Raw genomic sequence first — 225465 nt, forward strand, 5'->3', positions numbered from 1 at the left:
GGGGGGGCGCCGGAAACCGGGGGGCCCGGGGGGGGCCTTCCCCCCCCCGGGGGGCCCCGGGGGGGGGGGGCCCCCGCCCCCCCCGCCCCCGGGACAGTGCTATGTAGCGAATACGATCCGTTCGGATTCTGCAAGTTCGATGAAGGCTTGCCCCGGACGATGCTTCGGCCGCTCAGCTCGCCGGCATGTCGCGGCTGACTGGCATGGTGTGGTTGGGCTTGAGCATACGGTCAGGCTCGGCCGAGCCGATGCGCGGTGCCGCACGCAACGTCGCCAGGGCCTGGTCCATGGTGGCATCCGGCGACGCACTGATGGCCGTCACCAGCCACACGCCGCCGGACAGGGGCCGCTTGACCACGAAGCGGATCGGCCCTTCGATGGTGTCGAGCAGCTTGCCGGCTTCCTCGGAGACATTCACGTCGGGCGCCGTGAAGCGGACCATGATGTCGCCGACCACCCGATCCGCCGAAATCGCGCCGCGCGGAGGTTGCGATGCCTTGGGCTGGGCCTGGCAGCCGGTCAGCGCCAAGAGTGCCGCGATGGCGACCGCCCCCGCGGCGAACACCGGCACGAAGGCACGCCGGCGACCGGCGGACGGCAGAGGGCGGGTCATGGTTTGCTCCTGTGAATACGTGAATAGTTGGCGACGGCGATTGCCAGCAGCCTCGGGCGCTGGCTGGTTCAGCCGGCGCTGCGCCGCGAGCGCCGGCCTTCCTTGCCGCTGCTCGCGCGCGCGCCTTGCGCGAGCATTTCCTCGGCGTGCTGGAGCGTGGTGGCGGTCACCGTCGCGCCACCGAGCATGCGGGCGGTTTCCACCACGCGGCCGGCGGCGTCGAGCGCGCGGATACGCGAGCGCGTGATCGACACGGACCCGTCGCCCGTGGTTTCCTTGCTGACCAGCAGATGCTGCCCGGCCTGCGCGGCGACCTGCGGCAGGTGCGTTACGCACAGGACCTGGCGCGCGCGCCCGAGTTCCTGGAGGCGCCGGCCGACCACTTCGGCCACCGCGCCGCCAATGCCGGTGTCGACTTCGTCGAAGATCAGCGTGGGCGTGGGCGATGCTTCGCTGGTGATGACCGAGATCGCGAGGCTGATGCGTGCCAGTTCGCCGCCGGAGGCGACGCGGGCCAGCGGCCGGGCGCTGACGCCGGCGTGGCCGGCGACCAGGAATTCGACCTGCTCCAGGCCATAGCTCTGGCCTTCCTCCAGTGGATTAAGTGCGGCGACGAAGCTGCCGCCCGCCATCGACAGGCCCTGCATGGCGTCGGTAACGGCCGTGGACAGGGCCTTGGCCGCTTCCTTGCGGGCCAGGCTCAAGTGCTGGGCCAGCGTCAGGTAGGCCGCCTTGGCGGCCGCCTCGCGCGCGAGCACCTTGTTGATGTCCTGCGCCGACTGCAGGTCGTCGAGCTGCTGGCGGCGCGCCAGCAGTTCATCGGCCAGCTGCTCGGGCGGCAGGCGGTACTTGCGCGCCGTGGCATGCAGCGCCTGCATGCGGTCGCTGACGGCTTCGAGCCGTTCAGGGTCGAGTTCGAGGCGGTCGACATAGCGCATGAGCGAATGCGCCGCTTCCTCGGCCTGCAACTGCGCGGGCTCCAGCGCGGCGAGCACGTCGCGCAGCGCCGGATCGACGTCGGCAAGCTGCTGAACCCGGTGCACGATGGCATTGAGCGCCGACAGGACCGAGCCGTCGGCTTCGGACAGGGCATCGAGCGCGGCGCGGCTGCCATCGATCAGGCCCGCTGCGTGGGACAGGCGGTTGTACTCCGCCTGGATCTCTTCCCATTCACCGGGCTGCGGCGCGAGCTTGTCGAGTTCGCCGACCTGCCATTCGAGCCGCTCGCGTTCGAGCTGCATTTCGCGCGACTGGTGCTCGACCGCCTCGCGCTGGCGCACGCAGGCGCGCCACGCGCGCCAGGACTCGGCTACCGCGCCGGCCTGCTGGGTCAGCCCGGCATGGGCGTCGAACAGCAGGCGCTGGGCGTCGGGGCGCAGCAGCAGCTGGTGGGCATGCTGGCCATGGATATCGACCAGCTGGTCGCCGACCTCGCGCAACTGGGCCAGCGTCGCGGCGGCGCCGTTGATGAAGGCCTTGCTGCGACCACCGGCGTCGACCGTGCGCCGCAGCAGCACGGTCCGCATGCCGCCGTCGTCCTCGCCGCCCAGTTCTTGCTCGTCGAGCCAGGCGTCGAGGGCCACGTGCGTCGAGAAGGTGGCGCTGATGCTGGCGCGCGTGGCGCCTTCGCGCACGATGCCGGCATCGGCGCGTTCGCCCAGCACCAGCGCCAGCGCGTCGATCAGGATCGATTTGCCGGCGCCGGTTTCGCCGGTGAAGACCGTGAAGCCGGACTGGAAATCGAGGTCGAGCGTATCGACGATGACGAAATCGCGGATGGACAGGCTGCGCAGCATCGTGGCGGTGAAAGGGTTGGGTCGGTGCGGACGGTTTGAGCCGGATTTAGCCGGATTCAGCCGGATTCAGCCGGATTCAGCCGGATTCAGTCGCTCAGAGGCGGTTGTCCTCGGTCGGGTACTCGTGCCAGTGCAGCTTCTTGCGCAGCGTGGCGTAGTAGTTGTAGCCCACCGGGTGCAGCAGCTGGATGGTCTTCTTCGAGCGCCGCACGACGATGCGGTCGCCCGGCAGCAGCGACGTGAGCGACTGCATGTCGAAGTTGACGCTGGCGTCGCGCGCGGTCGCCACCTCGATGGTCACCTCGGCATCGTGCGGCAGCACGATGGGCCGGTTGGACAGCGAGTGCGGGGCGATTGGCACCAGCACCAGGCCTGACAGCGTCGGGTGGAGGATCGGTCCGCCGGCGGACAGCGCGTAGGCGGTCGAACCGGTGGCGGTCGACACGATCAGGCCGTCCGACCGCTGGTTGTACATGAAGTAGCCGTCCACCGACACGGCCAGTTCGACCATGCCGGAAATGCCCGAACGGTTGACCACCACGTCGTTCAGGGCCAGCGCGGAGAAGATGCGGCTGTCGTCGCGCACGACGCTGGATTCCAGCAGCAGCCGGGTCTCGGCCTCGTAGCGGCCTTCGAGCATGTCCGGCAGCACCGTCTGCACGTCTTCGAGCGGGATATCCGTCATGAAGCCGAGCCGGCCGTGGTTGACGCCGATCAGCGGCACGTTGTGTCCGGCAAGCTGGCGGGCAAGCCCGAGCAGCGTGCCGTCGCCGCCCAGCACCACGGCGACGTCCGCCTCCCGGCCGATTTCCTCGGCGGTCAGTGCGGGATAGCCGGTCAGCCCGGTGGCCTGCGCGGTCTCGCGTTCGAACACCACATCCTGGCCATTGCGCAGGATGTAGGACGCGAGCTCCTCCAGCGGGCCTTCGATGCCGGCAGTCGAGTACCGGCCCACGAGGGCCACGGTCTTGAACGGGGTGCGCAAGGCGCTGGTTTTGGGGGGGGCAGACATGCGGGGATTAGACCATACCGCCGTGACCGTTGCCAGCATGGGGCGGACGCGCCATGTGGCGGGGGCCGGCCAGGCGCCCGAAGCGGTAAAACTTGCGTAAAATCGGGGCATCATGGATGAACGTTCGAAAACGCTGCTCAAGACCCTGATTGAGCGCTACATTGCCGAAGGGCAGCCGGTCGGCTCCCGGACCCTGTCCAGGTATTCCGGGTTGGACCTGTCGCCGGCCACCATCCGCAATGTGATGTCCGATCTGGAGGAAATGGGCTTTATCTCAAGCCCGCATACTTCCGCGGGACGGATCCCCACGCCGCGCGGGTATCGCCTGTTCGTCGATACCATGCTGACCGTCAAGCCGATCGAGCGCGGCGGCATGGAGATGACGGAGCTGGCCGGCCAGATCCAGGGCCAGCTCGGCGGTCAGCAGCAGCTCGGCCCGCAGCGCGTGATCACGGCGGCCGCGCGAACCTTGTCAAACCTCTCGCACTTTGCCGGCGTGATCATGACACCGCGGCGCGCGCAGTCGTTCCGTCAGATCGAATTCATGCGGCTGTCGGACAAGCGCATCCTGCTGATCATCGTCAGCCCTGAGGGCGACGTGCAGAACCGGATCATCCAGACGGAACTGCCGTACACCCCCGCCCAGCTCATTGAAGCGGCGAATTTCTTCAACGCGCATTACGCGGGCATGAGCTTCGACGCCGTGCGCGACCACCTGCGCGTGGAACTGCGCGACCTGCGGCGCGACATGTCGCAACTGATGCAGGCGGCGGTCGAGGCGGGCAGCAGCGCCATGGAAGAAGAGGACGACCACGTCTACATCAGCGGCGAGCGCAAGCTGCTGGAGGTGGAAGACCTGTCGTCGAGCATGGACAAGCTGCGCCGGCTGTTCGACGTGTTCGAGCACAAGACCAGCCTGCTCCAGCTGCTGGACGTGTCAAGCCATGCGCAGGGCGTGCAGATTTTCATCGGCGGCGAAAGCCAGCTGGTGCCGCTCGAGGACATGGCCGTGATCACCGCGCCATACGAGGTGGATGGCCAGATCGTCGGCACGCTGGGGGTGATCGGCCCGACCCGCATGGCCTATGAGCGGGTCATCCCGATTGTCGACATCACGGCACGGCTGCTGTCGAGCGCACTGAGCCAGAACTAGGACCCGTCCAGCGGGTCACACAGTCTGCGTCCCCATTTCCACAGCCCGGCGGCATCCTGCCGCCCGGCCCTATCGGAAGCGACATGACGTTTTCTCCCGAACCGGTCTATCAGCACGGCCAGGCGCCGCGCACGGCCATCCTGCTGGTCAACCTGGGCACGCCCGACGCACCGACCCCCAAGGCGGTGGGGCGCTACCTGAAGGAGTTCCTTTCCGATCCGCGCGTGGTCGAGATCCCGCGCCTGGCCTGGCTGCCGCTGCTGCATGGGGTGATCGTGCCGCTGCGCTCGCGCGCCTCGGCCCTCAAGTACGAGTCGATCTGGCTGCGCGAGGCGCATATGACCGGGTCGCCGCTACTCGTATACAGCGAACGCCAGGCGCACGCGCTGCAGCGCCTGCTCAACCAGCAGGGCTACGAGGTCACGGTCGCCTGCGCGATGCGCTATGGCAATCCGTCGGTCGAATCCGTGCTGGAGGCGCTGCGCCGCCAGGGCACGGAGCAGGTGCTGGTGCTGCCGATGTATCCGCAATACTCCGGCACCACCACGGCCACCGCGTTCGACGAGGTATTCCGGGTGCTCGGCCAGTGGCGCAACCAGCCTGAACTTCGCTTCGTGAAGCATTTCCATGACCATCCCGCCTATATTGCGGCGCTGCACCAGCAGGTCGGGGCGTACTGGGCCCAGCATGGCATGCCGGATTTCGCGCACGGCGACAAGCTGATCCTGTCCTTCCACGGCGTGCCGCGCCGGACGCTGGAACTGGGCGATCCCTATCACTGCGAATGCCTCAAGACGGGGCGCCTTCTCGGCGACGCGCTGGGTCTCCAGCCGGGTCAGTATCAGGTGACGTTCCAGTCTCGTTTTGGCAAGGCCGAATGGCTCCAGCCCTATACGGCGCCGACGCTGGCGGAACTGGGCAAGGTCGGCGCGGGGCGGGTCGATGTCTTCTGCCCGGGCTTTCCCGCCGACTGCATCGAGACGCTGGAAGAGATTGCCATGGAAGGCCAGACCGAGTTCATGGTGGCGGGCGGCAAGCAGTTCCACTTCATCCCGTGCATGAACGATGCCCAGGCCTGGATCGCGGCGCTGGCGGAGATTGCCTTGCAGCACCTGCAGGGCTGGCCGCTGAACGCGCCGCATCCGCATGAACTGGAAGCGCGCCGCAGTCGCGCGCAGACCCGTGGAGCGGCAGCATGAACGTCAGTTTCGAGCCCGACGCGCGCCTGCGTATCGACAAATGGCTCTGGTGCGCACGCTTCTTCAAGACCCGCTCGCTTGCGGCAGAGGCCGTCGAGCGGGGCAAGGTCACGGTCAACGGCCAGCCATGCAAGAATTCCCGCGAAGTCCGGCCGGGCGACATGGTGGTGCTCGAAGCCCATCAGCAGCGCTGGGAAGTGATGGTGAAGGGCATTGCGCAGGCGCGCGGTCCGGCGCCAGTGGCACAGACGCTCTATGCGGAAACCGAGGCCAGCCAGGCTCGTCGTCAAACCGAAGCGGAGCAGCGGCGTTTCCAGCCGGAACCGTCGTCGCAGTTGCAGGGCCGTCCCACCAAAAAGGACCGGCGGCGCATTGATGATTTCAGGCGCTGAACGCGACAACGCGGCCGTTCCGGCAAGCGCCGGTACGGCCGCGTTGAAGGATCAGCGTCAGGCAGCGGCGTGCTACGGATTGACGCCGATGTAGTGGACGAGGTAATGCTTGAACACGGCCTTGCCGCTGCCATACTCCGTATCGCGCGGAGTCAGCGCGCCGGACAGGCAGATGAAGACTGTCATGAATGACAGCGCGGCAAGCAGGCAGAGCGTCACGACGGGAAGCTTGTGCATGGCCAACCTTTCGGGAGAGGCACAAATGTGATCCAACTCCAGACCCCCGTTATTTTTGTCATTTTTCTTGATAAGAATGTTAGTGAGTGCAGTGCAACAAAGCAATAAGCGTTCAATTGCACAAGGGGGGCGTTTGTAACGGTGTGTTTCGGGGTCTCTTTGCAACCACCCTTGAAAAAAGTCGGGTTGCCACCAGATCAGCGGGACACACGCCGATTTACCCACCGCGGCCTGCACCGGACGGCCGCGACAATGCATTGATACGGATCGACATGGAAGAACAGAAGCAGACGCCATCCACCCCGACGCCTGAGTCCGCCGCCGAAGAGGTCATCAACGCCGCGGCCGCCGCGCCAGAGACTGCCGCCGTGGACGATGTGGCGGCACAGCTTGCCGCGCTGGAAGCCAAGGCGCGCGAGCACTACGACATGTATGTGCGCTCCGTGGCGGAAAGCGAGAACATCCGCCGCCGCGCGCAGGAGGACGTGTCCAAGGCGCACAAGTTCGCCATCGAGAATTTTGCCGACAACCTGCTGCCCGTGATGGACAGCCTGCAGGCTGCGCTGGCGGACGGTTCGGGCGATATCGCCAAGTTGCGCGAGGGCGTCGAACTGACCGCGCGCCAACTGGCCGCTGCCTTCGAGCGCGGCAAGATCGTGGAACTGAACCCGGTCGGCGACAAGTTCGACCCGCACCGCCACCAGGCTATCTCGATGGTGCCGTCCGAGCAGGATGCCAACACCGTCGTGACGGTGCTGCAACGCGGCTATATGATTGCCGACCGCGTGCTCCGTCCGGCGCTGGTGACGGTTTCGGCACCCAAGTAGGCAGGGATCGCGGGTGCGGCCGAGCGGTCGCTCCCGCCGATACCATCCTCGACGCCCCGGCGCCAGTCTGGCCCCGGGGCGTCTTGCCATTCACGGAGGCAAGCCATGAGCGACGCAGCACCCGGTACCACGCCATCATCCGAAGCGCACCTGGACCATCGCGCCTTTGATGCATTCGGCATGCAAGCGGTGGACGAGGCCTCGATCGATGCCGCCATCGCCGCGGCGGGCGACAAGCTGGTGTGCGTGTTCTTCTGGGGCGTGGACTGTTTCAACTGCGAAATGGCGAAGCAGGCCATGCTCTCCAACCCCGGGCCGATCCGCGCCCTGGACCTGCACTGGCTGCATGCCAATGTCTATGCGCACCCGGAGCTCGGCCGGCGTTTCGGCCTGCATGGCATTCCGGTCTTCATGTTCTACCGGAACGGAAAGAAGCTCGGCCGGGCCACCGGCTGGCACGGCCATGGCCAGTTCGCGGCGGCGGTGGCAAACGCGCGCCTGAAGGCGCAAGGCAAGCCGCTCGCCGGCTAGCGCGACAGCGCGTATCCCAGCCGGAACTGCCAGGGCACCTTCTGGTTGTAGTCGAGCAGGCTTTCGCCATAGCCGGCGAAATAGCCGGCCATCAGGTATCCGGCGGTGCCCGGTATGAGCCGCGCCAGCGGATAGGTCACCCGCGCGTCGACGCTGCCGTACCAGCTGCGCGTGCCTTTGCGCACCGTGGCGGCAAACTCCCACGAATCAGCCTTGCCATAGGCCAGGTCCAGGTCCATGTAGCCGCGGTAATGCGCGATGTCGGGGTTGTCGTTCTTCTCCAGGTAGGCGTACAGCTTGGGCGCGACGCGCCAGTGCCAGTTGTTCTGGTCGCCGAAATAGAACGTCGGCTTGAAGAAAACGGTATTGATGCTGCGCGAGTCGTCGCCGTTGCGGCCGTTGGACTCGTGCTCCAGCCCGGTGGCCAGCGACAGGCGGCTGATGGCCGGGTTATGCACGCCCGTGTCGGACAGGTAGTAATAGAAGCTCGGCCGGTAGTTGGTGTCGCGGAACGGCTTGGAATCCTGCGACAGGTCCCACAACGAGAACTGCGTGTAGGCGAAGTAGAGGTTGTCGATCAGGCGCCGCGAGGCCGGATCCTTGCCTTCCAGGATGCGGTACTTGAAGCTGAGCTGAAATTTGGCATTGCCGCCATCGTGCGCGCCGGCGATGAAGTACATCGGGTCATTGAAAGACAGGCGCGCGCTGTCACGCAGGTCGGCCGGAACCGGGGCTGGCTGAGCGGCCGAGGCGACGGGTACTACCGGCGCCGGCGTGTTGTCGGCGGCCCCGGCTTCATGCGCGGGCGCGGAGGCGGCGGCTGCCAGCGGCGTCGCGGCCGGCTGGCCGGACGTTGCCTGCTGGTTCAGCGTGACGAGTACCGGCGCGGCGTCGATGCCTGTGGCGTCCAGGCGAATCGTGCCGCGCAAGCCGGGCGGCAGGTCGGCGGCATAGCGGATGGTCCGGTTTTCCCCCTTGCGCAGGGAAACGATGGCAGGGCCCGGTTGCTCTCGCCGCAGGATGAGTTTCACCGGCGCCTGGAGATCGCCGGAGGCGGTGACTTCAAGCGTGTCGGGTATTTGGTACCGGCGCGTTCCGGTCTCGGCGCGGATCAGCAGCGTCAGTGCGAGCGGCCGGGCGCCGTCGATGACGCGGGGCGGCTGCAGCATCGAGACCGCGGCGTGGCCTGACAGGGGCAGGGTGGAAGCCAGCAGCAGGCAAAACCATTTCCACTTCGCGCCGGCTCCATGGGCGCGCTGGCCCTGTGCGGGCTGAGACGTCTCGGGCATATCGGGGAAGCGCCGAGTCCGGCCGGACTTCGGCGCAGGCGGATGGCAATGCGGGCAAGCCTACCACGGTACCCGCTGGCGGTTGTGACGAATTGTACGCAGGGGCGCCGTCTCGGTCTTCTGGCGTAGCGGCGTCGATCAGCGCGACGCGCGGCGCCGAACGTTTTCGACGTATTGCACACCATCCGGCGGAAGGCCGGTCCGTTGTGCCTGCCATAGCATCTCGCCCAGGCATTCCATGACCTGGTGCTGGGCTTCGTGCGGCGAGTCCAGGCGCTGTGTCAGCGTTTCGTAGGCCTGGCGGATGCCCGGAGGCTGGTCGATGGAGACCTGCTCCGAAATCGACAGGTGCATGGCCAGGTGGAGGAACGGGTTGGTCTGGCCCATTTCGGGCGTAAAGTCCTGCGCCAGCGCGCCTTCGGTATCGGTCAGCAGCGCCTGGTATTCCGGGTGCTCGCCGATCCAGTCGACGGCAATGGCTTCCAGCGGGGTCAGGACGCCGCCGGAAAGCTGCTTCTGCCAGGCATCGCAGAAGAATCGGCGGACTTCTTCACGGGAGGGATTAAACATGGTGGCGTCATTGTAAACGAGCACTCGCGGCCGCGCTGCCGGTGGCGCCGGCGCCATTAGAATGCGGGATTGGCCAATCGGGCCGCCGTCCGACGTTCTCCATGTCCGTTTCCACGTCAGCTGTCTCTGAACGCGCCCGCGAAAAGTTCGTGGGCGTGCTGCTGATCGCGCTGTCCGCGAGTGCCTTCGGTGCGATGGCGATCTTCGCCCGGTTCGCCTATGAGGCGGGTGCCGATGTCTATGGCCTGCTGACCGTGCGCTTCACGCTGGCCGCCGTGGCGCTGGCGTTCGTGATGCGCGGGCGCGGCATCCGGCTGCCGTCGTGGCGGCGCGTGCTGGCGCTGGCGGCCATGGGCGGCATCGGCTATGTGGGCCAGTCCTTCTGCTTTTTCAGTGCACTCAACCATGCGCAGGCGAGCCTGGTGGCATTGCTGCTGTACCTGTATCCGCTCTTCGTCACGATCCTGGCGGCCATTTTCCTCAAGGAACGCCTGACGACCGCCGCGGTCATCGCGCTGGTATTGTGCTCGGCTGGCGCGGGGCTCACCGTCGGGGGCGGGGAGGGCAGTCCGCTTGGCATTGCGCTCGGGCTGGCCGCCGCCGTGATCTACTCGGTCTACATCATTGTTGGCGCGCGCGTGACGGCAGGCGTCAATGCGATCGCCACCACTACGGTGATCTGCACCGCGGCGGCACTGGTCTACGGCTCGATCAGCGTGCTGCGCCTTGGCGCCGGCGTGCCACCGCAGTTTCCCGCGACGGCGGGGGGGTGGCTGGCCATGCTCGGCATTGCCCTGCTGTCCACGGTGCTGGCCATCCTCACCTTCTTTGCCGGGCTCCAGCGCCTTGGCGCGGCGCAGGCGTCGATGCTGTCCACGCTGGAGCCGGTCGTCACGGTGGTGCTGGCCGCGGCGTTGCTTGGTGAACATATCAGTGGCGCGCAAGCGGTGGGCGGCGGCCTTATCCTGGCCGGCGTGCTGTGGCTGACCCGTCGTGCCAGCGCAGCGCCGAAGATGCAAGAGAATTGAATTCCCTGATCAAAGCGGCTGCACTAGCGTAGTCCGGCGCTTGGGTACAATTCGCGCTTCTCTTTCACACAATGTACAGGAACGAGCGCATGTCCCAGATCGATCAGGCAGCCCTGGCCCAATTGTTCACCGAAGCCCGCACGCACAACGTGTGGCAGGATCGTCACGTGGATGACGCCGTGCTGCACCAGGTCTATGAAGCCATGAAGTTCGGCCCGACTGCGGCCAACACCTGCCCGGCGCGCATCGTTTTCGTCAAGAGCGCCGCCGAGAAGGCCCGCCTGGTCGAGTGCATGTCCCCCGGCAACGTCGACAAGACCCGTTCCGCGCCCGTCACGGCCATCATCGCTTTCGACAAGGCCTTCCACGACCAGCTGCCCAAGCTGTTCCCGCATGCCGATGCCCGCTCGTGGTATGCCGGCAACGACGCCAAGATCGCCCGCGATGCGCTCATGAACAGCTCGCTGCAAGGCGGCTACTTCATCCTGGCCGCGCGCGCCATGGGCCTGGACTGCGGCCCGATGGGCGGCTTCGATGCCGACAAGATCAACGCTACGTTCTTCCCCGACGGCAAGTGGGAAGTCAACTTCCTGTGCAACCTGGGCTACGGCGAAAGCGACAAGCTGTTCCCGCGCCTGCCGCGCCTGTCGTTCGACGAAGCCTGCCGCGTGGTGTAAGACGGTACGCCTCGCCCGCCATGAATAAGACCCGCCTTGGCGGGTCTTTTGCTTTGGGCGGCGACGCTTAGCCCCGCGGGGCCTCGGTCTTGTCGCGGAACTCGCACAAGGGTTCGATCACGCAGTGCCAGCACTCGGGCTTGCGCGCCTTGCACACGTAGCGGCCATGCAGGATCAGCCAGTGATGGGCATCGTGCAGGAACTCCCTGGGCACCACCTTGAGCAGCTTGTCCTCGACGATCTGCACGTTCTTGCCCGGGGCCAGCCCGGTCCGGTTGGCCACGCGGAAGATATGCGTGTCGACGGCAATGGTCGGCTCGCCGAACGCGGTGTTGAGCACCACGTTGGCGGTCTTGCGGCCGACGCCGGGCAGCGCCTCCAGTGCGGCGCGGTCCTGCGGCACCTTGCCGCCGTGCCGCTCGACCAGGATGCGGCAGGTCTCGATCACATGCTTCGCCTTGGTCTTGTAGAGGCCGATGGTTTTGATATACCCGATCAGTCCTTCCTCGCCGAGGTCGAGCATCTGCTGCGGGGTATGCGCCACCGGATACAGCCTGCGGGTGGCCTTGTTGACGCCGATATCCGTGGCCTGCGCCGACAGCAGCACGGCGATCAGCAGCTCGAACGGAGAACTGTATTCCAGCTCGGTGGCCGGAGCCGGGTTGACCTCGCGCAGGGTCTCGAACAGCGCACGGGACTTGGCTGCGTTCATGGTTTTGCTGGACTGGTGTTGTTGTCGTTGTCCGGGGCGATGTCCTTGCCGGGCCGGGCGGCGGCGTGCTGCTTCTGGCGCGCCCGTTCGATCGCCGCCTGGATGATGGCGCGCTTGCGTTCCTGCGCCGCGCGCTCGGTGTCCGACTGGGCAGCTTCGGCCTGCAATGCCTGCAGCTTGGCGGCGGCCTTGGCGGCGAGGCGGGCGTCGTTCTCCTCGCGCTCGCGCACCAGCCGCTGCTTGCGCGCGACGTAGCGTGCATGGGCGGCATCGGCCTGTTCCTGCGTCCAGGCGTCCCAGCCGGTGCGCTGGCCGGTGACGGGCACCATGTCGATGCAGTCGACCGGGCAGGGCGGCACGCAGAGATCGCAACCGGTGCAGAGTTCCGGAATGATGGTGTGCATCTGCTTGGCGGCGCCGGCGATGGCGTCGACCGGGCAGGCCTGGATGCACAGCGTGCAGCCGATGCACAGGCTTTCGTCGATGCGCGCCACGGCGCGAGGCTGCTCGGCGCCGCGTTCCGGGTCGAGCGGCAGCGGCTCGGTGCCGAGCAGCGCGGACAGGCGTCGGATTCCCTCCGCGCCGCCGGGCGGGCAGCGGTTGCTGGCGGCTTCGCCGCTGGCCATGGCTTCGGCGTACGGACGGCAACCGTTGAAGCCGCACTTGGTGCACTGGGTTTGCGGCAGCAGCGCCTCGAGGCGGTCTGCGAGGGTGTGGGAGGAACTCACGACAACAGCAAGAATGGCGGGAAGGGGAAACGTTCGCGGCGACGGCGGGCTGCCGGCGGAATCGCGCGCCGGCCTCTGCGGGCCATGCGCCGCACGGATTATCCCCGATTTCGCGATCGGGCAAAACCGGCCATCATGCGCGACGGCCAGCCGGCCAGAAGCGCGCACGGCTGTGCCATAATCCGCGCAAACATCGACCCTTACCCCATGTCAAACGAGACCAGAACCAAACGGGACCCAGAGGGCACGCGCCGCCGCATCCTGGCGGCGGCCACGGAGGAATTTGCCAAGGGCGGCCTGGCCGGCGCCCGCGTCGACCAGATCGCGCGCCGCGCCGAGACCAACGAGCGCATGCTGTATTACTACTACGGCAGCAAGGAAGGGCTCTTCCTTGCCGTGCTGGAGAAGCAGTACGCGGAGTTCAGGGCTGCGGAGGAGCAGCTGCACATCACGGACGAAGACCCGGTTGCGGCAGTCCGCACGCTGGCCCGCTTCGTCTGGGACTGGTACTACCAGCACCCCGAGTTCATCCGGCTCGTCAACAGCGAAAACCTGCACGAGGCGCGCCACCTGAAGAAGTCGGCGCACCTGCATCAACTCGTCAATCCGATCGTCAACGTGCTGGCGGACATCATCCGTCGCGGCCAGCAGCAGGGGCTGTTCCGCGACAACGTCGATGTCCCGCAGTTCTACCTGACCATCTCGGCGCTGGGCTATTACGTGCTGTCGAACTGCTACACGATCAGCGCGGTGATCGGCCGTGACGTCGCCTCGCAGGACGAGCACGAGCGGTTTGCCGAGCTGCACACGGAGATGCTGCTGAGCTACCTGCGGCGCTGAGTCCGCCGCGCGCCTTCAAATGAATAACGCCCGCAACTGCGGGCGTTATTGCATGGCAGCGTACCGGTTACCGGTACTTGCGGATGAAGTCGCGCAACTGCGGATAGATCTCATCGCGCCAGCGGCGGCCGGAGAAAATCCCGTAGTGGCCGCACTTGGTCGCGGACAGGTGATGCTTGTCCGCGTCCGCGATGCCAGCACACAGATCGTGCGCGGCGGCAGTCTGGCCGGCGCCCGAGATGTCGTCGAGCTCGCCTTCCACTGTCAGCAGCGCGGTGCCCTTGATGTCCTGCGGGCGCACCGGATCGCCGTCGATGGCCCAGGTGCCGTTGGCCAGCCTGAATTCCTGGAAGACTTCGCGGATCGTGTCGAGGTAGTACTCGGCCGCCATGTCGAGCACGGCGTTGTACTCATCGTAGAAGCGCACGTGCGCTTCCGCGTCGTCGGCATCGCCCTGGAGCAGGCTCAGGTAATAGTCATAGTGCGACGACAGGTGACGGTCCGGATTCATCGCCACGAAGCCGGCATGCTGCAGGAAGCCGGGATAGACGCGGCGGCCATGGCCCGGGTAGTTGGCCGGAACGGTGTAGATGACATTGTTCTCGAACCACTCGTACGACTTGTTGGTCGCCAGCGAATTGACCGCGGTCGGGCTCTTGCGGGCATCGATCGGGCCACCCATCATCGTCATGGTCCGTGGCGTCTTCTCGCCGGCCGAGGCCATCAGCGAGATCGCCGCCAGCACGGGTACCGTCGGCTGGCACACCGAAATGACGTGCAGCTTGTCCGCGCCGATGTGACGGATGAACTCCTGGATGTAATGGATATAGTCCGACAGGTGGAACGGACCATGTTCAGCCGGCACCATGCGGGCATCGACCCAGTCGGTCACATAGACCTTGTGGTCCTGCAGCAAAGTGCGCACGGTATCGCGCAGCAGCGTGGCATGGTGGCCCGACAGCGGCGCGGCCACCAGGACCACGGGCTCGTCCTTCAGCAGCTTGATGGTGTCCGGATCGTCGGCATAGCGCTTGAAGCGGACCAGCTTGCAGAACGGCTTTTCCAGAATGGTCTGCTCGACAATTGGGATGTCGCGGCCATTCGAGCGTACCGACCTGATGTCAAACGCTGGCTTCTCGTATTCCTTGCCGAGCCTGTACAGGAGCTCATATCCGGCTGCCAGGCGGGGTGCGCCGGGAACCAGGGACAACGGGCTGAGGGGATTGGTGAAAGTCTTGGCGGTCGCCTGTGCCCACGCGGTCAGCGGGTGCAGCATCGAACGCTGGAACTCATGCAGTTGATAGAGCATGGCGGTCTGGCCTGGTAATACGACGTCTTTCTGGAGGGGCACTATCGTGGACTTGCGTGCTGATTATGCACGCAACCAAACGATCGTGCCGTGCAGCATATACCCTAAGGTACGGCGGCAATGGGAAAAGACAATAGCCCAAAGGCCTTAATTCCGCATGACAAAACGGCATGACAAAAGAAAAAGGCAGCCGTAGCTGCCTTTTTTTGTTGCACGCACCGTGCCAGGACTGTCGGCATGCCAACAGTACCCGACATTGCGGCGTTTACAGCACTGCGGCGATCGCGTCGACCACGGCGTCGATATTACGGCTGTTCAGCGCGGCCACGCAGATGCGGCCGGTGCCGACGGCGTAGATGCCGTGCTCGTTGCGCAGGCGGTCCACTTGCGCCGAGGTCAGGCCCGAGTACGAGAACATGCCGCGCTGCGACTTCACGAACGAGAAGTCGGTCTTCACGCCCTTGGCGGCCAGCTTGTCGACCAGCGCGTGGCGCATCAGCTTGATGCGGTCGCGCATTTCGGCCAGTTCCTGCTCCCACATGGCGCGCAGTTCGGGGCTGTTCAGCACGGTGGCGACCACGGTGCCGCCGTGCGTCGGCGGGTTCGAGTAGTTGGTGCGGATCACGCGCTTGACTTGCGACAGCACGCGCTGGGCTTCTTCCTTGCTGGTGGTGACGATCGACAGGGCGCCGACGCGCTCGCCGTACAGCGAGAAGCTCTTCGAGAACGAGCTCGACACGAAGAAGGGCAGGCCGGACTCTGCAAACAGGCGCACGGCAGCGCCGTCCGGGTCGATGCCATCGGCAAAGCCTTGGTAGGCCATGTCCAGGAACGGGATCAGGTTGCGTTCCTTGATCACCGCGACCACTTGCTTCCACTGCTCGGCCGACAGGTCGACGCCGGTCGGGTTGTGGCAGCAGGCGTGCAGCACGACGATGGTGTTGGCCGCGTACGACTTCAGCGATTCCAGCATGCCGGCGAAGTTCAGGCCGTGGCTGGGCGCGTCGTAGTAGGCATAGTTCACCACTTCGAAGCCGGCCGATTCGAACAGGGCACGATGGTTTTCCCAGCTCGGGTCGCTGATGGCGACCTTGGAGGCCGGGTACAGGCGCTTCAGGAAGTCGGCGCCGATCTTCAGTGCGCCGGTGCCGCCCAGTGCCTGGGCCGTCACAACGCGGCCTTCGGTGATCAGCGGCGATTCCTTGCCGAACAGCAGCGACTGCACGGCCTGGTCATAGGCGGCGATGCCTTCGATCGGCAGGTAGCCGCGCGGCGTGGCGGTCGTCAGGCGCGCCTTTTCCGCTTCCTGCACGGCACGCAGCAGGGGAATCTTCCCTTCGTCGGTGAAGTACACGCCAACGCCCAGATTCACCTTGGTGGCGCGGGTATCGGCATTGAAAGCTTCATTCAGGCCCAGGATCGGGTCGCGCGGGGCCATCTCGACGGCAGAAAACAAACTCATTTGGACTCTCGTGGTCGGCAATGTAAGAAAACGGGAAGGCGTAGAATGCTTCGGACTGCGCTGGGGGGCGTGCGGCAGACCTGCTTGCTGGCGTTGACGGCTTGAAGCGGGCTGTGCAACCCCAAGATTCTAGCGTATCCGCCCCCTTTTCTCAGGTTTTTCCCCTAGCCGCCTATGTCAAACCTTGCCGAAGTTGCGCCGGCCCTGGACGAAGACAAGATCGTTACTTTTCCGGGCTCGCCGTTCCAGCTCTACCAGCCGTTCCCGCCGGCCGGCGACCAGCCCGAGGCGATCCGGCAACTGGTGGAGGGGGTTGACGATGGCTTGTCGTTCCAGACGCTGCTTGGGGTGACAGGCTCGGGCAAGACCTACACCATGGCCAACGTAATCGCCCGCATGGGGCGTCCGGCCATCGTTTTTGCGCCCAACAAGACGCTGGCGGCACAGCTGTATTCCGAGTTCCGCGAGTTCTTCCCACGCAATGCCGTCGAGTACTTCGTCAGCTACTACGACTACTACCAGCCCGAGGCCTACGTCCCGCAGCGCGACCTGTTTATCGAGAAGGATTCGTCGATCAACGAGCACATCGAGCAGATGCGCCTGTCGGCCACCAAGAGCCTGCTGGAGCGCCGCGACACGGTGATCGTCGCGACGGTGTCGGCCATCTACGGTATCGGCAACCCGAGCGAATACCACCAGATGATCCTCACGCTGCGCGCCGGCGACAAGGTCAGCCAGCGCGACGTGATCGCGCGGCTGATCGCCATGCAATACACGCGCAACGAGACCGATTTCCAGCGCGGCACGTTTCGCGTGCGTGGCGATACCATCGACATCTTCCCCGCGGAACACGCCGAGATGGCAGTGCGGCTGGAGATGTTCGACGACGAAGTCGAGTCCCTGCAGTTCTTCGATCCGCTTACCGGCCGCGTGCGCCAGAAGATCCCGCGCTTCACGGTCTATCCGTCCAGCCACTATGTGACGCCGCGCGAAACCGTGCTGCGCGCGATCGAGAACATCAAGTCCGAGCTGCGGGAGCGGCTCGAGTTCTTCCACAAGGAAGGCAAGCTGGTGGAGGCCCAGCGGCTGGAGCAGCGCACGCGCTTTGACCTGGAGATGCTGTCCGAGCTGGGCTTCTGCAAGGGCATCGAGAACTACTCGCGCCACCTGTCGGGCGCGAAACCGGGCGATCCGCCGCCGACGCTGGTCGACTACCTGCCGCCGGACGCGCTGATGTTCCTCGATGAATCCCACGTGCTGATCGGCCAGCTCAACGGCATGTACAACGGCGACCGCGCGCGCAAGACCACGCTGGTCGAGTACGGCTTCCGGCTGCCGTCGGCGCTGGACAACCGGCCGCTCAAGTTCGGCGAATTCGAGCGCAAGATGCGGCAGGTGATGTTCGTTTCCGCCACGCCGGCCCAGTTCGAGCAAGAGCATGCGGGGCAGGTGGTGGAGCAGGTGGTGCGCCCGACCGGGCTGGTCGATCCGACCATCATCGTGCGCCCGGCGGGGACGCAGGTGGATGACCTGCTGTCCGAGATCCGCCTGCGCGTGGAGGCCGGCGAGCGCGTGCTGGTGACCACGCTGACCAAGCGCATGGCCGAGCAGCTGACCGAGTTCATGTCGGAAAACGGCGTCAAGGTGCGTTACCTGCACTCGGACATCGACACCGTGGAGCGCGTGGAAATCATTCGCGACCTGCGCCTTGGCACCTTCGACGTGCTGGTGGGCATCAACCTGCTGCGCGAAGGGCTGGATATCCCGGAGGTGTCGCTGGTGGCCATCCTCGACGCGGACAAGGAAGGTTTCCTGCGCGCCGAGCGTTCGCTGATCCAGACCATTGGCCGCGCGGCGAGAAACGTGAACGGCACGGCGATCCTGTACGCCGATCGCATGACGGATTCGATGCGGCGCGCCATCGATGAAACTGAGCGCCGCCGCGCCAAGCAGATGGCCTTCAACGAGGCCAACGGCATTACGCCGCGCGGCGTGGTCAAGCGGATCAAGGACATCATCGACGGCGTCTACGATGCCGGCGAGGTCAAGGCCGAACTGCAGGCGGCGCAGGAGCGCGCCCGCTACGAGGACATGAGCGAGAAGCAGGTGTCCAAGGAGATCAAGCGCCTTGAAAAGCTCATGATGGATCACGCCAGGAATCTCGAATTCGAAAAGGCGGCGCAGGTGCGCGACCAGCTCGCCAAGCTCAAGGCGCAGCTGTTCGGCGCCAGCGGCGACGAGGCGCTGCAGCCGCCGGTGTAGCGCGTTCGCGGCGCGACAGGGCTGCGTGCTGGCCTATAGTGAAAAGCGTCTTGCCAGATCAGGAGATGTGCCATGGTCAAGCTAGCGCTGTGGGTGCCGCTCGAAGCCGTGCCCGGGAAGGAAGCCGAAGTGGAGCAGTTCCTGAAGGACGGCTTGCCGGTGGTCGAGCAGGAGGCTGGCACCACGGCCTGGTTCGCGCTGCGGCTGGGGCCATCGCGGTTTGGCATCTTTGATGCCTTTCCCGACGAGGCTTCGCGCGATGCGCATCTCGCCGGCAAGGTGGCGGCAGCGCTGATCGCCAGGGCGCCGGAACTGTTCGTTGGTGCGCCCCCGATTCAGAAGATCGAAGTCCTGGCAGCCAAGCTGCCGTGAACGCGCTGGAGTCCGACATGGAACGGCAGTTCGAATATGGTGGCTATACGGTGGTCGCGAGCGCGGTTCCGGAAGCGGGTGGCGGCTTTGCCGCGCAGCTGAGGATTGCCGATGCCTTCGGCGAACCTTCGGGCCCGACTTTCGAGGCGCTGGCCGGCAAGGCGCCGACGCCCGAAGCCGCGGTCGCCATGGCCGAAGCCGCCGCCATGCGCGCCATCGACGCCGGCGAGGTCAACTAGCCCTGCACGACGCAGCCCGCCGGCACGCCCATCATTCCTGGAGACCGTTATGGCCGAAATCGGCGAATGGAAGAAGAAGGTCTATGAAACCCATGAAGTGCAGGTCCAGGTACGGCTGCGCTCGCAAAGCGAGTGGGAATACACCGTCCGCGCCTGTCGTGCTGGCTGCAATATCCGCGCCGCATCGACGCTGGTCGAAAAATCCCTGATCACCGACCACTACAAGTCTGCCGAAGCCGCCGAAATCGCCGGCTTTGCGCACGGAGAGCGGCTGGCCAAACGGCTCTAGCCGCCTGCCGCTGGCCGGTGGCGCTAAAATCGCGCCCTTCGCAGTCAAGGCCTCCATGTGGTACGACGAGCCGGTGCTTTGCGCCGGCTGGTGCTGCGTGCGTGGCGCTTCGCCCATTCCCAGGCAGAAAGCCATGAAGAAATTCGCCATCCTGATGTGCTGCATGGGCAATATCTGCCGTTCGCCCACGGCGGAGGGCGTCTTGCGCGCCAAACTCGCCGCGGCAGGGCTTGCGGATCTGGTCGAACTCGATTCGGCCGGCACCCATGAGTACCACCTGGGCCGCGCGCCGGACCCGCGAACCCAGCGCCACGCGCAGCGGCGCGGCTATGACCTGTCTGCACTGCGGGCCCGCAAGGTCGGCTTGCCGGACTTCTCGCGTTTCGACCTGGTGCTGGCCATGGACCAGGACAATCTCGAACGCCTGTCAGCCTTGTGCCCGCAGGCCGATGCGCAGCAATTGCGGCTGCTGATGAGCTTTGCCACCCATCACGACGCGCACGAGGTGCCCGACCCGTACTACGGCGAGGGCGACGGCTTCGAACGCGTGCTCGACTACGTCGAAGATGCCTGCGATGGCATCGTCGACATGCTGCGCCAGCGTCTGCGCGACGCACCCGCTTGAGCCGTTGCGCCATCCCCTGTGAGAATTCATGCTTCGAACCCTGTTCCGGAAATGGCGCGAGTCGCGCAATGCCAGCCTTCAACTCGACGCCATCCTGACGGCGGCGGATCCTGATGCGCCGCTGGCGGACCGCAACCGATGGCTGATCGAACTGGGCTTCTGGATCCGTCGCGACGGCATGGCAGGCGTGGAGGTCGATGGCGGCGAAGGTCCCGCGCGCGGCACCGGCAGCTTTCGCGAACATGTGCGCATGCGCTACCTGCTGCAGGTGCTCGAGCGGCATGCCAGCTGGGCCGAACGGTTTGGTGCCACGGTGCGCAGCATCGTGCGCGACAACGATCCCACGGCACTGTTCTGCGACACGGGTGTGGCTTCCCACCCGGGCTTCGTCAGCGAGATGGTTCACCGCCTGCAGGCGCGCTTCCTGCCGCCGCCGCCCAACCGCAGCGATATGGCGGCGCTGTTCGCGCTGCTGTTTGTCGGGCAGCACGATGCCGATTGGGTGGAAGCCCTGGATGACGAACTGCTCGCCAGACTGGCGCGCGTGCTGCGCGCGGACCCGGCTGACGACAAGCACCCCGCAGCCGGTGCGCAGGCGATGGCCCGCTACTGGGCAGCGCTCGAGCACATGCTGATCACCAGCATCGCCGTGCTGGTCAGCCAGGTTCGTGCCACCGGCCTGAGCCAGTCGGTGCGCTCGCGGCTGCGCGGCAGGGTGGAAGACACGCCGTTCTACCCGCTCGACAGCGCCATCCAGGCATTGTGCGAGCCTGGACTGACCCATGCGGACGAGGCCTTCGGCCAGCGCCTCAATTATTTCCGTGGGCTGCTGGACGGTTGCCACGCCGCCGCGCTTCAGGTCTATGCGGATCTGGAAGAGAACGGGGTTTCGGTCGAGGTCGTGTTCCAGATCGAGCGCATGAAGGTCCAGCTCGCACGTATCGAGTTGCTTCTCGCGGCATGGGTCGAGCCGTGGCGTCCGGGCATGCATGCGCACCTGGTGGCGGAACTGATCCGCTCCACGCAGGCACGCCGCAGCGTTTCCGACCTGGCCGGCGCGTCATTCGCGCAACTGGCGCGCCGCGTGGTGGAGCGCTCGGCCGAGACCGGCGAGCACTACATTACGCGCGACCGCAAGGAATATGGCGAACTCATGCGCGCGGCGGCCGGTGGCGGGCTGATCACCGTTGCCACCGTGTACCTGAAGTTCCTGATCTACGGCCTGCACCTGGACAAGTTCATCGAAGGGCTGCTCGCCTCGCTCAATTATGCGGGCAGCTTTCTTGTCATCCACTTCGCGCATTTCACGCTGGCCACGAAGCAGCCTGCCATGACCGGGCCCGCGCTGGCACACCGGCTCGATGCAGCCGGGCGGCCGGAAGGGCGCGAGATATTCGTCGACGATACGATCGCGATGATCCGGTCCAATGCGGCCGCGATCTTCGGCAACCTGGCGGTGGTGTTTCCCGTCGCGCTGGCGATCCAGTGGCTGGCCAACAAGATCCTCGGCGCCAACCTGATTACGCCGGCAAAGGCCATTGCCACCATCGAATCGTTCTCGATCCTGGGGCCGACCCCCATTTATGCGGTTTTCACCGGCGTGCTGCTGTGGCTGTCGAGCCTGATCGCGGGTTGGGCCGACAACTGGTTCGCGCTGCACAAGGTGCACGACGTCATGGCCCATCACCGCCGCCTGCGCTATGTGCTGGGCGAGCACGGAGCGCAGCGGTTCGCGGATTTCTGGAAGCGCAATATGTCAGGCATCAGCGCCAATGTGTCGCTGGGTTTGCTGCTGGGGCTAGGCCCGGAAATCCTGAGCTTCTTCGGCCCCCATATGGAAGTGCGTCACGTAACGCTTTCGACGGGGTCCGTGGGCACCGCGCTAGGCGTGTTGGGCCTTGGTGCGCTGCGGCTGCCTTCGCTATGGCTCGCGGTGGCGGGCATCGCGCTGATGGGCGTGCTGAACGTGGCGGTGAGCTTTGCGCTGGCCTTCAATATGGCGCTGCGGTCGCGCCACCTGAAGCGGGTGGATCGGGCTGACCTCAGCGCGGCCGTGCGGCGCCGCATCCTGAGGCACCCGATGTCGCTGATCGTGCCGCCCCGGATGCCAGGCGCGGAGCCGGTCGCCGGAAGCCGTGGCGCATGATGCGGTGCCGTAGGGGTAGTTGACTGAATTAGTCGGGTACCTTTATACTTGACGGAAACGATCAAGTATTAGCCCTGCATCATGAGACTGACCACCAAAGGCCGCTTTGCGGTCACTGCGATGATCGACCTGGCCATGCGCCAGGACCAGGGACCCGTCACGCTCGCGGGCATCAGCCAGCGGCAAAAGATCTCGCTGTCCTACCTGGAACAGCTGTTCGGCAAACTGCGCCGGCATGAGATCGTCGAAAGCGTGCGCGGCCCGGGCGGTGGCTACAGCCTCGCGCGCAAGGCGGAAGACGTCACCGTGGCGGACATCATCATCGCCGTGGACGAGCCGCTCGATGCCACCCAGTGCGGTGGAAAGGGCAATTGTAACGGAGATGACGGCTCCGGGCGTTGCATGACCCATGAACTGTGGGCGACGCTGAACCAGAAGATGGTCGAATACCTCGACTCCGTCTCCCTCAAGAACCTCGTGGACCAGCAGCGCGCCAAGCAGCCGGCTGTCCTGCACGACATGCGCGAAGATGCGGCCGTGCAGCAGGCGGCACCCGCCGCGCGCGGCAAGCCGGACAAGGCAGCTGAGAAGCCGGTCCGCGCCCGGGTGGTGAATTCGGTTTTCAGCCTGGCGCAGTCCTGAAGCGCCCGGCAGGCAAGCAGCGAAACGAAAGATCAGCGGTCCCCCTGAACAAAAGGCAGTCATAACGATGAGCACCCCACATTTCCCCATCTACATGGATTACTCGGCCACCACGCCGGTGGACCCGCGCGTGGCGGACAAGATGATTCCGTACCTGCGCGAGCAGTTCGGCAATCCCGCGTCGCGCAGCCACGCCTATGGCTGGGATGCGGAGCGTGCGGTGGAAGAGGCGCGTGAACAGGTAGCCGCGCTGGTCGGCGCGGATCCGCGCGAAATCGTGTGGACGTCCGGGGCGACCGAATCGAACAACCTGGCGATCAAGGGCGCCGCGAATTTCTATTCGGGCAAGGGCAAGCACCTCATCACGGTGAAGACCGAGCACAAGGCCGTGCTCGACACCACGCGTGAACTGGAGCGCCAGGGCTTCGAGGTGACCTACCTCGACGTGAAGGAAGACGGCCTGGTCGACATCGAAGTGTTCAAGCAGGCGCTGCGCCCGGACACGATCCTGGTGTCGGTGATGCTGGTGAACAACGAGATCGGCGTGATCCAGGACGTCGAGCAGATCGGCGCGATCTGCCGCGAGAAGGGCATCATTTTCCATTGCGACGCCGCGCAGGCGACAGGCAAGGTGCAGATCGACCTGAACACGCTGAAGTGCGACCTGATGTCGTTCTCGGCCCACAAGACCTACGGCCCGAAGGGCATCGGCGCGCTGTACGTGCGCCGCAAGCCGCGCGTGCGCATCGAAGCGCAGATGCACGGCGGCGGCCATGAGCGGGGCATGCGCTCGGGCACGCTGGCCACGCACCAGATCGTCGGCATGGGCGAAGCCTTCCGCATCGCGCGCGAGGAAATGGCGACCGAGAACGAGCGTATCCGCATGCTGCGCGACCGCCTGTGGAACGGCCTGAAGGGGATGGAAGAGGTCTACCTGAACGGCAGCCTCGAACACCGCGTGCCGCACAACCTGAACGTCAGCTTCAACTTCGTCGAAGGCGAGTCGCTGATCATGGCGATCAAGGAGATTGCGGTGTCGTCGGGCTCGGCCTGCACCTCGGCCTCGCTGGAGCCCTCGTACGTGCTGCGCGCGCTGGGCCGCAACGACGAACTCGCGCACAGCTCGATCCGCTTCACGGTGGGCCGCTTCACCACCGAGCAGGAAATCGACTTCACCATCGAACTGCTCAAGAACAAGATCGGCAAGCTGCGCGACCTGTCGCCGCTGTGGGAAATGTTCAAGGACGGCGTCGACCTGAATTCGATCCAGTGGGCCGCGCACTGAGCGCCGCCCGCCAGCACGACCCCATAAAAGATTAAGCACGAGGTAAGCAAAATGTCATACAGCACCAAGGTTCTTGACCACTATGAAAACCCCCGCAACGTCGGTTCCTTCGATAAGGGCGACGACACCGTGGGTACCGGCATGGTCGGCGCTCCGGCTTGCGGCGACGTGATGAAGCTACAGATCAAGGTGAACGAGTCCGGCGTGATCGAAGACGCGAAGTTCAAGACCTACGGCTGCGGCTCGGCCATTGCCTCGTCCTCGCTCGTGACCGAGTGGGTGAAGGGCAAGACCGTCGACCAGGCGCTGGAGATCAAGAACACGCAGATCGCCGAAGAACTGGCGCTGCCGCCGGTGAAGATCCACTGCTCGATCCTGGCCGAGGACGCGATCAAGGCCGCCGTCGAGGACTACAAGAAGAAGCACCCGGGCGCCGACCAGAAGGCCGCCTGAGTGGCTTGAGTTCCGAACGCAGAAGGAAGACGCAACGATGATCACGATGACCGAGAAGGCCGCCAGGCACGTGGCCCGTTACCTGGAACGCCGCGGCAAGGGCGTGGGCCTGCGCCTTGGCGTGAAGACCACGGGCTGCTCGGGCCTGGCCTACAAGCTTGAATACGTGGACGAGCTGCACCCGGAAGACCAGGTGTTCGAAACCCATGGCCTCAAGATCATTGTCGATGCCAAGAGCCTGCCGTACATCGACGGCACCGAACTCGACTACGCGCGCGAAGGGTTGAACGAAGGTTTCCGCTTCAACAACCCGAATGTGAAGGACGAGTGCGGCTGCGGCGAGTCCTTCACGGTCTGAGCGCGGCGCGGACGGGACCGGATGGAACGCTGCATCGTCGGCTTCCACCGGGACGAGGAAGGCGACTGGGTCGCCGAACTCGATTGCGGGCACGGGCAGCACATGCGCCACAATCCGCCCTGGCAACTGCGGCCGTGGACGACCACGGAGCAGGGCAGGGCAGCCCGGCTTGGCGCAACCGTGAACTGCCTGAAATGCGATCGCAACGAACCGCCGGCTGACTGGGCGCGGGCACCTGAACAGGGCCGCACGCGCGGCGGTTGACGTGAATGCACAAGGGGGCGGCGCGACCGCTCCTTTTTGTTGGGGAAGCTGTTGAAAGACGATTTTTTTGCGCTGTTCGGCTTGCCGGTGCAGTTCGGCGTGGATGAGGCGGCGCTCGATGCCGCATACCGGACCGTGCAGTCGCAGGCGCATCCGGACCGCTTCGCCAATGCCGGCGAGGCCGAGCGGCGCGTGGCGATGCAGTGGGCCGCGCACGCCAACGAGGCCTACCGCACGCTGCGCCAGCCGCTCAAGCGCGCGATCTACCTGCTTGGACTGCGCGGCGTGGACGTGCAGGCGGAGAACAACACCGCCATGTCGCCCGCGTTCCTGATGCAGCAGATGGAATGGCGCGAGGACTTGCAGGACGCCGTCGAGTCTCGTGGTATCGAACGCCTGGATGGCCTGCTGCGCGCGCTGCGCCAGGAAAAGCGCGAGCGGCATGCGGCGCTTGGCGCGCTGCTTGACGCCGGCGACAACGAGGCGGCGGGCGCGGCGGTACGGCAGCTGATGTTCATCGAGAAGATCGAACACGACACCAGCGAGGCGATCGATCGGCTGGAAGAGTAGTCCCGGCACGTTTGGCGGGGCCATGTGACAATGGCGCCCGTCGCGAAAGCCGCCTGCGCGGCAGTCACCCTCGCGCACGAGAAAGCGAAGAAACATCATGGCACTGCTCCAGATTTCCGAACCCGGCATGTCGCCGGCGCCCCACCAACGCCGGCTGGCCGTTGGCATCGACCTTGGCACCACCAACTCGCTGGTGGCGGCGGTGCGCAACAGCATCCCCGAAGTCCTGGCCGACGATCGCGGCCGCGCGCTGCTGCCCTCGGTGGTGCGCTACCTGGCGGACCGCACCACGCATATCGGCTACCGCGCCCAGGACGAGGCGGTGCGCGACCCGAAGAACACCGTCGTTTCGGTCAAGCGCTTCATGGGCCGTGGCCTGAAGGACGTGGCCCACAACGAGCACAGCCCCTACGATTTCGTCGATGCGCCCGGCATGGTGCAGATCAAGACCGTCGCCGGCGTGAAGAGCCCCGTGGAAGTCTCGGCCGAGATCCTGGCGACCCTGCGCCAGCGCGCCGAGGACTCGCTCGGCGACGACCTGGTCGGCGCCGTCATCACCGTGCCGGCCTACTTCGACGAAGCCCAGCGCCAGGCCACCAAGGACGCCGCGCGCCTGGCCGGCCTGGAAGTGCTGCGCCTGCTCAACGAGCCCACCGCGGCGGCGATCGCCTACGGCCTGGACAACGCGTCCGAAGGGATCTACGCGGTCTATGACCTCGGCGGCGGCACCTTCGATATCTCCATCCTGAAGCTGACCAAGGGCGTATTCGAAGTCCTGTCGACCGGCGGCGATTCCGCGCTGGGGGGCGACGATTTCGATCAGCGCCTGCTGTGCTGGATCGTCGAGCAGGCCGGCCTGCAGCCGTTGTCGGCGCAGGACACCCGCCTGCTGATGGTGCGCGCGCGCGCGGCCAAGGAGGCCCTGTCGGAGAGCGACAGCACGGTGATCGACGCCGTGCTCGATTCCGGCGAGATCGTGCACCTGATGCTGACCGACGAGGTCTTCAACACCATTACCGCGCACCTCGTGCAGAAGACGCTGGCGCCGGTGCGCAAGTCGCTGCGCGATGCGGGCGTGGCGCCGGACGAAGTCCAGGGCGTCGTGCTGGTTGGCGGGGCCACGCGCATGCCGGCCATCCGCAAGGCGGTGGGCGACTTCTTTGGCCAGCCACCGCTGACCAATCTCGATCCGGACCGTGTCGTCGCGCTCGGCGCCGCCATGCAGGCCAACCTGCTGGCGGGCAACCATGCGCCGGGCGAGGACTGGCTGCTGCTGGACGTGATTCCGCTGTCGCTCGGCGTGGAAACCATGGGCGGCCTGGTGGAGAAGATCATCCCGCGCAACAGCACCATCCCCGTGGCGCGCGCGCAGGAGTTCACCACCTTCAAGGACGGCCAGACCGCCATGGCGATCCACGTGCTGCAGGGCGAGCGCGAACTGGCCAGCGACTGCCGTTCGCTGGCGCGCTTCGAACTGCGCGGCATCCCGCCGATGGTGGCCGGTGCGGCGCGCATCCGCGTGACCTACCAGGTCGACGCCGACGGGCTGCTGTCGGTCACCGCGCGTGAAACGCATTCGGGCGTGGAGTCGTCGGTCACCGTGAAGCCGTCGTATGGCCTGGCCGACGACGACATTGCGCGCATGCTGCAGGAAGGCTTCCGCGAAGCGGAGCACGACATGAAGAGCCGCGCGCTGGCCGAGGAACGCGTCGAGGCCGACCGCCTGGTCGAAGCCACCACGCGCGCGCTGCAGACCGACGGCGACCTGCTGTCCGCCGACGAACGTACCGCGGTCGAGGCGCTGATTGCCTCGGTGCGCGACATTGCCACCGGCGAGGATCACCACGCCATCAAGGCCGCGGTCGAGACACTGTCGCGCGGCACCGACGAATTCGCCGCCCGCCGCATGGACCGCTCGATCAAGAGCGCGCTGGCCGGGCGCAAGGTGCAGGAACTCGGCTGATCACCGGCCCTCGCATCGCCAAGCATCAATACCAGGACACGACATGCCACAGATCATCGTTTTGCCCCACGCCGAATACTGCCCGGAAGGGGCGGTGATCGAAGCCGAGACCGGCACCAGCGTCTGCGACGCGCTGCTGGCCAACGACATCGACATCGAGCACGCGTGCGAGAAGTCGTGCGCCTGCACGACCTGCCACGTGATCGTGCGGGAAGGCTTCGACTCGCTCAACGAAGCGGAAGAGAAGGAAGAAGACCTGCTCGACAAGGCCTGGGGCCTGGAGCCCAACTCGCGCCTGTCATGCCAGGCCATCGTCGCCGACGAAGACCTGACCGTCGAGATCCCGAAGTACACCATCAACCACGCAAAGGAAGGCCACTGAGGCCCGGAGAACCCCATGAAGTGGACCGACACCTACGATATCGCCGCGGCCCTGTATGACAAGTTTCCCGACGTGGATCCGGTAACGATCCGCTTCACGGACCTGCGCAAATGGGTGCTGGAACTGGACGGCTTCAGCGACCTGCCCGAGCGCTCGGGCGAGAAGATCCTTGAAGCGATCCAGTCAGCGTGGATCGAGGAAGCCAGCTGAGCGGCTTCAGCAGCCGGTCGATCCGACCGCCCTCAGAAACGATATCCGACGCCAGCCACGAAGATATCGGCGTCACGGTCGTAGCCCGTCATGACGCGATTCCATGACAGCCGGCCAAGCCAGTGCTCGCTGAGCCGGTAGCTGGCCGACAGCGTCAGCAGCGCGGCCCAGCGGGAGGGCGAGCTGTCCGCACCTGGCCCGCGGACCTGCAGCGTGGTCGCGTAGTACGGCCCAGCGCCGATGCCCAGTGTCAGCCGGTCCCCAAAGAAGCCGCCGCTCAGCCACGCTTGCGCCGCCACGCCGCGCCGCTGAACTTGTTCGGAACTCCCCTCCGCCAGATAGCTGAGCGTGCCTTCGATGCCGCGCCAGAAGCCGTGCCGATACTCCGCGGCCGCGGCGAATTCCGTTTCCGAAGCAAAGCTGTTGACGATGCTGGTGCCCAGGAAGATCGTCAGTTCATCGCCAGTGAGCGTGCCGGTGCGCGTGCCCGCGACAAAGGGGCCGTCGCGCCGGCCGTGGTCGAGCTGGTAGCCCACGCCCAGCAGCACGGTGTTCGAGTTGAAACTCGACCAGGTTTGCGCGCGGTTGTATCGCGCCTGCATCATCCAGGGGCCGCCGCTCACATACCAGGTAGCCGCCGCGCTGGCCAGTAGCCCGACGCCGTGATGGTTGCTGTAGCTGCCGTCCGGCTGTTCGTCGGCAGTGTCGGAATATAGGTAAGGGCCGGCACCGAAAGACACCGCGAACTGGCGGCCCGGCGTCAGCCAGCGCCACCACAGCAGGGCAGCATGTCCGTCGCGATGGTGGCCGCTGACGTGTCCTTCGTTCAGGTAGGTGTAGCTTGCATACCAGCGGTCTGTGAGGTTTAGCTGGTAGCTGTAGGCGTAGACACCGCTGCGGTCGTCGTCGCCGTGGATCGGCGGATTGGTGTGCACGCCGCCCATCAGCAGGAGTTCCTGGCCATGCGCGGCATGCTGGAGCGTGGCCAGCAGGAGGCCGCCAGCCAGCGGCATCACTCGTTGCCAGATCCGGAAGGTCCTGCGGTTGGCGCATTGCATCTTGGGGGTTCCGATATGCGGGGGCGCTCGGAAATCATAGCAAAGCGCACAGACGGTTGCCCGGGTGAGGCGGGTCCTCCTTATTACGGAATATTCTTCGCGCGATGTGCAGCCAGCAGGGCGAGAAGGGCGAGAAGGGCGGGAGGCAGGCGCATCAATGAAAAACCCCGCCAAAAGGGCGGGGCTTCACTGACCAGCGCTGGCCCGTACGACCGTACTCAGTCCTCGCGCCGCAGATGCGGGAACAGGATGACGTCGCGGATGTTCGGGCTGTCGGTCAGCAGCATCACCAGGCGGTCGATGCCGATGCCGCAGCCGCCCGTCGGAGGCATGCCGTATTCGAGGGCGCGGATATAGTCCGCGTCGTAGTACATCGCCTCTTCATCGCCGGCGTCCTTCTGCTCGACCTGCTTGCGGAAGCGGTCGGCCTGGTCTTCGGCATCGTTCAGCTCCGAGAAGCCATTGGCGATCTCGCGGCCGGTGATGAACAGCTCGAAGCGCTCCGTGATGCCCGGCACCGTGTCCGAGGCGCGCGCCAGCGGCGAGACTTCCACCGGGTAGTCGATGATGAAGGTCGGCTCCCACAGCTGGCTTTCGGCGGTTTCCTCGAACAGCACCAGTTGCAGCGTGCCGATGCCCGCGTTGAGGAACTGCGGCGCGCTGGTGTTGACGCCAAACTTCTTCAGTTCGGTGCGCAGGAACTCGACATCGGCCAGTTGCGCATCGGTGTACTGCGGCGCGAACTTCTGGATGGCCTGGCAGATGGTCAGGCGATGGAACGGCTTGGACAGGTCGAGTTCGCGGCCCTGGTAATTCAGCACCGCGGTGCCGCTGGCGTCGATGGCGGCCTGGCGGATCAGGTTCTCGGTGAAGTCCATCAGCCAGCGGTAATCCGTGTAGGCAGCGTAGAACTCCATCATGGTGAACTCGGGGTTGTGGCGCGGGCTCACCCCTTCGTTGCGGAAGTTGCGGTTGATCTCGAACACGCGCTCGAAGCCGCCGACGATCAGGCGCTTCAGGTACAGCTCGGGCGCGATGCGCAGGAACATCTGCATGTCCAGCGCATTGTGGTGCGTGATGAACGGCTTGGCCGCGGCGCCGCCCGGGATCGGGTGCAGCATCGGCGTTTCCACTTCCATGAAGCCGGCGTCGGCCATATGGCGGCGCAGCGACGACATCGCGTTGGTGCGCGCACGGAAGGTGTTGCGGGTCTCGGGCGAGACGATCAGGTCGACATAGCGCTGGCGGTACTTCATTTCCTGGTCGGCCAGGCCGTGGAACTTGTCCGGCAGCGGGCGCAGCGACTTGGACAGCAACCGCAGTTCCTGCACCTGCACCGACAGCTCGCCCTTGTTGGTGCGGAACAGCACGCCGCGCGCGCTGATGATGTCGCCGAGGTCCCAGTGCTTGAAGGCGGCGTAGACGTCTTCGCCGACCTTGTCGCGCGTGATGTAGAACTGGATCTGGCCGCTGCCGTCCTGCACGGTGGCGAAGCTGGCCTTGCCCATCACGCGCTTGAGCATCATGCGGCCGGCGATGGCCACTTCGACCGGCGCGGCTTCCAGCGCGGGCTGGTCGGTCTCGCCGTACTGGGTGTGCAGCGCGGCGGCCTGGTGCGTCGGACGGAAATCGTTCGGGAAGGCCACGCCTTGCTCGCGCAGGGCCGCCAGTTTCTCGCGCCGCTCCGCGATGATCTTGTTTTCGTCGGCGGCCGGTGCTTCTGCGGTCGGGGCGCCCTGGGCGCGGGTGGGTTCGGTCATGATGTCTTGTCGGGTCGCGCGCGGCATGCCGCGCGCGGATTCAGTATGGCTTCAGTAATTGCGCAGGTCGTCCAGCTCGGTGCTGCCGAAGTCCGGACGATGCAGGTAGGCAAGGATGCGACCGGCGGTGTCTTCGGCGGAGGCAAGCTGCTGGTTCGCCTTCAGGTCGCGGAAGCGCTGCACCTGGGCAAAGTCGGCATTGCGGATGGTGTCCTGCATGCCGGTGTCGACCACGCCCGGTGCGAGCGCCACGGCACGAACCGTTCGCGGTGCGGGGGTGCCGGCGTATTCAGCATTGACCGAACGGATGAACATGTCGAGCCCGGCCTTGCCGGCGCAATAGGCGCTCCAGCCTTCGACCGGGCGGCGTGCCGCGCCGGACGAGATGGCGAGCACCTTGCGCGGGCAGTCGAACTTCTCGGTGCGTTCCAGGAACGCGCCGGTCATGATCATCGGCGAGGCCAGGTTGGTCAGCAGGTGCGGCAGCAGGGTGCTTTCCTGCAGGCGCGACAGCGGGCCGATCGGCTCGACCACGCCGGCATTGAGGATCAGCGTGGCGCTGGCCGGCCGGTCCTGGCTCTCCAGCACGCTGGACAGCCAGCCGGCGGCGGACGCGGGCTGCGACAGGTCCTGCAGGTGCCAGGCAACCGGCACGCCGCTCATGGTGGCCACGCGCTCGAGTTCCAGGTTGCGGCTGCGCGCCACGCATACCAGGCGGTTGCCCGGCACGAGCAGCGCATTGGTCAACGCCGCACCGAGCCCGCGCGAGGCGCCGGTGATGATGTAGAGGTGGTCTGCTTCGCTCATGATGCCCGGTTCGGAGCGCCACCCGCGGCGGGCGGTGCATGGTTGGCGGATGCGGTCCGGCGCCATGCCCGCACGGTGGGCATGGCGCCGGCCTTACAGTCCCTGCTTGAGGCTGGCCTCGATGAACGGGTCCAGGTCGCCGTCCAGCACCTTCTGGGTGTTGGACATTTCCACGTTGGTGCGCAGGTCCTTGATGCGGCTCTGGTCCAGCACGTACGAGCGGATCTGGTGGCCCCAGCCCACGTCGGTCTTGCCGGCTTCGAGCTTGTCGGCTTCGGCCTGGCGCTTGCGCATTTCGTGCTCGTACAGGCGCGACTTCAGCATCGACATGGCCTCGGCACGGTTGCGGTGCTGCGAACGGTCGTTCTGGCACTGCACCACGATGCCGGTCGGCATGTGCGTGATCCGCACGGCCGAATCGGTCTTGTTGATGTGCTGGCCGCCGGCGCCCGACGCGCGATAGGTATCCACGCGCAGATCGGCCGGGTTGACCTCGACCTCGAACGAGTCGTCGACTTCCGGATACACGAACACCGACGAGAACGAGGTATGGCGCCCGCCCGAAGAGTCGAACGGCGACTTGCGCACCAGGCGGTGCACGCCGGTTTCCGTGCGCAGGTAGCCAAAGGCGTATTCGCCCTCGATCTTGATCGTCGCGCTCTTGATGCCGGCCACGTCGCCTTCCGACTCTTCGAGCACCTCGGCCTTGAAGCCCTTGCGCTCGCAGTACTTCAGGTACTGGCGCAGCAGCATCGAGGCCCAGTCGCACGCTTCGGTGCCGCCCGCGCCGGCCTGGATGTCGATGAAGGCATTGGCCTGGTCCATCTCGCCCGAGAACATGCGGCGGAATTCCATGCCGGCCACGATTTCCTCGAAGCCCTTGACATCGGCTTCGATCGATTCCAGCGTTTCGTCGTCGCCTTCTTCCTTGGCGAGTTCGAACAGCTCATCGGCACCGGTCAGGTCGTCCGTGAGCTTGCCGAGGACACTTACGACGCCCTCGATGGCTTTCTTTTCCTTGCCGAGATCCTGGGCGCGCTTGGGGTTGTTCCAGACGTCCGGGTCTTCCAGCAAGCCGTTGACTTCTTCCAGCCTTCCTACTTTGACATCGTAGTCAAAGATACCCCCGTAGATCTTCCGTCCGGGAACGGAGATCGGAGATGGCACCGGAGATGGCGTTGAGGCGTTCTGCTTCCATGATGATCCTGCGCTTCGAAAACCTCGAATTATAGCGGAATCGGGGCGTATTCCGGTGCCGCGAGCGGCGCTGGCACCCCTTTGCGCCATGAACGGAAGCACCTGCCGAGGGTCTACCCGGCGGGCCATGCGGCGCGGGCGGCGATAATAGAGCCGCTCCAGGCTTCGCCAGCCGCCCCCCGAAGACCAACTCAACAGGGACGAATGACGCCAACAACACACGAAACCGCCGGCCGCCGCCGGATGCTCGGATGGATGATCGCCGCGGCGTGCGCCGCGCTGGCCGCCGGTTGCGGCACGATGTCCTCGGAACCCGCGCCCGAGGGCTTTTACCGCGTGGAGAGCGGCGACACGCTGTACTCCATCGCCCGCAAGCAGCGCCGCAATGTGCGCGACCTGGTGCGCTGGAACAACCTGCCCAGCGCCGACCGCATCGAAGTCGGCCAGCTGATCCGCGTCAAGCCGCCGGGATCCGGCACGACCGCTTCTTCTTCGGGCGGCACGCCACCGCAAACTGTGACGGATACGCCGCGCGCGGACAGCGGCGGCCAATCGAAGGTGCCTGCCAGCGCCATCCGGCTGCAATGGCCGTCCGACGGCAAGGTCACGTCACGCTTCTCGCCGCCCGCCAGCAAGGGACTGAGCATCGCGGTGCCGCCCGGCGGCACCGTGAAGGCTGCTGCATCGGGCTGGGCCATCCACGTGGGCAATCTGCGCGGCTACGGCATGCTGGTGATCGTCAAGCACAACGACGACTGGCTGACCGTGTACGGCAATCTCGACAAGCCGCTGGTCAGCGAAGGCGCGCGCGTCAGCGCCGGCCAGGACGTCGGCAGCATGGGCGGCAGCGGCAGCGAACTGCACTTCGAGGTGCGCGGCAACGGCAAGCCGGTCGATCCGGCCAACTACCTGCCGGCACGCGGCTAGCCGCGGCGCGGGTTACTGCGCATGCTCGATCACGAGCTGGACGCGCGTGACGCCGTTGAAGGTGTTGTTGTCGAGCCGGTAGGCGACCTGCGCGCTGGCGCCGAGTTCATCGGCGTGGTTGAACCAGATCGCGTCGAAGCGCTGCCGGCCGCGCCCTAGCTGCAGCTTGAGGTGCTTGCCCTTGAGCACGCTCTGGCGCAGCACGTCGAATTCGCCGCAGAAGCTCGGGGCCGGAAAGCCCTGGCCCCAGACCTGCTGTTCCAGCAGCGTGACGAACTCGGGGCTGAAGCACTGTTCCTCGATATCGCCGTCGGTTTCGATCACGCGCGCGAGCTGGTCGTCGGTCAGCCATTCGCGGCCGACCGCCTCGAAGGCGTCCTGGAACTCGGCAAAGCGCTCGGCGCGCACGGTCAGGCCGGCCGCCATGGCGTGGCCGCCGAACTTGACCATCAGGCCCGGGCAGCGCTTGGAGACCAGGTCGAGCGCGTCGCGCAGGTGGAAGCCGGGGATCGAGCGGCCCGAGCCCTTGACTGTGGCTTCGTCGCCCGGCGCGAAGGTAATGGTCGGACGATGGAACCTGTCCTTCAGCCGCGAAGCGACGATGCCAATCACGCCCTGGTGCCAGGTGTCGTTGAACACGCTGACGGTAAAGCGTGCCGCAGGATCGAGGCCGGCCAGCGGCCGCTCCAGGATCTGCAAGGCTTCCTGCTGCATGCCGGCTTCGATGTCGCGCCGCTCGCGGTTCATGCTGTCCAGCTCCTGGGCGATTTCCCAGGCGCGGTTGGCATCGTCGGTCAGCAGGCATTCGATGCCGAGCGACATGTCGGCCAGGCGCCCAGCGGCATTCAGCCGCGGACCGACGCCAAAGCCAAGGTCGAACGTATTGGCCCGCGCGGCTTCCCGGCCCGCGGCACGGAACAGCGCCGCCACGCCCGGCTGCATGCGGCCGGCACGCATGCGCTTCAGGCCCTGCGCCACCAGGATACGATTGTTGGCGTCGAGCTTGACCACGTCGGCCACCGTGCCCAGCGCCACCAGGTCCAGCAGCGTTTGCAGCGGCGGCTGGGTTTGCTGCGTGTAGACGCCGCGCTTGCGCAGTTCGGCACGCAGGGCCAGCAGCACGTAGAACATCACGCCCACGCCGGCCAGGTTCTTGCTGGGGAACTCACAGCCCGGCTGGTTCGGGTTGACGATGACCGCCGCGTCGGGGAGCTCCGCGCCCGGGAGATGGTGATCGGTCACCACCACATCGATGCCGAGCGCGTTGGCGGCGGCCACGCCGTCGACGCTGGCAATGCCGTTATCGACCGTCACGATCACGTCCGGCTGTTGCTTCGCGGCCAGTGCCACGATCTCCGGCGTCAGCCCGTAGCCGTACTCGAAGCGGTTGGGCACGATGAATTCCACGCGCGCGCCAAGCATGCGCAGGCCGCGCACGCCAACCGCGCAGGCGGTCGCGCCATCGCAGTCATAGTCGGCCACGATCAGCAGGCGCTTGCCTGCCGCGATGGCGTCGGCCAGGTACTCGGCGGCATGGCCGATGCCCTTCATCGCCGTGGGCGGGACCAGTTCCGGCAGTTCAGTCGAGAGCTCGGACGGCCGCGCCACGCCGCGCGCGGACAGGATGCGCGCGAGGGTCGGGTGCAGGCCGGCGGCCGCCAGGGTGCTGGCGTGCTCGGTGGAGTAAGGGCGGATGGCAATCCGGGTCATGGGCGGTCTGCTTTTTCTTTGTTCGGGGGTCAGGCGGTGAAGGCGAGGTCGGACAGCAGTGCGCGCCAGTCACCGCGCTGGCCCATGCCGCGCCAGAATTTGCGCAGGTCGGCGCGGCGCACGTTGAATTCGGCGAAGTGGTTCTCGCCGCCGAGCACCAGCGTGATGGCCTCGATGCTGCCTTCGCCAAGCGCCTGCAAGGTGGGGGCGAACCAGTCGGCGTCGAGCGCGTGCATGCATTCGATCCACAGGCCCCAGTCTTCGGCGATATGCGCCTCCGTGGCGCTGTCCAGCATCGCCATGACTGCGCCGTCGGCCTGCACGCCGGCAAATCCGGCAGGGACAGCCGCGATGCGGCTGCCGCCGGCGAGCCCGAGGCCGGCCAGGAAGGGGTCGTTGGCCAGGATGGTGTCGGCCAGCCTGGGCACCGGCTGCATCGTGCCGCCGCCATACAGCCAGACGGAATTGATGGACAGTTCGCCGGCGGCCTCCCGTGCCCGGTTGACGGGATGGTCAAACCAGGTCATCTGGATTTCGTTCTGCAGCCGCCGCCAGTCGCGCGCGCGTGCGCCGTCCTGCAGCCAGATGTCGATATTGCGGCCGGTCGCGCGCAGCGGCGTGGTAGCGTCCAGCGGGCCGAACACGGCTTCGGGCAAGTACCAGCGTGCCGCGCAGCGCGCCTCCAGTGTGATGCCGGCTTCGCGCAGCAGAGGCTCGATGGCGGCGTACAGCGACGCGGCTTCCGCATCACGCACGCGCAGCTGATCGGGGTGGACCAGCACGAGATGGTCGCGGGCGGCATGGATATGCACCAGTTCCAGGCAGGTCCAGGCCTCGCGATCCGCCGGGGCGGCACCGCCGCTGTCGGCCAGCCGCATATAGGGCGCCATCGGCACCCTGGCCGTGTCCAGTCCGGCCTTGCCGGCCAGCCAGCGCTCGTGCGGCAGGCTGCGCAGCCACGGGTCGTCGTGCCGCTCGCGCTGGCCGGGCGTGGCCCGGGTCAGCAACTTTCCGAGCGCGGGCAACTCCAACTGCCGCAGCAGCGCGCCGGGCACGACATCGTCCGTGGCGTCGTCGCCGGCGCCGGGCGGGACGGAAAAGGGCACAATCAGGGTCAGGTGGCTCATCATGGTGGCGAGATTGTAAACTTCCGGCTGGCCGGCGCCAGCCTCGAGTGTGGTGCGGGGCTCCCGGCTACGCGCCGTCTCCGGGCACAGGCGCCTTTCCGAAACAACAGGAACCCTCTTGAAATTTCCCTACGAGTGGCAGATTGGCTGGCGATATACCCGCGCAAGCAAGCGCGCCAGCCGCAATACGTTCATATCGTTCATCTCGATGATCTCGATGCTGGGCATCGCACTCGGTGTCGCCGCGCTGATCGTGGTGCTGTCGGTCATGAACGGCTTCCAGAAGGAAGTGCGCGACCGCATGCTGTCGGTGCTGTCGCATATCGAGGTGATCGGCCCGTCGGCGCTGCCTGACTGGCAGCGCACCGCGGCCGAGGCCATGCAGAACAAGGAAGTCATCGGCGCCGCCCCCTATGTGGCGGCCCAGGCCATGCTGACGCGCGAAGACGCCGTGCGTGGCGTGCTGCTGCGCGGCGTGGACCCGGCCGAGGAGCCGAAGGTTTCCGACATCGGCAAGCAGTTCAAGGCTGGCCATATGGAAAGCCTGCAGCCAGGCGAGTTCGGCATCGCGCTGGGCAATGAGCTGGCCAATGCGATGGGCGTGCAGGTCGGCGACAAGATCACGCTGCTGGCCCCGCAGGGCACCATCACGCCGGCCGGCGTGTTGCCCCGGCTGAAGCAGTTCACCGTGGTGGGCGTGTTCTCGTCGGGCCATTTCGAATTCGACAGCGCGCTGGCGCTGGTGAACATCCGCGACGCCGAGACCCTGTTCCGCATGAGCGGCCCGACCGGTGTGCGCCTGAAGCTGGTGGACATGCAGCGGGCCCCGCAGGTGGCAAATGAACTGGCCGGCACGCTGTCTGGCGAGCTCTACTTGCGCGACTGGTCCAAGCAGAACCGCAACTGGTTCGCCGCGGTGCAGACCGAGAAGCGCATGATGTTCATCATCCTGACATTGATCATCGCCGTGGCCGCGTTCAACCTGGTCTCGACGCTGGTGATGACGGTGACCGACAAGCAGGCCGACATCGCCATCCTGCGCACCATGGGCGCGCAGCCGGGATCGATCATGAAGATCTTCATCGTGCAGGGTGTGGCCATCGGCTTTATCGGCACCTTGCTGGGCGTGGCCGGCGGGACGCTGATCGCCACCAATATCGACGTGATCGTGCCTTTCATCGAGCGGCTGCTGCACGTGCAGTTCCTGCCGCGCGACATCTATTTCATCAGCGAACTGCCTTCGGACCCACGTGTGAACGATATCGCCACCATCGGCATCATTTCCTTCGTGCTGGCCACGCTGGCCACGCTCTACCCAAGCTGGCGCGCCGCCCGCGTCAATCCGGCGGAGGCGCTGCGCTATGAATGAAGCCATGCTGCAATCGCATTCCTCCCCCGTGACCGCGCAGGCGCGCACGGGCACGCCGGTGCTGATGGGCGAAGGCCTGTTCAAGCGTTTCCAGCAGGGCGGACTCGACGTCGAAGTCCTCAAGGGCGTGGACGTGCGCGTGGACGCCGGCGAGAAGGTGGCCATTGTCGGCGCCTCGGGCTCGGGCAAGAGCACGCTGTTGCATGTGCTGGGCGGATTGGACAACCCCGACGCGGGCCGCGTGGCGCTGCACGGAAAGCCCTTCACGGCGCTGCGCGAGCGCGAACGCAATGTCGTGCGTAACCGGTCGCTCGGATTCGTCTACCAGTTCCACCACTTGCTGCCGGAATTCACCGCGCTGGACAACGTGGGCATGCCGATGCGCATCCGTGGCCTGGACCAGTCCGCGGCGCGCGGCGCGGCGCAGAATATGCTCGATCGCGTTGGCCTGGGCGGCCGTGCGAAGCACCGCCCCGGCGAGCTTTCCGGCGGCGAACGCCAGCGCGTGGCGATTGCGCGCGCGCTGGTCGGGCAACCCGCCTGCGTGCTGGCCGACGAGCCGACCGGCAACCTGGACGACCACACCGCGGGCGGCGTGTACGACCTGATGCTGGAACTGTCGCGCACGCTGGGCACGAGCTTCGTGATCGTCACGCACGACCTGGACCTTGCCAGCCGCTGCGACCGCGTGCTGCGCCTGCGCGACGGGCACCTGCACCAGGAGCGCTGATACCTCCGGCAGCCATGTGGATCGACACCCATTGCCATCTCGACGCCCGCGAATTCGACCGTGATCGCGGCGCGGTGGCCGACGCGGCTGCGGCAGCAGGCGTGAAAGGCATTGTCGTGCCCGCCGTGGCGGTGTCGAACTTCGATGCGGTGCGAGCGCTGGCGCGGGACGATTCACGCTGTGTCTATGCGCTGGGAATCCATCCGCTGTGTTCGACGGGTACCGCGCAGGCAGACGTGGATGCCTTGCGCCGGGAGGTCGCGGCGTCGATCGACGATCCGCGTTTCGTCGGCATCGGCGAGATCGGCCTCGACTTCTTTGTCGCCGGCCTCGATGCCGCACACCAGACCTGGCTGTACATCGAGCAATTAAGGATTGCGCGCGAGTTCGACCTGCCGGTGCTGCTGCACGTGCGCAAGTCGCAGGACCAGGTCTGCGCGCAGCTGCGCAAGCTGGGCGTGCGGCAGGGCATTGCCCATGCCTTCAACGGCAGCCACGAGCAGGCACGCCGCTTTATCGACCAGGGACTCCGGCTCGGCTTTGGCGGCAACGTGACCTTCAGCCGCGCGCGGCAGATCCGCCGGCTGGCCGCCGAGTTGCCGCTCGACGCGCTGGTGCTGGAAACCGATGCGCCGGACATCGCGCCCGCATGGCTGTCCGATGACCAGTTCGGCGAGCAGCACAAGGCCCGCAACACGCCGGCCGAAGTGGCTGGCGTCGCCCGCGTGCTGGGCGAATTGCGCGGACTTGAAGCCACTGCACTGGCGCAGGCCATGTGGCGCAACTCGGTGGCGGCGCTGCCGCGCCTGGCGGCGTTTGCCGACGCGATGGCGCCCGCGGGCGGCAGTTTGGCCGACAACGCGGCCGACAACAACTCCTGACTCGCGGACAAGCTTTTCCCGGCAACGCGGCGGTACAACGAAGACCTTCTGACTTGCCGGGAAAGCTTCGTGCGCCTGATCCTGCTGGGTTTCGTGGCCGGCTGCTGGGCCTTGCAGCGGCAAGGCGCCTTGCCGGCGGCCGGCATGCTGGCCGTGGCGGCGATTTTGCTGGCTGCCCTGAGCGTGATGGCCGTAGCCCGGCTCCCGCGCCGCTCCGCTAGCTGGCTGGCGCGCGGGGCAGCGGTGCTGCTGGGGTTCGCCGTAGGCTTTTGCTGGTCCGCGTGGCGCGCGCAATGGCGCATGGACGACTGGCTCGCGACGGAGCGCGAGGCGCGCGACATCGAGGTGTCAGGCGTGGTGTCCGGTTTGCCTGCCAAACTTGCGCCAGGCGCACGCTTTGCCTTCACGATCGAAGCTGCGGCACGCGGCGAACGCATGCCGGACCGCGTCATCCTGAACTGGCGCGAGGCGCCCCCTGAACTACGCCCGGGCCAGCGCTATCTGTTCACGGTGCGGTTGCGCCGTCCGCGCGGGCTGGCCAATCCGTACGGTTTCGACTACGCGTACTGGCTGCTCGCGCAAGGCTATGGCGCGACGGGATACGTGCGCACCGTGCGCAAGGGTCCGCAGGACGCGGCCCATGAGCGGCTGGCGTGGCGCATCGAGGCGCAACGTGCGTCGCTGCGCGACCGCATCCGTGCCGCACTGCCGCCGGACGCGCGCTTCGCGCCGGTCCTGGTGGCGCTGGTCGTCGGCGACCAGCGCGGTATCGACAGCGACGACTGGCTGCTGTTCAACCGCACCGGCACTGGTCACCTGATCAGCATTTCCGGATTGCATATCACCATGATCGCCGGCATGGCCGCGGGGCTGATTCACTGGGCGTGGCGCCATTCCTTTGGCCTGGGCCGCCGCTTGCGCAGGCCGCTGCCGTTGCGGTGCCCGGCGCGGCAGGCGGGGCTCGTGGCGGCGGTGCTGGCGGGATTGGGCTACGGGCTGATTGCCGGTCTGCAGATCCCCGCACTGCGCACCGTGGCCATGCTGTCGATTGCCGCGCTTGCCGCCTGGGGCGCGCGTACGCCGCCGGCGTCGGTGGTGCTGGCGTGGGCCGCGTTCGTCGCGCTGTGGCTGGACCCGTGGGCGGTGCTGCAGCCGGGCTTCTGGCTGTCATTCGGCGCGGTCGGCGTGATCTTCCTGGCGGCGGCACGTCGCGAAACGCCGGTGAGCGGCTTCTGGCCACGCGTGCGTGCCGCGCTGGCCGGCGCCGCACGCACGCAATGGGCCGTCACGCTGGGGCTGGTGCCGCTCACGCTGCTGCTGTTCCGGCAGTTTTCCGTCATTTCCCCGCTGGCCAATGCCGTCGCCATTCCGGTGGTCAGCATGCTGGTCACGCCGCTGGCGCTGCTGGGCGCGGTGATGCCGCCGATCCTGGCCGGGCCACTGCTGGCGATCGCGCATCAGGCGCTGGCATGGCTGGCGGTGGTGCTGCGGTGGCTGGCCTCGCCCGAATGGGCGGTCTGGGAAACGGCGCAGGCCGGCGTGCTGGAGACAGCGTTGGCCGTTGTGGGCACCTTCGCGCTGCTGGCGCCGGCGGCGTTTGGTTTGCGCATGAGGCTGCATGGGCTGCTGTTGAGCTTGCCCATGGTGCTTGCACCCGGCGATGACATTGCGCCAGGAGAATTCCGCGCGGTGATGCTGGACGTGGGGCAGGGCACCGCCGTACTGGTGCGCACGCGCGCGCATGCCTTGTTGTATGACGCCGGGCCAGCCTATGCCTCGGGCGCCAGTGCGGGGACGCACGTGATCCGGCCCTACCTGCGCGCGGCTGGAGTACGCAAGCTCGACTATCTGATGGTCAGCCACGAGGATATCGATCATGCAGGCGGCGCGCGGCACATCATGGAAGCGGTGACGGTCGATGCGAGATCAACGTCTGCCCCGGCGGGACACGTGCTGCTTGGCGAGGCCGAATGGACGCCGTGCCACGCGGGCCAGCGCTGGGAATGGGATGGCGTGCAGTTCACGGTGTTGCATCCGGCCGTCGAGCAGTCGCGCGATGCGGCGATCGGCGGCAATGCGCGCAGCTGCGTGCTGAGGGTGGGCAATGGCCGCAGCAGCCTGTTGCTGACCGGTGATATCGGACGCGCAGAAGAACGCGAGCTAGCCGAGCGGCTGCCCGCGGAGTTGCTGCGTGCCGATGTCCTGGTAGTGCCGCACCACGGCAGCGGCACATCGTCGGGTCCGGCGTGGCTGGCGGCGGTCAGGCCCGATGCGGCGGTGTTCCAGCTTGGCTATCGCAATCGCTATCAGCATCCACGTGGCGAGGTGTGGGCGCGTTATGGCGATGCGGGCATCCAGCGCTACCGCACGGACGAAACCGGCGCGGTCACCATGGACACGCATGGCGAAGGCTATACGCTGGCCGCGTTCCGCCAGGTGGAGCGTCGCTACTGGCGCGACGCCCCGGAGGCGCCGCGATAGCCGGGGTATGTCAGTGGGCGGTGCGAGAGCGGGACCGCGCGGCTGTCTTGCGGCTGGCCGGTGGCGATGGCGCATCCGCTTCCTGCGGCGCGCGGGCGGGTCCCGCGCCGCCGATGCGGCGCTCACGCAGATGGGCCTTGGCACGCTGCAGTCCGGCCGCGACAGTATCGGCGCGTTCCAGTGCCACGCCGGCCGCAAGCACGTCACCGAGCACGAGGTGGCAAATGCGCGACGTCATGGGCGTATAGACCTCGCTGTCCTCTTCCACGTCGGAAAACACGCAGACGTCGGCCAGCTTGGCCAGCGGCGAGCCGCTATGCGTCAGGGCCAGCACGCTTGCGCCGCTGGAACGGGCCAGCGTGGCGGCAGTCAGCATGTCCCACGTGCGGCCACTGTTCGAGACCAGCACGGCCACATCGCCCGGCCCGAGCAGCGCGGCTGACATGCTGAATACGTGCGGATCGGAGTAAGCCGTGGTGGGCATGCCCAGGCGGAAGAACTTGTGCTGGATGTCGAGCGCGACGATGCCCGAGTTGCCGCAGCCATAGAACTCGATGCGGCGCGCGGTGGCAAGCAGGCGGATGCCGTGCTCGACCTGGTCCGCCGACAGCGCATTGCGAACGCTCATGAGCGTGGCAATGGTGCGGTCGAATACTTTGCCGGCAATGTCGGCGGGGCCGTCGTCCGGCTTCACGTCCTGATGGACGAAAGGCGTGCCCCCGCCCACGTTTTGCGCGAACTGCAGCTTGAATTCACGGAATCCGTCATAGCCCAGCGCCGCGCAAAAGCGCGCGATGGTGGGTTGCGACACGCCGGCGCGCTCGGCCAGCTCCGGCATGGAAAGCCGGATCACGCTGGCGCCGTGGCGGGCGACATAGTCGGCCAGGCGGCGTTCGGACGGACGGAGCGTGTCGTAGACGGCAAGGATTCGGTCGCGCATGGCGGTGGCGGAGCGTGGCTGGCAGGATCTGAATGTAGATATTCTACAGTGCTGTGGCTTTGCGGAGCCGAGGGGTTGCCATGAAATTGCGCTAGGGATTTCCCGTATTCCATGGATTTCATGATGTTTGTGATCTCAAGGAGGCTGCTTGCGTGATTTTTGTATCGCTATAATGTAGAAAATCTACAGGCCCACAGGAACGTCCACCCATGCCCCACGCCGTCCATGCCGAAATCCTTGCCGTGACCCGGCGCATCGCCGAGCGCAGCCGCACCAGCCGGCAGGCCTACCTTGCGCGCTGCGAGCGTGCGCAGGCGGAACTGGGTCCACTGCGCGGCATGTCGTGCGCCAACCTGGCCCACGGCTTTGCCGCGCTGCCGGCGCACGACAAGCTCAAGCTGCGCGTCGAACATGCGGCCAACCTGGGCATCGTGACGGCATACAACGACATGCTGTCGGCGCACCAGCCATACGAGCGCTATCCCGGCGTGATCCGTGAAGCGGCACGCGCGGCTGGCGCCGTGGCGCAGGTGGCCGGCGGCGTGCCGGCGATGTGCGACGGCATCACGCAGGGCAACCCCGGCATGGAGCTGTCGCTGTTTTCGCGCGATGCCATTGCCATGAGCACGGCGGTGGCGCTGTCGCACAACACGTTCGACGCCGCCGTGATGCTGGGCGTTTGCGACAAGATCGTCCCGGGCCTGGTGATGGGGGCGCTGCAGTTCGGCCACCTGCCGGTCGTATTCGTGCCGGCCGGGCCGATGGCAAGCGGCCTGCCGAACAAGGAGAAGGCTCGCGTGCGCCAGCTCTACGCCACCGGCCAGGTCGGCCGCGAAGCGCTGCTCGAAGCCGAGTGCGAGGCCTATCACAGCGCCGGCACCTGCACCTTCTACGGCACCGCCAACAGCAACCAGTTCCTGATGGAAATCATGGGCCTGCACCTGCCCGGCGCAGCCTTCGTCCACCCGGACAGCGGCCTGCGGGACGCGCTGACCGCGGCGGCGGCGCAGCGCGCGCTGGCGCTGTCGGCGCGGGGCAGCGCGTATCTGCCGATGGCGCGCATCGTCGACGAGCGCGCCATCGTCAACGCCATGGTCGGCCTGCTGGCCACCGGCGGTTCCACCAACCACACCATCCATCTCGTGGCCATGGCGCGCGCGGCGGGTGTGCTGATCGACTGGGATGACTTTGACCGCCTGTCCCGCATCACGCCGCTGCTGGCGCGCGTCTATCCGAACGGCTCGGCGGACGTGAACCACTTCCACGCCGCGGGCGGCGTGGGCTACGTGATTCGCCAGTTGCTGGAGGCCGGACTGGTGCACGAGGACGTGCAGACTGTGGCCGGCCCTGGCCTGGCACGCTACACGCAGGAGCCCGTGCTGGTCGACGGCGTCCTGCAGTGGCGCGATGGCGCCAGTACCAGCGGCGACGCACAGGTGCTCGCCACGGCGGCCGAGCCGTTCTCCGACGAGGGTGGCCTGCGCCTGATGCAGGGCAACCTGGGCCGCGGCGTGATCAAGGTATCCGCCGTGGCGCCCGAACACCGCGTGGTCGAGGCGCCGGCGCGCGTGTTCGATTCGCAGGAGGCCCTGCAAGCGGCCTTTGAAGCGGGCGAGTTGAACCGCGACTTGGTGGCGGTGGTGCGTTTCCAGGGACCCAATGCCAACGGCATGCCGGAACTGCATCGCCTGACGCCCGTGCTTGGTGCGCTGCAGGATGCGGGGCACCGCGTGGCGCTGGTGACGGATGGCCGCATGTCCGGCGCCTCCGGCAAGGTCCCCGCGGTGATCCACATGGGCCCCGAGGCGCTGGCCGGCGGACCGCTGGCGCGCGTGCGCGATGGCGACCTGGTGCGCATGGACGCCGTTGCCGGCACGCTTGCCTGGCTCGGTGATCCGGCCGAGTTCGCGGCGCGCCCCGTCGTGCCGGCGCCGGCCGATGATTTCGCCCGGTTCAGCATGGGCCGCGGCCTGTTCGGCCTGTTCCGGCGTCACGCGCGCATGGCGGAAGAGGGCGGCAGCGCACTCGACCTCTCCGAGGCCGACGCCATGCCGGCGGCCGCGGCGCCCGGAACTGCCACGGCAGCGCATTCCGTCGCACAATAGCCGGGCCAAGGCCCGTTTCATCCGATTGACTCGATTCCTCCCGGCCGGTGCCAGCCGCCAGCCGGGCACCTGTGCGCCGCCTGCCGGCGCCAGGCTACCGACAAGGGTGGGGCAAACCATCCGACACCATGATCGATGGAGCAGACATGATCTATATCCTGATGGGCGTTTCCGGCAGCGGCAAATCCACGGTTGGCGAAATGCTGGCGCAACGCCTGGGCTGCGCGTTCCATGACGCGGACGAATTCCACAGCGCCGCCAACAAGGCCAAGATGCACGCGGGCATTCCGCTTACCGACGAGGACCGCTGGCCATGGCTGGCGGCCATGCGCGCGGCCATCGATGCCGCGCGGGCCGAGGGCCGGACCCACGTGTTCACCTGCTCCGCGCTGCGCCAGGTGTATCGCGACCGGCTGACGCCGCCGGACGGCGGCGTGACCTTCGTCTACATGAAAGGCGACGCGTCGGTGATCGGCTCGCGCCTGTCCGCGCGCACGGACCACTTCTTCAACCCGGCACTGCTGCAGAGCCAACTCGATACGCTGGAAGAACCCCAGGGCGCGCTTGTGCTCGATATCCGGCAAACGCCGCAGGCGCTGGTGCAGGCCATCCTCGACGACGGCGAACGCCACCGCGCCACCGCCGCGCGCTGACCCACTTCTGCGCGCGCGTCTGCAGTACCCCTGGCAGGCATCTTGCTTCACCCGTTTCCGTGCCGCGCCATCGCGGGGACTTGCGGCTTTCGCTGGCACAAGTATGCTGAAAGGGCCAGTCACTCGACAGTCTGTAGAGCCAAAAAACAAGGGGCGGCGATTCCGGTGGGAGACCGGCAGGCCAGGCGACCAGGACGCCCCCCGATTTCACGGAGGGAAGGGCCATCATGGCGGCGCGCTTTTTTGACGAGATGCTGGATTGGCGGGATGACGAGCGGAATACCGTCATCCAGGCGGGGCAGGCCCTGCCGGGTGGCCTGGTACGGCCGCACTACAGGCAATTCTCGGACTGGCTGGCGCGACAGTCCGAGAACACCATGGCCAACAAGCGCGCCGAGGCGGACCTGATCTTCCGGCGCGTGGGCATTACCTTCGCGGTCTACGGCGACAAGGATGAATCCAACAGCGGCACCGAGCGGACCATTCCGTTCGACGTGATCCCGCGCATCTTCCCGGCCAGCGAATGGGCCATCCTGGACAAGGGCCTGCGCCAGCGTGTGGCGGCGCTGAACCGCTTCATCCACGACATTTATCACGGGCAGGACATCATTCGCGCCGGCGTGATCCCGCCGGACCAGATCTACAACAACGCGCAGTACCGCCCCGAGATGCTGGGCCTGGACGTGCCGCACGACGTCTACGCGCATGTGGCCGGCATCGACGTCGTGCGGGCCGGCGAGGGCGAGTTCTACGTGCTGGAGGACAACCTGCGCGTACCGTCGGGCGTGTCGTACATGCTCGAAAACCGCAAGATGATGATGCGCTTGTTCCCGGACCTGTTCGCCCGCAACCGCGTCGCGCCGGTGGCCCACTATCCCGACCTGCTGCTCGACATGCTGCGCGGGGTTTCGCCGCAGGCCATCGCTGACCCCACCGTGGTGGTGCTGACACCGGGCATGTACAACTCGGCTTACTTCGAACACGCTTTCCTGGCGCAGCAGATGGGCGTCGAACTGGTGGAAGGCAGCGACCTCTTCGTCGAGGACGACCATCTCTACATGCGCACCACGCAGGGGCCGCAGCGCATCGACGTGATCTACCGCCGCGTGGATGACGATTTCCTCGATCCGCTGGTGTTCCGGCACGATTCCTCGCTCGGCGCGGCGGGGCTGCTGTCGGTCTACCGCGCGGGCAACGTGACCATCTGCAATGCCATCGGCACCGGTGTGGCGGACGACAAATCAATCTACCCGTACGTACCCGACATGATCCGCTTCTACCTTGGCGAGGAGGCCATCCTCAACAATGTGCCGACCTATATGTGCCGGCGCCCGGACGATCTGCAGTACGTGCTCGACAACATGGCGGAGCTGGTGGTCAAGGAAACCCATGGCGCCGGCGGCTACGGCATGCTGGTGGGACCTGCGGCCACGCGCGCGGAGATCGATACCTTCCGCGAGGTGGTGAAGTCGCGGCCCGAGCAGTACATCGCCCAGCCGACGCTGGCGTTGTCGACGTGCCCGACCTATGTCGAGGCGGGTATCGCGCCGCGCCATATCGACCTGCGTCCGTTCGTGCTGTCGGGGCGCGAGGTGCGCATGGTGCCGGGCGGGCTCACGCGCGTCGCACTGCGCGAAGGATCGCTGGTGGTGAATTCCTCGCAGGGCGGGGGCACCAAGGACACCTGGGTGCTGGAGCGCTGAGCCCTCCGCCACAACGACGCCAGGCCGCCACGACCGCATTGCGAGGAGAATCCCATGCTGAGCCGCACCGCCGACCATCTCTTCTGGATGGCCCGCTATACCGAACGCGCGGAGAACACCGCGCGCATGCTGGACGTCAACTACCAGACCTCGCTGCTGCCGCAATCCGCGGAAGTGGCGGAGCAGGGCTGGTGGGCCATGCTCGACATCTCGGAGCTGACCCGTGCTTTCGACCACAAGTACGGACTGCTGACGCGCGACGACGTGATCGACTTCATGGTGCGCGACATGACCAATCCGTCGTCGATCATGAGCTGCCTGCGCGCGGCGCGCGAGAACGCGCGCGCGGTACGCGGCTCGCTCACGACCGAGGTCTGGGAAACGGTCAACACCACCTGGCTCGATGTGCAGCGCATCATCGCGGACGGCGAGTTGCAGGAAGACCCGTCGCGCTTCTTCGAGTGGGTCAAGTTCCGCTCGCACCTGGCGCGCGGGGTGCAGTTCGGCACCATGCTGAAGGACGACGCCTTCCACTTCATGCGGCTCGGCACGTTCCTGGAGCGCGCCGACAACACCGCGCGGATCCTCGACGTGAAGTTCCAGGCGTCGGGCTCCGACGACACCGATCCCAACCGCGAGCAGAACGATTTCTACCACTGGGCCGCGGTGCTGCGCTCGGTGTCGGGCTTCGAGGTCTACCGCAAGGTCTACCGCGCGGTGATCACGCCGCAGCGCGTGGCCGAGCTGCTGATCCTGCGCCCGGACATGCCGCGTTCGCTGGTGTCGAGCATGGATGAGGTGGTGGCCATCCTTGCAGTGGTCTGCAACCAGCAATCGGGAGAGACCGAGCGCCAGGCTGGTAAACTCCATGCCGACCTGAAATATGCCCGCATCGACGACATTTTTGCTGTCGGGCTGCACGCTTTCCTGACCAGCTTCCTGGAGCGCATCGGCGACCTCGGCAACGGCATCAGCCGTGATTTCCTGGTGCCGCTGGCGGCTTAGTGCCTAGTGCCAAGTAACGGATGGATGCCGCGGAGAGCACCCATGTGCAGCAGTCGTCGCGGCGGCCTTCCGAACACCGTGAAATACAAGATTCATCACCAGACCGTCTATCACTACGCGGAACCGGTGCGGCGCAGCGTGCACGAATTGCGGCTCGCGCCGCGTTCGGGGCCGCTGCAGGCCGTGCAGGGCTGGGAACTGCAGGCACCTGGCAACCTTTCCCAAGCGCGCGATGGCTTCGGCAATATCGTCCATCACTTCACCGTCAAGGGCCCGGCCGATACCATCGCCATCACGGCGATCGGTGAAGTAGAGGTCAAAACTGCGCACGATGAAGGAGGGCGTGACGGGCATCATGCCTTCCGCGACGGGCCCGCCGCGGGCGAGGCGCGGGTCTCGCCGCTGTACTTCGTCGGCGGCACGCCGCTGACCGCCGCCCCGCCCGAGATGCAGGCATTCGCCGCGCCGTTCCTGGCATCCGGACACGAGGTGCCGGCGCTGCTGGCGCTCGCCGGCGGCATCGCCGATCACGTGCGTTATGCGGCCAATACCACGCACGTTGGCACCTCGGCGGCCGAGGCGTTCCATCTTGGCAGCGGGGTTTGCCAGGACCAGGCGCAGGTGATGGTGGCCGCGTGCCGCGCGTTCAACATTCCCGCGCGCTATGTGAGCGGATACTTCTACGATCCGGCGGCCACGGAACTGGCCAGCCACGCCTGGGCGGATGTCTGCCTGGATGCGGGGCAGGACCTGTGGTGCAGCATCGATGTGACGCACCGTTGTGTGACGGATCACCGGCACGTGCGGCTTGCGGTCGGACGTGACTACCAGTCTGCGGCACCGGTCCGTGGCATTCTCGAGGGCGGCGGCGGCGAGACCCTGCAGGTGAATATTGCCATCACGCCGCTGACGGACTGAAGGGCGCGCGGCCCGCCGCACCGATTCGAGGCCGCATCGAGGCCGTGCCGGCCGGTGCGCCCCAAATTCGAGCACTGTCTCCAATCCGCCGGGACCGGCCCGCAGGGTGTGCGCCGGACGCTAGAATTCCCGCTGCAACCCCGCACGGTTCCGTGAGAACCCGACAAGACCATGACTTATTGTGTTGCCATGCAGCTCGACGCCGGCCTGGTGTTTCTTTCCGATTCGCGCACTAATGCCGGTGTCGATGCGATATCCACCGCGCGCAAGATGACGGTGTTCGAAGAGCCCGGCGACCGCGTGATGGTGCTGCTGACTGCCGGCAACCTGGCCATCAGCCAGTCGGTGCGCCAGTGCCTGGCCGAGGCGCGCGACGAGAAGCGCTCGCTGTGGACCGCGCGGGATATGTTCGAGGCCGCGTCCATCGTCGGCGATGCCGTGCGCCAGGTGCACAAGCGCGATGCCCATGCGTTGCGCGATGCCGGCATCGATTTCAACGTCAGCCTGATCTTTGGCGGCCAGATCGGCGGCGAGCGCGTGCGGCTGTTCAATGTCTACGCGGCCGGCAATTTCGTCGAGGCGATGCCCGAGAACTGCTATTTCCAGATCGGTGAAGCCAAGTACGGCAAGCCGATTATCGACCGCGTGGTGCACCCGTCGCTGCCGCTTGGCGAGGCCGCCAAGTGCGCGCTGATTTCGATGGATTCGACGCTGAAATCGAATATCTCGGTTGGCCTGCCGCTTGATTTGCTGGTGTACGAAGCCGATACGCTGCGGGTTACGCACTTCGTCAACATCGACGAGCGCAACGCGTATTTCCGTATGATCCGCGACACCTGGGGACAGCGCCTGCGCCAGGTGTTCGGCGAGATCAGCGACCCCGAATGGGATGCCGAGCGCAAGGCCGAATTCCCGCTTGCGCGCACGGGCGAGGCGGACCTTTGGGGGCAACCCGTGCGCGCCACGCGAGAACGTTCGCGCACGCAGGACTGAGCGGGGCAGACGATGCGCGAGATCATTCATTTTTCCCATGCCAACGGCTTTCCGGTGCCGACGTACCGGAAGCTGTTCGCCGAGCTGGAAGGGGATTTCGAATTCCGCGCCGTGGAGCGCTACGGCCACCGTCCGGAGTTCCCGGTGACGCGCGGCTGGCCGCACCTGGTCGACGAGCTGCTCGATTCGCTGCAGCGCCAGTACCGCGAGCCGGTGTGGCTGGTCGGGCATTCGCTGGGCGGCTTCCTGTCGCTGATGGCCGCGCTGCGCCGCCCCGAATGGGTGCGTGGCGTGGTGATGCTCGATTCGCCGATCATCGCGGGCTGGCGCGCATCGCTGTTGAGGACGGCGCAATTGCTGGGCATGGACGAGAAGCCGGGCCCGGCCGCGGTGACCAGGAACCGGCGCACGCACTGGCCGGATACGGAGGCGGTGTGGGAGCATTTCCGCGCCAAGCCCAATTTCGCGATCTGGGACCAGGACATGCTGCGTGACTATGCGGTGCATGGGACCGAGCCCACCGGCAAGGACGACGAGCGGCAACTGCGCTTCAACCGCGAGGTGGAATACTGGATCTACCGCACGCTGCCGACCAGCCTGGGCCGCAGGGTGGCGGGCGGCGCGCCGGTGCCGGTCGGATTCGTGGCCGGCACGCGTTCGCGCGAGGTGCGGCAATGCGGGCTTTCCGCTACCCGAAAACTGGTTGGCGAGAATCTGCGCTTCATCGAGGGGGGCCATCTTTACCCGATGGAGCGGCCCCGGGAAACGGCGCAACTGATCCGCGAACTGATCGCCGGGATGCGGCGCGAAGGCCGCTGAACCGGAAGCGGCGCATGCGCCGCAGAGGCGCTGCCGGCCCGCTGGTGTCACAATTTCCGGGCCTGCGGGGAACGGGGTCTCATGTATAATCCCAATTTCCCCGGCAAGCTCGGTTTATGACCAAATTCGTCTTCGTCACCGGTGGCGTCGTCTCTTCTCTCGGCAAGGGCATCGCTGCTGCTTCGCTCGCGGCCATTCTCGAGTCGCGCGGCCTCAAAGTCACCCTCCTCAAGCTAGATCCCTACATCAACGTCGATCCCGGCACGATGAGCCCCTTCCAGCATGGCGAGGTGTTTGTCACGGAAGACGGTGCGGAAACCGACCTCGATCTCGGCCACTACGAGCGCTTCGTCTCGGCCAAGATGCGCAAGTCGAACAACTTCACCACGGGCCAGATCTACGAATCGGTGATCCGCAAGGAGCGCCGCGGCGAATACCTGGGCAAGACCGTGCAGGTGATCCCGCATATCACCAACGAGATCCAGGCCTTCATCGAGCGCGGCGCCGCGGCCTCGCACGACGGCAAGGCCGACGTGGCGCTGGTGGAGATCGGCGGTACCGTGGGTGACATCGAATCGCTGCCGTTCCTGGAAGCCGCGCGCCAGATGAGCCTGCGCATGGGCCGCAACCGCTGCGCGTTCGTGCACCTGACGCTGGTGCCGTTTATCGCCAGCGCCGGCGAGCTCAAGACCAAGCCGACCCAGCACTCGGTGCAGAAGCTGCGCGAAATCGGCATCTCGCCGACGGCGCTGCTGTGCCGTGCCGACCGCCCGATCCCGGACGACGAGCGCGCCAAGATTTCGCTGTTCGCCAACATCCCGCAGGACGCCGTGATTTCGGTGTGGGATGCCGACAGCATCTACAAGATCCCGCAGATGCTCAACGAGCAGGGCCTCGACCGCCTGATCTGCGAAGAGCTGCGCCTGGATCCGAAGCCGGCCGACCTGTCGATGTGGCAGAAGCTGGTGAACGCGCAGGAAAACCCGCAGCACGAGATCACCATCGGCATGGTCGGCAAGTACGTCGACCTGACCGAGTCGTACAAGTCGCTGATCGAAGCACTGCGCCACGCCGGCATGCACACCGCCACGCGCGTGAACATCGAATACATCGATTCCGAGGAACTGGAATCGGGCCACCTGGAAGTGCTGGCCCCGCTGGACGCCATCCTGGTGCCGGGCGGTTTCGGCAAGCGCGGCACGGAAGGCAAGATCCGCGCGATCCAGTACGCCCGCGAGAACAAGGTGCCGTACCTGGGCATCTGCCTGGGCATGCAGCTGGCCGTGATCGAGTTTGCGCGCCACGTGGCGAATATGGCCGACGCCAACTCGACCGAGTTCAACCTGGAAACCGAACACCCGGTGGTCGCACTGATCACCGAATGGGTCGACCGCGAAGGCAAGGTCGAACAGCGTTCGGCGGATTCCGACCTGGGCGGCACCATGCGCCTGGGCGCGCAGCGCGTGCCGGTCAACGAAGGAACCAAGGCGGCGTCGATCTACGGTGCCGAGGTCAACGAGCGTCACCGCCACCGCTACGAGGTCAACAACCACTACGTGCCGACGCTCGAAAACGCCGGCATGGTGATCTCCGCGCGCACCCCGACCGAGAACCTGCCCGAGATGATGGAACTGCCGGAGTCGATGCACCCGTGGTTCGTCGGCGTGCAGTTCCACCCGGAATTCACCTCCACGCCGCGTGACGGCCATCCGCTGTTCAAGGCCTACGTCGAAGCCGCGCTGGCAGGCCAGCAGCGCAAGGACGCCTGAAGCCGGGCGCCGAGCAGGAGACTGTCATGAAACTCTGTGGATTCGAGGTTGGCCTCGACAAACCATTCTTCCTGATCGCCGGCCCGTGCGTGATCGAGTCCGAGCAGATGGCGCTGGATACCGCCGGCGCGCTCAAGGCGATCACCGGCGAGCTGGGCATCCCGTTCATCTACAAGTCGTCGTTCGACAAGGCCAACCGTTCATCGGGCAAGTCGTTCCGCGGCCTGGGGATGGAGAAGGGCCTGGAGATCCTGGCGACCGTGAAGCGCGTGATCGGCGTGCCGGTGCTGACCGACATCCACGAGATCGACGAGATCAAGCCGGTGGCGGCCGTGGTCGACGTGCTGCAGACGCCGGCCTTCCTGTGCCGGCAGACTGATTTCATCCGCGCCTGCGCCCAGAGCGGCAAGCCGGTGAACATCAAGAAGGGCCAGTTCCTGGCGCCGCACGACATGAAGAACGTGATCGACAAGGCCCGCGACGCCGCACGCGAAGCCGGCTTGCCGGACGACGTCTTCATGGCTTGCGAACGTGGCGTGTCCTTCGGCTACAACAACCTGGTCTCGGACATGCGCTCGCTGGCGATCATGCGCGAGACCGGTGCCCCGGTGGTGTTCGACGCAACCCATTCGGTGCAGTTGCCGGGCGGGCAGGGCACGAGTTCCGGCGGCCAGCGCGAGTTCGTGCCTGTGCTGTCGCGTGCCGCCGTGGCCACGGGTATCGCCGGGCTGTTCATGGAGACGCACCCGGACCCGAGCAAGGCCATGTCCGATGGCCCGAACGCGGTGCCGCTGTCGCGCATGAAGGAACTGCTGGCCGTGCTCAGGGACCTCGACGCGCTGACCAAGCGCGCCGGCTTCCTGGAAGACAACTTCGGCTGGCCCGCCTGCGCCTGAGCAGGCCCCGGCTTGTCACCGCCGCTGGGCCGGCCGTGACAAGCCGTATCGAAAGACAATACAAAACTTCCGGAGATACAGCATGGCCGCGGGCTATATCATCGCGTACGTCGACGTAACCGATCCCCAGCAGTACGAGGAATACAAGGTGCTCTCCAGCAAGGCCATGCAGATCCATGGTGCGGAAGTGGTGGTGCGCGGCGGCAAGGCTGAAAACCTTGAAGGGGAATGGGCGCCGACCCGCGTCGTCGTGCTGAAATTCCCGAGCGTCGAAGCCGCCAAGGCCTTCCATGACGGAGAGGCCTACCTCGCGGCCCGCAAGGCACGCGAGCACGCGGCGCGCATGAATATGATCGTGGTCGAGGGCGTGGCCTGAGCCGGCAAGCCCTTTTTGCCTTTTCCGGGCGGGTTGCATCGCCCTGGCACGAGCAGGACACAAGCAGGTTGCAGTAATCCGCAGAGCAAGAATCAACAGTCAGAGAGGAATTCATGAGTGCAATCGTAGATATCATCGGTCGCGAGGTTCTCGACTCGCGTGGCAACCCCACCGTCGAGTGCGACGTGCTGCTGGAATCCGGCGTGATGGGCCGTGCGGCCGTGCCGTCGGGCGCATCGACCGGTTCGCGCGAAGCCATCGAACTGCGTGACGGCGACAAGGGCCGCTACCTGGGCAAGGGCGTGCTGAAGGCCGTCGAGCACATCAACACCGAGATCTCCGAAGCCATCATGGGACTGGATGCTTCCGAGCAGGCCTTCCTGGACCGCACCCTGATCGACCTGGACGGCACCGAGAACAAGGGTCGCCTGGGCGCCAACGCCATGCTGGCCGTGTCGATGGCTGTCGCCAAGGCCGCCGCGGAAGAAGCCGGCCTGCCGCTGTACCGCTATTTCGGCGGCTCGGGCGCCATGCAGATGCCGGTGCCGATGATGAACATCGTCAACGGCGGCGCGCACGCCAACAACAGCCTGGACATCCAGGAATTCATGATCATGCCGGTGTCGGCGACCAGCTTCCGTGAAGCCCTGCGCTGCGGCGCCGAGGTTTTCCACGCGCTGAAGAAGATCCTGTCCGACAAGGGCATGTCCACTGCCGTGGGCGACGAGGGCGGCTTCGCCCCGAACTTCTCGTCGAACGAGGAGTGCCTGAACACCATCGTCCAGGCCGTCGAGAAGGCCGGCTACCGCATGGGCGAAGACGTGCTGCTGGCGCTGGACTGCGCCGCCAGCGAGTTCTACCACGAAGCCGAAGACGTCTACGTGCTGGAAGGCGAAGGCCTGAAGCTGTCGTCGACGCAGTTCGCCGACTACCTGGCCAACCTGTGCGACAAGTTCCCGATCGTGTCGATCGAGGACGGCATGGCCGAAGGCGACTGGGACGGCTGGAAGACGCTGACCGACAAGCTGGGCAAGAGCGTCCAGCTGGTCGGTGACGACCTGTTCGTGACCAACACCAAGATCCTGAAGGAAGGCATCGAGAAGGGCATCGGCAACTCGATCCTCATCAAGATCAACCAGATCGGCACCCTGACCGAGACCTTCGCCGCCATCGAGATGGCCAAGCGCGCCGGTTACACCGCCGTGATCTCGCACCGTTCGGGCGAAACCGAAGACAGCACCATCGCCGACATCGCCGTGGGCACCAACGCCGGCCAGATCAAGACCGGTTCGCTGTCGCGTTCGGACCGTATCTCGAAGTACAACCAGCTGCTGCGCATCGAGGAAGATCTCGGCGATATCGCCAGCTACCCGGGCAAGAGCGCGTTCTACAACCTGCGCTGAACCCCGGCGGGCGCCTGAAGCGCCCCTGACGGCGGCGGCACGGATTCACCCGTGCCGCCGCCGTTGTTGTATCCGGATTTGTATCGAAATCTGGCCGGCATTGCCTTCCGGCCCGAGTTCGCACATCATTGTGCGGAAATTTCCGTCCGCCACGCCTCATGCGCCTGATTTCTTTGCTGTTGTTCGTACTCCTGCTGGCCATCCAGTATCCGCTGTGGCTCGGCAAGGGTGGCTGGCTGCGGGTCTGGGAACTCAACCGGCAGGTGCAGGAGCAGGCCACCCGGAACCAGACGCTGAAGCTGCGCAATGCCAAGCTGGAAGGGGAAGTGAAGGACCTGCAGGACGGCACCGGCGCCATCGAGGAGCGTGCCCGCTATGAACTGGGCATGGTGAAGGACGGCGAGGTGTTCGTGCAGTTCGTTGCGCCGGCGCCAAAGGTCAGCGCCACGCCGCCACTGCCGCCGCCGCCGAATTCGACGGCCGCCACAGGCCGCCACTGAGTGCCAGCCTGTTGACCGCCCGCCTCGTCGGGCGGTTTTGCCATGTGTCTGTGCCCCGCGAGTATTACCACCCGTACGGGTAGCCGCCCCAGTAGCCGGGCGAGCTGATGCCCACGCCACCGCCCCAGTGGCCGCCGCCCCAGCCTCCATAGAAAAGATTCCAGCTTGTCGTCGGATAGGCGTACGCGCGGTAGGCCGCCTCGGCGGCCTGCTGGCGGCCGATAGCCGCCTCCTGGTCGTGCAGGATCTGCTGGTTCAGGGCGTCTAGCTGCTGCATCTGTTCGACGCTGAGCGGGGCGCCGGAAGCCGCATCCGGGGCCAGGCGGGCAGTCGCGGGCGTGCCGTTGATATCGCGCGGCACCGGCGCGGCACAGCCGCCCGCCAGCAGCGCGGCAGCCAGCAACGCTGGCAGGACAGGCAGGGAGCAGGAAATGCGGGTGGCGGGCATGGCGGCGAGGACTGGCGGGTCGGAACGTTGCGCCGGCTCGGTGGAGACGGCGCCCTCGATAACAGCTTAGCTGTTGGACTTGCGCCTTGCAGGGTGGTTCGCAGCCGACATGCCCGCTGCAGGTCCGGCCCGGCGGGCCGGTTCCGAATCAATGATGGTGATGCGCGCCCTCACCGGCGCCGGTGGCGACGTGCGATGGCGTGAACAGTTGGGCGCAGTCCACCGCATCGAATTCGTAGCGCTGGCCGCAGAAATCGCAGTGGATTTCCACATTGCCGCGCTCTGCGACGATGCCTTCGATCTCTTCCTGGCCCAGCGAGTGCAGCATGCCCGCCACCTTGGCGCGCGAGCACGAGCACTGGAAGTGCGGGGTGAGCGGCTCGAAGACGCGCAGCCCGGCCGCTTGCAGGTCTTCCCAGAACAGGCGGCGCAGCAGCGTGTCCGGCGTTTCGGCCAGCAGCTCGTCCGCCTTCAGAGTGTTGCCGAGCTGGCAGGCACGGTCCCAGGTGTCCAGATCTTGTGCGCGGCCGTGCTCGCCAAGGGCGGAGCCGGTCTCGCCAACTTCCTGCGTGCCTCCGTACGACGGCAGCTTCTGCAGCAGCATGCCGGCCGCGGCATGGTCATCGGCGGCCAGCCACAGGCGCGTGTCGAGCTGCTCGGAGGCCTGCATGTAGTGCTCGAGCACGGCGCTCATGCTGGCCAGCGGGCCATGGGCGTCCGCCAGCGGCACGATGCCCTGATACGGCTGCTGGCCCGGCAGCTTGTCCTTCGGGTCGAGCGTGATGGCAAAGCGGCCGTGGCCGTGGGCATTGACGAGCTCGGTCAGCGTGGCGTCGTCGGCGATCTGCGCGCCTTCGGCTAGCTTGGCCGTGGCGCGCATCGACAGGTCGGACAGGCACTCCACCACCAGCATGCGCACCGGGCCATCGCCATGCAGCTGCATGACGAGCGCGCCGTTGAACTTGAGGTTGGCCGACAGCAGCGCGGCGGCAGCCATCATCTCGCCCAGCACGCGGCGCACGGGCGCGGGATAGGCGTGGCGGCTCAGCACTTCGCGCCAGGTGGCTTCCATGCGGACCAGTTCGCCGCGCACGGGGGCCGCGTCGAACAGGAACTTCTGCAGGGTGTCGGGGGTGGTCGTATCGGTCACAATAATCTGTCTGTCAATCGGTTGTAGCTGTCGCGGCGCTTGTCAGTCGATCAGTCGATCCGCTTGAGCTGTTGCTTGTACATGGCCTGGCGCGTGGCGTAGGTCTCGGCATTGCGGTACAGGTTCGCCACGTCCTGATCGGTCAGTTCGCGCACCACCTTGGCGGGCGCGCCGAGTATCAGCGAACGGTCCGGGAATACCTTGCCTTCGGTCACCACGGCACCCGCGCCGACCAGGCATTCCTTGCCAATCACCGCGCGGTTCAGCACCACGGCCTGGATGCCGATCAGCGAGCCTTCGCCGACCGTGCAGCCGTGCAGCATGGCCTGGTGGCCGATGGAGACCTTGTCGCCCAGCGTCAGCGGGCAGCCCGGGTCGACGTGCAGCACCGAGCCTTCCTGGATGTTGGTGTCCACGCCGACCACGATCGGTTCGTTATCGCCCCGGATCACGACGCCCGGCCAGGCACTGGCGCGCGACTTCATGGTCACGTTGCCGATGATGGTGGCTTCGGGGGCCACATAGGCGTCCGGGTCGATATTGGGAACGAGTTCGCCGAGCTGGTACAGCGCCATGGAGTCTCCTGCACGAAGGTAGTTATCTGGGGGTTGCCGCCGGCCTTTAAAGAGCCAGGGGAATGGCCGCGTCCGGCCTTGTGCCGGCACGCCGCATGAACGGCCGGGGGGTGACCGGCGTGGCTCTACAATGGCGGCAGACCGGATTTTACGCCTATGCCAGAGATTTCACCCGCCGCCCGACTGCCTGACCCCGCACAAACGCTGCGCCAGCGGGCACTCGGCGTGCTCTGCCGGACCGATGCGCACGACAAGGCCAATGCCGCCCGCGCGCTGTTCCGGGACTTCACTCAGGCCGATGCCGCTCGGCTTGGGGCGGAAGATCACATCACCGCCGACGCGACGCTTGGCATTCCGGGCCGCCCGCCGCGACCGGAACTGGTGCCCCCGCAACAGGTCCAGCGCCGCCGCTCGCTGCATACCGACGAAGGGCGCGCCGCCATGATCCACGCGCTGTGCCACATCGAATTCAACGCCATCAACCTGGCGCTCGATGCGGTCTGGCGCTTTCCCGGCATGCCGGCCGACTACTACCGCGACTGGTTGCGCGTGGCGGACGAAGAGGCGCTGCATTTCACCTTGCTGGCGGACCACCTCGGCACGCTGGGATTTGGCTACGGCGATTTCCCCGCCCACAACAGCCTCTGGGAGATGTGCGACCGCACCGCCGGCGACGTGCTGGCACGTATGGCGCTGGTGCCACGCACGCTCGAGGCGCGCGGGCTCGATGCCTCGCCGCCGGTGCGCGCCAAGCTGGCCGGGGTGGGCGACCACGCGGCCGCCGCCATCATCGACATCATCCTGCGCGATGAAGTCGGGCATGTGGCCATCGGCAACCACTGGTACCGATGGCTGTGCGCGCAGCGCGGGCTGGATCCCGTAGCGACCTATGCCGCGCTGGCGCAGCAGCACCGGGCGCCGAAACTGCGCGGTCCGTTCAACCTCGATGCGCGCCGCGCCGCGGGTTTCGACGAGGATGAGCTGGCGTGGCTGGAGGCCTCGGCGGGTTAGCCCTTGCCGGCCGCACGCTCCTGCTCCAGCAGCCTGAGCACCCGGCGCTGGACCTTCCCGGTAGTCGTCATCGGCAACTGGTCGATGAACTCGATCTTCTTGGGATACTCGTAAGGCGCGAGCTGGCCGCGCACGTGTTCCTGCAGCGCGGTCACCAGCGCAGCGTCGCTGTCGGACGAGCGCGCCACCGAAGGCGTCAGCACGATGAAGGCCTTGACCACGGCGCCTCGCTCGGTGTCCGGCGAAGGCACCACCGCGCAGTTCGACACGGCGGGATGCTTGAGCAGGCAGTTCTCGATCTCGCTCGGGCCGATGCGGTAGCCGGACGACTTGAACACATCGTCGGCCCGGCCCTGGTACCAGAGGTAGCCGTCGGCATCGATGCGGGCCAGGTCGCCGGTGCGGCACCAGCGCAAGCCGTCGCGCTCGACATATCGCGCGGCCGTGGCCGCTTCATTCTTCCAGTAGCCGAGGAAAAAGACCGGATCGGCATGGCCGTGGAGGTCCGTAGTGCAGACCGCCACCTCGCCATCCTCGCCGGGCGCGCACGGCCGGCCTTCGTCATCGATGACCTGTACGCGATGGCCGGGGTAGGGCCGGCCCATCGAACCTGGCCGCGCCGGCCAGCCCAGGCACGCGTCGTCATGCTGGGACGTGCAGTTGCCGACGATGTAGTTGATCTCGGTCTGGCCGAACATCTCGTTGACGACCACGCCCATGGCGTCGCGGCACCAGCTAAACACGGTTTCACCGACGGCCTCGCCGGCGCTCATCAACGCGCGCAACTTCAGCGTGTAGCGCTGCCGCGGCTCGGGACAGGCCTTCATCATCTGCTTCAACGCAGTGGGAAACAGGAAGGTGTTGGTGACGCCGTAGCGTTCCAGCAGCTCGAACGCGCGCTCGGCCGAGAACCGGCCCTGGTAGCCCACGATCGGCTTGCCAAAGTACAGCGCCGGCATCAGCGCATCCCAGAGTCCGCCGGTCCAGGCCCAGTCCGCAGGGCTCCAGAACACGTCATCGTCCTGTGGATACCAGTTCTGCGAGCAGACAAAGCCGGGGAGGTTGCCGATCAGCGCCCGGTGCGGGATCAGCGCGCCTTTGGGAGGACCCGTGGTGCCGCTGGTGTAGATCAGCACGGCAGCTTCGTCCGCCTTGGTTTGCTCAGCGGTGAACGTCGGCAATTGCGCGGCCAGCAGGACGTCCCAGTCGTGGTCGCCTCGCCCCCGCGCATCGCCAGCGGCGATCACGGTGGCGAGTGTCAGGCATTCCGGCCGTGCCGCGAGCACGTTGTCGATCGAGGTCTCGTCGGCGATCGCCACCACGGATTCGCTATGGCCGATGCGGTAAGCCAGTGCCTCCGGCCCGAACAGCATCGACAGCGGCGTAGCGATGGCGCCGAGCTGAAAGATCGCCATATAGGCGATGGCCGTCTCGATGCGCTGCGGCATCACGACTGCGACGCGGTCGCCGCGCTGCACGCCAAGGTCGCGCAATGCCGCGCAGAGCCGGTTGGCTTCCGCCTGGAGATGCGCAAAGCTGAACGCGTCGCGACGCCCGTCTTCATGCTCGGTATAGACCGCGATGCGGTCGGCGGTGGCCGGGTCCCGTGCCCAGCGGCCACAGCACGCTTCGGCCAGGTTGAAGTGCGCGGGCACCGCCCACCGGAAGGTGTCGTAGAGCGCCTGGTAGTCATCGCGCCGGCTTGCCGGCAGGGCCGCTGCTGCCATGCTGCTGTCTCCTTGTCAGTCTCGTTATAATTCTGCGAACGATCGTTCGATTTTAGGCGGGCTTCCGCTCCGGCTCCCGGTTCCGGGCAAGGCTCGGAAAGTCCGCAACCAGGGGAGACAAATGACAATCAAGGAAACCTCGCGTTCTGAATTTATCACGTTGCGTGGACTGCGCTGCCACGTGCGCGAGTGGGGAACGCCTGGCGCGCCCAAGCTGTTCATGCTGCATGGCTGGATGGACGTGGCGGCATCGTTCCAGTTTCTGGTGGACTGCCTGGAGCGCGACTGGCACGTGATCGCGCCCGACTGGCGGGGCTTTGGCGAAAGCGACTGGCCGACGCGCTATCCGGGTACGCATTCCTACTGGTTTGCCGACTACCTTGCCGACCTGGAGGCGCTGCTCGACCACTACCAGCCCGAAGGACGGGTGGACCTGGTGGGGCATAGCATGGGCGCCAACGTGGCTTGCCTGTACGCCGGCATTCGGCCCGAGCGCGTGCGCCGGGTGGTCGATCTCGAAGGGTTTGGCATGACGCAGACGCGCCCCGAGCAGGCGCCGAAACGCTATGCGCGCTGGCTCGATGAACTGCGCGAACGGCCGGAGTTGCGCGCCTACGAAGATGTCGCCGGCGTGGCGGCGCGGCTGCAGAAGACCAATCCGCGCCTCCCGGACGATCGCGCCGCGTTCCTGGCCGAGCACTGGTCGCGCCGCAACGAAGCCGGGCAATGGGAAATCCTCGGCGATCCCGCGCACAAGCTGGTGAATCCGGTGCTGTACCGGCTCGAGGAAATCATGGCGATCTGGGCGCAGGTGAGCGCCCCGGTGCTGCACGTGGAAGCCCGCGATTCGGAAACGCTGCGCCATATCGCGCACAAGCAGTCGCTTGAGGAATTCCGCGAGCGTTTCCGCGCGTTCCGCGATTTCCGCGAGGCGGTGATCGATGATGCGGGCCACATGCTGCACCATGACCAGCCCGCCGCAGTGGCGGCGCTGATCGAGTCGTTCTGCACCTGAACGCGTAACCCTCAGGCGTGCGTGAGCTTTTCCTTGAGCGCGGCGTTGTTGCTGGTGTGCACGTGCACCAGCGACTTCTCGGGGAACGCGTAGTGATAGGCCTTGCGCAAGGCCAGCGCGGCCTCATGGAATCCGGACAGGATCAGCTTCTGCTTGTTGGCGTAGTAGGCGATGTCGCCGGCGGCGAAGATGCCGCGCCGCGAGCTTTCATAGGTGGTGGTATCCACCAGGATGCGGCCGGCGCGCATGTCCATGTCCCACTGCGCGATCGGGCCGGGCTCGGAGACTAGTCCATAGAGCGCCACCAGTTCGTCCGCGGGCAGCGTCTGGACGCCGTCGCGGCTGCGCACCTCGATCTCCGTGAGCGCGGCATCGTTGCCTTCGCCAGTCGTCTTGAGGGCGCCAAGCATGCCGACGACGAAATCCATCTCGCCGTCCGCCACGGCGGCGCGCATCTCGGCCACCGTGCCGTCGGCGGCGCGGAAGCCTTCGCGCCGGTGCAGCAGGGTGACGCGAGCCGCCACCTTGCGCAGCGCGAGCGCCCAATCCAGCGCGGAATCGCCGCCGCCTGCGACAACCACGCGCTTGCCTGCGAAGCGCGATACATCGCGCACCGCGTAGTGCACATGGCGGTCTTCCAGCGCCGGCGCCTCCGGCAGCGACACGCGCTGCGGCGCAAAGGCGCCGGCGCCGGCGCAGACCAGCACGGCGGCAACGTCGAAGCGTTTTCCGGCGTCGGTTGTCACCAGCAGGCGGGCATGGCCGTCGCCCTGAACGGGCAGCACCTCGGTCACGCTTTCGGCACGCTGGTTGAAGTGCATCGGGAAGGCAAAGGGCGCACACTGCTCCAGCAGGCGATCCACCAGGTCCTGGGCCAGGCAGCCCGGCACGGCCGGGATGTCGTAGATCGGCTTTTCGGGGTACAGCTCGGTGCATTGGCCGCCCGCGCGATCCAGGACGTCGATCAGTTCGCATTTCAGGCCGAGCACACCGGCCTGGAATGCGGCGAACAGGCCGACCGGGCCTGCGCCGACGATCAGCACGTCGGTGGTGATGGTGGTGTCGGCGGTGCCGGGCTGCGCAGTGGTGTTGTCGGTGGACATTGGCTTGGTGCGGCGGTGAATCCAAAACCCGACTATACCGCGCCACCGGCGCCACGCCGTCGACGCCAGCGTTGCTGGCAAGGGCTTTGCGCGGCGGGCATCGAGCCAGCCCGAACGCACATACGGGAGTAGAATAAGTCCATGCCCGACCCCCATACACTCAACGCAGACCTGCACTGCCATTCCACCGTGTCCGATGGCACATTGCCGCCACGCGCCGTTGCCGAACGCGCGCATGCCGGCGGTGTGCGGTTGTGGTCGCTCACGGACCATGATGAAGTCGGCGGCCAGGCCGAGGCGCGTGCCGCGGCCGAGTCCCTGGGCATGCGCTACGTCCCGGGCGTCGAGATTTCCGTGACATGGGCCGGGCAGACCGTGCATATCGTAGGCCTGCAGATCGACCCATTCTGTCCGGAACTGATCGACGGCCTTGCCGACACGCGCTCCGGCCGTGGGCGGCGGGCCCGCGATATCGGCGACGCACTGGCGAAGATCGGCATCGAAGGTGCCTATCAGGGCGCGCTGAAGCATGTCGGCAATCCGGACCTGATCTCGCGCACGCATTTCGCCCGCTGGCTCGTGGACCAGGGCTACTGTGCCACGATCAGCGACGTCTTCAGCCAGTACCTGTCCGAAGGGCGGCCTGGCTACGTGGGGCACCGCTGGGCAAACCTGTCCGAGGCCGTTGGCTGGATCCGCGCGGCTGGCGGTATCGCCGTGATGGCCCACCCGGGCCGCTACAACTACACCGACACCCAGCACGACGCGCTGTTCGACGAGTTCACGGCGCTGGGCGGCGGCGCGGTGGAAGTGGTGACCGGCAGCCATACGCCGGACCAGTACCAGCGCTACGCCACGGTGGCCCGGCACTACGGCTTGCTGGCATCGCGCGGCTCTGATTTCCACGGCCCCGGTGAAGGGCGCGTGGAACTGGGCACGCTGCCGCCCTTGCCGTCCACGGTCACGCCGGTATGGCACGACTGGTAGCCGGCCCTGTCCGCCGGGCTGGCGCGGGCGAAGATGCCTGGCCGCCGGCCGCGAATCCTGTCCGAACACGCACCTGAGCCCGGCCATGTCACAGTACTTCGAGATCCACCCGCTTAACCCGCAGCCGCGACTCATCAAGCAGGCCGTGCAGATCGTCCGCCAGGGCGGCCTGATCGCGTTGCCGACCGATTCCAGCTATGCGCTGGGCTGCCAGCTTGACGACAAGGCAGCCGTGGAGCGACTGCGCCGGCTGCGCGGCATCGACGACAAGCACCACCTCACGCTGATGTGCAGCGACCTGTCCGAGCTGGGCAGCTTTGCACGCGTCGACAACCGGCAGTACCGCTGGATCAAGGGCGCCACGCCAGGGCCGTACGTCTTCATCCTCGAGGCGACCAAGGAGGTGCCGCGCCGGCTGTCGCACCCGGCCCGCAAGACCATCGGCGTGCGCGTGCCCGATCACGCCATTCCGCTCGCGTTGCTGGCCGAAGCCGGCGAACCGCTGCTGACGGCGACGCTGCAGTTGCCTGGCGACGACGAGCCGCTGAACGATCCGTCGGAGATCCGGACCCGGCTCGAAAAAATGGTGGACCTCGTCGTCGACGGTGGACCGGCGCCGGCCCAGCCCACGACGGTGATCGACCTGACCAGCGGGGAGCCGGAGCTGGTGCGCGCAGGCAGGGGCGATATCGCACGGTTCGGACTCTGAATTCCCGCCGCCGAGTGATCTGCCGGTCAGCCCGCCCGGTACAATAAGCCCCATGGATTCTTCCCTCATTCAGACCTTTGCGGTCTACGCCCTGCCAGTGCTGTTCGCGATCACGCTGCACGAGGCGTCGCACGGCTACGTGGCCAAGCACTTCGGCGATACCACGGCCTATGCGCTGGGCCGCGTCAGCCTGAACCCGGCGCGGCACATCGATCCGATCGGCACCATTGCCGTGCCGTTGCTGCTGTACCTGCTGACCAACGGACAGTTCGTGTTCGGCTATGCCAAGCCGGTACCGGTCGACTTCGGCCGGCTGCGCAATCCGCGCTGGCACGGCATGTGGGTGGCGCTGGCCGGGCCGGCCAGCAATGTGGTGCAGGCCTTCCTGTGGGCGCTGATCGCGATCGGGCTGGCGTGGGCGCACGTGTCCGAGCCGTTCGTCAGCGAAATGGCGCGCGCCGGCGTGCTGGTCAACCTGGTGGTGGCCGCATTCAACCTGTTCCCGATTCCGCCGCTGGATGGCGGCCGCGTGGTGACCGCGCTGCTGCCGCCGCGCGTGGCCTACTCGGTGTCGCGCATCGAGCCGTACGGCATTTTCGTCGTCATGGCCCTGGTCGCGGCCGGCGTGATCACCTCGGTCTGGATGCGGCCGGTGATCAACCTGCTCAGCTCGGTAGTGGAGCTGATGCTGCGGCCGATCATCATGCTGCTGCAATAGGATCGCGGTCCATGTTCGCTCACGCGCCGACCGGCGCTCCGTCTGAATGGGTCACGCGCTGGGCCCATCTCGTGCACCCGGCCGGCCGGGTGCTCGACCTTGCCTGTGGCAGTGGCCGGCATGCGCGCTGGTTTGCCGGACGCGGCCATGCCGTGGTCGGTGTCGATCGCGATGTCGAAGCGGTTGCGGCGCTTCCTGCGTCTGTTGCCGGCCGCGTGGAAGACCTCGAACAGGGCGCCTGGCCGCTCGCCGACGAGGCACCGTTCGATGCGGTCATCGTCACCAATTACCTGCACCGCCCGTTATGGCCCGCTCTTGTCGATGCGCTGGCGCCCGGCGGCGTGCTGCTGTACGAAACCTTTGCCAGCGGCAATGAGACCGTCGGCAAGCCTTCACGTCCGGATTTCCTGCTTCAACCCGGCGAATTGCTTGAAGTGGCCCGCACGCGCGGGCTGCGTGTGATCGGCTATGAGGATGGCTTTCTTGAAGTGCCCAAAACAGCGTTTGTGCAACGCCTGTGTGCCGTGCGCGAGGTGCCGGTAACGGCAGCTGGCAGCGCCCCGGCACGCTACCGGCTGCCGGCATGAAGTGACGCCTCGCCGGTCCGCGAGAATGCGGCTTCACACGTTGATACGCTTGATGTAACCGCTTGTCGGAACATCGGTCGGAGCGGCCGGCGGTTCCGGTACAATCCTGTTATTCGCATCCCGAATTCCCTAACGTTATGACACAGATTACCGGCAGCATTGTTGCCATCGTCACCCCGATGCATGAGGACGGCAGCCTGGACTATCCGGCACTGCGGGCCCTCGTCGACTGGCACGTGGCCGAGGGCACCGATGCCATCGTGATCGTTGGCACCACCGGCGAATCGCCCACCGTCACGGTGGACGAGCACTGCGAGCTAATTCGCGTGGCGGTGGAGCAGGCTGGCAAGCGGATTCCCATCATCGCCGGTACCGGCGGCAACTCGACCAATGAAGCCATCGAACTGACGGCCTTTGCCAAGAAGGTCGGTGCCGATGCCTCGCTGCAGGTCGTGCCGTACTACAACAAGCCGACCCAGGAAGGCATGTACCGGCATTTCCGCACCATCGCCGAGGCGGTCGACCTGCCCGTGATGCTGTACAACGTGCCGGGCCGCACCGTTGCGGACATGAACAACGACACCATCCTGCGCCTGGCGCAGGTGCCTGGCATCGTCGGGGTGAAGGAAGCGACCGGCAACATCGATCGCGCCGCGCAGCTGATCAAGGACGCGCCCGAAGGCTTTGCGATCTACAGCGGCGACGATCCGACCGCCGTGGCGCTGATCCTGCTGGGCGGCCAGGGCAATATCTCGGTCACGGCCAATGTGGCGCCGCGCAAGATGCATGAGATGTGCGCGGCCGCGCTCAAGGGCGACGCCGTCACCGCGCGCCGCCTGCACATGGAGCTGATCGAGCTGAACAAGGCCATGTTCATCGAGGCCAACCCGATCCCGGTCAAGTGGGCCCTGCAGCAGATGGGCAAGATGGAAGGCGGCATTCGCCTCCCGCTCACGCCGCTGTCCGAGTCCAACCACGAGACCGTGCGCAAGGCACTGGCCGCCACCGGCCTGCTGGGCTGATTTCCGGCGCACCCGTGCCGCTCTATCAACTAGGATTGCGTGTCAATGAAACTCAAGCTTAACCGCCGTGGCGCGATGCAAGTCCGCCGCGCCGCACTGGTTGTGCCCGTGCTTGCCGCAGGCGTCATTACGGGCTGCAGCAGCATCAACGATGCCATGCAGCCGGACAAGATCGACTACAAGTCGTCGGCCTCCAAGCGGACCCCGTCGCTCGATATCCCGCCGGACCTGACCAAGCTGGACGGCGATCGCCGCTACTCGGTGCCCGACCAGAACGGCACGTCGACGCTGTCGAACTACAGCCAGTCGACCAAGACCCGCGAAGCCTCGCCGACCGAAAATGTCCTGCCTTCGGCGCAGGGCGTGCGCATGGAGCGTGATGGCAACCAGCGCTGGCTGGTGATCAGCAACGGCATGCGTGCCGATCAGCTGTGGCAGTCGCTGCGTGGCTTCTGGCAGGAAAGCGGTTTCCTGCTGGTCCAGGATTCGCCTGAAACCGGCATCATGGAAACCGACTGGGCGGAAAACCGCGCCAAGATTCCGCAGGACATTATCCGCAATACCATCGGCAAGGTGTTCGACGGCCTGTACTCGACGTCGGAGCGCGACAAGTTCCGCACGCGCGTCGAGCGCGCGCAGAATGGCACGCTCGAAGTCTTCATCAGCCATCGCGGCGCGCAGGAGCAGCTGACCGGTGTCGACAAGTCGACCACGGTCTGGACGCCGCGTCCGGCTGATCCGGAGCTGGAAGCCGAATTCCTCTCGCGCCTGGCACAACGCCTGGGCGTGCAGAAGGAGCAGGCCGACCAGATGGCCAAGAACCCGACGCCGGCTGGCAACAGCGCGGCGGCCGGTGCCGCAGCGGCGGCTACCGGTGCCGCGGCAACCGCGGGCGATACGTCCTCGGCCGCAGGCAAGTCCTACCTGGCGCAAGTCAACGGCGCTCCGGCGCTGCAGTTGCCCGAGCCGTTCGACCGCGCCTGGCGCTCGGTCGGCCTGTCGCTTGATCGTGTGAACTTCACCGTGGAAGACCGCGACCGCGCGCAAGGCCTGTACTACGTGCGCTATGTCGATCCGCGGACCAGCGTCGACAGCCGCGGCTTCTTCTCCAAACTGTTCACCAAGCCTGATGATCCGAAGACCGCCAAGAAGTACCGCGTGGCGCTCAAGGGCACGGGGTCGGGCACGCTCGTGACGGTGCTCAACGAAGCTGGCCAGCCGGAAAACGGCGAAGTCGGAAAGCGCATCCTCTCGCTGCTCGACGAGCAACTCCACTGATCGTCGGCGTGCAGAGAAATCGAACGGGCCGCCCGGCCCGGTTTGCACGGCATGCAATGAGACAGGCGCAAGCATGATGCGCTTTGCCTTTCTTGGCAGCGGCAGCGAGGGCAACTCGCTGCTGGTCGAATCCCGCGAAGGAACCACCACCACCCGCATCCTGCTGGACTGCGGCTTCGGCATCCGCGAGACCGCCAGGCGCCTGGAGCGCCTGGGCGTCACGCCGGATCAGCTCGACGCCGTGCTGGTCACGCACGAGCACGGCGATCATGTCGGCTCGGCCTATGCCTTCGCGGCGCGTCATGGCCTGACGGTACACACCAGCCACGGCACATGGCTGGCGACCTGCCATTTGCGGGGCGCCAACGCGGCCGACGTGCGCGTCTGCGCTGCCGATCATGTCTTCAGCATCGGAAGCCTGCAGGTGTTGCCGTACACCGTGCCACACGATGCGCGCGAGCCCTTGCAGTTCGTGCTCTCCAACGGGGACGCGCGTCTGGGTGTGCTGACCGATATCGGCATGGAGACGCCTTATGTGACGGCGCGCCTGTCGGGCGTCGATTCGCTGGTGCTCGAATGCAACCACGACCGCGAGCTGCTGCGCAACTCGGTCTACCCGGCTTCACTGAAGCGGCGCATTGGCGGCGACTTCGGTCACCTGGCGAACGAGGTGGCGGCCAGCATTCTTGCGCAGGTTGTCCATGGCGGACTGAACCGCGTAGTCGCGGCGCATCTCAGCAAGCAGAACAATACGGTGGAGCTGGCCAGGGCGCATTGGCATCGGCACTTGGTGCCTTGCCGGCGGATGTGCTGGTGGCGGACCAGGATTCCGGGCTGGACTGGCAATCAGTCCGCGGATGAGGTGAGGGTGATGAGTTAAGGGTGCCGCTGCGAGCGGCGCAGAAACGAAAAAACCGACCCGAAGGTCGGTTTTTTCGTTGGTGCGAACCAATTACTGCTTGGCAGCCGGGGCCGAAGCATCAGCGGCCGGAGCCGAGGCGTCAGCAGCCGGAGCCGAAGCTTCAGCAGCCGGAGCGGCCGGGGCTTCAGCAGCCGGAGCCGAAGCTTCAGCGGCGGGAGCAGCAGCAGCCGGAGCAGCGGTGTCAGCGGCCGGAGCGGCGGCTTCTTCCTTCTTGCCGCAAGCGGCGAGAGCAACAGCGGCCAGCAGCGATGCGATCAGGAGAGACTTCTTCATTGTTCGTCCTTTAACTTGTAATAACCAAAAAAACAGGCGATGAATAATTACCGGTAATTATCGCTCTTGAACTGCAAAATAGAGGCTCTCCCGGTGCCGACAAATGCAGTGGTACACAGTACTAGCCAGCCGACGATTATATCCGCGTTTTCCCGGCTTGTGTAGCGTCGAAATTTACGGGATTGCAATGTTACGCATTATTACAGTGCGGGGGGTGACAACTGCAACCAGCCCTCCAGCGTCCAGTGGTGGAATGTGTCGAGCAGGTCCGGCAGCTCGGCGCATGCCTTGATTTCCGCAGCGGTGAGCTGCCGATAATCGGCCAGCTTGTGCAACCAACGTGCCAGATCGGGCGGAGGCTCATAAGCTTCCCCGTTCAGGAAGAAATGCGTACCGTCATAGAGCGCAATCGAACCGGGGGCCAATACGACCCCGTGCGTGCGTGCGAGCTTTGCGTACTGGCGCATCGGGATATCGGGCACTTCCGCGAACTCGACCGTCGGCTTGGGTTCGGACAGGTAGGTGCCGATGAATTCCGACACCATCGCGCTGTTCCATTGCAGGGCCTTCAGACGCTGCGCGACAGCCTTAGCCATGCCCGCGGGCAATTGGGCGGGATGCTTTGCCGCGCGTTCGCCGGCGTCCGCATAGCGGCCGCCCAGGTCTTCGTTGTCTTCCACCGTTTCGGAAAGCCACGCCAGGAAATGGCCTGCGAGTTCGCGATAGGCGGGGGCGCGGAAGCCGATCGAGCAGGTCATGCATTCGCCCTCGGCAATGCCATCGTGGGCGTACTGCGGCGGCAGGTACAGCATGTCGCCGGGTTCCAGCACCCATTCCTCTTCGGCGCTGAAGTCCGCCAGGATTTTCAGCGGGAGGTTGGGCAGCAGGTCAAGCTTGGTCTGCGACGAGATGCGCCAGCGGCGCCGGCCCGAAACCTGCAAGAGGAACACGTCATACGAGTCAAAGTGGGGACCCACGCCGCCGCCGTCGGTGGCGTAGCTGATCATCAGGTCGTCCAGCCGGGCGTCAGGCACGAACCGGAACTGGCCCATCAGGTCCGCCGCGGCCGTGTCGTGGAGGTTGACACCCTGCACCAGCAGGGTCCACTGTTTCGCCTTGAGGGATGGCAGGTTTTCTGCGGCAAAGGGACCTTGTTCGAGCTTCCATCTGTTGCGAAAGTGCGTCACCAGGCGCGATTCGACTTCGGTCCTGTCCGCCAGTGACAAAAGCGCTTCGCGCGACACAGGTGGCACGATTCCAGGGAACGCCTGTCGAATCAAAAGTGGCTTGCGTTGCCAGATATCACGCATGAATGCAGCGGGCGTCATGCCACCGAGAAGGCCGAGCGGTGCATCAGGATCGACGGGGCCAGGTGGCAGGGCGTGCGCGTATAATGCGGAATCGTTCATGGAGTCAAGAATTGAAAATCGCTAAGAACACGGTGGTGTCCGTGATGTACAAGCTGTCGGATGCGCAAGGCAATCTGATCGAGGAATCGGATGAGGCCATGGTCTACTTGCACGGCGGCTATGATGGCACGTTCCCCAAGATCGAGGAAGCACTCGACGGCCACGACAGTGGCTTCGAAACCCAGTTGCAGCTGGAACCCGAAGACGCGTTCGGCGACTATGACGCCGACCTCGTCAAGGTCGAGCCGCGCGACCGTTTCCCCGAGCCGCTCGAAGTCGGCATGCAGTTCGAAGGCATGCCCGAAGATGGCGATGAAGAAGACTCCGTCATCTACACCGTGACTGACGTGGCCGAAGACAAGGTAGTGCTCGACGGCAACCATCCGCTGGCCGGCATGGCGCTGCGTTTCTGGCTGAAGGTGTCGGAAGTGCGTGAAGCCACGGCCGAGGAAGTCGAGCACGGCCACGCGCACGGGGCCTCGGGTGTCGAGGTGGTCGACGAAGATGACGACGACACGCCGCACACGCTGCACTGACGCTTAGCCGTCTTGATCTCAGCAAAAGAGCCGGATCTTCCGGCTCTTTTGCGTTTCAGCGGCTACCGCTAGTTGCTGACCCCGTCCTTCAGCACCACCGTGAATGGCGACGATGCCTGGGGCGTCACGATCAGCTCGGTCCATTGCGCAGCCGAGCCGGGCGGCAATGCGACACGCGTGAAGTTCGGCATTGGCTTGCCTGCCGCATCGCGCAGCGGCTTGTCGATGTGGAAGCCATTGCTGCCGGCATGAACGAGCAGCACCGGTCCGCGATAGCGCGCGGCGAGTTCGCGCAATTGCCGTTTGAACTCCAGGTAGCCGTCGCGTGGACGGCGGCGCATGAAGCCGTCCAGCAGCGTCGGCTTGCCGCGTTTTTCCCAGCCGTTGCCGAACTGCGGGTCGGCATGCGCGATGATGACGATGCCGGCCATGCCGCGTTGCTGTGCGAGCGAGAACGCGCGTGCGAGCCACTGGTGGTTGGCTTCCCTCCTGTCTTCGAATTCGCCGTTGCGCCCGCCTTCGTTGCGGTAGTGGTTATTGTCGCCGGGAAGGTTCAGCCCGACCAGCAGGACGTTGTCAATGCTGAGCCGCACGTTTTCGCGGAAACTGCGGAACATGGCCTGGTCCGACTGCCGCACCACGGCGCGTGGATGCTTGCCGAGCGTGGCATCTTCGGGGAAGAACAGTTCGCGCAGGCGGTTGAGCCGTTCCACGGCATCGAAGTTGCCATTGACCGGCTGGTGGCATTCCGCCCAGTCGGTTTCGCCGGGTACATACACCAGCGGCAGCGGCGACTGGTCGAGCAGGTGTTGCCTGGCCTGCAGCACCGAATCGCCGCAAGATTCCGTATCACCCTTGATGCCGCCCGCGTGGACCACCAGGTCGAGCTTGCGCTCGGCCAGCAGGTCCAGCAGGGCGGTGACGCGCTCTTCGGCGGCCGGCCATTGCGGCAGGTCCGACAGCAATGCGATGCGGATGGTCGCGGGCGGGGGCGCGGGCCTGGCCGCACGGCGCGCCGGTTGCGCGGCGGACACCGACATCGCCGCCAGCAAAGGCAGCAAGGCGGCAAGCAGGAAAGACCGGCCGCGAGGCCGGCTGCCCGAAGCGTTCATGCGGCGTCGACAGCCTCTTCCGCCAGCAGCTTGAGCCGGTAGAGCGCGTCCAGGGCAGCCCGTGGCGTTAGGCTGTCCGGATCGAGGTCTGCGAGTGCGTCCAGCACGGCGGCTCGCTCCGGTGCCAGCGTGCCAGCGCGCACTGCGCTTGCAGCCTCGGCGTAGTCGTCCTCATCGTCGAGATCCGGGGTCGGCGGCGGCGCAAACAGGTCCAGTTGCGGCGTGGGCGTAGCTTCGGCAGATTGCTGCTCGAGCCACGCCAGGTGCTTGCGCGCCGCGCGGATCACGGGCTGCGGCACGCCGGCGAGTTGCGCGACCTGCAGGCCGTAGCTCTGGCTGGCCGGGCCGTCCTGCACCGCATGCAGGAAGACGATGCCGTCGCCATGTTCCACGGCCGAGAGATGCACGTTGGCCGCCTGCGGAAATTCCTGCGGCAGCTGCGTGAGCTCGAAATAGTGGGTGGCAAACAGCGTGTGGCTGCGGTTGTGCGACAGCAGGTGGCGGGCGATGGCCCATGCCAGCGCGAGTCCGTCGAAGGTCGAGGTGCCGCGGCCGATCTCGTCCATCAGCACCAGGCTGGCAGGCGTGGCGTGGTGCAGGATGCCCGCCGCCTCGGTCATTTCGACCATGAACGTGGAGCGTCCGCCCGCCAGGTCGTCCGCCGCGCCGATGCGCGTGAAGATCCGGTCCACCGGGCCGATCACGGCACGCCGCGCCGGCACGTAGGCACCCACGCAGGCGAGCAGTACGATCAGCGCGGTCTGGCGCATGAAGGTTGACTTGCCGCCCATGTTCGGACCGGTGATCAGCAGGAGCTTGCGCGCCTCGTTGAGCTGGCAGTCGTTGGCGATAAAGGGTACCGATTCGGCGGCGAGCTGGCCTTCCACGACCGGGTGGCGACCCTGCACGATATCTATCACGTTTTCGGAAACGCGCTCGGGGCAGGACCAGTCCAGCGTCTGGGCGCGCTCGGCCAGGGCCGCAAGGACATCGAGCCGGGCCAGCGCGCCGGCCACGCGCTGCAGTTCGCCGATATGCGGCAGCAGCGCCTGGAGCAGGCCGTCATAGAGCAGCTTTTCGCGTGCCAGCGCACGGTCCTGTGCCGACAGCGCCTTGTCCTCGAAGGCCTTCAGCTCGGGCGTGATGTAGCGCTCGGCATTCTTCAGCGTCTGCCGGCGGCGGTAGTCGTCCGGCACCTTGTCGGCCTGGCCGTTGGTGACTTCGATGTAGAAGCCATGCACGCGGTTGTATTCCACGCGCAGGTTGGCGATGCCCGTGCGCGAACGCTCGCGGGCTTCCAGGTCGACCAGGAACTGGCCGCAGTTTTCCGAGATATCGCGCAACTCGTCCAGTTCGGCGTCGTAGCCGCGCGCGATCACGCCGCCGTCGCGGATGACCGTGGCGGGCTCGTCGGCGACCCCGGCGACGAGCAGGTCCAGGCAGGCCCGGGGCACGCCAAGTTCGGCCAGCGTTAGCGACAGCAGCGAGCTGTCGGGCTCGACGGGGAGGCAGGCACTCACGTGCGGCAGCGCGCGCAGCGTATCGCGCAGCGACGACAGGTCCCGCGGGCGCGCGTTCAGCAGCGCCAGGCGCGAAGTGATGCGCTCCACGTCGGCCAGCTTGCGCAGCCCGCTGCGCAGGTCCTCGATACCGTGGTCGATCAGTGCGCCGATGGCTTGCTGGCGCGCCCGCGGCAGAGCGGGGTCGCGCAGCGGATGATGCAGCCAGTGGCGCAGCGCACGGCTGCCCATGGTGGTGGCGCAGGTATCGAGCAGCGAGAACAGCGTGGGCGATTCACCGCCGCGCAGGGTCTCGGTCAACTCCAGGTTGCGGCGCGTGGCGGAGTCCAGTCCGACGAATTCCGATTCGCGCTCGACCTTGATTTCGCGTACATGGCGCAGTGACTGGCCTTGCGTGGTGGCCGCATAGTTCAGCAGCGCGCCGGCCGCGCCGATCGCGGCGCCCAGGCCGGCGCAGCCGAACGGTTCCAGGCTGGCCACGCCAAGCTGCTCCAGCAGGCGGCGTGTGGCGGCATCCTGGTCGAAGTGCCACTCCGGCAGGCGCGTGCGCGCACACGCAACGACCGGCAGGTCGATGCCGTCCGCATAGAGCAGTTCGGCGGGGCGGATGCGTTCGAGTTCGCGCGCCAGCTGCGCCGCTTCGCATTCTATCAGCCGCAATTCGCCGCTCGCCAAGTTGAGCCAGGCCAGGCCCGTCTTGCTGACGCCGCGGCGCGTGGTCTGCTGGTGCACGGCCATCAGGAAGGTATCGATCTTGTCGGGCAGCAGCGCGGCATCGGTCAGCGTGCCAGGCGTGACGATGCGCACTACCTTGCGCTCCACCGGCCCCTTGCTGGCGGCCGGGTCGCCGATCTGTTCGCAGATCGCCACGGATTCGCCGAGCTTGACCAGCTTGGCGAGGTACTGGTCCGCGGAGTGGAATGGAATGCCGGCCATGCGGATCGGCACCCCGTTGGAACTGCCTCGCGCGGTCAGCGTGATGTCGAGCAGCCGCGCGGCCTTTTCGGCGTCGTCGTGGAACAACTCATAGAAATCGCCCATCCGGTAGAAGAGGAGGGTATCCGGATGGTCCGCCTTGATGCGCAGGTACTGCTGCATCATGGGGGTGTGCTTCTCCGCAAGGGGTTTTGCAACTTCCTGATTCAATTCGATTTTCTCCTGCATTCCCTTGTCTGGCATGGCCGCGCGGCAACGCGGGCAACGCGTGGCGTACGGCGTTGCGGGTCGTTGCCGTCTCTTCGTCGGCATGGGGTTCCGCGGCGTGCGGATGCGGCCCGAATTGTGTTCGGGCGGCCAAAGCAGGGAGTTTACCGCAGGCGGGCTTGTGGCCGCATTGGAGGAGGTCGGGAAATCGCGGTGAGGCCCGGCATGGCAACCGCTATGCCGGGCGCGCCCATGGAAGCTGGTGGCGTCAAGGGCGCAGCGACCTTGTCAGCGGAACACCAGCACCGGGACCGCACTGTGCGTCAGTACCTTCTGTGTCTCGCTGCCGAGCAGCAGTCCGGCGATGCCGCTGCGGCCATGCGAGGCCATGAAGATGACGTCGCAGCCGAGATCCTCCGCACTGTTGATGATCCCGCGGAACGGTGCGGCCGCCGTGGAGACGTGGCCGGTGCACGGCACGCCGGCCAGTGCTGCCGCGGCCTCGATGCGCGACAGTTCCTGCCTGGCAGCCGCTTCCACGCGTTGCTTGAATACGTCCCGCTTTTCGTGGCTGGAATCGGTCGACAGGACGTAGGGATATTCTTCCACGCACATATAGGGCGTCAGCCGGGCGCCGGTCGCGCGTGCGAATTCGATGGCGGCGGAAACAGCCTTGTGCGAAAGATCAGAGCCATCAACCGGGAGCAGGACGTGCTTGAACATGGATTGCCTTTTTTATGACGGAAGAGTGAGAGGATGGAGATCAGTTTGCGATCGCCCGTCCGACTATCAGCGGGTCGGCCTGTCCGATCGCGGTGGTGTCGCGGTTGGCATAGGGAAAGCGCGACAGGATGAATCGCAACGCGTTCAGCCGCGCGCGCTTCTTGCAATCGGAGCGGATCACGGTCCACGGTGCGTCGGCCGTGTCCGTGTGGGCGAACATCGCCTCCTTGGCGCGGGTGTAGGCCTCCTACTTGTCGAGCGAGGCGATGTCGACCGGACTGAGCTTCCATTGCTTGAGCGGATGGATTTCGCGCTCCTTGAAGCGTCGCCGCTGCTCTTGCCGGCTGACGGAGAACCAGAACTTGAACAGGTGGATGCCGCTGCGGACCAGGTGGCGCTCGAATTCGGGCGCCTGCTGCAGGAAGTCCTGGTACTGCTGCGGTGTGCAGAAGCCCATCACGTGCTCGACGCCGGCGCGGTTGTACCAGGAGCGGTCGAACAGCACGATTTCGCCGGCCGAGGGCAGGTGCTGCACATAGCGCTGGAAGTACCACTGGCCGCGCTCCGACTCGGTGGGCTTCTCCAAGGCCACCACGCGCGCGCCGCGCGGATTCATGTGTTCCATGAAGCGTTTGATGGTGCCGCCCTTGCCGGCCGCGTCGCGGCCTTCAAACAGGATCACCACACGCTGGCCGGTCTCGCGCACCCAGGCCTGCAGCTTCAGGAGTTCCACCTGCAGGCGGTACTTCTGCTTCTCGTAATTGCGGCGCGACATCAGGTTCTGGTACGGATAGGCGCCTTCGCGCCAGCCGGCCGACAGTTCTTCGTCGGGGTGCCGCTTTCTGCCGGCTTGCCAGGCGCCCGGGTCGCCTTCGAGGATCAGGCTGCGCAACTGTCCGGCCTCGTCCGGCGACAGGCCATCCATCAGCGTGCGGATGGCGTCGAGCACGCCGTCGTTGTCCTGCTGGGACATGATGTCTTGCAGGCTGCTGGCCGCGAGCTGGACGGCCGCATCGACGGCATCGTTCACTTCATTGCGTTCGGCGGAGCGGGCTGTATTGGTGGGCAGCACGTCGCCGCGAGCGGCGGCGCGAACCGTGCCGGGCGAGGTGTCGTCGCGGAGGGTTCCTGCCATGTCAGACTTGCGCCTTGCGCAGGATGGCGTAGAGCTGGTCCTTGAGCTGGAGTTTTTCTTTCTTGAGGCGTTCGATCTCCAGCGGCGTGCCGTGCACGATGCCGGCTTCCATGTTGCTGATTTCGTGGTCCAGCTGATTGTGCAGGTTGAACAGCCGTGCGAAATGGGCGTCCTGCGCCTTCAGCAAGGAAATCTGGTCGCGGTACTCGGGAAACATATGGGGCCTCCTCAAACAGGTGCATCGAATCACCTATTCTGAGTAAGCCCGGGTGCGGTGGTCTTGATCTGGATCATCGTGGCCCTGACGTTGCCGGCTGGGCGCAAAAACGACAACGCCCGCCGGGTTGGCGGGCGTCTGTCGCGCAAACGAAACGGGTCAGATCGTCGCGGGCTTGGCGTTGTCCAGCGAGTACGGGGACAGCAGGCGGACCATCTGGGCAAACGCCTTCGGGTTGCCGGCCAGCACTTCGCCTTGTTCCATCTGGCGCGCTTCGCCGGCATAGTTGCCGACCAGGCCGCCCGATTCCGAGATCAGCAGCATGCCGGCGGCCATGTCCCACGGCTTCAGGCCGCTTTCGAAGAAGCCATCCAGGCGGCCGCAGGCCACGTAGGCCAGGTCCAGCGCCGCGGCACCCGGGCGGCGCAGGCCGGCGCAGCTGCGCGTCATGAGCGAGAAGATTTCCAGGTATTGTTCCACGCCTTCCATGTCGCGGAACGGGAAGCCGGTGCCGATCAGGCAGTCGGCCAGCTTGTCGCGGCGCGTCACGCGGATGCGGCGGTTGTTCAGGAATGCGCCGGCGCCCTTGGAGGCCGTGAACAGCTCGTCGCGAGTCGGGTCATAAACCACTGCCTGCGACGGCACGCCGCGATGCAGCTGGGCAATCGACACCGCGTACTGCGGAAAACCATGGATGAAGTTGGTGGTGCCGTCGAGCGGATCGATGACCCAGGTGTATTCGTGGCTGTCTTCGCCCTCGGCCCAGGACTGGCCGGACTCTTCCGCTAGAATGGCGTGTTCGGGGTAGGCCGTGCGGATGATCTCGATGATGGCCGCTTCGGCAGCCTTGTCGACCTCGGTCACGAAATCGTTGTGTTGCTTGCGCGAGACGCGCACCAGATCGACGTCGATCGACGCGCGGTTGATGATGGAACCCGCCTTGCGGGCCGCCTTGATGGCGATATTGAGCATCGGATGCATGAATCTCTCCAGGCCGGCCGGAACCTTGCGGCAGCGCGAACGGATGCGCGCGCCGAGCCCGGCAGCTGACAACACAACGAATTGTAGAAGAACGTGGGGCGTCGCCATATGTGCTGCAAGCGTCTCGCGAGCAAGCAAAATATCGGCGCCGCGCCGAAGAAGAAGCTGAATTGTATATGAACCCGGCAAACCAGACGAGCCAGGCCGACGGAACGGCCGCACCGACCACGACCGCGGACGCCATGTTCGCCCGCGTGCGCTTTGTACTGGTGGAGACCAGCCACCCGGGCAATGTGGGCTCGGTGGCGCGCGCCATCAAGACCATGGGCTTTGGCAGCCTGGTGCTGGTTTCACCACGCGAGCCGGCCGTGCGTGAACATCCCGACGCGGTGGCCATGGCCAGCGGCGCCGACGACGTGCTGGCCGGCGCCTTGATCGTCCACAGCATCGAAGCCGCGCTGGCCGGTGCCACGCAGACCGTGGCCATGACCGCGCGACAGCGCGAGTTCGGCCCGCCGCGCGTGCTGCCCCGTGATGCCGCTGCGCGCGGCGCCGCCGCACTGTCCATGCGTGCCGAAGACGAGATCGCGTTCGTGTTTGGCAACGAGCGCTATGGCCTGCCCAATGAAGTCGTCGAGCGCTGCGCGGCGGTGACGCATATCCCGGCCAATCCGGCCTATACCTCGCTTAACCTGGCCCAGGCCGTGCAGCTGATCGCATACGAGATGCGCCTCGCGTTGCTGGATCGCGCATCGGGCTCGCCGGACGACAGTGGCAATATCGGCTATGCTGGTGAGCCCGCCACGGCGGAGCAGGTCGAATCGATGTTCGGACACCTGCAGCAGGGGCTGGAAGCGATCGGCTTCCTCGATCCCGGCAATCCGCGCAAGCTGATGTCGCGCCTGCGTCGTCTGCTGGCCCGTGCGGGGCTGGAGCGCGAGGAAGTGAATATCCTGCGCGGCATCGCAAAGCACATGCTCGTAGCGGTGCGAAGTGGTACCAGCAAGCCAGAGAAACCCCGGGCGGACGCACCGTCCCGGCACGAGGAGCACTGAACGGTGGCGCACAATCCGGCCCAAGTCCCGCATTTCGCCGCAGCGATGCGCCATGGCGCGCGCTGTCTGGGCGACGGCCGCGCACACCTGTCCGGGCGATGTTGAACACGCGTCGAAGCCAATGACCCTGACGGCATCGGGGCAGTAAATCTCTTACACTCCCTGATCCCGTTTTCACCGGCCAATGACCATGCCGGCGACCGAGCCCGCGGCAGATGCCGTTGTGGCTGGCGCACGGCGCGGCAACACGACACGACCAAGATGTTCTCTCGCCTGAAGGAAGATATCGACACCATCATGCTGCGCGATCCCGCCGCGCGCAGCCGCCTGGAAGTCCTGACTTGCTATCCCGGCTTGCACGCCGTGGTGTTCCACCGCTTCGCTCACGCCTGCTGGCATGCCGGGTTCCATTGGCTGGGACGCTGGATTTCGCACTGGTCGCGCTTTCTCACCGGCATCGAGATTCACCCCGCGGTCAAGCTCGGCCGGCGCGTCTTCATTGACCACGGCATGGGCGTAGTGATCGGCGAAACCGCGGAGATCGGCGACGACTGCACGATCTACCAGGGCGTGACCCTGGGCGGCACATCGTTGTACAAGGGACAGAAGCGCCATCCGACGCTGGGCGCCAATGTCGTGGTCAGCGCCGGTGCCAAGGTGCTCGGCGGGTTCGAGGTGGGCGATGGCGCGCGTGTCGGTTCCAATGCCGTCGTGCTCAAGCCAGTGCCGCCCGGCGCGACCGCCGTGGGCGTGCCGGCCCGCATCATCCTGGCCGATGCGCCGTCATCGCAGCAAGGCGCGAAGCAGGAGTTCTCCGCGTATGGCATCACGCCCAATGCGGATGATCCGGTCTCGCTCGCGCTCAAGGGCCTGATCGACAATGCGGCCAAGCAGAACGATCGCATCGAGGCCGTGCTGGCCGCGCTTGATCGCCTGGGAGAGCATCTGGAGAACACACCGAACGACCGCTTCGATGCGAGCGAACTTCGCAGGTTGATGAAGTAAGCGAAGAATCGGGAAGACGAAGAGGGGCAGCCGGGGCTGCCCCTTATGCCGTCTGCGGGAGCAGATGAAAGCCGCCGTCGTCCAGTTGCAGCACCGCGGCGCGTGGGTGGCTGCCATCGAGATCCCAGTCGGTCAGCACCCAGCGCACGCCCGAGACGTCCTGGTGCCGCGCGGGGCGGTGCGTGTGGCCATGCACGAGCAGCCGTGCGTTGCAGGCTTCCAGCAGTGCCGTGACCGCGGCCGGCGTCGCATCGCCGTACACGACCTGGGTCGGCAGGCCCTGCTGGCGCTGGCGCAGGCGTCCAGCCTCGCTGTCGGCGCGCAGGCGCCGCGCCACGGCCAGCCGTGCCGACTGCGGCAGGGCCAGGAACAGACGCTGCACCCAGGGCTTGCGGGTCCAGCGTCGAAAGCGGTTGTAGCGCTCGTCATCGGTGCACAGCATGTCGCCGTGGCTCAGCACGATGCGCTGGCCGGCGCAGAGAATGACGGACGGGTCGGGCAGCAAGGTGACGCCCGCTGCGTCGGCAAAGCGCTTGCCCAGCAGGAAGTCGCGGTTGCCGTGCATCAGGTAGACCGGCACGCCGCGCCTGGCCAGCGTGCGCAGCGCCATCGCCACGTGTGTGGCAAACGGCGTGCTGGTCTCTTCGTCACCGACCCAGAACTCGAAGAAGTCGCCCAGGATAAAAAGGGTGCGAGCCTCCTGGGCGGCGCGCTCCAGCACGCGCTCGAACGCGGCCAGCGTGCGGGGCATGCCCGGCGTCAGGTGCAGGTCGGAAATGAACCACGCCGGCGCCTGTACCTCGAGGGAACCGGCCACCGGCGTGGTGAGGATTGCGGTCATGCGCGCGGCCTGAAGGGTATGGTTGCCGGCAGGAGAGGTTGCATGAAGCCGCAATCGTGAGGCATGGTGCGCGTGCTTACTCGACGACCACGGCTTTTTCGATCACGACGTCTTCCAGCGGCACGTCCTGGTGGAAGCCCGAGCTGCCGGTGCGCACGCCCTTGATCTTCTCGACCACGTCGGTGCCGTCAACGACCTTGCCGAACACGGCATAGCCGAAGCCCTGCGGCGTCGGCGAGCTGAAGTTCAGGAAGTCGTTGTCGACCACGTTGATGAAGAACTGGGCGGTGGCCGAGTGCGGCGCATTGGTGCGTGCCATGGCCACGGTGTACTTGTCGTTCTTCAGGCCGTTGCCGGCTTCGTTCTCGATCGGCGCGTCGGTGCCCTTTTGCTTCATGCCGGGTTCGAAGCCGCCGCCCTGGATCATGAAGTTCTTGATCACGCGGTGGAAGACGGTGTTGTCATAGTGGCCCTTGCGGACATACGACAGGAAGTTCTCGACCGACTTCGGAGCCTTCTCGGCGTCGAGTTCGATAGTGATGACACCTTGGTTGGTGTGAAGCTGGACCTTGGACATGGGCTTTCCTCTGTACGGTAGTGTTTATTGGATGACGCTGGCCGATTCGATCACGATGGGCGTGGCCGGTACATTGCGCATGGGGCCGTAGGCGGTGGTCGGCGCGTTCTTGATCTTCTCGATCGTATCCATGCCGTCCACCACCTTGCCGAATACTGCGTAGCCGTTGCCGTCCGGCTGCGGGTAGTCGAGATTCGGATTATCTACCACATTGACGAAGAACTGGGCCGTGGCCGAGTTCGGGTCGCCGGTGCGTGCCATGGCCACCGTGCCGGCCTTGTTCTTCAGCCCGTTCTGGGCTTCCAGCGGGATTGGCGCGCGCGTCGGCTTCTGCTTCATCTCGCGGTCGAAGCCGCCGCCCTGCACCATGAAACCGTTGATCACGCGGTGGAAGATGGTGCCGGTGTAGAAGCCGCTCTTTACGTACTCCATGAAGTTGGCGACGGTCTTGGGCGCAGCGTCGGGATAGACCTCGACGGTGAACTTGCCCTGGCTGGTGACGAACTGCACACGTTCGGCCTTCTGTGTCTGCTGCGCCATTGACGGCAGGGCGGACAGGGCCAGTGCGGCGGCGCTCAGGCCGGCCAGGAGGATGCGGCGGGAACGGATCATGACTGCGGCTCCGGTAGTCTTGAGGATTGCGCCGGGCATTGGCGTCCCGGCGACGGAACAGAAAGTGAATGGTGGCGCGATCAGCGAGCGGCCGGAGCGCTCGCGGGCGCGTGGATCACGGCCGGAGACGCCGGGCTTGCCGCGTTTGCGGCCGGCCGCAACTGACGCAGCGCCGTGCCGGCGCGCGCGTCGCCGGGGTTGCGGCGCAGGGCCTCTGCATAGGCCTGTTCGGCCAGGCGGCGGTAGACGTCGCCCAGGTTCGTATAGCCGATCGCAAAAGCCGGTTTGACTTCGGTGGCGAGCAGCAACTCCGCTTCCGCGCGCTTCAGGTCGCCGCGCTTCGCGTAGAGCAGCGCCAGGTTGTTGTGCGGCTCGGGCAGTTCGGGAAAGTCCTGCGCCATTTCGGCGAAGGCCTGGATCGCCTCGTCCTCGCGGCCTGCCTGCGCCATGGACCAGGCACGCTCGAACCGGGCCTGAGCATTGCGCGGGTTGGCGGCCAGCACGCGGTCGTAGCCGGAAATGGCTTCGTCGTAGCGCTTGCTGGCGGCGGCGCGTTCGGCCTTGTCCATGCCGGGATCGGCCGAGCGCGGGCCCGATGGCGGCGCGGTAGGGGCGGCCAGCGACAGCGGGCCGTTCTGCGCATGGGCGGCCCCCGCCAGCGCGGCAAGGACGGCCAGTGCAGTCATGGCGCGGCGCGCTGGGGCGAGGCGCTCGGTGGGCAGGGTCAGGCTCATTGAAGGAGGGTCCGTTATACTCCGCGGCATTCTAGCAAAGCGGCACCGCTGGCACGAAGCACGTGCATGCGGGCGCACCGGGGCGGCGCCGGCGGCTGCGTCCGCGGTGCGTGGCGGCATGGCGCTTCCGGTAAGATACGGGGCTCCGGTGTTTGCGCGTGCACCATCGCGCCGGCCCCGATGACGCAGTCCAGGGGCCGGACGAAAGCGTGCCGGCAGGCACCCCACATCACACTCATTGCTTCATGCAGCTTCTGAACATCTACAACACGCTCGCGCGTGAAAAACAGCCATTCGTGCCCATCGAACCCGGCAAGGTCCGCATGTATGTCTGCGGCATGACCGTGTACGACTACTGTCACGTCGGCCACGCGCGCGTGATGGTGGTGTTCGACATGGTGCACCGCTGGCTGCGCGCGGCGGGCTACGAGGTGACTTTCGTCCAGAACATCACGGATATCGACGACAAGATCATCCGCCGGGCGGCCGAGAACGGCGAGACGATCGGCCAGCTGACGACGCGTTTTATCCAGTACATGCACGAGGATGCCGACGCACTGGGCATTGTCCGCCCGGACCATGAGCCGCGTGCGACGGACTATGTGCCGCAAATGCTCGACCTGATCGGCAAGCTCGAAGCGAAAGGCCTTGCCTATCAGGCGGCCGATGGCGACGTGAACTATTCGGTGCGCAAGTTCGATGGCTACGGCAAGCTGTCCGGCAAGTCGCTGGAAGACCTGCGCGCCGGCGAACGCGTGACGGCCAACGATGCCAAGCAGGATCCGCTGGACTTCGTGCTGTGGAAATCGGCCAAGGCCAGCGAGCCACCCGAGAGCAAGTGGGACTCGCGGTGGGGCATGGGCCGCCCGGGCTGGCATATCGAATGCTCGGCCATGGCCTGCACGCTGCTGGGCGAGCATTTCGATATCCACGGCGGCGGCGCCGACCTGCAGTTCCCGCACCACGAGAACGAGATCGCCCAGTCCGAAGGCGCGAGCGGCAAGCCGTTCGTCAACGTGTGGATGCACAACGGCTTCGTGCGCGTGAATGACGAGAAGATGTCGAAATCGCTCGGCAACTTCTTCACCATCCGCGAGGTGCTGAAAGAGTACGACCCGGAAGTCGTGCGTTTCTTCATCCTGCGTGCCCACTACCGCAGCCCGCTAAACTACAGCGATGCCCATCTGGACGACGCCCGCCACGCGCTGACCCGCCTTTACACGGCGCTCAAGGACACCCAGCCCGGCGGCTATGCCGTGGACTGGGACGAGCCGCACGCGAAGCGCTTTGCCGAGGCCATGGGCGATGACTTCAACACGCCGATCGCCGTGTCGGTGCTGTTCGACCTGGCCAGCGAGATCAACCGGACCGGCTCCTCCGTGGCGGCCCGCCAGCTCAAGGGACTGGCCGGCACGCTTGGCCTGCTCGAGCGTGACCCGCACACCTTCCTGCAGCGCGGCAATCAGGCCGACGGCCCCGCGCCCGACGAGATCGAGGCACTGATCGCTGCGCGCAAGGCCGCAAAGGTCGGACGCGACTTCGCCGAAGCCGACCGCATCCGCGCGGAACTGCTCGCCGCGGGCATCGTGCTGGAAGACAAGCCGGGCGGTGCGACCGAATGGAGGCGTGCTTGAACGCTGCCGCGCGCAAGCCCGCCACGCCGGCCAGGACCGCCACTTCCCGTGCCGCCAAGGGCAGCACGAAGGAGGGCAAGGTCGTGCTGCCGGAGGCGGAGGCGTTGCCGTTGCCGGTCGAGACCGTCGTCGATGCCGTGCGCCCGGCGTACTGGGATGAGGCCTGTGCCGACCTGATGAAGCGCGACCGCATCCTGCGCAAGATGATCCCGACGTACGGCCCGGCGCACCTGGTGTCGCGCGGCGATCCGTTCATCACGCTGGCGCGCTCGGTGGTAGGTCAGCAGATTTCCGTCAAGGCGGCGCAATCGGTCTGGGAGCGGCTGGTCGCCGCCTGTCCGAAGCTGACGCCCGCGCAGTTCCTGCGTGCCGGGCCGGAGAAGCTGGCCGCATGCGGGCTGTCGCGCCGCAAGGCCGAATACATTACCGACCTGGCGGACCACTTCAAGGCTGGCCGTGTCCACGTGAGCGAATGGGCGGTGATGGACGACGAAGCCGTCATTGCAGAACTGACCCAGATTCGCGGCATCGGCCGCTGGACGTCCGAGATGTTCCTGATGTTCAATCTGATGCGGCCCAACGTGCTGCCCCTCGATGACGTCGGGCTGATCAACGCCATCTCGGCCAATTACTTCAGCGGCGAGCCGGTGACCCGTAGCGAGGCGCGTGAAGTCGCGGCAAACTGGGAACCCTGGCGGACGGTGGCTACCTGGTACATGTGGCGTAGCCTCGACCCGCTGCCGGTGACGTATTAGGCATAGCTGTAAGAAAAAGTAGCTGCAGGTGCAGTAAAGGCTATCTGCCCGGTGCAAAGATAGCGGCTAAATTCCGGTAGAATGCGCCCCTTCACAGACAGGTACGTGTGATTCTATGAAAACCACCTTCCTGGATTTTGAGCAGCCCATTGCCGAACTCGAGGCAAAGATCGAAGAACTGCGCTTTGTGCAGGACGATTCGGCTGTCGATATTTCCGAAGAGATTTCGCGGCTGGCCGGCAAGAGCCAGCAGCTCACCAAGGACATCTACGCCAACCTGACTCCATGGCAGGTTGCGCAGATCGCCCGCCATCCGCAGCGCCCGTACACGCTCGACTACGTGCGTGAGATCTTCACCGATTTCCACGAGCTGCATGGCGACCGCACCTTTGCCGACGATCTTTCCATCGTTGGCGGCCTGGCCCGCTTCAATGGCCAGGCGTGCATGGTCATCGGCCACCAGAAGGGGCGTGACACGAAAGAGCGCGCGCTGCGCAATTTCGGCATGCCCAAGCCGGAGGGTTATCGCAAGGCCAAGCGCCTGATGGAGCTGGCCGACAAGTTCGGCCTGCCGATTTTCACGTTCGTGGACACGCCGGGCGCGTTCCCGGGCATTGACGCGGAAGAGCGCGGTCAGTCCGAAGCGATCGGCCATAATCTCTACGTCATGGCCGGCCTGAAGGTGCCCCTGATCGCCACGATCATCGGCGAAGGCGGTTCGGGCGGTGCGCTGGCCATTGCCGTCGGCGATGTCGTGCAGATGCTGCAGTTCGCGACCTACGCGGTGATCTCGCCGGAAGGCTGCGCCTCGATCCTGTGGAAGACGGCAGAGAAGGCGCCGGAAGCCGCGGAAGCCCTGGGCCTGACCGCCCACCGCCTGAAGGCGCTGGGCCTGATCGACAAGATCGTCAGCGAGCCGCTGGGCGGCGCGCACCGCGATGTCAAGGGCATGGCCGCCATGCTCAAGCGTTCGCTGGCCGAATCGCTGCGCCAGTTCCAGGGCGTGAGCGTGAAGGAGCTGCAAGCGCGCCGCTACGAACGCCTGCTCGCCTATGGCAAGTTCAAGGAAACCGGCGTCCAGGACTGACCTGTCCGACCGCCTGACCGACAAGGTCGCACAGGCCCTTCAGGCCAGTGCGGCCTTTGTTGTTTCTGGTGGCGCGGCGTCCGGTCCTGCCGAAATGGTGGTGGCCGTGGCGTTGTCGGGCGGCCGCGATTCGGTGGCGCTTCTCCATGCGGCGCGGGCCGCAGTGTCCGCATGGAGCCTCCCGGCCCGTGTGGTGGCCTTGCACGTGCATCACGGCCTGCAGTCGCAGGCGGACGACTGGGATAACTTCTGCGCGCAGCTGTGCGCGAACTGGCAACTGGGCTATTTCGTTCGGCGTGTCTCGGTACAGGCGGGCACGGGCGAGGGCATCGAGGCCGCCGCGCGCCGCGCGCGCTACCAGGCGCTCGGCGAGATGTGCCGCGCCAGCGGTGCGGGGCTGCTGCTGTTTGCCCATCATCTCGACGACCAGGTCGAGACCGTACTGCTGCGGCTGTTTCGCGGTGCGGGCGTGGCGGGTATGGCCGGCATGCCCGCCATGCGGCGACTGGACGAAGACGCTGACATCGTATTGCTGCGGCCATGGCTGGACGTGCCGCGCGCCGACATCGATGGCTATTGTGCCGCGCACGAACTGGCGTGGATCGACGATCCATCCAACGGCAGCACGCGCTATGCGCGCAACGCGCTGCGCGCGCAATTGCCGCAGCTGGAGCAGGCATTCCCCGGGCTGCGCGCGAACGTCGCGCAGGCCGCCGTGCATTTTGCGCAGGCCGCCAGCATGCTCGACGACCTGGCGGGCGCCGCGCTGGCGCGCCTGGTGGTGCCAGGGCGCGATGCCGACACGCTGGCCGAGCTGGACCTGCAAGGCTTGCGCGCCTTGCCCGCTTCCCATGCCGATGCCGTGCTGCGTCTCTGGCTGCGCGATCTCGGCACCCGTGCGCCGTCGACCGCCAGGCTGGCCGCCATGCGTGGGCAATTGCTCGACCACGGTGGCGGCGAGCCGGCCATTGCGCATGATGGCCTGGTGCTGCGCAGGTTCCAGGGCAGGGTCCTGGCCTGCAGGCCCGAGCCCGGGACGCCGCCCCAGCCTCAGGCGTTCTCATGGTCTGGCGAGGCGCGGATCGTGGTGCCGGCCTGGCGCGGGGAACTGCATTTTACGCGCGACGATACCTTCGGCGTGCCCGAACGCGTGCTGTGGCAGCCCCTGCGGCTCGCCGCGCGCCACGGCGGGGAGCGCATCGTGCTTCGACCCGGCGGTCCCGCGCGTGCGCTCAAGCAGGCCTACCAGGAGGCTGGCGTGCCAAGCTGGCGGCGGAGCTGGCTGCCGCTGCTGTGGGCCGGCGACGTGCTGATCATGGCAGGGGGCCTTGGCATGCATCGCCGCTGGGGAGAAGCGCCGCACGCGCCGCGCTGGCGGGTCGAGTGGGTGCAGTCGGCCGTCGGCGGAGGCAGGGAGCAGCCCGACGCTGGCCGCCCACATCACTTTCCTTCCTGAGCGCACGCCGTTTCGCCTTGCCGGATGCGCTCGGTTCGTGTATTTTCGAAAGCTTTGCACAATCGCTGGCGTCGACAAGAAGATGGCTCTCATCGTTCACAAATACGGCGGCACTTCGATGGGTTCCACGGAACGCATCAAGAATGTCGCCAAGCGCGTTGCCAAGTGGCACCGCGCCGGTCACCGCGTAGTCGTGGTGCCTTCGGCCATGTCGGGCGAAACCAATCGCCTGCTTGGACTCGCCAAGGAGATTTCGGCCGAGCCGAATCCGCGCGAGCTGGACATGCTCGCCTCGACTGGCGAACAGGCCAGCGTCGCGCTGCTGGCCATTGCGCTGCACGGCGAGAACATCGACGCGGTCAGCTACACGGGCTGGCAGGTGCCGGTGAAGACAGATTCGTCGCACACCAAGGCGCGCATCGAATCCATCGACGACGAGCGCATCCTCGGCGACCTGGATGCCGGCCGCGTGGTGGTGATCACCGGTTTCCAGGGGATCGACGACAACGGCAACATCACGACGCTGGGCCGTGGCGGCTCGGACACCTCGGCCGTGGCCATTGCCGCCGCCATCGAGGCGGACGAATGCCTGATCTACACCGACGTGGATGGCGTGTACACGACCGATCCGCGCGTGGTCGAAGACGCCCGCCGCCTGGACAAGATCACCTTCGAGGAAATGCTGGAAATGGCCAGCCTGGGCTCCAAGGTGCTGCAGATCCGCTCGGTGGAGTTTGCAGGCAAGTACCGCGTGAAGACCCGCGTGCTGTCGTCGCTGACCGACCCGCTCATGCCGCTCGAGAACGAAATCAACTCGGGCACGCTGATCACTTTTGAGGAAGATTCCAACATGGAAGCCGCAGTCATCTCCGGCATCGCGTTTGCCCGCGATGAAGCCAAGATCACCGTTCTGGGCGTGCCGGACAAGCCGGGCATTGCGTACCAGATCCTGGGCCCGGTCGCCGACGCCAATATCGACGTCGACATGATCATCCAGAACCAGTCGGTGGACGGCAAGACCGACTTCACCTTCACCGTGCCGCGCGGCGATTACCAGCGCACGCTGACGCTGCTGACGGACAGCGTCAAGCCGCATGTGGGCGCGGCCAGCGTTTCGGGCGACCCGAAGGTGTCGAAGGTCTCGGTGGTCGGCGTGGGCATGCGCTCGCACGTCGGCGTCGCCAGCAAGATGTTCCGCACGCTGTCGGAAGAGGGCATCAACATCCAGATGATCTCCACCTCGGAAATCAAGATCTCGGTGCTGATCGACGAGAAGTACATGGAACTCGCCGTGCGCGCGCTGCACAAGGCATTCGAACTGGAACAGGCCTGATCCGTTCGTAAAGATTTTCTGGCGGTATTGATTTTTTTGTGTTGAGTTATCGATTTTTCGTTGACCAATCAGGAATGCACCGCTAGAATCTGCGCTTCGTTGTTCGGCTCCCTCGGACAACGCAAGTTTGGGAGACGTGGCCGAGAGGTCGAAGGCACTCCCCTGCTAAGGGAGCATCTGGGCCAAAACCTGGATCGAGGGTTCGAATCCCTCCGTCTCCGCCAGTAATGGCGGCGAACCCCGGAAGATCGCGGTCTTCCGGGGTTTTGTTTTATGGAGCGGGTTTCCGAGGTGTGCACTGTCCGGTGTCTGTTACACCGACCCTCTCAGACAGAGTGCGAACATGGCGAAATCCAACCACCTCACCAGACGCGAAGGCACCTACTACTTCCGCCGCAAAATTCCCGCTGACCTCCTCGGGCACTACCCCGGCAAACGGGAGATCGTTCGCAGCCTCCGCACGAAAGACCACGACGAAGCCGCACGCATAGCGCGTCGCGTATCTGTGGATTTGGACAACGAGTGGGAAACCCTGCGCGACGCGGCCAAGGGAAAGCAGGCCGACGTTGCACACATCGCCCAACTATTGGGGGAGCCCGCGCAGCCCGTCGCAGTAGGGAATCTGGACCCCGCCTACTGGGATGAGGCCGCGAGCAATATGCATGCCGAGGAAGCGGCGGCGCATTGGGATGCCGAGGACGAGCAGCAGGAAAAGGACGAGGCCGAGGCAGACCGGCTAGAGCGGGTTTGGGCCATCGTGGAGCGGCGTAGGGCCGAGGCAGGGCTAGCTCCCATGCCGCCCGCCATTCGTGCTGATGTGGAGCCGTCGAGGGCTGCTACAGGCCAGTCCACCAAAGCAGCCAAGCCTGCGCCATCAGGCCAGACACTCGAATCCATCATCCCCCTCTGGCAGCGCGACAGGCAACCCACGGCAAAGACTGTGGACGCTGTGACCCGTGCTGTGCGAGAGGCGAAAGACCCTGACATCCACACCATTACGCGACCGGCCATCATCGCCATGCGTGACCGCTGGATTGAGGCAGGTAACAGCGTCGCCACGACAAACAAGAAGATTGGATTCATCCGTCTGCTACTGGGCGTCGCCAAGTCTCGCGGCCTGATCGAGAACAACCACGCCGAGGGCGCAGAGCTGCCGCCACCGAAGCGGGCCGTAGAACTGCGGAAGCCCTACAGCCCCGAGCAGGCGGAGGCCGTCATGGCTGCAACCGAGGGCGCGAGAGATTCGGACCCCACGATGTACTGGCTGCCCCGGCTGGCACGTTGGACAGGTGCCCGGCTGAATGAACTGCACCAGCTACGCCGTGAGGACTTGCAGACCCGCGAGGGAATACCTGGCCTCATGCTTACTGACGAGGGCGATCACGACGAGGGTGTAGCCCTTCGCCTCAAGAACGAGGGCAGCCGTCGATGGGTACCACTGGCCGAGCCGGTGCGTGCTTTCGCTGAATGGGCGCAGGCGCGGCAGGATGGCCCGCTGTTCCCCGCCAAGGCGGACAAGCATGGCATCGTGTCTGCCGCTTTCTCGAAGCGCTACGGTCGGCTGCTGCGCAATACCCTCAAGATTGACGACAAGCGCATCACCTTCCATTCGTGGCGGCATACCTTCGCGGACATGTGTCGAGCCGCTGGCGTTGCGCCGGACGTGCGCATGGCGCTGATGGGGCACGCCGAATCCGGAGTGTCAGGGGCGTATGGGGCAGGGGATGGGCTGCCGGCGCGTAGGCTGATCGAAGCCGTCGATAGGCTGTCTAGCAGTGGGCTGTGAGAATCACTTGATGGTGCGAGCCGGGGTTAGCCGGCCCGCCCTTATCAGGTCACGACCGCAAGAACAATCATTGCCACGGCCCGAAGGCACGCGGCTAGGTCGATTCGCAGGTCCACCTTCACTGAGACTTTCATGGCTCATCACCTTGAAAGCTCGTGGCCACGAGCGTTGAAAGGCGCTCGAACATTGGTAACCCGGCGTTGCTACCGGGTGCGGGCGATTGCCTAGGACGCTCGCCTGCGCCTGCATTCGCGCTTGCCCTATCGGCATCACGCAGACAGGGGCGCTCTTGCGGGTCAGCCTCCCACTGTTTGGGCTGGGGCAGTTGTGCTGGCCAGCTTAGTCAGCGGGTCACCTTGAGCGGCTTGCGAGGCCGCAACCGGGGATAGCAGCCCCGGCGAGACAGAGAATACCAGAAGCGATTCGACCGGCGAGGGGACTATTCCGTCGCTGGGGCATTTGCCTTGAGGGCCATCAGAGCGTCCACCAGCTTTTCTGCATCCTGTCGCTCATCTATGTACACTTGCGCGAGTATCCGACCATTCGCGGCTCTAGGCTCGACCACGTACCAATGGCCCTTCATTGAGACGCGATTCAATAGCTTCGCCTCGGCCATGGTCCGGTAATAGACCCGCGTTACGTCCTTCCTGGAGCTATGGCTGTAGCCGATGCCAATGTCGATGGATGAGCCGCTGACCCCTTCGCCGAACTCAACATAGCTGTCCGTGACTCGCACGTAATCCGGTCGCTTGCTCTCCGGTTGCTCATACAGGACGCGCTCAACGATTTTCTTGGGGTCTCCTTGGACTGTCCCGGCCTTGTAGTCGGCAGGGACGTAGGCACAGGCTGCAAGCATCAAGGCGGGAAGAAGGGCGATAGCTCTCATTTCATCCTCTGGTCCAATGTGCTCATATCGTAACAGCCTCGGACTAAAAATTGATGTACTAACTCGCGGGCACTTGTGAGAACAACTGACCCGCGCGCTCCCCCATATGCCCCGCGCATCCCGCGCGCAACAACCCGCTAGGGCGGATGGTCCGGCCATCTGTTGCTCCACGGAAACAAGCAGCCAGCGAAGCGACAGCGAGCTAGGTGACCCGTGGGAAGGTAACGCGGCGACCGGCAAGGCTGGCGCTGACCCACGGGCCAATGGCTCACATGGGTATGCCTCAATGAGCTACATGCGAACGCTCCTCAGGTGGGCTCAATAGGGTTGACAGTCAATGAGCCACCCTCTAGCATTGAGCCATCCACCCATTGAGCCAAGGAAGCCAGCATGAGCCACAGCACTCGCCGCCTCTACTACGGACGCATCAGCACCACAGATGGACAATCCAGCGCCAGCCAGCATGCCGACGCAGCAGCGCATGGCGTGGCCGCTGATGATGTGTTCATTGACGAAGGCGTGTCTGGTTATCACGTCGCACCGGCTGACAGGCCCGAGTGGCAGCACGTTGAGCGTGACCTGCGCAAGGGCGGCGTGCTGGTAGTGCGCTGGCTGGACCGCATCTCGCGTCGATACGACGAACTGCACGCCACCATGCGCCGCCTGATGGATAAGGGTGTGCGAGTGGAATGCACGCTTAACGGCATGGTCTTCGACGGTGCCGCTACTGATGCCATTGCCAAGGCCACGCGAGATGCTGTGCTCGCCTTCATGGCCGCGCAAGGTGAGGCCGACTACCTCAACCGCCGAGAGATGCAGCGCCGGGGCATTGACGAGGCCAAGCGCGCCAGCCCGGAGAAGTACAAGGGAAGGGCGCGGGCTGCCGATGCGGAAACGGTCGCAGCATGGCGGGCCGAGCATGGCGCAAGCATCGCCGCAACGGCGGAACACTTCGGGATAGGCGCGGCGACAGTGAAGCGGTACTGCGCGGAGGCGCGTGTTGCTGGCTGACAGCAGCCTGAACGCTGGCCCGACCACAGGGCCGAACACTGGAACAAACACGGGGCTGCCTTCGGGCGGCCCTTTTGCATTCTGGCGCATCGCCAATTCCGGACCTTAGTTGGCACATACGCAAATCAGTCGCCTAGTTTGGCACATACGCATTCAAGGAGAGAACATGAATCCCAGCATCCGCACTCCACATCCATTGGAGAACAGCAGCGCTGAGCAAGGATACGCACAGCGACAAGGCCGTAACGGCATGGCCGCGTACCGACGCGCCGTACTAGCCTGCACAGGGCACTTGCCGTCATGGCTGGCACGGAAGCGACCGGGCCGTAAGCCGATGACCGCACGTCCCGTGCCGGACAAGGCCTGAGCCAACGCAAGGCCGGCACCGACACGGACACAGCCACACCCGCGCACAGGGAACGTGGGTGGCGATGCCCGCACCAAACGCACCTTCTGGATACAGCCACATGGCTCAACGCGGGGAGGGGGGGTAGTCGTCCATTGGCGATTTTCCCCAGTTTCGAGGGGGTAGTTTTGAACAGGAGCAACATGAGTACAAACGGAAACAAGATCGCCATTGCCGCTGCGGCTGTTGCGCCCGCGCTGTCCGTCACTGAGGGAAACATTGCTATGGCCGAGGCAGCGCGAGCCGCCCGCGAGGCCGCTGAGGCCCGGGGTGTGAAGGTGCGCGCTTTCGGTCGCGTAGTGTTGGATGATGGCAGCGCCGGATGGGCCGCCGTCCTGGCCGAACTGCTCGCAACCACGCCGAGAAAAGCGAAGCTACAGAACGCCACGCTGGCCGCACTGCTGACCACGCGCATGGGCCTGTCCAAGGATTTCGACCACAAGCGATTCTCTAAGCCGCTATCACAGCAGCAGCGCGCCGAAGCCACAGCAATCCTGCACGCCCACGGATACACAATGACTGTCCTTACCGGCTCAGACATCAAGCGTGCAGTGCTGGCAGGTCAGGATGCGACTGGCCGCGTGCAGTACACCGCGACGGGAATCAAGATCGACGGGACTATGCACAAGTACAAGCCGCGCGAGCGCGTGGCTACTGGCATTCCCCACAACGACTTCTGCATTCGCATCGCTGGCGCAGACGTACCGCTCACCGCCGCCCTTGCTTTGCTAGGCATAGGCATTGGTGAATTCATGGCTGGCGATGCAGCGGCCATTGCTCACGCCAAGCCGGGAGAATTGGCGCAGCGGGCGGCAGTGTCTCGGCCCGGCAAAGTTGCGAGGAGCCTCGCAGAGCTACAGGAGACGGTAAGGGACACGGCGGCGAAACACCACACCATGACACTAGAGGCGTGGGCGTCACTGCGCAATGCCCGCCCGTGGCTGCCCGAGTTCGGCGCGTTAGCGAATGCCTTCCAGCCACAAGGAGAATCAGATGCGACGGATCAGGCCGCACTGCACTGAGCAGCACCAGCACACCAATACCCCGAGGGGCCGGCTACATGCTGGCCCTTGTCATTTCTAGGGGCGGCACGATGAGCAGCATGCCGCTTCCCCGGAAAGCCGATCCTCGCTTTGCGCTGCACGGTATGCAGCCCCGATCAAACATCCTCAGCAAGCGGCAGCGCAGTATCGCCTCGCTCGATCCGGCTTTTGCAGAAGCATTGCGACAGCGCGTATCCAATCCCGATAGGTGGACAGCTTTCATGCTGGCCCGACCGCACTACACCGGCAAGGCATGCCCCCGCTGTGGTAGCAGACGGAGGCGGCCCCGGGACGGTAGTTGCTATGCCTGTCACTTGCGCAAGACGCAACCCGCCATGGTGGCAATCAGGGCAGGGCAGCGGCCACCGGCCACCCGATCACGCGACAGTCACCTAGACCTACTTGCCCGCCGTGGTGCTGCTACCCGTACATACGGGCGCGGCAATTGGACTGCCACCGTGGACGGTACTGGCCGCACCACCCTGCGCAATCCCGCGCTCTCGATTGACTGCAAAGACCTGCGGCAGTCCGCCACAGAGAACCCCGATTACTGGTATGGCCTCGCTCAACGCGATGCAGACCTACAGCGCCTGCTTGTCGATGACCTCGGCTGGTAGCGCCGCGCATTACTTGCGCCTTGTCGGATAACACCGGCCCCCATTCCATCCCGCGAGATTTCGACACTTGCGGCTCAAATCCGAGCCAGCTTAACGCGCGCACTTTATCGCGCCATGGCTCTAACCATCAAAGGAAATCAGAATGTCCAAACAACCCCGACACGTCGAGCCGCAGGCCATCCAAGCGAAGGCCGCACGCATCCAGCAATTGCGCGATGAAGCAGTCGCGGCCCAGCGCCTCGCCGCCGAGTTCGAACGCCTGCGCAGTGCAGTGGATCGCGTGAAGGCCCTTCCCGATGAGATCGCACAAGCCGAGGCAGAACTCGCAGAACTCAAGGCTGCCAGCATCGAGTACAGCCTCTTCATTCTCGGCCAGCCCGAAGTGTCGATGGCTCCTAACCCCAACACGCCCGACAACGTTCTGACCCATCGCATCGTGGTCACGTTCCGCAGTCCGGTCAGTGGAGAACCCAAGGTTCTCGGCTTGGAGAGCATCGCTCAAGGCAGCATTGAAGAGCGGGCCTTGATCCGCGCTGATGCTTTGCCGCTCGCCATCGCACGACTGGCAGAGACCCCGGAGGCAGCGATGGTGCGCTATCGCCGTGGCCGTTCGCTTGGCTACCTGCCGAGCTAATCCGAGGAGAGGAACGATATGTCCAAGACCGAAAAGACCAGCAACACGACCAAGACGGCCAGCGTCAACGCCGGTGTCACCAACGTGCTGTGCACGAGCACTGTGGCACGCGAGGCCAGCAAGGCGCAGAACGCAACGACGCTAAAGGGACTCGGCATCGCTGGCAGCACCACCGCCAATACGCCGTGGCCGCCGCACGTACCGGGCCGTCCAATCACGGGAGGCGAGACATGGTGATTGGCGAGACTGCCAGCCGAAGGCGGGAGAGAGCATCAACCAAGCATGCTGCCAAGATGCGGGAGCTACGCGAGGCCATGCTGGCGGAGACAGAACATGCCACGGTGGCCACACTGTCACAGGCCATCACGGCACTCCATATGCACACGGCCCGTATGGCCCTACTGCGCTCCCTGTCTGCGGCAGACCTGCTTGCGGCACGGGATGTATTGGAGGCGCAGGCAGAGGCCGATTGGAGCGTCTGGAGCGATGCTGACCGGGCCGCCACAGTACGGGAGTACGACCGGGTTTGCATCGCCTTGATGCCGCACTTCCCGCCGCCCACGGATGAGAACGGCTGGCCGATTGCCATGGAATCGCGTCCCGGCATTCTGGCCGACGAGCACTGCCAATGGCTCACCGGTCACGGCATCGAGCGAGAGCGCCGCCAGAGGCTCTACAACGCGCCGAATCCCCTGACGCTATCCATGCCCCACTGAGGGCGAAATTAACCAGCCACAGGCCGCTATGCGGCTCACTGGCTACCCACCCATAGGAGAACACCATGAGCACAGATTACCGATTCATGTCCGCTGTCGCGGGCCGCAGCTACGCACATCAGCAGACTGTCAACATCCAGCGGGAAGCAGGTCAGCACATCTCGGAGGAGAGCCGAGGGCAGGCTGCCGTAATCATCGGCAACACTCCCGGCCTCGCACAGAAGATTGGATACGCCGGGCATGGCCTGTCCGCCGCCGCCGCACAGCAGGTGGCGCACCTTGAGAGCCAGAAGGCCGGGTATGTGCACCAAGGCGCTGGCGCGTCGCTGGTCATTGACGATGCATACCCGCAGGGGCACCCGATGCGCAAGCGATGGGTGTCGCACGGCTGCCGCTGATTCTGCCCCCGGCATAAAAATGCGCTGGCTGTTCGCGCACGGTTTGATGGGCTTGCGCAAGCTGCTACACTGCGAGTCATCGCCGGGCAGGTGTCGCAGCCCGGAAACCCGCATAAACACTAGGAAAGCCCGAATCCCTCCGTCTCCGCCACTACATCTGTATTGGCGGCGAACCCCGGAAGATCGCGGTCTTCCGGGGTTTTGTTTTTTGTGGCCCCCCTTACATCGTGGCCTGTTCCGTGTGCAACTTGCACAGACCGAGACGGCCAGCGATGCGCATCACACCGCCGTGGATGCGGCAATTCACTGGGCTCACAACGGCTTATCCTTGGAAGCCGTGCGGGCGCCGGAGCGCGCGCATCCGGCCGGTTCCCTCGCCTCGCCAGGCAGCATCCAGCCTGCACCGCCGATCAGCGGCACCTCTCCCGCACAATACACCGGCACACTCCTTGCTGCCTCTGCTGTCAATGTTCCAACAGCGGAGAAACCCATGACTTCGAAGGAAAACCGCAAGCACGAAAAGCGCGGCACGGCCGTGCAAGACAACCCGGGCGCACGCACCGACCGGAAAGCGGACGAGATCCGCAGCCGCAGCGCTGATCCGGGCCAGAGCAGCTATGGCGGGTTCCGCAACGAGGACCCGCGCAAACAGCACCAGGCCAACGCGGAATCGCCGCGCAAGCGCCAGCGCTGATTGCAGCGGGACTTCCACTTGCACCGGAGAAACACGATGGAATACGAACAGCGGCGTGCCGGTCCGAAGGGCTATGTACGCCCGGACGAGCGCATTCGCGATGATATCTGTGGCCGCCTGGCCTATTCCGATCGGCTCGACGTACGTGACGTCGAGGTGACCGTGACGGCGGGCGTCGTGGCGCTCAGCGGGACCGTGCAGGATCGCTGGCAGAAGTACTGCATCGAAGAGATCGCCGACAACGTACTCGGTGTGGCGAATGTCGAAAATCGCATCCGCGTGTCCCGCCCGGACGATCCCTATGCCCGGGCGACAGCACAGGGCCTGGCCGGACAGTTGGGCAAAGCCGGCCAAACGGCGAGCCAGAACGTAGCCGGCGCCGGGCACGTGGGCGGCCTCGGCAGCAGCGGTAGCGCCACAGGATCTTCGGCTAGCAGCTATGCCGGCGGCCTGGAAACCGGACAGGGCAACGCGGGCGGTGGGGCCGATTCATATGGCGGCACGACGTCGCCCGGCAGGGGCGCTCCGGACGCCAGTACGCCGCGCTGACGCCTTGCAATACTTGCAGCGCTTCGCGTCAAAGCTGCAATCACGCATGCCCTGCGCCACATGGCGCTGCGCCGGCACATCAACCGGCGCGATGGCGTGCGGCTTGCAGGTCTTCTCCACGCGGTCCGGTATCCGGTATCCGGGCCATCGAACGGAGAGAGCTCATGAAGACAATCTGGATCCTTGTTGCGGATGAGGGGATTGCAAGGGTGCTTGCCTCGCAAGGCGGCACCACGCCATTGGAAGACGTCGAGAAAATCACGGACGCCGCAGCGCACGCGCACAATGCCGACCTGCGGCACGATGCCTATGGACGCCGGACACAGGCCAGCATGCAAGGCGACGCTGGCCATCCGGGCGCACACGCGGGCCGCGTCGCAACCGTCACGTCATCCGCGGGCGAGGACGAAATCCACCTGGAAGCGCAGCTGTTTGCGCGCCGGGTGGCGAAGATGCTCGAAGACGCCCGCAACAAGCAGCGCTTCGACGAACTGGTTGTCATCGCGCCGCCGCGCTTCCTTGGCTTGCTGCGCAAGGCGCTGCCGCAATCGGTCTGCAACGTGGTGACGCACGAACTCGACAAGGACTATCGGCAGCTGGGCAACAACGACCTGCAGCAACGGCTTGCCGATGACGGCATCGTGCCGGCACGGCGCGATCCGCGCATCGAGATGGGCAAGGGGCCGGGCAACGAGATTGGCAGCTTGCCGACACGCTAGGCCGTGACCGGAGCTGGCTGGCCTCATGCCCGCTTGATGCCCTTGTCGAGCAGCAAGGCCGTATTGACCAGGGCGATATGCGACAGCGCCTGCGGAAAATTTCCGGCCATGCGGCGCGTGGCCGGATCATATTCCTCGGACAGCAGGCCGACGTCATTGCGCAGCAGCAGAAGCCGCTCGAACAGTTCGCAAGCCTCATCGCGGCGCCCTGCCGCGGCATAGGCGTCCGCGAGCCAGAAGCTGCAGGCGAGGAAGGTCGGTTCGTCGCCGGGCAGGCCATCCTCCGTGCGGGATGGCAGGTATCGGCGCACCAGCCCGTGGACGAGCAATTCTTCTTCGACGGCCTTGATGGTGCCCAGCATGCGCGGGTCCTTGCCGTCGATGAAGCCGACGATCGGCAGCAGGAGCAGGCTGGCGTCGGTCGTGCTGCCGCCGTAGACCTGCGCGAAGCAGTGGCGCTTGCTGTTGAAGCCGTTGGCCAGCACGTCGTCACGGATAGCGTCGCGCACCTTGCGCCAGCGCGATGCGCAGGACGGCGATTCATGCATCTCCACGGTCTTGACGGCCCGATCCAGCGCCACCCAGGCCATGACCTTCGAAAAGGTGAACGGCTGCCGTCCGCCGCGTACTTCCCAGATGCCCTCGTCCGGATGCTGCCAGATGGCGGCCAGGTGGTTGACCAGCGACCGCTGCAATGCCCATGAGTCCGGGTCGCGCGGCAGGCCGCCAAGGCGCGCCTGGTACAGCGCATCCATGACTTCGCCGTAGACGTCGAGCTGGAGCTGGGTCGCGGCAAGGTTGCCCACGCGTACCGGCCTGGCGCCCTTGTATCCGGGCAGCCAGTCCAGCTCCCATTCCCACAGGCGCCGCTCTCCGCCGACGCCATACATGATCTGGGCCTGCTCGGGACTGCCGGCGACCGCGCGCGTGAGCCAGGCGCGCCAGGCCTGGGCTTCCTCGTAGTAGCCGGCGGCCATGAGCGCCAGCAGGGTGCGGGTCGCGTCGCGCAGCCAGCAGTAGCGGTAGTCCCAGTTGCGTACGCCGCCCGGTGCTTCGGGCAGGGATGTGGTCGGCGCGGCGACCAGCCCGCCGGTGGGCCAGTAGGTCAGGGCCTTGAGGGTCACCAGCGAACGCCTGACCGGCCCGCGCCAGTCGCCGCCGGCCTGGCAGCGGTCGGACCATTCGCGCCACCAGTGCTCCGTGCGTTCGAGTTCCTGCAGGGCATCGACCGGGGCCGGCGCGGCAAGGTGCGAAGGGCTGTAGGTCAGCACGAATGGCTTCATCTCGCCGGCCTCCACCGTGAACTCGCAAGTCGTGGCGAGATCCTTTCCGCGCAGCGGCTCAGGCGAGCGCACCACAGCCATGTCGGGGCCCGCCACGGCGCGGATGCCGTTGCCTTCTTCGAGCCGGGTGACCCATGGCACCGTCGCGCCGTAGTCGAAGCGCAGCGTCAGGTCCATCTTCATGTCGACCTTGCCGCTACGCCCGCAGACGATCCGGACAAGATCCGAACGTTCGCCGGTGTTCGGTGTGCCCTGGCGGATCGGCATGAAGTCGATCACGGACGCGACGCCGTCCGGATGGACAAAGACGGTTTCGAGCACCAGGCTGCCGGGCCGGTAGTGGCGCCGGCTCCTGCCGCCGTGACCGGCCGGCGCGATGCGCCAGCGTCCGTGATCGCGCGTGCCCAGCAGGGCGGCCAGGCAGGCGGCGGAGTCGAAGCGCGGCAGACACAGCCAGTCGATGCTGCCATCACGGCAGACGAGCGCAGCCGTTTCGCAGTCGCCGATCAGTGCGTAGTCCTCGATCAAGGCAGCCACGGCAGTCCTGAATCTTGTCGGTGCGAAGCATGGCCTGGCCAATGCGCTGGCCGGGCCGCATACCTTGTTGGAGGTTCGGGCGATGTCATGGTTCCGGCACCTTGCGATGGTGGCCCGAACCACGCCCGCAAACTGGCGAGATCATGCGCATTGCGTTACATTGCGCGCCCCAGAGTGCGGCGTCCCCGCCTTCGCGAGCAACGCCGCTACAATTCGCTATGAACTCCGTTTCCGAAACTGTGCAAGACACCAAGCCGACGACCTACATCGTCGATGCCGTAGACGAGGCTCTAGGCCTGCTGATGCTGGTCGCCGAGCACCCGTCGCTGGGCGTCACCGAGCTGGCGCGCCGCGCCGATCTGACCAAGGCGCGCGCGTTCCGGCTGCTGAGCACGCTGGAACACCGCGGCATGATCGCGCGCGAGGCGCCGGCGGCGGTCTACAAGCTGAGCTACAACGCCTTGCTGGTCGGCAATGCCGCGCGCGAGCAGCTCGACCTGATCAAGCTGGTGGCACCGAGCCTGGTCGCGCTGGGCGCTGCCTGCGGCGAAAACGTGATCGTGCGCGTGCGCGACGGGCTGGAATCGGTCTGCGTGGCGCGCCACGAGTCCTCGCAATCGGTGCGCGTGCATACCGAGGTCGGCAACCGGCGTCCGCTGCATGTGGGCGCATCGGGCAAGCTGCTGCTCGCTTTCGGCGGCGAGACGCTGGTCAACGCGGTGCTGGCCACGTCGCCGCAGCGTTTCACCGACAAGACCATCGTCGATCCACAAGCGCTGCGCGACGAACTGGCCAGCATCCGTGCCGCGGGCTATGCGATCTCGCTGGGCGAGCGCGAGGCCGATGCCGTGTCGGCGGCCGCGCCGTTGCGCGACCATACCGGCGCCACGGTGGCCTCGCTGAGCATTGCCAGCCCGGCCAGCCGTACCGCGCAGGAAGTGCTGGACCGCCACGTGGCCATGGTCGTCGAACAGGCGGCCGCGTTGTCGCGCGCGCTCGGCCACACGGGCGCCTGAGCCTGATACTCCGGCCGCCAGGCCACCTGGTTGCCGCGTCCGCGGCAACTTCTTTCCCCGCGTCCCCCCGAAATTTCCCTTCCGAGCCGGCAACGGATCGCCGCAGGCGTGCCGTCACGCCTTGTGGCCGACCTGCGCCGTGACAACGCGGACGTCGCTTCTTGTTCCTTCGCAATGCGGGATGGCGGGTAAACCCTGCTTACCCGTAACGCGGCTTTGTCTTATTCTTCGATACACAGTATCACTGAACGAAACAATGTTTCAGCCAACGAAAACGACGACCTTTGCAAGACGCCGCCGCCATCCGGCGGCCGCGCTCATTCTTGGCACCGTGCTGGCACTGGCCGGCACCGGCGCGGCGCGCGCGGCGGACCTGCGCATCGGCTACAAGGCTGAAATCAGCGCGGCCGACCCGCATGTGCTCGACGCCGCGGGGCGCAATCTCTGGGGACACGTCTACGAGACGCTGGTCGGCCTCGACAGTGACCTGCGCCCCGTGGCGCAACTCGCTACCGGCTGGCGCCAGGTCGACCCCCGCACGTGGGAATTCCAGTTGCGCGCCGGCGTGCGCTTCAGCGATGGCGAGCCGTTCACGGCAGAAGACGCCCGGTACTCGATCGAGCGCGCGCGCCACCTTGCCGGCGCACGGACCTTCCGCACCTACCTGAAATCGATTGCCGAGGTGCAGGTGACCGGGCCGCTGACTTTGCGCGTGGTGACGCGCACGCCGAACCCGGTGCTGCCGCAGAACGTGGGACTGGTGGCCATGCTGCCGCGCTCGCTCGGCGACAAGGTCAAGGAGGCGGACTTTGCCGCGGGCCGCGCGGCCATCGGTACCGGGCCGTACCGCTTCATCTCGTGGGAGCACGGCCAGCAACTGACCTTTGCACGCAACACGACATACTGGGGCGCACCGGAGCCGTGGGACCACGTGGTGTTCCAGTTCATCGCCAAGGAACCCGCGCGCGCGTCGGCGCTGCTGTCGGGGCTGGTGGACGTGATCGACGCCTCATCGGCGAACATCGCCGATGCCTTCGCCCGCACCGAAGGGCGCATCCGCACGGTATCGGCAACGTCGTACATGCTGAACTACCTGCAGCTCGACCAGGCGCGGCAGGTGTCGCCGTACGTGAGCGACAACGAAGGCCGCCCGCTGGCCATCAATCCGTTGCGCGACGTGAAAGTGCGCGAGGCCATCAGCGTGGCGATCGACCGCGACCTGATTGCCGGGCGCGTCACCAAGGGCGATTCCGTGCCCGCCGGCCAGCTTGTGCCGCCAGGCTTCTTCGGCTTTGCGCGTGCCGTGGCCCCGCCGCAGGGGGACGCGGCGCAGGCGCGCCGGCTGCTGGCGCAAGCCGGCTATCCGTCGGGCTTCCGCCTGACCTTGCATTGCCCCAATGACCGCTACCTGAACGATGCCAAGACCTGCGAGGCCATCGGCCAGATGCTGACCCGCGCGGGCATCCGGACCGAGGTGCGCACGCTGCCCTATTCGGTGTACATCACGCGCGCCACCTCGGGCGGGGAGGGCGGCAAGCCGGAGTTCAGCGCGTTCATGCTCGGCATCGGCGCGGTCAGCGGCGATTCGCTCGAACCGCTTGTGGCCGCCGCGCATTCGCAGGACAAGAAGGCTGGACTGGGCGCCAACAATCGCAGCGGCTATGCCAATCGCAAGATCGATGCCCTGGTCGACGAGGCCATGCGCACCATGGATCCGCCGGCGCGCGAACAAGTGCAGCGCCAGGCTGCCATAGCCCTGGCCGAAGACGTCGGCGTGGTGCCGCTGCACCACCTGCGCGCCACGTGGGCCTACCGCAACGGGCTGCGGGTGAAGCCGCGCAGCGACGGTTTTACCTACGCCACCAATATTCGACCGGCCGCACGCCCCTGACGCGCGTCGGCTATTCCCATTTCGGAAGCCTCCATGCTGGAAACCCTACTCAAACGGCTGCTGCAGAGCATTGTGGTGCTGTGGATCATGTCGGTCCTGACTTTCTGCGCCGTCAACCTGATCGGCGATCCGGTGCACCTGCTGGTGAGCCCGACCGCGACCGAGCAGGAGATTGCCGAAACGCGCCATTCGCTCGGACTGGACCAGCCGGTCCAGCAGCAATACCTGCATTTCATGCAGGGCGCGCTGCGCGGCGATCTCGGCGACTCCTTCATCTACAACCGGCCCGCGATCGAGCTGATCGTGAGCCGCGTGCCGGCGACGCTGGAACTGGCGATGACCGCGTTGCTCTTGTCGCTGGCGATTGGCATCCCGATGGGGATCTTCGCGGGGCTCAAGCCCAATAGCCGCCTGTCGCGGCTGCTGATGGCGTGTTCGCTCGGCGGCGTGATCATGCCGACGTTCTGGATCGGCATGATCGGCATCCTGGTGTTCTCTGTGAACCTGGGCTGGCTGCCCTCGGGCGGCCGCGGGCCGGTCAGCACGGTGCTGGGCATGCCGCTGTCCGTGACGAGCTGGGAGGGCATACGCTTCCTGCTGCTGCCGGCGCTGACGCTGTCGCTGTTCAAGATCTCGCTGGTGGCGCGCCTGACCGAGGCCGGCACGCGCGAGGTGGCCGGGCAGGAGTACATCAAGTTCGCGCGCGCCAAGGGCGTGGGCGGCGCGCGGCTGGTGCTGCGCCACGTGGTGCCCAATGTGCTGATTCCGATCGTGACCGTGGTGGGTCTTGAATTCGGCCACCTCATCGCGTTTTCGGTGGTGACGGAATCCGTGTTCTCGTGGCCCGGCATGGGCAAGCTCATCATCGACTCGGTGCTCGCGCTGGACCGCCCAGTCGTGGTGGCCTACCTGCTGGTCACGCTGGTGCTGTTCGTGGTGCTCAACCTGATCGTCGACCTGCTGTACGTGGTGCTCGATCCGCGCCTGCGACACAAGGCGGCCTGAACTTTTCCGTCTTTCATCCTGAACCTGACTTTCGCCAAGTTTCCCGATGTCCCTTCCCGTTACTGAACCGCGCGCGACGGCTGCACCGCTGGCATCAGCGCCCCCGGAGGGCACGGCGCCGCCGAGCCGGCCGCGACGTCCGTCCTTCCTCGCACGTTTCGCGCGCAATCGCGTGGCGGCGGCAGCGCTGGCGCTCTTGCTCGTGCTCATGCTGGTCGCCGTATTCGCGGGCGTGATCAGCCCGCAGGATCCCTACGACCTGGCCTCGGTGTCCGTGATCGATTCCGAACTGCCGCCCGGCGCGGTTGGCTATGAGGGCCAGATGCACTACTGGCTCGGCACCGATGGCGCCGGACGCGACCTCGTCAGCGCCATCTTCTACGGCATCCGCATCAGCGTCGCCGTCGGCGTGATCAGCGCCGTGGTGGCGTTGCTGGTCGGCGCCGCCATCGGGCTGGTCGCCGCCTACTGCGGCGGCGCGGTCGACGCGGTGATCATGCGCATCGTCGACCTGCAGCTGAGCTTGCCGGCGATCCTTGTCGCGCTGATCCTGCTCGCGGTGCTGGGGCAGGGCGTGGACAAGACGCTGATGGCGCTGGTGATCGTGCAGTGGGCCTACTTCGCGCGCACGGTGCGCGGGTCGGCGCAGGTGGAGCGGCGCAAGGACTATGTCGAGGCCGCGCTGGGCCAGGGCCTGCCCGCGTGGCGCGTGATGTTCCGGCACATCCTGCCCAACTGCATGGCGCCGCTGGTGGTCACCGCCACGCTGCAGATCGCGCACGCCATCACGCTGGAGGCCACCATGAGCTTCCTTGGCATCGGCCTGCCGCGCACGCAACCGTCGCTGGGCATGCTGATTGCCAATGGCTTCGAGTACATGCTGTCGAACAAATACTGGATCAGCGTCTTCCCGGGCGTGGCCCTGGTGCTGCTGATCGGCGCCATCAACCTGGTGGGCGACCGGCTGCGCCGCGTGCTCAACCCGCGCAACGAGGGCTGAGGAGAGAACCATGGCAATGCTGGAAGTAAATGGCCTGACGACGCGCTTCGCACTGGAGCACGGCGCGGTCACCGCCGTCGACAATGTTTCCTTCTCGCTCGATGCGGGCGAGATCCTCGGCATCGTGGGCGAGTCCGGATCGGGCAAGTCGGTGACGGCGTTCTCGCTGATGAACCTGCTCGACCCGCCGGGCCGCGTGACCGATGGGGAAGTCCGCTTCAAGGGACAGGACCTGCGCACGTGTACGCCGCGCCAGTGGCAGGCACTGCGTGGCGACCGCATCGCGATGGTGTTCCAGGACCCGATGATGTCGCTCAACCCCGTCATGCGGATTGGCGCGCAGCTGATCGAGACGGTGCGCGTGCATCATCGCTGCTCGCACACGGAAGCGCATGACCGCGCTGTCGATGCGCTGAAGAAGGTTGGCATTCCCGCGCCGCAGGAGCGCATGCAGGCCTATCCGCATGAACTGTCGGGCGGCATGCGCCAGCGCGTGGCCATTGCCAATGCGCTGGTCAACCAGCCCGACCTGATCATCGCCGACGAGCCCACCACCGCGCTCGATGTGACCATCCAGGCGCAGATCCTGTTCGAGATGAAGCAGCTCGTGCGCGAGACCGGCGCGGCCGTGATCTGGATCAGCCATGACCTGGCTGTGGTCAAGGACCTGGTCGACCGCGTCTGCGTGATGTACGCCGGCCGCGTGGTCGAGCAGGGGCCGGTGGCGGACGTCATCCGCCAGCCGATGCATCCCTATACGCGCGGGCTGCTCGATTCGCTGCCCGCGCATGACACGCGCGGGCGCACCTTGCGGGCGATCCCCGGTGCGGCGCCGGCGTTGTCGGCCTTGCCGCCGGGCTGCGCGTTCGCGCCGCGCTGCGCGCGAGCCAGCGACCGTTGCGCGCAGGCGCCACTTGAAGTTTCCGTGCGCGGCCGGTTGCTGCGTTGCATTCACCCACTGGAGGCGGCATGACTGTCCTGCTCGAAGCACGCCATCTGCAGAAGCAATTCGCCCCGAAGCCGGGCCTGCTTGATCGCATGGCCCGCAAACCGCGCACGCGTCAGGCGGTGCATGCCGTCAATGATGTTTCGCTGCAAGTCCGCAAAGGCGAAGTGCTGGGCGTGGTGGGCGAATCCGGCTGCGGCAAATCCACGCTGGGCCGCATGCTGGCTGGCCTGCTTGCCCCCAGTAGCGGCGACGTGCTGTGGGAAGGCGAACGTGCCGATACAGCCGCCGCGTCGTATCACCTTGCGGTGCAGATGGTGTTCCAGAACCCGTATGCGTCGCTCAATCCGCGCCTGCGCATCGGGCAGGCGATTACGGAAGGCGCGCTGCATCACGGTCTGATCGGGCGCGCGCAGGTTGCGGAGTTCGCGTGCGAGATGCTCGCGATGGTCGGTCTTGATGCCTCCTATGCCGAACGCTATCCGCACGAATTCTCCGGCGGCCAGCGCCAGCGCGTGGCCATCGCACGGGCCCTGGCGCTGCAGCCGCGCCTGGTGGTCTGCGACGAGGCGGTGTCCGCGCTGGACGTCTCGGTGCAGGCGCAGGTCATCAACCTGTTCATGGACCTGCGCCGGCAACAGGACCTGACCTACGTCTTCATCAGCCACAACCTTGCGGTGGTGGAGCATATGTCGGACCGCGTGGTCATCATGTACCTGGGCCGCGTGGTCGAGATGGGCGATGCGCGCGCGATCTTCGCCGAGCCCGGCCATCCCTACACGCGTGCGTTGCTGGCCGATGCGCCGCGGCTCGACGGCAGTTCCGCGAGCCACCAGCCGATCCAGGGCGAACTGCCGAGTCCGCTGGCGCCGCCATCCGGCTGCGCGTTCCATCCGCGCTGCCCGCATGCGAGCGCGCGTTGCGCGGCCGAGGTGCCGCTGTTGCGCGATATCGGTGGCGGCCGCCTGTCGGCGTGCCACCTCAATGAAACAGGCCAGATGACGGCGGCCTGATCGCGCGCCGCCAGGGGCGGCGCTTTACCACGGGATAGCCGCATGGCATCCGCTCCGGTCCACGGCGCGGAGGGCGGCGCTCGCACTTTTTTCGCGCGGGCGCATGGCGGCGGGTTGTTTCGCAGAGGAGAAGGAGAACAGCATGAAGTCATTTAGTCTTATCGGGCGAGCGTGTATCGGCGGCGCGCTGCTGGCGGCGTCGGCCGGCGCGCAGGCCACCTTGACGCTCTATGGCCGCCTCGACACGGACATCGAGTACCAGCGTGGTCCGCGCGGCAACGCCGGGCAAATGGTGGACAACGCCTCGCGCTGGGGCATGCGCGGCAACGAGGATCTCGGGGGTTCGCTGCGTGCGGATTTCGGCCTGGAGCAGGGCTTCCAGGCCGACAACGGCGTTGCCACCAATCCGCAGTTCCGCAATGCCTTTGTGGGTCTGAGCGGCGTCTTCGGTGCCTTTGCGCTGGGCCGGCTGGACTCGGCCACCCCGGTCGGCTCGCCGATCTACTCGCAGATCACGCAGAACGTGGATTTCGTCATCCACGATGCCGGCGCCACGGCCATCGGCACCAAGGTGCTGAACGCGCGCAACCGCGTGTCGAACGCGCTGGGCTACGTGACGCCGGACTTCGGCGGCTTCTCGCTGCGCGCCCGGGTCAACCTGGCCGGGCCGGACCCTGCCACGCCCAATGTCAATTCGCCGGTGAAGGCGGAGGATGACTTCCGGCAGTACGACACCGGACTGAACTATGCCTCGGGCAATTTCTCGGCAGGCCTCGGCTATTCGCGCGATGCCAAGTCGGGCGGACTGGTCGCGAACGACTTCCGCGACAAGGTCCAGGCCACCGCCGCCTATGACTTCAAGGTCGTCAACGTCTACGGCGTGTACGGGCGTGACCGCTACGTCGGCACGGCCAGTACCCGCACCGACGTGCGCTACTGGCTGACGGGGCTGACCGTCCCCTACGGACCGCACAGCCTGACCGTCAACTACATGGAGCGCGACGTCCAGAACAGCACCAGCGGCAAGCTGCGCAAGGCACAGGCCGGTTATGGCTACCGGCTCAGCAAGCGCACGCTGCCCTATGTCTTTTTCGACTACGAGGACGGCAACAGCCGCAAATCGGGCGATACCGTGATCACCTACGGCATCGGCATCCAGCACAAGTTCTGACCCGACGCGCACCGCGCCCCCAATTTCGTTTCCGCCCGCCTGTTCCATGTCCGATCCTTACACCCTCATCGAACCTGACGCCGTTGCCTTGCCTTTGGTGGTGGATTCTCCCCACAGTGGCCTCCATCACGACGAAATCCTGCCGATATCGGCCACGCCAGAAGAGTTGCTGAGCGGCTGGGACGCCTATGTCGACGAACTGTTCGGCCATGCGCCCCGGGTGGGCGGCACGCTGCTGCACGCGCGTTTTCCGCGCTGGCTGGTCGATGCCAACCGTGCGCGGGACGATTTGGATCCGGATCTGCTGGAAGGGCTGTTGCCGTATCCGCTGCGGCCGAGCGACAAGGCGCGGCGCGGCATGGGCGTGCTGCGGCGGCTGGCTTTGCCGGGCGTGCCGGTCTATGCGTGCAAGCTGCCGGCGAGTTTCGCCGAACAACTGCTGCAGCGGTACTACGATCCTTACCACGCTGCCATGGCGCGCCTGATCGACGCGCAGTACGCGCGCTTCGGCGCGGTCTGGCATATCGACTGCCATTCGATGAAGTCGCGCGGCAATGCGATGAATATCGACAACGGCAACATGCGGCCCGACTTTGTGGTCAGCAACCGCGATGGCGAGACCTGCTCGGCGGCGTTCATCGAGGTCGTGGCGGGCAGCCTGCGCCAACTGGGCTACACGGTGTCGGTCAACTGGCCTTACAAGGGTGCTGAACTCATCCGTGCCTACTCCGACCCGGCGCGCGGGCGGCACAGCCTGCAGGTCGAGGTGAACCGCGCGCTCTATCTGGACGAGGACCGCTTTGCGCGCAACGCGGGGTTTGCGGCGCTGCGCGGACACCTCGACCAGATGCTGGAAGCCGTGGCGGCGTATGTGCGCGCGGAGGTGGACGCGCTCAGATGACCTTGGCGGGGTTCATCAGGCCCTGCGGGTCCAGGGCCTGCTTGATCGCGCGCATCATGGCCAGTTCCACCTCGCTCTTGTAGAGTCGGTTCTCGTCGCGCTTGAGCTGGCCCAGGCCATGCTCGGCGGAGATCGAGCCGCCATGCGAATGCACGCTGTCATGGACGACGCGGTTGACGGCGTCCTGGTTGACCAGGAACGCGTCATGGTCCACGCCGGCCGGCGGCGACACGTTGTAGTGCAGGTTGCCGTCGCCGAGATGGCCGAACGTCACCATGCGCGCACCGGGGAACGACACCTGCAGCAGCGCGTCGGTGGTCTCGATGAAATCCGCCACGCGCGACACGGGCACCGCAATGTCGTGCTTGATGTTCTTGCCTTCCTCGACCTGTGCCAGCGGAATGTGCTCGCGCAGGTTCCAGAAATCGCGCGACTGCTGCACGGATTCCGCCACTGCGGCGTCGATGACGACGCCGGCGTCGAAGGCAACCTGCATCAGCTTTTCGAAGATGGCGCGCGCATGGTCTTCACCTTCACTGTCCGACAGTTCCATCAGCACGAGTTGCGGATACACCTCCGCAAACGGATAGCGCAGCTGCGGGAAATGCGTGGCGACGAGCTGCATGCTCAATGCCGACATCAGTTCGAAGCCGGTCAACATGGCCCCTGCATGCGACTGCGCGATGGCCAGCAGTGCGAGCGCCGCGCGCGGGCTTGCCACCGCCGCCAGCGCGGTGACGCTGGCGCGCGGCAGCGGGAACAGCTTCATGACCGCGGCCGTGATGATGCCGAGCGTGCCTTCCGCGCCGATGAACAGGTCGCGCAGGTCGTAGCCGGTGTTGTCCTTGCGCAGTCCGCGCAGGCCGTGCCAGATCTCCCCCTTGGGCGTCACCACTTCGAGCCCCAGGCATAGCTCGCGCGTATTGCCATAGCGCAGCACCGCAGTGCCGCCCGCATTCGTCGACAGGTTGCCGCCGATGGTGCAGCTGCCTTCGGCCGCCAGGCTTAGCGGAAACAGCCGGCCGTGTTCGTGCGCCACGTCCTGCAGGTGTTGCAGCACCACGCCGGCGTCGACGGTGATGGTGTTGTTGAGCGGGTCGACTTGCCGCACGCGGTTCAGCCGCTGCAGCGAAATCACCACGCAATCCGAAGTGGCCGGTGTTGCGCCGCCGCACAGGCCGGTATTGCCGCCCTGCGGCACCACGGCGATCTGGTGCGCATGGCAGGCATGGACGGCGGCCGCCACTTCCTCGGTATTGCCCGGGCGCAGCACGGCGATGGCCTCGCCGGTGTAGCGCTTGCGCCAGTCCGTCAGGTAGGGCGCCTTGTCGGCAGCGTCGGTCAGCACATGCTGGGGACCGAGTGCCGCGCGGCAGAGATCAAGGAAGGAGTCGTGGTGCGAAGCGGGCATGTCGGGTCCTGGAGTGCGGCTACTTGCCGGGTGAGGCGGTCTTCGCCGCCCTGGCGCGGCGCTTGTACGGGCGCAGATAAAGGATGGTGCTGAAGAAATACAGCAGGCTCAGGGCCACCTCGACCCAGGCCAGCGTCGAAGACGGCGCGCGGTCGCTGGTGGCCCGCACGATGCCTTCGGTGAAGAACAGCAGGATCAGCATCGACGACCACTGAAGGGTGTAGCGGTTGCGCGTCAGCACGCCGCGCAGCGGCAGCAGCAGCGGCAGGAACTTGATGATGAGCCATGACCCGCCGGGACGCAGCGGTGCCAGGAACCATTCCCACGCGATGCAAAGCAGCATCAGGGCGATCAGGCTGCCCACGCTCAGGCGGTATAGCGTGGTGTTGTGCAAGGCGCTGTCGCTGTTGTTGCTGTCGGCCGGCGCGGCGCTCATGCGCGGTCTCCCGCCAGGCGCAACGCGGCTTCTGCCAGCCGCTTGCCCATGGCGATGGCCAGGACGGCTTCTTCGTCGGTGACCGGGCCGCGGTTGTCGCCGTGCGCGTGGTGGCTCGGGCCGTAGGGCGTGCCGCCGGCCGTGGTCGTCATCAGCGCCTTCTCGGAATAGGGCAGGCCCATGATCAGCATGCCGTGGTGGAGCAGCGGCAGCATCATCGACAGCAGCGTCGTTTCCTGTCCGCCATGCAGGCTGCCGGTGGCGGTGAACACGCACGCCGGCTTGCCGGTAAGCGCGCCCGACAGCCACTGCGCTACCGTGCCGTCGAGGAAGTACTTCATCGGCGCGGCCATATTGCCGAAGCGCGTGGGGCTGCCCAGCGCCAGGCCGGCGCATTCCTCAAGGTCGCGCAGTTCGGCATAGGGCGGGCCGTCGGCCGGGATATCGGGCGCGGTGGCCTCGCATACCGTGGAGACCGGCGGCACCGTGCGCAGGCGCGCCTGGGCGCCGGGGACGCGGTCGATGCCGGTGGCAATCAGTTCGGCCAGCTTGCGGGTGCCGCCGTGGCGGCTGTAATACAGGACGAGGATGTCGGTCATGAGGCGAGATGGCGGCCCGTGCCGGCGATGGGCGGCATGAGGTCCGGAACAGTCGGGCCCGGCAATGGGGCCGGAACAATCCGCGTATTATAGTTGTGCCCCCGCCACCTCAGCGGCCCCCGACCGATCGCCACATCCCATCACAGGAGTCCCCCGCAGCATGTATGGAACCCGCCTTGCCCGCCTGCGCAGGGAATGGAATCTGCAGAAACTGCGCGCGCTCTCGCGCTATGCGTTGCGCCGCGCGGGAGAGGGCCGCCTGCCCCAGGTTGCCGCCAGCCTGACCTTCACCACCTTCCTGTCGGTCGTGCCGGTGCTGACGGTGGCATTCGCACTGCTGGCAGCGTTCCCGGTGTTCCGGGAGTTCCGCGCGGACATCGAGGCCTTCCTGTTCCAGAACCTGATTCCGGGCAACGTCAGCGAATCGATCTCGCGCTACCTCGGCCAGTTTTCCAAGAGCGCGCGCGGCCTGACGGCAATGGGCCTGGGCGGGCTGATGCTGACGTCGGTGCTGACCATGCTGACCGTGGAGGACGCCCTCAACGGGATCTGGCGCGTCAAGCAGCGCCGGCCGCTGGCGCAACGCGTGCTGGTGTTCTGGGCCGTGCTGACCTTCGGTCCGGTGCTGATCGGTGCCAGCCTGTCGATCAGTTCCTACCTGATCTCGGTCTCGGCGGGCTATGTCGGCAATATGCCGATTGGGCTCGGGCTGCTCGTGAGCGCGACGCCGGTCGCGCTGTCGGCCCTGGCGTTCGCGTTTCTCTATACCGCAGTGCCGAACGCGTATGTCGAATGGCGCGACGCGATTGCCGCGGGTCTTGTGGCGGCCATCGCATTCGAATTCGCCAAGCGCGGCTTCGGGTATTTCATCACGCATATCCCGACCTACACGGCGGTCTATGGGACCTTCGCGGCGCTGCCGATCTTCCTGCTGTGGATCTACCTGAGCTGGCTCGTGACGCTGCTGGGCGCCACCATCGCGGCCAACCTGCCGGTCGTGCGGCAAGGGCACTGGCGCCGGCGCACATTTGCAGGCAGCGAGTTCTTCGATGCATTGGGCGTGCTGCTGCTGCTGTACAAGGCGCGCGACGAGGTGCCGCGCAGCGTCGGGGAGCTGGACCTGGGGCGCAAGCTTCGTGTCGAAGCCGACTACCTTGCCGTGCTGCTAGGCAAGCTCAAGGCCATGCACCTGATCGGCAAGCTGCAGCAGGATCGCGGGCAGGCGCACTGGGCGCTGCTGTGCGACCCGTCGCAGGTGACGCTGCGCACGCTGTATGACCGGCTGGTGCTCAACCTGCCGCGCTTGCCGCGCACGGCGCTGGCGCAGCAACTGCAAGGAGCGGAATCGCTGAAATCGATCCTGATTAATCCTCAGCTCGATCAGCCGCTGGAGGTTGTGTTCAGGGAGCAGGGTGCTGCCGATCCCACGGCGGCAGAGACAGCTGAACCGTCGAGGCCGGCGCTGGAGATGGTGCCGCCCGGGCGGCATGGATAGGCCAGCCCGCTGTTCAGAACGGAATCCGCCCGCGCACGATATCCGCGTACATGACCCAGTCACCCATCAGGCTGTAGAGCGGATGGCGAAAGGTGGCGGGCCGGTTCTTCTCGAAGCCGAAGTGCCCGACCCAGGCAAACGCATAGCCTGACACCACCGCACCCAGCAGCCACCATGCATTGCCGGTGATGACGATCATCAGCAGGCAAAGCAGTGCTACGGTCGAGCCGGCGAAATGCAGCCGCCGGCAGGTGCGGTCGCGGTGTTCGCCCAGGTAGTAGGGATAGAAAGCCGCGAAACTTTCGAATTCGCGCGCGTGGGCCCGGGCCATGGCTGTCTCCGAATGTTGTTCTGGCAAGCCTGTGTCGCTGTGAGCTCCCAGAATACTTGAGAATCTCAACTCAAACGTCGCCATATCTCGGATTGCCTGCCTGCCGTCAGGCCATTTCACTGACAGCTTCGCCAGCCAGCGCGGCCTGCGTCCCGTCGGTTACCGTGCTTTCGGTAATCTCGCCGTCGATTTCGGAAGCGATGTCGCCCAGACCGATGGCGACCGTGATATTCGGCGTCCAGTTCTTGCGGTCGGTGCTGGCCTCGGCAAACGTGGTCACCGTTGCGGTGTAGCCCTGCGCCCTGAGGTCGTCGGCCAGCCGTTGCGCGCGGGCTTCCAGCGCTGCTTGCGGATTGTCCTCGTTGATGTCAAGGACCAGGCTGGTCTCGAATTCTTCCTTCCCCTTCTGGATAGCCGTTTGCATTGCCTTGAGTTGCTTGTTCGCGAGTGCGACGAGCTTGCCGTACCTGGATTCTTCCTGGCTGGCGCGCAGTGCCTTGGCGGCGTTGATGATTTCGGTGCGGTCCACGAACATGATTACCTTTCGAGGTGGAGAGAGAAAGCGCAGGCGCCGCCATGGGCTTGACTTCAGTAGCCAGCCTTTCCGGGATGCGGCTAATACTGTATAAATATACAGTATTAGCGGGCGGATCGGCAAGCCTTGCACAACGGCCGGCACCGTGTGACACGCCCGATCGCATCACTTCTATCGGGAGGCGCAGTGCCAGCGTTTTCTCGGACAAGTCACGCTTCAGGAAAGGGGCGGACGGCGCCACGGAGGCCGTCCGCCTGTGCTTCAGCGAGCCGCGGCCACCTTGCGCGCAAAGCCCGACAGTGCATCGAGGACTTCGTCCGGCCGTTCGCCCATCATGGCGTGGCCGCACGGTACCGAAACCATGCTGGCATGGGCCATTTTCGCGGCCAGTGCCTGTGCGGCCTTGGGCGAGGTCATCATGTCCTTGCTGCCCGTGATGAAGAGCGCCGGGCAGGACAGTGCCGCCGCGGCTTCGTCGCCATGCGCGTAGGTGTTGCAGGCGGTGAAGTCGTTATGGAAGACATGGACCGACGGGTTGTTGCGCGCGACGCGTTCCATCAGCCGCTGGCTGCCGCCCTGCATCCACGCGCCAGGCCCGGGGGATGACGGCTTGTTGGCCAGGCTCGAGTGCGACCACGCATTGACCATGGCGATGGCCTGGCCTTCGCGGTTGAGCGCGGCGTCGAGCAGCGCGTCCGATACCTTCATCGGATAAGCCGTTGCCAGCATGGCAATGCCGCGCACGGATTGCGCGTGGCGCGCCGCGCATTCGAGCGCGATCAGCGAACCCATGCTGTGGCCGAACACCAGTACGGGCGCCGTCACGCCGGCAGCGGCCACCAGCGACATGACCCAATCGGCCATCTCTTCGACCGTGGCCAGCGGTGCGCCCTTGCTGCGGTTGTGGCCGGGCAGGTCCACCGCCAGCACGGAAAAACCGTGGTTGGCGAACCAGCGCGTCTGCAGTCCCCAGACGCTGTGGTCGTTCTGCGCGCCATGCACGAACACGGCGCAGGGCAGGGCGGGGTCGAACGGCTTGCCGCCGGTATAGGCGTAGGCCGGCTGGCCTGCGATCTTCAGTTCCATCAGGCTTGCCCTCCCTTGCCGCTCATGGCCTTTTCGGCCGACTTCAGGCCGCGCTTGAGGTCTTCGATCAGGTCGTCGGCGTCTTCCAGGCCGATCGACAGGCGGATCGTGCCTTCGGTGATGCCGGCCGACTGCAGCGCCGTCGCGTCCATGCGGAAGTGCGTGGTCGAGGCAGGGTGGATCACCAGCGAGCGCGCATCGCCGACGTTGGCCAGGTGCGAGAACAGCGACAGGCTTTCGATAAAGCGCTTGCCGGCTTCGCGATTGCCCTTCAGGTTGAAGCTGAACACGGCGCCGCAGCCGCGCGGCAGCAGGCGCTTGGCCAGTTCGTAGTCGGGGTGCGACTCCAGCTCCGGGTAGGCAACGGACTCGACCATCGGGTTCGAGGCCAGGAACTGCACCACGCGCCGCGTGTTCTCGACATGGCGCGCCATGCGCAGCGGCAGCGTTTCCACGCCCTGCAGCAATTGCCATGCGGCCATCGGATTCATGCAGGCGCCGAAGTCGCGCAGGCCTTCGCGGCGCGCGCGCAGCAGGAACGGGGCGACCGTGCTTTCCTCGGTGAAGACCATGTTGTGGAAGCCTTCATACGGCTCCGACAGCTCGGGGAAACGTCCGGAGGCCTCGAAATCGAAGGTGCCGCCTTCCACCAGCACGCCGCCGATGGTGGTGCCGTGACCGCCCAGGAACTTGGTGGCCGAATGGTAGAGCAGGCCTGCGCCAAGATCGAACGGGCGCAGCAGGTAGGGCGTGGTGAAGGTGGAATCGACCAGCAGCGGAATGCCGTTGTCCTGGCCGAGCTGCGCCAGGGTCGGGATGTCGAGCACGTCGAGGCCGGGGTTGCCCAGCGACTCGCCGAACAGCAGGCGCGTATTGGGGCGGATGGCGGCGCGCCACGCGTCGATATCGCGCGGCTTGACGAACGTGGTCTCGATGCCGAAGCGGCGCAGCGTGTAGTGCAGCAGGTTGTGCGAGCCGCCGTACAGCGCGGTGGAAGCAACGATATGCGATCCGGCACCCATCAGCGTGGCCACGGCCAGGTGCAGCGCGGCCTGGCCCGAGGCGGTGGCGACGGCGCCCGCGCCGTTCTCCAGCGCGGCGATGCGCTCTTCCAGCACCGCCACGGTAGGGTTGGAAATGCGCGAGTACACGTGGCCGGCGCGTTCCATATTGAACAGCGAAGCCGCATGCTCGCTGTCCTTGAACACGAACGAGGTGGTCAGGTGGATGGGCGTGGCGCGGGCCCCGGTGGCGGGGTCGGGCGCGGCGCCGGCGTGCAGCGCCAGCGTGTCGAAGCGGGTACCGGACATGAGGATTCGGGCGAGAGTTGTCTCCGGGCTGCATCGTAGCATCGCCCGTGCGGCGATGGGGTCATCCGCCCGGAAACCGGCCTGTGCTTTACTTATCCGGGCGATCTGGGCTAGCATCGGCGCACGGGCAACCCCTGCCCGGACATCCCATGAACAGATAAAAAGGCATTCGGCCCCCCCGGTTCCGGCAGGGCGCCATGCCGCAGGCACCCGGTAGCGGAGACAACCATGAAAGTCAGCGACATCCTCCAGATCAAGGGCAATACGCTCTACACCGTGACGCCTGACACCGCCTTGCTGGTAGCCGTCCACACCATGGCCGAGCACGACATCGGCTCGCTCGTGGTCATGGAGTATGGCGACCTGGTCGGCATGCTGACCTTCCGCGAGATCATCGAGACGCTGGCCAGGAATGGCGGCAGCGTGGGCAACACCAGCATCCGCAAGGTAATGGACGATGCGCCGCTCACCTGCACCATGGAGACCGACGTCAACGAGGTGCGCCGCATGATGCTGGAGCGTCACACCCGCTACCTGCCGATCCTCGACAACCGCACGCTGATGGGCGTGATTTCGTTCTACGACGTGGCCAAGGCGGTGGTGGAAGACCAGAGCTTCGAAAACAAGATGCTCAAGGCCTATATCCGCGACTGGCCCGAAGAGCAGGAACGCGCAGACTGAGCAACGCCGGGCCGGGAGTGTCCCGGCCAGGTGCAGTCCGGCCATCGTGATGGCATGATGGCGGCCGGAACGCCGCCCCGGCAGAATCCCGGGGCCAACCCATCCGGGCCCCAAGCCTGCCAACATGAGCCAAAACAGCCAGTTTCGACTGCTCGGCGCGCGCCGTTTCGCCCCGTTCTTCTGGACCCAGTTCCTGGGGGCGATGAATGACAACGTCTTCAAGGTCGCCTTCACCTCGCTGGTGACCTATCACACGGCGCTGTTCGAGGGCGTGGACGCCCGCAGCGCCGCATTCCTGATCTCGGCGATCTTCATCGCGCCGTTCGTGCTGTTTTCCGCGACCAGCGGGCAGATCGCCGACAAGATCGAAAAATCGCGCCTGATCCGGCTAGTGAAGTCGCTCGAGATCGCCATCATGGCGCTCGGCTGCGCCGGATTCGCCTGGCACAACGCCACGCTGCTCTACACGGGCACGTTCCTGATGGGCCTGCATTCCACGCTGTTCGGGCCGGTCAAGTTCGCCTACCTGCCGCAGCACCTCGAGGAATCCGAACTGGTCGGCGGCAACGGGCTGGTCGAGATGGGGACCTTTGTCGCGATCCTGCTTGGCACGCTGCTCGGCGGCGAACTGGCCGGGCTGGAGCAGGGCGGCAAGCTGATCGGGCCGCTCTATGTCGGCGCGGCCTGCGTCGGCCTTGCCGTGGCTGGCCGCGTGGTGTCGCGCGGCGTGCCGGTGTCACCTGCGCCGCAGCCCGACCTGCGCATCAACTGGAACCCGTTCACGGAGACCTGGCGCAACCTGATGCTCGCGCGCGAGAACCGCACGGTTTTCCTGAGCCTGCTGGGCATCTCGTGGTTGTGGTTCCTGGGCGCAACCTTCCTGACCTCGTTCTTCAGCTTTGCCAAGGACGTGCTGGGCGGCGACCAGAACGTGGTGACGCTATTGCTGGCGGTGTTCTCGGTGGGTATCGGCATCGGCTCGCTGCTGTGCGAACGCTTGTCGGGCCGGCATGTCGAGATCGGCCTGGTGCCGTTCGGCTCGATCGGCATGACGGTGTTCGCGGTGGACCTGTACTTCGCCAGCCACGGGCAGGCGAGCGGCACGCTGACCGGAGTTGGCGGCTTCCTCGCCGGGCCGGGCCACTGGCGTGTGCTGGTTGACCTGCTGCTGCTGGCGATGTTCGGCGGCTTCTACAGCGTGCCGCTGTACGCGCTGATCCAGAGCCGCAGTGCGCCCACGCATCGCGCGCGCATCATTGCCGCCAACAACATCCTGAACAGCTTCTTCATGATCGGCGCTTCGCTGCTGGGCGTGGCAATGGCGCAGGCGGGCTTCAGCATTCCCGAGCTGTTCCTGGTGGTGGGGCTGCTCAATGCGCTGGTGGCGATCTACATCTACTCGCTGGTGCCGGAATTCCTGCTGCGCTTCGTTGCCTGGATCCTGGTGCACACGGTCTACCGGCTGCGGCGCGTGAACGCCGAGCGGATTCCCGCCGATGGCCCGGCCGTGCTGGTCTGCAACCACGTCAGCTTTGCCGACGCCGTGGTCCTGATGGCCGCCAGCCCGCGCCCGGTGCGCTTCGTCATGGACCATCGCATCTTCAAGGTGCCGCTGATGTCGTGGTTCTTCCGCCAGGCCCGCGCCATTCCGATCGCGCCCGCGCATGAAGACCCCGCGCTGCTGGCGAAGGCTTATGACGACGTGGCCATTGCGTTGCGGGACGGCGATCTGGTCTGCATCTTCCCGGAGGGCAAGATCACGGCTACTGGCGAGATCAACGCGTTCAAGCAGGGCGTGCAGCAGATCATCCAGCGCACGCCGGTGACAGTGGTGCCGATGGCGTTGCGCGGGCTGTGGGGCAGCTTTTTCTCGCGCAAGGGCGGGTCGGCCATGACGCGACCGTTCCGGCGCGGCGTCCTGAGCCGGCTGGAGTTGGTCGTGGGCGAACCGGTGCCGCCGGACCAGGCCACGCCGGAAGGCCTGCAGCAGATGGTCACTGCCCTGCGCGGCGAATGGCGCTAGCCCGCGCTCGCGTACTGCCATGCTCACGCTCTACACCTTTGGCCCCGCTTTCGGCCTGCCCGACGCCAGCCCCTTCGTCACCAAGGCCGAAATGCTGCTCAAGCTGGCCGGCCTGCCTTACCAGACCCGGCGCGGCAGCCTGCGGCGCGCGCCCAAGGGCAAGCTGCCGTACCTGGACGACATGGGCCGCATTGTCGCGGACTCCACGCTGATCCGCTGGCATATCGAGAAGACGTACCACATCGACTTCGATGCCGGCCTGACGCCTGCGGATTGCGGCATCGCCTGGGCGGCGGAAAAGCTTATGGAAGACAACCTGTACTGGGCCGTGGCGCGCGTACGCTGGCTTGACGAAGCCAACTTCGAGCGTGGCCCGGCGCAGTTCTTCCGCGCCGTGCCGGCACCGGTACGTGGCCTGGCCGAGCGCCTGGTGCGCCACAAGGTGCGCCGCACGCTTTGGAACCAGGGCTTGGGGCGGCATAGCGAAGCCGAGCTGGTCGCCCTGGCCGGCAAGGGCGTGACGTCGATTGCCGACATTCTTGGCGACCGTCCGTACCTGATGGGCGATCGGCCGTGCGGCGCCGATGCCACCCTGTTCGCCTTCGCCGGCAGCCTGCTGTGCCCGCTGTTCGACACGCCGATCCGCACCGCCGCCGAAGGACATGCCAACCTGGTGGCCTACGTGGCGCGTATGCGCGAGGAGTTCTATCCGGATTTCGATCCGGAAGCCGCGCGGCAGGGCGAACTGCCGCGCCGCTGAGCGCCAGGCCGGGCGCAGAAGGGCGGGCATTGGCCTTACAATGTAGGCCGTCCCCAATTCCTGTGCGGTTTCCATCATGTCCGGCAATACCCTTGGCCTGCTCTTCACAGTTACTACCTTCGGCGAATCGCACGGGCCGGCCATCGGCGCGGTGGTGGACGGCTGCCCGCCGGGCATGGCGCTGACTGAAGCCGATATCCAGGCCGATCTCGATCGCCGCAAGCCTGGCACGTCGCGCCATGTCACCCAGCGCAAGGAACCGGACCAGGTCGAAATCCTTTCGGGCGTGTTCGAAGGCAAGACCACCGGCACGCCGATCTGCCTGCTGATCCGCAACACCGACCAGCGCAGCAAGGACTACGGCAATATCGTCGAGACCTTCCGTCCCGGGCATGCCGACTACACCTACTGGCAGAAGTACGGCATCCGCGACTATCGCGGCGGCGGCCGTTCGTCGGCGCGCCTGACCGCGCCGGTGGTGGCCGCGGGCGCCGTGGCAAAGAAATGGCTGCGCGAGCATTTCGGCACGGAGATCCGGGGCTATATGTCGCAACTCGGCGAGATCGAGGTGCCGTTCAGCGACTGGTCGCAGGTGCCGGAGAACCCGTTCTTCGCCGCGAATGCCGATATCGTGCCGGAACTGGAAACCTACATGGACGCGCTGCGCCGCGACGGCGATTCGGTCGGCGCGCGCATCGAAGTGGTCGCCAGCAATGTGCCTGTTGGCCTGGGCGAGCCGCTGTTCGACCGGCTCGACGCCGATATCGCGCATGCCATGATGGGTCTCAACGCGGTCAAGGGCGTGGAAATCGGCGCCGGTTTCAACAGCGTATCGCAGCGCGGTAGCGAGCATGGCGACGAACTTACCGCGCAAGGCTTCCGCAGCAATAACGCTGGCGGCATCCTGGGCGGTATTTCCACGGGCCAGGACATCACCGTGTCGCTGGCGATCAAGCCGACTTCCAGCATCCGCACGCCGCGCGAGTCCATCGACAAGTCGGGCAATGCGGCGACCGTCGAGACCTTCGGCCGCCACGATCCGTGCGTGGGCATCCGCGCCACGCCGATCGCCGAGGCGCTGCTGGCGCTGGTGCTGGTCGACCACGCGCTGCGCCACCGTGCCCAGTGCGGCGACGTCAAGGTGGATACGCCGCGCATTGCCGCGCAGGCCCCCGGTCAGCCTGACTGAGTTGGGCGCTACGCCCGAGACCGTCACCGCCGTTCCGGCGCGGCCTGACTACGGCCGCTTCGGTCTCTTCTACCTCGGGTACTACGGCTACGTCGGCGTGATCTCGCCGTTCGTGAGCCTGTTCTTCGCGGCGCGCGGCTTCACGGCCGTGCAGATCGGCGTGCTGATGGCGTCGTTCCAGTTCAGCCGCATCCTCGGCCCCTACCTGTGGGGCTGGCTCTCGGACACGATGCACACGCGCGTGCGCATCCTCAGGGTGACGGCGGTCGGCGCTCTTGTGGCATTCCTGGCACTGCCGGCGGTGGAGAGCTACGGCGGCATGATGGCGATGATGGTTGCCATCAGCCTCATCACCAGCGCGATGTCGCCGCTCGGCGATGCCCTGACCATTTCCACGCTGCGCCGCTACGGCGCCTTCGACCACCGCTACGGCCGCATCCGCATGTTCGGTTCGGTCGGCTTCATTGCCGCCGTGCTGGCGGGTGGCGCGCTGTTCCAGCAGCTCGGCATGCAGGCCTTTCCATGGGTGGCCAGCGCCATGCTGGCGATCCTGATGGCGATGGTGTTCGGCATGCGCGATGCGCCCGACGAAGGTCCGCGCGTTCGTCCGCCGCCCGCGTTGCCGCTGCTGCGCCGGCCGGACGTAGCCTGGTTCTTCGCTTCCGCTTTCCTGATGATGTTCGCGCACGCGGCGCTGTACGTGTTCTATTCGCTCTACCTGGAGCGGCTGGGCTACAGCAAGTTCGCGATCGGCGTGATGTGGACCATCGGCGTGGTCGCGGAGATCGTGTTCTTCTACTTCCAGGGCCGGCTGTTCGCGCGTGTGCCGCTGGCGACGATCCTGGCCGGTACGTTCGTGCTGGCCGCGGTGCGATTCGGCCTGACCGGCTACTTCCCTGAAGTCCTGTGGTTGATGGCCGCCGTGCAGGTGCTGCACGCAGCCACCTTCGCCGCGCACCACAGCGCCAGCCTCAAGCGCCTGCAGCATTGGTTCGCGGGGCCGCTGCAGGGGCGGGGGCAGGCGCTGTACACGGGGATTTCCTACGGCGTCGGCGGCACGCTCGGCGGCCTGGTGATGGGCTGGACGTGGAAGGTGTTGGCACCCGCGCACACCTTCGGCCTGGCGGCGGCCGCCGCGGCAGCGGGCGCGGTCTGCGCGCTGATGAGCTTCCGCAACCCGGCCGTGCCGGGCTCGGCTCAGGCCAGTCCGGCGGCCACGCGCTCGGCGATGGCCAGCGACGAGGTCAGCCCCGGCGACTCGATGCCGAACAGGTGAACCAGTCCCGGCACGCCGTGCGTGGCGGGGCCGTCGATGCGGAAATCCGCGGCGGTTTCATGCGGGCCGCTGATCTTGGGGCGGATGCCGGCATAACCCGGCTGCAGCGCATCGTCGGCCAGTCCGGGCCAGTAGCGGCGGACTTCGTCGTAGAAGCTCTCGGCATCGGCGGGGTCGACGCTGTATTCGATATCGTCGATCCAGCGCACATTGGGGCCGAAGCGCGCCTGGCCGCCCATGTCGAGCGTCAGGTGCACGCCGAGCCCGGCCGCTTCGGGCACCGGATAGATCAGCCGCGAGAACGGCGCGCGTCCCGCCAGCGTGAAATAGCAGCCCTTGGCGTAGTACTGCGGCGGGATATGGGCCTCGGGCATGCCATCGATACGGCGGGCCAGTTCGGGCGCGGTCAGGCCGGCGGCGTTGACGACTGTCCGGGCCAGCAGCGTGGTGCTGCCGCCGTCCTCGTTCCCGACTTCCAGTTCGATGCCCGCGGGCGTGATCGCGCCGCGCAATACGGGTGACTGCACCGCCAGCATCGCGCCGGCGTTTTCGGCGTCGCCGAGCAGCGCCGTCATCAGCCCGTGGCTGTCGATGATGCCGGTGGATGGCGAGAGCAGCGCGGCGTGGCATTGCAGCTGCGGCTCCAGCGCCTGCGCTTCGGCGCGCGTCAGGAAGCGCAGATCATGCACGCCATTGGCCGCGGCCTTGGCGCGGATGCCTTCGAGCGTGGCCACCTGTGCCTCGCTGGTCGCCACGATCAGCTTGCCGCAGCGCTGGTGCTCGACATGGTGGGAGGCACAGTATTCGTACAGCATTTCCTTGCCGCGCACGCATAGCCCGGCCTTGAGCGAGCCCGCCGGGTAATAGATGCCGGCATGGATGACCTCGCTGTTGCGCGCGCTCGTGATGGTGCCAAAGGCGTTCTCGGCCTCCAGGATGATGACTTCGCGTCCGTTCACCGCCAGTGCCCTGGCCACGGCCAGTCCGACGACACCCGCGCCGATCACCACGCAATCCACGTTCTCCATGTTCTCTCCTCGATTCTGGTTGATGCTGTATCCGGTTGTCGCCCGGCCTCGATCAGGCCAGCGGCAGGCCCAGCCGCTGCGCGGCGGCACTCAGGTGATGAAGCGCGGCTTCCCGCGCCGCGGGCGGGCTGCCGCTGGCGATCGCTTCCACCAAGGCTGCATGTTCGGCATCGGCGGCGCGCGCCGTGCCGCTGTCGGCCCGCAGCCGGGCCGTGTTTTCCCAGGCGCGCTGGCGCGCGGCCAGCATCTGCTGGCTGACGAAGTCGGTCAGCCCGGTAAAGCAGGGGTTGTGCGCGGCCTGGGCGATGGCGTGGTGGAAGGCGATATCGGCGGCGGCCGCGGCAGCGAAATCCTCCGCGTGATCCTGCATGGCGGCGAGCGCCTCGCGGATCTGCCGCAGGTCGGCGTCGGTGCGGCGCGCCGCCGCCATTTCGGCGCAGGCGGTTTCCACCACCATGCGCAGTTCGAACAGCTGCGGCAGGCTGGGCCCGCCGTCCGGCGCGCTCGCGACACGCCACGCCTGCCCGCCCGGCGTCTCGGACACGTAGGCGCCGGCGCCCTTGCGCGTCACCAGAATGCCGTCCGCCTTGAGCAGGGCGATGGCCTCGCGCACGATCGGCCGGCTGACGCCGAACGTGCCCGCGAGAGCGGATTCTGCCGGCAGCCGTGCACCGGCCAGGAAGCGGCCGGCGGCAATGTCTTCGCGCAGTGACTGGGCGATCCGGTTGGCCAGCGAGGCCGGGCGTGGAAGGACGTCCACCATGGTATTGAGATGTCAGGCTGTCAGACAGATTTTGGCGAATTTTGCCGTTCGGCCGCACGCGCGTCAAGGCTTGAAAAAAGCCGCTCAAAGTTTGCCGATATCCGTCGATATGAATCAGATGGCGAATGCTGCCCAGCAGTGAGCTGCACACCATATTGACCAGTCCTTGCCCGCATACCATGCCGGAACCATCATGATCCATCTCTCTCCCAACGATCTCCCCGTGGGGGCGCCGTTGCCCTGGTCGCTGCTGGACGGCGAAGGCAATCTGGTGCTGGGCATCGGCAATGTGATCCCCGATTCGCGCGACCTGGCGCTGGTGTTCCGCCACGGCCAGCTATGCCGCCAGGATGCCGACTCGGGCGAGCATCCGCCAGCCGACCTGCCGCCGCCAGGGCCGCTGGGCCTGCAGGTCGGGACGCTGCTGCACGTCAAGCTGCCGGAGGACAACAGCCGCGCCGCGGCCAGCCGGCTGATCGGCTTCGTCGAGCAAGGCTTGTTCGTGACGTGGCCACAGCTGGGCGGGCGGGACCTGATGGTGCAGGCCGGCGACACGCTGCTGCTGCGCGGCTTCTCGGGGCGTGTCATCCATAGCTTTACGTCGACCATCACGGCGGTGTGCCGCAGTCCGTTTCGCTACCTGGTGCTGTCAGCGCCGGCGCAGCTCGACCAGATGCCGGTGCGCAAGGCCGCCCGCGTGCCGACCCGGCTGGCGGCCTACATGACGCAGTCGCAGGATGGTGGCCACGATGCCGCCGGCGATCTGGCGAACGGCGCCGCGCGCCTGGTGATCGTGTCGGATCTCAGTACCGGCGGCGCGCTGGTCCACGCAGCCGGGCCGGCGCCGGCGGTCGGCAGCCGGGTCCAGTTGCGCTTTCGCTTGCGCACCACGTCGATCGACAGCGAGATCCTTGCCGATGCCCTGGTCGTGGCGGAGAGTCACGGGGACACCGACTATCCGGCGTTCGGCATTGCATTCGATGTGCTCGCCGAACGCGAGATGACGCTGCTGCAGTGCTATATCTACGAGCAATTGCTGCTTGGCAGCGGCCTGTCGGTCTAGCGCGGCGCTGCTCTACCCGTACAAGCCGAAACAAAAGAGGCACCCGAAGGTGCCTCTTTTGCATGGTGCCCGGCGCATGGCCCGGGCGGGTGTCTTACATGTTCACGTAGTTCGGACCGCCGCCGCCTTCCGGCGTGACCCACACGATATTCTGCGTCGGGTCCTTGATGTCACAGGTCTTGCAGTGCACGCAGTTCTGCGCATTGATCTGCAGGCGTTCCTTGCCCGAGGTCTCGTCCTGCACGAACTCGTACACGCCGGCCGGGCAGTAGCGGCTTTCGGGGCCGGCGAACTTTTCCCAGTTGACGTTGACCGGCACGCTGGCGTCTTTCAGCGTCAGGTGGGCCGGCTGGTTTTCTTCGTGGTTGGTGTTGCTGATGAACACCGAGCTCAGGCGGTCGAAGGTCAGCTTGCCGTCCGGTTTCGGGTACACGATCTTCTCGCACTCCGCCGCCGGCTTCAGGTAGACGTGGTCGGGCTTGGTGCGGTGGATGGTCCAGGGCGGGTTGCGGATGCCCAGCTTCGGCAGCAGCCACTGCTCGATGCCGGTCATCAGCGTGGCGGTGGTGCGGCCTTTCTTGAACCACTGCTTGAAGTTCTTGGCCTGCAGCAGTTCCTTGTACAGCCAGCTCTGCTCGAACGCAGCCGGGTAGGCGGTCAGCTCGTCGCCCTGGCGGCCGGCCTGCAGCGCGTCATAGGCGGCTTCGGCGGCCATCATGCCGGTCTTGATGGCGGCATGGCTGCCCTTGATGCGCGAGGCGTTCAGGTAGCCGGCGTCGCAGCCGACCAGCGCGCCGCCCGGGAACACCGTCTTGGGCAGCGACAGCAGGCCGCCGGCGGTGATGGCGCGCGCGCCGTAGCTGAGGCGCTTGCCGCCTTCGAAGTACTTGCGGATCTCCGGATGGGTCTTGAAGCGCTGGAATTCCTCGAACGGCGACAGCCACGGATTGGTGTAGTCCAGGCCGACGACGAAGCCGACCGCGACCTTGTTGTCTTCCATGTGGTACAGGAAGGAGCCGCCGTAGGTAGCCGGATCGAGCGGCCAGCCGGCCGTGTGGACCACCAGGCCGGGCTGGTGCTTGGCGGGATCGATTTCCCACAGTTCCTTGATACCGATGCCGTAGCTCTGCGGATCCTTGCCGGCGTCGAGCTTGTACTTCGCGATCAGCTGCTTGCCCAGGTGGCCACGCGCGCCCTCGGCGAAGATGGTGTACTTGGCATGCAATTCCATGCCGAGCTGGAAATTGTCAGTGGGCTCGCCGTCCTTGCCGATGCCCATATTGCCCGTGGCCACGCCCTTGACCGAGCCGTCATCGTTGTAGAGCACTTCGGCGGCCGGGAAGCCGGGGAAGATCTCCACGCCCAGCGCTTCGGCCTGCTGGCCGAGCCAGCGCGTGACGTTGGACAGGCTGACGATGTAGTTGCCGTGATTGTGGAAGCATTCCGGCAACAGCGCGTTCGGGGTGCCCTTGGAACCGCCTTCGTTGAGGAACAGGAACTTGTCCTCGGTGACCGGCTGGTTCAGCGGCGCGCCGAGTTCCTTCCAGTTGGGGAACAGTTCGGTGAGCGCGCGCGGGTCCATGATGGCGCCCGACAGGATGTGCGCGCCGGGCTCCGAGCCTTTTTCAAGCACGCACACATTGACGTCGTTGCCTTTCTCCTGTGCCAGTTGCTTCAGGCGGATGGCCGTAGCCAGGCCGCCAGGGCCGCCGCCGACGATGACCACATCGTATTCCATGGCCTCGCGTGGCCCGAACTGCTCCAGGAGTTGCTGCTGATCCATTGTCTCTAACCCTCTGTTTCTTGGCGCCTTGCCTGCAATTGTGGGAAATGCCTTGTTTGTTCGAATGAACCGGCTTGCATCGAAAGGTCGCCAGGACGCGCCGTTCCGCGCGTTTTCCCTCTTTCCCTTTACGGGCCAAGTTCTTAGAATCTCCGGCATTGTCCGGGACTCGTCACCCTCAGGCAAGGATTTTTTTGGAACGGTCGTTCTTTTTTTTGGTATTCTGCCTTCCGATTCTCATTGGGCAGGGTGCGCCACACGGTCACGCCAGCACGCGGGGTAGATATGGGTTTGTCGATCAATCTGGAAGGCAAGGTCGCGCTCGTGACCGGGGCTTCAAGCGGGCTCGGCTCGCGTTTTGCAACGGTTCTCGCGGCCGCCGGCGCCAAGGTTGTGCTGGCTTCGCGCCGCACGGAGCGCCTGAAGGAACTGCGCGCGTCGATCGAGGCTGAAGGCGGCAGCGCCCATGTGGTGCGCCTGGACGTGACCGACCCGGTCAGCATTCGCGCGGCAGTTGCGCACGCGGAAACCGAGGCGGGCGCCATCGATATTCTCGTCAACAATTCGGGCGTCTCGACGACGCAGAAGCTGACGGATGTCACTGCCGAAGATTTCGACTTCGTCTTCGATACCAATACCCGTGGCGCCTTCTTCGTTGCACAGGAAGTCGCCAAGCGCATGATGGCGCGCGCCAAGGGGGCCGAGAAAAACGGCAACCCGCTGCCGCAGGCGCGCATTATCAATGTCGCGTCGGTCGCGGGCCTGAAGGTACTGTCGCAAATCGGCATCTACTGCATGAGCAAGGCGGCCGTGGTGCATATGACCAAGGCCATGGCGCTCGAATGGGCGCGCCATGGCATCAACGTCAACGCGGTCTGCCCCGGTTACATCGACACCGACATCAACCACCATCACTGGGACACCGATGCCGGCCAGAAGCTGATCCAGATGCTGCCGCGCAAGCGCCTGGGCAAGCCTGAAGACCTCGACGGCCTGCTGTTGCTGCTGGCTTCGGACCAGTCGCAGTTCATCAACGGCGCAGTCATTACCGCCGACGACGGCATGGTCTGAGCCGGATCCACGGCTGTCCGGCGCCGCGCCGGCATACGCTGCCCAAGGCCAAAAGCCGAAGGGCAGCGCTTTGTTTTTGCATCGCCCAGGGCTTATCCGGTCCCCTCGGGCGATATTCGAGCGCGGCTTCCACGCAGGTGGCAATAAAACCCGATACAGGGCGCGCCAGTCTTGGCATAATCCGCCATGTTTTCAGATTAAGTCTTTACATACAAATAAGCTGTGGTGGCCGTCCGGCCCGAGCAGCCCGGACCGGAGGCCGGGGAGATGGAGCAACAAGAGCAGGCACGGCGCGACGCCGTGCCGCAACACGTCGTCGATTCCGCGGTGATCCCGCAGGCGGCAGACGAGGCGCAAGACGCCGAATTCCGGGTTTCGCCCCGCATCGAGGACTGGATCGGGGTGGTCGTGATGGTGCTGCTGGTCTGCATCACCTTCGCCAATGTGGTGGTCCGCTATTTCACCGACGAGTCATTTGCCTGGACCGAGGAATTTTCGGTTTTCCTGATGATCGTGCTGGCGCTGGTCGCCGGCAGCGCCGCGGTGGCGCGCGACCGCAATATCCGCATCGAGTTCTTCTTCGAGCGCGGCAGCCAGGCGCGGCAGAAGCGGCTGGCGATCCTGTCGGCGCTGGTCGTCGCCGTGATGTTTATCGCGCTGGCCATATTGGGCGCCCGCATTACGTGGGATGAATACACCTACGGCGAGACCTCGCCGGGCATTGGCGTGCCAAGCTGGTGGTATTCGGTCTGGCTGCCGGTGCTGTCGGCCGGCATTGCGCTGCGCGCATTCGGCCTGATGACGCGCAACCTGCGCGCGCTCAAGGCACTGCACGCTGGCCGCAACGGACAGGGGCAGAAGCCATGACGCTGATCGCCATTATCCTGTTCGTGGTCTTCATTGGCCTGATGCTGCTGGGCGTGCCGATTGGCGTATCGCTGGGGATGGGCGGCCTGATCGCCATCGGCCTGTCCAACCTCGATACCCAGATGTTCGGCCTGCTGGCCGTGCCGCAGAACTTCTACGCGGGCCTGGCCAAGTATCCGCTGCTGGCCATTCCGATGTTCGTGCTGGTCGGCTCGATCTTCGACCGTTCCGGCGTCGCGCAGCGGCTGGTGACGTTTGCCATTGCCATCGTCGGGCGGGGGCCGGGCATGCTGCCGCTGGTGGCCATCCTGGTGGCCATGTTCCTGGGCGGCATCTCGGGCTCCGGCCCCGCCAATGCGGCGGCGGTCGGCGGCGTGATGATCGCGGCGATGTCGCGGGCCGGCTATCCGGGTTCGTACAGCGCGGCGGTGGTCGGCGCCGCGGCGGCGACCGACATCCTGATCCCGCCCTCGGTGGCCTTCATCATCTACAGCGTGCTGGTCCCGGGCGCGTCAGTGCCGGCGCTGTTTGCGGCGGGCATGGTTCCGGGCGTGCTGGCCGGCGTGGCGCTGATCGTGCCGGCGGTGTGGCTCGCGCGCAAGCACAACATGGGCGCGATCGAAGCCTCGCTGCCGCGACCGCCGTTCTGGAAGAGCCTGCGCGAGGCGGCCTGGGGGCTGGTGGCGCCGTTCCTGATCCTGGGCGGCATGCGCGCCGGCTGGTTCACGCCGACCGAAGCCGCGGTGGTGGCTGTGGTCTATGGCCTGTTCGTGGGCATGGTGATCTACCGCAGCATCGGCATGAGGGACCTGTTCGTGATCTTCCAGGAAGCGGCTGAAACCTCGGCCGTGATCCTGCTCGTGGTGGCGCTGGCGGGCATCTTCGCGTATGCGCTGTCCACGCTGGGCGTGATCGATCCGCTGGCGCACGCCATCGCCAACTCCGGGCTCGGCGAATACGGCGTGCTGGCGCTGATCGTGCTGCTGCTGATGACGGTGGGCATGTTCCTCGACGGCATCTCGATCTTCCTGATCTTCGTGCCGCTGCTGCTGCCGATCGCCAACGCCTTCCACTGGAACCCGGTGTGGTTTGGCGTGGTGCTGACGCTGAAGGTGGCACTGGGCCAGTTCACGCCGCCGCTGGCCGTGAACCTGATGGTGTCGTGCCGGATTGCCCGCGTGCGCATGGAAGAGACCGTGCCCTGGGTGATCTGGATGCTGCTGGCGATGTTCGTCGCCATGCTGATGGTTCTGGCCTATCCGCCCCTGGCCACCTGGCTGCCGAACTACCTGGGCTATTGATTCAAGCGTAGCCAATACAAACAACGAGCAACACGCAAGCAACAACGATCCAAGAGGAGAGACCCGATGAAACGCCGTGCCCTGATGCTGTCGATCGCTGCCACGATCGCCGCTTCCGCCTTCGCGCCCGCCGCCTCCATGGCGCAGACCTACAAGCCCGAGTACAAGATGTCGCTGGTGCTCGGCCCGGCCTTCCCGTGGGGCAAGGGCGGCGAGATCTGGGCCGACCTGGTCAAGCAGCGCACCAACGGCCGCATCAACATCAAGCTGTACCCGGGCACCTCGCTGGTGGCCGGCGACCAGACGCGCGAGTTCTCGGCGATCCGCCAGGGCGTCATCGACATGGCCGTGGGCTCGACCATCAACTGGTCGCCGCAAGTCAAGGAACTGAACCTGTTCTCGCTGCCGTTCCTGATGCCCGACTACAAGGCGCTGGATTCACTGACGCAGGGCGAAGTCGGCAAGCAGATCTTCACGACGCTGGAAAAGGCGGGCGTGGTGCCGCTGGCCTGGGGCGAGAATGGCTTCCGCGAAGTTTCCAACTCCAAGAAGGAAATCCGCAAGCCGGATGACCTCAAGGGCATGAAGCTGCGCGTGGTGGGTTCGCCGCTGTACATCGAGACCTTCAACGCGCTGGGCGCCAACCCGACCCAGATGAGCTGGGCCGACGCGCAGCCGGCCATGGCCTCGGGCGCCGTGGATGGCCAGGAGAACCCGCAGTCGGTGTTCGCCGCTGCCAAGCTGTACACGGTGGGCCAGAAGTTCGTGACCACCTGGGGCTATGTGGCTGATCCGCTGATCTTCGTTGTCAACAAGCAGATCTGGGAAAGCTGGACGCCGGCCGACCGCGAAATCGTCAGGCAGGCCGCCATCGACGCCGGCAAGCAGGAAATCGCGCTGGCCCGCAAGGGCCTGTCCGAGCCGGGCGCGCCCGCCTGGAAGGACATGGAAGGCCACGGCGTCAAGGTCACGCACCTGACGCCGGCCGAGCACGATGCCTTCCGCAAGGCGACCGCCAAGGTCTACGACAAGTGGAAGAAGCAGATCGGCGCCGACCTCGTGACCAAGGCCGAAGCCTCGATCGCCAAGCGCTAAATCATCGGACCGGCCCGCCAGCAATGGTGGGCCTGTTGCTTTGGAGGCCGTGATGAAGCACGTCTATACGGCGGTCATGCCGATCCGCTGGGGCGACATGGACGCGATGGGCCATGTCAACAATACCGTCTACTTCCAGTACCTGGAGCAGGCGCGCATCGAGTGGTTCGCCTCGCTCGGGCGCGGCGGCAAGGATCCGAAGGGACAGGGGCCGGTCATCATCAATGCGCACATGACGTTCCTGAAGCAGCTGCGCTATCCGGGGACGATCGAATGCCGCGTTTATGCGGGGCAGCTCGGGCGCACCAGCTTCGAGACGCGCATGGAGATCGTGCGTACCGATATGCCCGATGTGGTGTGGGCCGAAGGCGGGGCGAAGGTGGTGTGGTGCGACTACGCGGCGGAGAAGTCGGTGCCGGTGCCGGCGGAGATCCGGGCGATCGTCGAGGCGTAACGCGTGTCGCTGGTTTGCTCTGCTCTGCCGCAAGCGGGCGAGGGGAGAAAAGGTCTGGAATCGGGCCTCAATGGTTTACCAGCCGCTGCACCAGATCCACCGACGTACTCGCTCCGTATTTTTTCATCAGCCGCGCCCGATAGATATCGACCGTGCGCGGACTGATCGCCAGCAGCTTGCCGATCTGCTTGCTGGTCTTGCCTTCCACGAGCTGCGCCGCAATATCACGTTCGCGCGCCGTCAACTCGGCGGTTACCTGCCGCTTCTGCGACAAGTCCTCGAACGTCCAGATTCCCGCGCCAAGCGGCTGCGAGCGGTCCAGCGACCGGCCCGTGACGTGGCACCAGAACAGTTCCCCAGTGGCCCGTTTCATGATCCGTTCGTCAGAGTACATACCGCGCTTGTTCATGATCGGTACGATGCGTGCGCCGGTGCGCTCGAATTCGTCGGGGGTGGGGTATAGCACCTGGAACGATTCGCCGATCAATGCCTGCCGCGTGGTGCCGAAGATGCGGCAGACTTCGTCATTGCAGTCCTCGATCATGCGTTCGCGGGACAGCACCAGGCCCACGGGGGCGAGCTGGAAAGCGGTCTGGTAATCGATGGCGGGCATCTACTTATGTATTTTTACGTAATGGCGTAGGTGGCGCGGGTTGCGTATCCTTTCGGTCGGACGAGAGCGCGGCGCCTGCCGCCGATTGTACCGTTACAATTTCCTTGCGTCGTCCGCCGCACAACCCGGCGGCGGGCCAGGCGACAGGGGACTACCGAGGAAGGAGCGAAGCATGAACAAGGTCTACGCCAGCGCCGCGGAGGCGCTTGCAGGCGTCGTCCGCGACGGCCAGACGATCGCCGTGGGCGGTTTCGGCCTGTGCGGCATTCCCGAGGCACTGATCGCCGCGCTGCGCGACACCGGTGTCAAGCAGCTGACCTGCATCTCGAACAACGCCGGCGTGGACGGCTTCGGCCTGGGCCAGCTGCTGGCCACGCGCCAGATCAAGAAGATGATCTCGTCCTACGTGGGCGAGAACAAGGAATTCGAGCGCCAGTACCTGGCCGGCGAACTCGAGCTGGAATTCACGCCGCAGGGCACGCTGGCAGAGAAGCTGCGCGCCGGCGGTTCGGGCATTCCGGCCTTCTTTACCAAGACCGGCGTCGGCACGATCGTCGCCGAAGGCAAGGAAATCCGCGAATTCAATGGCGAACAGTACGTCATGGAGCGCTCGCTGACCGCCGATGTGTCGCTGGTCAAGGCCTGGAAGGCCGACAAGGCCGGCAACCTGGTGTTCCGCCGTACCGCGCGCAATTTCAACCCGATGTGCGCCATGGCCGGCAAATTCACCGTGGCCGAGGTCGAGCAAATCGTCGAAACCGGCGAGCTGGACCCGGATGAGATCCACCTGGCTGGCATCTTCGTCAAGCGCCTGGTGCTGAACACCAACCCAGAGAAACGCATCGAGCAGCGCACCGTGCGTGCCGCCAAGTAAGAGGGAGACACATCATGGCATGGACACGTGACGAAATGGCCGCGCGCGCCGCGACCGAATTGCAGGATGGCTTCTACGTGAACCTGGGGATCGGACTGCCGACCCTGGTGGCCAACTGGGTGCCGGAAGGCATGGAAGTGTGGCTGCAGTCGGAAAACGGCCTGCTTGGCATCGGCCCGTTCCCGACCGAGGACGAAGTGGACGCCGACATGATCAACGCCGGCAAGCAGACCGTGACGACGCTGCCGGGCTCGTCGATTTTCTCGTCGGCCGATTCCTTCGCGATGATCCGCGGCGGCCATATCAACCTGGCCATCCTGGGCGCGATGCAGGTCAGCGAGAAGGGCGACCTGGCCAACTGGATGATTCCGGGCAAGATGGTCAAGGGCATGGGCGGCGCGATGGACCTGGTCGCCGGCGTGGGCCGCGTGGTGGTGCTGATGGAACACACCGCCAAGAAGAAGGACGGCACCGAGGACATCAAGATCCTGAAGGAATGCAACCTGCCGCTGACCGGCCTGGGCGTGGTCAACCGCATCATTACCGACCTCGGCGTCATCGACGTGACAGCGGACGGTCTGAAGCTCGTGGAAACCGCGCCGGGCGTGAGCCGCGAGGAAATCCAGAGCAAAACCGGCGCACCGCTGCTGTAAGCGTCTCCGGCTGGATGCAAAAAGCCCCGCTGCGAAGCGGGGCTTTTTGCGTTCCGGCGGGCAGGTTTACTGCGCGACCCAGCCGCCGTCCATGTTCCAGATCGCGCCGCGTACCTGGCGCGCCGCCTCGGAAGCCAGGAACACCGCCAGCGCGCCGAGTTCCTCGGGCGTGACGAACTGGCCCGACGGCTGCTTCTCGATCACCAGCTCGCGCTTGGCCTGCTCGACCGGGATGCCTTCCTTCTGCGCGCGCGCGTCGACCTGCTTCTGCACCAGCGGCGTCAGCACCCAGCCCGGGCAGATCGCGTTCGCGGTCACGCCGGTCTGCGCGGTTTCGAGCGCCGTAACCTTGGTCAGGCCGACGATGCCGTGCTTGGCGGCCACGTAGGCGGACTTCTGCGCCGATGCCACCAGCCCGTGGGTCGAGGCGATATTGATGATGCGGCCCCAGTTCTTCCGCTTCATGCCGGGCAATGCCAGGCGCGTGGTGTGGAAGGCGGAGGTCAGGTTGATGGCGATGATCGCGTCCCAGCGATCGGTGGGGAAGTCCTCGATGTTCGCCACGAACTGGATGCCCGCATTGTTGACGAGGATGTCGGCGCCGCCGAATTCGGACTCGGCATAGCGCATCATGTCCTCGATTTCGGCCGACTTGCTCATGTCCGCGCCGTGGTAGCCGACCTTGATGCCGGTGCCGGCCTGCGCGATTTCGCGCTTTGCGTCCTCCACGTCACCAAAGCCGTTGGCGATGATGTTGGCGCCTTGCGCCGCGAGTGCCTGCGCGATGCCGAGTCCGATGCCGCTGGTCGAGCCAGTCACCAGTGCCGTCTTGCCTTTGAGCATGTAAGCCTCCGTCGAGATCGAGGGTCGAGAGAATGGATGGCCGGACACGGCCGGCCGAACCGCTTCGCCCGTGCCTGCAACGCTGCGCGGGTGGCTGCGCCAGGCGGGGCGGCGTGTGCGTCGTAGCGCGCGTAGTGCTGTGGCATTGTAACCGCTGCGGCGTACAATCCTGCTTTGCTCAACCTCCGGCAAAGCCCCAGCGGCGGCCGGTTCGTCAGGGAGTTCAGATGTCTGCCAGTCCGCGCCTCGGCTTCGTCCAGTGCATCAGTCCGGCGGGCCTGCACCGCATGGCCTATCACGAATGGGGCGACCCGGCCAATCCGCGCGTGCTGATGTGCGTGCATGGCCTGACGCGCACGGGCCGCGACTTCGACATGCTGGCCCAGTCGCTGTGCGGCGAGTACCGCGTGGTGTGTCCCGACGTGGCCGGCCGCGGGCGCTCCGACTGGTTGCCCGACCCGAGCAACTACGTGGTGCCGAAGTACATGGCGGACATGGTCACGCTGATCGCCAGGCTGAACGTGGAGAAGGTCGACTGGTTCGGCACCTCGATGGGCGGCCTGATCGGCATGGGCCTGGCGGGGTTGCCCAATTCGCCCGTGCGCAAGCTGCTGCTCAACGATGTGGGGCCGCGCATCACGGCCTCTGCCGTGGAGCGGATCGGTTCCTACCTGGGGCTGCCGGTGCGCTTCAAGACCTTCGAGGAAGGTCTGGCCTACCTGCAAACCATCAGCGCATCGTTCGGACGCCATACGCCGGAACAATGGCGCGAGCTGAACGGCGCGATACTCAAGCCCGTGCAGGGCGCGCAAGGCCTGGAATGGGGCTTGCATTACGATCCGGCGCTGGCCGTGCCGTTCCGCGGTGCCACGCCGGAGCAGTTGGCGGCGGGCGAGGCCACCATGTGGCACATGTTCGAAGCCATCACGGCGCCGGTGCTGGTCGTGCGTGGCGCGCAATCGGACCTGCTGCTGCGCGACACCGTGGCGGACATGGTGGCGCGCGGCAAGCATGTCAGTTCGGTGGAAATCCCCGATGTGGGGCATGCACCGACTTTTGTCGATCCGGCGCAGATCGCCGTGGCCCGCCAGTTTTTCCTGGGCAGTGCCTGAGCGGTGCCGAGCCGGATCGGTCGTATCAACCTGAATGCGTTTGATTTGTCATGAGCAGCAATGAACTGAAGCGCGCCCACGTGGGCAAGCGCCTGTCCGAATACGCGGTGTACAACGGCGTGGTCTATCTGGCCGGCCAGGTCCCCGAAGTCGACCCGAAGGCCGACATCCACGGCCAGACCCGCGAAGTGCTGGGTCACATCGATCGCCTGCTGGCAGAGGCCGGCAGCGACAAGGCGCGCATCCTGTCGTGCCAGATCTTTCTGACCGACATCGAACTGATCGGCAAGATGAACGAGGTGTGGGACGCGTGGGTGCCGCAGGGCAACACGCCGCCGCGCGCCACCGTCGAAGCGAAGCTGGCCAATCCCGACTACCTGATCGAAGTGGTGGTGACCGCTGCGCTCAACTAAAGACGGCGTCGTGACATGGTGACCCTATGGTGACGTCTACCGACCTGGCCGGCCAGGTTGCCGGCGTCCCGGACGCCGACATGGTCGGGCGTGCGCTGGCGTACGTGCGCGAGCAGGCGGGTGATGCCTTGCTGCCGACCGGCGAGCCGGTGCTTTCGCATGCGGAAGGGATGCTGCGCATCCTCGACGGCCTGCGCGTGGACGACGCAGCGCGCGCCGCCTGCTGCCTGTTCCCGCTGGCCGAGTTCGCGCCCGCGGCGGAAGCGGACATCGAAGCGCGATTCGGCGAAGACGTGAGCAGGATGGTGAAGGGCGTGCGACAGCTGCTGCGCATCGGCGCCATCGCCGGCGGCCATGACGTGCAGGAGGCTTCGCGCAACGTGGCGCAGGCACGGCACGAACAGGTGGAAGCGCTGCGCAAGATGCTGCTGGCATTCGCGCAGGACATCCGCGTGGTACTCGTGCGCCTGGCGTCGCGGCTGCAGTCGCTGCGCTGGCTGGCGCAGCACAAGCGCGAGCCGCTGCCGGGCCTGGCGCGCGAGACGCTCGACATCTACGCGCCGCTCGCCAATCGGCTGGGTATCTGGCAGATGAAGTGGGAGCTGGAGGATCTGGCTTTCCGCTTCGAGCAGCCCGATACCTACAAGCGCATCGCCAAGCTGCTCGACGAAAAGCGCATCGAGCGCGAAGGGTATATCGCCAGCGCCATCGCGCGCCTGCAGGCGGAGCTGGCCGAGGCCGGCATCCGCGCCGAGGTGAGCGGGCGGCCCAAGCATATCTACAGCATCTGGAAGAAGATGCGCGGCAAGGAGCTCGACTTTGCCGACCTGTATGACGTGCGCGCGTTCCGCGTGATCGTGGACGATATCAAGGACTGCTATACGGTGCTCGGTATTGTCCACCATATCTGGCAGCCGATTCCGCGCGAGTTCGACGATTACATTTCGCGGCCCAAGTCCAATGGCTACAAGTCGCTGCACACGGTGGTGATCGGCGACGACGGGCGCGCGTTCGAGGTGCAGATCCGCACGCAGGAAATGCACCACTTCGCCGAGTACGGCGTGGCCGCGCACTGGCGCTACAAGGAGGCGGGCAGCAAGGGCTACAGCGGGCAGTTCGCCGCAAGCGACAGCTACGACGAGAAAATCGCGTGGCTGCGGCAGCTGCTGGCGTGGAAGGACGATGCCGACCATAGCGTGACCCACGATGAATCGCCGTGGGAGCAACTCAAGCACGCGGCCATCGACGACCACATCTACGTGCTGACGCCGCAGGCGCGCGTGATTGCGCTGCCGCAGGGCGCCACGCCGCTGGACTTCGCCTACTACCTGCACAGCGACCTCGGCCATCGCTGCCGCGGCGCGCGTGTCGACGGCACCATGGTGCCGCTCAATACGCCGCTGAGGAACGGCCAGACCGTCGAAATCATTGCAGTGAAGCAGGGCGGGCCATCGCGTGACTGGCTCAACCCGGAGCTTGGCTACCTGGCGAGCAGCCGCGCGCGCGCCAAGGTGCGCGCGTGGTTCAACGCACTGGACTCGCAGGAGACCATCGCGCAGGGGCGCGTGCTGATCGACAAGACGTTGCAGCGCGAAGGCAAGACCGCGGTCAAGCTCGAAGACCTCGCGACGCGGCTCGGCTTCAAGTCGCCGGACGATCTGTTCGCCGCGGTGGCGAAAGAAGAATTCAGCCTGCGACATGTGGAGCACGCGCTGCGGCATCCGGAAGGCGAGGTGCAGGCGCCGATCAGCGAAGAGGACGCCGTCACCAAGAAGAGCCGTGCCACCAGCGTGGCGCGCGGCGCCAAGACCGGCGTGCTCGTGGTCGGCGTGGATTCGCTGATGACGCAGATGTCCCGCTGCTGCAAGCCGGCGCCGCCCGACGACATCGTGGGATTTGTCACGCGCGGGCGAGGGGTATCGATTCATCGGCGCAACTGCCACACGTTCCAGCAGCTTTCGGCGCGCGCGCCGGAGCGCGTCATCCAGACGGAATGGGGCAAGAAGAGCGATGCGGTGTATCCGGTCGATATCCATGTCGAGGCCGTCGACCGCCAGGGACTGCTGCGCGATATCTCCGAAGTCCTGTCGCGCGAGAAGATAAACGTAACGGGCGTGAAGACGCTGTCGAGCAAGGGCGTGGCGCGGATGCAGTTCACGGCTGAGGTATCGGAGGCCACGCAACTGCAGCGCGCACTGTCCCTGATCGAAGATGTGCAGGGGGTATTGCAAGCGCGAAGAAAGTAAGGCTATAATTGCTGCTTCGCTAGGCTCGTAGCTCAGCTGGTTAGAGCACCACCTTGACATGGTGGGGGTCGTTGGTTCGAGTCCAATCGAGCCTACCAACGAATTGCAGTACGGCAGTACCACAGCAGTACAACAACACAGTGCGGCAAGTCCGATTCAACCTCGCAAGGAACGGAAAGGCATCATGTTCATGACACCGCGAACTACTACCGCTGGCAAGCGACAGTAGTCGAGGTGCGCCTCCGTCCCGGTTGAATCCGGATTTGACAAAGAGAAACGCGGCCTTGGCCGCGTTTTTTTTCGTCTGTCGCCTGCCAGCTGCCTGATAAGCTTGCCGCCTGCTGTGGGCGGCACCAAGAACGTTGCCGGCACGCCGCCTGTTTCGGGGTGGGTCGGTGCTACAAAAGATGCAGTTTGATCCGCCCGCGACCGTCAGGCGCCGGGGTGGAATCCTGGAGAGTCGAAATGATCGCAATCACGCTGCCGGATGGGTCCCGTCGCGAGTTTCCCGGCCCGGTAACGGTTGCCGAAGTGGCGCAGAGCATCGGTACGGGCCTGGCCAAGGCCGCGCTGGCTGGCAAGGTGGATGGCAACCTGGTCGATACGAGCTACTCGATCGATCGCGATGTGACGCTGGCCATCATCACGGACAAGGATGCCGACGGCGTCGATGTCATCCGCCACTCGACGGCCCACTTGCTGGCTTATGCGGTCAAGGAACTCTACCCGGAAGCGCAGGTGACGATCGGGCCGGTGATCGAAAACGGCTTTTACTACGACTTCGCCTACAAGCGACCCTTCACGCCGGAAGATCTCGCCGCCATCGAAAAGAAGATGACGGAGTTGTCGCGCAAGGACGAGAAGGTCACGCGCGAGGTGTGGAACCGCGACGAAGCGGTGGCGCTGTTCGAGTCGATGGGCGAAAAGTACAAGGCCGAGATCATCGCCTCGATTCCGGCGGACCAGGAGATCGGGCTGTACCGCGAAGGCAAGTTCGTCGACCTGTGCCGCGGCCCGCACGTGCCGTCGACGGGCAAGCTGAAGGTGTTCAAGCTGATGAAGGTGGCTGGCGCCTACTGGCGCGGCGATGCCAACAACGAGATGCTCCAGCGCATCTACGGCACGGCCTGGGCGAAGAAGGAAGACCAGGAAGCCTACCTGCACATGCTTGAAGAGGCCGAGAAGCGCGATCACCGCAAGCTTGGCAAATCGCTCGACCTGTTCCATCTGCAAGAAGAGGCGCCGGGCATGGTGTTCTGGCATCCGAAGGGCTGGCAGGTTTGGCAGGCAGTCGAGCAATACATGCGCGGCCGCCTGACGGAAGCGGGCTACGACGAAGTGCGTACGCCGCAAGTGATGGACCGTTCGCTCTGGGAGAAATCCGGCCACTGGCAGAACTACAAAGAGAACATGTTCGTCACGGAATCTGAGAAGCGCGACTACGCGATCAAGCCGATGAACTGCCCGGGGCATGTGCAGATCTTCAACCACGGCCTGCGTTCCTATCGCGATCTGCCCCTGCGCCTGGCCGAATTCGGCGCCTGCCATCGCAACGAGCCGTCCGGCGCGTTGCATGGCCTGATGCGTGTGCGGGGCTTTGTGCAGGATGATGCGCATATCTTCTGCACGGAAGAGCAAATCGTGGCCGAGGCAAAGGCCTTCAACGAACTGGCGTTCTCGGTGTACGACGATTTCGGCTTCAAGGACGTGGCGGTCAAGCTGTCCTTGCGCCCGGATCAGCGCGCCGGCTCGGACGAGGTCTGGGACCACGCCGAAGAAGGCCTGCGCCTGGCGCTGCGCGCCTGTGGCGTGGAGTGGGAAGAACTGCCAGGCGAAGGTGCTTTTTACGGCCCGAAGGTCGAGTACCACATCAAGGACGCCATTGGCCGTTCGTGGCAGTGCGGCACGCTGCAGCTGGACCTGGTCCTCCCGGAGCGCCTGGATGCCGAGTACGTTTCCGAGGATAACTCGCGCAAGCGTCCCGTGATGCTGCACCGGGCGATCCTGGGTTCGTTCGAGCGCTTCCTGGGCATCCTGCTCGAAAACCATGCGGGTGCGCTGCCCGCCTGGCTGGCGCCGGAGCAGGTGGTGGTCATGAATATCGCGGATTCGCAGGCCGAATATGCTGAAAACGTCGTGCAATCGCTGCTAAAACAAGGGTTTAGGGCGAAGGCCGATTTGCGTAACGAGAAAATTACGTATAAAATCCGCGAGCATTCGCTTCAAAAGATTCCCTACCTGCTGGTGGTGGGCGACAAGGAGCGAGATGGAAATCAAGTGGCCGTGCGTGCCCGTGGCAACGTGGATCTGGGTGTGATGCCCGTCTCCGCGTTTGTGGAGCGTCTGCAACAGGACGTTGCCAGCAAAGCCTGATGGGTCGGAAGCACGGCTTGTTTTTTTGTCTTCTTGAGGTAACGGAACATCGCTACGGACAAAGGTCACCGCATCAACCGTGAGATCCTCGCGCCCGAACTGCGCCTGGTAGGGGTTGATAACGAGCAGCTTGGCATCGTCAAGTTCATGGACGCGCTTCGCCTGGCTGAGGATAAGGACTTGGATTTGGTGGAGATCGCCCCGAACGCGACTCCGCCCGTCGCCCGGATCATGGATTACGGGAAGTTCAAGTACGAGGAAGCCAAGCGCGCGCACGAGGCGAAGCTGAAGCAGAAGATCATCCAGGTCAAGGAAGTGAAGTTCCGCCCTGGCACGGATGACGGCGACTACAACGTCAAGCTGCGCAACCTGAAGCGTTTCCTGGAAGACGGCGACAAGACCAAGATCACGCTGCGCTTCCGCGGCCGTGAGATGGCGCACCAGGAAATCGGCGCGCGCGTGCTCGAACGCCTGAAGGCGGACCTGGAGGAAATCGGCCAGGTCGAGCAGATGCCGAAGATGGAAGGGCGCCAGATGGTGATGGTGCTCGCCCCCAAGAAGAAGAAGTAATTTTTGCGCGATGCGGCGGCCGGGATGCCAAGGCATTCCGGCGTTGTGTCGCGTGGAAGTAGCGCGGAACCCTTTCCGGGAACCGTGCAAAAACAAGTGGATGCGGGTCTTGCAAGCGTCGGCGACAGCCGTCCACCTGCATGCATGTCATAGAGCTGGAGTTTTTCATGCCGAAGATGAAGACGAAGAAAAGCGCGTCCAAGCGCTTTACTGCCCGTCCGAACGGTTCGTTCAAGCGCGGCCAGGCCTTCAAGCGTCACATCCTGACCAAGAAGACCACCAAGAACAAGCGTCACCTGCGTGGCACCCTGGACGTCCACGAGTCGGACGTCAAGTCGGTGCGCGCAATGATGCCGTACGCATAACCTCTAACGACAGCGAAAGGAGTATTCAATGCCTCGAGTTAAGCGTGGGGTTACTGCACGGGCCCGCCACAAGAAAGTCATCGACGCTGCCAAGGGTTACCGCGGCCGTCGCAATAATGTCTACCGTATCGCCAAGCAGGCGGTCATGCGTGCTGGCCAGTACGCGTACCGCGATCGCCGCAACAAGAAGCGCGTGTTCCGCGCGCTCTGGATTGCGCGTATCAATGCCGCGACGCGTGAGCATGGCATGACCTACAGCGTGTTCATGAACGGTCTGAAGAAGGCCTCGATTGAACTGGACCGCAAGGTGCTGTCGGACATGGCTATTCATGACAAGCCTGCCTTTGCTGCCATCGTCAACCAGGTGAAAGCCACCGTTGCCTGATGCCGGCTGCGGCAACCCGTAAGGGTTGCCGGGCAAGCACCGACCGCAAGGTCTGCTGAAACGGGGCTCTCACGGGGCCCCGTTTTCATTTTCGAATGCCGCTTCGGCGATTGTCCCGATTGTGCCAACGCCCCGCACGGGCAGTGCCGAAACGCCATTCGAAACGAACTCCAACCTGCGCCGCGACAGACGTCGTGTCACGGCGCCAAGCTATTTCCACGACCGCCATGTCCCAGGATCTGGATCAAATCGTCGCCGACGCCCAGGCCGCTTTCGCCGCCGCCAACGACAACGCCACGCTCGAAAACGAGAAAGCCAGGTTCCTCGGCAAGACCGGCGCGCTGACCGAACTGCTCAAGGGCCTGGGCAAGCTCGACCCGGAAACGCGCAAGAGCGAAGGCGCGCGTATCAACCAGGTGAAGCAGCAAGTCGAAGCCGCACTGACGGCGCGCCGCCAGGCCCTGGCCGACGCGCTGATGAACGCGCGACTGTCCGCCGAAGCCATTGACGTGACGCTGCCAGGCCGTGCCGTCAGTCTTGGCAGCCTGCACCCGGTCATGCGCACGTGGGAGCGCGTGGAACAGATCTTCGGCTCGATCGGCTTCGACGTGGCCGACGGCCCCGAGATCGAAACCGACTGGATGAACTTCACCGCGCTGAACAACCCGGACAACCATCCGGCGCGTTCGATGCAGGACACGTTCTATATCGACGGCCGCGACAGCGACGACAAGCTCCTGCTGCTGCGTACGCACACCAGCCCGATGCAGGTGCGCTACGCGAAGATGCACGTGGAGAAGTACGCCGGCAAGCCGATGCCGCCGATCAAGGTGATCTGCCCCGGCCGCACCTACCGCGTCGACAGCGATGCCACGCACTCGCCGATGTTCAACCAGGTCGAAGGCCTGTGGATTGGCGAGGACGTGAGCTTCGCGGACCTGAAGGGCGTGTACACCGATTTCCTGCGCAAGTTCTTCGAGCGCGACGATATCCAGGTGCGTTTCCGCCCGTCTTATTTCCCGTTCACCGAACCGTCGGCCGAGATCGACATGGCATTCGGCAACGGCAAATGGCTGGAGATCTCCGGCTCCGGCCAGGTGCATCCGAACGTGCTGCGCAATATGGGCCTGGATCCGGAGCGCTATATCGGCTTCGCCTTTGGCTCGGGCCTGGAGCGCCTGACGATGCTGCGCTATGGCATCAACGACCTGCGCCTGTTCTTCGAAGGCGACGTGCGCTTCCTGCGCCAGTTCGCCTGACACGCAGCGCCGCCCAGCCCTTCGTCAAAGACATCACAGAATACTTACCGGATCAGAAGCGCCATGCAATTCTCGGAATCCTGGCTTCGCACCTTCGCCAACCCTGAAAAGATTTCCACCGACGCGCTGTCGCACAGCCTGACCATGGCCGGGCTCGAAGTGGAAGAGGTCGGCCCGGTCGCGCCGCCGTTCAACAAGGTGGTGGTCGCGCACGTGCTGTCGACCGAGCGCCATCCCAACGCAGACCGCCTTAACGTATGCGTGGTTGATGTCGGTGCCGGCGAGACGCTGCAGATCGTTTGCGGCGCCCCCAACGTCAAGCCCGGCATCAAGGTGCCGTGCGCGATGGTCGGCGCCGTGCTGCCGCCCGCGGAGCCCGATGGCAAGCCGTTCGAAATCAAGGTGGGCAAGCTGCGTGGCGTGGAAAGCTACGGCATGCTTTGTTCGGCGCGCGAGCTCAAGCTGTCGGAAGAACACGGCGGCCTGCTGGTGCTGCCGGAAGACGCGCCGGTCGGCCAGAACATCCGCGACTACCTCGACCTGGACGACCAGGTCTTCGTGATCAAGCTGACGCCGAACAAGGCCGATTGCCTGTCGATCCATGGCGTGGCGCGTGAAGTCGCGGCGCTGACCGGCGCGGCGTTGACGCTGCCGGAGATGAAGCCGGTCGCGGTGACCATCGACGACAAGTTGCCGGTGAAGGTGTCGGCGCCCGACCTGTGCGGCCGTTTCTCGGGCCGCGTGATCCGCGGCGTGAACGCCCACGCCGCCACGCCGGCATGGATGGTGCAACGCCTGGAGCGCTCGGGCCAGCGCAGCATCTCGGCGCTGGTGGATATCTCCAACTTCGTCATGCTGGAGTTGGGCCGCCCGTCGCACGTGTTCGACCTGGACAAGATCCACGGCGGACTCGATGTGCGCTGGGGCCGCAAGGGCGAGCAGATCAAGCTGCTGAACGGCAACACCATCGAGGTCGACGAGCAGGTCGGCGTCATCGCTGACGACAAGGAGATCGAGAGCCTGGCCGGCATCATGGGTGGCGACAGCACCGCCGTGACGCTGGAAACGACCAACATCTACCTGGAAGCTGCATTCTGGTGGCCGTCGGCCATTCAGGGTCGCGCGCGCCGCTACAACTTCTCGACCGATGCGGCGCATCGCTTCGAGCGCGGCGTGGACTATGCCACGACGGTCGAGCATATCGAACGCATCACCGCGCTGATCCTCGAGATCTGCGGCGGCCAGGCCGGGCCGGTCGATGACCATGTCGTCAACCTGCCGCAGCGCAAGCCCGTGAGCCTGCGTCTCGCGCGGGCGGAGCGCGTGCTGGGCATCGAACTGTCGTCGGCTGTGGTGGCCGACGTGTTCCAGCGCCTGCAATTGCCGTTCACGCGTAAGCAGGGTGCAGAAGGCGAGGTGTTCGAGGTGACGCCGCCGAGCTACCGCTTCGACATCGAGATCGAGGAAGACCTGATCGAGGAAGTCGCGCGTATCTACGGCTTCGAGCGCATTCCTGCGCGTCCGCCCGTCGCGGAGAGCGAAATGCGTCCGACCAACGAAGGCCGCCGCTCCACGCATGTTGTTCGTCACGCGGTCGCGGCGCGCGATTACCAGGAAGTCATCAACTTCGCTTTCGTCGAAGAGAAGTGGGAGCGCGACTTCGCGGCCAACGACAATCCGATCCGTCTGCTGAACCCCATCGCCAGCCAGCTTGCGGTGATGCGTTCCTCGCTGATCGGCGGGCTGCTCGACAAGGTGCGCTACAACCTGAACCGCAAGGCTGCGCGCGTGCGTCTGTTTGAAGTCGGTCGCGTGTTCCATCGCGACGCGGATGTGAAGGATGGTGGCCTGACGGTTGCCGGCTATCATCAGCCGATGGTAGCTGCCGGCATCGCCTATGGACCGGCGTTCGAAGAGCAGTGGGGCATCGCCACGCGCAATGTCGATTTCTTCGATATCAAGGGCGACGTGGAAGCATTGTTCCACCCGCGTGTGGCGCGCTTCGAGCCGGTCGCGCATCCGGCCTTGCATCCGGGCCGTGCAGCGCGCGTGCTGGTCGATGGCAAGCCGGTCGGCGTGGTCGGCGAACTGCATCCGCGTTGGCTGCAGGAGTATGAGCTGACGCAGGCTCCGGTGGTGTTCGAGCTTCAGCTCGATGCGCTGCGTGAAACCGGTCTGCCGGCCTACACCGAGATCTCGAAGTTCCCGGCCGTCGTGCGTGACCTGGCCGTGGTGGTGAAGCAGTCGGTGCGCGTGCAGGACCTGCTGGACACCATGCGTGCAGCGCTCGACAAGCAGGGCTATGGCCGCTTCTGCCAGAGCCTTGTGCTGTTCGACGAGTTCCGTCCGAAGGCTGCGTCGGCCTCGATTGGCGACGACGAGAAAAGCCTTGCGTTCCGGGTGACCTTGCAAGATACTGGGTCGACCCTGCAGGACGAGACCGTCGACAGCGCGGTGCGCTGCATGGTCGACGCACTGGGCGAAGCCTTCCAGGCTCGCCTGCGCGGCTGACCACCGGCCTGCCACCACGCATACAAGACAGGGCGCCCGGGCAATGCACCCGGGCGGATCGCCAGACAGCATTCCTTGAGCGATCGACATGACAGATCGAGACGCGAACTCCATGACCGCAGCAGCTTTGGGCGAGATGAGCGACCGGCAGGGTTCCTCCCGCGACGACGACTCCATGCCGGACATCCGTGGCACGGAAGTGCCGACACTGACCAAGGCCGAACTTGCCGAGATGCTGTTCGACCAGGTGGGCCTGAACAAACGCGAATCGAAGGACATGGTCGAAGCTTTCTTCGACGTTATTCGTGAAGCGCTGGAGCAGGGCGACAGCGTCAAGCTGTCCGGTTTCGGTAACTTCCAGTTGCGCGACAAGCCGCAGCGACCAGGTCGCAATCCCAAGACCGGCGAGGTGATTCCCATCACCGCACGTCGCGTGGTGACGTTCCACGCCAGCCAGAAGCTCAAGAGCCAGGTAGAAGAGCGCGCCGGTTTGAGCGTTCCCGGTTAATCGGAGACACCACCCGAACGGCGGATTGCTTGCCGCAGCGGGCGTCTGTATGCTTCATGGCGCGCTGATCGGCGTGCCAACCTCAAACTAGCCGGCATGGCCTGACGCCTGTCACCACCACTCATGTCGGACAAATCCAGCGAGCGCGTAGCGCTGCCGCCCATCCCAGCCAAGCGCTACTTCACCATTGGCGAGGTCAGCGAACTGTGCGCGGTCAAACCGCACGTGCTGCGCTACTGGGAGCAGGAATTCACCCAGCTCAAGCCAGTCAAGCGCCGTGGCAACCGACGCTACTACCAGCACCACGAAGTCCTGCTGATCCGGCGCATTCGCGAGTTGCTGTACGAGCAGGGCTTCACGATCAACGGTGCGCGCAATCGTCTCGACGAGGGCCGGCACGTTCATCACCAGGCGAGTCTGGAGCAGGAGGAATTGCCTGCGCAAGCTGCGGCCGAGACCGCAGTGCCATCGGTGGATATTGCCAATTTGCGTAGTGAACTCGTCGAGGTGCAGCACCTGCTTGCGCAACTTCAGCAGATCGCGCGGCGGTCATAAATTTCAGTGGAACCGCTGGTCATCCGCGAAATGCGTCTGCTATAATCTTTTTCTTCGGGGCGTAGCGCAGCCTGGTAGCGTACCTGCATGGGGTGCAGGTGGTCGGAGGTTCAAATCCTCTCGCCCCGACCAGTAAATAGAAGGCCTGACAGGTTTTACCTGTCAGGCCTTTTGTCTCATTTGAGGGCGAGTGTCTCTTGTCGCCTTCCGCGCAATGTTTCTCATACCGCTGCCGCGCTCGCTGGCTCTCTTACAAGCGGTCTCTGCGCCGCTGTACGTGAACCGATTCCTGGTATGCGTGCAGATCACCGGCGCCATTGCCTTTATCTTGCCGGCCTTGGCGCTATCAAGCGCCGTTGGCACCCGGCGCAATTCTTGCCGTGAAGCTTCTGCGCAGAGTAGCATCTGCACATTGAGCATCTTCTGGAATGCGATTCAATCAACGCCGAAGCGCACTGAATGTCAGCCCATTCGCCTTTTCGTGCGGCGCTGCGCAGGGATCCAACCCAAGCGTTCTGGCGCGACCCGGCCCTGCCCTTTGTCGAGAGCCGCCGCGCCTGTCATAGCCGAGCCTGCTACAAGCCGCACCACCATCCGACCTTTTCCATCGGCGCCGTCGATGAAGGCAGTAGCGTTTTCACCGGCACCCCCGACGGTCCGGTCGCGCTGCATCCCGGCATGCTCGTATTCGTGCCTGCGGCGCGCGTGCATGCCTGCAACCCGTCTCCCGACACCGCCTGGAGCTACCAGATGCTGCATCTGGACGCGGCCTGGTTCCTGGACGTCCGGAGGGAGTATGCGCAGGCCAGTCCGTTGGATGCCGAGCCGATACGGGTTGTGACCGACCCATCGGCCTACGCGCGCTTCTGCCAGCTCAACGCGTTGCTGTTCTCCGAGGTCCGCCCGTGCGACAAGGAGGCAGCGTTGATCGAGTTCATCGGCGACTGCGACACAAGGCAGGGCGTGCGCATCGAGGCGCCTGGCGTTCCGTCGAACCTGGCCGGGCAAATCCGGCCGGCTCTGGATTGCCTTCACATCGCGCCTGCCTCCGGCATTGCTCTGGACGAACTGGCGCAGCTGGCTGGCATGAGTCGCTACCAGTTGATCCGCGCTTTCCGTGCTGTCACCGGCATGACACCGCATGCCTGGCAACTGAACCAGCGCATCAACCTCGCCAGGGAGCGGATCCGGGGTGGAGACCGCATCTCGGACGTGGCCCAGCACCTCGGCTTTGCCGATCAAGCGCATTTCCAGCGCGTGTTCAAGGCGTATGCAGGCGTCACACCGGGATGCTTCGGCGCTTAGCGTCGGAAACGGTACGACTGCAATTTCCTTCAATACAGAACGCGCGGCGCCGGGCACACTGCGAAAAAAACTCGTGTGTGTACCTTAAATGCAGCAGTTCCTGATGATCGCCGCAGCGCATTTCCTGGCGCTGCTTTCTCCCGGCCCGGATTTCTTTCTGATCGCCCGAACGTCCTTGTCCGCCGGCTGGCGCGTCGCCAGCGGCGCCTGCCTGGGCATCGCCATTGCCAATGGGTTGTGCATCGCCGCTGCCTTTGCTGGCACCGCCGCGTTGCGGCCGGACACGACATTGTTCGTCGTCGTGCAACTGGCTGGTTGCGCCTATTTACTCTATCTCGGCGTGCTATTTGTACGCTATGCCGGCTGCAATGACATCAATATGGCAGCATCCGGAGGCCGGGACAATCTGCCCACGCATCCACTCGACGCTTGGCGGCGGGCCGCCGGCATGGGTTTTCTCTCTGGTATCCTCAACCCGAAAAATGCCTTGTTCTATGCCAGCCTGGCGGCGATGCTGACAGGCCCTCACGCCAGTGCAGGATGGAAGACGCTCTACGGCACGTGGATGTTCAGTGTCGTGCTGCTATGGGACGTGGTGATTGCCGTCTTGATCGGCCACCAGGAAGTGCCGCGTCGCTTCGCACGGACTCTGCCCTGGCTCGAACGCATCTCCGGGGTCGCTTTAATCCTGCTCGCACTCGGCGTCATCACGGTTTTCTTGCTGCGTTGAAGAGCCCCTTGTGATGGTTGCCTGAATCCGTCACGCGCGCCGGCCGCTTACGTCAAGCACTCTGGTGGACACGTAGGTGCGGGCCCCATCTGGCCATTCCACGCGCACCTCGGTTGGACTCACGACGCGGGTAACGGTCAGGCGCTTGCCGCGAAATATCCAACTGGTGCCGGGCTTGTACAGGCTCGCGCGGCATGCCGTGCGGCGTTGTCTGCTATTCATGGTTGGGAGGGGCAGGCCGCCGTTCGGGCGGGTTGTGGTTTTCATCAGCTCGGTGGCGCGTCGGCCTCGCGCTCGATTCGGGGAGGGCGTCATGCAGGCGAAAGCTTACACGAACCCGCCCGGAGGGCGGCCGGTGTCGGAGTCCGCGAGTACCCGACGATCTGACCAGGTGGAGGTCAGCGTTGTGGCTTGGTAGGGGCCGCAGGGAGAGTTCCAGGAATGGGCGTTGCCGTAACGCTTTGATACAGAAGTTCAAGGCGGGTGTCGCTATTCTGGCCCTCTCAATGCAACACAACTGCCTCATGTCCCGAATCCCAATCGCCGCTCTGTCGCTAGTTCTCTCTTGCGTACTGGCCTCGCCAGTTGCACGCGCCGACGGCGCCGACTACAAAGAGAAATTCCGTAGCGGCCCCTGCAAGGTCGAGCGCGAGCAAAAGCGAGATGGCGGGTACAAGGAGGAGCGCAAATGCAAGGGCGGTCCTCCTGGCTATGAGCAGAAGCAGAAGTACCGCGAAGGCCCCTGCATGATCGAACGCGAGTGGAAAAGCAACGGTGACTACAAAGAGAAGGTCGAATGCAAGCACTCGTGAGTGAGTGTTTGTCCGCTTGCTATGACGATCGGAATGGTTCGCTCAAGGAGCTTTCATGAGCTTGTTCGCGTCTCGCTAGGGGCACGCAAAACGGGGAGCTTGCCTCTTTTTGGTCCCGATCTGAATTCGTTTTTCGTTTGTGGCGCAGGGTGGTGCGACGCCATTCCAATTAGAAAACCAGCGGCCGGGTTTTGATTCTCCCCCCCCGTGCTCAGTGCGCAGCGGAAAACTTCATGCGTGCGCGACGCCCCCGCAATACTTTCTGGATCGTCTTGTAGCGCGGGTGCGCGTCCGGGGCAATACGGGTGGCTGCACACCACTACATTCGCGCGGCGCAGCGCCTACCTGATCCCTTCGAGCCCGTCTGAACCGAGTTCGGGATGCAGCAGCCAGGTCTTCCATGAAGGTGCCGAGCTTGCGCTTTTCCTCTGCTGCCATGGCCGAACCTTTAGGCCCGATCTCTTCGGTGAATTCAGCGCCCAGCGCACGCACGTGCCGTGGCAAGTGGGACGGCCCAAGGTTGACGAAATGTCGTCCACCCGGCTCCGCGCCGGGAATCCACGGCGCTGACACCGGTTGGCGTGCACCTATTTGATACGGTAAGCACGTCGTCACAGAGTTTCGGATTCCTCCTATCTGGCAGCAACCGATCCGCCGCTAATCTTTGCCAGTCACTGCATCTTTGCTTCGTGTCATGGATCCGTAGCCGATCCGACGCTAGTCTTTTCTGTTCAATACTGCGTGTTTGCTTTCCTTCATGACCCTATTTCGCAATTCCGTTGTGTGTGCCCGTTGCAGTCCCGGAGCAGTTCTCCTGCGCAATGTTTGTGGCGCAAGCCGGTGGGCGTTCGTCTTCGGATTCGACGGCCCGGGCTACACGCAATGACCCGGACGACCGTCCGGTCCGATCTCTTCGTCGCGGTGTCGGTATGGGAAGCGCTGTTCCTGCGGGAGGCGGGCGCCCGGCTTGCGGAAAGGCGTGCTGCCTGGTTATGGATCTTGCTCGAGCCTGCCACACACATCGTTTTCCTGATGGTTGTGCTGGGTGTCATCCGGCATCAGTCCAGGCCGGATGCAAACATGGAGGTGTTCATTCTGGTTGGCGTGTGGGGGTTCTTTCTGGTGCGCAATGTGGCGGGCCGTTGCATGGAATCCATCAATGCGAATCAGGCGCTGTTTGCCTATCGCCAGGTCAGGCCTGTGGACACTGTGCTGGTACGTTCCGCGCTGGAGGCTTTTCTCGGCTTGATTGTCGGCGCAGTGCTGCTCGGGGCCCTGGCGCTGTTCCACATCGATGTGCTGCCGAGCAACCCCCTTCTCGTCGCTTGCGCAGTTTTCCTGTTGTGGGCGCTTGGGTTGGGCCTCGGGCTCAGCTCCTCCGTAGTGGGAACACTGCTTCCGGAAGCGGGCAAGCTCATCCGTCTTACCTTTACGCCCCTGTATTTTCTTTCAGCCGTCATGTACCCGGTTTCCGGCTTGCCTGTTGGCATGCGTAATGCCGTGCTAGCCAATCCGATCGTGCATGGGCTGGAGTCCATGAGGGCCGGTTACTTTGCCGCGTATCGGGGCGATGAGCATGTCAGCCTGGGCTACCTGGGCTTTTGTGCCCTGACGGCAACGTTCCTGGGCCTGGCGCTGCATCTGCGCTTCTCGGCCAGATTGGCTTCGCAATGATCGAGATACGCGATATCCATAAGCGCTATCGCACCAGCCATGGTTCGAAGTGGGTGCTGCATGGCGTGACGATCAATATTCCCGCGCGCAGCCGGCTCGCCTTGATTGGTGCAAATGGCGCAGGAAAATCCACGCTACTGAGGCTGGTGGGCGGCATCGATCAACCCAGCAGCGGCCGCATTATCCGAAATTGCCGTGTGTCGTGGCCCCTCGGCCTGTCCGGTGGTTTGCAGGGCTCGCTCAGTGGCAGGCAGAACACCAAGTTTGTCTGCAGGATCCATGGCGTCGATCGCGATCTGGCCGAAAAGGTGGAGTTTGTGCAAGCGTTCTCCGATTTGCACGACGCCTTTGACGAACCGGTGAAAACCTATTCATCCGGCATGCGTTCCAGGCTCGCTTTCGCCATGTCGATGGCATTCGATTTCGATACCTATCTCGTCGACGAACTGACTGCAGTCGGTGATGCGGCCTTCAAGCGAAAGTCCAAAAAGGCATTTGAAGATCTGGCCGGCAGGGCAGGGCTGGTGATGGTGTCTCACAGTGAATCCACGCTGCGAAATTTTTGTCAGTCGGCGCTATGGCTGCACCGCGGACACGCAACTTTCTTTGATTCGGTTGACGATGCCCTGCGTGCATACCGGGAAAGCATTGCAGCATGATCGAGACGTTAAAGTTGGGTAGCGCGGCAAGACTCCGCCGCTTTCGTGCGCTGAACCTTGTATGGCAGGTCGCGGCGGGGCTATGCATGGCCGCCGTTGTCTACTGGGGCTTGATTGCCTCTGATCTTTATGTGTCCGAAGCTCGCGTGGTAGTGGAGCGCAGTGATGGTGTGGGCAGCAACGCCAGTGATTTCTCGTCACTGCTGCTGGGCAATACTGCACCGCAGGACCTGTTGCTGTTAAGGGACTACCTGCAGTCCGTCGACATGCTCAGGAAGCTCGAGGCCAGAATCCCTCTGCGGTCGCATTACGCCGACTCTCACAGGGACCCGCTGTCCAGGCTGTGGTTCGAGGATGCCTCGATGGAGCGCTTCCATGACTATTACCTGCGGCGCGTCAGCGTCGAGTACGACGACTTCTCGCACGTTCTGCAGATTCGTGCCGAAGCCTACACGGCGGAGATGGCGCACGCGATCGCATGCGAACTGGTCAGCGAGGGCGAGCGATTCATGAACGAGGTGACGCATCGCATCGCAAGCGAGCAGGTCGTCTACATTGAAAAGCAAGCGCGCGAGCAGGGTGAGCGTCTCAAGGCTGCACGCCAGGCGCTACTGGGCTTCGAGAATGCCAATGGACTGGTATCGCCGCGTGCAGAGGTGGAAAGCCTTTCTTCGGTGGTGGCTAATGCCGAGGGCACGCTGACCGAGCTGAACGTCAAGCGCAATGCCTTGATGGACGTCTTTACGCCGCAATCTCCGGCGATCCAGCAACTGGACGCACAGATCGCCGCCGTGGAACGGCAGATCGCAGCGCAGCGCGGGCGCATGGTTTCCAGCAAGGGTAAGGGGCTGAACAAGGTGGTTGAAGAGCATGACCGCCTGCAGGCGGCGGCCGAGTTCGCCTTCGACATCTACAAAACGGCGCTTGGCGCGCTGGAGAAGGCGCGTATCGATGCGACGCGCAAGCTCAAGAATGTTGCGGTGGTGCAGAGCCCGACTCTGCCGGAGTATCCCCTCCAGCCGCGGCGCGTCTACAACATCGTGGTGTTCGTGCTGGTGACCGCAATGCTGGCCGGTCTCGTGCAACTGCTGAGCGCCATTATTCGCGATCACCGAGACTGAACATGTGTCGCCGATTTCTTGCCCTATTCATTCTTATGGGCCTTTCGTGCAATCATGGCGCCGTGGCTCAGTCCAGCATGCGTACCGCGCAGCTTGCGGCCATGAGCCAGCCGGACTTTGCCGTCCAGGCGGCCCAGGGGAACTTCCTTCCAGCTACCAACATTTCGTCGGTTCCCGCCAATACGAATGCGGCGGCCGTGCCGGCGCACACGGATCAGCCGCTTCCGGTCACTGCGCCGCAGAATAATGATTACTCGGCGAACATGGACAGCGACGCCTTTGGCGCCCAACTGTTCACGGGAGCGTTCAGCCGCGACAGTGCGTCGGTTTTCAATCCTGGCCATGTGATTTCCGTTGGGGATCGCGTTCAATTGCGCATCTGGAATGGATACAACGTTGATACGGTACTGACCGTCGATGCGGGCGGGAACATCCTGCTGCCCGAGGTAGGACCCTTCCGCGTGCAAGGCACTACCAACGGAAACTTGCAGAAGGCGATCGGTGATGCACTGCGCCGGGTATTTGCCAGCAAGGTGTCGATCTATGCCAGCTTGCTGGCGGCGCAACCCGTGCGCGTCTACGTGACGGGTGCGGTGCGCCGGCCAGGCATGTACGCCGGAAATTCCGGCGATAGCGTGCTGCGTTACCTGGATCAAGCCGGCGGCATTGATCCCGATCGCGGCTCCTTCCTTGATGTTGCGATCAAGCGAGGCAACCAGACGCTGGATATCGTGAATCTCTACGATTTTCTGCTGAAGGGCGACCTGACGTCACGGCAATTGAACAACGGGGATGTCATCTTCGTTCAGTCACGCAAGAAAACCATCAAGGTCAGGGGGCTTGCGGAGAATGCCAGGCGCTTCGAGTTCCCGGGTGAAGAAGCCAGGCTTGACCAGATCATGCGTCTGGCGAAGCCGCTTCCCGCTGCGACCAATTTGCGCGTCACGCGCAATACCGGGACGGTCAGGAATATCGAGTATTTCCCGATCTCGCAGGGCAACCAGATCAACCTGCGCGACGGCGACGAGATCGAATTCACGGCTGACAAGCGGCCAGGGACGATCACGGTGCGTGTGGAAGGCGAGCATACGGGGCCGCAGGAGTATGTGCTGCCCTACGGTAGCCGCATGGGCCAGCTGCTGAGCCAGGTGGAGTTCACGCGGGAATCCGACGCCGAGAGCATTCAGTTGTTCCGTCAGAGCGTCAAGGCGCGGCAGAAGACGTTGCTGGCGACCACGCTCAGAAGCCTGGAGTCCAGTGTGCTGACGGCGCGTTCCGGCACTGTCGAGGAAGCCCAGTTGCGCAAGGAAGAAGCGGCGCAGGTACTGCAGTGGGTGGAGCGCGCCAGGAAGATCGAGCCTAGCGGGCAGACCCTCGTCGCCAAATCCGCGGTCCGCAACGACTTGCTTCTCGAGAATGGGGATGTGCTGCGCGTGCCGGTTAAGGACGGACTGGTGCTGATCAGCGGGGAAGTGCTCTTTCCGAACGCCGTGGCCTATGAAAAGGGCATGGACCTGGATGACTTTATCAGGCAGGCCGGCGGGTTCTCGCAAAACGCCGATACCTCCCGCGTCATCATCGCTCATCGGGACGGCAGCTTTTCGGACGGCAAGAAGGATGATGCGGTGCGCCCGGGCGACGAGATCATGGTTCTGCCGAAGATCGACTTCAAGACGCGGCAGTTTGCGAAGGATGTGTTCCAGATTCTTTATCAGATTGCGATTAGTGCGAAGGTTGTTCTTGGTCTGTGACGACAGTCATTGAAGGCCATCGGGTGAAAAACAAAAAGGGAAGCAAGATGGTTGTTGAAGCGGCAGGGGATTTCTCGGTCGACGTCATCATCGCGGTTCGATCGCGGGAAGAATACGATGTGATCGAACGCCTGCGCTGGCGTGCTGAATACCATATTCCGAAGAATTTTGGGTTCATCGTCGTTGACTACGGTTCGCAGGAATCAGAAAGCATCGAGATTGAATGTGTATGCCGGGAGAACGGCTTCAAGTATATCTTTGTGGATGCGCGCGGCGAGATCTGGAACGCTTCGAAGGCCAGGAATGTGGCGACTCTTGAATCTTCGGCTGACTATCTTGTTTTCCAGGATGTCGACTTGGTCAGCCATGTTGATTTCTATGTCTGGATAAACACCGAGATCAGGTCGTTGATTCAAAAGGCTGGCTGGCCATTCATTGTCGTCCCTGTTTCCTATCTGACGCAAGAAAGCGTCCGGCAGCGTAAAAGCGTTGCTGCGTTGGAGGACGATGATTATGCGGATCTAACTTCCGAGATCTATAACCCGGAATCGGAGCATATCGAATTTCACGCGCCAACATCGTCATATATTGTATGCCGTCGTCGTGACGCAATTTTTGTTGGAGGCCATGATCCGGCATTCGAGGGTTGGGGTTTTGAGGATTCTGATTTTGCTTTGAAGCTTCTTAGGAAAACAGAGTTGTTCAAGCCGCGCGATTTTTACAAACTAGATACGCGGAATTATCGCGATCAGGTTCAATGGAGCGGGTGGCGTGCGCTGTATCGAATCTTCGGTGATCTTTTGGCTAACAAGGGAATCTATGCATTTCATGTCTGGCATCCCGTTGCGGAGCACAGGTCGACAACCATTCGCGAGAGAAACAACAAGATATTTCAGCATAATTCAAAACTGTATTCGGATCGGCGATTTATGCCGTCGCCGTTGTGGAGTTCAAAAAGGCCGACGCATCTGTTTTTGAGTAAGAATCCTCATTCTTTTAATGCATCAATATTCGAATATTTCGATAATCCAATGCTGATTGAGGAGGGGAATGTAGAAGTCAGAAATCTCGATAGGCTGATTGATAAATATACTATCGAATGTGTGATATTTAATAATCCGTATGCGAATGATATGCGTCGCGCGATCTATGCAAGATGCAGGCAGTTGGGAGTTCGGACATTTGTGGTTGAGCGTGGTGCATTGCCATGGTCCATCTATATTGACGATGGTGGTTTTTGTGCGGACAGTGCGTCATATCAAGAAGATAGGTGGCCGGTCGAGATGGAAGAATCAGATCTGCAGGTTGCGGTGGAATACATTGAAAATCTCAAGACGACGGGTGCTGCGTTGGAGCCGCAGGCTGGACTGATTGGCGGCGCGAATCTCAAGCGGACATTGTTCGGCGAGTCGGTAGAGATCAAAATTCTTTTTGTGGCTTTTCAATCTCCCAGTGACACTACGACAAATTTCTTTTGCGGAGAAATTGGGTCATATGAGAATTTTGTCAGCGAAATAAGGTTGCTGCCGTATCTTCTCGGACCTGATTGGCGCGTAATCTACAAGAACCATCCATTGACAATCAAGAAGGCGCTGATCGAGGGGGCGCTGTGTGTGGATGCACATCATATCGGGGACATTCTTGAGATGGCAGACGCTGTCACATTGATAAATAGTGGGGTAGGGGTGTTGGCCGCGGCCTACAGAAAGCCTGTCTTCTATTTCGGTAAGGCATTCTATGCAATCGACGGCCTGAACAGATTGGTTAAATCGGGCGGGGATCTGGCGTTGGAGCTGGAAGGGCTGTTTCCTGTAGATGCGGATAAGGTAATAAGATTATATTCTTATTTGATTAATGATTTCTATTCGTTTGCCAAATGGGAACGAAAGGAGCGCGCACATACCGATAAAGCCAAGCTTTCGATATCCGAGAACATAAAGTATGACATTGTTCGCGTCGATGGCTTCGAGTGGACGTCGGTGGCCGGAAAATCGCCGGTAGATCTTCAAAACAGTTTGCTCTTTGATCGCTACAGGCTCGAGGACTATCTTCATCGAAAGGAGGCACGCGCTGGTGCGGTCAAGCGAATCGTGGCTCCCAAGACGGAAAATACCGCTGCTCCGAAGTCTACATCTGGTGGGCTCACGAATGCCGGCAATTCGGTGAATGCCTCATCGAAATCGAAACAGACGGGCGGTGTTGTATCAAGAAAGTTGAAAAAGCTTGTTAGACATCCGCGCTTGTTTTTTGTGGATGCCATAGCTAACCGATTCGGACGATAAGGCAGTGCGGAACACGGGAGCAGAAATGACAGATGCAATCAGACTTGCTCGTAACGTGGTTGCGCAGGAAATCCAGGCGCTTGACCGCATGTCGGGCCGGATCGATGCCGGATTCGGCAAGGCGGTCGACATCATCCTGAACGCGCGTGGCCGCGTCGTGCTGGTCGGCATGGGCAAGTCCGGGCTGGTGGGCAAGAAAATCGCCGCAACCATGGCATCGACCGGAACGCCGGCATTTTCCGTGCATCCGGGCGAGGCGTTCCATGGCGACCTCGGCATGATCAAGCCCATCGACGTGGTGCTGATGATCTCCAACAGCGGGGAAACCGAGGAACTGATTCGCATCCTGCCGTTCCTGGAGCACCAGAAGAACCCCGTCATCGCAATGACGGGCAAGGTCAGTTCAACCCTGGCAAGGCACGCGGATGTCGTCCTCGATATTTCGGTCGACCGTGAGGCCTGCAACAACAATCTTGCGCCGACCAGCTCGACCACCGCAACCTTGGTCATGGGTGATGCGCTCGCCGTGGTGCTGTCGGTAAATCGCGGCTTCCAGCCGGAAGACTTCGCGCGCTTCCATCCCGGTGGCAGCCTTGGCCGGCGCCTGCTGACGCGCGTCGCGGACGTGATGCACAAGGAAAACCTGCCGATTTGCGGCTTCGACACTTCCTTCCGCGATGTTGTGCAGGTGATTAACCGCGGGCGTTTGGGCATGGCACTGGTGATGGATGGGGAATCGCTGCACGGGGTCATTACGGACGGTGACGTCCGGCGCGCCTTCGATTCGGATTGCGACTACAAGTCGATCCAGGCCCGCGACATCATGTCTAAGGAGCCGAAACTGGCATCGCCCGACGAACGCTTCGCCGACGCCGAAGCGCGTATCCATGCCGAGCGCATCAGCGCGCTCGTGGTCCGCAATGACGCAGGCCGCGTGGTCGGCATTCTGCAGATCCACGACCTGGGAAGCGATGAACCAGCCGTATGAGAATGCCATAGGCATTCTTTCCGCAGGCATACGCCGCATTGAACACCTTGCCACCTTCCTCGGCGAAGAGGTGGTGGCGGTGCATCCATTGAGGCGCGCGACGCACCGCCTGAACGGCGTTGCCGGCTGGGGACGGCGGCCGAGCGCCCTCCGGGCGCAGGCCTACGCGAAGTCACGCGGCATCGATCGCTACTTGTGCCTCGAAGACGGCTTCCTGCGATCCGTGCATCCCGGCGCAAAGTCGCGAAGCTGCTCGCTGGTGGTGGACGACCTGGGCATCTACTACGATGCTTCAGGGCCGTCACGACTCGAAGAAATGATTGCGATGCCGCTTGGCGCGGCCGAGCATGAACGAGCGCAGCGCCTGATCGGGCAGTGGCGTGCCGCCGGCGTGTCCAAGTACAACTACGCTCCCGATCCAAAGGCATTGCCTGCGAAAGGCTATTTGCTTGTCATCGACCAGACGGTCGACGATGCGTCCGTGCACTTTGGGCAAGCGGGCGCCGCGAGTTTCCGGCGCATGCTGGACGCTGCGGTGAAGGCCCACCCGGCGTGCCAGGTCGTGGTCAAGGAGCATCCCGAGGTCGCCCTCGGGCGCAAGCGCGGATATCTCGGCCAGATTCTCGATGCCGGAGGCTATCCGCAAGTCTTGCGGCTGCGCGACGATGTGCATGTGGTCCCGCTGCTTCGAGATGCCAGCGCGGTGTTCGTCGTGACCTCGCAGGTCGGCTTCGAGGCGCTGATGCATGGCAAGGCAGTTTACGCCTTCGGCATGCCGTTCTATGCCGGCTGGGGCCTGACCCGCGACCAGATGCCGGCGCCATCGCGGCGAACGGCCGTGCCGCTCGAGCAGCTGGTTTATGCGGCCTTGATCCGGTACACCCGCTACGTGCTGCCGGATACCGGCCAGCGCTGCGAGGTGGAAGATGCCATCTCGCACCTGGCGTTGCAGCGGCGCTTGCGCCTGCAGTTTGCCGCTCGGCTGCATGCGGTCGGATTCTCGCGCTGGAAACGCCCGTTCCTGAGGCAGTTCCTGGCAGGACACGAGATTCGTTTCCATCGGAGGCTTGCAAAGGTCCCGCGGCATGCAACGATCTTGCGCTGGGGCAGGGCGATCGACACGGCTGACAGGCCCGACCTGTCGGTCATCACAGTCGAGGACGGGTTCCTGCGCTCCGTGGGTCTGGGGGCGCAATTGATTCGCCCCGTGTCATGGGTGTTTGACCAAAGCGGCATTTACTACGACGCGACGCGGCCATCGGATCTCGAATCCCTGCTGAACGAGGCCGGTTTCGATCACGACACGCTGGCGCGCGCTGCGGCGTTGCGTGAATCCATCGTGCGCGCCGAAATCACCAAGTACAACGTCGGGCGCGGCGCATGGGCACGGCCAACCGGGGCGAGCCACGTCGTGCTGGTCGTGGGCCAGGTCGAGTCAGACGCTTCGCTGCGTTACGGTGCAGTCCGCATTTCCACCAATCGCGCGTTGCTGGAGGCGGTGCGCCAGCGCCAGCCCAATGCCTACATTCTCTATAAGCCGCATCCGGATGTGATGGCTGGCCTGCGGGGAAATCTGGCAACGGAGTCCGAGCTGCGCGCCTTGTGCGATGAGATCGTTCCCGGCTACCCAATGCACCAGTTGATCGAAGCCGTGGACCGCGTCCATGTTCTGACTTCGCTGGCTGGTTTCGAGGCCTTGCTGCGTGGCAAGCCCGTGACGACGCATGGCTTGCCTTTCTATGCCGGTTGGGGCCTGACCGAAGACCTCTGCCACGCGCCACGCCGGCAGCGAACACTATCGCTGGACATGCTGGTGGCGGGGACACTGATCTTGTATCCCCGCTATATATCGCGCCATGAAGGAGCCGGCCTTGCTTGCGCGGAGCAGGCTGTGGCCGACCTCATGGCATGGAAGGCAGAAGGGCCACCAGCCGGCAATAACTGGTGGCGACGAATCATGCAGCCATTGTTGCGATATTGGGCCCGATAGCCATATGTTGCGCAGTGAAGCATTGCCTGCAGAGGCGTCGTTCGCGCAGATTGCGCAATATCGCCGCGTCCTGCTTCTCCAGGGTCCGAACGGCCCGTTTTTCGCGCGCCTGCGTGATTACCTGCTGGCAGTTGGGCGGCAGGTCGTCAAGGTGAACTTCAATGGCGGGGACGACTTGTTCTACCGCAAGGGCGACATCGTCCGGTTTGCCGAGCCAATGGTGGCCTGGCGCAGTTTCCTGCGCAAACTGCTTGGCGATCGCCGCATCGACGCAGTGGTGGTCTTCGGCATGTGCCGGCGCCACCATCGCGGCGCCGCGCAGGTGGCCGCGTCGATGGGCATTGCTTTCTGGGCGTTCGAGGAAGGCTATGTCCGTCCGGACTACATTACGCTGGAGCGCGATGGCGTCAACGCAGACTCGCCGCTGGGACGGCTTGCGATCCCGGATATCCCCAGGGTGCCCGGCCCGCCGAAGCCATGCAGGTTTCCGCACTCTTTCCGCAACATGGCCTTGTACTCGTTCGGCTACTTTGCCGCAGGGATGGCAGGGGCTCGCCACTACCCGTGCTACCGGCATCACAAACCTTTCGGATGGCACGAACTGTCCCAGTGGGTGAAGGCCGCTTGGCGGAAGACGCGTTATCACTGGCAGGAGAAGGGCCTGCGCAAGCGCCTGCTGAGCAGCGATCACCCGCATTTCTTTCTGGCCGCGCTGCAGGTGTACAACGATAGCCAGATCCGCGTACATAGTCCGTGGCGGCACATGCGGGACTTTATCGAGTGGACGATCCACTCTTTTGCGGCGCGCGCGCCGGCGGACAGCTTGCTGGTGATCAAGCATCATCCGATGGATCGCGGGCACACGGACTACGCGGCTGCCATTGACGCCTGCGCGGCAAGATTCGGCGTCGCCGGTCGGGTGCTCTACATCCATGACGCGCACCTGCCGTCGCTTCTGCATCGCTGCATGGGTCTGGTGACTGCCAACTCTACCACCGGATTGCAGGCGCTGTTTCACCGCGTCCCCGTGATAGCGCTGGGGCGCTGTTTCTATGCCAAACCGGGTTTGACCTTCCAGGGTCCTCTGGATGATTTTTGGAATGACCCGGGTGCGGTCGACATGGGCGCCTTTAAACGGTTCCGGAACTATCTCGTGCGGGTGTCGCAGGTCAATTCGTCGTTTTATGCCGACGATATGCTGGTACCCGTCCCGGAGCGCCAGGGCTGGCTGGGGCATCACACGACGCTGGCTCGCTCAGTGTGCGTGGTGGGCCTGTTGGCCGCGGACGCATACAGCGGCCGTTCGTGGGACCTGATCGCCGCGGTGAATATGCTTTTCTCTATGCTGGTTTGATTGGGCGGCTTATTTGTCGCAGCCGTCGCCACGTTGCTCGGGTCAGTCGCGTGGGCAGATGCGTGCCGGTTGAAGTCGCTGCCCGGCTTAATCCGCCAACGGAAACCCAAACGCATCGCCAGCTAGATCACGTTCGAACAGGGCCACCCATGCGATGCCATCCGCAGTCGCGTATTGCCCGAACTGGCTGCCGACAATACGCCCTACGTTGATGATCCTGCGCGCAGTGGCGGCATCTTCTTTCACGCTCACCTCAAAGTCTTCAGCGACAAAACCGTGCCGGCCACACGCGGCTTCAAAGGCGTCCCGTTCCACGACGGGCAGTTCGTGGTAGCGCTTCTGGACCATGGATCTCTCCCGGAGTCTGCGAGGCATCGTAGCATGCAAGCGCGCAGCTTCCACCGGCCCAGCGTTGAGCGGCCGGATCCTTCAGAGCAGCGCGAACTGCGCGCGGTCGGGACCAATGAGGGCCGGGCGGCCGACCGGGTATCGGTGGTGATCGCCGCTGGCGTCGAACGACAGGAAGTCGGGCGTCCAGCGCAAGCCTTGCAGGTGCCGCAACTCGACGCCCTGCACGACGATGGCGCCGTTGCCGACGCTGATCTGCGCGCAACTCAGGCGCATGAACTCCGCATCGTCACCGAAATAGTGCGCTTCCAGCAAGACGGAGTCGGACTCATAGAGCGGCATGGCAGGGCCCCTTAGCGATACTGTATGGATGTACAGTATAAAGGTCCGGCGCGTCTGCGTCATCCGGTCCGGACGAGAATGTGCCGGTGTGGCTGACATGCCATCGCGCCGTCCGTATTGCCGCCATTGGTATAACCTGAACCAGATACTGGCGGGAATGCCGCTGCGCGTTGCTCTACCTACCCTGGGGGCTGCCATGGCGCATTGTCAAAGCAGGGCTTGCTGGTTTGGGCTGGGCTTGCTGTCCGGCGCCGCGCTGGCTTGCCTCGTTACGTGGGCGGCAAGAAGCGCCTGCCGGCAGGCGGGAGCAAGGGCGGCCGAAGCCGTGCTCGCTGCGCAGGAGCCTGCGCTGGACCCGGAGCCATTGCCTGAAGCGGCCAGCGATATCATCGAATACCGTGGCTTCATGGTCCACGTGTTTTGCCACGCGCTGGGTGCCGGCCGGTTCAAGGCTGTGTGCGATATTTGGGAAGCGGGAGCCGTTGTGCTGGAAGGTGGTGGGCCGCCTGCCGCATATCCCACGGCGGAGGAGGCGCGGCTGGCAACGATTGCCTGGGCGCGCCAATGGGTGCAACACAATGGCTGAGCGGGGCCGCCGTCATGCCGGCGGTAAGGCCGCTTGATGGCCGGTGAATTGGTTGAACCCCTCGCATGTAGGGTAATTGCTACGTCACTTCGCGCTCAAGGAGCCGCGCCACGGACCGTTAGACAGCCCATGAAAATCTCCGATGACCCTCCCAACTCAGCCTCGAACGCCGACCTGATCGGCTGGGCTGGCGCGTCGCCCCAGGTGATTGCCAGGGTGCTGAATTCCGCGCTCTCAGCCCAGGACTTGTCGGGCTTTGCGGCGCTGCTTTCGGACATCGCCCGGGACCGGGGGCTGAAGGGCCAGCGTGCGGCGCACCAGTCGATCTATGACATGCCGTACGCCAGCCTCCTGCCCAGGCAGAAGCACCTGCTCGCGGATGCCTTCGAACTGCTCGTGCTGCTCGGCATCGAGTTCCGCCCGCGCGAGCCGGATATGCAGGGTATGGACGAAGACTGAGCGGCGCGCCTCGCCGCGCCGCTTGCGCTTCCGCTTCATTCGAGCATGCCGATCTCGCGAATGGCGACTGACAGCATCGACAGTCCCGTGGCGCCGGATGCACGCTGCTCGGTCAGCATGCGGGTGAAGCGTTCGAGCGCGCCTTGCCGGCTGGCGCGCCAGGCATCGATCAGCGCTTCAGCAGTGTCATAGTCCCCCGACTGCGCCAGCACGCTGGTCATCAGCGCGCGCTTGAGCCGTCCCAGGTCGTCGAGCGTGGTGGTGCGCGCCAGCAGGTCCCAATGCGTATCGGCGGGCAGGGCCTGCGCGCGCTCCCGCAGCCAGTTGAAGCTCAGTTGCGTATCGAGCGCGAAATAGACCCCCGCTACCAGTTCCAGCGAGCGGTTGGAGGAAGCCGCCACTTCCGCAATATCGAGCGCGGCCGCCGAGATATCACGGCCGGCGACCCGCTGGGCCAGCGCCGGCTCTACGCCGGCACCGGTCAGGGCCTGCGTACGCTCGGCCAATGCCGCGGCATCCGCTTGCGGCAGCACGGTCGGCAATAGCGGCGTGAGCCATTGGGCCGCTTGCGTGAAACGAGCCATGCCCGCCTGGGCGGTGCCGCCGGTACGCAGGTAGCGGATGAACCAGAGGCAGGCCCGCTCGAGCAACTGGCCGACGGCGCTGAACATCCGCGCCTGCTCGGCATCGGCGACGCGGTTATCCAGCGCATCGATCTCCTGCCAAAGGGCCGTCAATCCGAACACGTCGCGCGCGATCAGGCAGGCGCGCACGATATCGGCGGGGAGGGCATCGGTTTCCTCCCGCATCCGATGCACGAACGTCGCGCCGATCCGGTTGACGAGCAGGTTGGTCAGGTGCGTGGCCAGGATCTCGCGGCGCAGCGGATGCCGTTGCATGGCATCGCCATAGCGCTGGCGCAGCGGCACCGGGAAGTAGTCAACCAGCAGGTCCGCGACCAGCGTGTCTTCGGGGACATCCGAGGCGAGCAGTTCGTCGTAGAGCCACATCTTGCTATAGGCGAGCAGAACGGCGCGCTCGGGCGAAGTCAGCCCTTCGCCTGCGGCCTTGCGTTCGGCAATCTCTTCGTCGCCTGGCAGGAATTCCAGCGCGCGATTGAGGCGGCCGGCGCGTTCGAGCGAGCGGATCAGGCGGGCTTCGCCATCGAGCAGTGCGCCGCTGCTGCGGCCGGCCACCGACAAGGCCTGGGTCTGGTAGTAGTTGTCCTGCAGCACCAGCAGGCCGACTTCATCGGTCATCTCGGCCAGCAGCTTGTTGCGCTGCTTCTCGGTCATCTCGCCTTCGGCTACGACCTGGCCGAGCAGAATCTTGATATTGACCTCGTGGTCCGAGCAATCCACGCCGGCCGAGTTATCGATGGCATCGGTATTGATGCGGCCACCCCGGCGCGCGAACTCGATGCGGCCGAGTTGCGTAAAGCCGAGATTGCCGCCTTCGCCGACGACCTTGCAGCGCAGTTCGGCGCCATTGACGCGCACGGCGTCGTTGGTGCGGTCACCAGCCTGCTGATGGGTCTCCTGGCTGGATTTCACATAGGTGCCGATGCCGCCGTTGTAGAGCAGGTCCACGGGCGCCATCAGGATCGCGTGGATCAGTTCGGCTGGCGACAGCGTGCTCGCGGATATGCCGAGCACGGCCTGCACCTGCGGCGACAGCGCGATGGTCTTCGCCGTGCGCGGGAACACGCCGCCGCCTGCGGAGATAAGCCTGGTGTCGTAGTCGGCCCAGCTCGAACGCGGCAGATCGAACATGCGCGTGCGTTCCTGCAGGCTGGATACGGGATCGGGATCGGGGTCGAGGAAGATATGGCGATGGTCGAATGCCGCCACTAGCCGGATATGCGGTGACAGCAGCATGCCGTTGCCGAACACATCGCCCGACATATCGCCGACGCCGGCCACGGTGAAGTCCGTCGCCTGCGTGTCGATCCCCATCTCGCGGAAATGCCGCTTGACCGATTCCCACGCGCCGCGCGCGGTGATGCCCATCTTCTTGTGGTCGTAACCGACCGAGCCGCCGGATGCGAACGCATCGCCAAGCCAGAAGCCGTACTGGGCCGAGATCGCGTTGGCGAAATCGGAGAAGGTGGCGGTGCCCTTGTCGGCGGCGACGACAAGGTAGGGGTCGTTGTCATCGAGACGGACCACGTCTGGCGGCGGCACCAGCGCGCCGGCCACCAGGTTGTCGGTCAGGTCGAGCAGGCCGCGCAGGAAGGTCTGGTAACACGCGATGCCTTCCTGCAGGAACGCGTCGCGATCCGTTGGTGGCGGCGGCCGCTTCACGATGAAGCCGCCTTTGGAACCGACCGGCACGATAACGGTGTTCTTCACCATCTGCGCCTTCATCAGGCCCAGTACTTCGGTACGGAAATCCTCGCGCCGGTCGGACCAGCGCAAGCCGCCGCGGGCTACACGGCCGCCGCGCAGGTGCACGCCTTCGACGCGCGGCGAATAGACCCAGATTTCCCACATCGGCCGCGGCTCGGGCAGGCCGGGGACCAGCGAGGGATTGAACTTGAACGAAACGTAGGGACGCGGCTGCCCGCTGGTATCGCGGTGAAAGTAGTTGGTGCGCACGGTCGCGTTGACTACCCCGAGGAACAGGCGCAGGATGCGGTCCTCGTCGAGGTTTGGGACCTGGTCCAGCGCGGTCTCGATGTCGGCCAGCAACTGCTGGCAACGCGCTTCGCGCGTGGCGGTCGCGGCCGGGTCGAAGCGTGCGACGAACAGTGCCACCAGCGTGGCCGCGATGCCGGGATTGCCGGTCAGTGCGCCCACGATGTAGGCGTCGCTGAAGGTCGAGCCGACCTGGCGCAGGTACTTTGCATAGGCACGCAGGACGGTCACATCGCGTGCGGCCAGCTCGGCACGCAAGACCAGGCGATTGAGGTCGTCGTTCTCGATCTCGCCGTTCCACGCGCGGGCGAAGGCGTTTTCGAACAGTGCCTTGATACGTTCGATATCGAAATCGGCGCCGCTGGCGCTGTCTGCGATCTCCAGTCCGAAGTCATGGATCCAGACCGGCGCGCCGCTGTCGGGCTCGATCAGGTAGGGCCGTTCCTCGTCCACGCGCACGCCAAGGTGTTCGAGCATTGGCAAGCTGTGCGACAGCGCGATCGGCTCGCCGGCACGATAGACCTTGAAGCGGAATGCGCCGGGTACGGCCTCGATCGGGCGGTACAGGTTCATGGCGATGCCCTGGCCATGCAGGGCCTGCTCCATCAGTTCGATGTCGCGCACCGCGGTGCGGGCCGGGTAGTCTTCGCGATAGCCGGCCGGGAAGGAGCTGCCGTACTGGCGCAGCAGGGTGTTGCCCTGTTCCTCGCCACGGCTTTCGTGCAGCGCTTCGGCCAGGTCGTCCTGCCAGCGGCGGCTCGCCTGGACGATGCGCGCTTCCAGTTCCTGCGTGTCGACCTGCGGCATGCTGCCGGGATCGCCGCGCACGGTCAGCTGGATGCGCGCCAGCGGCGATTCCGACAGCAGCGGCGTGAATTCGCAGGCATTGCCATGGAAGGCGCTCATCAGGATCTTCTGAATCTTCTGGCGCAGGTCGGTGTTGTACTTGTCGCGCGGGACGAACACCAGGCACGAGACAAAGCGGTCGAAGCGGTCGCGCCGCACGAACAGGCGCGTGCGCTGATGTTCCTGCAGGCGCAGGATGCCGATCGCGATATCGAACAGATCGTCTTCGTCGATCTGGAACAACTCGTCGCGCGGATACTGTTCGAGGATCGTAACCAGCGACTTGTACAGGTGGCCCTTGGTCAGGAACCCGGCGCGGGCCAGGATGTTCGCGCACTTGCGCCACACCTGCGGAATCTCGGCAATCGGCGAAGTGTAGGCGGTGGACGTGTACAGGCCGACGAAGCGGCGTTCGCCGAACAGCTTGCCGTTGGCGTCGAGCAGCTTCACGCCGATGTAGTCGAGGTAGCCCGGCCGGTGCACGGTGGAGCGCGAATTGGCCTTGGTCAGGAAAATCGGCGAGCTGCCCTGGATGATGGAGCTGGCCGCGGCCGGCAGCGGCGTCAGGTCTTCCGCTTCGGGCGGACGCAGGCTTTCGCGCAGGATCCCGCATCCGGTATCCGGCACGCCGCGCAGGAAATAGCGCTGGTCTTGCGAGATCAGCTGGTAGTCGCGCTGGCCCAGGAACGTGAAGTGGTTGTCGAGCATCCATTGCAGGAAGGCCCGCCCTTCGGTGCTATCGGCACTGCTGGCGTCCGAGGTCTGCGCCATGGTGCCGATGGTGGCCTCGGTGATGTCGCGCATGCGCTGCCAGTCTTCCACTGCGGCGCGCACGTCGCCGAGTACGCGGGCAATGCCGGTGCGCAGCGCTTCAAGCCGCGCTTGCTCGCCGGTACGGTCCACCTCGAAATGGATAAAGGATTCCAGGCGTGAATCGCCATCGCTGTTGGCGCCGCCGAGCTCGACTTTCTCGATGCCGCCTTTGGCGCCGCGCCATACGCGGAACACCGGGTGAATCGCCGAGTGCAGCACCAGCCCCAACCGGTTGATCTCCATGGTCACGGAGTCGACCAGGAACGGCATGTCGTCGTTGACGATCTCGACCACGGTGTGGTCCGAGTGCCAGCCATGCTCTTCGAGGTTGGGGTTGTACACGCGGATACGCGCAGTACCCGGGACGAACTTTTGCGCGGTTTGCCAATGCGCCATCACGGCGCCATACATGTCGGCAACTTCCCGATGGATCAGGTCGTCGGAATCGGTCTGGTCGTAGTAGTGCCGCAGAATCGGTTCGAGCAGCTCGAACCCCGCCGCGGGCAGCCGTTCCCGCGCGAACGCAAGCATTTCTTCCTGCAGGTGTGCGACTTTTTCTTCGTTCTCCTGCGGCATGGTGCCTCCTTGCGGTATCAGGCGCGGGCGGCCGATGCCGCGCGTCTGGACGCAAGCGGTGCATGTGCCGGTGCATGCTCATACTTTAGGAAAAAACTGCACGGTGCGAGGGAAAAGTCTGCGGACGGGTGTTCGCCCGCGATCATGGCACCGACTGGCGCTGGTCGGCGCCTCCAGATGGCCTCCGCTGCCTTCAGTGGCAGTGGATCATGCGGAAGCAGACTGCATGGCGGGGGCTTTGACCGCTGCCGCGCGAACGGCCGCAGAGGGCACCGCGATCGGCTCGGCAGCCGTGCCGCGGCTGCGGCGGGCGGAATGATCGCTCAGTGTCAGCTTCATGCGCTGCAATAGCGTGCCCAGCGCCACGCGTTCATGCGAATTGAAGGGCGATACCGACACCGAGTGCAGAGCTTTTACCGCTCCCCACACGCGTTCGACTCGCGCCTCCGCCGCTGCGGGGATGCGCGGCGCGCCGGTGCTCGAGTATTCCACCCAGCCGTCGTCATGCAATTCGCCCAGCATGCGTTCGCTGGACGCGACATCGATCAGCAAGGCGCCGGGAAGCGGTTCATGACGCACGAACGCGTTCTGCCAGATCGCCCGCAGCAGGACCCATTTGCCGTAGTTAAGGCCCGAGGCCGAAAGGGTCTGTTCCAAAGCACCTTGCCAGGCCATGACCGCCTCTATCAGGGCAAGGACCACCGGTTCGTTGGGTTCGAGTGGCTTGGTATGCATGAGTTGGCGTCTCCCGATGTCTGTCGCCGACATTACAACGCTCTTGGGCCGGAGCTTGGCCGGCCCGGGCGGCACAGGCGCCGCGCCTCGAAATCAGGGTCGTTTCGGGGCGGTCTTTCCTGATGCCGCAGACACTAACAGAACCGAATGTCTTTTGTATGTCCTATAGGGTTTGTCCTGTTATGCCGGGTGTTGCACCGCTTTTCCGGGCCGGTTCGCGAAGCGGCATGAGGTGCCACGCCCACCTTTGGCGTGATTATGAAAAAAACGAATGATTTTAATGAATTTAAATCGAGGTGGGAATGTATTGGCATGGCTACACTGCTTTTCCAACCCCTGTGCCACGAGCACCGGCGGTGCACGGACGGACCGGATCCGCCCGGCAACTGGAGATGAAGATGTACAAGGAACGCATTCGCCTGCCAAGGCTGCTGGACAAGGTGGTCTCGGCCGATACGGCAGCCGAACTCATCCGCGATGGCATGACGGTGGGCATGAGCGGTTTCACCCGTGCGGGCGACTGCAAGGAAGTGCCATTCGCGCTGGCGCGCCGCGCCGCCACCGAGCCGCTGCGCATCACGCTGATGACCGGCGCGTCGCTCGGCAACGACATCGACAAGGTGCTGGCACAGGCCGACGTGATCGCACGTCGCTTGCCGTTCCAGTCCGATGAGACGCTGCGTCGCAAGATCAACGCCGGCGAAGTCATGTTCATCGACCAGCATCTGTCCGAGACGGTCGAGCAACTGCGCTCGGGCCAGATCGCTCCCGTCGACGTGGCCGTGGTGGAAGCCGTCGCGATTACGGAGCAGGGCGGTATCGTGCCGAGTACCTCGGTCGGCAACTCGGCGAGCTTCGCGATGCTCGCGCGCAAGGTGATCGTCGAGATCAACCTGAACATGCCGCTGGAGCTCGAAGGCCTCCACGACATCTATTTCCCGGTGCAGCGCCCGTACCGGCAGCCGATCCCACTGATTTCTGCCGAGCAGCGCATCGGCGTGCCGTATATCCCGATCGATCCCGAGAAGATTGCGGCGATCGTCATCACCGGCAAGGACGACAGCCCGTCCAGCGCGCTGCCACCCGACCAAGGCACGCGCCAGATCGCCGGCCACCTGAGCGAATTCCTCGGGCGCGAGGTGCGCATGGGGCGTCTGTCGCCGTCGCTGCAGCCGCTGCAGGCCGGCATCGGCACGATTTCGAACGCTGTTCTGCATGGGCTGATCGATTCGCCGTTCCACGATCTCAAGATGTACTCAGAGGTGCTGCAGGACAGCACCATCGAGTTGCTCGACTCGGGCCGGCTCACCTTTGCTTCGGCATCGTCGGTGACGCTGTCGAAGCCGGTCTACCAGCATTTCCTTGCGAACCTGGAGCGGTACCGGTCGCGCCTGGTGCTGCGGCCCCAGGAGATCAGCAATCATCCGGAAATCCTGCGTCGGCTTGGGCTCATCACCATCAACACGGCGCTCGAGTGCGATATCTACGGCAACGTCAATTCGACGCACGTCGGTGGCACGCACATGATGAATGGCATCGGCGGCTCCGGCGATTTCGCGCGCAATGCGCATTTGTCGGTGTTCGTCACCAAGTCGGTGGCAAAGGGGGGCGATATTTCCAGCATCGTCCCGATGGTGTCGCACGTCGACCATACCGAGCACGATGTCGACATCATCGTGACCGAGCATGGCCTGGCCGACCTGCGTGGCCTGGCGCCGCGCGAACGTGCGCGGCAGGTGATCGACAATTGCGCGGATCCGCTCTATCGCGACTTGCTGAACGACTACTTCCGGCGCGCCAGCCGACTTGGCGGCCAAACGCCGCATTTGCTGGAGGAGGCGTTGTCCTGGCATGTGCGCTACCGCGACCAGCGCACCATGCGCGAATCCGCGCAGCAGGAGGAGATGGCCGCCTGAAGGCCAGAGTATCCCCAAACAAAAACAGCCCGCATACGCGGGCTGTTTTTGTTTGGGGCCGGCTCCGGAGCCGGCGAAGCGAACTTATTGCGACTTCGCCGCGGGCGCCTTGGCACCATCGGTGTATGGGTCGTACTTGCCGGCTTTCGCGCCATCGGTGTACGGATCGAACTTGCCCGACTTGGCGCCATCGGTATTCGGGTCGAATTTCTTGCCAGCCAGGTCGGATTGAGTCGATTGCTTGGCGCCGTCCGTGTACGGGTCGAACTTGCCCGACTTGGCCGCGCTCTGGTTCGGGTTCGCCTTCTTCTTGGTGTGGCTGCCACTGTGTATGTCGCCGCCCTCCGTGTAGTTTTTCTGCGCATACGCGAACTGGGTTGCACCCAGGGTGGCAAGCGCGGCAACGATCAGGGTCGGAACGGTTTTCTTGAGCATCTTCATCCTCGCGAGTGGCGGTCGCGCAGCGCCTGCGCGATCCGGTTGGGGCCGAGTTTAGCGGATCATCCCGGCAAATGTACCGAGTCGGCGCTGGTCCGCAAAGTGAAACTTTCTTCTAAAGGTATTGAACGCCTTCTTGATCGGCCCCGTCCTGTGCAGGGTCAAGCTTGACTCAGAATAACCATTGCATGTCCTTGATACCGGGCAATTGTGAATAACAAGGCGCAAAAAAGCCGACTGGTTCGCAGCCGGCTTTTTGCTGGGTCGGGATACCCTTATTCGAGCGTGATGTTCTGGTCGTGGGCGATCTTCTTGCGCAGGTCCAGTTCGCGCTTGATCTGGGCAGCGTACTGTGCCGACGTATTGCCGTCGGTGTACGCGCCGCTGTCCGCCAGGCGGCGCTTGACGGCCGGGTCCTGCAGCGCCTTGACGGCGGCGTCGTGCACGCGCGTGACGATGGCGGCCGGCGTGTTGGCCGGAGCGACCAGTCCATACCATGCCATGTTGTTCATGTCCTTCATGCCGGCTTCGGCGAAGGTCGGCACGTCGGGCAGGCCCTCCACGCGCTTGGGCGCGGCCACGGCCAGCGCGCGCAGCTTGCCAGCCTGGATGAACGGCATCGAGGACGGCAGGTTGTCGAACTGGGCATTGACCTGGCCGGCCAGCGTGTCGTTCAGCGCCGGACCCGATCCACGGTACGGGATATGGACCATGTCGGTCTTGGTGATGTCCTTGAACAGCTCGCCATCCAGGTGCGAAATGCTGCCCTTGCCGGCCGACGCGTAGCTGTACTTGCCCGGGTTGGACTTCAGCAGCGCGATGAACTCCTTCAGCGACTTGGCCGGGACCTTCGGGTTGACCGTCAGCACGTTCGGCACGTTCACGAGGTTGGTGATCGGCGCGAAATCCTTGATCGGGTCATACGGGTTGCGGGCATTGGTGGCCGGGTTGGTGGCCATCGTGCTGACGGTGGCGATGCCCAGCGTATAGCCGTCCGGCGTGGACTTGGCCAGCGCATCGGCACCAATGGCGCCGCCGCCGCCGCCGCGGTTTTCCACCACGACGGGCTGGCCCAATTCGCGGCCGAGCGCGTCCGATACGGCGCGGGCCACGATGTCGGTGGTGCCGCCTGCCGCGAACGGCACGATCAGGCGGATCGGCTTGGTGGGGTAGCTTTGCGCCTGCGCGCCGCAATGGATCAGGCCGATGGCCGCGATGCAGGCTGCTGCGCCTGCTTTGAGAACTGCTTTCAAGGAGTGCCTCCGTTCTTCATTCACTGATTGGTGCCGGGCCGGGCATCTGGGGCGTTCTTCGGGGCGATTATGTATCGCCTGCGCTTGTCGGTGAATTTCCCGGCCCTGACTTGGCGGGCGGGTCCTCGTTGTGCGAAGCCAGCCAAACGTCGCGAAAGATTTTTGGTTCCGCGATACGGAACTACGTTCCGTGTTGTGCGCCGTGCGCAATTCAACAGGGAAAGGGCGGAAAGGGATATCGGGAAGAACCCGCGTATCAAGAAATGACGCAGGCTGCCGTGTCGCCGTGAAGGGGGCCGGATATGGAGGGACACATGCCAAAGCAAAAAGGCCAACCTTGCGGTTGACCTTTTTGGGAATTCGCTGGTGGGGCGTGAGTGACTCGAACACTCGACCTACGGATTAAGAGTCCGCTGCTCTACCAACTGAGCTAACGCCCCAACGAAGAAAAAGATTTTAGCAAGGTATCTAGTAAGACGCAATAGGGATGTTGAACTTTCTTTTCCCGCACTCGCCGCTACAATGCCGAGCTTCCTGATGCGCATGGGCCATGCCCTTGCGCGATGACCCATACCACCGCCATGCATGCCCGGATTCTGCGATATCTAGACGAGGTCGTACGTCGCGGCTCGATCCGCAAGGCGGCGGAGCACCTGCACGTGGCGCCCACGGCGATCAACCGGCAGATCCTCGACCTGGAAGCCGAGTTGGGGGCGCCAGTCTTCGAGCGCATCAACCGTCGTCTGCGCCTCACGCCGCTTGGAGAGATGATTCTCGCCCACGTGCGGCAGACATTGCGCGAGCACGAAGCGCTGCGCGAGCGGATCGAGGACTTCAAGGGCGCGCGGCGCGGCGAGGTAACGGTGGCGGCCACCGCGGGGCTGGCCGGGGCACTGCTGCCGTCGCTGGTGCATGAATTCCGCCAGCGGTACCCAGGCATCGTCGTGCGCGTCGTGGACTTGCCTGTCGCCGAGATCGTCATGGCGGTGGAGCGGGGCGACGCCGACCTTGGCCTCGGCTACGACCTGCCCGCCGCGCCAACCTTGCGCGTACTGGCGACGAGCGACTGGCAGATCGGTGCCGTGGTGCCGCCAGGCCATGCGCTGGCTGAACAGCCGTCCGTGCTGCTCAGCGAATGCGTCGGCTATCCCCTGGTGCTGCCGGCGCCATCACTCTCCATCCGCGCCATTCTCGACGATGCGTTCGCGCGCAATGCCATCGACGTGACGCCGGCGGCCGAGTCGACCTCGATGGCGCTGATCCAGCGCCTGGTCATGCTGGGCAGCGGCATTGCCTTGCTCAACCCGCTGGACATCATGGAGGAGCGAGCCCGCGGTGCGCTGGTGCTGGTGCCGCTGCGAGACCGCTACCTGCGGCGCCAGACACTGGCGCTGGTCGGTCGCGCGCACGGCGTACCGAGCCCGGCGGCCGAGCTGATGGCGGGGAGCATCGGCACGACGCTGGCGGCGCTGTTCGCCCAGGTGCGCTAACGCGTCCGTACGTTGCGGTCTGGGGTGTCCACATTTTGTGGACAGGGTTGGCGGAATTCTGCGCTTTCGGTTCGGCGGCACGAGTCTTAGACTCGCGCCATATCCACCTGCCAGACGCCTGCCGCCATGACCCTGATTGCCCTGAATGCCGATGTGCTCGTCACCATGGACGCGCAACGGCGAGAAATTCCCGATGGCGCGCTGGTGGCCGACGGCCCCGCCGTGCAGTGGGTCGGTGCCACGGCGGACTTGCCGCCGCAGTATCGCCGCATGGTCGACGACGGCACCGCGCAGGTCATCGATATGCGCGGCCGCGTGGTGGTTCCTGGCCTGGTCAATACGCACCATCACATGTACCAGAGCCTGACCCGTGCCGTGCCCGCGGCGCAGGATGCCGAACTGTTTTCCTGGCTGACCAATCTCTACATGCTGTGGTCGCACCTGACGCCGGAGATGATCCGCGTCTCGACCAAGACCGCGATGGCCGAGTTGATGCTGTCGGGCTGCACGACCACGAGCGATCACCTCTACCTCTATCCGAACGGATCGCGCCTCGATGATTCCATTGCCGCCGCGCAGGAGATGGGCATGCGCTTCCATGCGGCGCGCGGCTCGATGAGCGTCGGCCGCAGCAAGGGCGGCCTGCCGCCGGATGTCGTGGTGGAAGACGAGGCTGCCATCCTGCGCGACAGCCAGCGCCTGGTCGAGCAGTACCACGACGGTTCGCGTCACGCGATGCTGCGCATGGTGCTGGCACCGTGCTCGCCGTTTTCGGTGTCGCGCGACCTCATGCGCGAATCCGCGGTCATGGCCCGCCACTACGGCGTGTCGCTGCACACGCACCTGGCCGAAAACGACAATGACATTGCCTATTCGCGCGAGAAGTTCGGGTTGACGCCCGCGCAGTACGCCGAGGATCTCGGCTGGGTCGGCCACGATGTCTGGCATGCTCACTGCGTGAAGCTCGACGACGAGGGGATTGCGCTGTTCGCGCGCACCGGTACGGGTGTCGCGCATTGCCCGTGCTCCAACATGCGGCTGGCATCAGGCATCGCGCCGGTGCGCGCGATGCGCGATGCCGGCGTCAAGGTCGGCCTGGGCGTGGACGGCAGTGCCTCGAACGATGGTGCCCATATGCTCGGCGAGACGCGCCAGGCCATGCTGCTGCAGCGCGTCGGGTTTGGTCCCGCGGCCATGAGTGCGCGCGAGGCCTTGGAGATTGCCACGCTTGGCGGTGCGCGCGTGCTCAATCGCGATGATATCGGTGCGTTGGCGCCGGGCATGTCGGCCGACTTCGTGGCCTTTGACATGTCGACTGTCGGCTTTGCCGGGGCTGGGCATGACCCGGTTGCCGCGCTGGTGTTCTGCACGCCGACCAATGTGGCTAGCAGCGTCATCAACGGGTGCGAGGTGGTTCGGGATGGCGAGTTGCTGACGACCGACCTGCCGGTCGTGCTGTCGCAGCATCGCGTGCTGGCGCGGACACTGTTCGAGCGCGCACGCGACAGCGGCACCTGAGTGGGCGAGGCGCCTGTTATCGGCAGGCATCAAAGCGCGGTCATAAAAGCCGCGCCGCAAAAACAAAAGGCCGGAAGCAGATGCTTCCGGCCTTTTGTCTTGTATTCGCTGGTGGGGCGTGAGTGACTCGAACACTCGACCTACGGATTAAGAGTCCGCTGCTCTACCAACTGAGCTAACGCCCCAACGAAGAACGAGATTCTAACATGATTTCCGGAATTGTCAAACACCTGCGTGCATCAGGGAAGTTCAGGTGCGAGCAAGCGAACCCGCTTGCGGCGTCGGCATCGCTCCATAGGCGGAGGGAACCGGTGCACCGGTTCGGAGGTCACTGGATTGAGTGGATCAGCGGAGGTCGGCGCGTACGATATCGCTCCGGCCATGTTAGGATGTTTCTCCACTTGCATATGGAGGGCTGCACCGATGGAAATCAAGTTCCAAGAGCAAGAGCGCTACGACATCAATAACGAAGGCTTGTTGTTCCACGCGATCGTCAATGGCGAAAAGGTAACGTGCGTCGTGACACGCGAAGCACTGTGGGAAGGATTCAGCGCGGACCAGGTCCTGTCGCTGGAGGAAGCCTTCCGCGCTGGCCGCGACACGATCGAGCGTGCAGCGGTGGTCCTGATCGAGCAGGGCGTCCCGCAGCCGGTCGTTGTCAAGCGCGCGCACGTGGCGCCGGTCTGATCCGGATGGATGCCCCGGCCAGCCACAGGCAAGCCGCGGGCGCCCATCCCGCATCAACCTCATTCCGGTAGCGCGATCCTCCGCCGCTGCCAATCCGCCTGACCCCAAGCCTTAACTTCCCGCCTCGATTCATCGACTTGTCATTTTGACGCTGCCGTCACAGCGCTTCCGCGTGCGTTGGCGCGCCGGGGCGCTGCGCGCATTCCTCGAAGATCCGCACCTGGCACTGCGCGCAGACGTCGGGGGACAGTTGCGCGATGATGGTGTGCAGCGCCTGTCGCTTGGTCAGGAAGACGTGGTCCGTTCCCAGCTTGGTGGTGAACCCCGTTTGTTCCCAGGTCTGCAGCACCTGCGTGCGCGGACGGTGGAAGTACAGGTCGCCGCCGGTGGCCCGCCGCTCCGCCAGTTCCGCTTCCCACATCTCTGCGCCAGCGAGATCGATGAAGTTCATGCTCTTGGTCATGGCCAGCAGATGCTTCTGGCTGGCGTTGACCGTGCGCAGCCAGTGCAGCCGATCGGTCACGTACTGCACGGCACCGAAATAGATGGCGCCTTCCATGCGCAGCAGCTTGAGCTGCGGGCATTCCGGCTGCGGCCGCTGCAGCTCGTCCAGCGGTGTGAAACGGCGGCCCGGATCGTCGGCGTCGGGCACGAGGCTGCGCACTGCCGGCCGTGAGGTGCGGTACAGGTAGGCGACCAGCGAAAGAATGGTGCCGAGCAGCACCGCCATCTCCAGGCGGATCACCAGCGTGGCGGCGAAGGTGCCCACCGCGATGGCGAACTCGGTGCGGCTCAGCGCGGCGATGCGGCGCAGGCGTGCAAAGTCGAACAGCCCCCACGCCACGAGCAGCAGCATGGCCGCGATCGCGGCCAGCGGAATCTGCGCCAGCAACGGCGCGCTGACGGCCACCAGTGCCACCAGCCACAAGGCGGAGAACACGCTCGCCAGCGGCGTCTTCGCACCGGCTTCGAAATTGGGCACCGAACGGTTGAGCGAACCGCACGAGATGTAGCCGGAGAACAGGCCGCCCGCGATATTCGAGAGTCCCTGCCCGATGAATTCGCGGTTGGCGTCGATATGCTGGCCGGAACGCAGTGCCACCGCCTTGGCAATCGAGATGGACTGGCCCAGCGCGACGATCGTCAGCGCCGAAGCAATGCCGAGCAGGTCCGGCACGCCGCGCCAGGAGATGTCCGGCACATGAAAACTTGGGATCGCCGACGGAATCGATCCCACCACATTGACATGGTGTCCACCGCCCCAGCCGGTCCGGTTTAGCAGCCAGGCCACGCCATAGCCGGCCATGAGGCCCACTAGCATGAAGGGCAGCCGCTTGCCGAGCCGCTTGCACAGCAGCGTCGCGCCAAGCGTGATGGCGCCCACGGTGGCCGCGCCCCAGTTGATGGCGTCCACGTTGTCGAACAGGAAGCGCAGTACGCCAAATGCGTTGGTGCCGGTGGGCACGGCCAGGCCAAACAGGTCCTTGAGCGCATAGAGGCCGATCAGCGTGGCCGCGCCGCACGTGAAGCCGAGCAGCACGGACGGCGAGATGAAATTGGCCAGCGTGCCCAGCCGCAGCGTGCCGACTGCGAGCTGCATCAGTCCGACCAGGATCGTCACCGACAGCGCCAGGCCGATATAAGCCGGACTGCCGGCGAACGCCACGGGACTCAGCATGGCGAACAGTGCCAGCGAGTTGGCGTTGGTCGGACCGGACATCACGTGCCAGCTCGATCCGAACAGCGCGGCGATGATGCACGGCACGACCGCGGTATAGATGCCGTACTCGGGCGGCAGCCCCGCCAGCGTGGCAAAGGCCACGCCCTGCGGCAACACCAGCACGGCGCCGAGCAGTCCCGCGACCACGTCCGCGCGCAAGGTGGCGCGGGACACGCGTTGCGTCCAGGGAAGCAGGCGCTGCAGCCGGTGGACTGGGCGGGTTGCGGAGGCAGTCATCGGTCGGGGCGGGAGTACTGGGTCGCGACGGCGGCGTGCCGAGCCGTGAGCAGGCCGGCCGGTGCGAAGTTGCGGGCCGGCCGCGGCAACGAAGAATGGAGAGGATGGCGAGGGCGGGCCAAGGGCATGGCGGCAGTGTAGCCGCCCCCGCTACGCGCCGCGAGCCGGGCTTGCCCGGACTTGCGTGCGCGTGGTGCGCGCGTCAGCGGCAGTGGAGCGTGGCGACGACCGGCGTGTGGTCGGACGGCTGCTCCCAGGTGCGCGGGACGCGATCGATTACGCAGGCGGAGCAATGGTCGACCAGCGCCGGTGACAGCAGGATATGGTCGATGCGCAAGCCGGCGTTGCGCCGGAACGCGAACATGCGGTAATCCCACCAGGAGAAGGCCTTCTCAGGTTGTTCGAACTTGCGGAAGGCGTCGGCCAGGCCCAGTTCTACCAGCGCGGCAAAGGCCGCGCGCTCCGGCGGCGAGACCAGGTTCTGGCCCTCCCACTTTGCGGGGTCGTGCACGTCGCGGTCTTCGGGGGCGATATTGAAGTCGCCGAGCAGCGCGAGCCGCGGATACTTGACCAGCTCTTCGCGCAGCCACGCCGTCATGGCGTCGAGCCACTTCAGCTTGTAGACGAACTTGTCCGAGTCCGGTGCCTGCCCGTTGGGGAAATAGGCGCAGACCAGCCGCACGTCGCCGTACGTGGCGGCCACGACGCGCTGCTGCGCATCTTCAAAACCCGGGATATTGCGCACCACATCGGTCGGGCCCGGCATGCTGGCATCGCGCGCGAGGATGGCAACGCCGTTGTAAGTCTTCTGGCCCGTGTAGACGCTGTGGAAACCGGCATTCTCGAGTTCCGCGAGCGGGTACTTGTCGTCCGGCAGCTTCAGTTCCTGCAGGCACAGCGCGTCGATCGGCTCGCCGGCCTGCTCCTGCTCGGCCAGCCATTGCAGTACCTGAGGCAGCCGGACCTTCAGCGAGTTGACGTTCCAGCTTGCGATACGCATCGGGCCGGCGGTGGGCAGCGCCGCGCTCATGCTGCCATGCCTCCGTGGCGCAGCAGCGCGTCGATCTGCGGCGCGCGGCCGCGGAACGCGACGAAGGAATCCATGGCGGGGCGGCTGCCGCCGACCGACAGGATCTCGCGCTGGTAGCGCGCGCCGGTTTCGCTGTCGAGCACCGTGCCCGAAAGCTGCGCGGCTTCTTCGAACGCGGCGTACACGTCGGCCGACAGCACTTCGGCCCACTTGTAGCTGTAGTAGCCCGCCGCATAGCCGCCGGCGAAGATGTGGCTGAAGGTATTGGGCCAGCGCGACAGCGGGTACTGCGGCACCACGTGCACGCGGTCGTTGATCTCGCGCGACAGGTCCAGCACGGTTTTCGCGCCCTGCGGATCGAAGTCGGTGTGCAGGTGCATGTCGAACGACGAGAACACGATCTGGCGCAGCGTCATCATGCCGTTCTGGAAATTCTTGGCCGCCAGCATGCGCTCGAACAGCGCGCGCGGCAGCGGCTCGCCGGTGTCGACGTGCTGCGTCATGCCGGTCAGCACCTCATACTCCCAGCAGAAGTTTTCCATGAACTGGGACGGCAGTTCGACAGCGTCCCATTCCACGCCATTGATGCCGGATACGCCCAGCTCGCCCACCTGCGTCAGCATGTGGTGCAGGCCGTGGCCGAACTCATGGAACAGCGTGATGACTTCGTCGTGCGTGAACTGTGCCGGCTTGTCGCCAACCGGTGCCGAGAAATTGCACGTGAGGTAGGCCACCGGCGTCTGCACCTTGCCGCCGGCCAGCACCTTGCGGCCGCGCGCATCGTCCATCCAGGCGCCGCCGCGCTTGCCTTCGCGCGCGTAGAGGTCGATGTAGAACTGGGCCAGCAGCGTGCCGTCGGCCGCGCTGACGCGGAAGAAGCGCACGTCCTTATGCCAGGTCTGTGACGTATCGGGCTGGATCTTCACCGAGAACAGCCGCTCGACAGCGCCGAACAGGCCTTGCAGCACCTTGGGCTCGGGGAAGTACTGCTTCACTTCGTGTTCCGAGAACGCATAGCGCTGCTGGCGCAGTTTTTCCGAGGCGTAGGCCACGTCCCACGGCGCCAGTTCGGCCAGTCCGAGTTCGGCGGCGGCGAAGGCCTTGAGTTCGGCCCAGTCCTGCTCGGCATACGGGCGCGCCTTGACCGCGAGTTCGTCCAGGAACTTCAGCACCTCGGCCGGCGATTCGGCCATCTTCGGCACCAGCGACACTTCGCCGTAGCATTGGTAGCCGAGCATCCGCGCTTCTTCGCGGCGCAGCGCAAGCTGTTCGCGCATATTGGCCGTGTTGTCCCAGTCGGCCTGGCCGCTGCCATATTGGGCGCCGTGCTCCGAAGCACGCGTCACGTTGGCTTCGTACAGGGTCTGGCGCAGTGCGCGGTCGTCCGCGTACTGCAGCACGGGGAAATAGGACGGGAAGTGCAGCGTGAATTTCCAGCCGGGCTTGCCATCCTTCTCCGCCGCGTGGCGGGCGGCTTCCTGCGCGTCCTCGGGCAGGCCAGCCAGCCGTGCCGGGTCTTCGATGAACAGTGCGTAAGCGTTGGTGGCGTCCAGCACGTGGTCGGAGAATGCTTTGGACAGCTGCGCCTGCTGTTCCTGGATTTCGGCAAAGCGGGGCTTCTGGTCCTCGGGCAGTTCGGCACCGCCCAGACGGAAGCCGCGCAGTTCGTTCTCGATGAGCTGATGGCGGGCGGCGCTCATGCCGCCAAATTCCGGGCTGGCCGCGAGCGCCTTGTACTTTTCATAGAGGGCCAGGCTCTGTCCCAGCGACGACCAGAACTCCGTCATGCGTGGCAGGTTGTCGGCGTGCGCCTTGCGCAGTTCCGGCGTATCGGCCACCGCGCTCAGGTGCCCGACCACGCCCCATGCGCGGCCAAGCGGCTCTGTGACGGCTTCCAGGGCTTCCACGGCGTTGGCCCAATCGGACGGCGTGGCCGGGTCCTCGGCGCGCGCCACGGCTGCCTGGGCGCGCTCGAGCAGCACATCGAGCGCCGGGCTGATGTGCTCGGGGCGGATCTCGGAGAAGCGCGGCAGGTCGGTGAAGTCCAGCAGTGGATTGTTGATGGCTTGGTCCATGGCGGTTCTCGTTTGTCTGGCCTGAAGAGGCAATGGCTTGCAAATGGGGGCAGCCCCGCGGCATTTCCAGTGTTGTTGCGGCGTCTGCCGCAACAACAGCGCCAGCTTAGCCGGCGACGCGCTCGGCGGCTTCGAGCGTGTTGATCAGCAGCATGGTGATGGTCATCGGGCCGACGCCGCCCGGTACCGGCGTGATATAGCCGGCCACTTCGCGCACGCCGGCGAAGTCCACGTCGCCGCACAGCTTGCCGTTGTCGTCGCGGTTCATGCCCACGTCGATCACGACGGCGCCCGGCTTGACCATGTCGGCGGTGATCAGGTTGCGCCTGCCCACGGCGGCGACGACAACATCGGCCTCGCGCGTATGGGCGCCGATATCGCGCGTCTTGCTGTTGCAGATCGTGACCGTGGCGCCGGCCTGCAGCAGCAGCATGGCCATCGGCTTGCCGACGATGTTCGAGGCGCCGACCACCACCGCCCGCGCGCCGCGCAGCGGGTAATCGATCGATTCCAGCATCTTCATGCAGCCATACGGCGTGCATGGGCGGAACAGCGGGGCGCCGGTCATCAGCGCGCCGGCATTGGCCACGTGGAAGCCGTCGACGTCCTTTTCGGGAGCGATCGCCTCGAGCACCTTGTGGCTGTCGATGTGCTTGGGCAGCGGCAGCTGGACCAGGATGCCGTGGATCTTCGGATCCTGGTTCAGCGCGTCGATACGGGCCAGCAGGTCGGCTTCGGACAGATCGGCCGGATAGCGGTCCAGCGACGAATGGAAGCCGTTGTCCTCGCAGGCCTTGACCTTGTTGCGCACATAGACCTGGCTGGCCGGGTCCTCGCCGACCAGGACCACGGCCAGGCCGGGCTGGTGGCCGCGTTCGGTCAGGCGGGCGGCGCGGACGGCGGCTTCGGAACGGATTTGTTTGGCAAGCGCGTTGCCGTCGATCAGTTGTGCAGACATGGGGAGAGGGCGGGTTTGTGGCCGGAGTGAAGGCGCCGTCGCGGGGCGGCGCCCGGCCGGCAGAGCTCAAAGGTGAATTATACGGGGTCGCGGGCAGCCCTTCCGCGCCCCCGATGGCCCCCTGGATATTTGACGGCTGGCAAGCCGGGGCACGCCGCGGCGCTGGTAGCATCGATGCATGCATACCGCGCTCCCATCCCTGCTGTCCGATCCGCTGCTCATCTTCGTGGCCGTCGCCGGATTGGCGTGGGCATTGAGCCGTCGTCCCTGGCACCTGTTGCGGCGCAGTTCCCTGCAGCATGCCTGGCTGGGCGCCATGGTGTTCGTGGCCCTGTTGTGGACGGTCCGCGCCACGCTGGTAGGCGGCCTGGTGGTCCAGCTCCTCGGCGCGACGCTGATGGTGACACTGTTCGGGCTGCCGCTGGCGCTGGTATCGCTGTTCGTGGTCGACGTCGTCTCGATGCTCGGCCTCGAATACCTGGCAGGTCACAGCTGGGCCTTGTTCGACTGGCCGTCCCTATGGATGCGCTATGTCTGGCTGGCCCTGTTGCCGGCGCTGATCTCGGCTGCGTTACAGGGGCTCATGCGCCGCATGCTGCCGCGCCATCCGTTCGTGTTCATCCTCGGTCACGGCTACTTCTGCGCGGGCCTGGCGGCCATGGGCGCGGGGGCGGCGGAGACTGCCTGGCGCCACTGGATGGCCCCGGGGCTTCCCTTCAGCGCCGCCGATACGTTGGCGGCCATCGTCATCCTGGCATTTGGCGAGGCGTTCCTGACCGGCATGCTGGTCGCCGTCTTTGTGGTCTACCGGCCGCAATGGGTGGTGACGTTCCGGGATGAGGAATACCTGCGCGACTAAAACCGCGCGGGCCTGGCCGGGAGCGAGGGGGCGGGAACGGGCACCTGCCATGCCCCGGCAGGCGCCGGGGCATCTTGCCGGATCAGCTGTTGCGCGACAGCGCCAGGCGCAGCAGGTCGGCCACGGTATTGACGTTGAGCTTTTCCATGATGTTGGCGCGGTGCGCCTCCACGGTCTTGATGGAAATGCCCAGGTCGTCGGCGATCTGCTTGTTCAGGCGGCCGGCCACGATGCGCTCCAGCACCTGCTGCTCGCGCGTGGTCAGCTTGCCCAGCAGGTCCTTGGCGGCACGCTGTTCGCGGGCGGCCGAGTGGTCCGTGCGGGCCTTTTGCAGCATGCGCTCGACCAGCGCGCGCAGTTCCGATTCGTCGAACGGCTTTTCGATGAAGTCGATGGCGCCGCGCTTCATCGTCGACACCGCCATCGGCACGTCGCCATGGCCGGTGATGAAGACGATGGGAATGTCGATGTTCTCGGCAATCATGCGTTCCTGCAGTTCCGGGCCGCTCATGCCGGGCATGCGCACGTCGAGGATCAGGCAGGAAACCTGGCTGGCGTCATAGGCCGCCAGGAACTGCTCGGCGCTGTTGTAGCTGCGCACCTGGTAACCATTGCCCTCCAGCAGCCAGGTCAGCGAGTCGCGCATCGCTTCATCGTCGTCGACGATAAAGACGGTCTCGCCGCGGTGAGGGGCAGGGTTTGGCGTTGCGGTCATGAAGTCTCCTGGGACAACCATTCATTTGCGGCAGCAGTGTAACCGTCCGCGGCGCTATGTAACAGATCCGGCACCCCACCGGCGAGGGGTGCCGGTCGTCCCGTGATCGGGTGCGCGTCGATATCGCGTCGCCTTGCGTCGTTATTGGTCGGCCATGGCCGGCTGCAGCGGCAGCATGATTTTAAACGTACAGCCAATGCCGTCGACATTGTTCTCGACCCACAGCCTGCCCTGATGGGATTCGATGATCGAGCGGCAGATGTTCAGCCCCATGCCCATGCCATCGGACTTGGTGCTGAAGAACGGCTCGAACAGCCGTTCCTTGGTGGCTTCGTCGACGCCGGGGCCCTGGTCGATCACGTCGATATGCACGTTGTTGCCGAATTCGCCCGGCTCCACGCGCGCATGCAGGCGCACGACGCCGCCGGCGCGCGGTGCCGGCATGCCGGACATGGCTTCCACGGCGTTCTTGAGCAGGTTCACCAGCACCTGTTCGATCAGCACCGGATCCACGTAGATCATCATGGGCGGCGCGGGCAGGCGCGTCAGGATGGTCACGCGCCGGCGCGTTGCCTCCAGGTCGGCCAGGCCCACGGCGTCGGCGACGATGTCGTGCAGCGAGGCTTCGCGCCGCTGCGGCTGGCTGCGCTTCACGAAGCCGCGTATACGGCTGATGATGGTGCCGGCCCGCACCGCCTGCGCCGAGGTCTTTTCCAGTACCGGGATCAGGTCCTCGGGCGTGCTGCGGCCCGAATGCAGCCGCGCCACCGCGCCCATGCAGTAGTTGTTGATGGCGGCCAGCGGCTGGTTGAGTTCATGCGCGAGCGAAGACGCCATCTCGCCCATGGTGGTCAGGCGGCTGGTGAACTGCAGGCGCTCTTCGTGCTGGCGCGTCATTTCCTCGGCCGCCTTGCGCATGGTGATGTCGGTGGCGATCTGCATCTGCGCCAGGTGGCCGTCCACCCACTGGATATAGCGGCGACGCACTTCGAACCACTTCTGCATGTCGGGCACGAACACTTCGCGCGCGTCCGAGGCGTACGGCATCAGTTCCGAGGCGGGCAGGCCGGCGTACGCATCGACGTAGTCGGTGTTGTCGCTCGAAACCTGGTCCTTGTCGACGTCATCGCCGGCCAGCTTCAGGTGGCCATCGGCTTCCCAGCCGAACAGCTGGCGGTAGTAGCGGTTGGCGAACAGCAGTTCGGCCTTGTCGGTGGCGAGCACCGACACCGCGGCATCCAGGCTTTCCAGCACGGTCGTGAAACGGTCATGCGCGGCCGCCAGTTCCTCGCGGGCGCGCTTGGGCTCGGTGATGTCCGTCATCGAGCTCATCCAGCCCGTGTGGCGGCCGCGGCTGTCCACCAGCGGCGACACGTACATGCGCGAGAAGAAGCTGCTGCCGTCGCGGCGCATCACGCGCATCTCATAGCCGCCCGCCGGCGACTTGCCCTGCAGCGTCAGGTCGATTTGCTTCTGCATCTCCGGCTGGTCGTTTGGCGGCCAGTACGGGAAGGGCGGCAGGCGGCCGACCAGGTCGTTCTCCTGCCACCCGGTCATGCGGCAGAACGCCGGGTTGACGTAGGTGATGCGCCCGTTCAGGTCCAGCGCGCGCAGGCCGATGAGCATGGAGTTTTCCATGGCGCGGCGGAATGAGGTCTCGGCCAGCAGCGCGCGCTGCGCTTCGGAGCGGCGGCTGGTGTGCCGCCACATGCTCCACAGGCTCCACAACAGGAAGCAGGACAGCCCGACCACCAGCCACAGCAGCATGTTGTTGGGCAGGTTGGACGGCGGCGGGTAGGCGTCGGCGCGCAGCGACAGCGAGTGGCCGGGCGGGTCAAGCAGCACCTCGTACGACAGCGCATTGCCAGGCACCGGCCGCAGCGACGTGCTGGCGCGCGTCTGGTTATTCTTGTCGATCAGCGAGAAGCGGTAGCGCTCGGTCAGTTCCGGCGGCAGCAGGTGCGTGAGGATGCCGTTGATGGAGTAGAGCGCGCCGATCGTGCCGAGGAACTCGTTGTCCCGCACGATCGGCACTTCCATCAGCATGAAGCTGTCGCCGCGGTCGTTGGTGAGCGGGCGCGAGTAGACCACGCGCTGGGTCTCGCGCGCGGCGTCGAAGGTGTCGAGCACCTCGGGCTCGAGCGGCTGGTCCTGGTTCTCGCGCAGCCTGCCCGCGAACTCGGAAGTCGACGGCAGCGACCAGCGCCCGCGGCGCGTGGCGTCGAGCCAGTTGATAAAGACGATCTCGGGGTTCTCGCGCAGGATTTCCTGCGCGGCGGTCCGGTATGCACCTTGTTCGAGCTGTGCCGCGGCAATGTCGCGCGCCAGCGAGGCGAGCTGGTCCTGGTTGCTCAGCAGGGACAGGCGCACGCGTTGTTGCGCCCAGGCGGCGTCGCGGTACAGGGCATCGCGCTGCTGCTGGCGCTCGGTCTCGTGCAGTGACCAGAGGATGACGCCCATCGCCGCGCTGAACAGCACGATGGCCACCAGCGGGATGAACATGAACCAGCTCGTGGCGACCAGGTTGCGCCAGCGCAGCCACCACAGGCCGCGCGGCGGGGCGGCCACGATGCCGCCGTCATCGACCTGTGCCATTGTGTCGATGGCGCCCAGCGTGCTGGCCGGGGGCGCGGCGTGCGCGCCGTCGCCCCCGGCTGCCCTGCCCGTATCGGAGGCGGAGGGAGGGAGGATGGCTGCGCGCAGGCTGGACAGGAAACGATCGAAAAACGGCATGACGGGGATTGACGGCTGACCGGCCAGTGTAGCGGGATTATTGCAGTGCGTCGCTTGGGGAAAGCGCCAATGAAATCACTGACCAGGTTGACGACGCGGCCGCGCATGACCCGTGCGGGTGATCGCAGTGCGTGTGGAGTTTGGTGCGCCGCGTCATTATTCCACATTATAAAAAACGATATCGCAATTTGAAAATTTCACTTGTGCTGGTCATTCTGCTTCCATAGAATCGGTCCGACCAAAAAGCGGGCGGTAACCATGCGCCTGCCGCGCGAGAGAGTCCGGAACAGGGCTCCCGGCGGCGGCTCCGATGCAAGGCGCTGCGGCGACGCATCCGCAAGTCATACCCCGATACCCCGTCACCCCGGGGCCCGAAATGCCAAAAGCGAGGGCTCCGGAGCAGGAATTCACAGGAGACAGTCATGTCCGCCGTACCCGAGCAGATTCTCGGCGCATCCAGCGCCAACGACGCCGATCCCCAGGAAACCCATGAATGGCTGGACGCCCTGCAGGGCGTTCTGGGTGCCGAAGGCCCGGAGCGCGCCGCGTTCCTGATCGACAAGCAGATCGAGTACGCACGCGTGAATGGCGTTACCCAGCCGTTCCACGCCGAAACCCAGTACATCAACACGATTCCGGTCGAGCAGCAGGCCCGCATCCCGGGCGACCAGGACATCGAGCACCGCATCCGCTCGTACACGCGCTGGAACGCCATGGCCATGGTACTGCGCGCCAACAAGCACACCAACGTAGGCGGCCACATCTCGTCGTTCGCCTCGGCCGCGACGCTGTATGACGTCGGCTACAACCACTTCTGGCGTGCCCCGTCGGAGCAGAGCGGCGGCGACTTGGTCTTCGTGCAGGGCCACTCGGCGCCGGGCGTCTACTCGCGCGCGTTCCTGCTGGGCCGCCTGACGCCTGAGCAGCTCGACAACTTCCGCCAGGAAGTGGACGGCAAGGGCATCTCGTCCTACCCGCACCCGTGGCTGATGCCGGATTTCTGGCAGTTCCCGACGGTGTCGATGGGCCTGGGCCCGATCATGGCCATCTACCAGGCCCGCTTCATGAAGTACCTGGACAGCCGCGGCCTGGCCAAGGCCGGCGACCGCAAGGTCTGGGCCTTCCTGGGCGACGGCGAGACCGACGAGCCGGAATCGCTGGGCGCGATCGGCATGGCCGGCCGCGAGAAGCTGGACAACCTGGTCTTTGTCATCAACTGCAACCTGCAGCGCCTGGACGGCCCGGTGCGCGGCAACGGCAAGATCATCCAGGAACTGGAATCCGAATTCCGCGGTGCCGGCTGGAACGTGATCAAGGTGGTGTGGGGCAGCAAGTGGGATTCCCTGCTGGCGCGCGACACCAAGGGCCTGCTGATGAAGCGCATGATGGATTGCGTGGACGGCGAGTACCAGACCATGAAGTCCAAGGGCGGCGCCTACGTGCGCGAGCACTTCTTCAACACGCCTGAACTGAAGGCGATGGTCGCCGACTGGTCCGACGACGACATCTGGCGCCTGAACCGCGGCGGCCACGATCCGCACAAGATCTACGCCGCCTACAAGGCCGCCAGCGAGCACAAGGGCCAGCCGACGCTGATCCTGGCCAAGACCATCAAGGGCTATGGCATGGGCGATGCCGGCCAGGCCATGAACGTGGCCCACCAGCAGAAGAAGATGCCGGTGGACGCGATCCGCACGTTCCGCGACCAGTTCAACATCCCGGTGCCCGACGACAAGCTCGCCGAAGTGCCGTACCTGACCTTCGAGGAAGGCTCGAAGGAACTGGAATACATGCGCCAGGCGCGCATGAACCTGGGTGGCTACCTGCCGGCACGCCGCCAGAAGGCCGAAGCGCTGCAGGTGCCGCAGCTGTCCGCGTTCGACGCGCTGCTCAAGGCTACCGGCGAAGGCCGCGAAGTGTCCACCACCATGGCCTTCGTGCGGATCCTGAACACGCTGCTGAAAGACAAGCAGATCGGCAAGCACGTGGTGCCTATCGTCCCGGACGAATCGCGCACCTTCGGCATGGAAGGCCTGTTCCGCCAGATCGGCATCTGGAACCAGCAAGGCCAGAAGTACGTGCCGGAAGACCATGACCAGCTGATGTTCTACAAGGAATCGCAGACTGGCCAGGTACTGCAGGAAGGCATCAACGAAGCCGGCGCCATGTGCGACTGGATCGCGGCCGCCACGTCGTACTCGACGCACGGCGTGCAGATGATCCCGTTCTACATCTACTACTCGATGTTCGGCATCCAGCGTATCGGCGACCTGTGCTGGGCGGCTGCCGACATGCGTTCGCGCGGCTTCCTGCTGGGCGGCACCGCCGGCCGCACCACGCTGAACGGCGAAGGCCTGCAGCACGAGGACGGCCACTCGCACGTGTTCCACGCGGTGATCCCGAACTGCATCTCGTATGACCCGACCTTCCAGTACGAACTGGCGGTCATCATGCACGACGGCCTGCGCCGCATGTATGCCGAGCAGGAAGACGTCTACTACTACCTGACGGTGATGAACGAGAACTACGAGCATCCGGAAATGCCGGCTGGCGTAGAGCAGGACATCGTCAAGGGCATGTACCAGTTCCGCAAGGGCGTCGAGAACAGCAACGCGCCGCGCGTGCAGCTGCTGGGCTCGGGCACGATCTTCCGCGAGGTGATCGCCGCCGCCGAGCTGCTGAAGAAGGACTGGGGCGTCGAATCGGACCTGTGGAGCTGCCCGAGCTTCACCGAGCTGGCCCGCGAAGGCGCCGCCGCCGAGCGCTACAACCTGCTGCACCCGGCAGAGCCCCAACGCGAGTCGTTCGTCGCGCAGAAGCTCAAGTCGGCCCGCGGCCCGGTCATTGCCTCGACCGACTATGTGCGCGCGTTTGCCGAACAGATCCGTCCGTTCGTGCCGCGCCGCTACGTGGTGCTGGGCACCGACGGCTTCGGCCGCTCGGACACCCGCGAAAAGCTGCGCCACTTCTTCGAGGTGGATCGCCACTGGGTCACGCTGGCCGCGCTGAAGGCGCTGGCCGACGAAGGCGCCATCAGCCGCGACAAGGTGGCTGAAGCGATCAAGAAGTACAACCTCGACCCCAACAAGCCGAACCCGATGTCGGTCTGACCGGCTTCCTGCACCAACCCCCGCAGTACGGCAACGCCGTGCCGCGGGCGCCCCGAAGACCTTCGTAGGCGCCTTGCGGCACAGCGGCGTGACAGAAGCGGGCGGCGAGGGTAATCTCGCCGCTTGCGGAAGCGCGCGCGTGCCGGCCTGCCCAGGAGACACTGAATGAGTCAAGCGATTGAAATCAAGGTGCCGGACATCGGCGACTATGACGCCGTTCCCGTCATTGAAGTGCATGTGAAACCCGGCGACAGCATCAATGCGGAAGATGCACTGGTCACGCTGGAATCGGACAAGGCCACCATGGACGTGCCCTCGCCGCAAGCCGGCGTGGTCAAGGAAGTCCGCATCAAGGTCGGCGACAACGTGTCCGAAGGCTCCGTGCTGGTGATGCTGGAAGCCGCCGGTGCCTCCGCGCCGGCCCCTGCCCAGGCTGCCGCTGCACCGGCTCCCGCGCCGGCCCCGGCCGCGGCACCCGCGTCGGCCCCGGCCGCCGCTCCGGCCGCTGCGGCCGCGCCCGCCGCGGGCGGCACCATCGAAGTCAAGGTGCCCGATATCGGCGACTACGACGCGGTCCCCGTGATCGAAGTCCATGTCAAGCCGGGCGACACCATCAACGCCGAAGACGCCGTCGTCACGCTGGAATCGGACAAGGCCACCATGGACGTGCCGTCCCCGCAAGGCGGCGTGGTCAAGGAAGTCAAGGTCAAGGTCGGCGACAACGTGGCCCAGGGCACGCTGCTGATCCTGCTGGAAGGCGCCGCTGGCGCAGCGGTTCCGGCACCGGCCGCTGCGGCACCCGCGCCGGCTCCCGCCGCAGCGCCTGCCCAGGCCCCGGCGCCTGCTGCCGCGGCCCCGGCCCCGGCTGCGCCTGCGGCTGCCCCGGTCGGCGTGACCGGCAAGGCCGCGCACGCGTCGCCGTCGGTGCGCAAGTTCGCGCGCGAACTGGGTGTGGATGTTTCCCGCGTGCCAGGCACCGGCCCGAAGAATCGCATCACGCAGGAAGACGTGCAGCGCTACGTCAAGGGCGTGATGACTGGCCAGGCCGCCGCGCCGGCACAGGCCGCCGCGGCTGGCGCCGGTGGTGGCGAACTCGGCCTGCTGCCGTGGCCGAAGGTCGATTTCACGCGCTTCGGCGAGGTCGAAAGCAAGGCCCTGTCGCGCATCAAGAAGATCTCGGGCGCCAACCTGCACCGCAACTGGGTCATGATCCCGCACGTCACCAACCATGACGAAGCGGACATCACCGACCTGGAGGCCTTCCGCGTCCAGCTGAACAAGGAAAACGAGAAGTCCGGCGTCAAGGTAACGATGCTGGCGTTCATGATCAAGGCCACCGTGGCGGCGCTGAAGAAGTTCCCGAACTTCAATGCCTCGCTGGACGGCGACAATCTGGTGCTGAAGAAGTATTTCAACATCGGTTTCGCGGCCGATACGCCGAACGGCCTGGTCGTGCCGGTGATCAAGGACGCCGACAAGAAGGGCGTGCTGGAGATCAGCCAGGAAATGAGCGAGCTGGCCAAGCTGGCGCGCGACGGCAAGCTCAAGCCGGACCAGATGCAGGGCGGCTGCTTCTCGATCTCGTCACTGGGGGGCATTGGCGGCACGTACTTCACGCCGATCATCAATGCGCCGGAAGTGGCCATCATGGGCGTGTGCAAGTCGTACATGAAGCCGGTTTGGGACGGCAAGCAGTTCGCGCCGCGCCTGACGCTGCCGCTGTCGCTGTCGTGGGACCACCGTGTCATCGACGGCGCCGAGGCCGCCCGCTTCAATACGTACTTCGGGCAGTTGCTGGCGGACTTCCGCCGCATCCTTCTCTAAAGCGGCCGCGGCCATGTCCGTGACGGGCATGGCCCTGGCGCTTGCAGCCGAGCGAGGCGAGCCATGACTACCTGTGTCGTCGTCAGGAAGGGTGCCGATGTGGCGATTGCGGCCGATGCCCTGGTCACGTTCGGTGACACGCGCCTGTCGCGCGCCTACGAGCGCAACCAGAAGGTGTTTCCGATCGCCGACAGCTTTGTCGCGCTGGCCGGCACCACGGCGCATTTTCCGGTCATGCGCGCCTTGCTGGCGGGAATGGGCGAGGAATGCCGGCTCGGCTCGCGCGATGACGTGTTCCGGACCTTCCTGAAGGTGCATGAGAAGCTGAAGTCGGAGTATTTCATCAACACCAAGGAAGACGAAGATGATCCGTACGAGTCGTCGCAGATCGTCTGCCTGATCGCGAATCCGGCCGGGATTTTCGGCGTCTATTCGTATCGCGAGGTCTTTTCCTTCGACCGCTTCTGGGGCATTGGCTCAGGCCGCAACTACGCGCTCGGGGCCATGCATGCGGTCTACGACAAGCCTGAACTGGATGCAGCAGCCATCGCGCGCATCGGCGTCGATGCCGGCATCGAGTTCGACAAGAGTTCCGCAGGCCCGATTGAAGTCCATACCGTAAGGCTGCACGAGGCCGGCGCCCCCGGCGCAGCGGCAACCAACAACGACGGCGCGCCCTGAGGCCACCCAGGCCCGGACGCGCAAAGAGGAGCAAACATGAGTGTGATCGAAGTCAAGGTGCCGGATATCGGCGATTTCGACGCGGTGGAAGTGATCGAGGTCCTGGTCAAGCCGGGCGATACGGTCGAGCAGGAACAGTCGCTGATCGTGCTGGAATCGGACAAGGCCAGCATGGAAGTGCCGTCGTCGGCAGCCGGCAAGGTGGTCGACGTGCGCGTGAAGGTGGGCGACAAGATTGGCCAGGGCGCGGTGATCTGCACGGTGGAAGCGCAAGCTGCAGCCGCGGCCGCGCCGGCTCCTGCGCCCACGCCCGCCGCTGCGGCCCCGGCGCCATCGGCTGCCCCGGCTCCGGCTCCCGTGGCCGCCAGCCACGCGGGTAGCGCCGATATCCAGTGCGACGTGCTGGTGCTGGGCGCCGGTCCCGGCGGCTACTCGGCTGCCTTCCGTTCGGCTGACCTGGGCATGAATACCGTGCTGGTGGAACGCTACGCCACGCTCGGCGGCGTTTGCCTGAACGTCGGCTGCATCCCGTCGAAGGCATTGCTGCACAACGCAGCCGTGATCGACGAGGCCAAGGCGCTGGCTGCGCACGGCATCCTGTTCGGCGAAGCCAAGATCGACCTGGACGGCCTGCGCCACTACAAGAACCAGGTGGTCGGCAAGCTGACCGGCGGCCTGGCCGGCATGGCCAAGGCGCGCAAGGTGCAGGTGGTGCGTGGCATCGGCACCTTCCTCGATCCGCACCATCTGGAAGTGGATGCCACCGAAGGCGACGGCAAGCAGGCCACGGGCAAGAAAACTGTGATCCGCTTCGAGAAGGCGATCATCGCCGCCGGCAGCCAGGCGGTGAAGCTGCCGTTCATCCCGGAAGACCCGCGCATCGTCGATTCGACCGGCGCGCTGGAACTGCCCGAGGTGCCCAACAAGATGCTGGTCATCGGCGGCGGCATCATTGGCCTGGAGATGGCGACGGTGTACAGCACGCTGGGCGCGGATATCGACGTCGTCGAAATGCTGCCGGGCCTGATGAACGGCGCCGACCGCGACCTGGTCAAGGTCTGGGAGAAGAAGAACAAGGACCGTTTCGGCAAGGTCATGCTGAACACGAAGACCGTCGCGGTGGAAGCCAGGCCGGACGGCATCTACGTGAAGTTCGAAGGCGATCAGGCCCCGACCGAGGCGCAGCGCTACGACCTGGTGCTGGTATCGGTGGGCCGTTCGCCCAACGGCAAGCGCATCGGCGCCGAGAAGGCCGGCGTGGCCGTGACCGACCGCGGCTTCATCAACGTCGATTCGCAGATGCGCACCAATGTGCCGAACATCTTCGCGATCGGCGACGTGGTCGGCCAGCCGATGTTGGCGCACAAGGCGGTGCATGAAGCCCACGTGGCCGCGGAAGCGGCGCACGGCGAAAAGGCCTACTTCGATGCCAAGCAGATTCCGTCGGTTGCCTTCACCGATCCGGAAGTGGCCTGGGCCGGCCTGACCGAGGACCAGTGCAAGGAGCAGGGCATCAAGTACAGCAAGGGCTTGTTCCCGTGGGCTGCTTCCGGCCGTGCCATTGCGAATGGCCGCGACGAGGGCTTCACCAAGCTGATCTTCGATGAGGAAACCCATCGCATCATCGGCGGGGGCATCGTCGGCACGCATGCCGGCGACCTGATCAGCGAAGTCTGCCTGGCCATCGAAATGGGCGCGGACGCAGTGGATATCGGCAAGACGATCCACCCGCACCCGACCCTGGGCGAGTCGATCGGCATGGCCGCGGAGATCTACGAAGGGACCTGCACCGACGTGCCGCCGCCGCGCAAGCGCTGATTGCGGCAAGCTGCAAGCATCGAAACCCGTCCGTGCGGCGGGTTTCTTTTTGCCATTACGCAATTAACCGACAGGAATTTGGAGCCGCCGCCGATTTAGCCCGGCAGGGGACGGCCGCGCTAGCCAGTTGACGTCTATTCCGGCTGCTGAGGCGTGGACTGGATGATGTCTTCGAGCTGGGCGCTCATCGGGATGCCCAGGCGTTCGCCAGTGGGCAAGCGGTTGACGAACCACTGCTTGTACAGGCGCTCAAGCTCGCCTGAGGTCATCAGGTCGCGAACCGCCTTGTCGACGACCGCGGCGAACTGCGGGTCGTTCTTGCGCAGCATGATGCCGTAGGGATCGTACGACAGGAAGTCGCGCGTCACGTCATATTTCTTGCCGAGCCCGTACTTGGCGAGGAAGCCGTACAGCAGCACATCGTCGCCCGCATAGGCGTCGGCGCCGCCGTGGCGCAGCACTTCGAAGGCATCGGCGTGGTCACGGGCGCGGATCAGGGTCACGTCCAGATTGAAGCGTGCGGACAGCCGCTCGATGGCGTCCGCATTGGTGGTGCCGGCGGTGGCCACCACAGTCTTGCCCTTGAGGTCCTGGAACGTGCGGACTGGCGAGCCGTGCGGCACCAGCAGCTTGGTGCCTGCGACGAAAATCACCGGTGAGAACGACACGCGCTGCTGGCGCTCGGCATTGCGCGTGGTGGAGCCGCATTCGAGGTCGATCTTGCCGGACGTCATCGCTTCGATGCGGCTCTCGGAAGTCACCGGCACCCAGTTGATGGTCAGGTCGCGGCCGACGTCGGCCCCGGCGGCCTGAACGATGGCCGAGCAGATATCGATCGAATAGCCGATCGGCCGGCGAATCTGGTTAAGGTACGAAAAAGGCAGGGAAGATTCCCGGTAGCCGATGGTCAGCGTGCCGGTTTCCTTGGCCTTTTTCAGTGTGCCGGAAAGGGCGATCGGCTCCTGCGCCAGCGCCAGGCCGGCGGACAGCGCGAGGCATAGTGCCGCTATCCGCCACCACACAAAGCGGCCACACCGGGCAACAGTGCAAGACATGGGTCGCTCCTTTGCGGTCTGCGCGCCAGCGCTCAGGCACGCGCGGTCTCGGGCTTGGCCAGCGCCTCGCGCTCGTCGTCCACCCCGCCCATGCCGCCCTGGTCGCCGGTATCGAGCGTCGATTCGCTGGCGAGCTGGCCTTCCCACTTGGCCACCACGGCGGAGGCGATCGAATTGCCCACGGCATTGGTGGCCGAACGGCCCATGTCGAGGAACTGATCCACTCCCATGATCAGCAGCAGGCCGGCTTCGGGAATATTGAACTGGTTCAGCGTGGCGGCGATGACCACCAGGGAGGCGCGCGGCACGCCGGCCATGCCCTTGGAGGTGAGCATCAGCAGCAACAGCATGGTGATCTGCGTGCTCATCGGCAAGTGGATGTCATAGGCCTGGGCGATGAACAGCACGGCGAACGTGCAGTACATCATCGACCCGTCCAGGTTGAAGGAGTAGCCCAGCGGCAGCACGAAGCTGGAGATTTTGCGGTTGACGCCGAACTTGTCTAGCGCCTCGAGCATTTTCGGATACGCGGCTTCGGAGCTTGCGGTCGAGAACGACAGCAGGAACGGCTCGCGGATCAGCTTGATCAGGTTGAAGATCCGTCGCCCCAGGAACACGAAGCCCGCCAGCGTCAGCAAGCCCCATAGCACGAACAGGGCCAGGTAGAAGCTGCCCATGAACTTGGCGAAGGTCAGCAGGATGCCAAGGCCCTGGGTCGTCACCGTCGACGCGATCGCGGCGAACACTGCAACCGGCGCCAGCCACATCACCGCACCGGTGATCTTCAGCATGATCTGCGCGAGATCCTCGATCACGCCGGCCATGCGCTTGCCGTGTTCGCCAAGCGTGGCCAGGGCCGTGCCGAAGAAGATCGAGAACACCACGATTTGCAGGATCTCGTTGTTGGCCATGGCCTCGGCTACCGACTTGGGCACCAGGTGGGCGACGAAATCCTTCAGCGTGAAGGCATTGGTCTTCAGATTGGTCGCGGAGCCGACGTCGGGCAGCGGCAGGCCGATATTGACGCCCGGCTGGAGCATGGTGGCCATGATCAGGCCCAGCGTCAGCGATACCAGCGATGCGGTGATGAACCACCCCATCGCCTTGATGCCTACGCGGCCGACGGTGCTGGCATCGCCCATGTGGGCAATGCCCATGACGAGGGTCGAGAACACCAGCGGCGCGATGATCATCTTGATCAGCCGCAGGAAGACGTCGGTGATGATCGAGATGTAGCCCGCGATCTCTTTTGCCAGCTTGGGATCGGGAAAGGCGACATGACAGCCGTAGCCGACCACGCCGCCGAGGATCATCGCGATGACGATGTAGGTCGTGATGTGGCGCTGCGTCTTCATGGCATCTCCCAGATGCTGTTGCGTCGCGCAAGCGCTGCGCCACGCATGCCGGCATGGCCCGGTATTGCGCCGCGCCATGTAAATCCGAAGGGCGGGCCCTGGCATGCCAGAATGCCGCGGGCTGCACCTTGCTAACGATAGTCGCCCGCTCCGGCATTGGGCAAGGACAACGCTGCGGACGCGCTTTGGAAGGCATCGGCGCGGCCGGAAATTCGAGTGAAAGAGGGCAGCGCGCGCGAAGAAGGCGAAAAAAAGCCCGAACCTTTAGGGTCGGGCTTGAACGATACCTTTGGACAAGGAGACCGCGGTACCGAGGAGACACTGGCACGCTAGCGGCAAGCCTGTTGCGGCTGTCGCCATCATCGTTGGCAAAACGCGCCGTCCGGCGGTGCGCTTTGCCAACGGACCGGCACGGGGCCGGTCGCTGGCACTACCTGTCAGCCGAGCTGGCTATCAGGCGGTCTTCTTGACAGCCGCGCTGCGGGCCGTGGCGCTGGCCTGCTGGGCAGCCTTGCTGGCGGCCGAAGCGGCAGCCTGGAAGTTGCTTTCGGCGATCTCGACAGCCTGCTTGGTGGCCTTCTGGACCGACTCGTAGGCGTTGTTCGCAGCCGAGATGGCCGACTTCACGATGGCCACGGTCGATTCCGAACCGGCCGGTGCGTTCTTGGCGAGGTTGTCGACCAGAGCCTGCACCTTCTTCGAGCCTTCAGCCAGTTGGGCTTCGGCGACCTTGGTGAATTCGCTTTGGGTTTCCGAAGCGATTTCGTACAGGTGACGGGTGTAGGCCAGGGTCTTTTCAGCGACCGGCTGAACCAGCGAAGCCTGGATGGCCAGCAGTTCCTGGGCATCCTTGGCGGACAGCGCCTTCTTGGCGTTGTCGACGTTTTCGGCGAAGGTGGTCTTGACGACCTGCAGGTTCAGCTCGACGAGCTTCTCGACGCCTTCGAAAGCCTTGGTGGTCAGGCCAAACAGGGTTTCCAGGTTAGCCTTTTGCGCTGCTGCGACTTGTTCCGGGGTGAGGATCATTGCTGGTCTCCAGTGGTGAACTTCAAGGTCAAGCAAAATTAAACCGCCTGGATTTCAGGACCGTGACGGATATCGTTCCGCGTCGTCCAGCCCAGGCGTGGGGATCAAGGTCGGGCGCTCGCTCACTCGCTTTGGTGCGCCGCAACAATTGCAATTCTAGGGAAAGCCAGGGCGGTGTCAAGCAGTTTTTGTGCGTCGCACAAAATGCAACGGAAATCGGCTCGGAATGTGCCGGTAGCGCCATGCATCGTGCGCGGTACCGCGGGTTTTCCAGCGGTGCTACCATCGCAGCCTGCCGACGCTTGACTATGCAAGCGTCGCGCCCACAACAAGAACGCTCCTTTCGCCACGCCATGCCTGCCGTTTACGCCAATCACTTCGTGCTGCCGCTGCCGCGGGGCCATCGCTTCGCGATGCGCCAATACAGCATGCCGGGTGAAGCGGTGACCGGCATTCCCGGGCTGGCGTTTCGCGTGGCGCCGCGGGCCGGGGACGATGGTGTCACGCCGGCGCGGAAGGTGTCGGCATGAGCACGATGGCTGAAGCTGGCGCAAGCGCGCGGCGAACCCTCTGGTCTGCCAGCATGCCGTGGCTGTTCGTGCTGATCTGGAGCACGGGGTTTATCGTGGCCAGGTATGGCATGCCGCATGCCGAGCCAATGACGTTCCTGTTCCTGCGGTTTGTCGGCGTCCTGGTGCTGATGGTGCCCTTCGTGTGGCTCGCGCGCGTGCCGTTGCCGCAACGCGAAGGGCGTGCCGACTGGCGCATGGTTGGCCATATCGCGGTAGCCGGGTTGTTTCTGCAGGCCGGTTATCTTGGCGGCGTCTGGGCCGCCGTCAAGCTGGGCATGCCAGCCGGCATGTCGGCCCTGATCGTCGGCATGCAACCGATCCTGACCGCACTGATTTCCGCGCGCCTGGGCGAGCGCATCAGCATGCGCCAGTGGCTGGGGCTGCTGCTTGGCATCGTGGGAGTCGGCCTGGTGGTGGCCAACAAACTGGGTGCCAGCGGACTGTCCGCGACCAGCGTGCTGCTCGCGGGCGGGGCGTTGCTAAGCATCACCTTCGGCACGCTGTACCAGAAGCGCTTCTGCGCCGTGTTCGACCTGCGCATCGGCTCCGTCATCCAGTTCGCGGCATCCGCGCTGGCTTGCGTTCCCTTTATGTTCATGTTCGAGACTCGCCACGTCGACTGGACCGCCGAGATGGTCGGCGCGCTCGCCTGGTCGGTGGTCGCGCTCTCGATCGGAGCCATTTCGCTGCTGTTCCTGCTGATCCGGCAGGGTGCGGCGACGCGAGTCTCCAGCCTCATGTATCTGACGCCGCCGACCACGGCCGTGATGGCATGGCTGCTGTTCGGCGAGCGCTTTCCGCCACTGGCGGCATCCGGTATGGCCCTGGCCGCGGCGGGCGTCGCACTGGTCATCCGGCGCTAGTCGTTTCGCGTTCTTCCTTCTTTCCTGTTCCGCAACGTTCCCATGAAACCGCAAGCCGAGCACCGCAGCGCCTATCCGCACGCCCAGGCCATCACCACGCGTTGGATGGATAACGATGTCTATGGCCACGTGAACAACGTTGTCTACTACAGTTATTTTGATACCGTCGTGAATGCGTACCTGATCCGGGAAGGCGTGCTCGACTTTGAATCGGGCAGCACGATCGGGCTGGTGATCGAGACGCAGTGCAACTACTTCTCGTCGCTGAGCTTCCCGGACACGGTCACGGCTGGCTTGCGGGTGGCGCGGCTGGGAACCAGCAGCGTGCGCTATGAGGTGGGGCTGTTCAGCGGCGATAACGAGATCGCGGCGGCGCAAGGGCATTTTGTCCACGTCTATGTCGATCGCGTCACGCGTCGCCCGGTGCCCCTGCCCGAGCCGCTGCGCCGCGCGCTGCAGCCACTGGCGGTGGCTGGCGCACAAGCGCCGGGCGTGGCGTGATGGAGGAAGGCAAGATGTCGCAGGACGCGCAAGCTCGCAAGCAAGCGGCCGCCGAGGCTGCTGTGCAGCAGGCGGTCGACTGCGTCGACCGGGCCATCCTCACGCGCCGCTCGGTCCGGGCGTTCCTGGATACGCCCGTGCCACGCGAAACGGTGGAAGAGATTCTCGCCGTCGCCAGCCGCGCGCCATCAGGCACCAACACGCAACCGTGGCATGTCTATGTGCTGGCGGGTGACGCCAAGGCCAGGCTGTGCGCGGACCTGCTGACCGCCTACGAAGACCCCGAGCGCGACAGCAAGTACCTGGAAGAGTATCCGTACTACCCGCGCTCCTGGGTGAACCCCTACCTGGACCGGCGCCGCAAGGTAGGCTGGGACCTGTATGGCCTGCTGGAAATCAGCCGCGAGGATAAATCGCGCATGCACGAACAGCACGCGCGCAACTTCCGCTTCTTCGATGCGCCGGTCGGCATGATCTTCACCATCGACCGCATCATGGAGCTGGGCAGCTGGCTCGACTACGGCATGTTCCTGCAAAGCATCATGGTCGCCGCCCGGGCGCGCGGGCTCGATACCTGCCCGCAGGCCGCGTTCACGCAGTTCCACAAGATCATTGGCGATCACCTGCGCCTGCCAGGCGAGGAGATGGTGGTGTGCGGCATGTCCCTGGGCTATGCGGATCCGGAGGCGATAGAAAATCGCCTTAACACTGAACGTGAACCGGTTAGTGGGTTTGCGCGTTTCCTCTCATAGTGAGATATGTGTCAATGTGTAACGATTCGCGCCGACATACAAACCAAGACTACCGCAGTGGCGGGTGAACCCGCAGCCGCGCAGTGAATTACAGGAGGTCTACGATGACGCACGTGACGAAGAGTCAACAATTTCCGCATTGTGGAAATGTTTGCAAATCGAACTTTAAGTAGCCTTCGTAAGTCTTTAATCTTGCTAACAATTTCTTAATTTCCTACACTAGCGCCATCCCCGATGCGCTGAACGAATCATGTTCCGGTCTGATTCCATTTTTTCCAGATTCTTCGGCTCGACGCCCCTGAGCGCCGTAGCCGTAGCCGTGCTGGCATCCGCGTCGATGCTGGCAGCCCCGTTGGCCGAGGCTGCCACCAAGTCGACTTCCACTGAAAATTCCACGAAAAAGCCGACAAAGTCGCTCAAAGCCGAGAAAAAGGCCAGTTCGGGCAGCAAGCGCACGACGGCCAAGGCCGAGGCCGCGTCTTCCCGCAAGGTGATGGTGGTGAAGAACGGCCGGCACCGTGTCGTGGCGTCGAACCGGGCCGCGCCCGTGCGGGCGGTGTTTACGCCAGCCAAGCCGTCGCTCGGCGAGGCCATGGGGCTGCGCGATACCGAGGATGCGCTGGCCCTGCGATCGAGCGTCGCGCTCGTGATGGACCAGAACACCAACGAGGTGCTGTTCCAGAAGAATCCGAGCGCGGTGCTGCCGATCGCGTCGATCACCAAGCTGATGACTGCACTGGTGGTGATGGATGCTCGCCTGCCGATGGACGAGACCCTGACCATTACGGAAGAAGACCGGGACACCGAGAAGCACAGCAGCTCGCGCCTGCGCTTCGGTACCCAGCTCACGCGCCAGGAAATGCTGCTGCTGGCGCTGATGTCGTCCGAGAACCGCGCGGCATCGGCGCTGGGTCGCAACTATCCGGGTGGTCTGCCCGCGTTTGTCCAGGCGATGAACCGCAAGGCCCGTGAACTGGGCATGAACGACAGCCACTTCGTGGACTCGAACGGCCTGTCGAGCAGCAATGTGTCGAGCGCCATGGACCTCGCGCGCATGGTCAACGCGGCCTACCGCAACCCGACCATCCGCGAGTTCTCGACGCAGACCGAGCACGAAGTGAATGTGCTTGGCCGTACCCAGCACTACGTCAGCACCAACCGCCTGGTGCGCGGCGGCAACTGGGACATCGGCCTGCAGAAGACCGGCTTCATTTCCGAAGCGGGCCAATGCCTGGTCATGCAGGCCAAGGTCAACGGCCGCAACGTTGTGATGGTGTTCCTGGATTCCGTGGGCAAGCTCTCGCGTTTTGCCGACGCCACGCGCGTGCGTGACTGGCTGGAACATGCCTCGCCGTCGGCACCGCAGCCCCATGCGTTTCCGTCGTCGCCGAACCTCACGCAGTCGCCCGGCGGCGCGCAGGCGATCCTGACTTCGGCGCGCGGAACCTGAACTCCGCCTGCCCCAAAAAACGCGCCACGGTTGGCGCGTTTTTTATGGGCTTCACCCTTCAGAGCAGCTTGCCCGGATTCATAATGCCGGCCGGGTCAAACGCGCGTTTGACCTCGCGCATCAAACGCAGCTCCAGCGGATCCTTGTATTGCAGGAATGCATGCCGCTTGAGTTGCCCGATGCCATGTTCCGCACTGATACTGCCGCCGTAGCGCATCACTTCATCGAGCACGGTGCCGGTCACCACGTCTTCGTGCGTCGCTGCCCAGTCCTTCGGCGCTCCCGCCGGGCGCGACAGGTTGTAGTGCAGGTTGCCATCGCCAAAGTGCCCGAATATGAAGGGCCGGATCGCCGGGTCCAGCGCGCGCAGGCGCGCTTCCATCGACGCCATGAACGCCGGGATCTGTTCGATCGGCAGCGACACGTCGTGTTTCAGGTGCGGCCCGTCCGCGCGCTGCGCTTCGGAGATTTCTTCGCGCAGCTTCCACAGCGCCTGCAATTGGGCCAGCGATGCAGACACCGCCGCATCGAGGCACAGGCCGCGTTCGAGCGCTTCGCCAATGACGCGCTCCAGCAGCGCATTGAGCGCTTCTTCTTCGGCGGTGTCGGCCAGTTCCACCAGAACGTAGGCGGGATAGCGCTGCGCAAAGGGTTCTTGCACGCCTTCGGCATGCGTCAGGACCAGGTCCAGGCACGCGCCGGTGAAGAACTCGAAAGCCTGCAGCCGTGCGCCGCACTGCTCGAACAGCAGGGAATACAGCTCGAGCGCCTGCTGCGGCGATTCCACTGCCGCCAGCACGACACTGCGCGTATCGGTACGCGGGAACAGGCGCAGTGCAGCAGCCGTGATGACACCGAGCGTGCCTTCCGAGCCAATGAACAACTGCTTGAGATCGTAGCCGGTGTTGTCCTTGCGCAGCGTGCGCAGGCCGTGGAAGACCTCGCCGTTGGGCAGTACGGCCTCGACACCGAGCACCAGTTCGCGCGTCATGCCATAACGCACGACGTTGACGCCGCCGGCATTGGTGGCCAGGTTGCCGCCGATCTGGCACGAGTCCTCCGCCGCCAGGCTCAGCGGCAGCAACCGGTTGGCGTCGGCCGCGGCGCGGCGCAGGTTGCCGAGGATGCAGCCCGCTTCGGCAACCATGGTGTTGGCCACGGTGTCGAGCGAGCGGATCGCATGCATGCGGTCCAGGCTCAGCACCACGTTCAGCGGCTGGCGGTCGGGCGTGGCGGCGCCGCACAGGCCGGTGTTGCCGCCGCGCGGCACGACCGGTACCGCGGCCTGCTGGCAGAGCGCGAGGCAGCGCGAGACCTCGTCGACCGTGCGCGGGCGGACCACCGCCTGGGCCTGGCCCCGGTAAATGCCGCGCCAGTCGGACAGCCACGGCGCAATGTCGTCGGGCTGGGCGAGCACGGTGTCGGGACCAAGGGCTTCGGTGAGACGCTGGGGCAGGTTGGCGGCTGGCATGGAGGGAGCGCTTTCAGCTTTCTGTTTTCAGGGCAGGGGATCGGCGGCGCGTGCGCGCAGGGGCAAGCCCAGTCGCTGCGCCGCGCATTGCAGGTGGCGGATGGTGGCCTGGCGCGCCGCTTCGGCATTGCCGTCACGGATCGCCTCGAAGATGGCCTCGTGTTCCTGGTGCACGGACTCAGGCAATTGCGCTTGCTGCAGCGTGTTGGCGCGCGCGGTGGCAACGGCCTGGTGCAGCTGCAGGTTCATGTACTGCAGCAGCTGGCGGTAGTACGGGTTGTGGGTGGCACTGGCAATGCCGATGTGGAACGCGGCATCGAGATCGACCGCCGGCTGGGCATCATAAAGATGCGTCTTCAGCCGATGCAGCAGCCCGGCAAGGGTATCGACATCGTCGGCGCTGCGCCGCATGGCGGCCAGTGCGGCTGCCGCGCTCTCGAGGTCCATGCGCAGGTCATACAGGTCGGCCAGCTCGGCCCGTCCCAGGTCGGGCTCGCCGGGAAGCTGGAAGCCCGCCGCGCCGGTACGGGAACGCACGGTGCAACCCACGCCCTGGCGCGTTTCCACGAAGCCTTGAGAACGCAGATGTTCGGTCACTTCACGGATCACGGCAGCACTGACGCCGTACTGATCGGCCAGCTGCTTGCCCGTGGGCAGTCGATTGCCTACGGGATAAACGCCGTTCTCAATGTCGGTCCGGATCTGGCGCGTGACCTGTTCGGTCAAGGTAATGGCTCGGGTTCGCATAGCCGCCCGATTATAGGGTTTTCAGGTTATCTGAAAACTGCACGTAAACCCTTAGACCGCGTGGCCATGATCGGCTGAACCGGCGGCGGGCGGAAGTTCCCTTAGCCGCCGGCAAGCCAAAGCCGATCAGGCGGCTTCAGACTCCATCACATACCCCATGCCGCGCGAAATCTGCAGCGCCGTATCCTTCAGGTTCTGCAGCCAGCTGTCCTGCAGGCGGTCGGCGGGTGCCGACAGCGACAGGCCGGCCACCAGGCGGCGCGAATCATCGTAGATGCCGGCGGCGATGCAGCGCACGCCCAGTTCCAGCTCTTCGTTGTCGCGGGCGTAGCCGTTGCTGCGGACCCAGCCCAGTTCGCGCTCGAGCTTGGTCAGGTCGGTGATCGAGGTGCGCGTATGCCCGGCCAGTCCCGTGCGCGTGGCATAGCTGCGCACGCGCGTGGACTCGTCGGCTGCGAGGAACAGCTTGCCCACCGACGTCAGGTGCAGCGGCGCGCGTCCGCCAATGGCACGCACCACCTGCATGCCGGAGCGCTCGCTGTAGGCCCGCTCGATATACACGATCTCGTCGCCCTGGCGCACTGACAGGTTGACGGTCTGCCCGGTGACACGGTGCAGTGCGCGCATTGGCGCGAGCGCCGCGTCGCGCACCGACAGGCGTGCCTTGACCAGGTTGCCAAGCTCCAGCAGGCGCATGCCCAGCCGGTAGCTGCCCGGGTCCGAGCGATCGACAAAGCGGCACGCAACCATGTCGTTGAGGATACGGTGCGCGGTGGAAGGGTGCAGTCCGGTAGACATCGACAGCTCTTTCAGGCTGACCGGGTCGGCGTGCTGGGCCAGTGCGTCCAGCAGCGTCATCATGCGTTCAATAACCTGGATCGATGTCTTTCCAGGCGACTTGTCTGCGTCTGACATAAGGAAATGTTGCCCTGCGGCAAATTAAGCGTTTGCCTGATTCTATCTCGCATCGTGAAAATTTCAATAGGTGAAATGACATTCCGGTAAGAATCCTGTCGTGATGTGTCGCCGATGACGGTGTTGCGGCCTGATCGGAATGCACGGCGCGCCTGAATGGTTTGTGCGCCACTCCGCGGCGCAAGCGCGCATAATTGCGGGGTTTCGGGGTCTGGAGAAAGAAAGCAAATGCGAGTTGGCCTGTTCGCCACCTGCCTGGTGGACCTCATGCGCCCGGAGATCGGCTTCTCCGTGCTGAAGCTTCTGGAAGGCGCCGGCTACGAGGTGATGGTGCCTGAAGCCCAGACCTGCTGCGGGCAGCCCAGCTACAACTCGGGCGAGCGCGCCGTGTCGCGCGACCTGGCGGAAAAATTCCTGCGCGAATTCGAGATGTTCGACTACGTGGTGGTGCCGTCGGGAAGCTGCGGCGGCATGATCCGCCAGCACTATGCGGACCTGCTGCGCGATGACCCGGAACTCAACGGCCGCTATGAACGGCTGCGCGAACGGGTGTTCGAACTGACCGATTTCCTGGTGAACGTAGCGAAGATCGAACAGTTCGATTCCAATTTCACCGGCCACGTTACGTATCACGATTCGTGCGCGGGCCTGCGCGAGCTTGGCGTCAAGGCGCAGCCGCGCGAACTGCTGGGCAAGCTGCCCGGGGTGCAGCTCACCGAGATGAAGGACTGCGAGGCTTGCTGCGGCTTTGGCGGCACCTTCTCGGTCAAGTACGGCAATATCTCGACGGCGATCGTTGACGAGAAGTGCGCCAATATCAAGGCCAGCAGCGCGGATGCGGTGGTGCTGGGCGACCTGGGCTGCATGCTCAATATCGAAGGCCGCCTGCGCCGCAGCGGCGATATGCAGACGCGCGTGCTGCATATCGCGCAGATCCTGGCGGGCGACGCCTGAGCAGCGGAGACGCGACGATGCAAGTCCACAGCATGGAATTCAAGGCGCGCGCCGGCCAGAAGCTGGCTGACCAGCGCCTGCAGCAGAACCTCAAGAAGCTCTCCACCAAGTTCGTCACCGCGCGCGCGGATGCCATCCGTGATATCGATTTCGATGCGACCCGCGCCGCACTGAAAGAGCGCCGCAACCGCGCGCTGGAAAACCTGGATGTCTGGCTTGCCACGTTCGAGGAAAACGCCACGCGCCGCGGCGCCACGGTGCTGTTCGCCGAGACCACGGCAGATGCGGCGCGCCTGGTCGCGGAGATCGCGCAGAAGCACGGCGTGAAGAAGGTCATCAAGAGCAAATCTATGGTGACCGAAGAGATGCGGCTGAACCAGGTGCTCGGCGAGATGGGCGTGCAAAGCATCGAAACCGATCTCGGCGAGTACATCCTGCAGATCAACGACTCCGAGCCGCCGTCACACATCATTGCGCCGGTGGTGCACAAGGACAAGGACGAGATCGCCGACCTGTTCGCGAAGGTCCACCAGAAGCCGCGCCTGACCGATATCCCGGAAATGACGCGCGAAGCGCGCGAGGTGCTGCGTCCCGAGTTCCTGTCCGCCGACATGGGCGTGACCGGTGGCAATTTCATCATTGCCGAAACCGGTTCGGTGGCGGTGGTCACCAACGAGGGCAATGAAGGCATGTGCACCGTCATGCCTCGCGTGCATGTGGCCGTCACTGGCATCGAGAAGGTGCTGCCGACGCTGGAAGACCTGGCGACCGTAATGCGGCTGCTGCCGCGTTCGGCGACGGGGCAGGCCATCTCGAACTATTTCTCGCTGTTGACCGGCCCGCGTGCCGAAGGCGAGCGCGATGGTCCCGAGCATATGTACTTCGTGCTCGTCGACGGTGGCCGCAGCGGGTTGATCGGCGGAGAGTTCCAGGAGATGCTGCGCTGCATCCGCTGCGGCGCCTGCATGAACCATTGCCCGGTCTACCAGAAGATCGGCGGCCATGCCTATGGCTGGGTCTACCCGGGGCCGATGGGCAGCGTGCTGACGCCCAGCTACGTGGGCCTGGCCAATGCCGTGGACCTCCCGCAGGCGGCCACGATGTGCGGCGAATGCAATCGCGTGTGCCCGGCATCGATCCCGCTGTCGGACCTGCTGCGCAAATTGCGCGAGAAGCAGATGGAGCGCGGCCTGCGTCCGTGGCAGGAGCGCTTCGCGCTGCAGGCCTGGGGCTTCGTCGCCCGGCGGCCGGCACTCTATGCGCTGGCCAGCCGTCTCGGCGCGCGCGTGCTGGCGCGCATGGGCGGTAGCAACCGGTTGATCGCCAGCCTGCCCATGGCGGGCAAGGGCTGGACCCAGACGCGGGACATGCCCGCACCCTCGGGACGCACGTTCCGCGAGCTTTACAAAGAAAGGAGGGCACGCACATGAGCGCGGCCAATACGGAGACGCTGGCGCGCATGCGTTCGGCATTGGACCAGCACACCGGCGGCACGCTGCCGGCGGCCGAACTCGTGAACGCGTGGCGCGAGGCAGCGCCCGCGCTGATGCTGCCGCCGGTGTTCGGTCAGGCGATGGAAGAACTGCTGCGCCGGCTGGAGATGTCGGCCGTGTTCGCGCAGGACAGCTGCTCGTTCTCGAGCACGGCCGTGACGGACCAGCTAAGGCGTTGGCTGGACAAGGCTGCTACGGTCTGACTGAAAAAAGAAAGGGAGCCTAGGCTCCCTTTCTTCATGTGTGCCGCAGCCTGATCAGCCCAGCAGCAACGCGTCGTCGTCCAGCTGTTCATGCCGCGTCTGCTCGAACATACGCAGCAGGTCAGGTACATCGAGCCCCTTGCGCTTCTCGCCGGACACATCCAGCACGACCTGGCCCTGGTGCAGCATCACCGTGCGCTGGCCATAGTCCAGCGCCTGGCGCATGCTGTGCGTGACCATCATCGTCGTCAGCTTGCTTTCTTCGACGATGCGCGCGGTCAGTTCCAGCACGAACGCGGCGGTCTTCGGGTCCAGCGCGGCGGTGTGCTCGTCGAGCAGCAGGATGCGCGACGGCTGCAGCGAGGCCATCAGCAGGCTCACCGCCTGGCGCTGGCCGCCGGAGAGCAGGCCGATGCGGTCGGTCAGGCGGTTTTCCAGGCCGAGGTTCAGCAGGCGCAGCTTCTCGCGGAACAGTTCGCGCGAGCCGCGGTTCAGCGCCGCGCGGAAGCCGCGCCTGGACCCGCGGGCCATCGCCAGCGCCATGTTCTCTTCGATCGTCAGCGCCTCGCAGGTGCCGGCCATCGGGTCCTGGAACACGCGTGCCACCAGGTGGGCGCGATCCCAGGCCTGCTTGCGCGTCACGTCGGTGTCATCGATGGTGATGCGGCCGGAATCGACCATCTGGTCGCCGCTGATCGCGTTCAGGAAGGTCGACTTGCCGGCGCCGTTGGAACCGATCACGGCCACGAACTGGCCGCTCGGGATCTCCAGGCTCAGGCCGCGCAGCGCGCGGGTCTCGATCGGGGTGCCGGGGTTGAAGGTGAGCTTAAGGTCTTGTGCGCGGAGCATCTCAGGCACCTCCGTTCTTGCGGGCAAACAGCTTCTTGCGGGTGGCGGGCAGCACCAGGGCGATCGTCACCAGTGCGGCGGTGACCAGGTTCAGGTCCTGCGCCTTGAGGCCGATGAAGTCGCTGTTCAGCGCCAGCGCAATGAAGAAGCGGTACAGGATGGCGCCCAGCACCACGGCGAGCGTGGTCCAGACCAGGCGGCGTGCCGGCAGGATGCTTTCACCGATGATCACGGCGGCCAGGCCGATCACGATGGTGCCAATGCCCATCGAGATATCGGAGCCGCCTTGAGTCTGCGCGAACAGCGCGCCGGCCAGGGCGACCAGCCCGTTGGAAAGTGCCATGCCGGCCAGCGTGGCGCGGCCCGTGGCAATGCCCTGCGCGCGCGCCATGCGCGGATTGGCGCCGGTCGCGCGCATGGCCAGGCCGAGCTGCGACGAGAAGAACCAGTCCAGGCCGACCTTGGCGATGACCACCACGATGAACAGGACCAGCGGGCGCAGCACGTAGTCGGGCAGCCAGTCGGGCTGCAGGATGGTGAACAGCGTTGGCTCCGTGATCAGCGGCACATTGGGGCGGCCCATGATGCGCAGGTTGACCGAGTACAGCGCGATCATCATCAGGATACTGGCGAGCAGGTCCATGATCTTGAGCCGTACATTGAGCCAGCCGGTGATGAAGCCAGCCAGGGCGCCGGCCACGATGGCGAGGGCGGTGGCGACAAACGGGTCCTGCCCGGCGGCGATCAGCGTCGCGGCCACGGCGCCGCCAAGCGGGAAGCTGCCGTCGACGGTCAGGTCGGGGAAATTGAGGATGCGGAAGGAAATCAGCACCCCGAGGGCAACCAGGCTGAAGATCAGGCCGATCTCGAGGGCGCCCAGAAGGGAAAAGAGGGACATGGTGAATCCTGTTAACAGCTGGCGCGGCCCGCCCGGATAAGGTCGGTCGGCTCGCCGTCTCGTTCAGGGGGCGGGCCCGGGTAGGGCAGTCTGGATCTTGTACTGTAGTGGACTAGCGGACGCGCGGCCGTCCGCGCGGCGCGGACGGCACAGGTCAGACGTTCTGCTTACTTGATGACGGTCTTGGCTTCCTTGATCAGCTCCGGCGACAGCGTCACGCCTTGCTTCTGGGCGGCGCCGGTGTTCACGAACAGTTCAAGGTTGCTGCTGGTTTCCGACGCGATCGCGCCAGGCTTCTCGCCCTTCAGGATGCGCACCACGACCTTGCCGGTCTGGTGGCCCAGGTCCAGGTAGTTGATGCCCAGCGCGGCGATGGCGCCACGCTTGACACTGTCGGTGTCGGCGGCAACCAGAGGAATCTTCGATTCGTTGGCGACCTTGACCAGCGCTTCGTAGGCCGAGACCACGTTGTTGTCGGTGTTGGTGTAGATCACGTCCACCTTGCCGATCAGGCTTTTGGCGGCGGCGCCGATGTCAACCGTGCGCGGCGCGGCGGCTTCCTTCAGCGTCAGGCCCTGCTTGGCCAGCAGTTCCTTCAGTTCCTTGACCACCACGACCGAGTTGGCTTCGCCCGGGTTGTAGACCATGCCGACGGTCTTGGCATTCGGCACCACGCGCTTGATCAGGGCCACCTGCTTGTCCAGCGGCAGCTTGTCCGACACGCCGGTCACGTTGGTGCCCGACGGCGCCCAGCTCTTGACCAGTTGCGCGGCGACCGGGTCTGTCACGCCGGAGTACACAACGGGCACGGTCTTGGTGGCGGCGACCACCGCCTGGGCCGACGGCGTGGCGATGGCAACGATGGCGTTCGGGTTGTCGCCGACGAACTTGCGGGCGATCTGGGCGGCGGTGCCGGTGTTGCCCTGCGCGCTCTGATATTCCCACTTCAGGTTCTTGTCGGCGTCATAGCCGGCGGCCTTCAGCTCCTCGCGCACGCCGTCGCGGATGGCGTCCAGCGCGGGGTGGTCCACGATCGACAGGACCTTGACGGTCTGGGCGTGCACGGCGCCGCCGCACAGCAATGCCAGCGCGACTGCGCCGCCGAGGATGGACTTCGTTGCCTTGAGACCCTTCATTTTGATCTGTTCTCCTCCGAGTGACTCGGTTCTGGATGGTACGCCGCGCACAAGCTTGGTCTCGCTGCCGGCGCCGCCACATGGCCGGCACCCGCTCCGGGCGGCGGGGCACTTCCTGCGGCTGATGGAAGGGCGCGCCTGCGCGAAAGCAAGACAGCGATAAGCCTGCGAGGATACCACTTCTCGCGCACGATATGCGAAGTCTCGGAGGGAATGCGAGGCATCCGATGCTGCCGGGGACCGATTATTAGCCATCCAGGCGCAGATTATTGCGCGGGATTACAGATTTCCTTGTGGATTTCCCCGATTGCGGTAATCACATCTTCATGCAATTGCGTTTGCCACGCATCGATGTTTTCGCGCAATTGATCCAGCGACGTGGCGCCCACTATGGTGCTGGCGGCGAACCAGCGCGAATAGCACCAGGCCAGGGCCAGCGCCGCCGGCGACAGTCCGGCCGTGCACGCCAGTTCGACATAGCGGGCCGAGGCCGCCATGGTCTCCGGGCGCATGTAGCGCGGGCTCCAGTCGGCGCCGAAGCGCGTCAGGCGGCCGGTTGCGGCGTCGTTGAACACTGGCCTGGCCGGATCGCCGCTCAGGTACTTGCCGGTGAGCTGGCCGAACGCGAGCGGACTGTAGGCCAGCAGGCTCACGTCGGTGCGGAAGCAGGCCTCGTCCAGGCCCTGCTCGAAGCTGCGGTTGACCAGGTTGTACGGATTCTGGATGGTGGCGATGCGCGGCAGCCCATGCTGCTCCGCCAGCCTGACGAACTCCGCCACGCCCCACGGCGTTTCGTTGGAGACGCCGACATAGCGGATCTTCCCCGCCTGCACCAGTTCGGCAAAAGTTTCGAGCTGCGCCTGGATCGAGGTGCAGGGCCGTTCCTTGGCCGGATCGAAGCTCGTCTGGCCGAAGATCGGCGCGTTGCGCGCGGGCCAGTGGAGCTGGTACAGGTCGATGTAGTCGGTCTGCAGCCGCTGCAGCGAGGCGTCCACCGCCGCGCGGATGCCCGCGGGCGTCAGGTCGTCGCCATTGCGGATCCAGGGCATCCGGCCGGGGCCGGCCACCTTGGTGGCGAGCACCACGCGGTCGCGCGGCTGATTGCGGAGCCAGTTACCGATGATCTGTTCGGTCCGGCTGTAGGTTTCGGCGCACGGCCTGACCGGGTACATCTCGGCGGTATCGATGAAGTTGATCCCGCGCGAGAAAGCGTAGTCGAGCTGGCTATGGCCCTCGGCTTCGGTGTTCTGCTCGCCGAAGGTCATGGTACCGAGGCAGATGCGCGAGACCTGCAGGTCGCTGCGTCCGAGGCGGACGGTTTCCATGTCGCTCTCCTTGCTGTCTTGCGGGGCGTCAGGCGCGCAGCGCGGCGGCGCAGTCGCGCACCAGCGTCGGGCCGCGGTAGATCAGGCCGCTGTAGACCTGCACGAGCTTGGCGCCGGCATCGATCTTCGCGCGCGCGTCGGCGCCGCTGAAGATGCCGCCGACGCCGATGATGGGCACCGCTTCGCCGACCACCTGGCGCAGCGCGCGCACCACGTGAGTCGACTGCTCGAACACCGGCCGGCCCGACAGGCCGCCGGCTTCTTCCGCGTGCGGCAGGCCTTTCACGGCATCGCGCGAGATCGTGGTGTTGGTGGCGATTACCCCGTCGATCTTGTGGCGCACGAGTGCGTCGCCGATATTGCCGATCTGGTCGGCATCGAGGTCCGGCGCGATCTTCAGCGCCACCGGCACGTAGCGCTTGTGCTGGTCGGCCAGGCGCTGCTGGGCGGATTTGAGCGTCGACAGCAGGCTGTCGAGTTCGCTCGCGCCCTGGAGCTGGCGCAGGTTCTTGGTATTCGGCGACGAGATGTTCACCGTCACGTAGGTCGCATGCGGATAGACGCGCTCCAGGCAGTACAGGTAGTCGTCGGCGGCGCGCTCGATCGGCGTGTCGGCGTTCTTGCCGATGTTCAGGCCCAGCACGCCGCCTTCGGCCTTCCAGCGCGATGCCCTGACGTTTGCGATGAAGGCATCGACGCCGCCGTTGTTGAAGCCCATGCGATTGATCAGCGCATCGGCCTGCGGCAGGCGGAACATGCGCGGGCGAGGGTTGCCGGCCTGCGCGCGCGGCGTCACCGTGCCCACCTCGATGAAGCCGAAGCCGAACGCAGCGAGCCCGTCGATATAGGCGCCGTCCTTGTCCAGCCCGGCAGCAAGGCCTACAGGGTTCGGAAAGCGCACGCCCATCACCGTGCGCGGATCGTCGGCGACGCGATTGCCGATGCAGCCGGCCAGGCCCATGCGCTTGGCGCGCAACAGGTTGTTCAGGGTGAAGTGGTGAGCGTCCTCCGCGTCCATCGAAAACAGGGCGGGGCGGAGCAGGGGATAGAGCGCGTTGAGCACGGGGAGAGGCGACCGGAGGGCCGGTGCAGAGTGAAAACCAAGCCGGCATTGTAGCGGCTGGGGCGCTTGCCCGCGCGCCGGGCGGCCGGGCCGGCCCGCCCGTCGGCTATTCCTGTGCGGGGCCGGGAGCGTCTTCCGATGCAGCCGGCGGAGTGTCGCGCGTGTCGTCCTCGAACGCCTGCCACTGGTTGCCGGTCAGCACTTGCAGCGGGCGGAATCGTGCCTTGTAAGCCATCTTCCGGCTTTCGGCAATCCAGTAGCCCAGGTACAGGTGCGGCAGGCCAAGTTCGCGCGTCTGGCGGATCTGCCAGAGGATGTTGTAGGTGCCGTAGCTGGCGTTGCGCGCGAGCGGATCGTAGAAGGTGTAGACCGATGACAGGCCGTCATCAAGCACGTCGATCATGCTGACCATGCGTAGCTTGCCGGCCTCGGGCGAGCCCGGCGGCTCGCGGAATTCCACCAGGCGGGAGTTGACGCGGCTCTGCAGCAGGAACTGCTCGTACTGGTCGCGGCTGTCCTGGTCCATGCCGCCGCCGGCGTGGCGCATCGACTGGTAGAGCAGGTACAGCGCGTAGTGCTCTTCGACGTACGTCAGCGGCGCCACCAGCGCCTGCAGGTGGCCGTGGCGGCGCCAGGCGCGGCGTTGCGAGCGGTCCGGCTCGAACTCGTCCACCAGCACGCGACAAGGCGTGCAGGCGTGGCATTCATCGCAATATGGCCGGTAGGTGAAGATGCCGCTGCGGCGGAAGCCCGCGCGCACCAACCGCGAGTAGACGTCCGCATTGATCAGGTGGGCCGGCGTCGCCACCTGCGAGCGGGCCATGCGGCCTTCGAGATAGCTGCAGGCATAGGGCGCCGTGGCATAGAACTGCAGCGCGGAAAGCGGAAGCTCCTTCAGCTTGCTCATGGCTCGGACCTGGGGCGGATGATGCAGCCAGCTTGTCAGACGGCCGGGGTGGCGGGCGTGGCGGTCCACCGCTCCAGCACCGATTTGTCGAACCGCCACGGCGTGATCGCCGGTTGTGCCGAGGCAGTCCGCACATGGGCCAGGAACTCCGCGCGCGAGATCGGGCGCGCGCCAAGCGAGGCCAGGTGATCGGTTTCCTGCTGGCAGTCTATCATCGGCACGCCGTGGTTGCCGAGGAACGCGCACAGCGCCGCCAGCGCGATCTTGGAGGCATCCGTGCGGTGCGCGAACATCGATTCGCCATAGAACATGCGGCCCAGCGCCACGCCGTAGAGCCCGCCCACGCGTTCGCCGCGGTACCAGGCCTCCACCGAGTGCGCCATGCCGCTGGCATGCAGTGCGCTGTAGGCCGTGATGATCTCCTGGGTGATCCAGGTGCCATCCTGGCCTTCGCGCGGCGTCAGCGCGCAGGCGCGCATCACGGCCAGGAAATCGTCGTCGACGCGGATTTCCCAGTCGGGGTCGCGCAGCACGCGGCGCAGTGTCTTGCGGAACGTGGTGGAGATTTTCAGCGCCTGCGGTACCAGCACCATGCGCGGATCGGTACTCCACCACAGCACCGGCTGGCCCACCGAGTACCACGGGAAGATGCCCTGGCGGTAAGCCAGCAGCAGCCGCTGTGGCGACAGGTCGCGGCTCGCGGCCAGCAGGCCGGGCGCTTCGGTGGCCGGCCCCAGCGCGCGCTCCACCGGCGGAAACGGATCCTGCGGATCCAGCCAGACAATCATGCTGGGGCTGCCGGGGCAGGGGGGTCAGGGAGTGACCGTCGCCCGGCTGGTCAGCGGGCGCATGGGCTTGTCGATATCGAGACTGTGCAGCCGGAAGCTGCCGTCCTGCAGGCGGCCGGCGGCACGGTCGGCAAAGAAACAGCGCAGCGTATGGATCACAGTGGGAAAGGCGAGTTCGTCCCACGGCACGTCGGCTTCCGCCACCAGCTTGACTTCCAGGCTTTCCTCGCCCGGGTCGACGTCCAGATCCTCCAGCGTAGCCAGGTAGAAAAGGTGCACCTGGTGCACGTGCGGCACGTTCAGGATCGAGAACAGTTCCCCCATTTTCACGCGCGCGCCGGCTTCCTCCAGCGTTTCGCGCGAGGCGCCTTGCGCCGTGGTCTCGCCGATTTCCATGAAGCCGGCGGGCAGCGTCCAGAAGCCATAGCGCGGCTCGATCGCGCGTTTGCACAGCAGGATCTTGTCTTCCCAGACCGGGATCGTGCCGACCACGTTGCGCGGGTTCACGTAGTGGATGGTGCCGCAGTTGTCACAAATGCTGCGCGGGCGGTTGTCGCCGTCGGGTACGCGCAGCACAACCGCATGGCCGCAGTTCGAGCAGAATTTCATGAGGGGCGTCCGGGAGGAATGGGGCAAAGTGTATCACCGCGCGGCCCCCTTGCCGGATAGGCACGGCGCCAGTGCGTGCGTTGCTGGTCCAGAAGACCCGGAAAGCAAAAAGCCCGCGATTGCGGGCTTTGCTGATTCGACGATTTTAAGCTTTGGTTGCGGGGGCAGGACTTGAACCTGCGACCTTCGGGTTATGAGCCCGACGAGCTGCCAACTGCTCCACCCCGCGTCCGTCGAAGAGAAGAGTATAAGGCAGTGGGCGCCGCATTGCAACATCTGGCTGAGAAAATTGTGAAGCAACATGCAATGCCGCCTGCCATAACCATTAGATGGCGGGGGCGCCGGCAAGGTTCAGCCTTCAGCGGGGCTTTCGCTTGTGCGTTGCCACAGCGATGCGGCGAACTCGAAGCTGTCGCGCTGGAGCAGGTCGTCACGCTGCCAGATCACGCGGTCGCGGCGCACGGTCAGCATCCACGTGGTGGTGGCCAGCGGCTGCGGATCCGCAAACGCGCGCGGCGTCAGCACCGCACCGCACGGTCCGTGCTGCGGGTCGCGCACCGAGGTGTAGCGGATCAGGCCGATGCCGGCTTCGCGCGCAACCCGGCCGAACGCCTGGCAGGCCTCGTGGCTGTCCGGGTCCATCCAGCGGGCGTGTTCCTGGTCGAACGGCGGCGTGTCCAGCGCCACGCCGTCGGTGCGCACGCTGACCTCGAACAGCGTCTGGGCGCGCGCGTCGATGCGGGGCAGGGCCGGGCTGTCATTCAGGAAGCGCCAGCGCCAGTAGCCGAGTTCGGCGCAGGCCGAGCGGATTTCCTCGGCGCCATAGAACACGCCCGGATCGTGCGCGGCCCGGAAGCGCGAGCCCCACGGCGATGGCGGATAGCGGAACGGCGTGAAGAGCAGATAGTGGAGATGGCGCGCTTCGGCGGGCACGGCGGGTTTGCCGGCGTCGAGCACGGCTTCCAGCACGGCCTGCTCCTCGAGGCTGTCGACCAGAGGCATGGTCGACACCACGTGCTGGGCTTCCACCGCACGCCAGAGGCTGAGCGCGAACGGCCGGCGCTCAGACGCGACCGCGGGTGGCGTCCAGGTAGTGAACGACACGAACGAGACCTTCGGTGGTGCGGATCATTTCAAGGGGTTTGCCGCCAAGCGCCAGGTTCTCGTTGGTCAGCCATAGCCGGGCCTGGTCGCCATGGCCGAGGATGGCATCGAGCGAGCGGAACAGTCGTACGAACAGTACGCCGAATTCCCATTCCTTGCGATGCTTGTCGAGGATATACAGGCCGGATGCCATGCGTGACACCGAAGCCGTGCTGATGCCGAGCACGCTGGCCACGATCGCCTGGCTGATGCCCAGGAAGCCGGCCGCGCGCATGACGGCCTTGGTCAGCGTGGCGCCAGGGTCGGGACCGCTGGCGGGTTCTGCTTCCGGAATTCGCCTGGATTGCATCGCCTCTGCTCCTGTTTCTTCAGAAACATTATAGGCGAGTCATTTCAGAAGGGAAGTGCCGGATGCAGAAAGCTGCCCCGCAGTGCAGTGGGGGCGACGGCGAGCGAGGCGGCGCGGGGTTCGTCCTCAGTACGTCTCGATATGCAGCCGGCCTTCGCGCCTCATTGTGGCTTCCAGTTCGGGCCACGATTCGCCGGCCGCGGCGCAGACATCGTCAAAGGCCGACAGCACGCCTTCCTCCATGCCTTTCAGGCCGCAGATGTAGACATGGCCATGCGGATCGGTGAGCAGGGCCGCGACGCCGGCGGAGGCTTCGCGGATCGCGTCCTGGACATAGCGGCGCGGCACCTCGGCATCGCGCGAGAAGGCGAAGTGGATGTCGAGGAAATCCCGGGGCAGCTTGAGCAGCGGGCCGAAATAGGGCAGCTCGCGCGCATTGCGGGCCCCGAAGAACAGCATGCGGCGTCCGCCGAAGTGCTCCATATTGCGCCGCATGCGCTCGGTCATGGCGCGCATGGGGGCAGAGCCCGTGCCGGTGCACACCATCATGATGCTGGCCTCGCGATGGTTCGGCATCAGGAACGTGGTGCCGAACGGCCCCACCACCTGCACCGCGTCGCCCTTGGCCAGGTCGCACAGGAAGTTCGATGCCACGCCGCGCACCGGGTTGCCGTCGTGATCCTCTTCGACACGCTTCACCGTCAGCGCCAGGTTGTTATACCCCGGGCGCTCGCCGTCGCGCGGGCTGGCAATCGAATACATGCGGATGTAGTGCGGCTTGCCGGTTTCATCCACTCCCGGCGGCAGGATGCCAATGGCCTGCCCCTCCAGCACCGGGAAGAAGTGCGTGCCGAAATCCAGCACGATGTGGTGGATATCGCTGGAGGCATCCTCCGCGGTCAGCCGGTAGTTGCCCGCCACCGTGGCGGTCAACGGCGCGCGTACGCCGTGCAGGTTCGCATACGGGTGGGCCGCCGACCACGGCGCACGCGATGACGTGTGGCGGCTCGTTTCCACGGCCTGCACCGTCACGCCGCTTTCATCGGCCGCGGCGGCGGTGTCGGCGCGCACGGCTTCATCTGTGCCCGCGGCATCGAGATCGGCTGCCGGCAGCGGTACCTCGGCTGGCAACTCGTCCCACAGGAGCTGCTCCTCGATCGGGTAGGCCTGGCCCTTGAGCATGGTGCGCCAGTTGTCGATGGCGCCGGTGGGGCACGGCGACAGGCAGGCGTTGCAGGCGTTGCAGACGTCGGCCTTCACCACGTAGTTGCGCGAATCATGGGTGATGGCATCGATCGGGCAGGTGTCTTCGCAGGTATTGCAGCGAATGCAGATTTCCGGATCGATCAGATGCTGCTTGATGATTTCGGGGGCGCCCATGGTATGTCTCCATGTGGGGCGGGGCCATATGCGGCCCCGGGCTGACAGCTTGTCTTTCTATTGATGTGTTGGCGATCGATGCGGCCGGTCAGTTGAACCGTACGTACTCGAAATCCATCGGCTGGCGGTTGACGCCGACGGCCGGCGGCGCAATCCAGTTCGCATATTTGCCCGGCTCGGCTACGCGTCCCATCAGCGAGGCAACATAGGCGCGGTCCGCTTCGGTGGCCAGCCATTTGGGTGCATTGGCCTGCCACTGCGCTTCGGACAGCACCTCTCCGGTCGGCGACACGCGCACGTTGGAAAGCGTGCCGATCTTGCGGTTGAAGGCCTTGTGCGGCACCGTCAGCCGGAACGGGATGCCATGCTTCTCGATCACCTTGTTCCAGCGTGCCACGCCGCCGATCGAATCGCGGATGTAGTCGTCGCGCAGCACTTCATTGAGGGCGTTGAGCATGGGGACCTCGCGCTCGCCGAGCTGGCCGTCGCGCACTTCGAGCACGCGGTAGACGTCGCTCTTGAGCACGTGGTCGTCGGTGCGCTTGCCTTCCTCGAAGCGGCCCTTCAGTCCCGCACTGTAGAAGATCGCGGCATTGGACGACTGGTCCGCGCCGAACAGGTCGATGGTGACGCTGTAGTGGAAGTTCAGGTAGCGCTGTATGGTCTCCAGGTCGATCACGCCCGCGGCGCGCACATCGGCCGGATCATGGATGTCGCGCTCGCGCATGACTTCGCAGGTGCGCTGGATCACGCGCGACACGCCCGATTCGCCCACGAACATATGGTGCGCTTCCTCGGTCAGCATGAAGCGCGTAGTGCGAGCAAGCGGATCGAAGCCCGATTCGGCCAGCGCGCACAGCTGGAACTTGCCGTCGCGGTCGGTGAAGTAGGTGAACATGAAGAACGACAGCCAGTCGGGCGTGCGCTCGTTGAACGCGCCCAGGATGCGCGGGTTGTCCTGGTCGCCGGAGCGGCGGTCGAGCAGCGCCTCGGCTTCCTCGCGCCCGTCGCGGCCAAAATAGCGGTGCAGCAGGTACACCATGGCCCACAGATGGCGGCCTTCCTCGACGTTCACCTGGAACAGGTTGCGCAGGTCGTACAGCGACGGACAGGTCAGGCCGAGGTGCCGTTGCTGCTCGACCGAGGCCGGTTCGGTATCGCCCTGCGTGACGATGATGCGGCGCAGGTTGGCGCGATGCTCGCCGGGCACGTCCTGCCACGCGGCTTCGCCCTTGTGCTCGCCGAAATGGATCTGGCGCGCCGCGTCGGCCGGCTGCAGGAAGATGCCCCAGCGGTAGTCGGGCATCTTCACGTAATCGAAATGCGCCCAGCCGGACGGGTCGACCGATACCGCCGTGCGCAGGTACACGTCGAAGTCGTGCGAGCCTTCCGGCCCCATGTCGCGCCACCAGTCCAGGAACGCCGGCTGCCAGTGCTCCAGCGCGCGCTGCAGCGCGCGATCGTCCGCCAGGTTGACGTTGTTGGGGATCTTCTGGCTGTAGTCGATGCTCACGAGGTGTCTCCTTGTCCGTGTCGGGTCGTGATGGCGTCAGACGCGGTTCCAGTCAAAGCGGGGCTTGTTGCCTGAACCGAACACCTTGAGCGCGCCGTTTTCGCCCACCGCGTTGGGGCGGTTGAAGATCCAGTTCTGCCATGCCGTGAGGCGGCCGAAGATGCGGGTTTCCATGGTCTCGCCGGGGCCGAAGCGCAGGTTGGCTTCGAGGCCCGTGAGCGCATCGGGCGACAGGCTGGCGCGCTCTTCCACGGCGATGCGGATCTCGTCTTCCCAGTCCATGTCGTCGGGTGCCGCAGTGATCAGGGCGAGCGAATCCGCGCTGAGCGCGTCGAGTGGTGCGCCGATGTGCTCGCGCGCGGCGGCGATGGCGGCTTCGTCCTGATAGAAGCGCGCGGCAAGCCGCGACAGGCCGTTTGGCATCGGATAGCGGCCGAAGTTGGCTTCGCTGAGAAACACGCGTGGCGCATCATCCGGTGCATCGGGCAGGTGCAGCATGTAGCTGCGGTCAGCCGCCAGCGCCAGTTCCAGCAGCGTGCCCGCAAAGCATGAATCTTGCTCGATCAGCGCGAACAGGCTGCGCGAAGACACGTCCAGCCGTGCCAGCGTGCGGCGCAGCATGCCGATGGTTTCGCGCACGAACCAGTGGCTGGCGTGCGCTTCCATCAGGGCATCGGCTGCCAGCACGGCGGCGGGGTCGCCATCGGTCTTCAGGACCCACATGCCGATATCGAGATGGTTGGTCCGCAGCGTCAGGATGGCGTCGTCGAGTTCGCGCGCCATCTTGAGCGGCCACCACTGCACGCCTGCCGATACGACGCCAGCCAGATCCGTCGGCTGGTGGCGGTCCGGCCCGAATACCGTGATGGTTGCCTTGCGCGCGGCGCGGTCGAAATGGACCCGCACGGTGTCGTAGCGATAACCGTCTTCTTCTACCGTTCGCGACAGCGGTGTCAGTTCGACGCCATGGTGACCCTGCGGGCGATCGCTGGTGGCGGCCAGCGCGGCGGCGCGTTCGGCGACATAGTCGGCAAAGCGGGCGGGCTTTACCACTTCGTCCACGAGCTTCCAGTCCTTGGCGCGCTGCCCGCGCACGCCTTCGGTCGTGGTGCAGAAGATGTCGGCATGATCGCGACGCACATGGCGCTTGTCCGTCACGCGCGTCAGGCCGCCGGTGCCCGGCAGCACGCCCAGCAGCGGCACTTCGGGCAGGCTCACGGCGGACGAGCGGTCATCGACCAGCACGATCTCGTCGCACGCCAGCGCGAGCTCGTAACCGCCGCCCGCCGTGGTGCCGTTGCAGGCGGCGATGAACTTCAGTCCAGAGTGCCGGCTGGCATCCTCGATGCCGTTGCGCGTCTCGTTGGTGAACTTGCAGAAGTTCACCTTCCACGCATGCGACGACTGGCCCAGCATGAAGATATTGGCGCCCGAGCAGAAGATGCGGTCGCGCGCGCTGGTCATCACCACCGCGCGGACTTCGGGGTGCTCGAAGCGAATGCGTTGCAGGGCGTCGTGCAGTTCGATGTCGACACCGAGGTCGTAGGAGTTCAGCTTCAGCGTATAGCCCGGCCGCAGCCCGCCTTCTTCATCGACGTCCATGGCCAGCGTGGCAACCGGGCCGTCGAATGTGAGCTTCCAGTGGCGGTATTGATCGGGATGGCGTTCAAAAGTGACGGGTTGGTCTGATGCTTGGCTGGGGGCGGTGGCCGGCGCGGACATGGCTGTCTCCTTGATGCACTATAGTGCCTTGCGGCTTTTTATGAAATATAGTGCATCGAATCGGGCGGCGCAATCCCTTTCTGTGCCTCTGGCGCGGACAAGCGAACCCGCCTCAGGCGGTGACGTTCGGAAGCTGAGCGCGCAGTCCCTGCAGCGAGGTGTGGACGTCTTGTCCGCTGGTGTCCAGGGCAACGTCGGCGCGGGCGTAGAGCGGCGTGCGTGCCTGGAGGATGCGGCGCAGGTCAGTCATGGCTTCGCGGTTGCCTTGCATCGGGCGCATATCGCCCTGGGCCACCACGCGGGCCATATGTTCTTCCGGCGAGGTCTTGACCCATACCGTGTAGCAGCGCGCGAGCAGCAGGTTAAAGGTGGCTGGCTCGGAGACGAGGCTGCCCGGCGTGGCGAGCACCATGCTGTCGTGCTCGCGCAGCGCGCGTTCGAGCGCGCGCATCTCGTAGCGGCGGTACGCGGCCTGGCCGTACAGCGAATGGATCTCGGACAGGCTGGCGCCGGCTTCCTGCTCGATCACATTGTTGAGTTCGACGAAAGGCAAGTCTTCGGCAGCCGCCAGGGCGCGGCCTAGCGTCGATTTGCCTGCGCCGCGCAAACCGATCAGGGCAATCCGGCGATGCCGCGCATCCCGGGATTCAGCGGGCGCCAGCGCATGGCGGCAGGCTTCGCGCACGCGCGCCAGGTCGCCCGCGGGCAGTTGTGCCAGCCATTGCACCAGCTGTGCGAACTCGGTGGCCTGCTGGCCGTTGAGCCCCTCCACCTCCGCCAGCACGACCGGCAGCGGCACATCGAGCGCCCGCGCAACCTGCCTGAGCAGCAGCACCGACGCATTGCCCGTGCCGGTCTCCAGGTTGGCGAGATACCGTTCCGAGACATCCGCGCCCCGCGCCAGGTCCTTGCGCGACATGCCGCGCGCGGCGCGCAGCGAGCGGATGCGTTCGCCCAGTTGCGTGAGATAGGGGTCGCGTTCGCCATTGGCGCCGCTGGCTGGAGCAGCGGGCGAGGGCAGCGGTTCGGGGTCTCGGCGCATGGCGGGCGATTCAGGCGGTTTGGCCGGCCCTTGTGCAGCACCGGCCGGCAAAAAAGAGGCGAATTATAAGGGAATCCCTTGGGTTGCCGGCGCTCCGGTGTCATATAGTGCATCTACTGACTTGCATGATAGGCGATATGAAATAAAATGCATCGACAAGCCGCTGCGATCGCCTCAGCGCACCGGCAATCCAAGAGCGACCGGCCTGACGCCGCCGCGCCTCCGGTGCTTGCGCCGGCAGCCGGCGACACCAAGGAGTGGAGACATGACGCCCCCCAATACCGCTGCCGGTTCGCCGGCGGGTGTATCGCATTCGCCCGGACCTGCCGAAGCCGGCATCACTGCCTTGCCAGCCCGGTACAACGCGGCCGCCGACCTGCTCGGCCGCAACCTGGCCGCTGGCCGTGGCGACAAGATTGCCTATGTCGACGATGCCGGCACGTTGACCTTTTCCGAGCTCGATGCGCGCAGCCGCCGCTTTGCCGCCGCGCTGCATGACGCCGGCTTCCGGCGCGAAGAGCGGCTGCTGCTGTGCGCGCTCGATACCATCGATTTTCCGACGGTGTTCCTGGGCTGCCTGCTCGCCGGCGTGGTGCCGGTCGCGGTCAATACGCTGCTGACGGCGGAGGACTACGCCTACATGCTCGACCACTGCGGCGCGCGTGCGGTGGTGGTGTCCGAGACCTTGCTGCCGACCATCAAGGCCGCGATAGCCAAGAGCGGCCTGTCGCCGCTGGTGATCCAGGCGGGGCCGCATCAGGACTCGGCACCCAGCTGCAGCGTGGAGGCCGTCGTGGCGCGCACGCGCTCGGCGCCGCCTGCGGTCAGCACTGGTCCTGACGACATGGCGTTCTGGCTCTATTCGTCCGGTTCCACGGGCCGGCCTAAAGGCACCGTGCATACGCACGCCAACCTGTTCCATACCGCCGACCTGTATGCAGGCCGCGTGCTGGGGCTGCGCGAAGACGACGTGGTGTTCTCGGCGGCGAAACTCTTCTTTGCCTATGGTCTTGGCAATGCGCTGACGTTTCCGCTGTCGGTCGGCGCCACCACGGTGCTGATGGCGGAACGTCCGACACCGCCTGCGGTGTTCCGGCGCCTGCGCGAACACAGGCCGACGGTGTTCTGCGGCGTACCAACGCTGTTTGCCGGCATGCTTGCCGCGCCGGAGCTGCCGCCGCGCAGCGACGTGGCCCTGCGCGTCTGCACCTCGGCCGGCGAGGCCTTGCCGCGGGATATCGGCGAGCGCTTCCGCGCCCACTTCGGCTGCGACATCCTGGACGGCATCGGCTCCACCGAGATGCTGCATATCTTCCTGTCGAACCGGCCGGGAGACGTGCGCTACGGCACCACCGGCAAGCCAGTGCCCGGCTATGAACTCAAGCTGCTCGACGAGCTCGGCGAACCCAGCGAGCCCGGCGAGATCGGCGATCTGTACATCAAGGGGCCATCTGCGGCGCTAATGTACTGGTGCAACCGCGACAAGAGTCGCGACACGTTCGTGGGGGAATGGACGCGCAGTGGCGACAAGTATTTGCAAGATGCCGACGGCTATTACATCTACGCCGGACGCAGCGACGACATGCTCAAGGTCGGCGGCATCTATGTCTCGCCGTTCGAGGTCGAAGCCGCGCTCGCCCAGCATCCGGCAATTCTCGAGGCGGCGGTGATCGGCGTGGCCGATGCCGATGACCTGGTCAAGCCGAAGGCCTTTGTCGTGATGCGACCGGGGCAGCAATGGCACGCGGGCATGGCTGCCGAGTTGCAGGCCTTCGTCAAGTCGCGGCTCGCGCCGTACAAGTATCCGCGGCAGATCGAGTGCGTCGAGGAATTGCCGAAGACCGCCACGGGCAAGATCCAGCGCTTCCGGCTGCGCCAGCGCGAGGAAGCGGCGCGGCACGCAACGGCCGCCGCCAATGCCTGACGACAGGGACGGCATGCATACCGATTGGGTCGATATTCCGTTTGATGGCCGCTGCATCCGCATCGAGCACCAGTGGCTGCGCGCGGAGCGCACTGAGCGTCCGCTCGTGGTGTTTCTGCATGAAGGGCTTGGCTCGGTCAGCATGTGGCGCGATTTCCCGGAGCGCTTCTGCGACGCCGGCGACTTCCGTGGACTGGTGTTCTCGCGCTATGGCTACGGGCGTTCCACGCCGCGGCCGCACGACGAGAAGTGGGGCGTCGACTTCATGCACCGGCAGGCGCGCGAGGCGTTGCCGGCGCTGTTCGATGCACTCGATATCGGTCCCGGCCGCAGCCGTGGCAAGCCATGGCTGTTCGGCCACAGCGACGGCGGCTCGATCGCGCTGATCCACGCCGCGAGCTTTCCCGATGCCGTGGATG

210 protein-coding genes, 6 tRNA genes and 2 pseudogenes (1 of these 218 running past the window's edge) are annotated in these 225465 nt (G+C 65.2%); 135 read left to right on the top strand and 83 right to left on the bottom strand.

All coding sequences use genetic code 11. The features are described from left to right. Positions 1–172: 172 nt before the first annotated feature. The 3 genes from AC3FKG_RS06780 to AC3FKG_RS06790 form a co-directional block, all read right to left on the bottom strand. Entirely contained in the window at positions 173–613 is a 441-nt protein-coding gene (locus AC3FKG_RS06780) for a hypothetical protein (RefSeq protein ID WP_483710984.1), read from the bottom strand. A 68-nt stretch (positions 614–681) separates the two neighbouring features. Beyond that, positions 682–2409, bottom strand: a complete 1728-nt coding sequence (gene recN, locus AC3FKG_RS06785) for a DNA repair protein RecN (protein ID WP_488742726.1) — start codon at positions 2407–2409, stop codon at positions 682–684. Between the two features lie 94 nt (positions 2410–2503). Then, the gene (locus tag AC3FKG_RS06790; RefSeq protein WP_483710986.1) at positions 2504–3421 is read right to left on the bottom strand and encodes an NAD kinase; all 918 of its coding nucleotides are present in this window, start codon (positions 3419–3421) and stop codon (positions 2504–2506) included. A gap of 112 nt (positions 3422–3533) precedes the next feature. Here AC3FKG_RS06790 and hrcA point away from each other — a divergent pair, with 112 nt between their 5' ends. From hrcA to AC3FKG_RS06805, 3 genes are all read left to right on the top strand, one after another. After that, positions 3534–4574 (top strand): heat-inducible transcriptional repressor HrcA, encoded by a 1041-nt coding sequence (hrcA, locus tag AC3FKG_RS06795; protein ID WP_483710987.1) that lies wholly within the window; start codon positions 3534–3536, stop codon positions 4572–4574. Between the two features lie 83 nt (positions 4575–4657). Then, positions 4658–5773, top strand: a complete 1116-nt coding sequence (hemH, locus tag AC3FKG_RS06800) for a ferrochelatase (RefSeq protein ID WP_483710988.1) — start codon at positions 4658–4660, stop codon at positions 5771–5773. After that, the gene (locus AC3FKG_RS06805; RefSeq protein WP_483710989.1) at positions 5770–6165 is read left to right on the top strand and encodes an RNA-binding S4 domain-containing protein; all 396 of its coding nucleotides are present in this window, start codon (positions 5770–5772) and stop codon (positions 6163–6165) included. Before hemH ends, AC3FKG_RS06805 begins: the two co-directional genes overlap by 4 nt. Positions 6166–6237: 72 nt before the next feature. On the opposite strand, the gene AC3FKG_RS06810 is transcribed toward AC3FKG_RS06805, so the two are convergent. Continuing rightward, complete coding sequence (locus AC3FKG_RS06810) at positions 6238–6402, bottom strand: hypothetical protein (RefSeq protein WP_483710990.1); 165 nt, start codon at positions 6400–6402, stop codon at positions 6238–6240. 272 nt (positions 6403–6674) lie between these two features. Between AC3FKG_RS06810 and grpE the strand changes: the two genes are divergently transcribed. Together grpE and AC3FKG_RS06820 are read left to right on the top strand one after the other, a co-directional pair. Further along, entirely contained in the window at positions 6675–7229 is a 555-nt protein-coding gene (gene grpE, locus AC3FKG_RS06815; RefSeq protein WP_483710991.1) for a nucleotide exchange factor GrpE, read from the top strand. Positions 7230–7334: 105 nt separating this feature from the next. After that, entirely contained in the window at positions 7335–7760 is a 426-nt protein-coding gene (locus AC3FKG_RS06820; RefSeq protein WP_483710992.1) for a thioredoxin family protein, read from the top strand. Here the strand turns inward: AC3FKG_RS06820 and AC3FKG_RS06825 are convergent. Together AC3FKG_RS06825 and AC3FKG_RS06830 are read right to left on the bottom strand one after the other, a co-directional pair. Further along, positions 7757–9049, bottom strand: a complete 1293-nt coding sequence (locus AC3FKG_RS06825; RefSeq protein WP_488742727.1) for a phospholipase A — start codon at positions 9047–9049, stop codon at positions 7757–7759. The two genes, AC3FKG_RS06820 and AC3FKG_RS06825, sit on opposite strands and share 4 nt — an antisense overlap. 138 nt (positions 9050–9187) lie before the next feature. Next, positions 9188–9619, bottom strand: coding sequence for a DUF1841 family protein (locus AC3FKG_RS06830; RefSeq protein WP_488742728.1), 432 nt, complete (start codon positions 9617–9619; stop codon positions 9188–9190). 101 nt (positions 9620–9720) lie between these two features. Between AC3FKG_RS06830 and AC3FKG_RS06835 the strand changes: the two genes are divergently transcribed. Together AC3FKG_RS06835 and AC3FKG_RS06840 are read left to right on the top strand one after the other, a co-directional pair. After that, positions 9721–10647: a DMT family transporter gene (locus tag AC3FKG_RS06835; RefSeq protein ID WP_488742729.1), complete on the top strand. Its 927-nt coding sequence runs from the start codon at positions 9721–9723 to the stop codon at positions 10645–10647. Positions 10648–10736: 89 nt separating this feature from the next. After that, a complete protein-coding gene (locus tag AC3FKG_RS06840; RefSeq protein WP_483710996.1) occupies positions 10737–11324 on the top strand; it encodes a malonic semialdehyde reductase in 588 nt (195 codons plus the stop codon). 67 nt (positions 11325–11391) lie between these two features. On the opposite strand, the gene nth is transcribed toward AC3FKG_RS06840, so the two are convergent. Both nth and rsxB read right to left on the bottom strand, forming a co-directional pair. Further along, positions 11392–12036 (bottom strand): endonuclease III, encoded by a 645-nt coding sequence (gene nth, locus AC3FKG_RS06845; protein WP_483710997.1) that lies wholly within the window; start codon positions 12034–12036, stop codon positions 11392–11394. Beyond that, positions 12033–12764 (bottom strand): electron transport complex subunit RsxB, encoded by a 732-nt coding sequence (gene rsxB, locus AC3FKG_RS06850; protein ID WP_488742730.1) that lies wholly within the window; start codon positions 12762–12764, stop codon positions 12033–12035. The genes nth and rsxB overlap by 4 nt, the downstream gene beginning before the upstream one ends. Before the next feature lie 207 nt (positions 12765–12971). On the opposite strand from rsxB, the gene AC3FKG_RS06855 reads away from it, so the two are divergent. Further along, positions 12972–13604, top strand: coding sequence for a TetR/AcrR family transcriptional regulator (locus AC3FKG_RS06855; protein WP_488677252.1), 633 nt, complete (start codon positions 12972–12974; stop codon positions 13602–13604). A 67-nt stretch (positions 13605–13671) separates the two neighbouring features. Here the strand turns inward: AC3FKG_RS06855 and AC3FKG_RS06860 are convergent, their stop codons facing one another. Further along, complete coding sequence (locus tag AC3FKG_RS06860) at positions 13672–14913, bottom strand: polyhydroxyalkanoate depolymerase (protein ID WP_483711000.1); 1242 nt, start codon at positions 14911–14913, stop codon at positions 13672–13674. A gap of 265 nt (positions 14914–15178) precedes the next feature. Further along, the gene (locus AC3FKG_RS06865; protein WP_488742731.1) at positions 15179–16375 is read right to left on the bottom strand and encodes an amino acid aminotransferase; all 1197 of its coding nucleotides are present in this window, start codon (positions 16373–16375) and stop codon (positions 15179–15181) included. Positions 16376–16549: 174 nt separating this feature from the next. On the opposite strand from AC3FKG_RS06865, the gene uvrB reads away from it, so the two are divergent. The 15 genes from uvrB (at position 16550) to iscX (ending at position 28435) form a co-directional block, all read left to right on the top strand. Beyond that, positions 16550–18637 (top strand): excinuclease ABC subunit UvrB, encoded by a 2088-nt coding sequence (uvrB, locus tag AC3FKG_RS06870; RefSeq protein ID WP_488742732.1) that lies wholly within the window; start codon positions 16550–16552, stop codon positions 18635–18637. 72 nt (positions 18638–18709) lie between these two features. Further along, positions 18710–19009 (top strand): putative quinol monooxygenase, encoded by a 300-nt coding sequence (locus tag AC3FKG_RS06875; RefSeq protein WP_483731765.1) that lies wholly within the window; start codon positions 18710–18712, stop codon positions 19007–19009. 17 nt (positions 19010–19026) lie between these two features. After that, positions 19027–19248, top strand: a complete 222-nt coding sequence (locus AC3FKG_RS06880; protein WP_483711004.1) for a hypothetical protein — start codon at positions 19027–19029, stop codon at positions 19246–19248. Positions 19249–19297: 49 nt separating this feature from the next. Beyond that, entirely contained in the window at positions 19298–19537 is a 240-nt protein-coding gene (locus tag AC3FKG_RS06885; RefSeq protein WP_483711005.1) for a hypothetical protein, read from the top strand. Between the two features lie 133 nt (positions 19538–19670). Next, positions 19671–20162: a low molecular weight protein-tyrosine-phosphatase gene (locus tag AC3FKG_RS06890; protein WP_488677247.1), complete on the top strand. Its 492-nt coding sequence runs from the start codon at positions 19671–19673 to the stop codon at positions 20160–20162. Positions 20163–20190: 28 nt separating this feature from the next. Then, entirely contained in the window at positions 20191–22308 is a 2118-nt protein-coding gene (locus AC3FKG_RS06895) for a site-specific recombinase (protein WP_488742733.1), read from the top strand. Between the two features lie 81 nt (positions 22309–22389). Next, a complete protein-coding gene (iscR, locus tag AC3FKG_RS06900; RefSeq protein WP_483711008.1) occupies positions 22390–22950 on the top strand; it encodes a Fe-S cluster assembly transcriptional regulator IscR in 561 nt (186 codons plus the stop codon). A 61-nt stretch (positions 22951–23011) separates the two neighbouring features. Continuing rightward, positions 23012–24235, top strand: a complete 1224-nt coding sequence (locus AC3FKG_RS06905; RefSeq protein ID WP_488742803.1) for an IscS subfamily cysteine desulfurase — start codon at positions 23012–23014, stop codon at positions 24233–24235. A 51-nt stretch (positions 24236–24286) separates the two neighbouring features. Further along, entirely contained in the window at positions 24287–24688 is a 402-nt protein-coding gene (gene iscU, locus AC3FKG_RS06910) for a Fe-S cluster assembly scaffold IscU (RefSeq protein WP_483711009.1), read from the top strand. A 37-nt stretch (positions 24689–24725) separates the two neighbouring features. Then, positions 24726–25046 (top strand): iron-sulfur cluster assembly protein IscA, encoded by a 321-nt coding sequence (gene iscA, locus AC3FKG_RS06915; RefSeq protein ID WP_483711010.1) that lies wholly within the window; start codon positions 24726–24728, stop codon positions 25044–25046. Between the two features lie 21 nt (positions 25047–25067). After that, positions 25068–25310, top strand: coding sequence for a DUF3565 domain-containing protein (locus AC3FKG_RS06920; RefSeq protein WP_483711011.1), 243 nt, complete (start codon positions 25068–25070; stop codon positions 25308–25310). 51 nt (positions 25311–25361) lie between these two features. After that, a complete protein-coding gene (hscB, locus tag AC3FKG_RS06925) occupies positions 25362–25880 on the top strand; it encodes a Fe-S protein assembly co-chaperone HscB (RefSeq protein ID WP_483711012.1) in 519 nt (172 codons plus the stop codon). Positions 25881–25977: 97 nt separating this feature from the next. Next, positions 25978–27843 (top strand): Fe-S protein assembly chaperone HscA, encoded by a 1866-nt coding sequence (gene hscA, locus AC3FKG_RS06930; RefSeq protein WP_488742734.1) that lies wholly within the window; start codon positions 25978–25980, stop codon positions 27841–27843. A gap of 43 nt (positions 27844–27886) precedes the next feature. Then, entirely contained in the window at positions 27887–28225 is a 339-nt protein-coding gene (gene fdx, locus AC3FKG_RS06935) for an ISC system 2Fe-2S type ferredoxin (RefSeq protein ID WP_483711014.1), read from the top strand. 15 nt (positions 28226–28240) lie between these two features. After that, positions 28241–28435 carry a Fe-S cluster assembly protein IscX gene (gene iscX / locus AC3FKG_RS06940; RefSeq protein WP_483711015.1) on the top strand — a complete coding sequence of 65 codons (195 nt, stop codon included), beginning with the start codon at positions 28241–28243 and terminating at the stop codon, positions 28433–28435. 32 nt (positions 28436–28467) lie between these two features. Here the strand turns inward: iscX and AC3FKG_RS06945 are convergent, their stop codons facing one another. The 4 genes from AC3FKG_RS06945 to prfB form a co-directional block, all read right to left on the bottom strand. Continuing rightward, positions 28468–29493: an outer membrane protein gene (locus AC3FKG_RS06945; RefSeq protein WP_488742735.1), complete on the bottom strand. Its 1026-nt coding sequence runs from the start codon at positions 29491–29493 to the stop codon at positions 28468–28470. A gap of 218 nt (positions 29494–29711) precedes the next feature. After that, on the bottom strand, positions 29712–31253 hold the full coding sequence (gene lysS / locus AC3FKG_RS06950) for a lysine--tRNA ligase (protein ID WP_483711017.1): 1542 nt from the start codon (positions 31251–31253) through the stop codon (positions 29712–29714). A 51-nt stretch (positions 31254–31304) separates the two neighbouring features. Then, positions 31305–32060, bottom strand: coding sequence for an SDR family oxidoreductase (locus AC3FKG_RS06955; RefSeq protein WP_483711018.1), 756 nt, complete (start codon positions 32058–32060; stop codon positions 31305–31307). Between the two features lie 93 nt (positions 32061–32153). Beyond that, a protein-coding gene (gene prfB, locus AC3FKG_RS06960; protein ID WP_483711019.1) for a peptide chain release factor 2 occupies positions 32154–33258 on the bottom strand; the annotation gives its coding sequence in 2 pieces (ribosomal slippage) (positions 32154–33176 and positions 33178–33258; 1104 coding nt in all). A 203-nt stretch (positions 33259–33461) separates the two neighbouring features. Here prfB and AC3FKG_RS06965 point away from each other — a divergent pair. Further along, the gene (locus AC3FKG_RS06965; protein ID WP_488742736.1) at positions 33462–34184 is read left to right on the top strand and encodes a peptidoglycan DD-metalloendopeptidase family protein; all 723 of its coding nucleotides are present in this window, start codon (positions 33462–33464) and stop codon (positions 34182–34184) included. A 12-nt stretch (positions 34185–34196) separates the two neighbouring features. On the opposite strand, the gene recJ is transcribed toward AC3FKG_RS06965, so the two are convergent. Both recJ and AC3FKG_RS06975 read right to left on the bottom strand, forming a co-directional pair. Continuing rightward, on the bottom strand, positions 34197–35894 hold the full coding sequence (recJ, locus tag AC3FKG_RS06970) for a single-stranded-DNA-specific exonuclease RecJ (RefSeq protein ID WP_483711021.1): 1698 nt from the start codon (positions 35892–35894) through the stop codon (positions 34197–34199). Between the two features lie 29 nt (positions 35895–35923). After that, positions 35924–37024 (bottom strand): hypothetical protein, encoded by a 1101-nt coding sequence (locus AC3FKG_RS06975; protein ID WP_488742737.1) that lies wholly within the window; start codon positions 37022–37024, stop codon positions 35924–35926. Between the two features lie 115 nt (positions 37025–37139). On the opposite strand from AC3FKG_RS06975, the gene AC3FKG_RS06980 reads away from it, so the two are divergent. The 4 genes from AC3FKG_RS06980 to AC3FKG_RS06995 all read left to right on the top strand — a co-directional run bounded on the left by AC3FKG_RS06980 (position 37140) and on the right by AC3FKG_RS06995 (position 42482). Continuing rightward, a complete protein-coding gene (locus AC3FKG_RS06980) occupies positions 37140–38390 on the top strand; it encodes a lipoprotein-releasing ABC transporter permease subunit (protein ID WP_483731780.1) in 1251 nt (416 codons plus the stop codon). Then, positions 38383–39120, top strand: coding sequence for an ABC transporter ATP-binding protein (locus AC3FKG_RS06985; RefSeq protein WP_483711024.1), 738 nt, complete (start codon positions 38383–38385; stop codon positions 39118–39120). Before AC3FKG_RS06980 ends, AC3FKG_RS06985 begins: the two co-directional genes overlap by 8 nt. Before the next feature lie 14 nt (positions 39121–39134). Continuing rightward, positions 39135–40001, top strand: a complete 867-nt coding sequence (locus AC3FKG_RS06990; protein ID WP_483711025.1) for a TatD family hydrolase — start codon at positions 39135–39137, stop codon at positions 39999–40001. A gap of 69 nt (positions 40002–40070) precedes the next feature. Further along, positions 40071–42482 carry a DNA internalization-related competence protein ComEC/Rec2 gene (locus AC3FKG_RS06995; RefSeq protein WP_488742738.1) on the top strand — a complete coding sequence of 804 codons (2412 nt, stop codon included), beginning with the start codon at positions 40071–40073 and terminating at the stop codon, positions 42480–42482. Positions 42483–42492: 10 nt separating this feature from the next. Here the strand turns inward: AC3FKG_RS06995 and AC3FKG_RS07000 are convergent, their stop codons facing one another. Further along, positions 42493–43422, bottom strand: a complete 930-nt coding sequence (locus tag AC3FKG_RS07000) for a MurR/RpiR family transcriptional regulator (RefSeq protein WP_483711027.1) — start codon at positions 43420–43422, stop codon at positions 42493–42495. A gap of 209 nt (positions 43423–43631) precedes the next feature. Between AC3FKG_RS07000 and edd the strand changes: the two genes are divergently transcribed. The 12 genes from edd (at position 43632) to ftsB (ending at position 56562) form a co-directional block, all read left to right on the top strand. After that, a complete protein-coding gene (edd, locus tag AC3FKG_RS07005; RefSeq protein WP_488742739.1) occupies positions 43632–45527 on the top strand; it encodes a phosphogluconate dehydratase in 1896 nt (631 codons plus the stop codon). A gap of 146 nt (positions 45528–45673) precedes the next feature. Continuing rightward, positions 45674–46180 (top strand): gluconokinase, encoded by a 507-nt coding sequence (locus AC3FKG_RS07010; RefSeq protein WP_483711029.1) that lies wholly within the window; start codon positions 45674–45676, stop codon positions 46178–46180. A gap of 227 nt (positions 46181–46407) precedes the next feature. Then, entirely contained in the window at positions 46408–47883 is a 1476-nt protein-coding gene (locus AC3FKG_RS07015) for a circularly permuted type 2 ATP-grasp protein (protein WP_483711030.1), read from the top strand. A gap of 54 nt (positions 47884–47937) precedes the next feature. Then, positions 47938–48888, top strand: coding sequence for an alpha-E domain-containing protein (locus AC3FKG_RS07020; protein WP_483711031.1), 951 nt, complete (start codon positions 47938–47940; stop codon positions 48886–48888). 78 nt (positions 48889–48966) lie between these two features. After that, complete coding sequence (locus AC3FKG_RS07025; RefSeq protein ID WP_483711470.1) at positions 48967–49806, top strand: transglutaminase family protein; 840 nt, start codon at positions 48967–48969, stop codon at positions 49804–49806. Between the two features lie 171 nt (positions 49807–49977). Further along, positions 49978–50799, top strand: coding sequence for a proteasome-type protease (locus AC3FKG_RS07030; protein WP_483711032.1), 822 nt, complete (start codon positions 49978–49980; stop codon positions 50797–50799). Between the two features lie 12 nt (positions 50800–50811). Further along, positions 50812–51618 (top strand): alpha/beta fold hydrolase, encoded by an 807-nt coding sequence (locus AC3FKG_RS07035; RefSeq protein WP_483711033.1) that lies wholly within the window; start codon positions 50812–50814, stop codon positions 51616–51618. Positions 51619–51734: 116 nt separating this feature from the next. Beyond that, a complete protein-coding gene (gene pyrG / locus AC3FKG_RS07040) occupies positions 51735–53387 on the top strand; it encodes a CTP synthase (RefSeq protein ID WP_483711034.1) in 1653 nt (550 codons plus the stop codon). Between the two features lie 26 nt (positions 53388–53413). After that, positions 53414–54283, top strand: a complete 870-nt coding sequence (gene kdsA / locus AC3FKG_RS07045) for a 3-deoxy-8-phosphooctulonate synthase (protein WP_488742740.1) — start codon at positions 53414–53416, stop codon at positions 54281–54283. 82 nt (positions 54284–54365) lie between these two features. After that, positions 54366–54659: a DUF1330 domain-containing protein gene (locus tag AC3FKG_RS07050; RefSeq protein ID WP_483711036.1), complete on the top strand. Its 294-nt coding sequence runs from the start codon at positions 54366–54368 to the stop codon at positions 54657–54659. 113 nt (positions 54660–54772) lie between these two features. Next, positions 54773–56062, top strand: coding sequence for a phosphopyruvate hydratase (eno, locus tag AC3FKG_RS07055; RefSeq protein ID WP_483711037.1), 1290 nt, complete (start codon positions 54773–54775; stop codon positions 56060–56062). 158 nt (positions 56063–56220) lie between these two features. Continuing rightward, positions 56221–56562, top strand: a complete 342-nt coding sequence (gene ftsB, locus AC3FKG_RS07060; protein ID WP_483711038.1) for a cell division protein FtsB — start codon at positions 56221–56223, stop codon at positions 56560–56562. 64 nt (positions 56563–56626) lie between these two features. On the opposite strand, the gene AC3FKG_RS07065 is transcribed toward ftsB, so the two are convergent. From AC3FKG_RS07065 to AC3FKG_RS07075, 3 genes are all read right to left on the bottom strand, one after another. Continuing rightward, on the bottom strand, positions 56627–57010 hold the full coding sequence (locus AC3FKG_RS07065; RefSeq protein ID WP_483711039.1) for a hypothetical protein: 384 nt from the start codon (positions 57008–57010) through the stop codon (positions 56627–56629). Positions 57011–57158: 148 nt separating this feature from the next. Continuing rightward, positions 57159–58160 (bottom strand): Hsp33 family molecular chaperone HslO, encoded by a 1002-nt coding sequence (hslO, locus tag AC3FKG_RS07070; RefSeq protein ID WP_483711040.1) that lies wholly within the window; start codon positions 58158–58160, stop codon positions 57159–57161. Between the two features lie 50 nt (positions 58161–58210). Further along, positions 58211–58735 (bottom strand): gamma carbonic anhydrase family protein, encoded by a 525-nt coding sequence (locus tag AC3FKG_RS07075; RefSeq protein ID WP_483711041.1) that lies wholly within the window; start codon positions 58733–58735, stop codon positions 58211–58213. Between the two features lie 156 nt (positions 58736–58891). Between AC3FKG_RS07075 and AC3FKG_RS07080 the strand changes: the two genes are divergently transcribed. Continuing rightward, positions 58892–59746 (top strand): ferritin-like domain-containing protein, encoded by an 855-nt coding sequence (locus AC3FKG_RS07080; RefSeq protein ID WP_488742741.1) that lies wholly within the window; start codon positions 58892–58894, stop codon positions 59744–59746. Here the strand turns inward: AC3FKG_RS07080 and AC3FKG_RS07085 are convergent. Continuing rightward, positions 59743–61473, bottom strand: coding sequence for an acetate--CoA ligase (locus tag AC3FKG_RS07085; RefSeq protein WP_488742742.1), 1731 nt, complete (start codon positions 61471–61473; stop codon positions 59743–59745). The two genes, AC3FKG_RS07080 and AC3FKG_RS07085, sit on opposite strands and share 4 nt — an antisense overlap. 121 nt (positions 61474–61594) lie before the next feature. On the opposite strand from AC3FKG_RS07085, the gene AC3FKG_RS07090 reads away from it, so the two are divergent. After that, complete coding sequence (locus AC3FKG_RS07090) at positions 61595–62488, top strand: alpha/beta fold hydrolase (RefSeq protein WP_483711044.1); 894 nt, start codon at positions 61595–61597, stop codon at positions 62486–62488. Positions 62489–62499: 11 nt separating this feature from the next. Here the strand turns inward: AC3FKG_RS07090 and AC3FKG_RS07095 are convergent, their stop codons facing one another. Further along, the gene (locus tag AC3FKG_RS07095) at positions 62500–63591 is read right to left on the bottom strand and encodes an NAD(P)/FAD-dependent oxidoreductase (protein WP_483711045.1); all 1092 of its coding nucleotides are present in this window, start codon (positions 63589–63591) and stop codon (positions 62500–62502) included. Positions 63592–63732: 141 nt separating this feature from the next. Between AC3FKG_RS07095 and AC3FKG_RS07100 the strand changes: the two genes are divergently transcribed. From AC3FKG_RS07100 to AC3FKG_RS07130, 7 genes and pseudogenes are all read left to right on the top strand, one after another. Next, entirely contained in the window at positions 63733–64578 is an 846-nt protein-coding gene (locus AC3FKG_RS07100; RefSeq protein WP_488742743.1) for a 3',5'-nucleoside bisphosphate phosphatase, read from the top strand. Positions 64579–64663: 85 nt separating this feature from the next. Then, positions 64664–65287: an L-threonylcarbamoyladenylate synthase gene (locus tag AC3FKG_RS07105; protein ID WP_483711047.1), complete on the top strand. Its 624-nt coding sequence runs from the start codon at positions 64664–64666 to the stop codon at positions 65285–65287. 52 nt (positions 65288–65339) lie between these two features. Further along, on the top strand, positions 65340–66005 hold the full coding sequence (locus tag AC3FKG_RS07110; protein WP_483711048.1) for a site-2 protease family protein: 666 nt from the start codon (positions 65340–65342) through the stop codon (positions 66003–66005). 11 nt (positions 66006–66016) lie between these two features. Beyond that, complete coding sequence (locus tag AC3FKG_RS07115) at positions 66017–66592, top strand: class I SAM-dependent methyltransferase (protein WP_483711049.1); 576 nt, start codon at positions 66017–66019, stop codon at positions 66590–66592. Between the two features lie 137 nt (positions 66593–66729). Then, entirely contained in the window at positions 66730–67614 is an 885-nt protein-coding gene (dapA, locus tag AC3FKG_RS07120; protein WP_483711050.1) for a 4-hydroxy-tetrahydrodipicolinate synthase, read from the top strand. Positions 67615–67659: 45 nt separating this feature from the next. Further along, complete coding sequence (bamC, locus tag AC3FKG_RS07125) at positions 67660–68892, top strand: NlpB/DapX family lipoprotein (protein WP_483711051.1); 1233 nt, start codon at positions 67660–67662, stop codon at positions 68890–68892. Positions 68893–68965: 73 nt separating this feature from the next. Then, a pseudogene (locus AC3FKG_RS07130) lies at positions 68966–69753 on the top strand (MBL fold metallo-hydrolase). Positions 69754–69844: 91 nt separating this feature from the next. Here the strand turns inward: AC3FKG_RS07130 and AC3FKG_RS07135 are convergent. Together AC3FKG_RS07135 and AC3FKG_RS07140 are read right to left on the bottom strand one after the other, a co-directional pair. Beyond that, positions 69845–70087: a hypothetical protein gene (locus AC3FKG_RS07135; protein ID WP_011297289.1), complete on the bottom strand. Its 243-nt coding sequence runs from the start codon at positions 70085–70087 to the stop codon at positions 69845–69847. A gap of 200 nt (positions 70088–70287) precedes the next feature. Next, a complete protein-coding gene (locus AC3FKG_RS07140) occupies positions 70288–71496 on the bottom strand; it encodes a ribosomal protein uL16 3-hydroxylase (RefSeq protein ID WP_483711053.1) in 1209 nt (402 codons plus the stop codon). Between the two features lie 11 nt (positions 71497–71507). Here AC3FKG_RS07140 and AC3FKG_RS07145 point away from each other — a divergent pair, with 11 nt between their 5' ends. Further along, entirely contained in the window at positions 71508–72032 is a 525-nt protein-coding gene (locus AC3FKG_RS07145; protein WP_483711054.1) for an FKBP-type peptidyl-prolyl cis-trans isomerase, read from the top strand. A 68-nt stretch (positions 72033–72100) separates the two neighbouring features. Here the strand turns inward: AC3FKG_RS07145 and AC3FKG_RS07150 are convergent, their stop codons facing one another. The 6 genes and pseudogenes from AC3FKG_RS07150 to AC3FKG_RS07175 form a co-directional block, all read right to left on the bottom strand. Continuing rightward, positions 72101–73144 (bottom strand): hypothetical protein, encoded by a 1044-nt coding sequence (locus tag AC3FKG_RS07150; protein WP_483711055.1) that lies wholly within the window; start codon positions 73142–73144, stop codon positions 72101–72103. Then, entirely contained in the window at positions 73141–75765 is a 2625-nt protein-coding gene (gene mutS, locus AC3FKG_RS07155) for a DNA mismatch repair protein MutS (RefSeq protein ID WP_488742744.1), read from the bottom strand. The genes AC3FKG_RS07150 and mutS overlap by 4 nt, the downstream gene beginning before the upstream one ends. A 330-nt stretch (positions 75766–76095) precedes the next feature. After that, the gene (locus tag AC3FKG_RS07160) at positions 76096–76530 is read right to left on the bottom strand and encodes a universal stress protein (protein WP_483711057.1); all 435 of its coding nucleotides are present in this window, start codon (positions 76528–76530) and stop codon (positions 76096–76098) included. A gap of 40 nt (positions 76531–76570) precedes the next feature. Then, a pseudogene (gene ppk2 / locus AC3FKG_RS07165) lies at positions 76571–77599 on the bottom strand (polyphosphate kinase 2). 67 nt (positions 77600–77666) lie between these two features. Beyond that, positions 77667–77882: an HP1242/YdcH family protein gene (locus AC3FKG_RS07170; protein ID WP_483711059.1), complete on the bottom strand. Its 216-nt coding sequence runs from the start codon at positions 77880–77882 to the stop codon at positions 77667–77669. 159 nt (positions 77883–78041) lie between these two features. Further along, entirely contained in the window at positions 78042–78863 is an 822-nt protein-coding gene (locus tag AC3FKG_RS07175; RefSeq protein ID WP_483711060.1) for an inositol monophosphatase family protein, read from the bottom strand. Positions 78864–79039: 176 nt separating this feature from the next. Between AC3FKG_RS07175 and AC3FKG_RS07180 the strand changes: the two genes are divergently transcribed. Next, positions 79040–79918 (top strand): RNA methyltransferase, encoded by an 879-nt coding sequence (locus AC3FKG_RS07180; protein WP_488742745.1) that lies wholly within the window; start codon positions 79040–79042, stop codon positions 79916–79918. Positions 79919–80179: 261 nt separating this feature from the next. Further along, positions 80180–80923: a serine O-acetyltransferase gene (cysE, locus tag AC3FKG_RS07185; RefSeq protein WP_483711062.1), complete on the top strand. Its 744-nt coding sequence runs from the start codon at positions 80180–80182 to the stop codon at positions 80921–80923. Positions 80924–80966: 43 nt separating this feature from the next. Here cysE and AC3FKG_RS07190 read toward each other — a convergent pair whose 3' ends face one another. From AC3FKG_RS07190 to AC3FKG_RS07205, 4 genes are all read right to left on the bottom strand, one after another. Continuing rightward, entirely contained in the window at positions 80967–81764 is a 798-nt protein-coding gene (locus tag AC3FKG_RS07190) for a UDP-2,3-diacylglucosamine diphosphatase (protein ID WP_488742746.1), read from the bottom strand. Between the two features lie 76 nt (positions 81765–81840). Beyond that, the gene (locus AC3FKG_RS07195) at positions 81841–82341 is read right to left on the bottom strand and encodes a peptidylprolyl isomerase (RefSeq protein ID WP_483711064.1); all 501 of its coding nucleotides are present in this window, start codon (positions 82339–82341) and stop codon (positions 81841–81843) included. A gap of 24 nt (positions 82342–82365) precedes the next feature. Continuing rightward, positions 82366–82953 (bottom strand): peptidylprolyl isomerase, encoded by a 588-nt coding sequence (locus tag AC3FKG_RS07200; protein ID WP_483711065.1) that lies wholly within the window; start codon positions 82951–82953, stop codon positions 82366–82368. An 80-nt stretch (positions 82954–83033) separates the two neighbouring features. Beyond that, positions 83034–83687: a tetratricopeptide repeat protein gene (locus AC3FKG_RS07205; protein WP_483711066.1), complete on the bottom strand. Its 654-nt coding sequence runs from the start codon at positions 83685–83687 to the stop codon at positions 83034–83036. A 245-nt stretch (positions 83688–83932) separates the two neighbouring features. On the opposite strand from AC3FKG_RS07205, the gene cysS reads away from it, so the two are divergent. The 7 genes from cysS (at position 83933) to AC3FKG_RS07240 (ending at position 91738) form a co-directional block, all read left to right on the top strand. Further along, positions 83933–85321, top strand: a complete 1389-nt coding sequence (cysS, locus tag AC3FKG_RS07210; RefSeq protein WP_483711067.1) for a cysteine--tRNA ligase — start codon at positions 83933–83935, stop codon at positions 85319–85321. Further along, on the top strand, positions 85318–86076 hold the full coding sequence (locus AC3FKG_RS07215) for a DNA-3-methyladenine glycosylase family protein (RefSeq protein WP_483711068.1): 759 nt from the start codon (positions 85318–85320) through the stop codon (positions 86074–86076). Before cysS ends, AC3FKG_RS07215 begins: the two co-directional genes overlap by 4 nt. A gap of 115 nt (positions 86077–86191) precedes the next feature. After that, the gene (locus AC3FKG_RS07220; protein WP_483711069.1) at positions 86192–87163 is read left to right on the top strand and encodes an acetyl-CoA carboxylase carboxyltransferase subunit alpha; all 972 of its coding nucleotides are present in this window, start codon (positions 86192–86194) and stop codon (positions 87161–87163) included. Continuing rightward, entirely contained in the window at positions 87129–88619 is a 1491-nt protein-coding gene (tilS, locus tag AC3FKG_RS07225) for a tRNA lysidine(34) synthetase TilS (protein ID WP_483711070.1), read from the top strand. The genes AC3FKG_RS07220 and tilS overlap by 35 nt, the downstream gene beginning before the upstream one ends. Positions 88620–88701: 82 nt before the next feature. Further along, positions 88702–89952, top strand: a complete 1251-nt coding sequence (locus AC3FKG_RS07230; RefSeq protein ID WP_483711071.1) for an aspartate kinase — start codon at positions 88702–88704, stop codon at positions 89950–89952. A gap of 130 nt (positions 89953–90082) precedes the next feature. Then, positions 90083–90176: transfer RNA gene (locus AC3FKG_RS07235), tRNA-Ser, on the top strand. A 119-nt stretch (positions 90177–90295) separates the two neighbouring features. Then, positions 90296–91738: a DUF6538 domain-containing protein gene (locus tag AC3FKG_RS07240; RefSeq protein WP_488742747.1), complete on the top strand. Its 1443-nt coding sequence runs from the start codon at positions 90296–90298 to the stop codon at positions 91736–91738. A gap of 439 nt (positions 91739–92177) precedes the next feature. On the opposite strand, the gene AC3FKG_RS07245 is transcribed toward AC3FKG_RS07240, so the two are convergent. Beyond that, entirely contained in the window at positions 92178–92624 is a 447-nt protein-coding gene (locus tag AC3FKG_RS07245; protein WP_488742748.1) for a hypothetical protein, read from the bottom strand. Positions 92625–93014: 390 nt separating this feature from the next. Here AC3FKG_RS07245 and AC3FKG_RS07250 point away from each other — a divergent pair, with 390 nt between their 5' ends. From AC3FKG_RS07250 to AC3FKG_RS07290, 9 genes are all read left to right on the top strand, one after another. After that, on the top strand, positions 93015–93635 hold the full coding sequence (locus AC3FKG_RS07250) for a recombinase family protein (protein WP_488742749.1): 621 nt from the start codon (positions 93015–93017) through the stop codon (positions 93633–93635). Positions 93636–94184: 549 nt separating this feature from the next. Then, entirely contained in the window at positions 94185–95063 is an 879-nt protein-coding gene (locus AC3FKG_RS07255) for a hypothetical protein (protein WP_488742750.1), read from the top strand. 780 nt (positions 95064–95843) lie between these two features. Then, a complete protein-coding gene (locus AC3FKG_RS07260) occupies positions 95844–96335 on the top strand; it encodes a hypothetical protein (RefSeq protein WP_488742751.1) in 492 nt (163 codons plus the stop codon). Positions 96336–96353: 18 nt separating this feature from the next. Beyond that, entirely contained in the window at positions 96354–96572 is a 219-nt protein-coding gene (locus AC3FKG_RS07265; RefSeq protein WP_488742752.1) for a hypothetical protein, read from the top strand. Then, on the top strand, positions 96566–97051 hold the full coding sequence (locus AC3FKG_RS07270; protein WP_488742753.1) for a hypothetical protein: 486 nt from the start codon (positions 96566–96568) through the stop codon (positions 97049–97051). The genes AC3FKG_RS07265 and AC3FKG_RS07270 overlap by 7 nt, the downstream gene beginning before the upstream one ends. A gap of 65 nt (positions 97052–97116) precedes the next feature. Continuing rightward, entirely contained in the window at positions 97117–97449 is a 333-nt protein-coding gene (locus AC3FKG_RS07275) for a hypothetical protein (protein WP_488742754.1), read from the top strand. Positions 97450–97939: 490 nt separating this feature from the next. Then, a complete protein-coding gene (locus AC3FKG_RS07280) occupies positions 97940–98143 on the top strand; it encodes a hypothetical protein (protein ID WP_483711082.1) in 204 nt (67 codons plus the stop codon). Positions 98144–98179: 36 nt separating this feature from the next. Continuing rightward, on the top strand, positions 98180–98692 hold the full coding sequence (locus AC3FKG_RS07285) for a BON domain-containing protein (RefSeq protein WP_483711083.1): 513 nt from the start codon (positions 98180–98182) through the stop codon (positions 98690–98692). Between the two features lie 164 nt (positions 98693–98856). After that, positions 98857–99411 carry a host attachment protein gene (locus AC3FKG_RS07290; RefSeq protein WP_483711084.1) on the top strand — a complete coding sequence of 185 codons (555 nt, stop codon included), beginning with the start codon at positions 98857–98859 and terminating at the stop codon, positions 99409–99411. Positions 99412–99434: 23 nt separating this feature from the next. Here AC3FKG_RS07290 and AC3FKG_RS07295 read toward each other — a convergent pair whose 3' ends face one another. After that, positions 99435–101231, bottom strand: a complete 1797-nt coding sequence (locus tag AC3FKG_RS07295) for a glycoside hydrolase family 15 protein (RefSeq protein ID WP_488742755.1) — start codon at positions 101229–101231, stop codon at positions 99435–99437. A 218-nt stretch (positions 101232–101449) separates the two neighbouring features. Here AC3FKG_RS07295 and AC3FKG_RS07300 point away from each other — a divergent pair, with 218 nt between their 5' ends. From AC3FKG_RS07300 to AC3FKG_RS07335, 8 genes are all read left to right on the top strand, one after another. After that, positions 101450–102247: an IclR family transcriptional regulator gene (locus AC3FKG_RS07300; protein WP_488742756.1), complete on the top strand. Its 798-nt coding sequence runs from the start codon at positions 101450–101452 to the stop codon at positions 102245–102247. A gap of 256 nt (positions 102248–102503) precedes the next feature. Next, the gene (locus AC3FKG_RS07305; RefSeq protein ID WP_488742757.1) at positions 102504–104138 is read left to right on the top strand and encodes an ABC transporter substrate-binding protein; all 1635 of its coding nucleotides are present in this window, start codon (positions 102504–102506) and stop codon (positions 104136–104138) included. A 33-nt stretch (positions 104139–104171) separates the two neighbouring features. Then, a complete protein-coding gene (locus AC3FKG_RS07310) occupies positions 104172–105143 on the top strand; it encodes an ABC transporter permease (RefSeq protein ID WP_488742758.1) in 972 nt (323 codons plus the stop codon). 46 nt (positions 105144–105189) lie between these two features. After that, the gene (locus AC3FKG_RS07315) at positions 105190–106143 is read left to right on the top strand and encodes an ABC transporter permease (protein ID WP_483711089.1); all 954 of its coding nucleotides are present in this window, start codon (positions 105190–105192) and stop codon (positions 106141–106143) included. A 10-nt stretch (positions 106144–106153) separates the two neighbouring features. Beyond that, positions 106154–107116 (top strand): ABC transporter ATP-binding protein, encoded by a 963-nt coding sequence (locus AC3FKG_RS07320; RefSeq protein WP_488742759.1) that lies wholly within the window; start codon positions 106154–106156, stop codon positions 107114–107116. Further along, positions 107113–108102, top strand: coding sequence for an ABC transporter ATP-binding protein (locus AC3FKG_RS07325; protein ID WP_488742760.1), 990 nt, complete (start codon positions 107113–107115; stop codon positions 108100–108102). Before AC3FKG_RS07320 ends, AC3FKG_RS07325 begins: the two co-directional genes overlap by 4 nt. Before the next feature lie 142 nt (positions 108103–108244). After that, positions 108245–109273 carry a porin gene (locus AC3FKG_RS07330; RefSeq protein ID WP_483711092.1) on the top strand — a complete coding sequence of 343 codons (1029 nt, stop codon included), beginning with the start codon at positions 108245–108247 and terminating at the stop codon, positions 109271–109273. A 46-nt stretch (positions 109274–109319) separates the two neighbouring features. Beyond that, positions 109320–110174, top strand: a complete 855-nt coding sequence (locus AC3FKG_RS07335; protein ID WP_483711093.1) for an N-formylglutamate amidohydrolase — start codon at positions 109320–109322, stop codon at positions 110172–110174. On the opposite strand, the gene AC3FKG_RS07340 is transcribed toward AC3FKG_RS07335, so the two are convergent. The 3 genes from AC3FKG_RS07340 to wrbA are packed head-to-tail and all read right to left on the bottom strand — an operon-like array spanning position 110167 to position 112620. After that, complete coding sequence (locus AC3FKG_RS07340; RefSeq protein ID WP_488742761.1) at positions 110167–111585, bottom strand: FAD-binding oxidoreductase; 1419 nt, start codon at positions 111583–111585, stop codon at positions 110167–110169. The genes AC3FKG_RS07335 and AC3FKG_RS07340 overlap by 8 nt on opposite strands. A gap of 19 nt (positions 111586–111604) precedes the next feature. After that, positions 111605–112021 (bottom strand): DUF2069 domain-containing protein, encoded by a 417-nt coding sequence (locus AC3FKG_RS07345; RefSeq protein WP_488742762.1) that lies wholly within the window; start codon positions 112019–112021, stop codon positions 111605–111607. Then, complete coding sequence (gene wrbA, locus AC3FKG_RS07350; protein WP_483711096.1) at positions 112018–112620, bottom strand: NAD(P)H:quinone oxidoreductase; 603 nt, start codon at positions 112618–112620, stop codon at positions 112018–112020. Before wrbA ends, AC3FKG_RS07345 begins: the two co-directional genes overlap by 4 nt. 160 nt (positions 112621–112780) lie before the next feature. Here wrbA and AC3FKG_RS07355 point away from each other — a divergent pair, with 160 nt between their 5' ends. Then, a complete protein-coding gene (locus AC3FKG_RS07355) occupies positions 112781–114115 on the top strand; it encodes a YihY family inner membrane protein (protein WP_483711097.1) in 1335 nt (444 codons plus the stop codon). Between the two features lie 13 nt (positions 114116–114128). Here AC3FKG_RS07355 and AC3FKG_RS07360 read toward each other — a convergent pair whose 3' ends face one another. The 4 genes from AC3FKG_RS07360 to AC3FKG_RS07375 form a co-directional block, all read right to left on the bottom strand. Beyond that, positions 114129–114446: an Mpo1-like protein gene (locus AC3FKG_RS07360; protein ID WP_483711098.1), complete on the bottom strand. Its 318-nt coding sequence runs from the start codon at positions 114444–114446 to the stop codon at positions 114129–114131. A 106-nt stretch (positions 114447–114552) separates the two neighbouring features. Then, positions 114553–114981 (bottom strand): hypothetical protein, encoded by a 429-nt coding sequence (locus AC3FKG_RS07365; protein ID WP_488742763.1) that lies wholly within the window; start codon positions 114979–114981, stop codon positions 114553–114555. A 261-nt stretch (positions 114982–115242) separates the two neighbouring features. After that, complete coding sequence (locus AC3FKG_RS07370; RefSeq protein ID WP_488742764.1) at positions 115243–116067, bottom strand: alpha/beta fold hydrolase; 825 nt, start codon at positions 116065–116067, stop codon at positions 115243–115245. Next, a complete protein-coding gene (locus tag AC3FKG_RS07375) occupies positions 116067–117377 on the bottom strand; it encodes an O-acetylhomoserine aminocarboxypropyltransferase (protein ID WP_488742765.1) in 1311 nt (436 codons plus the stop codon). Before AC3FKG_RS07375 ends, AC3FKG_RS07370 begins: the two co-directional genes overlap by 1 nt. Before the next feature lie 228 nt (positions 117378–117605). On the opposite strand from AC3FKG_RS07375, the gene AC3FKG_RS07380 reads away from it, so the two are divergent. From AC3FKG_RS07380 to AC3FKG_RS07400, 5 genes are all read left to right on the top strand, one after another. Beyond that, the gene (locus tag AC3FKG_RS07380; protein WP_483711102.1) at positions 117606–118058 is read left to right on the top strand and encodes a CBS domain-containing protein; all 453 of its coding nucleotides are present in this window, start codon (positions 117606–117608) and stop codon (positions 118056–118058) included. Positions 118059–118182: 124 nt separating this feature from the next. Next, positions 118183–120081: an MFS transporter gene (locus AC3FKG_RS07385; RefSeq protein WP_483711103.1), complete on the top strand. Its 1899-nt coding sequence runs from the start codon at positions 118183–118185 to the stop codon at positions 120079–120081. Between the two features lie 19 nt (positions 120082–120100). Further along, positions 120101–120841, top strand: coding sequence for a glutathione S-transferase C-terminal domain-containing protein (locus tag AC3FKG_RS07390; protein WP_488742766.1), 741 nt, complete (start codon positions 120101–120103; stop codon positions 120839–120841). A 76-nt stretch (positions 120842–120917) separates the two neighbouring features. Next, positions 120918–122030, top strand: coding sequence for a chorismate synthase (gene aroC, locus AC3FKG_RS07395; protein WP_483711105.1), 1113 nt, complete (start codon positions 120918–120920; stop codon positions 122028–122030). A gap of 1 nt (position 122031) precedes the next feature. Beyond that, on the top strand, positions 122032–123306 hold the full coding sequence (locus AC3FKG_RS07400; RefSeq protein ID WP_488742804.1) for an MFS transporter: 1275 nt from the start codon (positions 122032–122034) through the stop codon (positions 123304–123306). Here AC3FKG_RS07400 and AC3FKG_RS07405 read toward each other — a convergent pair. Next, positions 123228–124334 (bottom strand): NAD(P)/FAD-dependent oxidoreductase, encoded by a 1107-nt coding sequence (locus tag AC3FKG_RS07405; RefSeq protein WP_488742767.1) that lies wholly within the window; start codon positions 124332–124334, stop codon positions 123228–123230. The genes AC3FKG_RS07400 and AC3FKG_RS07405 overlap by 79 nt on opposite strands. Before the next feature lie 52 nt (positions 124335–124386). Next, complete coding sequence (locus AC3FKG_RS07410; protein ID WP_488742805.1) at positions 124387–125094, bottom strand: FadR/GntR family transcriptional regulator; 708 nt, start codon at positions 125092–125094, stop codon at positions 124387–124389. Positions 125095–125290: 196 nt separating this feature from the next. On the opposite strand from AC3FKG_RS07410, the gene AC3FKG_RS07415 reads away from it, so the two are divergent. After that, positions 125291–126160 (top strand): flagellar brake protein, encoded by an 870-nt coding sequence (locus AC3FKG_RS07415; protein ID WP_483711107.1) that lies wholly within the window; start codon positions 125291–125293, stop codon positions 126158–126160. Positions 126161–126254: 94 nt separating this feature from the next. Here AC3FKG_RS07415 and AC3FKG_RS07420 read toward each other — a convergent pair whose 3' ends face one another. Then, complete coding sequence (locus AC3FKG_RS07420; protein WP_488742768.1) at positions 126255–127943, bottom strand: electron transfer flavoprotein-ubiquinone oxidoreductase; 1689 nt, start codon at positions 127941–127943, stop codon at positions 126255–126257. 285 nt (positions 127944–128228) lie between these two features. Here AC3FKG_RS07420 and AC3FKG_RS07425 point away from each other — a divergent pair, with 285 nt between their 5' ends. From AC3FKG_RS07425 to AC3FKG_RS07445, 5 genes are all read left to right on the top strand, one after another. Further along, a complete protein-coding gene (locus AC3FKG_RS07425) occupies positions 128229–129014 on the top strand; it encodes an SDR family oxidoreductase (protein WP_483711109.1) in 786 nt (261 codons plus the stop codon). A 267-nt stretch (positions 129015–129281) separates the two neighbouring features. Beyond that, positions 129282–129881: a TRAP transporter small permease gene (locus tag AC3FKG_RS07430; protein WP_488742769.1), complete on the top strand. Its 600-nt coding sequence runs from the start codon at positions 129282–129284 to the stop codon at positions 129879–129881. Further along, on the top strand, positions 129878–131182 hold the full coding sequence (locus tag AC3FKG_RS07435) for a TRAP transporter large permease (RefSeq protein WP_483711111.1): 1305 nt from the start codon (positions 129878–129880) through the stop codon (positions 131180–131182). Before AC3FKG_RS07430 ends, AC3FKG_RS07435 begins: the two co-directional genes overlap by 4 nt. Before the next feature lie 66 nt (positions 131183–131248). Continuing rightward, complete coding sequence (locus AC3FKG_RS07440; RefSeq protein ID WP_483711112.1) at positions 131249–132277, top strand: DctP family TRAP transporter solute-binding subunit; 1029 nt, start codon at positions 131249–131251, stop codon at positions 132275–132277. A gap of 52 nt (positions 132278–132329) precedes the next feature. Then, positions 132330–132731, top strand: a complete 402-nt coding sequence (locus tag AC3FKG_RS07445) for an acyl-CoA thioesterase (RefSeq protein ID WP_483711113.1) — start codon at positions 132330–132332, stop codon at positions 132729–132731. Between the two features lie 67 nt (positions 132732–132798). On the opposite strand, the gene AC3FKG_RS07450 is transcribed toward AC3FKG_RS07445, so the two are convergent. Then, the gene (locus tag AC3FKG_RS07450) at positions 132799–133344 is read right to left on the bottom strand and encodes a PAS domain-containing protein (RefSeq protein WP_483711114.1); all 546 of its coding nucleotides are present in this window, start codon (positions 133342–133344) and stop codon (positions 132799–132801) included. A gap of 172 nt (positions 133345–133516) precedes the next feature. Between AC3FKG_RS07450 and AC3FKG_RS07455 the strand changes: the two genes are divergently transcribed. After that, on the top strand, positions 133517–134218 hold the full coding sequence (locus tag AC3FKG_RS07455) for a CoA transferase subunit A (protein ID WP_483711115.1): 702 nt from the start codon (positions 133517–133519) through the stop codon (positions 134216–134218). 14 nt (positions 134219–134232) lie between these two features. Continuing rightward, on the top strand, positions 134233–134871 hold the full coding sequence (locus tag AC3FKG_RS07460) for a CoA transferase subunit B (protein WP_483711116.1): 639 nt from the start codon (positions 134233–134235) through the stop codon (positions 134869–134871). 66 nt (positions 134872–134937) lie between these two features. On the opposite strand, the gene AC3FKG_RS07465 is transcribed toward AC3FKG_RS07460, so the two are convergent. After that, positions 134938–135714 (bottom strand): 3-hydroxybutyrate dehydrogenase, encoded by a 777-nt coding sequence (locus AC3FKG_RS07465; protein WP_483711117.1) that lies wholly within the window; start codon positions 135712–135714, stop codon positions 134938–134940. A gap of 227 nt (positions 135715–135941) precedes the next feature. Here AC3FKG_RS07465 and AC3FKG_RS07470 point away from each other — a divergent pair, with 227 nt between their 5' ends. The 24 genes from AC3FKG_RS07470 (at position 135942) to AC3FKG_RS07585 (ending at position 162677) form a co-directional block, all read left to right on the top strand. Then, the gene (locus AC3FKG_RS07470; protein WP_483711118.1) at positions 135942–136826 is read left to right on the top strand and encodes an alpha/beta fold hydrolase; all 885 of its coding nucleotides are present in this window, start codon (positions 135942–135944) and stop codon (positions 136824–136826) included. Positions 136827–136876: 50 nt separating this feature from the next. Continuing rightward, complete coding sequence (locus tag AC3FKG_RS07475) at positions 136877–137239, top strand: RidA family protein (RefSeq protein WP_483711119.1); 363 nt, start codon at positions 136877–136879, stop codon at positions 137237–137239. A gap of 26 nt (positions 137240–137265) precedes the next feature. After that, positions 137266–139485, top strand: a complete 2220-nt coding sequence (locus AC3FKG_RS07480) for a RelA/SpoT family protein (RefSeq protein WP_483711120.1) — start codon at positions 137266–137268, stop codon at positions 139483–139485. A 21-nt stretch (positions 139486–139506) separates the two neighbouring features. After that, positions 139507–139583 (top strand) — tRNA-Val (locus AC3FKG_RS07485). Between the two features lie 367 nt (positions 139584–139950). Beyond that, the gene (thrS, locus tag AC3FKG_RS07490) at positions 139951–141858 is read left to right on the top strand and encodes a threonine--tRNA ligase (protein ID WP_483711121.1); all 1908 of its coding nucleotides are present in this window, start codon (positions 139951–139953) and stop codon (positions 141856–141858) included. Between the two features lie 48 nt (positions 141859–141906). Further along, positions 141907–142428, top strand: a complete 522-nt coding sequence (gene infC, locus AC3FKG_RS07495; RefSeq protein WP_483711473.1) for a translation initiation factor IF-3 — start codon at positions 141907–141909, stop codon at positions 142426–142428. 167 nt (positions 142429–142595) lie between these two features. After that, positions 142596–142793, top strand: coding sequence for a 50S ribosomal protein L35 (gene rpmI, locus AC3FKG_RS07500; protein ID WP_483711122.1), 198 nt, complete (start codon positions 142596–142598; stop codon positions 142791–142793). Positions 142794–142821: 28 nt separating this feature from the next. Further along, positions 142822–143178, top strand: a complete 357-nt coding sequence (rplT, locus tag AC3FKG_RS07505) for a 50S ribosomal protein L20 (protein ID WP_008650487.1) — start codon at positions 142822–142824, stop codon at positions 143176–143178. A 227-nt stretch (positions 143179–143405) separates the two neighbouring features. Then, the gene (gene pheS, locus AC3FKG_RS07510; protein WP_488742770.1) at positions 143406–144437 is read left to right on the top strand and encodes a phenylalanine--tRNA ligase subunit alpha; all 1032 of its coding nucleotides are present in this window, start codon (positions 143406–143408) and stop codon (positions 144435–144437) included. A gap of 63 nt (positions 144438–144500) precedes the next feature. Then, positions 144501–146948, top strand: a complete 2448-nt coding sequence (gene pheT / locus AC3FKG_RS07515; protein ID WP_488742771.1) for a phenylalanine--tRNA ligase subunit beta — start codon at positions 144501–144503, stop codon at positions 146946–146948. A gap of 88 nt (positions 146949–147036) precedes the next feature. Continuing rightward, the gene (locus AC3FKG_RS07520; protein ID WP_483711124.1) at positions 147037–147456 is read left to right on the top strand and encodes an integration host factor subunit alpha; all 420 of its coding nucleotides are present in this window, start codon (positions 147037–147039) and stop codon (positions 147454–147456) included. A gap of 123 nt (positions 147457–147579) precedes the next feature. Further along, the gene (locus tag AC3FKG_RS07525; protein WP_483711125.1) at positions 147580–148011 is read left to right on the top strand and encodes a MerR family transcriptional regulator; all 432 of its coding nucleotides are present in this window, start codon (positions 147580–147582) and stop codon (positions 148009–148011) included. 55 nt (positions 148012–148066) lie between these two features. After that, a tRNA-Pro gene (locus AC3FKG_RS07530) sits at positions 148067–148143 on the top strand. A 327-nt stretch (positions 148144–148470) separates the two neighbouring features. Then, positions 148471–149316: a helix-turn-helix transcriptional regulator gene (locus AC3FKG_RS07535; protein WP_488742772.1), complete on the top strand. Its 846-nt coding sequence runs from the start codon at positions 148471–148473 to the stop codon at positions 149314–149316. Between the two features lie 88 nt (positions 149317–149404). Next, a complete protein-coding gene (locus tag AC3FKG_RS07540; RefSeq protein ID WP_488742773.1) occupies positions 149405–150046 on the top strand; it encodes a LysE family translocator in 642 nt (213 codons plus the stop codon). A gap of 524 nt (positions 150047–150570) precedes the next feature. Then, complete coding sequence (locus tag AC3FKG_RS07545; RefSeq protein WP_488742774.1) at positions 150571–150858, top strand: hypothetical protein; 288 nt, start codon at positions 150571–150573, stop codon at positions 150856–150858. Positions 150859–151740: 882 nt separating this feature from the next. Next, the gene (locus AC3FKG_RS07550; RefSeq protein ID WP_483711129.1) at positions 151741–152532 is read left to right on the top strand and encodes an ABC transporter permease; all 792 of its coding nucleotides are present in this window, start codon (positions 151741–151743) and stop codon (positions 152530–152532) included. Next, positions 152529–153191 carry an ABC transporter ATP-binding protein gene (locus AC3FKG_RS07555; protein WP_488742775.1) on the top strand — a complete coding sequence of 221 codons (663 nt, stop codon included), beginning with the start codon at positions 152529–152531 and terminating at the stop codon, positions 153189–153191. Before AC3FKG_RS07550 ends, AC3FKG_RS07555 begins: the two co-directional genes overlap by 4 nt. Continuing rightward, positions 153188–154312 (top strand): KpsE/RkpR family capsule polysaccharide export protein, encoded by a 1125-nt coding sequence (locus AC3FKG_RS07560; protein WP_488742776.1) that lies wholly within the window; start codon positions 153188–153190, stop codon positions 154310–154312. Before AC3FKG_RS07555 ends, AC3FKG_RS07560 begins: the two co-directional genes overlap by 4 nt. Before the next feature lie 101 nt (positions 154313–154413). Continuing rightward, a complete protein-coding gene (locus tag AC3FKG_RS07565) occupies positions 154414–156063 on the top strand; it encodes a polysaccharide biosynthesis/export family protein (RefSeq protein ID WP_488742777.1) in 1650 nt (549 codons plus the stop codon). Positions 156064–156086: 23 nt separating this feature from the next. Beyond that, on the top strand, positions 156087–158345 hold the full coding sequence (locus AC3FKG_RS07570) for a capsular polysaccharide export protein, LipB/KpsS family (protein WP_488742778.1): 2259 nt from the start codon (positions 156087–156089) through the stop codon (positions 158343–158345). Between the two features lie 25 nt (positions 158346–158370). Further along, positions 158371–159333: a KpsF/GutQ family sugar-phosphate isomerase gene (locus AC3FKG_RS07575; protein ID WP_483711134.1), complete on the top strand. Its 963-nt coding sequence runs from the start codon at positions 158371–158373 to the stop codon at positions 159331–159333. Continuing rightward, positions 159317–161323 (top strand): capsule polysaccharide biogenesis protein, encoded by a 2007-nt coding sequence (locus tag AC3FKG_RS07580; protein ID WP_488742806.1) that lies wholly within the window; start codon positions 159317–159319, stop codon positions 161321–161323. Before AC3FKG_RS07575 ends, AC3FKG_RS07580 begins: the two co-directional genes overlap by 17 nt. Before the next feature lie 4 nt (positions 161324–161327). Continuing rightward, positions 161328–162677: a capsule polysaccharide biogenesis protein gene (locus tag AC3FKG_RS07585; RefSeq protein ID WP_488742779.1), complete on the top strand. Its 1350-nt coding sequence runs from the start codon at positions 161328–161330 to the stop codon at positions 162675–162677. A gap of 87 nt (positions 162678–162764) precedes the next feature. Here the strand turns inward: AC3FKG_RS07585 and AC3FKG_RS07590 are convergent, their stop codons facing one another. Further along, on the bottom strand, positions 162765–163025 hold the full coding sequence (locus AC3FKG_RS07590) for a hypothetical protein (protein ID WP_483711137.1): 261 nt from the start codon (positions 163023–163025) through the stop codon (positions 162765–162767). 81 nt (positions 163026–163106) lie between these two features. Next, positions 163107–163367 carry a hypothetical protein gene (locus AC3FKG_RS07595; protein ID WP_483711138.1) on the bottom strand — a complete coding sequence of 87 codons (261 nt, stop codon included), beginning with the start codon at positions 163365–163367 and terminating at the stop codon, positions 163107–163109. A gap of 97 nt (positions 163368–163464) precedes the next feature. On the opposite strand from AC3FKG_RS07595, the gene AC3FKG_RS07600 reads away from it, so the two are divergent. Together AC3FKG_RS07600 and AC3FKG_RS07605 are read left to right on the top strand one after the other, a co-directional pair. Then, positions 163465–163953, top strand: a complete 489-nt coding sequence (locus AC3FKG_RS07600) for a hypothetical protein (protein ID WP_488742780.1) — start codon at positions 163465–163467, stop codon at positions 163951–163953. Between the two features lie 129 nt (positions 163954–164082). Next, positions 164083–164412, top strand: coding sequence for a hypothetical protein (locus AC3FKG_RS07605; protein ID WP_483711140.1), 330 nt, complete (start codon positions 164083–164085; stop codon positions 164410–164412). Between the two features lie 35 nt (positions 164413–164447). Here AC3FKG_RS07605 and AC3FKG_RS07610 read toward each other — a convergent pair whose 3' ends face one another. After that, positions 164448–169283, bottom strand: a complete 4836-nt coding sequence (locus AC3FKG_RS07610; RefSeq protein WP_483711141.1) for an NAD-glutamate dehydrogenase — start codon at positions 169281–169283, stop codon at positions 164448–164450. 207 nt (positions 169284–169490) lie between these two features. Beyond that, positions 169491–170018, bottom strand: coding sequence for a MarR family transcriptional regulator (locus AC3FKG_RS07615; RefSeq protein ID WP_488742781.1), 528 nt, complete (start codon positions 170016–170018; stop codon positions 169491–169493). A 398-nt stretch (positions 170019–170416) separates the two neighbouring features. Between AC3FKG_RS07615 and scpC the strand changes: the two genes are divergently transcribed. Continuing rightward, positions 170417–171934 carry a succinyl-CoA:acetate CoA-transferase ScpC gene (gene scpC, locus AC3FKG_RS07620; protein ID WP_488742782.1) on the top strand — a complete coding sequence of 506 codons (1518 nt, stop codon included), beginning with the start codon at positions 170417–170419 and terminating at the stop codon, positions 171932–171934. 84 nt (positions 171935–172018) lie between these two features. Here the strand turns inward: scpC and AC3FKG_RS07625 are convergent, their stop codons facing one another. The 3 genes from AC3FKG_RS07625 to AC3FKG_RS07635 all read right to left on the bottom strand — a co-directional run bounded on the left by AC3FKG_RS07625 (position 172019) and on the right by AC3FKG_RS07635 (position 174065). Beyond that, the gene (locus AC3FKG_RS07625; RefSeq protein WP_483711144.1) at positions 172019–172369 is read right to left on the bottom strand and encodes a hypothetical protein; all 351 of its coding nucleotides are present in this window, start codon (positions 172367–172369) and stop codon (positions 172019–172021) included. A gap of 278 nt (positions 172370–172647) precedes the next feature. Beyond that, the gene (locus tag AC3FKG_RS07630; protein ID WP_483711145.1) at positions 172648–173625 is read right to left on the bottom strand and encodes a tripartite tricarboxylate transporter substrate binding protein BugE; all 978 of its coding nucleotides are present in this window, start codon (positions 173623–173625) and stop codon (positions 172648–172650) included. Between the two features lie 364 nt (positions 173626–173989). Further along, positions 173990–174065: transfer RNA gene (locus AC3FKG_RS07635), tRNA-Lys, on the bottom strand. A 141-nt stretch (positions 174066–174206) separates the two neighbouring features. Here AC3FKG_RS07635 and AC3FKG_RS07640 point away from each other — a divergent pair. Together AC3FKG_RS07640 and AC3FKG_RS07645 are read left to right on the top strand one after the other, a co-directional pair. After that, positions 174207–175115 (top strand): LysR family transcriptional regulator, encoded by a 909-nt coding sequence (locus AC3FKG_RS07640; RefSeq protein WP_483711474.1) that lies wholly within the window; start codon positions 174207–174209, stop codon positions 175113–175115. Between the two features lie 126 nt (positions 175116–175241). Then, complete coding sequence (locus AC3FKG_RS07645) at positions 175242–176633, top strand: 8-oxoguanine deaminase (RefSeq protein ID WP_488742783.1); 1392 nt, start codon at positions 175242–175244, stop codon at positions 176631–176633. A 109-nt stretch (positions 176634–176742) separates the two neighbouring features. Here AC3FKG_RS07645 and AC3FKG_RS07650 read toward each other — a convergent pair. Next, positions 176743–176818: transfer RNA gene (locus AC3FKG_RS07650), tRNA-Lys, on the bottom strand. A 238-nt stretch (positions 176819–177056) separates the two neighbouring features. Between AC3FKG_RS07650 and AC3FKG_RS07655 the strand changes: the two genes are divergently transcribed. Beyond that, positions 177057–177320: a DUF1488 family protein gene (locus AC3FKG_RS07655; protein ID WP_211947938.1), complete on the top strand. Its 264-nt coding sequence runs from the start codon at positions 177057–177059 to the stop codon at positions 177318–177320. A gap of 157 nt (positions 177321–177477) precedes the next feature. Here AC3FKG_RS07655 and AC3FKG_RS07660 read toward each other — a convergent pair whose 3' ends face one another. The 4 genes from AC3FKG_RS07660 to folD all read right to left on the bottom strand — a co-directional run bounded on the left by AC3FKG_RS07660 (position 177478) and on the right by folD (position 183340). Beyond that, a complete protein-coding gene (locus AC3FKG_RS07660) occupies positions 177478–179277 on the bottom strand; it encodes a SulP family inorganic anion transporter (protein ID WP_488742784.1) in 1800 nt (599 codons plus the stop codon). A gap of 202 nt (positions 179278–179479) precedes the next feature. After that, positions 179480–180277 (bottom strand): exodeoxyribonuclease III, encoded by a 798-nt coding sequence (gene xth, locus AC3FKG_RS07665; protein WP_483711475.1) that lies wholly within the window; start codon positions 180275–180277, stop codon positions 179480–179482. A 26-nt stretch (positions 180278–180303) separates the two neighbouring features. After that, positions 180304–182382 carry a M3 family metallopeptidase gene (locus tag AC3FKG_RS07670; protein ID WP_488742785.1) on the bottom strand — a complete coding sequence of 693 codons (2079 nt, stop codon included), beginning with the start codon at positions 182380–182382 and terminating at the stop codon, positions 180304–180306. Between the two features lie 106 nt (positions 182383–182488). Then, positions 182489–183340, bottom strand: a complete 852-nt coding sequence (gene folD, locus AC3FKG_RS07675; RefSeq protein WP_483711149.1) for a bifunctional methylenetetrahydrofolate dehydrogenase/methenyltetrahydrofolate cyclohydrolase FolD — start codon at positions 183338–183340, stop codon at positions 182489–182491. Between the two features lie 178 nt (positions 183341–183518). On the opposite strand from folD, the gene AC3FKG_RS07680 reads away from it, so the two are divergent. Beyond that, positions 183519–184199, top strand: a complete 681-nt coding sequence (locus tag AC3FKG_RS07680; protein ID WP_483711150.1) for an energy-coupling factor ABC transporter permease — start codon at positions 183519–183521, stop codon at positions 184197–184199. 82 nt (positions 184200–184281) lie between these two features. Here the strand turns inward: AC3FKG_RS07680 and AC3FKG_RS07685 are convergent, their stop codons facing one another. Next, positions 184282–184914: a response regulator transcription factor gene (locus AC3FKG_RS07685; RefSeq protein ID WP_483711151.1), complete on the bottom strand. Its 633-nt coding sequence runs from the start codon at positions 184912–184914 to the stop codon at positions 184282–184284. 141 nt (positions 184915–185055) lie between these two features. Further along, positions 185056–187647 carry a PAS domain S-box protein gene (locus AC3FKG_RS07690; RefSeq protein WP_483711152.1) on the bottom strand — a complete coding sequence of 864 codons (2592 nt, stop codon included), beginning with the start codon at positions 187645–187647 and terminating at the stop codon, positions 185056–185058. Positions 187648–188069: 422 nt separating this feature from the next. On the opposite strand from AC3FKG_RS07690, the gene aceE reads away from it, so the two are divergent. From aceE to lpdA, 4 genes are all read left to right on the top strand, one after another. Next, a complete protein-coding gene (gene aceE, locus AC3FKG_RS07695) occupies positions 188070–190757 on the top strand; it encodes a pyruvate dehydrogenase (acetyl-transferring), homodimeric type (protein ID WP_483711153.1) in 2688 nt (895 codons plus the stop codon). Positions 190758–190922: 165 nt separating this feature from the next. Continuing rightward, the gene (aceF, locus tag AC3FKG_RS07700; RefSeq protein WP_488742786.1) at positions 190923–192581 is read left to right on the top strand and encodes a dihydrolipoyllysine-residue acetyltransferase; all 1659 of its coding nucleotides are present in this window, start codon (positions 190923–190925) and stop codon (positions 192579–192581) included. A 63-nt stretch (positions 192582–192644) separates the two neighbouring features. After that, entirely contained in the window at positions 192645–193262 is a 618-nt protein-coding gene (locus AC3FKG_RS07705; RefSeq protein ID WP_483711155.1) for an MFS transporter, read from the top strand. Positions 193263–193298: 36 nt separating this feature from the next. Next, a complete protein-coding gene (gene lpdA, locus AC3FKG_RS07710) occupies positions 193299–195080 on the top strand; it encodes a dihydrolipoyl dehydrogenase (protein ID WP_488742787.1) in 1782 nt (593 codons plus the stop codon). 134 nt (positions 195081–195214) lie between these two features. On the opposite strand, the gene AC3FKG_RS07715 is transcribed toward lpdA, so the two are convergent. The 3 genes from AC3FKG_RS07715 to phaP1 form a co-directional block, all read right to left on the bottom strand. Continuing rightward, a complete protein-coding gene (locus AC3FKG_RS07715) occupies positions 195215–196135 on the bottom strand; it encodes an amino acid ABC transporter substrate-binding protein (protein ID WP_483711157.1) in 921 nt (306 codons plus the stop codon). A 32-nt stretch (positions 196136–196167) separates the two neighbouring features. Next, positions 196168–197490: a dicarboxylate/amino acid:cation symporter gene (locus AC3FKG_RS07720; protein WP_483711158.1), complete on the bottom strand. Its 1323-nt coding sequence runs from the start codon at positions 197488–197490 to the stop codon at positions 196168–196170. A gap of 453 nt (positions 197491–197943) precedes the next feature. Further along, positions 197944–198516, bottom strand: a complete 573-nt coding sequence (phaP1, locus tag AC3FKG_RS07725) for a TIGR01841 family phasin PhaP1 (protein ID WP_483711159.1) — start codon at positions 198514–198516, stop codon at positions 197944–197946. Positions 198517–198869: 353 nt separating this feature from the next. On the opposite strand from phaP1, the gene AC3FKG_RS07730 reads away from it, so the two are divergent. From AC3FKG_RS07730 to pbpG, 5 genes are all read left to right on the top strand, one after another. Beyond that, positions 198870–199046 carry a hypothetical protein gene (locus AC3FKG_RS07730; RefSeq protein ID WP_488742788.1) on the top strand — a complete coding sequence of 59 codons (177 nt, stop codon included), beginning with the start codon at positions 198870–198872 and terminating at the stop codon, positions 199044–199046. A 5-nt stretch (positions 199047–199051) separates the two neighbouring features. Further along, positions 199052–199951: a DMT family transporter gene (locus AC3FKG_RS07735; RefSeq protein WP_488742807.1), complete on the top strand. Its 900-nt coding sequence runs from the start codon at positions 199052–199054 to the stop codon at positions 199949–199951. Between the two features lie 42 nt (positions 199952–199993). Next, positions 199994–200452 (top strand): acyl-CoA thioesterase, encoded by a 459-nt coding sequence (locus tag AC3FKG_RS07740; protein WP_488742789.1) that lies wholly within the window; start codon positions 199994–199996, stop codon positions 200450–200452. 14 nt (positions 200453–200466) lie between these two features. Next, positions 200467–201204, top strand: a complete 738-nt coding sequence (locus AC3FKG_RS07745; protein WP_483711162.1) for a nitroreductase — start codon at positions 200467–200469, stop codon at positions 201202–201204. A gap of 250 nt (positions 201205–201454) precedes the next feature. Beyond that, on the top strand, positions 201455–202654 hold the full coding sequence (pbpG, locus tag AC3FKG_RS07750) for a D-alanyl-D-alanine endopeptidase (RefSeq protein WP_483711163.1): 1200 nt from the start codon (positions 201455–201457) through the stop codon (positions 202652–202654). Positions 202655–202712: 58 nt separating this feature from the next. Here pbpG and AC3FKG_RS07755 read toward each other — a convergent pair whose 3' ends face one another. The 3 genes from AC3FKG_RS07755 to AC3FKG_RS07765 form a co-directional block, all read right to left on the bottom strand. Continuing rightward, on the bottom strand, positions 202713–204125 hold the full coding sequence (locus AC3FKG_RS07755; RefSeq protein WP_488742790.1) for an FAD-binding oxidoreductase: 1413 nt from the start codon (positions 204123–204125) through the stop codon (positions 202713–202715). 27 nt (positions 204126–204152) lie between these two features. After that, positions 204153–204872 (bottom strand): FadR/GntR family transcriptional regulator, encoded by a 720-nt coding sequence (locus AC3FKG_RS07760; RefSeq protein WP_483711165.1) that lies wholly within the window; start codon positions 204870–204872, stop codon positions 204153–204155. A gap of 126 nt (positions 204873–204998) precedes the next feature. Then, positions 204999–205787, bottom strand: a complete 789-nt coding sequence (locus AC3FKG_RS07765) for an IclR family transcriptional regulator (RefSeq protein ID WP_483711166.1) — start codon at positions 205785–205787, stop codon at positions 204999–205001. A gap of 228 nt (positions 205788–206015) precedes the next feature. Between AC3FKG_RS07765 and AC3FKG_RS07770 the strand changes: the two genes are divergently transcribed. From AC3FKG_RS07770 to AC3FKG_RS07780, 3 genes are read left to right on the top strand one after another with little or no spacing between them, the layout of a single operon-like run. Beyond that, positions 206016–206741, top strand: a complete 726-nt coding sequence (locus AC3FKG_RS07770) for a (Fe-S)-binding protein (protein ID WP_488742791.1) — start codon at positions 206016–206018, stop codon at positions 206739–206741. 17 nt (positions 206742–206758) lie between these two features. Then, the gene (locus AC3FKG_RS07775) at positions 206759–208171 is read left to right on the top strand and encodes a LutB/LldF family L-lactate oxidation iron-sulfur protein (protein WP_488677086.1); all 1413 of its coding nucleotides are present in this window, start codon (positions 206759–206761) and stop codon (positions 208169–208171) included. Further along, the gene (locus tag AC3FKG_RS07780) at positions 208168–208437 is read left to right on the top strand and encodes a hypothetical protein (RefSeq protein WP_483711169.1); all 270 of its coding nucleotides are present in this window, start codon (positions 208168–208170) and stop codon (positions 208435–208437) included. The genes AC3FKG_RS07775 and AC3FKG_RS07780 overlap by 4 nt, the downstream gene beginning before the upstream one ends. Before the next feature lie 54 nt (positions 208438–208491). On the opposite strand, the gene AC3FKG_RS07785 is transcribed toward AC3FKG_RS07780, so the two are convergent. From AC3FKG_RS07785 to AC3FKG_RS07855, 15 genes are all read right to left on the bottom strand, one after another. Continuing rightward, on the bottom strand, positions 208492–209286 hold the full coding sequence (locus AC3FKG_RS07785) for an ABC transporter ATP-binding protein (RefSeq protein WP_483711170.1): 795 nt from the start codon (positions 209284–209286) through the stop codon (positions 208492–208494). A gap of 1 nt (position 209287) precedes the next feature. Further along, positions 209288–210184 carry an ABC transporter permease gene (locus AC3FKG_RS07790; protein WP_483711171.1) on the bottom strand — a complete coding sequence of 299 codons (897 nt, stop codon included), beginning with the start codon at positions 210182–210184 and terminating at the stop codon, positions 209288–209290. A gap of 167 nt (positions 210185–210351) precedes the next feature. After that, positions 210352–211320, bottom strand: coding sequence for an ABC transporter substrate-binding protein (locus AC3FKG_RS07795; RefSeq protein WP_483711172.1), 969 nt, complete (start codon positions 211318–211320; stop codon positions 210352–210354). Positions 211321–211586: 266 nt separating this feature from the next. After that, positions 211587–212645, bottom strand: coding sequence for an aldo/keto reductase (locus tag AC3FKG_RS07800; protein WP_488742792.1), 1059 nt, complete (start codon positions 212643–212645; stop codon positions 211587–211589). Between the two features lie 28 nt (positions 212646–212673). Continuing rightward, positions 212674–213708, bottom strand: coding sequence for a quinone-dependent dihydroorotate dehydrogenase (locus AC3FKG_RS07805; RefSeq protein WP_488742793.1), 1035 nt, complete (start codon positions 213706–213708; stop codon positions 212674–212676). 106 nt (positions 213709–213814) lie between these two features. Further along, the gene (locus AC3FKG_RS07810) at positions 213815–214615 is read right to left on the bottom strand and encodes an arginyltransferase (RefSeq protein ID WP_483711175.1); all 801 of its coding nucleotides are present in this window, start codon (positions 214613–214615) and stop codon (positions 213815–213817) included. 35 nt (positions 214616–214650) lie between these two features. Continuing rightward, positions 214651–215403 (bottom strand): leucyl/phenylalanyl-tRNA--protein transferase, encoded by a 753-nt coding sequence (gene aat, locus AC3FKG_RS07815; protein ID WP_483711176.1) that lies wholly within the window; start codon positions 215401–215403, stop codon positions 214651–214653. A gap of 24 nt (positions 215404–215427) precedes the next feature. Then, entirely contained in the window at positions 215428–216012 is a 585-nt protein-coding gene (locus AC3FKG_RS07820; protein ID WP_483711177.1) for an NUDIX hydrolase, read from the bottom strand. 153 nt (positions 216013–216165) lie between these two features. Further along, positions 216166–216241, bottom strand: a tRNA-Met gene (locus AC3FKG_RS07825). Positions 216242–216363: 122 nt separating this feature from the next. Continuing rightward, positions 216364–217116 (bottom strand): RES family NAD+ phosphorylase, encoded by a 753-nt coding sequence (locus AC3FKG_RS07830; protein WP_483711178.1) that lies wholly within the window; start codon positions 217114–217116, stop codon positions 216364–216366. Continuing rightward, on the bottom strand, positions 217076–217465 hold the full coding sequence (locus AC3FKG_RS07835; RefSeq protein ID WP_483731957.1) for an antitoxin Xre/MbcA/ParS toxin-binding domain-containing protein: 390 nt from the start codon (positions 217463–217465) through the stop codon (positions 217076–217078). Before AC3FKG_RS07835 ends, AC3FKG_RS07830 begins: the two co-directional genes overlap by 41 nt. A 126-nt stretch (positions 217466–217591) precedes the next feature. Continuing rightward, a complete protein-coding gene (boxA, locus tag AC3FKG_RS07840; RefSeq protein ID WP_488742794.1) occupies positions 217592–218845 on the bottom strand; it encodes a benzoyl-CoA 2,3-epoxidase subunit BoxA in 1254 nt (417 codons plus the stop codon). Positions 218846–218933: 88 nt separating this feature from the next. Beyond that, positions 218934–220358 carry a benzoyl-CoA 2,3-epoxidase subunit BoxB gene (boxB, locus tag AC3FKG_RS07845; protein ID WP_483711181.1) on the bottom strand — a complete coding sequence of 475 codons (1425 nt, stop codon included), beginning with the start codon at positions 220356–220358 and terminating at the stop codon, positions 218934–218936. Positions 220359–220394: 36 nt separating this feature from the next. Further along, a complete protein-coding gene (gene boxC / locus AC3FKG_RS07850) occupies positions 220395–222080 on the bottom strand; it encodes a 2,3-epoxybenzoyl-CoA dihydrolase (protein ID WP_483711182.1) in 1686 nt (561 codons plus the stop codon). Positions 222081–222192: 112 nt separating this feature from the next. Then, entirely contained in the window at positions 222193–223122 is a 930-nt protein-coding gene (locus AC3FKG_RS07855; protein ID WP_483711183.1) for a helix-turn-helix transcriptional regulator, read from the bottom strand. A 265-nt stretch (positions 223123–223387) separates the two neighbouring features. Between AC3FKG_RS07855 and AC3FKG_RS07860 the strand changes: the two genes are divergently transcribed. Together AC3FKG_RS07860 and AC3FKG_RS07865 are read left to right on the top strand one after the other, a co-directional pair. After that, on the top strand, positions 223388–225046 hold the full coding sequence (locus tag AC3FKG_RS07860; RefSeq protein WP_488742795.1) for a benzoate-CoA ligase family protein: 1659 nt from the start codon (positions 223388–223390) through the stop codon (positions 225044–225046). A gap of 13 nt (positions 225047–225059) precedes the next feature. After that, positions 225060–225465, top strand: the start of a protein-coding gene (locus AC3FKG_RS07865) for an alpha/beta fold hydrolase (protein ID WP_483711185.1). The gene runs 410 nt beyond the window's last position; 406 of the gene's 816 nt are visible here — the first part of the coding sequence; its start codon is at positions 225060–225062; its stop codon lies beyond the right edge, outside the window.

It is taken from the genome of Cupriavidus sp. 22TCCZM04-2, assembly GCF_057798895.1.

Coding starts and splice junctions, on each gene's coding strand:
- AC3FKG_RS06780 (WP_483710984.1), bottom strand. CDS start 613: ATGACCCGCCCTCTGCCGTCCGCCGGTCGCCGGCGTGCCTTCGTGCCG.
- recN (WP_488742726.1), bottom strand. CDS start 2,409: ATGCTGCGCAGCCTGTCCATCCGCGATTTCGTCATCGTCGATACGCTC.
- AC3FKG_RS06790 (WP_483710986.1), bottom strand. CDS start 3,421: ATGTCTGCCCCCCCCAAAACCAGCGCCTTGCGCACCCCGTTCAAGACC.
- hrcA (WP_483710987.1), top strand. CDS start 3,534: ATGGATGAACGTTCGAAAACGCTGCTCAAGACCCTGATTGAGCGCTAC.
- hemH (WP_483710988.1), top strand. CDS start 4,658: ATGACGTTTTCTCCCGAACCGGTCTATCAGCACGGCCAGGCGCCGCGC.
- AC3FKG_RS06805 (WP_483710989.1), top strand. CDS start 5,770: ATGAACGTCAGTTTCGAGCCCGACGCGCGCCTGCGTATCGACAAATGG.
- AC3FKG_RS06810 (WP_483710990.1), bottom strand. CDS start 6,402: ATGCACAAGCTTCCCGTCGTGACGCTCTGCCTGCTTGCCGCGCTGTCA.
- grpE (WP_483710991.1), top strand. CDS start 6,675: ATGGAAGAACAGAAGCAGACGCCATCCACCCCGACGCCTGAGTCCGCC.
- AC3FKG_RS06820 (WP_483710992.1), top strand. CDS start 7,335: ATGAGCGACGCAGCACCCGGTACCACGCCATCATCCGAAGCGCACCTG.
- AC3FKG_RS06825 (WP_488742727.1), bottom strand. CDS start 9,049: ATGCCCGAGACGTCTCAGCCCGCACAGGGCCAGCGCGCCCATGGAGCC.
- AC3FKG_RS06830 (WP_488742728.1), bottom strand. CDS start 9,619: ATGTTTAATCCCTCCCGTGAAGAAGTCCGCCGATTCTTCTGCGATGCC.
- AC3FKG_RS06835 (WP_488742729.1), top strand. CDS start 9,721: ATGTCCGTTTCCACGTCAGCTGTCTCTGAACGCGCCCGCGAAAAGTTC.
- AC3FKG_RS06840 (WP_483710996.1), top strand. CDS start 10,737: ATGTCCCAGATCGATCAGGCAGCCCTGGCCCAATTGTTCACCGAAGCC.
- nth (WP_483710997.1), bottom strand. CDS start 12,036: ATGAACGCAGCCAAGTCCCGTGCGCTGTTCGAGACCCTGCGCGAGGTC.
- AC3FKG_RS06855 (WP_488677252.1), top strand. CDS start 12,972: ATGTCAAACGAGACCAGAACCAAACGGGACCCAGAGGGCACGCGCCGC.
- AC3FKG_RS06860 (WP_483711000.1), bottom strand. CDS start 14,913: ATGCTCTATCAACTGCATGAGTTCCAGCGTTCGATGCTGCACCCGCTG.
- AC3FKG_RS06865 (WP_488742731.1), bottom strand. CDS start 16,375: ATGAGTTTGTTTTCTGCCGTCGAGATGGCCCCGCGCGACCCGATCCTG.
- uvrB (WP_488742732.1), top strand. CDS start 16,550: ATGTCAAACCTTGCCGAAGTTGCGCCGGCCCTGGACGAAGACAAGATC.
- AC3FKG_RS06875 (WP_483731765.1), top strand. CDS start 18,710: ATGGTCAAGCTAGCGCTGTGGGTGCCGCTCGAAGCCGTGCCCGGGAAG.
- AC3FKG_RS06880 (WP_483711004.1), top strand. CDS start 19,027: ATGGAACGGCAGTTCGAATATGGTGGCTATACGGTGGTCGCGAGCGCG.
- AC3FKG_RS06885 (WP_483711005.1), top strand. CDS start 19,298: ATGGCCGAAATCGGCGAATGGAAGAAGAAGGTCTATGAAACCCATGAA.
- AC3FKG_RS06890 (WP_488677247.1), top strand. CDS start 19,671: ATGAAGAAATTCGCCATCCTGATGTGCTGCATGGGCAATATCTGCCGT.
- AC3FKG_RS06895 (WP_488742733.1), top strand. CDS start 20,191: ATGCTTCGAACCCTGTTCCGGAAATGGCGCGAGTCGCGCAATGCCAGC.
- iscR (WP_483711008.1), top strand. CDS start 22,390: ATGAGACTGACCACCAAAGGCCGCTTTGCGGTCACTGCGATGATCGAC.
- iscU (WP_483711009.1), top strand. CDS start 24,287: ATGTCATACAGCACCAAGGTTCTTGACCACTATGAAAACCCCCGCAAC.
- iscA (WP_483711010.1), top strand. CDS start 24,726: ATGATCACGATGACCGAGAAGGCCGCCAGGCACGTGGCCCGTTACCTG.
- AC3FKG_RS06920 (WP_483711011.1), top strand. CDS start 25,068: ATGGAACGCTGCATCGTCGGCTTCCACCGGGACGAGGAAGGCGACTGG.
- hscA (WP_488742734.1), top strand. CDS start 25,978: ATGGCACTGCTCCAGATTTCCGAACCCGGCATGTCGCCGGCGCCCCAC.
- fdx (WP_483711014.1), top strand. CDS start 27,887: ATGCCACAGATCATCGTTTTGCCCCACGCCGAATACTGCCCGGAAGGG.
- iscX (WP_483711015.1), top strand. CDS start 28,241: ATGAAGTGGACCGACACCTACGATATCGCCGCGGCCCTGTATGACAAG.
- AC3FKG_RS06945 (WP_488742735.1), bottom strand. CDS start 29,493: ATGCAATGCGCCAACCGCAGGACCTTCCGGATCTGGCAACGAGTGATG.
- lysS (WP_483711017.1), bottom strand. CDS start 31,253: ATGACCGAACCCACCCGCGCCCAGGGCGCCCCGACCGCAGAAGCACCG.
- AC3FKG_RS06955 (WP_483711018.1), bottom strand. CDS start 32,060: ATGAGCGAAGCAGACCACCTCTACATCATCACCGGCGCCTCGCGCGGG.
- AC3FKG_RS06965 (WP_488742736.1), top strand. CDS start 33,462: ATGACGCCAACAACACACGAAACCGCCGGCCGCCGCCGGATGCTCGGA.
- recJ (WP_483711021.1), bottom strand. CDS start 35,894: ATGACCCGGATTGCCATCCGCCCTTACTCCACCGAGCACGCCAGCACC.
- AC3FKG_RS06975 (WP_488742737.1), bottom strand. CDS start 37,024: ATGATGAGCCACCTGACCCTGATTGTGCCCTTTTCCGTCCCGCCCGGC.
- AC3FKG_RS06985 (WP_483711024.1), top strand. CDS start 38,383: ATGAATGAAGCCATGCTGCAATCGCATTCCTCCCCCGTGACCGCGCAG.
- AC3FKG_RS06990 (WP_483711025.1), top strand. CDS start 39,135: ATGTGGATCGACACCCATTGCCATCTCGACGCCCGCGAATTCGACCGT.
- AC3FKG_RS07000 (WP_483711027.1), bottom strand. CDS start 43,422: ATGCGCGACCGAATCCTTGCCGTCTACGACACGCTCCGTCCGTCCGAA.
- edd (WP_488742739.1), top strand. CDS start 43,632: ATGCCCCACGCCGTCCATGCCGAAATCCTTGCCGTGACCCGGCGCATC.
- AC3FKG_RS07010 (WP_483711029.1), top strand. CDS start 45,674: ATGATCTATATCCTGATGGGCGTTTCCGGCAGCGGCAAATCCACGGTT.
- AC3FKG_RS07015 (WP_483711030.1), top strand. CDS start 46,408: ATGGCGGCGCGCTTTTTTGACGAGATGCTGGATTGGCGGGATGACGAG.
- AC3FKG_RS07020 (WP_483711031.1), top strand. CDS start 47,938: ATGCTGAGCCGCACCGCCGACCATCTCTTCTGGATGGCCCGCTATACC.
- AC3FKG_RS07030 (WP_483711032.1), top strand. CDS start 49,978: ATGACTTATTGTGTTGCCATGCAGCTCGACGCCGGCCTGGTGTTTCTT.
- AC3FKG_RS07035 (WP_483711033.1), top strand. CDS start 50,812: ATGCGCGAGATCATTCATTTTTCCCATGCCAACGGCTTTCCGGTGCCG.
- pyrG (WP_483711034.1), top strand. CDS start 51,735: ATGACCAAATTCGTCTTCGTCACCGGTGGCGTCGTCTCTTCTCTCGGC.
- kdsA (WP_488742740.1), top strand. CDS start 53,414: ATGAAACTCTGTGGATTCGAGGTTGGCCTCGACAAACCATTCTTCCTG.
- AC3FKG_RS07050 (WP_483711036.1), top strand. CDS start 54,366: ATGGCCGCGGGCTATATCATCGCGTACGTCGACGTAACCGATCCCCAG.
- eno (WP_483711037.1), top strand. CDS start 54,773: ATGAGTGCAATCGTAGATATCATCGGTCGCGAGGTTCTCGACTCGCGT.
- ftsB (WP_483711038.1), top strand. CDS start 56,221: ATGCGCCTGATTTCTTTGCTGTTGTTCGTACTCCTGCTGGCCATCCAG.
- AC3FKG_RS07065 (WP_483711039.1), bottom strand. CDS start 57,010: ATGCCCGCCACCCGCATTTCCTGCTCCCTGCCTGTCCTGCCAGCGTTG.
- AC3FKG_RS07075 (WP_483711041.1), bottom strand. CDS start 58,735: ATGGCGCTGTACCAGCTCGGCGAACTCGTTCCCAATATCGACCCGGAC.
- AC3FKG_RS07080 (WP_488742741.1), top strand. CDS start 58,892: ATGCCAGAGATTTCACCCGCCGCCCGACTGCCTGACCCCGCACAAACG.
- AC3FKG_RS07085 (WP_488742742.1), bottom strand. CDS start 61,473: ATGGCAGCAGCGGCCCTGCCGGCAAGCCGGCGCGATGACTACCAGGCG.
- AC3FKG_RS07090 (WP_483711044.1), top strand. CDS start 61,595: ATGACAATCAAGGAAACCTCGCGTTCTGAATTTATCACGTTGCGTGGA.
- AC3FKG_RS07095 (WP_483711045.1), bottom strand. CDS start 63,591: ATGTCCACCGACAACACCACTGCGCAGCCCGGCACCGCCGACACCACC.
- AC3FKG_RS07100 (WP_488742743.1), top strand. CDS start 63,733: ATGCCCGACCCCCATACACTCAACGCAGACCTGCACTGCCATTCCACC.
- AC3FKG_RS07105 (WP_483711047.1), top strand. CDS start 64,664: ATGTCACAGTACTTCGAGATCCACCCGCTTAACCCGCAGCCGCGACTC.
- AC3FKG_RS07110 (WP_483711048.1), top strand. CDS start 65,340: ATGGATTCTTCCCTCATTCAGACCTTTGCGGTCTACGCCCTGCCAGTG.
- AC3FKG_RS07115 (WP_483711049.1), top strand. CDS start 66,017: ATGTTCGCTCACGCGCCGACCGGCGCTCCGTCTGAATGGGTCACGCGC.
- dapA (WP_483711050.1), top strand. CDS start 66,730: ATGACACAGATTACCGGCAGCATTGTTGCCATCGTCACCCCGATGCAT.
- bamC (WP_483711051.1), top strand. CDS start 67,660: ATGAAACTCAAGCTTAACCGCCGTGGCGCGATGCAAGTCCGCCGCGCC.
- AC3FKG_RS07135 (WP_011297289.1), bottom strand. CDS start 70,087: ATGAAGAAGTCTCTCCTGATCGCATCGCTGCTGGCCGCTGTTGCTCTC.
- AC3FKG_RS07140 (WP_483711053.1), bottom strand. CDS start 71,496: ATGAACGATTCCGCATTATACGCGCACGCCCTGCCACCTGGCCCCGTC.
- AC3FKG_RS07150 (WP_483711055.1), bottom strand. CDS start 73,144: ATGAACGCTTCGGGCAGCCGGCCTCGCGGCCGGTCTTTCCTGCTTGCC.
- mutS (WP_488742744.1), bottom strand. CDS start 75,765: ATGATGCAGCAGTACCTGCGCATCAAGGCGGACCATCCGGATACCCTC.
- AC3FKG_RS07160 (WP_483711057.1), bottom strand. CDS start 76,530: ATGTTCAAGCACGTCCTGCTCCCGGTTGATGGCTCTGATCTTTCGCAC.
- AC3FKG_RS07170 (WP_483711059.1), bottom strand. CDS start 77,882: ATGTTTCCCGAGTACCGCGACCAGATTTCCTTGCTGAAGGCGCAGGAC.
- AC3FKG_RS07175 (WP_483711060.1), bottom strand. CDS start 78,863: ATGCATCCGATGCTCAATATCGCCATCAAGGCGGCCCGCAAGGCGGGT.
- AC3FKG_RS07180 (WP_488742745.1), top strand. CDS start 79,040: ATGAACCCGGCAAACCAGACGAGCCAGGCCGACGGAACGGCCGCACCG.
- cysE (WP_483711062.1), top strand. CDS start 80,180: ATGTTCTCTCGCCTGAAGGAAGATATCGACACCATCATGCTGCGCGAT.
- AC3FKG_RS07190 (WP_488742746.1), bottom strand. CDS start 81,764: ATGACCGCAATCCTCACCACGCCGGTGGCCGGTTCCCTCGAGGTACAG.
- AC3FKG_RS07195 (WP_483711064.1), bottom strand. CDS start 82,341: ATGTCCAAGGTCCAGCTTCACACCAACCAAGGTGTCATCACTATCGAA.
- AC3FKG_RS07200 (WP_483711065.1), bottom strand. CDS start 82,953: ATGATCCGTTCCCGCCGCATCCTCCTGGCCGGCCTGAGCGCCGCCGCA.
- AC3FKG_RS07205 (WP_483711066.1), bottom strand. CDS start 83,687: ATGAGCCTGACCCTGCCCACCGAGCGCCTCGCCCCAGCGCGCCGCGCC.
- cysS (WP_483711067.1), top strand. CDS start 83,933: ATGCAGCTTCTGAACATCTACAACACGCTCGCGCGTGAAAAACAGCCA.
- AC3FKG_RS07220 (WP_483711069.1), top strand. CDS start 86,192: ATGAAAACCACCTTCCTGGATTTTGAGCAGCCCATTGCCGAACTCGAG.
- tilS (WP_483711070.1), top strand. CDS start 87,129: ATGGCAAGTTCAAGGAAACCGGCGTCCAGGACTGACCTGTCCGACCGC.
- AC3FKG_RS07230 (WP_483711071.1), top strand. CDS start 88,702: ATGGCTCTCATCGTTCACAAATACGGCGGCACTTCGATGGGTTCCACG.
- AC3FKG_RS07240 (WP_488742747.1), top strand. CDS start 90,296: ATGGCGAAATCCAACCACCTCACCAGACGCGAAGGCACCTACTACTTC.
- AC3FKG_RS07245 (WP_488742748.1), bottom strand. CDS start 92,624: ATGAGAGCTATCGCCCTTCTTCCCGCCTTGATGCTTGCAGCCTGTGCC.
- AC3FKG_RS07250 (WP_488742749.1), top strand. CDS start 93,015: ATGAGCCACAGCACTCGCCGCCTCTACTACGGACGCATCAGCACCACA.
- AC3FKG_RS07255 (WP_488742750.1), top strand. CDS start 94,185: ATGAGTACAAACGGAAACAAGATCGCCATTGCCGCTGCGGCTGTTGCG.
- AC3FKG_RS07260 (WP_488742751.1), top strand. CDS start 95,844: ATGTCCAAACAACCCCGACACGTCGAGCCGCAGGCCATCCAAGCGAAG.
- AC3FKG_RS07265 (WP_488742752.1), top strand. CDS start 96,354: ATGTCCAAGACCGAAAAGACCAGCAACACGACCAAGACGGCCAGCGTC.
- AC3FKG_RS07270 (WP_488742753.1), top strand. CDS start 96,566: ATGGTGATTGGCGAGACTGCCAGCCGAAGGCGGGAGAGAGCATCAACC.
- AC3FKG_RS07275 (WP_488742754.1), top strand. CDS start 97,117: ATGAGCACAGATTACCGATTCATGTCCGCTGTCGCGGGCCGCAGCTAC.
- AC3FKG_RS07280 (WP_483711082.1), top strand. CDS start 97,940: ATGACTTCGAAGGAAAACCGCAAGCACGAAAAGCGCGGCACGGCCGTG.
- AC3FKG_RS07285 (WP_483711083.1), top strand. CDS start 98,180: ATGGAATACGAACAGCGGCGTGCCGGTCCGAAGGGCTATGTACGCCCG.
- AC3FKG_RS07290 (WP_483711084.1), top strand. CDS start 98,857: ATGAAGACAATCTGGATCCTTGTTGCGGATGAGGGGATTGCAAGGGTG.
- AC3FKG_RS07300 (WP_488742756.1), top strand. CDS start 101,450: ATGAACTCCGTTTCCGAAACTGTGCAAGACACCAAGCCGACGACCTAC.
- AC3FKG_RS07305 (WP_488742757.1), top strand. CDS start 102,504: ATGTTTCAGCCAACGAAAACGACGACCTTTGCAAGACGCCGCCGCCAT.
- AC3FKG_RS07310 (WP_488742758.1), top strand. CDS start 104,172: ATGCTGGAAACCCTACTCAAACGGCTGCTGCAGAGCATTGTGGTGCTG.
- AC3FKG_RS07315 (WP_483711089.1), top strand. CDS start 105,190: ATGTCCCTTCCCGTTACTGAACCGCGCGCGACGGCTGCACCGCTGGCA.
- AC3FKG_RS07320 (WP_488742759.1), top strand. CDS start 106,154: ATGGCAATGCTGGAAGTAAATGGCCTGACGACGCGCTTCGCACTGGAG.
- AC3FKG_RS07325 (WP_488742760.1), top strand. CDS start 107,113: ATGACTGTCCTGCTCGAAGCACGCCATCTGCAGAAGCAATTCGCCCCG.
- AC3FKG_RS07330 (WP_483711092.1), top strand. CDS start 108,245: ATGAAGTCATTTAGTCTTATCGGGCGAGCGTGTATCGGCGGCGCGCTG.
- AC3FKG_RS07335 (WP_483711093.1), top strand. CDS start 109,320: ATGTCCGATCCTTACACCCTCATCGAACCTGACGCCGTTGCCTTGCCT.
- AC3FKG_RS07340 (WP_488742761.1), bottom strand. CDS start 111,585: ATGCCCGCTTCGCACCACGACTCCTTCCTTGATCTCTGCCGCGCGGCA.
- AC3FKG_RS07345 (WP_488742762.1), bottom strand. CDS start 112,021: ATGAGCGCCGCGCCGGCCGACAGCAACAACAGCGACAGCGCCTTGCAC.
- wrbA (WP_483711096.1), bottom strand. CDS start 112,620: ATGACCGACATCCTCGTCCTGTATTACAGCCGCCACGGCGGCACCCGC.
- AC3FKG_RS07355 (WP_483711097.1), top strand. CDS start 112,781: ATGTATGGAACCCGCCTTGCCCGCCTGCGCAGGGAATGGAATCTGCAG.
- AC3FKG_RS07360 (WP_483711098.1), bottom strand. CDS start 114,446: ATGGCCCGGGCCCACGCGCGCGAATTCGAAAGTTTCGCGGCTTTCTAT.
- AC3FKG_RS07365 (WP_488742763.1), bottom strand. CDS start 114,981: ATGTTCGTGGACCGCACCGAAATCATCAACGCCGCCAAGGCACTGCGC.
- AC3FKG_RS07370 (WP_488742764.1), bottom strand. CDS start 116,067: ATGGAACTGAAGATCGCAGGCCAGCCGGCCTACGCCTATACCGGCGGC.
- AC3FKG_RS07375 (WP_488742765.1), bottom strand. CDS start 117,377: ATGTCCGGTACCCGCTTCGACACGCTGGCGCTGCACGCCGGCGCCGCG.
- AC3FKG_RS07380 (WP_483711102.1), top strand. CDS start 117,606: ATGAAAGTCAGCGACATCCTCCAGATCAAGGGCAATACGCTCTACACC.
- AC3FKG_RS07385 (WP_483711103.1), top strand. CDS start 118,183: ATGAGCCAAAACAGCCAGTTTCGACTGCTCGGCGCGCGCCGTTTCGCC.
- AC3FKG_RS07390 (WP_488742766.1), top strand. CDS start 120,101: ATGCTCACGCTCTACACCTTTGGCCCCGCTTTCGGCCTGCCCGACGCC.
- aroC (WP_483711105.1), top strand. CDS start 120,918: ATGTCCGGCAATACCCTTGGCCTGCTCTTCACAGTTACTACCTTCGGC.
- AC3FKG_RS07405 (WP_488742767.1), bottom strand. CDS start 124,334: ATGGAGAACGTGGATTGCGTGGTGATCGGCGCGGGTGTCGTCGGACTG.
- AC3FKG_RS07415 (WP_483711107.1), top strand. CDS start 125,291: ATGATCCATCTCTCTCCCAACGATCTCCCCGTGGGGGCGCCGTTGCCC.
- AC3FKG_RS07420 (WP_488742768.1), bottom strand. CDS start 127,943: ATGGATCAGCAGCAACTCCTGGAGCAGTTCGGGCCACGCGAGGCCATG.
- AC3FKG_RS07425 (WP_483711109.1), top strand. CDS start 128,229: ATGGGTTTGTCGATCAATCTGGAAGGCAAGGTCGCGCTCGTGACCGGG.
- AC3FKG_RS07430 (WP_488742769.1), top strand. CDS start 129,282: ATGGAGCAACAAGAGCAGGCACGGCGCGACGCCGTGCCGCAACACGTC.
- AC3FKG_RS07435 (WP_483711111.1), top strand. CDS start 129,878: ATGACGCTGATCGCCATTATCCTGTTCGTGGTCTTCATTGGCCTGATG.
- AC3FKG_RS07440 (WP_483711112.1), top strand. CDS start 131,249: ATGAAACGCCGTGCCCTGATGCTGTCGATCGCTGCCACGATCGCCGCT.
- AC3FKG_RS07445 (WP_483711113.1), top strand. CDS start 132,330: ATGAAGCACGTCTATACGGCGGTCATGCCGATCCGCTGGGGCGACATG.
- AC3FKG_RS07450 (WP_483711114.1), bottom strand. CDS start 133,344: ATGCCCGCCATCGATTACCAGACCGCTTTCCAGCTCGCCCCCGTGGGC.
- AC3FKG_RS07455 (WP_483711115.1), top strand. CDS start 133,517: ATGAACAAGGTCTACGCCAGCGCCGCGGAGGCGCTTGCAGGCGTCGTC.
- AC3FKG_RS07460 (WP_483711116.1), top strand. CDS start 134,233: ATGGCATGGACACGTGACGAAATGGCCGCGCGCGCCGCGACCGAATTG.
- AC3FKG_RS07465 (WP_483711117.1), bottom strand. CDS start 135,714: ATGCTCAAAGGCAAGACGGCACTGGTGACTGGCTCGACCAGCGGCATC.
- AC3FKG_RS07470 (WP_483711118.1), top strand. CDS start 135,942: ATGTCTGCCAGTCCGCGCCTCGGCTTCGTCCAGTGCATCAGTCCGGCG.
- AC3FKG_RS07475 (WP_483711119.1), top strand. CDS start 136,877: ATGAGCAGCAATGAACTGAAGCGCGCCCACGTGGGCAAGCGCCTGTCC.
- AC3FKG_RS07480 (WP_483711120.1), top strand. CDS start 137,266: ATGGTGACGTCTACCGACCTGGCCGGCCAGGTTGCCGGCGTCCCGGAC.
- thrS (WP_483711121.1), top strand. CDS start 139,951: ATGATCGCAATCACGCTGCCGGATGGGTCCCGTCGCGAGTTTCCCGGC.
- rpmI (WP_483711122.1), top strand. CDS start 142,596: ATGCCGAAGATGAAGACGAAGAAAAGCGCGTCCAAGCGCTTTACTGCC.
- rplT (WP_008650487.1), top strand. CDS start 142,822: ATGCCTCGAGTTAAGCGTGGGGTTACTGCACGGGCCCGCCACAAGAAA.
- pheS (WP_488742770.1), top strand. CDS start 143,406: ATGTCCCAGGATCTGGATCAAATCGTCGCCGACGCCCAGGCCGCTTTC.
- pheT (WP_488742771.1), top strand. CDS start 144,501: ATGCAATTCTCGGAATCCTGGCTTCGCACCTTCGCCAACCCTGAAAAG.
- AC3FKG_RS07520 (WP_483711124.1), top strand. CDS start 147,037: ATGACAGATCGAGACGCGAACTCCATGACCGCAGCAGCTTTGGGCGAG.
- AC3FKG_RS07525 (WP_483711125.1), top strand. CDS start 147,580: ATGTCGGACAAATCCAGCGAGCGCGTAGCGCTGCCGCCCATCCCAGCC.
- AC3FKG_RS07535 (WP_488742772.1), top strand. CDS start 148,471: ATGTCAGCCCATTCGCCTTTTCGTGCGGCGCTGCGCAGGGATCCAACC.
- AC3FKG_RS07540 (WP_488742773.1), top strand. CDS start 149,405: ATGCAGCAGTTCCTGATGATCGCCGCAGCGCATTTCCTGGCGCTGCTT.
- AC3FKG_RS07545 (WP_488742774.1), top strand. CDS start 150,571: ATGTCCCGAATCCCAATCGCCGCTCTGTCGCTAGTTCTCTCTTGCGTA.
- AC3FKG_RS07550 (WP_483711129.1), top strand. CDS start 151,741: ATGACCCGGACGACCGTCCGGTCCGATCTCTTCGTCGCGGTGTCGGTA.
- AC3FKG_RS07555 (WP_488742775.1), top strand. CDS start 152,529: ATGATCGAGATACGCGATATCCATAAGCGCTATCGCACCAGCCATGGT.
- AC3FKG_RS07560 (WP_488742776.1), top strand. CDS start 153,188: ATGATCGAGACGTTAAAGTTGGGTAGCGCGGCAAGACTCCGCCGCTTT.
- AC3FKG_RS07565 (WP_488742777.1), top strand. CDS start 154,414: ATGAGCCAGCCGGACTTTGCCGTCCAGGCGGCCCAGGGGAACTTCCTT.
- AC3FKG_RS07575 (WP_483711134.1), top strand. CDS start 158,371: ATGACAGATGCAATCAGACTTGCTCGTAACGTGGTTGCGCAGGAAATC.
- AC3FKG_RS07580 (WP_488742806.1), top strand. CDS start 159,317: ATGAACCAGCCGTATGAGAATGCCATAGGCATTCTTTCCGCAGGCATA.
- AC3FKG_RS07585 (WP_488742779.1), top strand. CDS start 161,328: ATGTTGCGCAGTGAAGCATTGCCTGCAGAGGCGTCGTTCGCGCAGATT.
- AC3FKG_RS07590 (WP_483711137.1), bottom strand. CDS start 163,025: ATGGTCCAGAAGCGCTACCACGAACTGCCCGTCGTGGAACGGGACGCC.
- AC3FKG_RS07595 (WP_483711138.1), bottom strand. CDS start 163,367: ATGCCGCTCTATGAGTCCGACTCCGTCTTGCTGGAAGCGCACTATTTC.
- AC3FKG_RS07600 (WP_488742780.1), top strand. CDS start 163,465: ATGCCATCGCGCCGTCCGTATTGCCGCCATTGGTATAACCTGAACCAG.
- AC3FKG_RS07605 (WP_483711140.1), top strand. CDS start 164,083: ATGAAAATCTCCGATGACCCTCCCAACTCAGCCTCGAACGCCGACCTG.
- AC3FKG_RS07610 (WP_483711141.1), bottom strand. CDS start 169,283: ATGCCGCAGGAGAACGAAGAAAAAGTCGCACACCTGCAGGAAGAAATG.
- AC3FKG_RS07615 (WP_488742781.1), bottom strand. CDS start 170,018: ATGCATACCAAGCCACTCGAACCCAACGAACCGGTGGTCCTTGCCCTG.
- scpC (WP_488742782.1), top strand. CDS start 170,417: ATGTACAAGGAACGCATTCGCCTGCCAAGGCTGCTGGACAAGGTGGTC.
- AC3FKG_RS07625 (WP_483711144.1), bottom strand. CDS start 172,369: ATGCTCAAGAAAACCGTTCCGACCCTGATCGTTGCCGCGCTTGCCACC.
- AC3FKG_RS07640 (WP_483711474.1), top strand. CDS start 174,207: ATGCATGCCCGGATTCTGCGATATCTAGACGAGGTCGTACGTCGCGGC.
- AC3FKG_RS07645 (WP_488742783.1), top strand. CDS start 175,242: ATGACCCTGATTGCCCTGAATGCCGATGTGCTCGTCACCATGGACGCG.
- AC3FKG_RS07655 (WP_211947938.1), top strand. CDS start 177,057: ATGGAAATCAAGTTCCAAGAGCAAGAGCGCTACGACATCAATAACGAA.
- AC3FKG_RS07660 (WP_488742784.1), bottom strand. CDS start 179,277: ATGACTGCCTCCGCAACCCGCCCAGTCCACCGGCTGCAGCGCCTGCTT.
- xth (WP_483711475.1), bottom strand. CDS start 180,277: ATGCGTATCGCAAGCTGGAACGTCAACTCGCTGAAGGTCCGGCTGCCT.
- AC3FKG_RS07670 (WP_488742785.1), bottom strand. CDS start 182,382: ATGGACCAAGCCATCAACAATCCACTGCTGGACTTCACCGACCTGCCG.
- folD (WP_483711149.1), bottom strand. CDS start 183,340: ATGTCTGCACAACTGATCGACGGCAACGCGCTTGCCAAACAAATCCGT.
- AC3FKG_RS07680 (WP_483711150.1), top strand. CDS start 183,519: ATGCATACCGCGCTCCCATCCCTGCTGTCCGATCCGCTGCTCATCTTC.
- AC3FKG_RS07685 (WP_483711151.1), bottom strand. CDS start 184,914: ATGACCGCAACGCCAAACCCTGCCCCTCACCGCGGCGAGACCGTCTTT.
- AC3FKG_RS07690 (WP_483711152.1), bottom strand. CDS start 187,647: ATGCCGTTTTTCGATCGTTTCCTGTCCAGCCTGCGCGCAGCCATCCTC.
- aceE (WP_483711153.1), top strand. CDS start 188,070: ATGTCCGCCGTACCCGAGCAGATTCTCGGCGCATCCAGCGCCAACGAC.
- aceF (WP_488742786.1), top strand. CDS start 190,923: ATGAGTCAAGCGATTGAAATCAAGGTGCCGGACATCGGCGACTATGAC.
- AC3FKG_RS07705 (WP_483711155.1), top strand. CDS start 192,645: ATGACTACCTGTGTCGTCGTCAGGAAGGGTGCCGATGTGGCGATTGCG.
- lpdA (WP_488742787.1), top strand. CDS start 193,299: ATGAGTGTGATCGAAGTCAAGGTGCCGGATATCGGCGATTTCGACGCG.
- AC3FKG_RS07715 (WP_483711157.1), bottom strand. CDS start 196,135: ATGTCTTGCACTGTTGCCCGGTGTGGCCGCTTTGTGTGGTGGCGGATA.
- AC3FKG_RS07720 (WP_483711158.1), bottom strand. CDS start 197,490: ATGAAGACGCAGCGCCACATCACGACCTACATCGTCATCGCGATGATC.
- phaP1 (WP_483711159.1), bottom strand. CDS start 198,516: ATGATCCTCACCCCGGAACAAGTCGCAGCAGCGCAAAAGGCTAACCTG.
- AC3FKG_RS07730 (WP_488742788.1), top strand. CDS start 198,870: ATGCCTGCCGTTTACGCCAATCACTTCGTGCTGCCGCTGCCGCGGGGC.
- AC3FKG_RS07735 (WP_488742807.1), top strand. CDS start 199,052: ATGGCTGAAGCTGGCGCAAGCGCGCGGCGAACCCTCTGGTCTGCCAGC.
- AC3FKG_RS07740 (WP_488742789.1), top strand. CDS start 199,994: ATGAAACCGCAAGCCGAGCACCGCAGCGCCTATCCGCACGCCCAGGCC.
- AC3FKG_RS07745 (WP_483711162.1), top strand. CDS start 200,467: ATGTCGCAGGACGCGCAAGCTCGCAAGCAAGCGGCCGCCGAGGCTGCT.
- pbpG (WP_483711163.1), top strand. CDS start 201,455: ATGTTCCGGTCTGATTCCATTTTTTCCAGATTCTTCGGCTCGACGCCC.
- AC3FKG_RS07755 (WP_488742790.1), bottom strand. CDS start 204,125: ATGCCAGCCGCCAACCTGCCCCAGCGTCTCACCGAAGCCCTTGGTCCC.
- AC3FKG_RS07760 (WP_483711165.1), bottom strand. CDS start 204,872: ATGCGAACCCGAGCCATTACCTTGACCGAACAGGTCACGCGCCAGATC.
- AC3FKG_RS07765 (WP_483711166.1), bottom strand. CDS start 205,787: ATGTCAGACGCAGACAAGTCGCCTGGAAAGACATCGATCCAGGTTATT.
- AC3FKG_RS07770 (WP_488742791.1), top strand. CDS start 206,016: ATGCGAGTTGGCCTGTTCGCCACCTGCCTGGTGGACCTCATGCGCCCG.
- AC3FKG_RS07775 (WP_488677086.1), top strand. CDS start 206,759: ATGCAAGTCCACAGCATGGAATTCAAGGCGCGCGCCGGCCAGAAGCTG.
- AC3FKG_RS07780 (WP_483711169.1), top strand. CDS start 208,168: ATGAGCGCGGCCAATACGGAGACGCTGGCGCGCATGCGTTCGGCATTG.
- AC3FKG_RS07785 (WP_483711170.1), bottom strand. CDS start 209,286: ATGCTCCGCGCACAAGACCTTAAGCTCACCTTCAACCCCGGCACCCCG.
- AC3FKG_RS07790 (WP_483711171.1), bottom strand. CDS start 210,184: ATGTCCCTCTTTTCCCTTCTGGGCGCCCTCGAGATCGGCCTGATCTTC.
- AC3FKG_RS07795 (WP_483711172.1), bottom strand. CDS start 211,320: ATGAAGGGTCTCAAGGCAACGAAGTCCATCCTCGGCGGCGCAGTCGCG.
- AC3FKG_RS07800 (WP_488742792.1), bottom strand. CDS start 212,645: ATGGAAACCGTCCGCCTCGGACGCAGCGACCTGCAGGTCTCGCGCATC.
- AC3FKG_RS07810 (WP_483711175.1), bottom strand. CDS start 214,615: ATGAGCAAGCTGAAGGAGCTTCCGCTTTCCGCGCTGCAGTTCTATGCC.
- aat (WP_483711176.1), bottom strand. CDS start 215,403: ATGATTGTCTGGCTGGATCCGCAGGATCCGTTTCCGCCGGTGGAGCGC.
- AC3FKG_RS07820 (WP_483711177.1), bottom strand. CDS start 216,012: ATGAAATTCTGCTCGAACTGCGGCCATGCGGTTGTGCTGCGCGTACCC.
- AC3FKG_RS07835 (WP_483731957.1), bottom strand. CDS start 217,465: ATGCAATCCAGGCGAATTCCGGAAGCAGAACCCGCCAGCGGTCCCGAC.
- boxA (WP_488742794.1), bottom strand. CDS start 218,845: ATGGGCGCCCCCGAAATCATCAAGCAGCATCTGATCGATCCGGAAATC.
- boxC (WP_483711182.1), bottom strand. CDS start 222,080: ATGTCCGCGCCGGCCACCGCCCCCAGCCAAGCATCAGACCAACCCGTC.
- AC3FKG_RS07855 (WP_483711183.1), bottom strand. CDS start 223,122: ATGCGCCGAGACCCCGAACCGCTGCCCTCGCCCGCTGCTCCAGCCAGC.
- AC3FKG_RS07860 (WP_488742795.1), top strand. CDS start 223,388: ATGACGCCCCCCAATACCGCTGCCGGTTCGCCGGCGGGTGTATCGCAT.